This is a genomic window from Endozoicomonas sp. ALD040 (genome assembly GCF_049275945.1).
GTDB lineage: Bacteria > Pseudomonadota > Gammaproteobacteria > Pseudomonadales > Endozoicomonadaceae > Endozoicomonas_A.
In genome coordinates, this window is the sequence record NZ_CP184829.1 from 2,658,366 (window position 1) to 2,889,051 (window position 230,686).

Below are 230,686 nucleotides of genomic sequence, written 5' to 3' on the forward strand. Positions count from 1 at the left end.
TTCTCTATTGCTAATGGTATTGCTCTGGGATTCATCGCTTATCCGGTGATTAAAGTTCTGGCCGGACGTTCCAGCGATGTCAGTATCAGTGTCTGGGTATTGGCTGTGCTCTTTGTCCTCAAGTTTGTGTTCTTTGGCGTTTAAGCTTCTCTGGCTTGCTCATTTCTGGTGAGCAAGCCTGTTCACTTTCAATCTGTGTAGATTATGGCTTCAGCTCTGTGATCGTCGCTGAGTTCATCGCTTTTATCAAACCGGGCTTTACGACAGTCATCAGATATAAAACCGCCTTTCACCACCCCTATCAGGAATACATGGACTCGTAAAAAATGCCCAAAATTTGAATGATCGTCCACTGCCTTTCCTTCAAGCCAATCACATGTTCCTCCTGATTATTGACCGTTAATACACTAAGCCCCTGGAAACAGAAAAATACCCATCTTGCTGTTGGGTTCTGGCAGGGCTTTTTTTTCTGGTCTGGAAATACACGACTTTGCTTTTTCAGTTCCTGCCTGATTCTGTGCTGGATAGCAGCATAGACCATCAGGCATAGAGTCATCACCATTAACAGGGCTTCAATACGTTCCGCTTTCTTCAGATAGAGCGAAGAGACCAGAAAGTCCGGGCTCTTCAGGAACCGAAAGCCGCCTTCAACTTTTTGTTGCGACTTATAAGTAGACAGCAGCTCAGAGGCATTCAAACTATTTTTATCCAGTTCATTGGTGCTTAGGATAAAACAACCCAGTGAGGCTTCTGCATGCTCCCTTTTCTCGCAGGAAACAAAGCATTCAGCCTGCACAAAGTACTCGAAGTGATCAGGCTTGCTATCCGGCGATGGTCTTCCTTTGCCCGAATAGCAGGGTTTACGGATAACCTCTGGCTCTGTTTCGCTTTGGCAAAGTTTCGATTGTTTCTGCCACAAGGCAAAAGCCTTCAATGCATCGTCCCGGCACAAAAAGGCCTTTTTGCTCAGCTTCTCCAGATCACGGGCCTCTTTCAGTGACTGCTTTTGCATCTTCCGGGTCAATGTTTTCCGTTCACTAAGCCCGCGCTTTTTGTTGAGAAACAGGAACCATCGTTGCTGAACCCCTCCGTAGCAGGAAGGCACTTCAGCTGAGTAGTAATCTTCATAGCCTTCAACAGGCACCAGCGACATGGTTGGCGCTTTGCAGACCAGCTCCTTTGCCTCCTTGATGTTCAGGGGCACCCGGGAGATAAACAGCTGCTTTTGCTCATCAAGCAACTGAAGGGTTTCTGCAACATACATGGCAGCATCAGCAACCAGATAGCGGCTATTCAAAGCGGCCTTAAAACATGACAGATGATTTTTGATAATTTCCTGAAAACAGGTTTTGTCGTTTACATTACCGCTGGCAGGGGCCATAAACACAGGGATGCCCGCCTGATTTTCAGTCATTAACTGCAAGACTACCTGATTCAGGTCAGGCCGGTGGTCACGGCTGTAACCTTGGCAGATATGAATACAATTTAAGTCGTCTGGATTGTCATGACTGTTATAGACTCCATCCACATGAAAGCTGGTGCCATCCAGATTTAATGCCTTGCAAGGAAGTTTCAGATGATTGACGACCTTGACGGCCAGATTGAGATACAAGTCGCTAACACCAGCGTCGTACAAACTGTCGAGAGCCCGACCAAGTACCTTGTCGTTCAAGTGTTCGGCCTGTATATCTTCCCCGATAAGGCGGTCAATCGGCTTATCCTCAAAAAACTCAGGGAGCATGTACAGAGTTTGCCCCGTAAAGCCCAAGCCATTGATGATCATTGCGACTACAGCTTGTCCAATAGTGACATTACGAACATCGGAGTCATTTGTGATACGGGCATCAATGTATTCGGCTATCTTTAACTCCCGACACATAGCGGCAACCAAGCCAAGGTGGTTGAGGTTCTTAGACTGGTATTGAGCTTGAGGCATGTTGGTGCACCTGAATGTCTGTTTATTTCTTTGACAACAGATTTTAGGCAAATATCAATCGGGGTGGTGAAAGGCAGATAAAACATCGGCGTTTCAGTAAAATTCCATAACCTTTGTCATAGGTGAGAGAATCCAGGAACCACTATGTTTTAGTTTCGTGCCCCTCATCTTCTCGTCTATCCTCACTGCTCCTATCCCTGGAAAACAAAGGATAGAACCATTAACAGCCTACTCTCCCACATATTGGTCTTTTTGCCTTTCGTCTGCCCGGTTGAGCCACAGACTTATTGTTTTATCGTTGAGGTTGATCAGAATGAGGCTTCGACAAGCCAGAGTTTTTCTATAAAAACTGAGCCGGACCTATTAACTGCAATGCCAATGACCGATTGGAGGCTAATGCAAAACGAACCATCACACATGACCAGCACAGACGGATATTCAGGGTCAGGCATGCTACCCGATGACAAACCCAGTCGGCGAAACCAACTTCAGATCATCACCTTGATGTACGGAACGGGCGGCGGTAACTATTCCCGGACAACGGGGTCAGAGGATCATGGACAGTCATTCAATAGACATTCAGAAAAATCACATTATTTATACGACAACGACAACAATGATGAAAATTCGGGTCAGCCCACCGACTCGCGACATAGCCTTGACAAAAATTGCCATGAACAGCCCTGTTGTAATCAACAAGGAGTCTGTATCTTCGCTCCTTACAAAAGTACCCACTGTCGTTCAATCTCAGATGACTCTTTCGCTAGCACAACAGATGTCTATTTGCAGACAGGAGATCAGGAATCTGACCCGGTAAGCCATCCTGCCAAAGCACCGAGAGTTGTCTCAGGAGCTGACAGCACGACCGGTTCATCATTAAAACTAAATCCATCTCCTGCGAAAAAACAAAAGAAGACGGACTCCAAAAAATACCGATGTAATCACCCCGGCTGTGAAAAATCATTTAGCTCCCAAGGCTCATTGAGCACTCACAAAAGTCAATATCACACCGGAGAACAAACCTGTCTTGAGTGCCAGAAGCCCCTGCCAAACGCTCGAGCCCTGGCGATTCACAAAAGAAAAGATCACACCGGAGAGCAAACCTGCCCTGAGTGCCAGAAGCCCCTGCCAAACGCTCAAGCCCTGTCGGATCACAAAAAAAAAGAACATAGCGGAGAGCAAGCCTGCCCTGAGTGCCAGAAGATTCTGCCAAACATTCAAGCCCTGTCGAATCACAAAAGAAAAGATCACACCGGAGAGCGAACCTGCCCAGAGTGTCAGAAGACCCTAGTAAACATGAAAGCCCTGTCGGATCACAAAAGAAAAGAACATAGCGGAGAGCGAACCTGCCAAGAGTGCCAGAAGACCATGCCAAACGCGCAAGCCCTGTCGAATCACAAAAGTCAATATCACACAGGAGAGCGAACCTGCCCAGAGTGCCAGAAGACAGTGCCAAACGCGAAAGTCCTTTCGGCTCACAAAAGTCATTATCACAGCGGAGAACAAACCTGCTCTGAGTGCCAGAAGAGCCTGCCATACGCTCTAGCCCTGTCGTATCACAAAAGAAAAGAACACAGCGGAGAGCAAACCTGCCCAGAGTGCCAGAAGACCCTGTCAAACGCGCATGTCCTTTCGGTTCACAAAAGTCAATATCACAGCGGAGAGCAAACCTGCCCTGAGTGCCAGAAGCCCCTGCCAAACGCTCGAGCCCTGGCGGTTCACAAAAGAAAAGAACACAGCGGAGAGCAAACCTGCCCAGAGTGCCGGAAGACCCTGCCAAGCTTGAAAGCCCTGTCGAGTCACAAAAGGCAACACCGGAAACGAAAGCTTGATGATGCAAAGTCAAGTGATTGATTTCTGCCCGGGAGGGAAAGGCAATGTTCACAGCTCTTAAACCCTGTTGGAAAAAATAATTTATACGACATTAGATTTTTTTTTGCGCTTTTTTAATTCCCATAGAGCTTGCCAACATTGAAAAACGCCCTAAATTCCTATCGTCTATCCTCACTGCTCCTATCCCGGGAAAACAAAGGATAGAGCCATTAAAAGTCTACTCTCGCACGTATTGGTCTTTTTGCCTTTCGTCTGCCCGGTTGAGCCGCAGACTTATGGTTTTATCGTTGAGGTTGGTCAGAATGGGGCTTCGACAAGCCAGAGTTTGTCTATAAAAACTGAGCCGGGCCTATTAACTGCAATGTCAGTGACCGACTGGAGGTTGATAAAAAATGAACCATCACACATGACCAGCACAAACGGATATTCAGGATCAGGCATGCTACCCGATGACAAACCCTGTCGGCGAAACCAACTTCAGATCATCACTTTGATGTACGGAACGGGCGGCGGTAACTATTCCCGGACAACGGGGCCAGAGGATCATGGTCGGTCATTCAATAGACATTCAGAAAAATCACATTATCCATACGACATCGACCATAATGATGAAAATTCGGGTCGGCCCACTGACTCCCGACATAGCCTTGACAAAAATTGCCATGAACAGCCCTGTTGCAATCAACAAGGGTTTTGTATCTTCGCTCCTTCCACAAGTACCCAGTGTCGTTCAACTTCAGATGACTCTTTCGCTTGCATAACAGATGTCTATCTGCAGACAGGCGATCAGGAATCTGGCCCGGTAAGCTATCCTGCCAAAGCACCGAGAGTTGTCTCAGGAGCTGACAGCACGACCGGTTCATCATTAAAACTAAATCCACCTACTGCGAAAAAACAAAAGAAGGCGGACTCCAAAAAATACCGATGTGATCACCCCGGCTGTGAAAAATCATTTAGCTCTCAAGCCTCAATGTACAATCACAAAAGTCAATATCACACCGGAGAACGAACCTGCCTCGAGTGCCGGAAGCCCTTGCCAAACGCTAATGCCCTGGCGTTTCACAAAAGAAATGCTCACACCGGAAAGCAAACCTGCCCTGAGTGCCAGAAGACCCTGCCAAATGCGAATGCCCTGTCGGCTCACAAAAGTCGATATCACACCGGAGAGCAAACCTGCCCTGAGTGCCAGAAGACCCTGCCAAACGCTGAAGCCCAGTGGACTCACAAAAGAAAAGAACACACCGGAGAGCAAACCTGCCCTGAGTGCCAGAAGATCCTGCCAAATGCGAATGCCTTGTCGGCTCACAAAAGTCGATATCACAGAGGAGAGCAAACCTGTCCTGAGTGCCAGACGACCCTGTCACATAATCAAGCCCTGTCAGATCACAAAAAACGATATCACACCGGAGAGCGAACCTGCCCAGAGTGCCTGAAGACCCTGCCACACGCTCAAGCCCTGTCGGTTCATAAAAGTCGATATCACGCTAGAGAGAAAACCTGCCCAGAGTGCCAGAAGCCCCTGCCAAACGCGAAAGCCCTGTGGGCTCACAAAAAAAAATATCACACCGGAGAACAAACCTGCCCAGAGTGCCAGAAAACCCTGCCGAACTATCAAACCCTGGCGTATCACAAAAGAAAAGAGCACACCGGAGAGCAAGTCTGTCCTGATTGCAAGGAGCCCCTGCGAAACGCTCAAGCCCTGTCGACTCACAAAAAAAAATATCACACCGGAGAACAAACCTGCCCTGAGTGTCAGAAGGCCCTACCAAGCACTCAAGCCCTATCGGCTCACAAAATTCGTTATCACTGCGGAGAGCGAACCTGCCCTGAGTGCCAGAAGACCCTGCCAAACCCTCCAGCTCTCTCGGCTCACAGAAGAAAAGAACACAGCGGAGAGCAAACCTGCCCTGATTGCCAGAAGTCCCTTCCAAACGCGAAAGCCCTGTCGACTCACAAAAGTCAATATCACACCGGAGAGCAAACCTGCCCAGAGTGCCAGAAGACCCTGCTAAACGCTCAAGCCCTATGGGATCACAAAAGAAAAGAACACAGCGGAGAGCAAACCTGCCCAGAGTGCCGGAAGACCCTGCCAAACGCGAAAGCCCTGTCGAATCACAGAAGAAAATATCACACAGGAGAACAAACCTGCCCTGAGTGTCAGAAGGCCCTACCAAGCACTCAAGCCCTATCGGCTCACAAAATTCGTTATCACTGCGGAGAGCAAACCTGCCCAGAGTGCCAGAAGACCCTGCCAAACCCTACAGCCCTCTCGGCTCACAGAAGAAAAGAACACAGCGGAGAGCAAACCTGCCCTGATTGCCAGAAGTCCCTTCCAAACGCGAAAGCCTTGTCGACTCACAAAAGTCAATATCACACCGGAGAGCAAACCTGCCCAGAGTGCCAGAAGGCCCTGCCAAACGCTCAAGCCCTGTGGGATCACAAAAGAAAAGAACACAGCGGAGAGCGAACCTGCCCAGAGTGCCGGAAGACCCTGCCAAACGCGAAAGCCCTGTCGAATCACAGAAGAAAACACCGGAAACGAAAGCTCGATGATGTAGAGTCAAGTCATTGATTTCTGCTTGTCACAGGCCCAGGAGGGAAAGGCACTGCACACGTTTGGGCATGATCTGAAGTGCAATGCTCACTATCGTCTATCCTCACTGCTCCTATCCCAAGAAAACAAAGGATAGAATTATTAAAAGTCTACTCTCGTACGTATTGGTCTTTGTGTCTTTCGTCTGCCCGGTTGAGCCGCAGACTTATGGTTCTATCGTTGAGGTTGATCAGAACAGGGCCTCGACAAGCCAGAGTTTTTCTATAAAAACTGAGTCGGGCATATTACCTGCAATGCTAATGACCGATTGGAGGCCGAGGCAAAACGAACCACCACAGATTAGCAGCACAAACGAATATTCCCGGTCAGGCATACCAATCGATGACAAACCCTGTCGGCGAAACAAACTTCAGATCATCACTTTGATGTACGGAACGGGCGGCGGTAACTATTCCCGGACAACGGGGCCAGAGGATCATGGTCGGTCATTCAATAGACATTCAGAAAAATCGCATTATCTCTACGACAAAGACCATAATGATGAAAATTCGGGTCGGCCCAATGACTCCCGACATAGCCTTGACAAAAATTGCCATGAACAGCCCTGTTGCAATCAACAAGGGGTTTGTATCTTCGCTCCTTCCACAAGTACCCAGTGTCGTTCAACTTCAGATGACTCTTTCGCTTGCATAACAGATGTCTATCTGCAGACAGGCGATCAGGAATCTGGCCCGGTAAGCTATCCTGCCAAAGCACCGAGAGTTGTCTCAGGAGCTGACAGCACGACCGGTTCATCATTAAAACTAAATCCACCTACTGCGAAAAAACAAAAGAAGGCGGACTCCAAAAAATACCGATGTGATCACCCCGGCTGTGAAAAATCATTTAGCTCTCAAGCCTCAATGTACAATCACAAAAGTCAATATCACACCGGAGAACGAACCTGCCTCGAGTGCCGGAAGCCCTTGCCAAACGCTTATGCCCTGACGGTTCACAAAAGAAAAGATCACACCGGAGAGCAAACTTGCCCTGATTGCCAGAAGAGCGTGCCAAATGCGAAAGCCCTGTCGGATCATAAAAGAAAATATCACACGGGAGAGCAAACCTGCCCTGAGTGCCAGAAGCCCCTACCAAGCGCTCAATGCCTGTCGGCACACAAAAGAAAAGATCACACAGGAAAGCAAACCTGCCCTGAGTGCAAGAAGATCGTGCCAAACGCTCAAGCCCTGTCGGATCACAAAAGAAAAAAACACAGCGGAGAGCAAACCTGCCCTGAGTGCCAGAAGCCCCTGTCAAACGCTCAAGCCCTGTCAGACCACAAAAGAAACTATCACACGGGAGAGCAAACCTGCCCTGAGTGCCAGAAGCCCCTGCCGAACGCGAAAGCCCTGTCGTATCATAAAAGAAAACATCACACGGGAGAGCAAACCTGCCCTGAGTGCCAGAAGAACCTGCCGAACACTTTAGCCCTGTGGGCTCACAAAAGAAAAGATCACAGCGAAGAGCAAAACTGCCCTGATTGCCAGACGACCCTGCCGAACGCGATAGACCTGTCGTATCATAAAAGAAAATATCACACGGGAAAGCAAACCTGCCCTGAGTGCCAGAGAACCCTGGCAAACGCTCAGTCCCTGTCGGCTCACAAAAGTCAATATCACTCCGGAGAGCAAGCCTGCCCTGAATGCCAGCAGACTCTGCCAAGCACTCAAGTCCTGTTGGCTCACAAAAGAAAATATCACACAGGAGAGCAAACCTGCCCTGAGTGCCAGAAGACCCTGCCGAACAACCAAGCCCTGTGGGCTCACAAAAGAAAATATCACACCGGAGAGCAAACCTGCCCAGAGTGCCAGACGACCCTGCCAAATGCTCAAGCTCTGTCGGCTCACAAAACTCGACATCACACCGGAGAGCAAACTTGCCCTGAGTGCCAGAAGACCCTGTCAAACACGAAAGCCCTGTCGGATCACAGAAGGCAACACCGAAAACGAAAGCTTGGTGATGTAAAGTCAAGTGATTGACTTCTGCTTGTTACAGGCTCAGGAGGGAAAGCACTGCACACGTTTGGGCATGATCTGAAGTGCAATGCTCACGTCCATCTGTCTATCACCTGCGGGGGTATCGTCTATCCTCACTGCTCCTATCCCGGGAAAACAAAGGATAGAGCCATTAAAAGTCTACTCTCGCACGTATTGGTCTTTTTGCCTTTCGTCTGCCCGGTTGAGCCGCAGACTTATGGTTTTATCGTTGAGGTTGGTCAGAATGAGGCTTCGACAAGCCAGAGTTTGTCTATAAAAACTGAGCCGGGCCTATTAACTGCAATGCCAATGACTGATGGGAGGCTGATGCAAAACGAACCATCACACATGATCATCACTTTGATGTACGGAACGGGCGGTGGTAACTATTCACGGATAACAGAGTCAGAGGATCATGGTCAGTCGTTCAATAGACATTCAGAAAAATCACATTATTTATACGACAACGACAACAATGATGAAAGTTCGGGTCAGCCCACCGACTCCCGACATAGCCTTGACAAGAATTGCCATGAACAGCCCTGTTGTAATCAACAAGGAGTCTGTATCCTCGCTCCTTCCACAAGTACCCGGTGTCGTTCAACCTCAGGTGACTCTCTCGCTTGCGATGTCTATTGGCAAACAGGCGACCGGGAATCTGGCCCGGTAAGCCATCCTGCTGAAGGTACAAAAGTTGTCTCAGAAGATGACAGCACAACCGGTGCATCATTAAAATTAAATCCACCACCTGCGAAAAAACAAAGGAAGGCAGGCTCCAACAAATACCGATGTCATCACCCCGGCTGTGAAAAATTACTTAGCTCTCAAAACTCATTGTACAATCACAAAAGTCAATATCACACCGGAGAACGAACCTGTCCTGAGTGCCAGAAGCCCCTGCCAAACGCTTATGCCCTGTCGGTTCACAAAAGAAAATATCACACCGGAGAGCAAACCTGCCCCGAGTGCCGGAAGAGCCTGGCAAACGCTCGAGCCCTGTCGGATCACAAAAGAAAATGCCATACCGGAGAGCAAACCTGCCCTGACTGCCAGAAGCCCGTGCCAAACGCGCAAGCCCTGTCGGTTCACAAAAGTCGATATCACACCGGAGAGCAAACCTGCCCTGAGTGCCAGACGACACTGCCACACGCGCAAGCCCTGTCGGATCACAAAAGAAAATGTCACACCGGAGAACAAACCTGCCCTGAGTGCCAGACGACACTGCCACACGCGCAAGCCCTGTCGGATCACAAAAGAAAATGTCACACCGGAGAACAAACCTGCCCTGAGTGCCAGAAACCCCTGCCAAACGCGCATGCCCTGTCGGCTCACAAAAGTCAATATCACAGTGGAGAGCAAACCTGCCCTGAGTGCCAGAAGACCCTGTCAAACGCTCAAGCCCTGTGGACTCACAAAAGAAAAGAACACACTGGAGAGCAACACTGCCCTGAGTGCCAGACGACCCTGCCAAACGCTCACGCCCTGTCGGATCACAAAAGTCATTATCACAGAGGAGAGCAAACCTGCCCTGAGTGCCAGAAAACCCTGCGAAACATTCATGCCCTGTCGAATCACAAAAGAAAAGAACACACCGGAGAGCAAACCTGCCCTGAGTGCCAGAAGATCCTACCAAGCGCTCAAGACCTGTCGAATCACAAAAGTAAATATCACAGCGGAGAGCAAACCTGCCCTGAGTGCCAGAAGACCCTGTCAAACGCTCTAGCCCTGTGGAATCACAAAAGAAAAGAACACAGCGGAGAGCAAACCTGCCCTGAGTGCCAGAAGACCCTGTCAAATGCTCTAGCCCTGTGGAATCACAAAAGAAAAGAACACACCGGAGAGCAAACCTGCCCTGAGTGCCAGAAGACCTTGGCAAACAGTCAGGCCCTGTCGGCTCACAAAAGCCAATATCACACCGGAGAACGAACCTGTCTCAAGTGCCAGAAGCCCCTGCCAAACGCTCTAGCCCTTTCGAATCACAAAAGGCAATATCACACCGGTGAGCAAACCTGCCCTGAGTGCCAGAAGCCCCTGCCAAACGCCCTAGCCCTGTCGAATCACAAAAGGAAACACCGGAAACGAAAGCTTGGTGAAGCAAAGTCAAGTGATTGATTTTATTGCGCTGAAGATTTAAGTCTTTAGAGCTTGCCAATATTGAAAACCTTCCAAACTTTCTATCGTCTATCCTCACTGCTCCTATCCCTGGAAAACAAAGGATAGAACCATTAAAAGTCTACTCTCGCACATATTGCTCTTTGTGCCTTTCGTCTGCCCGTTTGAGCCTCAGACTTGCCGTTTTATCGTTGAGGTTAATCAGAATGGAGCTTCGATAAGCCAGAGTTTTTCTATAAAAACTGAGCCGGGCATATTAACTGTAATGCCAATGACCGACTGGAGGCTGATGCAAAACGAAGCATCACACATGACCAGCACAAACGGATATTCAGGGTCAGGCATGCTACCCGATGGCAAATCCTGTCGGCGAAACAAACTTCAGATCATCACTTTGATGTATGGAACGGGCGGCGGTAACTATTCCCAGACAACAGCGTCAGAGGATCATGGTCAGTCATTCAATAGACATTCAGAAAAGTCGCATTATCTCTACGACAACGACCATAATGATGAAAGTTCGGGCCGACCCACTGACTCCCGACATAGCCTTGACAAAAATTGCCATGAACAGCCCTGTTGTAATCAACAAAGAGTCTGTATCTTCGCTCCTTCCACAAGTACCCGGTGTCCTTCAGCCTCAGATGACTCTTTCGCTTACACAACAGATGTCTATTTGCAAACAGGCGGTCAGGAATCTGGCCCGGTACACCATCCTGCTGAAAGTTCGACAGTTATCTCAGAAGCTGAAAGCACAACCGGTTCATCATTAAAATTAAATCCACCTCCTGTGAAAAAACAAAAGAAGGCAGGCGCCAAAAAATACCGATGTGATCACCTCGGCTGTGAAAAATCACTTAGCTCTCAAACCTCGTTTTACAATCACAAAAGTCAATATCACACCGGAGAACGAACCTGTCTCAAGTGCCAGAAGCCCCTGCCAAACGCTCATGCTCTGGCAGTTCACAAAAGAAAAGATCACTCCGGAGCGCAAACCTGCCCCGAGTGCCAGAAAACCTTGCCAAACAAAAAGGCCCTGTCGACTCACAAAACTCAATATCACACCGGAGAGAAAACCTGCCCTGATTGCGAGAAGACCGTGCCAAACGCGCAAGCCCTGTGGGATCACAAAAGAAAATATCACACCGGAGAACAAACCTGCCCTGAGTGCCAGAAGATCCTGCCGGACGCACAAGCCCTGTCGACTCACAAAAGAAAAGATCACACCGGAGAGCAAACCTGTCTTGAGTGCCAGAGGACCTTTGCAAACCTTCAAGCCCTGTCGGCTCACAAAAGTCAATATCACAGCGGAGAGCAAACCTGCCCTAAGTGCCAGAAGACCCTGTCAAACGCTCAAGCCCTGTGGATTCACAAAAGAAAAGAACACACCGGAGAGCAAACCTGCCCTGAGTGCCAGAAGACCCTACCAAACGCTCAAACGCTCTCTGTTCACAAAAGTCAATATCACACCGGAGAAAGAACCTGTCCTGAGTGCCAAAAGACCTTGCTAAACGCCCAAGCCCTGTCGAATCACAAAAGGCAACACCGTAAACGAAAGCTTGATGATGCAAAGTCAAGTGATTGATTTCTGCTTGTCACAGGCCGAGGAGGGAAAGGCACTGCACAGTTTGGGGTATGATCTGAAGTGCAATGCTCACGTCTATCTGTCTATCACCTGCGGGGGTATCGTCTATCCTCACTGCTCCTATCCCCGGAAAACAAAGGGTAGAGCCATTAAAAGTCTACTATCGCATGTATTGGTCTTTTTGCCTTTCGTCTGCCCGGTTGAGCCGCAGACTTGTGGTTTTATCGTAGAGGTTGATCAGAATGGGGCTTTGACAGGCCAGAGTTTTTCTATAAAAACTGAGCCGGGCCTATTAACTGCAACGCCAATGACTGATGGGAGGCTGATGCAAAACGAACCATCACATATGGTCAGCACAAAAGGATATTCAGGGTCAGGCATGCTACCCGATGACAAACCCTCCAGGAGAAACAAACTTCAGATCATCACTTTGATATACGGAACGGGCGGCGGTAACTATTCCCGGACAACAGAGTCAGAGGATCATGGTCAGTCATTCAATAGACATAGAGAAAAATCACATTATTTATACGACAACGACCATAATGATGAAAATTTGGGTCGGCCCACTGACTCACGACATAGCTTTGACAAGAATTGCCATGAACAGCCCTGTTGTAATCAACAGAGAGTCTGTATCTACGCTCCTTCCAAAAGTACCCGGTGTCGTTCAACCTCAGATGACTCTTTCGCTTGCGATGTCTATTTGCAAACAGGCGATCAGGAATCTGGCCCGATAAGCCATCCTGCTGAAGGTTCGATAGTTGTCTCAGGAGCTGACAGCACAACCGGTGCGTCATTAAAACTAAATCCACCACCTGCGAAAAAACAAAAGAAGGCAGGCTTCAAAAAATACCCATGTGATCAACCCGGCTGTGAAAAATCACTTGGCTCTCAAGCCTCATTGAACACTCACAAAAGGCAATATCACACTGGAAAGCAAAGCTGCCCTCGGTGCCAGAAAATCCTGCGAAACGCGAAAGTGCTGTCGGTTCACAAAAGAAAAGAACACACTGGAGAGCAAAACTGCCCTGAGTGCCAGAAGACCCTGCCAAACGCTCAAGCCCTGTCGGATCATAAAAGAAATTATCACACGGTAGAGCGAACCTGCCCTGAGTGTCAGAAGACCCTGCCAAGCGCTCAAGCCCTGTCGGCTCACAAAAGAAAAGAACACACCGGAGAGCAAACTTGCCCTGAGTGCCAGAAGACCCTGCCAAACGGTCCAGCCCTTTCGGCTCACAAAAGAAAAGAACACACCGGAGAGCAAGCTTGCCCTGAGTGCCAGAAGACCCTGCCAAACGGTCCAGCCCTTTCGGATCACAAAAGAAAAGATCACAGCGGAGAGAAAACCTGCCCTGAGTGCCAGAAGACCTTGCCAAACGCAAAAGCCCTGTCAGTTCACAAAAGTCGATATCACACGGGAGAGCAAACCTGTCCTGAGTGCCAGAAGACCTTTGCAAACCTTCAGGCCCTGTCAGTTCACAAAAGAAAAGATCACACCGGAGAGCAAACCTGCTCTGAGTGCCAGAAGCCCCTGCCAAACGCTCAAGCCCTGTCAGCTCACAAAAGTCAATATCACACCGGAGAGCGAACCTGCCCTGAGTGCCAGAAGATCCTGCGAAATGCGAAAGCGCTGTCGGTTCACAAAAGGAAAGAACACACCGGAGAGCAAACCTGCCCTGAGTGCCAGAAGCACCTGCCAAACGTCCAAGCCCTGTCGAATCACAAAAGACAACACCGAAAACGAAAACTTGATGATGCAAAGTCAAGTGAATGATTTCGACTTGTCACAGGCTCAGGACGCAAGGGCACTGAGCACGTTTGAGCATGATCTTAAGTGCAATGTTCACGTCCATCGCGGGTTGACTGATAACAAAAAGACATGGGAAGAAATTTTCTTCACCAAGCAGTACTTAAACCTTATTTTTTGACATCCTCCCCGCCGTGAAGAGGGTGTCGCAAAACTCTGGTTTCGCAAAACTCTGGTTCCCGCCTTCACCCCCGTCATTCCCGCGAAGGCGGGAATCCACACTGACTCACCACCAGAACCATACTGCCCGGTGCTCCCCTGGCCTTGTCATCCCCGAGAAGGCAGAGATCCACCGTTGGCGCTGGATTCCCGCCTTCGCGGGAATGACGAACTCAGAGCATGGGAACGCGCTGTTGGAGTTTTGCGACGCGCTGTTGGAGTTTTGCGACACCCTCTCAAAGTACGGGGTTTTGCGCTAATTCGATAAGCCAGTTGGTTATCTATCTACGCTTTGTAACTCCTATAGAGCTTGCAAGCACTGAAAAACTGCCAAACTTCTTCTCGTCTATCCTCACTGCTCCTATCCATAGAAATCAGAGGATAGAACCATTAAAAGTCTACTCTCGCCCGTATTGCTCTTTGTACCTTTCGTCTGCCTGTTTGAGTCGCAGACTTACCGTTTAGTCGTTGAGGTTAATCAGAATGGGGCTTCGACAGGCCAGAGTTTTTCTATAAAAACTGAGCCGGGCCTATTAACTGCAATGCCAATGATTGATGGGAGGTTGATGCAAAACGAACCATCACACATGATCAGTACAAACGGATATTCGGGGCCGGGCATGCTACCGGATGACAAACCCTCAAGGCGAAACAAACTTCAGATCATCACTTTGATGTACGGAACAGGCGGCGGTAACTATTCGCGGAAAACGGGGTCAGAGGATCATGGTCAGTCAGTCAATAGACATTCAGAAAAATCGCACTATCTATACGATAACAACCATAATGATGAAAGTTCGGGCCGACCCACAGACTCCCGACATAGCTTTGACAAAAATTGCCATGAGCAGCCTTGTTGTAATCAACAAAGAGTCTGTATCTTCGCTCCTTCAACAAGTACCCGATGTCGTTTAAACTCAGATGACTCTTTCGATTGCACAACAGATGTCTATTTGCAAACAGGCGATCAGGAATCTGGCCCGGTGAGCCATCCTGCTGAAGGTCCGACAGTTGTCTCAGGAGCTGAAAGCACAATCGATTCATCATTAAAATTTAATCCACCATCTGCGAAGAAACAAAGGAAGGCGGGTGCCAAAAAATACCTATGTGATCAACCCGGCTGTGAAAAATCACTTGGTTCTCAAGCCTCATTGAACACTCACAAAAGGCAATATCACACTGGAAAGCAAAGCTGCCCTTCGTGCCAGAAGTCTCTACCAAGCGCACAAGCCCTGTCGGCTCACAAAAGAAAAGATCACACCGGAGTGCAAATCTGTCCAGAGTGCCATAAGACCTTGCCAAACGCTCAAACCCTGTCTGTTCACAAAAGTCTGTATCACACCGGAGAGAAAACCTGTCCTGAGTGCCAAAAACCCCTGCCAAACGCTCATGCCCTGGCGGTTCACAAAAGAAAAGGTCACGCCGGAGAGCAAACCTGCCCTGAGTGCCAGAAGACTCTGTCAAATGCGAATGCCCTGTCGGTTCACAAAAGTCAATATCACACCGGAGAGCAAACCTGCTCTGAGTGCCAGAAGACCTTGCCAAACGCAAAAGCCCTTTCGGCTCACAGAAGAAAAGATCACACCGGAGAGAAAACCTGCCCTGAGTGCCAGAAGCCCCTGCCAAACGCTCAAGCCCTGGCGAATCACAAAAGAAAAGATCACACCGGAAAGCAAACCTGCCCTGAGTGCCTGGAGACTCTGCCAAACGCTCAAGCCCTTGCGATTCACAAAAGAAATGCTCACGCCGGAAAGCAAACCTGCCCTGAGTGCCAGAAGACCTTGGCAAACGTTCAAGCCCTGTGGGTTCACAAAAGAAAAGATCACACCGGAAAGCAAACCTGCCCTGAGTGCCAGAAAACCCTGCCACACGTTCAAGCCCTGTCGGTTCACAAAAGCCAATATCACACCGGAGAGAAAACCTGCCCTGAGTGCCAAACGACCCTGCCATATGCTCAAGCCCTGTCGGTTCACAAAAGTCAATATCACACCGGAGAGAAAACCTGCCCTGAGTGCCAGAAGACCCTGCCACACGTTCAAGCCCTGTCGGTTCACAAGAGCCAATATCACACCGGAGAGAAAACCTGCCCAGAGTGCCAGACGACAGTGCCACACGCTCAAGCCCTATCGAATCACAGAAGGCAACACCGGAAACGAAAGTTTGATGATGCAAAGCCAAGTGATTGATTTCTGCTTGTTTCAGGGTCGGGAGGTAAAGGCACTGCAAACGTTTGGGCATGATTTGAAGTGCAATACTCACGTCTATCGTCTATCACCAGCGGCGGTTAACCGATGACAAAAAGACAGGAAGGCAATAGAGCTTGCCAACATTGAAAAGCTTCCAAACTTCCTATCGTCTATCCTCACTGCTCCTATCCCCGGAAAAAAAGGATAGAAACATTAAAAGTCTACTCTCATACGTATTGGTCTTTTTGCCTTTCGTCTGCCCGGTTGATCCACAGACTTATGGTTTTATCGTTGAGGTTGATCAGAATGAGGCTTCGACAAGCCAGAGTTTTTCTATAGAAACTGAGCCGGGCCTATTAACTGCAATGCCAATGACTGATGGGAGGCTGATGCAAAACGAACCATCACTCATGATCAGCACAAACGGATATTCGGGGTCAGGTATGCTACCCGATGACAAACCCTGTCGGCGAAACAAACTTCAGATCATCACTTTGATGTACGGAACGGGCGGCGGTAACTATTCCCGGAAAACGGGGCCAGAGGATCATGGTCAGTCATTCAATAGACATTCAGAAAAACCGCATTATCTATACGACAACGACCACAATGATGAAAATTCGGGTCGGCCCACCGACTCCCGGCATAGCCTTGACAAAAATTGCCATGAACAGCCCTGTTGTAATCAACAAGGAGTCTGTATCTTCGCTCCTTCCGCAATTACCCGATGTCGTTCAGCCTCAGATGACTCTTTCACTTGCACAACAGATGTCTATTTGCGAACAGGCGATCAGGAATCTGGCCCGGTAAGCCATCCTGCTGAAGGTCTGACAGTTGTCTCAGGAGCTGACAGCACAACCGGTTCATTATTAAAATTAAATCCACCACCTGCGAAAAAACAAAGGAAGGCAGGCTCCAAAAAATACCGATGTGATTACCCCGGCTGTGAAAAATCACTTGGCTCTCGAACCTCGTTGTACAATCACAAAAGTCAATATCACACCGGAAAACGAACCTGTCCAGAGTGCCAGAAACCCCTGCCAAACGCTCAAGCCCTGGTGGTCCACAAAAGAAAAGATCACACCGGACAGCAAACCTGCCCTGAGTGCCAGAAGACCTTTGCAAACATTCAATCCCTGTTGACTCACAAAAGTCAATATCACACCGGAGAGAAAACCTGTCCTGAGTGCCAGAAGCCCCAGCGAAACGCTCAAGCCCTGGCGTTTCACAAAAGAAAAGATCACACCGGAGAGAAAACCTGCCCTGTGTGCCAGAAGACCCTGCCAAATGCGAATGCCCTGTCGGCTCACAAAAGTCGATATCACACTGGCGAGCAAACCTGCCCTGAGTGCCAGACGAGCCTGTTACACGCTCAAGCCCTGTCGGATCACAAAAGTCGATATCACACCGGAGAACAAACCTGCCCTGAGTGCCAGACGACCCTGGCACACGCTCATGCTCTGTCGGTTCACAAAAGTCAATATCACACAGGAGAGAAAACCTGCCCTGAGTGCCAGACGACCCTGGCACACGCTCAAGCCCTGTCGGTTCACAAAAGAAAAGATCACAGCGGGGGGCAAACCTGCCCTGAGTGCCAGACGACCCTGGCACACGCTCATGCCCTGTCGGTTCACAAAAGTCAATATCACACCGGAGAGAAAACCTGCCCTGAGTGCCTGAAGACCCTGCCACACGCTCAAGCCCTATTGAATCACAGAAGGCTACACCGGAAACGAAAGCTTGATGGTACAGAGTCAAGTGATTGATTTCTGCTTGTCACAGTCTCAGGAGGGAAGAGCACTGCACACGTTTGGGCATGATCTGAAGTACAATGCTCAGGTCTATCTGTCTATCAGCAGCGGCGGTTAACCGACGACATAAAGACATGAAAGGCAATAGAGCTTGCCAACATTGAAAAACTCCCAAACTTCCTATCGTCTATCCTCACTGCTCCTATCCCCGGTAAAAAAAGGATTGAACCATTAAAAGTCTCCTCTCGCACGTATTGGTCTTTTTGCCTTTCGTCTGCCCGGGTGAGCCACAGACTTATCGTTTTATCGTTGAGGTTGATCAGAATGAGGCTTTGACAAGCCAGAGTTTTTCTATAAAAACTGAGCCGGGCCTATTAACTGCAATGCCAATGACTGATGGAAGGCTGATGCAAAACGAACCATCACACATGATCAGCACAAACGGATATTCGGGGTTAGGCATGCTACCCGATGACAAGCCTTCCAGGCGAAATAAACTTCAGATGATCACTTTGATGTACGGAACGGGCAGCGGTAACTATTCCGGGACAACAGGGTCAGAGGATCATGGTCAGTCATTCAATAGACATTCAGAAAAATTACATTATTTATACGACAACGACCATAATGATGAAAATTCGGGTCAGCCCACTGACTCCCGGCATAGCTTTGACAAAAATTGTCATGAACAGCCCTGTTGTAATCAACAAGGAGTCTGTATCTTGGCTCCTTCCACGATTACCCGGTGTCGTTCAACCTCAGATGACTCTTTCGCTTGCGATGTCTATTTGCAAAAAGGCGATCAGGAATCCGGTCCGGTCAGCCATCTTGCTGAAGGTCCGACAGTTGTCTCAGGAGCTGACAGCACCACCGGTGCTTCATTAAAATTAAATCCACCACCTGCGAAAAAACAAAGGGAGGCAGACTCCAAAAAATACCGATGTGAGCGCCCCGGCTGTGAAAAATCACTTGGCTCTCAAACCTCATTGTACAATCACAAAAGTCAATATCACACCGGAGAACGAACCTGTCCTGAGTGCCAGAAGCCCCTGCCAAACGCTTATGCCCTGAGGGCTCACAAAAGAAAAGATCACACCGGAGAGCAAACCTGCCCTGAGTGCCAGAAGACCCTGCCAAACGCTCAAGCCCTGTCGAATCACAAAAGTCAATATCACAGCGGAGAGAAAACCTGCACTGAATGTCAGAGGCCTCTGCCAAACGCTCAAGCCCTGTGGGCTCACAAAAAAAAAGATCACACCGGAAAGCAAACCTGCCCTGAATGCCTGGAGACTCTGCCGAACGCTCAAGCCCTGTGGGTTCACAAAAGAAAAGATCACACCGGAAAGCAAACCTGCCCTGGGTGCCAGAAGACCCTGCCAAACGCTCAAGCCCTAACGGTTCACAGAAGTCTATATCACACCGGAGAACAAACCTGCCTTGACTGCCAGAAGACCCTGCCAAACGCGAAAGTTCTGTCGGCTCACAAAAGAAAAGAACACATCGGAGGGCAAACTTGCCCTGAGTGCCAGAGGCTCCTGCCAGACCCTCAAGCTCTGTCGGAGCACAAAAGAAAAGAACACACCGGAGAGCAAACTTGCCCTGAGTGCCAGAAGACCCTGTCAAATGCCAATTCCCTGTCGGTTCACAAAAGTCAATATCACACCGGAGAACAAACCTGCCTTGAGTGTCAGAAGACTCTGCCAAACGCGAAAGCCCTTTCGGGTCACAGGAGAAAAGATCACACTGGAGAGCAAACCTGCCCTGAGTGCCAGAAGACCCTGCCAAACGCTCTAGCCCTGTCGAATCACAAAAGGCAACACCGGAAACGAAAGCTTGATGGAGCAAAGTCAAGTGATTGATTTCTGCTTGTCACAGTCTCAGGAGGGAAGGGCACTGCACACGTTTGGGTATGATCTGAAGTGCAATGCGCAGGTCTACCTGTCTATCACCAGCGGTGGTTAACCAACGACAAAAAGACATGGAAGGCACTAGAGCTTGCCAACATTGAAAAGCTCCCAAACTTCTATCGTCTATCCTCACTGCTCGTATCCCCGGAAAAAAAAGGATAGAACCATTAACAGTCTACTCTCGCACGTATTGGTCTTTTTGCCTTTCGTCTGCCCGGTTATGCCACAGACTTATCGTTTTATCGTTGAGGTTGATCAGAATCAGGCTTCGACAAGCCAGAGTTTTTCTATAAAAACTGAGCCAGGCCTATTCACTGCAATGCCAATGGCTGATGATAGGCTGATGCAAAACGAACCATCACACATGATCATCACTTTGATGAAAGGAACGGGCGGGGGTAACTACTCCCAGACAACAGAGTCAGAGGATCATGGTCAGTCATTCAATAGACATTCAGAAAAATTACACTATTTATACGACAACGACAATAATGATGAAAATTCGGGTCGGCCCACTGACTCCCGACATAGCTTTGACAAGAATTGCCATGAACAGCCCTGTTGTAATCAACAGAGAGTCTGTATCTATGCTCCTTCCAAAAGTAACCGGTGTCGTTCAACCTCAGATGACTCTTTCGCTTGCGGTGTCTATTTGCAAACAGGCGATCAGGAATCTGGCCCGGTAAGCCATACTGCTGAAGCACCGATAGTTGTCTCAGGAGCTGACAGCACAACCGGTGCGTCATTAAAATTAAAACCACCACCTGCGAAAAAACAAAAGAAGGCAGGCTTCAAACAATACCGATGTGATCACCCCGGCTGTGAAAAATCATTTAGCTCTCAAGCCTCGTTGAACAATCACAAAAGTCAATATCACACCGGAGAACGAACCTGCCCTGATTGCCAGAAGCCCCTGCCAAACGCTTATGCCCTGACGGTTCACAAAAGAAAAGATCACAGCGGAGAGCAAACCTGCCCTGAGTGCCAGAAGCCCCTGCCAAACGCTCAAGCCCTGTCGGCTCACATGAGTCAATATCACACCGGAGAGCAAACCTGCCCTGAATGCCAGAAGACCCTGCCAAGCGCTCAAGCTCTGTCAACTCACAAAAGAAAAGAACACACCGGAGAACAAACCTGCCCTGAGTGCCAGGAGACCCTGCCAAACACTCTAGCCCTGTCGAATCACAAAAGAAAAGAACACACCGGAGAGCAAACCTGCCCTGAGTGCCAGAAGACCCTGGCAAGCGCTCAAGCCCTGTCGAATCATAGAAGAAAAGATCACACCGGGGAGCAAACCTGCCCTAGGTGCCAGAAGACCCTGCCAAACGCTCAAGCTCTGTCGTCTCACAAGAGTCAATATCACACCGGAGAGCAAACTTGCCCTGAGTGCCAGAAAACCCTGGCAAGCGCTCAAGCCCTGTCGAATCACAAAAGAAAAGAACACACCGGAGAGCAAACCTGCCCTGAGTGCCAGAAGACCCTGGCAAGCGCTCAAGCCCTGTGGGTTCACAAAAATCAATATCACACCGGGGTGCAAACTTGTCCCGAGTGCCAGAAGTCTCTGCCAAGCGCTCAAGCCCTGTCGGGCCACAAAAGTCAATTTCACAGAGGAGAGCAAACCTGCCTTGAGTGCCAAAAAATCCTGCCAAACTCCGGCGCTCTGTCAAATCACAAAAGACAACACCGGAAGCGAAAGCTTGAAGATGCAAAGTCAAGTGATTGATTTCTGCTTGTCTCAGGGCCAGGAGGGAAAGGCACTGCACACGTTTGAGTACGATCTGAAGTGCAATGCTCACGTCTATCTGTCTATCACCTGCGGGGCTTAAACGATGACAAAAAGACATGGAGGGCAATAGAGCTTGCCAAGATTGAAAAGCTCCCAAACTTCTATCGTCTATCCTCACTGCTCCTATCCCCGGAAAACAAAGGATAGAACCATTAACAGTCTACTCTCATACGTGTTGGTCTTTTTGCCTTTCGTCTGCCCGGTTGTGTCACAGACTTATCGTTTTATCATTGAGGTTGATCAGAATCAGGCTTTGACAAACCAGAGTTTTTCTATAAAAACTGAGCCGGGCCTATTAACTGCAATGCCAATGACTGATGGGAGGCTGATACAAAACGAACCATCACACATGGTCAGCACAAACGGATATTCTGGTTCAGGTATGCTACCCGATGACAAACCTTGTCGGCGAAACAAACTTCAGATCATCACTTTGATGTACGGAACGGGCGGCACTGACTATACCCGAACAACAGAGTCAGAGGATCATGATCGGTCATTCAATAGACATTCAGAAAAATCAAATTATTTATACGACAATGACCATAATGATGAAAATTCAGGTCGGCCCAACGAATCCCGACATAGCCTTGACAAAAATTGCCATGAACAGCCCTGTTGTAATCAACAAAGAGTCTGTATCTTCGCTCCTTCCACAAGTACCCGGTGTCGTTCAGCCTCAGATGACTCTTTCACTTGCGATGTCTATTTGCAAACAGGCGATCAGGAATCTGGCTCGGAAAGCCATTCTGCTGAAAGTTTGACAGTCGTCTCAGGAGCTAACAGCACAACCGGTGCGTCATTAAAATTAAATCCACCACCTGCGAAAAAACAAAGGAAAGCAGGCCCCAAAAAATACCGATGTGATTACCCAGGCTGTGAAAAATCACTTGGCTCTCAAACCTCATTGTACAATCACAAAAGTCAATATCACACCGGAGAACGAACCTGTCCTGAGTGCCAGAAGACCCTGCCAAACTCTCAAGCCCTGTCGGTTCACAAAAGAAAAGATCACACCGGAGAGAAAACCTGTCCTGAGTGCCAGAAGACCCTGCCAAACGCTCAAGCCCTGTCGGTTCACAAAAGAAAAGATCACACCGGAGAGAAAACCTGTCCTGAGTGCCAGAAGACCCTGCCAAACGCTCAGGTCCTGTCGTTTCACAAAAGAAAGGAACACACCGGAAGGCAAACCTGCCCTGAATGCCAGAAGACCCTGTCAAACTCGACAGCCCTGTCGACTCACAAAAGTCGATATCACAGCGGAGAGCAAACCTGCCCTGAGTGCCAGAAGCCCTTGCCAAACGTGAAAGCCCTGATGGTTCACAAAAGAAAAGAACACACCGGAGAACGAACCTGTCCTGAGTGCCAGAAGACCTTGGCAAACAGTCAGGCCCTGTCGGCTCACAAAAGTCGATATCACACCGGAGAGAAAACCTGCCCTGAATGCCAGAAGACCCTGGCAAGCGCTCAAGCCCTGTGGGATCATAAAAGAAAATACCACACCGGAGAACAAACCTGCTCTGAGTGCCAGAAGCCCCTGCCAAACGCTCAAGCTCTGTTGATTCACAGAAGAAAAGATCACAGCGGAGAGCAAACTTGCCCTGAGTGCCAGGAAACCCTGCCAAACACTCTAGCCCTGTCGAATCACAAAAGAAAAGAACACACCGGAGAGCAAACCTGCCCTGAGTGCCAGAAAACCCTGGCAAGCGCTCAAGCCCTGTCGACTCACAAAAGCCGATATCACAGCGGAGAGCAAACCTGCCCTGAATGCCAGACGACCCTGCCACACGCCTATGCCCTGTCGACTCACAAAAGCCGATATCACAGCGGAGAGCAAACCTGCCCTGAGTGCCAGAAGACCCTGCCAAACGCTCAGGCCCTGTTGGTACACAAAAGAAAAGATCACACCAGAGGGCAAACTTGCTCTGAGTGCCAGAAGCTCCTGCGAAACCATCAAGCTCTGTCGAAGCACAAAAGTCGATATCACAGTGGAGAGCAAACCTGCCCTGAGTGCCAGAAGACCCTGCCACACGCTCGAGCCCTGTCGGTTCACAAAAGTCGATATCACAGTGGAGAGCAAACCTGCCCTGAGTGCCAGAAGACCCTGCCACACGCTCGAGCCCTGTCGGTTCACAAAAGTCGATATCACACCGGAGAGAAAACCTGCCCTGAGTGCCAGAAGACCCTGCCACACGCTCTAGCCCTGTCGGTTCACAAAAGAAAAAAGCACAGCGGAGAGCAAACCTGCCCTGAGTGCCAGAAGACTCTGCCGAACGCTCAACTCCTGTCGACTCACAAAAGAAAAGAACACACCAGGGAGCAAACCTGCTCTGATTGCCAGAAGATCCTGCCAAACGTTCAAGCTCTGGTAAATCACAAAAGACAACACCGGAAACGAAAGCTTGAAGATGCAAAGTCAAGTGATTGATTTCTGCTTGTCACAGGCTCAGGAGGGAAGGGCACTGCACACGTTTGGGTATGATCTGAAGTGCAATGCGCAGGTCTATCTGTCTATCACCAGAGGCGGTTAACCGATGACAAAAAGACATGGAAGGCAATAGAGCTTGCCAACATTGAAAAACTCCCAAACTTCCTATCGTCTATCCTCACTGCTCCTATCCCCTGAAAAAAAGGATAGAACCATTAAAAGTCTACTCTCGCACGTATTGGTCTTTTTGCCTTTCGTCTGCCCGGTTGAGCCACAGACTTATGGTTTTATCGTTGAGGTTGATCAGAATGAGGCTTCAACAAGCCAGAGTTTTTCTATAAAAACTGAGCCGGGCCTATTATCTGCATTGCCAATGACTGATGGAACGCTGATGCAAAACGAACCATCACACATGATCATCACTTTGATGTACGGAACGGGCGGCAATAACTATTCCCGGGTAACAGAGTCAGAGGATCATGGTCAGTCATTCAATAGACATTCAGAAAAATCACATTATTTATACGACAACGACCATAATGATGAAAATTCGGGTCGGCCCACTGACTCCCGACATAGCTTTGACAAGAATTGCCATGAACAGCCCTGTTGTAATCAACAGAGAGTCTGTATCTACGTTCCTTCCAAAAGTACCCGGTGTCGTTCAACCACAGATGACTCTTTCGCTTGCGATGTCTATTTGCAAGCAGGCGATCAGGAATCTGGCCCGGTAAGCCATCCTGCTGAAGCACCGACAGTTGTCTCAGAAGCTGACAGCACAACCGGTGCGTCATTAAAATTAAAACCACCACCTGCGAAAAAACAAAGGAACGCAGGCTCCAAAAAATACCGATGTGATCACCCCGGCTGTGAAAAATCACTTAGCTCTCAAAACTCGTTGTGCAATCACAAAAGTCAATATCACACCGGAGAACGAACCTGCACTGATTGCCAGAAGTCCCTGCCAAACGCTTATGCCCTGACGGTTCACAAAAGAAAAGATCACACCGGAGAGAAAACCTGCCCTGAGTGCCAGAAGACCCTGGCAAACGCAAAAGCCCTGTCGGATCACAAAACTCGATATCACACCGGAAAGCAAACCTGCCCTGAGTGCCAGAAGCCCCTGCCAAACGCTCAAGCCCTGGCGGTTCACAAAAGAAAAGAACACACCGGAGAGAAAATCTGTCCTGAGTGCCAGAAGACCCTGGCAAGCGCTCAAGCCCTGTCGAATCACAAAAGTCGATATCACACCGGAGAGCAAACCTGCCCTGAGTGCCAGACGACCCTGGCAAGCGCTCAAGCCCTGTTTAATCACAAAAGCCGATATCACAGCGGAGAGCAAACCTGCCCTGAGTGCCAGAAGACCCTGGCAAGCGCTCAAGCCCTGTCTAATCACAAAAGCCGATATCACAGCGGAGAGCAAACCTGCCCTGAGTGCCAGAAGACCTTGGCACATGCTCGAGCCCTGTCGGTTCACAAAAGTCAATATCACACCGGAGAACAAACCTGCCTTGAGTGCCAGAAGACTCTGCCAAACGCGAAAGCCCTTTCGGCTCACAGAAGAAAAGATCACACCGGAGAGAAAGCCTGCCCTGAGTGCCAGAAGCACCTGCCAAACCCTCAAGCCCTGTCGAATCACAAAAGAAAAGAGCACACCGGAAAGCAAACCTGCCCTGAGTGCCAGAAGACTCTGCCAAACGCGAAAGCCCTGTCGAATCACAAAAGAAAAGCACACACTGGAGAGCAAACCTGCCCTGAATGCCAGGAGACCTTGCCAAATAGTCTAGCCCTGTCGAATCACAAAAGAAAAGATCACACCGGAAAGCAAACCTGCCCTGAGTGCCAGAAGACCCTGCCAAACGCTCAAGCCCTGTCGGTTCACAAAAGTCAATATCACACCGGAGAACAAACTTGCCTTGAGTGCCAGAAGACTCTGCCAAACGCGAAAGCCCTTTCGGCTCACAGAAGAAAAGATCACACCGGAGAGCAAACCTGCCCTGATTGCCAGAAGCCCCTGCCAAACGCGAAAGTCCTGTTGGCTCACAAAAGAAAAGATCACAGCGGAGAGCAAACCTGCCTTGAGTGCCAGAAGACCCTGCCAAACGTTCAAGCTCTGTCGGAGCACAAAAGTCGATATCACAGAGGAGAGCAAACCTGCCATGAGTGTCAGAAGACTCTGCCAAACCCTCAAGCCCTTTCGGCTCACAAAAGAAAAGAACACACAGGAGAGCAAACTTGCCCTGAGTGCCAGAAGCTACTGCCAAACTCTCAAGCTCTGGTAAATCACAAAAGTCAATATCACAGTGGCGAGCAAACCTGCCCTGAGTGCCGGAAGACCCTGCCACACGCTCAAGCCCTGTCGACTCACAAAAGAAAAGAACACAGCGGAGAGCAAACCTGCCCTGAGTGCCGGAAGACCCTGCCACACGCTCAAGCCCTGTCGACTCACAAAAGAAAAGAACACAGCGGAGAGCAAACCTGCCCTGAGTGCCAGAAGACCCTGGCAAGCGCTCAAGCCCTGTCGACTCACAAAAGAAAAGAACACAGCGGAGAGCAAACCTGCCCTGAGTGCCAGGCGCTACTGCCAAACAATCAGGCTCTGTCGAATCACAGAAGACAACACCGGAAACGAAAGCTTGAAGATGCAAAGTCAAGTGATTGATTTCTGCTTGTCACAGGCTCAGGAGGGAAAGGCACTGTACACGTTTGGGTATGATCTGAAGTGCAATGCTCACGTCTATCTGTCTACCACCAGCGGCGGTTAACCGATGAAAAAAAGACATGGAGGGCAATAGAGCTTGCCAACATTGTAAAGCCCCCAAACTTCTATCGTCTATCCTCACTGCTCCTATCCCCAGAGAACAAAGGATAGAACCATTAACAGTCTACTCTCGTACGTATTGGTCTTTTTGCCTTTCGTCTGCCCGGTTGTGCCACAGACTTATCGTTATATCGTTGAGGTTGATCAGAATCAGGCTTCGACAAGCCAGAGTTTTTCTGTAAAAACTGAGCCGGGCCTATTATCTGCAATGCCAATGACTGATGGGAGGCTGATGCAAAACGAACCTTCACACATGATCATCACTTTGATGTACGGAACGGGCGGCGGTAACTATTCCCGGGTAACAGAGTCAGAGGATCATGGCCAGTCATTCAATAGACATAGAGAAAAATCACATTATTTATACGGCAACGACCATAATGATGAAAATTCGGGTCGGCCCACTGACTCCCGACATAGCTTTGACAAGAATTGCCATGAACAGCCCTGTTGTAATCAACAGAGAGTCTGTATCTACGCTCCTTCTAAAAGTACCCGGTGTCGTTCAACCTCAGATGACTCTTTCGCTTGCGATGTCTATTTGCAAACAGGCGATCAGGAATCTGGCCCGGTAAGCCATCCTGCTGAAGCACCGACAGTTGTCTCAGGAGCTGACAGCACAACCGGTTCATCATTAAAATTAAATCCACCACCTGCGAAAAAACAAAAGAAGGCAGGCTTCAAAAAATACCGATGTGATCACCCCGGCTGTGAAAAATCACTTAGCTCACAAAACTCGTTGTGCAATCACAAAAGCCAATATCACACCGGAGAACGAACCTGCCTCAAGTGCCAGACGACCCTGCCAAACGCTCAAACCCTTTCGGATCATAGAAGAAAATATCACACCGGGGAACAAACCTGCCCTGAGTGCCAGAAGACCCTTCCAAGCGCTCAAGCCCTGTCGTATCACAAAAGCCGATATCACAGCGGAGAGCAAACCTGCCCTGAGTGCCAGAAGAACTTGGCACATGCTCGAGCCCTGTCGGTTCACAAAAGTCAATATCACACCGGAGAACAAACCTGCCTTGAGTGCCAGAAGACTCTGCCAAACGCGAAAGCCCTTTCGGCTCACAGAAGAAAATATCACACCAGAGAGCAAACCTGCCCTGAGTGCCAGAAGACCCTGGCAAGCGCTCAAGCCCTGTGGGTTCACAAAAGAAAAGATCACACCGGAGAGAAAACCTGCCCTGAGTGCCAGAAGACTCTGAAAAACCCTCAGGCCCTGTCGAATCACAAAAGAAAAGAGCACACCGGAGAGCAAACCTGCCCTGAGTGCCAGAAGACCCTGGCAAGCGCTCAAGGCCTGTCAAATCACAGAAGCAAACATCACAGCGGAGAGCAAACCTGCCCTGAATGCCAGACGACCCTGCCACACGCTCAAGCCCTGTTGCATCATAGAAGAAAAGAGCACACCGGAGAGCAAATCTGCCCTGAGTGCCAGAAGACCCTGTCAAACGCTCAAGCTCTGTCGGCTCACAAAAGTCATTATCACACCGGAGAGCAAACCTGCCCTGTGTGCCAGAAGACCCTGCCAAATGCTCAAGCCCTGGCGAATCACAAAAGAAAAGAACACACCGGGGAGCAAACCTGCTCTGATTGCCAGAAGACCTTGCCAAACACTCAAGCCCTGTCGACTCACAAAAGAAAAGAACACAGCGGAGAGCAAAACTGCCCGGAGTGCCAGAAGACCCTGTCAAACGTTCAAGCCCTGTCGACTCACAAAAGTCGATATCACAGCGGAGAACAAACCTGCCCTGAGTGCCAGAAGACCCTGCCAAACGCTCAAGCCCTGTCGACTCACAAAAGAAAAGAACACACCGGGGAGCAAACCTGCTCTGATTGCCAGAAGACCCTGCCAAACACTCAAGCCCTGTGGGGTCATAAAAGAAAATACCACACCGGAGAACAAACCTGCCCTGAGTGCCAGAAGCTCCTGCCAAACTATCAAGCTCTGTCGGAGCACAAAAGTCGATATCACAGCGGAGAGCAAATCTGCCCTGAGTGCCAGAAGACTCTGCCAAACGCTCAAGTCCTGTCGAATCACAAAAGAAAAGAACACACTGGGGAGCAAACCTGCTCTGATTGCCAGAAGATCCTGCCAAACGTTCAAGCTCTGGTAAATCACAAAAGACAACACCGGAAACGAAAACTTGAAGATGCAAAGTCAAGTGATTGATTTCTGCTTGTCTCAGGGTTAAGGGAGAAAGGCACTGCACACGTTTGGGTATGATCTGAAGTGCAATGATCACGTCTATCTGTCTACCACCAGCGGCGGTTAACCGATGACAAAAAGACATGAAAGGCAATAGAACTTGCCAACATTGAAAAACTCCCAACCTTCCTATCGTCTATCCTCAGTGCTCCTATCCCCGGAAAAAAAGGATAGAACCATTAAAAGTCTACTCTCGCACGTATTGGTCTTTTTGCCTTTCGTCTGCCCGGTTGAGCCACAGACTTATGGTTTTATCGTTGAGGTTGATCAGAATGAGGCTTCAACAAGCCAGAGTTTTTCTATAAAAACTGAGCCGGGCTTATTAACTGCAATGCCAATGACTGATGGGAGGCTGATGCAAAACGAACCATCACACATGATCATCACTTTGATGTACGGAACGGGCGGCGGTAACTATTCACGGATAACAGAGTCAGAGGATCATGGTCAGTCGTTCAATAGACATTCAGAAAAATCACATTATTTATACGACAACGACCATAATGATGAAAATTCGGGTCGGCCCACTGACTCACGACATAGCTTTGACAAGAATTGCCATGAACAGCCCTGTTGTAATCAACAGAGAGTCTGTATCTACGCTCCTTCCAAAAGTATCCGGTGTCGTTCAACCTCAGATGACTCTTTCGCTTGCGATGTCTATTTGCAAACAGGCGATCAGGAATCTGGCTCGGAAAGCCATTCTGCTGAAAGTTTGACAGTCGTCTCAGGAGCTGACAGCACAACCTGTGCGTCATTAAAATTAAAACCACCACCTGCGAAAAAACAAAGGAAGGCAGGCTCCAAAAAATACCGATGTGATCACCCCGGCTGTGAAAAATCACTTAGCTCTCAAAATTCGTTGTGCAATCACAAAAGCCAATATCACACCGGAGAACGAACCTGCCCTGATTGCCAAAAGCCCCTGCCAAACGCTCAAGCCCTGATGGTTCACAAAAGAAAAGATCACACCGGAGAGAAAACCTGCCCTGAGTGCCAGAAGACTCTGCCAAACGCTCAAGCCCTGTCGGTTCATAAAAGAAAAGAACACACCGGAGAGCAAAACTGCCCTGAGTGCCAGAAGACCTTGGCAAACAGTCTTGCCCTGTCGGCTCACAAAAGTCAATATCACACCGGAGAGAAAACCTGCCCTGAATGCCAGAAGACCCTGCCAAACACTCAAGCCCTGTGGGTTCACAAAAGAAAAGAACACACCGGAAAGCAAACCTGCCCTGGGTGCCAGAAGACCCTGCCAAACGCTCAAGCCCTGGCGGTTCACAAAAGAAGAGAGCACACCGGAGAGCAAAACTGCCCTGAGTGCCAGAAGACCTTGGCAAACAGTCAGGCCCTGTCGGCTCACAAAAGTCAATATCACAGCGGAGAGAAAACCTGCCCTGAATGCCAGAAGACCCTACCAAACACTCAAGCCCTGTGGGATCATAAAAGAAAGTACCACACCGGAAAACAAACCTGCCCTGAGTGCCAGAAGATCTTGGCAAATAGTCAGGCTCTTTCGACTCACAAAAGTCAGTATCACACTGGAGAGAAAACCTGCCCTGAATGCCAGAAGGCCCTGCCAAACACTCAAGCCCTGTGGGATCATAAAAGAAAATACCACACCGGAGAACAAATCTGCCGTGAGTGCCAGAAGCCCCTGCCAAACGCTCAAGCTCTGTTGATTCACAGAAGAAAAGATCACAGCGGAGAGCGAACTTGCCCTGAGTGCCAGAAGACTCTGGCAAACACTCTAGCCCTCTCGAGTCACAAAAGAAAAGAACACAGCGGAGAGCAAACCTGCCCTGAATGCCAGACGAGACTGCCACACGCTCAAGCCCTGTCGACTCACAAAAGAAAATATCACACCGTAGGGCAAACTTGCTCTAGGTGCCAGAAGCTCCTGCCAAACCATCAAGCTCTGTCGGAGCACAAAAGTCGATATCACAGAGGAGAGCAAACCTGCCATGAGTGTCAGAAGACTCTGCCAAACAATCAAGCCCTTTCGGTTCACAAAAGAAAAGATCACACCGGAGAGCAAACCTGCCCTGAGTGCCAGACGACCCTGCCACACGCCCAAGCCCTGTCGAATCATAGAAGAAAAGAACACAGCGGAGAGCAAACCTGCCTTGGATGCCAGAAGACCCTGCCAAACGTTCAAGCTCTGTCGGAGCACAAAAGTCGATATCACAGAGGAGAGCAAACCTGCCCTGAATGCCAGAAGACCCTGCCAAACGCTCAAGCCCTGTCGGATCACAAAAGAAAATATCACACCGGAGAGCAAACCTGCCCTGAGTGCCAGGCGCTACTGCCAAACATTCAGGCTCTGTCGAATCACAGAAGGCAACACCGGAAACGAAAGCTTGAAGATGCAAAGTCAAGTGATTGATTTCTGCTTGTCTCAGGGTTAAGAGGGAAAGGCACTGTACACGTTTGGGTATGATCTGAAGTGCAATGCTCACGTCTATCTGTCTATCACCAGAGGCGGTTAACCGATGACAAAAAGACATGGAAGGCCATAGAGCTTGCCAACATTGTAAAACTCCCAAAGTTCCTATCGTCTATCCTCACTGCTCCTATCCCCGGAAAAAAGGATAGAACCATTAAAAGTCTACTCTCGCACGTATTGGCCTTTTTGCCTTTCGTCTGCCCGGTTGAGCCACAGACTTATGGTTTTATCGTTGAGGCTGATCAGAATGAGGCTTCGACAAGCCAGAGTTTTTCTATAAAAACTGAGCCGGGCCTATTAACTGCAATGCCAATGACCGATGGGAGGCTGATGCAAAACGAACCATCACACATGATCATCACTTTGATGTACGGAACGGGCGGCGGTAACTATTCACGGATAACAGAGTCAGAGGATCATGGTCAGTCGTTCAATAGACATTCAGAAAAATCACATTATTTATACGACAACGACCATAATGATGAAAATTCGGGTCGGCCCACTGACTCACGACATAGCTTTGACAAGAATTGCCATGAACAGCCCTGTTGTAATCAACAGAGAGTCTGTATCTACGCTCCTTCCAAAAGTACCCGGTGTCGTTCAACCACAGATGACTCTTTCGCTTGCGAGGTCTATTTGCAAGCAGGCGATCAGGAATCTGGCCCGGTAAGCCATCCTGCTGAAGCACCGACAGTTGTCTCAGAAGCTGACAGCACAACCGGTGTGTCATTAAAATTAAAACCACCACCTGCGAAAAAACAAAGGAAGGCAGGCTCCAAAAAATACCGATGTGATCACCCCGGCTGTGAAAAATCACTTAGCTCTCAAAACTCGTTGTGCAATCACAAAAGTCAATATCACACCGGAGAACGAACCTGCACTGATTGCCAGAAGTCCCTGCCAAACGCTTATGCCCTGACGGTTCACAAAAGAAAAGATCACACCGGAGAGAAAACCTGCCCTGAGTGCCAGAAGACCCTGGCAAACGCTCAAGCCCTGGCGGTTCACAAAAGAAAAGAACACACCGGAGAGCAAAACTGCCCTGAGTGCCAGAAGACCCTGGCAAGCGCTCAAGCCCTGTCGTATCACAAAAGTCGATATCACAGCGGAGAGAAAACCTGCCCTGAATGCCAGAAGACCCTGCCAAACACTCAAGCCCTGTGGGTTCACAAAAGAAAAGAGCACACCGGAAAGCAAACCTGCCCTGGGTGCCAGAAGACCCTGTCAAACGCTCAAGCCCTGGCGGTTCACAAAAGAAGAGAACACACCGGAGAGCAAAACTGCCCTGAGTGCCAGAAGACCTTGGCAAACAGTCAGGCCCTGTCGGCTCACAAAAGTCAATATCACAGCGGAGAGAAAACCTGCCCTGAATGCCAGAAGACCCTGCCAAACACTCAAGCCCTGTGGGATCACAAAAGAAAAGATCACACCGGAAAGCAAACCTGCCCTGGGTGCCAGAAGACCCTGCCAAACGCTCAAGCCCTGGCGGCTCACAAAAGAAAAGATCACAGCGGAGAGAAAACCTGCCCTGAATGCCAGAAGACTTTGCCAAACGCGAAAGCCCTGTCAGTTCACAAAAGTCGATATCACACGGGAGAGCAAACCTGTCCTGAGTGCCAGAAGACCTTTGCAAACCTTCAGGCCCTGTCAGTTCACAAAAGAAAAGATCACACCGGAGAGCAAACCTGCTCTGAGTGCCAGAAGCCCCTGCCAAACGCTCAAGCCCTGTCGGCTCACAAAAGTCAATATCACACCGGAGAGCCAACCTGCCCTGAGTGCCAGAAGATCCTGCGAAATGCGAAAGCGCTGTCGGTTCACAAAAGGAAAGAACACACCGGAGAGCAAACCTGCCCTGAGTGCCAGAAGCCCCTGCCAAATGTCCAAGCCCTGTCGAATCACAAAAGAAAAGAACACACCGGAGAGCGAACCTGCCCTGAATGTCAGGAGACCTTGCCAAATACTCTAGCCCTGTCGAATCACAAAAGAAAAGATCACACCGGAAAGCAAACCTGCCCTGAGTGCCAGAAGACCCTGCCAAACGCTCAAGCCCTGTCGGTTCACAAAAGTCAATATCACACCGGAGAACAAACTTGCCTTGAGTGCCAGAAGACTCTGCCAAACGCGAAAGCCCTTTCGGCTCACAGAAGAAAATATCGCACCGGAGAACAAACCTGCCCTGAGTGCCAGGCGCTACTGCCAAACAATCAGGCTCTGTCGAATCACAGAAGGCTACACCGGAAACGAAAGCTTGAAGATGCAAAGTCAAGTGATTGATTTCTGCTTGTCTCAGGGTTAAGAGGGAAAGGCACTGTACACGTTTGGGTATGATCTGAAGTGCAATGATCACGTCTATCTGTCTACCACCAGCGGCGGTTAACCGATGACAAAAAGACATGGAAGGCCATAGAGCTTGCCAACATTGTAAAACTCCCAAAGTTCCTATCGTCTATCCTCACTGCTCCTATCCCCGGAAAAAAGGATAGAACCATTAAAAGTCTACTCTCGCACGTATTGGCCTTTTTGCCTTTCGTCTGCCCGGTTGAGCCACAGACTTATGGTTTTATCGTTGAGGCTGATCAGAATGAGGCTTCGACAAGCCAGAGTTTTTCTATAAAAACTGAGCCGGGCCTATTAACTGCAATGCCAATGACCGATGGGAGGCTGATGCAAAACGAACCATCACACATGATCATCACTTTGATGTACGGAACGGGCGGCGGTAACTATTCACGGATAACAGAGTCAGAGGATCATGGTCAGTCGTTCAATAGACATTCAGAAAAATCACATTATTTATACGACAACGACCATAATGATGAAAATTCGGGTCGGCCCACTGACTCACGACATAGCTTTGACAAGAATTGCCATGAACAGCCCTGTTGTAATCAACAGAGAGTCTGTATCTACGCTCCTTCCAAAAGTACCCGGTGTCGTTCAACCACAGATGACTCTTTCGCTTGCGATGTCTATTTGCAAGCAGGCGATCAGGAATCTGGCTCGGTAAGCCATCCTGCTGAAGCACCGACAGTTGTCTCAGAAGCTGACAGCACAACCGGTGTGTCATTAAAATTAAAACCACCACCTGCGAAAAAACAAAGGAACGCAGGCTCCAAAAAATACCGATGTGATCACCCCGGCTGTGAAAAATCACTTAGCTCTCAAAACTCGTTGTGCAATCACAAAAGTCAATATCACACCGGAGAACGAACCTGCCCTGATTGCCAGAAGGCACTGCCAAACGTTCAAGCCCTGGCGGTTCATAAAAGAAAAGAACACACCGGAGAGCAAAACTGCCCTGAGTGCCAGAAGACCTTGGCAAACAGTCATGCCCTGTCGGCTCACAAAAGTCAATATCACACCGGAGAGAAAACCTGCCCTGAATGCCAGAAGACCCTGCCAAACACTCAAGCCCTGTGGGTTCACAAAAGAAAAGAACACACTGGAAAGCAAACCTGCCCTGGGTGCCAGAAGACCCTGCCAAACGCTCAAGCCCTGGCGGTTCACAAAAGAAAAGAACACACCGGAGAGCAAAACTGCCCTGAGTGCCAGAAGACCCTGCCAAACACTCAAGCCCTGTGGGATCATAAAAGAAAATACCACACCGGAGAACAAACCTGCCGTGAGTGCCAGAAGACTCTGGCAAACACTCTAGCCCTTTCGGTTCACAAAAGAAAAGAACACACCGGAGAGCAAACCTGCCCTGAGTGCCAGACGACCCTGCCACACGCCCAAGCCCTGTCGAATCATAGAAGAAAAGAACACAGCGGAGAGCAAACCTGCCTTGGATGCCAGAAGACCCTGCCAAACGTTCAAGCTCTGTCGGAGCACAAAAGTCGATATCACAGAGGAGAGCAAACCTGCCCTGAATGCCAGAAGACCCTGCCAAACGCTCAAGCCCTGTCGGATCACAAAAGAAAATATCACACCGGAGAGCAAACCTGCCCTGAGTGCCAGACGACCCTGCCACACGCCCAAGCCCTGTCGAATCATAGAAGAAAAGAACACAGCGGAGAGCAAACCTGCCTTGAGTGCCAGAAGACCCTGCCAAACGCAAAAGCTTTGTCGGATCACAAAACTCGATATCACAGCGGAGAGCAAACCTGCCCTGAGTGCCAGAAGCCCCTGCCAAACGCGAAAGCCCTGTCGGATCACAAAAGTCGATATCACACCGGAGAACAAACCTGCCCTGAGTGCCAGACGACCCTGCCACACGCTCAAGCCCTGTCGGTTCACAAAAGTCAATATCACACCGGAGAGCAAACCTGCCCTAAGTGCCTGAAGACCCTGCAACACGCTCAAGCTCTGTGGGATCACAAAAGAAAATATCACACCGGAGAACAAACCTGTCCTGAGTGCCAGAAGCCCCTGCCAAATGCTCAAGCCATGTGGGTTCACAAAAGAAAAGATCACAGCGGAGAGCAAACCTGCCCTGATTGCCAGAAGCCCCTGCCAAACGCTCAAGCCCTGGCGGTTCACAAAAGAAAAGAACACAGCGGAGAGCAAACCTGCCCTGAATGCCAGAAGACCCTGCCAAACGCTCAAGCCCTGGCGGTTCACAAAAGAAAAGAACACACCGGAGAGCAAACCTGCTCTGAGTGCCAGAAGACCCTGCCAAACGCGAAAGCCCTGTCGGCTCACAAAAGTCAATATCACACTGGAGAGAAAACCTGCCCTGAATGCCAGAAGACCTTGCCAAACGCTAAAGCCCTGACGGTTCACAAAAGAAAAGATCACACCGGAGAGCAAACCTGCCCTGAGTGCCAGGCGCTACTGCCAAACATTCAGGCTCTGTCGAATCACAGAAGGCTACACCGGAAACGAAAGCTTGAAGATGCAAAGTCAAGTGATTGATTTCTGCTTGTCTCAGGGTTAAGAGGGAAAGGCACTGTACACGTTTGGGTATGATCTGAAGTGCAATGCTCACGTCTATCTGTCTACCACCAGCGGCGGTTAACCGATGACAAAAAGACATGGAAGGCAATAGAACTTGCCAACATTGTAAAACTCCCAAAGTTCCTATCGTCTATCCTCACTGCTCCTATCCCCGGAAAAAAGGATAGAACCATTAAAAGTCTACTCTCGCACGTATTGGCCTTTTTGCCTTTCGTCTGCCCGGTTGAGCCACAGACTTATGGTTTTATCGTTGAGGCTGATCAGAATGAGGCTTCGACAAGCCAGAGTTTTTCTATAAAAACTGAGCCGGGCCTATTAACTGCAATGCCAATGACCGATGGGAGGCTGATGCAAAACGAACCATCACACATGATCATCACTTTGATGTACGGAACGGGCGGTGGTAACTATTCACGGATAACAGAGTCAGAGGATCATGGTCAGTCGTTCAATAGACATTCAGAAAAATCACATTATTTATACGACAACGACCATAATGATGAAAATTCGGGTCGGCCCACTGACTCACGACATAGCTTTGACAAGAATTGCCATGAACAGCCCTGTTGTAATCAACAGAGAGTCTGTATCTACGCTCCTTCCAAAAGTACCCGGTGTCGTTCAACCTCAGATGACTCTTTCGCTTGCGATGTCTATTTGCAAACAGGCGATCAGGAATCTGGCTCGGAAAGCCATCCTGCTGAAGCACCGACAGTTGTCTCAGGAGCTGACAGCACAACCGGTGCGTCATTAAAACTAAATCCACCACCTGCGAAAAAACAAAAGAAGGCAGGCTCCAAAAAATACCGATGTGATCACCCCGGCTGTGAAAAATCACTTAGCTCTCAAACCTCGTTGTACAATCACAAAAGCCAATATCACACCGGAGAACGAAACTGCCCTGATTGCCAGAAGCCCCTGCCAAACGCTCAAGCCCTGACGGTTCACAAAAGAAAAGATCACACCGGAGAGAAAACCTGCCCTGAGTGCCAGAAGACCCTGTCAAATGCTCTAGCCTTGTCGGTTCACAAAAGTCAATATCACAGCGGAGAGAAAACTTGCCCTGAATGCCAGAAGACCCTGCCAAACACTCAAGCCCTGTGGGTTCACAAAAGAAAAGAACACACTGGAAAGCAAACCTGCCCTGGGTGCCAGAAGACCCTGCCAAACGCTCAAGCCCTGGCGGTTCACAAAAGAAGAGAACACACCGGAGAGCAAAACTGCCCTGAGTGCCAGAAGACCCTGCCAAACACTCAAGCCCTGTGGGATCATAAAAGAAAATACCACACCGGAGAACAAACCTGCCGTGAGTGCCAGAAGACTCTGACAAACACTCTAGCCCTTTCGGTTCACAAAAGAAAAGAACACACCGGAGAGCAAACCTGCTCTGAGTGCCAGAAGACCCTGCCAAACGCGAAAGCCCTGTCGGCTCACAAAAGTCAATATCACACTGGAGAGAAAACCTGCCCTGAATGCCAGAAGACCTTGCCAAACGCTAAAGCCCTGACGATTCACAAAAGAAAAGATCACACCGCAGAGCAAACCTGCTTTGAGTGCCAGAAGACCCTGCCAAACGCGGAAGCCCTGTCGGCTCACAAAAGTCAATATCACACTGGAGAGAAAACCTGCCCTGAATGCCAGAAGACCTTGCCAAACGCTCAAGCCCTGGCGGTTCACAAAAGAAAAGAACACACCGGAGAGCAAAACTGCCCTGAGTGCCAGAAGACCGTGCCAAACACTAAAGCCCTGTGGGATCATAAAAGAAAATACCACACCGGAGAACAAACCTGCCGTGAGTGCCAGAAGACTCTGGCAAACACTCTAGCCCTTTCGGTTCACAAAAGAAAAGAACACACCGGAGAGCAAACCTGCCCTGAGTGCCAGACGACCCTGCCACACGCCCAAGCCCTGTCGAATCATAGAAGAAAAGAACACAGCGGAGAGCAAACCTGCCTTGGATGCCAGAAGACCCTGCCAAACGTTCAAGCTCTGTCGGAGCACAAAAGTCGATATCACAGAGGAGAGCAAACCTGCCCTGAATGCCAGAAGACCCTGCCAAACGCTCAAGCCCTGTCGGATCACAAAAGAAAATATCACACCGGAGAGCAAACCTGCCCTGAGTGCCAGACGACCCTGCCACACGCCCAAGCCCTGTCGAATCATAGAAGAAAAGAACACAGCGGAGAGCAAACCTGCCTTGAGTGCCAGAAGACCCTGCCAAACGCAAAAGCTTTGTCGGATCACAAAACTCGATATCACAGCGGAGAGCAAACCTGCCCTGAGTGCCAGAAGACCTTGCCAAACGCTAAAGCCCTGACGATTCACAAAAGAAAAGATCACACCGCAGAGCAAACCTGCTCTGAGTGCCAGAAGACCCTGCCAAACGCGAAAGCCCTGTCGGCTCACAAAAGTCAATATCACACTGGAGAGAAAACCTGCCCTGAATGCCAGAAGACCTTGCCAAACGCTAAAGCCCTGACGGTTCACAAAAGAAAAGATCACACCGGAGAGCAAACCTGCCCTGAGTGCCAGGCGCTACTGCCAAACATTCAGGCTCTGTCGAATCACAGAAGGCTACACCGGAAACGAAAGCTTGAAGATGCAAAGTCAAGTGATTGATTTCTGCTTGTCTCAGGGTTAAGAGGGAAAGGCACTGTACACGTTTGGGTATGATCTGAAGTGCAATGCTCACGTCTATCTGTCTACCACCAGCGGCGGTTAACCGATGACAAAAAGACATGGAAGGCAATAGAACTTGCCAACATTGTAAAACTCCCAAAGTTCCTATCGTCTATCCTCACTGCTCCTATCCCCGGAAAAAAGGATAGAACCATTAAAAGTCTACTCTCGCACGTATTGGCCTTTTTGCCTTTCGTCTGCCCGGTTGAGCCACAGACTTATGGTTTTATCGTTGAGGCTGATCAGAATGAGGCTTCGACAAGCCAGAGTTTTTCTATAAAAACTGAGCCGGGCCTATTATCTGCAATGCCAATGACCGATGGGAGGCTGATGCAAAACGAACCATCACACATGATCATCACTTTGATGTACGGAACGGGCGGTGGTAACTATTCACGGATAACAGAGTCAGAGGATCATGGTCAGTCGTTCAATAGACATTCAGAAAAATCACATTATTTATACGACAACGACCATAATGATGAAAATTCGGGTCGGCCCACTGACTCACGACATAGCTTTGACAAGAATTGCCATGAACAGCCCTGTTGTAATCAACAGAGAGTCTGTATCTACGCTCCTTCCAAAAGTACCCGGTGTCGTTCAACCTCAGATGACTCTTTCGCTTGCGATGTCTATTTGCAAACAGGCGATCAGGAATCTGGCTCGGAAAGCCATTCTGCTGAAAGTTTGACAGTCGTCTCAGGAGCTGACAGCACAACCTGTGCGTCATTAAAATTAAAACCACCACCTGCGAAAAAACAAAGGAAGGCAGGCTCCAAAAAATACCGATGTGATCACCCCGGCTGTGAAAAATCACTTAGCTCTCAAAACTCGTTGTGCAATCACAAAAGTCAATATCACACAGGAGAACGAACCTGCCCTGATTGCCAAAAGCCCCTGCCAAACGCTCAAGCCCTGATGGTTCACAAAAGAAAAAAACACACCGGTGAGCAAACCTGCCCCGAGTGTCAGAAAACCTTGGCAAACAAACAGGCCCTGTTGAATCACAAAAATCAATATCACACTGGAGAGAAAACCTGCCCTGAGTGCCAGAAGACTCTGCCAAACGCTCAAGCTCTGGCGGTTCATAAAAGAAAAGAACACACCGGAGAGCACAACTGCCCTGAGTGCCAGAAGACCTTGGCAAACAGTCATGCCCTGTCGGCTCACAAAAGTCAATATCACACAGGAGAGAAAACCTGCCCTGAATGCCAGAAGACCCTGCCAAACACTCAAGCCCTGTGGGTTCACAAAAGAAAAGAACACACCGGAAAGCAAACCTGCCCTGGGTGCCAGAAGACCCTGCCAAACGCTCAAGCCCTGGCGGTTCACAAAAGAAAAGAACACACCGGAGAGCAAAACTGCCCTGAGTGCCAGAAGCCTCTGCCAAACGCTCAAGCCCTGGCGACTCACAAAAGAAAAGAACACAACGGAGAGCAAACCTGCCCTGAGTGCCAGAAGACCTTGGCAAACAGTCAGGCCCTTTCGACTCACAAAAGTCAGTATCACACTGGAGAGAAAACCTGCCCTGAATGCCAGAAGACCCTGCCAAACACTCAAGCCCTTTGGGATCATAAAAGAAAATACCACACAGGAGAACAAACCTGCCGTGAGTGCCAGAAGCCCCTGCCAAACGCTCAAGCCCTGGCGGTTCACAAAAGAAAAAAACACACCGGTGAGCAAACCTGCCCCGAGTGTCAGAAAACCTTGGCAAACAAACAGGCCCTGTTGAATCACAAAAATCAATATCACACTGGAGAGAAAACCTGCCCTGAGTGCCAGAAGACCTTGGCAAACAGTCATGCCCTGTCGGCTCACAAAAGTCAATATCACACCGGAGAGAAAACCTGCCCTGAATGCCAGAAGACCCTGCCAAACACTCAAGCCCTGTGGGTTCACAAAAGAAAAGAACACACCGGAAAGCAAACCTGCCCTGGGTGCCAGACGACCTTCGCAAACAGTCAGGTCCTGTCGGTTCACAAAAGCAAAGAGCACAGCGGAGAGAAAACCTGCCCTGAATGCCAGAAGACCCTACCAAACACTCAAGCCCTGTGGGTTCACAAAAGAAAAGAACACACCGGAGAACAAACCTGCCCTGAGTGCCAGAAGACTCTGCCACACGCTCAAGCCCTGTCGGATCACAAAAGAAAATATCACACCGGAGAACAAACCTGCCCTGAGTGCCAGGCGCTACTGCCAAACATTAAGGCTCTGTCGAATCACAGAAGGCAACACCGGAAACGAAAGCTTGAAGATGCAAAGTCAAGTGATTGATTTCTGCTTGTCTCAGGGTCAGGAGCGAAGGGCACTGCACACGTTTGGGTATGATCTGAAGTGCAATGCGCAGGTCTATCTGTCTATCACCAGCGGCGGTTAACCGATGACAAAAAGACATGGAAGGCAATAGAGCCTGCCAACATTGAAAAACTCCCAAAGTTCCTATCGTCTATCCTCAGTGCTCCTATCCCCGGAAAAAAAGGATAGAACCATTAAAAGTCTACTCTCGCACGTATTTGCCTTTTTGCCTTTCGTCTGCCCGGTTGAGCCACAGACTTATGGTTTTATCGTTGAGGTTGATCAGAATGAGGCTTCGACAAGCCAGAGTTTTTCTATAAAAACTGAGCCGGGCCTATTATCTGCAATGCCAATGACCGATGGGAGGCTGATGCAAAACGAACCATCACACATGATCATCACTTTGATGAAAGGAACGGGCGGGGGTAACTACTCCCGGACAACAGAGTCAGAGGATCATGGTCAGTCATTCAATAGACATTCAGAAAAATCACACTATTTATACGACAACGACAATAATGATGGAAATTCGGGTCGGCCCACTGACTCCCGACATAGCTTTGACAAGAATTGCCATGAACAGCCCTGTTGTAATCAACAGAGAGTCTGTATCTACGCTCCTGCCACAAGTACCCGGTGTCGTTCAACCACAGATGACTCTTTCGCTTGCGATGTCTATTTGCAAGCAGGCGATCAGGAATCTGGCCCGGTAAGCCATCCTGCTGAAGCACCGACAGTTGTCTCAGGAGCTGACAGCACAACCGGTGCCTCATTAAAATTAAAACCACCACCTGCGAAAAAACAAAGGAAGGCAGGCTCCAAAAAATACCGATGTGATCACCCCGGCTGTGAAAAATCACTTAGCTCTCAAACCTCGTTGTACAATCACAAAAGCCAATATCACACCGGAGAACGAACCTGCCCTTATTGCCAGAAGCCCCTGCCAAACGCTCAAGCCCTGACGGTTCACAAAAGAAAAGATCACACCGGAGAGAAAACCTGCCCTGAGTGCCAGAAGACCCTGGCAAATGCTCTAGCCTTGTCGGTTCACAAAAGTCAATATCACAGCGGAGAGAAAACTTGCCCTGAATGCCAGAAGACCCTGCCAAACACTCAAGCTCTGTGGGTTCATAAAAGAAAAGATCACACCGGAGAACGAACCTGCCCTGAGTGCCAGACGACCTTGCCACACGCTCAAGCCCTGTCGGTTCACAAAAGTCAATATCACACCGGAGAGAAAACCTGCCCTGAGTGCCAGAAGACCCTGCCAAACGCTCTAGCCCTGTCGAATCACAAAAGCCGATATCACAGCGGAGAGCAAACCTGCCCTGAATGCCAGAAGCCCCTGCCAAACGCTCTAGCCCTGTCGAATCACAAAAGCCGATATCACAGCGGAGGGCAAATCTGCCCTGAATGCCAGAAGCCCCTGCCAAACGCTCAAGCCTTGGCGCTTCACAAAAGAAAAGAACACACCGGAGAGCAAAACTGCCCTGAGTGCGAGAAGACCCTGCCACACGCCCAAGCCCTGTTGGCACACAAAAGAAAATATCACACCGGAGAACAAGCCTGCCCTGAGTGCCAGGCGCTACTGCCAAACAATCAGGCTCTGTCGAATCACAGAAGGCTACACCGGAAACGAAAGCTTGAAGATGCAAAGTCAAGTGATTGATTTCTGCTTGTCACAGGCTCAGGAGGGAAGGGCACTGCACACGTTTGGGTATGATCTGAAGTGCAATGATCACGTCTATCTGTCTATCACCAGCGGCGGTTAACCGATGACAAAAAGACATGGGAGGCAATAGAGCTTGCCAACATTGAAAAGCTCCCAAAGTTCCTATCGTCTATCCTCACTGCTCCTATCCCCGGAAAAAAAGGATAGAACCATTAAAAGTCTACTCTCGCACGTATTGGTCTTTTTGCCTTTCGTCTCCCCGGTTGAGCCACAGACTTATGGTTTTATCGTTGAGGTTGATCAGAATGGGGCTTCGACAAGCCAGAGTTTTTCTATAAAAACTGAGCTGGGCATATCAACTGCAATGCCAATGACTGGTTGGAGGCTGATGCAAAAACAGCCATTACATATGCTCAGCACAAACGGATATTCGGGGTCAGGCATGCTGCCCGATGACAAACCCTGTCGGCGAAACAAACTTCAGATTATCACTTTGATGAACGGGGCGGGCGGCGGTAACAATTCCCGGGCAATGGGGTCAGAGGATCATGGTCAGTCATTCAATAGACATTCAGAAAAACCGCATTATCTATACGACAACGACCATAATGATGAAAATTCGGGGCAGCCCACAGACTCCCGACATAGCCTTGACGAAAATTGCCATGAACAGCCCTGTTGTAATCAACAGGGAGTCTGTATCTTTGCTCCTTCTACAAGTACCCGGTGTCGTTCAATCTCAGATGACTCTTTCGCTTGCGATGTCTATTTGCAAACAGGCGATCAGGAATCTGGCCCGGTTAGCCATCCTGCTGAAGCATCGACAGTTGTCTCAGAAGCTGACAGCAGAACTGGTTCATCATTAAAATTAAATCCACCACCTGCGGAAAAACAAAGGAAGGCAGGCTCCAAAAAATACCGATGTGATCACCCTGGCTGTGAGAAATCATTTAGCTCTCAAGCCTCATTGCGCAATCACAAAAGTCAATATCACACCGGAGAGCGAAGCTGCCTTGAGTGCCAGAAGTCCTTGCCAAATGCTCAAGCCCTGTCGGATCACAAAAGAAAATATCACACCGGAGAACAAACCTGCCCTGAATGCCAGAATACCCTGCCAAACGCTCAAGCCCTGTCGCATCACAAAAGAAAATATCACACCGGAGAACAAACCTGCCCTGAGTGCCAGAAGATCCTGGCAAACGCTCAAGCCCTGTCGTCTCACAGAAGAAGAGATCACACCGGAGAGAAAACCTGCCCTAAGTGCCAGAAGCCCCTTCCAAACGCTTATGCCCTGGCGGTTCACAAAAGAAAACATCACACGGGAAAGCAAACCTGCCCTGAGTGCCAGAAGCCCCTTCCAAACCCTTATGCCCTGGCGGTTCACAAAAGAAAACATCACACGGGAAAGCAAACCTGCCCTGAGTGCCAGAAGACTTTTGCAAACGGTAAGTCCCTGTCGGCTCACAAAAGTCAATATCACACTGGAGAGAAAACCTGCCCTGAATGCAAGAAGCCCCTGCCAAATGCTCAAGCCCTGGCGTTTCACAAAAAAAAAGATCACACTGGAGAGCAAACCTGCCCTGAGTGCCTGGAGACTCTGCCAAACGCTCAAGCCCTGTGGGTTCACAAAAGAAAAGATCACACCGGAAAGCAAACCTGCCCTGGGTGCCAGAAGACCCTGGCAAACGCCCAAGCCCTGTCGGTTCACAAAAGTCTATATCACAGCGGAGAACAAACCTGCCCTGAGTGCCAGAAGATCCTGCCAAACGCGAAAGTCTTGTCGGTTCACAAAAGAAAAGATCACACCAGAGTGCAAACTTGCCCTGAGTGCCAGAAGCTCCTGCCAAACCCTCAAGCTCTGTCGAATCACAAAAGACAACACCGGAAACGAAAGCTTGATGATGCAAAGTCAAGTGATTGATTTCTGCTTGTCGCAGGCCCAGGTGGGAAAGGCTAGCACCTGGCAGGCTGGTTGCGCTGGTATAGTACCCCAAAAAAAATTGAATAATTGGTCAAGGAATTGCAATACTCACTCTGTATAAAAAAAAATAGACGGCAGGAGTATGCATGAATAGCCAGACTCATAATCCCGACCTCATCCACCAATTAAACGACAAACCACCATTATTTCGAGCTTTTTTCAGTGCCCTGCAGCATATGATAGCCAGCTTTGTGGGGGTTGTGACACCGACCCTGGTCATCGGTGGGGTGTTGGGTTTGGGAGAGCATATTCCTTACCTGATCAGTATGGCGCTGATCGCCTCAGGGATAGGTACCTTTATCCAGGCCAGACGGTTTGGTCCCCTGGGGTCTGGTTTGTTGAGTATTCAGGGAACCAGTTTTGCGTTTTTGAGCTCCCTTATTGCTGCCGGTTTTGTGGTTAAGAGTCGGGGAGGCAGCAGTGAAGAGATTATTGCACTGATGACGGGTCTTTGTTTTTTCGGGGCATTTATCGAGATTGTCCTGAGCCGCTTTTTCCATAAGCTGCGCAAGATTATTACGCCAACCATTACCGGAATTGTTATTTCACTGATTGGTCTCAGCCTGATTAAGGTAGCTGTGACCGATATGGCCGGTGGCTTCAATGCGCCTGATTTTGGTGCGCTGAGCAACCTTGCAGTGAGCATCACCGTGTTAGCGACTGTGATCTTTTTTAATCGCAGTTCTCGTCCCATGGTGCGTCTCTCGGCGATCTTCCTTGGCTTGCTGGTGGGCAGCCTGATAACACTTTATACCGGTAAAATGACTCTGCAGGGATTGTCGGACTCGGTTTTATTTACTGCTCCGGTGCCTTTTAAATATGGAATGACCTTCGATTGGGAGCTATTCATTCCGATTGCTCTCATTTATGTCATAACGACCATTGAATCTACCGGTGACCTGACTGCGACAGCAAAACTTTCGGGTGAACCTATTGAGGGTGATGGATACGTTGAGCGTATTCGTGGCGGTATTTTGGCTGATGGCGTGAACTCTCTGACCGCAGCTTGCCTGAACAGCTTTCCAACGACGACGTTTAGCCAGAACAATGGTGTGATTCAAATGACCGGTGTCGCCAGCCGGTTTGTTGGCTATATCATTGCCGGTTTGTTTTTAGTGATGGGACTTTTCCCGATACTCGGGGCCATCCTGATGCTGGTTCCCAAGCCTGTGCTGGGTGGGGCTACATTGGTTATGTTTGGCACGGTGGCCGCTTCAGGTATTCGCATCCTGGCTTCAGGATCACTTGATCGTCGACAGGTAATGATCATTGCTGTGTCCATGGGTATGGGGCTGGGCGTCACTATTGTGCCCGGGGTGCTGAGCCAGATGCCGGAACTGGTCAAAAACATTTTCAGCTCGGCGATTACCACCGGAGGTCTGACCGCTATTTTGCTGACACTGGTTTTGCCTGAAGATTCCGGGCCTGAATCCAGCGATCAGAGAAAAGTGGTGAAAAATATTAATGCATCTTCGGGAGCCATCAAAGAAGAAACCACTTCCTGATTATTTCCGTCATACCCTACAACTCGTTCCCCGTCATAAATCTCTGGAGCATTGGAACCAGAGATTTACGACAGCCTCTCAAGACACCAGCTTTCTGGCAGAAAGCTGGTGTGCAGCCATGATGGCCTCTTGATCAAGATGAAGTAGTGTTTCATCTTTAATCAGCCACTTTCCTGCACACATAACGGCAGCTGCTTTATGGCCTCCACAAAGAACCAGTGCTGCCAGTGGGTCATGGCTGCCACTGAAACGCAACTCATCCAGGCTGAAAAGAGCAAGGTCGGCTTGCTTTCCTTCTGCCAGTTCTCCAATATCGCCCCTGCCAAGCACTTTGGCTGAGCCTTTTGTTGCCCAGTACAGAGCATCGAGATGAGTGACTTCGTCTGCGGCGTAACGCAGACGATTGATCAGCAAAGCCTGACGGACTTCCTGCATCATATTGGAGCCGTCGTTTGAAGCGGAGCCATCCACACCCAGTCCGACGTGCACGCCTGCAGACGCCAGTTCTTTGGTGCGGCAGATGCCCGATGCCAGCAGCATATTCGAGGTAGGGCAGTGACAGACGCCCATGCCCGCCTGTCCCATTCTTTTGATTTCATCGTCATTGAAATGAATACCATGGGCCAGCCAGACATCGTCAGCCAGCCAATCCACAGATTCCAGGTAATCCAGTGGCCGTAAACCGAACCGCTCGATGCAGAAGTTGTCTTCATCATGGGTTTCAGCCAGATGGGTATGTAATCGAACATTGTGTTTACGGGCCAGCCCAGCGGTCTCTTTCATCAACTCTGTGCTGACTGAAAAAGGTGAGCAGGGTGCCAGGGCAATCTGAACCTTTGCCCCCTCGTCTGACTCATGATAACGATGAATCAGACGTTCGGAGTCGTCGAGTATCTCAGCTTCTGTTTGCACGGTAGACTGGGGAGGAAGGCCTCCATCCTTCTCTCCAAGGCTCATGGAACCCCGAGTCAGTATAACCCTGCTGCCAATACTGTCAGCGGCCTTCACCTGAATATCAATGGCTTCTGTGAGTGCTTCCGGGAATAGGTAGTGATGATCTGCCACTGTTGTACAACCGGACTGCTGCAGTTCTGTCAGTCCCAGCTGAGTGGCGTTAAACAGCATCTCTGGCTTCAGTCTGGCCCAGACAGGATAAAGCGTTTGCAGCCAGGGAAAGAGTTTTTTATTCAGTGCCGGAGGGAAGGCGCGGGTCAGGGTCTGATAAAGATGGTGATGAGTATTGATCAGACCGGGAAGGAGAACCTGTCCGGAAGCGTCATAGCTTTGATCACAGGAGACTTTCGGAGACTGTCCCGAGGGAACCAGCTCTGTGATCTTGCCGGAGCTTTCATCAATCACCACGCCGTTACCGGCGTCCTGACTGTTTGCGGTGAAAATAGCCAGGGGATGTTTTATCCAGACTCTCATCATCTGCCTCTTGTTATGAGCAGGACGGTCTGGATAGTGCAACAAGCTGCCGTATACCATAGACCGCCAATACAGCAGTTTATGGCAGTGACTTGCGTGTTAATCTGCCCGGTTCATTTTTACCTTGTGACTCTACAAGATTTTTATCGTTTCTCAAACCTTCAGACCGCAACCACGAAGAACAATGTCGCAGATAGTGTCAGCGGCTTGATCGTAGGTTGAGGCAGGCAGTTTCTTTTTGTTCATGATAAGGCAGATCTGTTTTTCATAATCAGCGTAATGCTGAGTCGATCCCCAGATCATAAAAATCAGGTGCATGGGCTCTACCCGGGCCATTTTACCCTCATCCATCCAGTGCTGAAAAATCTCTGTTTTGTTTTTAAACCACTGCTGGGTAGAGTCCTTCATGGACGGAGACAGCTGCTGGCAGCCATGAATGATTTCACTGGCAAAAATTCGGCTGGCTGTGGGGTATCTTCTGGAGACTTCTATTTTTGAGCGGATATACCGTTCAAGTGACTCTGCAGGGTCATCTTTCGGATGAAAGCTGTTCAGTTTGTCATTCCAGAGATACAAAATATTGTTAAGAACTTCGTCATAAATTTCCTGCTTGTTACTGAAGTAATACAAGACAGTCGGTTTTGGTAAATCGGCCAGGTCAGCTATACGCTGGATTGTGGCTCCCCCGAATCCATGCCGGGCAAACTCCTGTTCGGCAGCTTTCAAAATCAGCCGAACTCTCTCGGTTCTTATACGACCGGTCTTTTGGGGCGTACGTTTTACGACAGCCATGCGCGGATCCTGATTTATAGTTTTCGATCATCCCTTGGGGATGATTTATACCATTGGCAGGAAGCATAGAAAAGAATTCGGTCGTGTCCATTAAAGTCAGGCAGAAAGAAATTGAGGAAACCGTGACACTCCCCGCCTTGGAGCCTGACCGAGAATAGCGCCCGTAGCGAGGACGGCAGAAAATTGAGGATGAAAATTCGGTTTTGTGAGGAGAATAGCGAGCTATTTGACGAACAAAAGCGGATTTTCAGACCAATTTGCTGCCGCCGCAGTAGGGCAGTCTATTCTCGGTCAGGCTCCTTGGAGGGTGTCGCAAAAACTCTGGTTGCCATGCTTTTAGGCCCTGTGGGTTCCAGCGTGGGAACGAGTTGTTGGAGTTTTGCGACACCCTCAATCGGGCGGAGGGAGATATAAGTCGGGAAGGTCGGGCCGCGTAGGTCGGGCCGCGTAGGTCGGGCCGCGTAGGTCGGGCCGCGTAGGTCGGGCCGCGCTGGTGAAGAGCCTTATGCTTGCGTGTTTGTGCATAGTTGGCTAAATTCACTGTCGGTCTGTCTCTATGCAGAAACTCACGATGATGAAAACCAAGCACTGTTAACAAAAAATTAAGGCAGAGCCAACTGCCCAACCGCCCTTGAAGAACCAGATGAACCCATACCTGAGTGACCCGTTAAGGCAGCGGCAAATCAAACAAAAGACCAATAAATAACCGAGGGGCACCCGGTTGCTGCTGATGGAGGCTTCTGCGTAAGTCCGGTCGTTATAGGCTGGCTGTAGCTTATGAAGTCAGAAGCCTCGCCTGACAAGGCGGGGAGTGTCAAGGTGAGCTGCCTTGTTTCCTCCCGGGGCAGTTCTGGAAAATTGGATTTGTGCAGCAGGAGTGATGGTGCCTTTTATTGATTTTTCAGGCTTATCCTGGAAGCCGAGACATTATTTGAAACAGCAGATTCCAGAGCCCTGGAGAGACTGGCTGCTGGACAGAGGTTCCCTGACTCAGCGTTTGAAACATGAGTTTGACGGCGACTTCAGGGTTCAGGTTATTCGTCACGGGACCTTTATGCCGACCTGTTCGGAGCTAAAGTTTCTCAATAACTATGAACAGTCAAAGGCTACGTCCACGTCTGGTGAGTTGGCAGGATCATTCGAAAACAGACATTGCAGCAAAATGGCTTCTATCAGGGAGGTTCTGCTGATCTGTGGTGGCCGACCCAGAGTGTTTGCACGAAGTGTATTGCCTCACAGCAGTCTTATTGGCACGAACAGAGAGCTGCTGCAACTGGGCACTAAGCCCCTGGGGGAGTTTTTATTTAATCATCCCGGTATGCGTCGGGGACCATTTGAGGTAGCGGAACTGCCGGCTCGTCAGTTTAATCCTCATCTGGTTGAAAAATACTCTGATGAAACAGCCTGGGGAAGGCGGTCGTTATTTTATTTGCACGAAAAGTCTATATCTGTTTGTGAAATCTTTTTGCCGGACCTGTCTGAACAGACAGAGAAGCACTCCAGAGTCATGTCGAAGCATCCTGAACCCTGAAGCTCTACAAGAATGATTGTTTGTCGAAGCACTTACCTCGTGAAATATAGAGATTTCCGCAGTCGGTCTGGTCATGGCCTGATTGAGAACCTGGCCTGACCTGATAAACTGGCGATGCGGGTCATGATTCAGGGCGATGAGCAATAAGAATCTCAGCGATGATAATAAAGATGCAGATAAGCAGCTAAATATTATGATGCAATTCAGAAAACCAATGGCGGTATTGGCAGGCACTGAAGTAGTTCTGCAACGATTTCCCCGTTTAAAAGATTTCTTACGGCTGGCCCGGCTGGACCGGCCTATTGGTATTTATCTGTTGTTCTGGCCTACTATGTGGGCACTCTGGGTGGCGGCAGAAGGTGTACCGAGTCTGAAGAATCTGGTGATTTTTTCGGTCGGCGTGGTTTTGATGCGCAGTGCAGGCTGCGTTATTAATGACTTTGCTGACAGGAAAGTGGACGGCCATGTTAAGAGAACACAGCATCGACCGCTGGTAACGGGTAAAATTCAGGAAAAAGAAGCGCTGATCTATTTCTCCGGTATGGTACTTTTGTCTTTCATTCTTGTACTCTTTACCAATACTCTTACCGTCCAGCTCTCTTTTGCCGGATTATTGCTGGCCTCGGCTTACCCTTTTGCCAAAAGACACACTCATCTGCCTCAGGTGGTTTTGGGGGCTGCTTTTGGCTGGTCGATACCCATGGCTTTTGCGGCTCAGAGTGGCTCGTTGGGAAACATCGTCTGGCTGATGTTTCTGGCCAATCTCTTCTGGACAGTGGCTTACGATACTCAATACGCCATGGTGGATCGTGACGATGATCTGAAAGTAGGTATCAAGTCCACAGCCATTCTATTTGGCGAGATGGATAACCTGATTGTTGGTTGCCTGCAGGTACTTACCCTGATGACACTGGCCATGGCAGGCCATCAACTGGAGTTAGGTGCTCTCTATTATCTCTCATTGTTGGCTGTCGCAGCCCTTTTCGTTTACCAGCAATGGTTAACCCGTCGTCGTGAGCGTGAAGCCTGCTTCAGGGCGTTTCTTAGTAACCACTGGGCCGGAGCCATTGTATTTGCAGGTTTCGTGTTGAGTTATCTTTGATCTTCAATCCGGCTTAGAGCCCGGTAAGTATTGCTACTTATGGTGGCTGTGGGGATAAATGGCGAAAAGCCTTACCCTGTAAACCCTGAGGGATCTTTTTATTTTTAAGCTGCAATATCAGCCTTTAGTGTGTCATCTGCCTGTAACATTTCAAAGGTGTAATGTCCGGTGTATAGTGCGGTTGATCAAAGTAGTGAGAAGCAGCCTGAGCGATAGGAAAGGTGCTGTCCTGAGACACTACCATCCTGATATAGCCCTAATGAGCTTCAGCTGATAGATGCCAGAACGTCACCGCCGAAATCGAATCGACAGATAACAGGTAGAGATTAATGCCAGGAAAGACCATTCTGATCGTAGATGACGAAGCACCGATTCGCGAAATGGTGACCGTTGCTCTGGAAATGGCAGGGTATGACTGTCTTGAGGCAGCAGATGCCAGAGAAGCGCACTCTCTGATTGTGGATAACAAACCCGATCTGATCTTGCTGGACTGGATGTTACCAGATGTCTCTGGAATTGAACTGGCCCGTCGTCTGAAGCGCAATGAGCTGACCTCTGAAATACCCATTGTTATGTTGACGGCCAAAGGTGAAGAAGACCACAAAATCCAGGGACTTGAAACCGGTGCCGATGACTACATCACCAAGCCTTTTTCTCCCCGCGAGCTGGCTGCTCGTTTAAAAGCGGTTCTCCGTCGTACAGGCGGATTTGATAACCAGTCTCCCATTGTCATCAAGGGATTGGAGCTGGACCCTGTCAGCCACAGAGTCTCTATTGATGGCTCACCTGCTGAAATAGGACCTACCGAGTACCGTTTGCTGCAGTTTTTCCTGACGCACCAGGAGCGTGCCTATACCCGTGGGCAGTTACTGGATCAGGTCTGGGGTGGCAACGTTTATGTGGAAGAGCGAACCGTTGATGTACACATTCGACGCTTGCGTAAGGCCTTAGGTGATAACTACGAAGCCTTTGTGCAAACGGTTCGTGGTACTGGATATCGTTTCTCAACGAGGGTGTAAACCTTTTATGCTCAGTGCTCAGCAGTTATCTGGCCGGGAGTAATATGACAACAATTTCAAAAACCCATTTGCTGAGCCGCATGATCGCCTACGTGATTGTCGGGTTTTCCCTGGGCTGGTTGTTTGGAGAGCCTTTTTTAGGACTCTGTGTGGTCATGGGAGGTTATTTTGTCTGGAGCTTCCGTCAGCTTTTCAAGCTGCTGGACTGGCTGAATGACCCCAAGGCCAGGAGCAAAGAGCCTCCTGAGAGTAAAGGGTTCTGGGGGCAAATTTTTGATGGTATCTATCGATTGCAAAAACAGCACAGTCGTTCCCGGCAAAAGCTGGCCGGAGTGATTGAACGTGTTCAGGAATCAACTGCTGCGCTGAACGACGGTGTTGTAATGATAGATAATCAGAGCAACCTGGAATGGTGGAATCCCGCCGCTGGAACTTTGATAGGGCTTAAGACGCCTGACGATCAGGGGCAGTTGATTACCAATCTGCTACGTGATCCAAGGTTTGTCGACTACTTTGAGCAGGGTGGTTATCAAAAAGCTCTTGAGATCCCCTCGCCAATCAACCCTGATCATCAACTGCAATTTAATATAACGGTTTATGGCAAAGGCAATCGTCTCATGACCGTTAGAGATGTCACGCGCTTGAATCAGCTGGAAGTCATGAGAAAAGACTTTGTTGCCAATGTCTCCCATGAACTGAGAACACCACTGACGGTTGTGTCTGGATACATCGAAACCATGCTGGACAGTCTGGGCCCGGATTCAGGTCTGCCCCCTGTTTGGGAAAAAGCACTGAACAGGATGCAGGAGCAGTCGCTGAGAATGCAGAATCTGGTGGCAGACCTGCTGTTGCTGTCCAAACTGGAGTCGGCTGAAGCTCAGGCAGACGAGAATGGGGTTCATGTTAAAACCCTGCTCAGCAGTATCGTTGAAGACGGATGTGCACTCAGTGGTGAAAGCCGGCATCAGATTTCTCTGGATTGTCCTGAAGATGTCTTTTTGGCAGGCAGCAGTAATGAGTTGCGCAGTGCCTTCTCGAATCTGGTCTTTAATGCCGTGCGCTATACACCCGAGGGTGGGAAAATACTTGTGCGCTGGTGGCAGGACGGGGAAGGCGGACATATGATGGTAGAAGACAATGGTGTCGGTATTGATCCAATGCATATTCCGAGGTTGACTGAGCGCTTTTACCGGATTGATAAAAGTCGTAGCCAGAATACCGGGGGAACGGGGCTTGGCCTGGCTATCGTCAAGCACGTCATGCTGAGACACGGAGGCAAACTCACGATCAGCAGTCACCCAGGAAAAGGCAGCCGCTTTATTTGCCACTTTCCGGAAAAATGCCTTGAGTTGGAACACTCATGAAAGCAGAAAAGGGCCGGTGGCACCTTTTCTGCTTTTAGGACTACCATCAAAAAATGAATAATCTTTTCATGGTTTCATCATTCGCGAACAGTCTGTTGTACTACAGACTGATCCTGACTATCTTTACTCTGAAACGCTAATCCCCGGGAGCTGGCAGGGTGGTGGATTTTAACCATCCTGCAAAGACCGGGCTTGCGTATTTGTATTTTCTTTACTAGTTTGTATCTGTCTCTTGAACACCTGCTGTGGGGTGCACTGCGGGCTGTTGGTCAGAGTGTTGATGAGAGTGGTCCCACCTGAGCACTCTGTAATGGGATCCCCAACTGATTACTTCGAGTCAGAGGGGGAGGTTTTTCAAAGAATGATACTTTGATCCATTGGTGTCTCTATTCAAGAAGTTGCAGACCGGGCATGAACCCGAAATACTGACGAAGGTAGACTTACTCTTCGCCAACGACGCATTCCAGACGTTTTTTGCCGGTGCGGTCCAGGTAGCTTTGGAAGTCACGCGGCAAGCGCCCTGTGGTAGAGCCATCCCATTGGACAGTGTCGCCGGCTTCTGTCTGGTACTCAAAAGTAAACCTTTGGACATTACGACGACGTTTTTGAGTCGCTATTTCCAGATGGTCCAAGTCTTCCATTGAAATGCCGCGTTCGGCCATGATCTGCTTAACGGCTTCAATGTTTTCGAGTTTGGCTTGACGCTCTTCGTCAATCTTATTGCGGGCTTCAACTTTCTCCTGCATTACGTCCTGCATTCTGGAGATGATACGCTCAAGATCTTCGACATGAACATCTTTAAACAAAGAGCGGATACGAGTTTTACTGCTCAGGCGGTGATGAATTTCTTCAAAAACGTTCATTCAGGAACTCCCAATTCAGACTAATTCGACCGGGTATTAATGGTTATCAATGACGGAGGTAACTATTTATACAGGAAGCTTTAAATTGATGGAAGCATTTAATGTGCTTTTATGGACTATTTAAATAGATTTAATAACGCTTTATGTGATGGTAGGAATAATTTTGTGCAATACATAAACGGTTATGAGTCATCAAGACATGCAAATGAATTGAATTGCTTTGAGTGGGTATTGCTTGTTTTTAAAAAACAGCCATTCAGCCGTGCATCTGACTCTTTGAAAATATCGTTAATAGGCATCAAGCTTCTGGTTATCACCGTAGTCAGTATTTTTTGCATTGAACGGAAGGGCTGGTTCTTTCTGTCGTGGCAGCGGGGATTCGGTTTTAAGTGGATAGGATATGTGGGGCCAGAAGCCTGCCGGACTTAAGGCCGTCCCAAGCAGCTACTGCTCCTGCATCCATGCAGTCGTGAGGTTGCAATAGCAACCCTTGCTGCGGGGTGACCCGGACGGAGGCTTAAGTCCGGGAGACTCTCGGATGGCTTTTTAATTCTTATTAGTTTTCAATATAAAAAGACCCTCGTCTTTCAATCAGATCTTTTTAGTGAGACTTCCCGGAATCTTTTTTATCCGGGCACTGATAGCTTTTGCTTACCTTGTTATCAATGGTCACCGACTCCAGTTTGACATCAAATTGCCAGAGCCGGTGTACGTGCCTGAGTAATTCCTCTGTACTTTTATCCAGTGGACGTCCCTGGTGCTGGTAATGTCTGAGAGTCAGGGTTCGATCGCCACGCACATCCACATCAAAGACCTGGATATTGGGCTCCCGGTTGCCAAGATTGTATTGAGCAGCCAGCGACTCCCTTACTTCTTTGTATCCGGTGCTGTTATGAATCGCATCGACTTCCAGGTAGGACTTGCTTTCGTCATCCAGAACCGAGAAGAGTCTGAGTTCTCTCATCACCTTGGGAGACAGGAATTGCAGAATAAAGCTTTCATCCTTGAAGTTTTTCATCGCAAAATGCACGGTTTCCAGCCAGTCACTGTCGGCAATGTCCGGGAACCAGTGTCTGTCTTCATCGGTAGGATTTTCACAGATTCTGCGAATATCCTGAAACATGCTGAAGCCCAGTGTGTAGGGGTTGATGCCGCTGTAGTGCGGGCTGTCAAAGGGAGGCTGGTATACGACACTTGAGTGAGAGTGCAGAAATTCCAGCATAAAGCCATCGGTGACTTTTCCTTCATCATAAAGCTCATGGAGAAGATGGTAGTGCCAGAAGCAGGCCCAGCCTTCGTTCATCACCTGGGTTTGACGTTGAGGGTAATAGTATTGGGATACTTTCCTGACTATTCGCAGCAGTTCACGCTGCCAGGTTTCCAGCAGTGGCGCATTTTTTTCCAGAAAGTAGAGAATGTTCTCTTCCGGGTCTTTAGGAAAGCGTTCAACTTTTTTCTCTTCTTTGTCTTCCGTCTTTGGAATAGTGCTCCAGATGTCGTTCAGGGTTCTCTGAATATACTCTGCTCTTTCCTGCTGGCGCTCTTTTTCCTGTTCTGCTGAAAGTGGTCTCGGGCGCTTGTAGCGATTAACACCCTGGTTCATCAGGGCATGGGCAGCGTCCAGAACATCTTCAACCGCTTCAACGCCATATTTTTCTTCGCACTCAGCAACATAACGCTTGGCAAACATCAGGTAGTCAATAATGGATTCGGCATCGGTCCAGGTCTGGAACAGATAGTTACCTTTAAAGAATGAGTTATGACCATAACTGGCATGGGCCAGTACCAGAGCCTGCATGGTCATGGTGTTTTCTTCCATGAGATAAGCAATGCAGGGGTTGGAGTTGATCACAATTTCATAAGCCAGCCCCATGCGGCCGCGTTGATAATTCTGTTGGGTATGGAGAAACTGTTTGCCAAAGCTCCAGTGACTGTACATTAATGGCATGCCTGTAGAAGAGTAGGCATCCATCATCTGTTCGGCACTGATGACCTCAATCTGGTTCGGGTAAGTGTCGAGCCGGAACTTGTCTGCCAGCCGCGCCAACTCACGGTCGTATTCCTGAATGAGATCAAAGGTCCATTCTGAACCCGTGGAGATGGGTTCTCTCTCTTTAATATCTGTAACCTCACTCATGGCGGATGCCTCACTTATACGGTTTCTTTTTTCTCAAACAGACGACGGAACACCGGATAAATGTCATTCGGTGTTTTGATCTGTTGCATGGCAAACTGATCGGCGAACTGTTCAGCTATGCTTTCGTATTCACGCCACAGGTTCTGGTGAGCCCGGTCGGTGATTTCGACGTAGGAAAAGTATTGAACCTTCGACATGATCTGCTCGGTCAGAATTTTCGAACAGACGCTGGAATCTCCTTCCCAGTTATCACCATCGGAAGCCTGGGCGACGTAAATGTTCCAGTCCACCGGGCTGTAACGTTTGTTGATGATGTCACTGGTCATTTCCAGAGCACTGGAGACAATGGTTCCGCCGGTTTCTCTGGAATAAAAGAAATCATCCTCATCAACTTCTTTTGCGGCAGTGTGGTGCCGAATGAAGACCACTTCGATCTGTTTGTAATTACGTTGCAGGAACAAATAAAGCAGGATGAAAAAGCGCTTGGCCATGTCTTTGATTTCCTGTGTCATGGAACCGGAGACATCCATGACACAGAACATTACGGCCTTGTTACTGGGGCTGGGAACTTTAATCAGGTTGTTGTACTTGAGATCAAAGTCATCAATAAAGGGCAGCTTTTTCAACTTGCCATTGAGCTCTTTAATCTTCTCGCGAAGTTCTTCTACAAGTTGAGAATCGGCTTCCTCCGGACTGACTTCCAGCTCACGAAGCTGCCGTCTTAATGCCCTTACTTCCTTTCGGGCACCGCCACCGAGGGCAATTCTTCGAGCGTGTGCTGATCTCAGGGAGCGAACAATGTTCAATCGATCAGGAGAGCCTTCGCTGGTGTAACCGGCGTGCTTCATTTTGAATTCAGTGGCATCCTGAAGCTGCTTTCGAACCAGGTTTGGCAGCTCAAGATCATCAAACATGTGATTCAGAAATTCTTCATGGTTGATCTGGAAACTGAACTCGTCCATGCCTTCGCCGGAGTTACCGGCTTTGCCCCGGCCTGAACCCTGCCCGGAACCACCGGATGGTCGTTTGATTCTGTCGCCGGAAACAAACTCTTTATTACCGGGATGAACCTGTTTGTAGCGGCCACCCTGACCATGCTGAAAGTGGGGTTCAGAGAGATCTTTAGTAGGAATGGTAACCTGACTCCCAGATTCCACATCCGTAATGGAGCGTTTGTTAACCGCTTCAGAAACCGCTTTTTTAATGTGCTTTCGGTATCTGTCCAGAAAACGCTGTCGATTGACAGTACTCTTGTTTTTCCCGTTCAGACGTCGATCAATAATAATGCTCATCAGCACGCTCCCTGTCTGTTATGACACAGAACATTTCATGATTTCCATGTCGCCAGTTTTGAACTGCCTGTTCAAAACCTTGTTATTCCAATCCCTGCTTGCCATGATTTTTTTCGCTTACCGCTTTTTTTGCTCATGGTTTTAGTAGTTATCGGAATAGGGTGACATCTTTCCACCGTTTTTGTGTATTTTGGCTCCGAAAGCTATTTTCTGACGTTCGTCAGTCACTTTCGAAGCGGTCTCGAAATTATTTTTTGATCACTTTTTTCACCTGCCCATGGTCGTTGGTCGGACCTGTAAATGATCAAAGAATAATTCCATTAAGTACCTGGTTAGGTACTTAAAAAGGGCCTGCGACGCTGTCGCAGGCCTCAGCTCTTACTGTGACTTTCTGACCCTGATGTACCATTCAGCCAGCAGTCTCACCTGTTTCTCGGTATAGCCTCTCTCGACCATGCGCTTCACAAACTCGTTGTGTTTGCGCTGGTCTTCATTGCTGCTTTTGGCATTGAATGAAATGACCGGCAGAAGGTCTTCAGTATTGGAGAACATTTTCTTCTCAATCACGGTGCGCATTTTCTCGTAGCTGGACCAGCTTGGGTTTTTACCCTGATTGTTGGCCCTGGCTCTGAGTACAAAGTTCACCACTTCATTACGGAAGTCTTTCGGATTGGCGATACTGGCGGCCTTCTCAATCTTCTCCAGCTCTTCATTGATTGAAGCCCGGTCGAGTATGTCTCCGGTTTCCGGATCACGGTATTCCTGATCCTGAATCCAGAAGTCAGCGTAGGTGATGTAACGGTCGAAGATATTCTGTCCATACTCAGAGTATGATTCTAGGTAAGCAGTCTGGATTTCCTTGCCCAGAAACTCAATGTACTTCGGCGCCAGAAATTCCTTCACATAACGCAGGTAGCGTTCATGGATTTCTTTCGGGAATTGCTGCTGTTCTATTTGCTGCTCCAATACGTACAGCATATGAACCGGGTTTGCCGCCACTTCGGTGGGATCGAAGTTGAAGACCTTGGAAAGAATCTTGAAAGCAAAACGGGTTGAAAGCCCTTCCATACCTTCATCCACTCCTGCAGCATCTTTGTACTCCTGCAGCGGCTTGGCATTAGGGTCGGTGTCTTTCAGGTTTTCACCGTCGTAGACTCGCATCTTCGAGTAAACGTTGGAGTTTTCAGGTTCTTTAACTCGAGACAGAACCGAGAACTGGGCCAGCATCTTCAGGGTATCGGGTGCGCAGGGCGCTTCTCTCAGAGAGCTGCTGGAGAGCAGTTTCTCATAAATCAGAATCTCTTCTTTCACCCTTGTGCAGTAGGGCACTTTGACAATATTAACCCGGTCAATAAAGGCTTCGTTGGTTTTATTGTTCTTGAAGGTTTGCCATTCTGATTCGTTGGAGTGAGCCAGGATCACACCATTGAAAGGAATCGCGCCCATCCCTTCGGTACTGTTGTAATTACCCTCTTGAGTGGCAGTCAACAATGGGTGGAGAACTTTGATAGGAGCCTTGAACATCTCCACAAATTCCATCAGACCCTGGTTGGCGCGGCAGAGTGCTCCGGAGAAGCTGTAAGCATCCGGATCATCCTGAGAGTATTCTTCCAGCTGACGGATATCCACTTTACCCACCAGACTGGAAATGTCCTGGTTGTTTTCATCACCGGGTTCGGTCTTGGCGATGGCCACCTGGTTAAGAATGCTGGGGCAGAGTTTTACAATCTTGAACTTGGTGATGTCACCACCAAACTCGTTAAGACGCTTCACTGCCCAGGGTGACATGATGCCGCCCAGATAACGTCTGGGAATGCCGTATTCCTGAGTCAGAATGTCACCATCTTCATCGGCATTGAACAGATTCAGTGGTGATTCAAAAACCGGCGACCCCTTAATGGCGTAGAAAGGTTGCTTTTGCATCAGGGCTTTCAGTTTTTCCGCTAGAGAAGATTTACCGCCACCCACCGGACCCAGCAAATAAAGGATCTGTTTCTTTTCTTCCAGTCCCTGGGCAGCGTGCTTGAAGTAAGAAACAATCTGTTCAATGGCTTCTTCCATACCATAGAACTCTTCAAAGGCGGGGTAACGTTTGATCAGTTTGTTGGAAAAAATACGACTCAGGCGAGAATCCCGGGAGGTGTCTGTCATCTCCGGTTCGCCAATGGCCATCAGCATTCTTTCTGCTGCATTGGCATAGACCCCGGGATCATCTTTACAGAGGTCGAGATATTCCTGAATGGTAAGCTCTTCCTGCTGCGTGGACTGGAATCGCTCCTGGTAGTGGTTAAATATATCCATATTGTGCCCTGCCCTGTCTGATGTTCGGATTCGACAGCCGTATCGGGGGGGCGCCCCCTTTATTCACGACTGTCTCAAGATCAGTACATTGGCCACTCTTATGATTGAAGAGAGTCAGTATAGAAAGTGGCCCGGGCTGGCAGCCGTCCATTGGCTGACATCATGGAAAGCTCAACTAAAACCTGGAAGCCTGATCAAGAATTTTTTTATTCCCGGTCAGTCTCCTGTTCGTTGACTCAAACACAATGGCAGGAAAAGTCCAACCCATTAGATTTTATAATGTGGAGTTTTTAATCAATCTGCAATAGCTGTCGTCGGGTTTAGTGCAGAAAATAGCGATTTTTTTTCTGCACTCAAAAAAAATGCACTGAGCTTTTGGGGTTTGTGACAGTTTTGCCATCTTTGCATAAATTAAAATTATACGACTAAGTTAATGTAAAAGATTTGCAGCCAAATACTTCTGAATCAGGGGCTGATAGCTGCCTTATTTGCACCGCACTTTGTAGCTAAGGAAATTTCATTCATAGCTTCGCCGAGGGGCTATATTTCCTGTTCAGTCAGTTTTTCCGGGAAATTATCATGAAAAAGTTATTCAACCCTTTTCCGTTACTTTTGTGTTTGTTTTATTCGGCGGCACAGGCCAGCCTCCCCTCAAAAAATGATTTTGATTTTCTTGAGCCTTTTAATGACAACGCACTGTTTGCAAGCGGGCTTGAGTTAACGAAAAGCATTGCCGGGCTCTCTTTGTCTACCCTGATGAACCTGGGTATCTGGTGGGGTGTCTGTAAAACAGCGGGAATGGTCACAGGGCTTACAAGGACACATAATCTGACTGAAACGGATACAAAGGAGCTGGAGAGTTCGCAAACGGATTTCTGTCTGCAGCTGGCGTCCGTGATGACTATCGCCGAAGTGGCGCTGGCCGGGCATGTGTCTCCCTGGCCCACGAAGCGCCGGTGGAAACCTCTATATTATGCCGGTGCAGGATTGGCAGCTTATGACGCTATTGCCCAAACAAGGGAGTTAGTGCCTGTCTCAGTCTTGACCTACCTTGCGTCAGAAGCGGTATCAAGAACTATAGCCAGCACTATGGCGGTGTTAATTCTAAGAAAAATGAGCGTAAGGGATATTACAACTGAATGGTATGTGGCCAGGGAATACGTATTATCTGCGCTTAGTTTGGTTATTGCAGGCAGTGTCGCCTACGAAGCTTTGGTCCATAAAGGCTTCAATGCAACAAAACGGATTCTTGCTACTGCTGTCAGCGCAGCGATTTTAGGTACCCTCTCGAGAATTATTTCAGGGGCAATAATTGATGTGGACGGACAGACAAATACCAGAGCCCTGGCCCGAGTCGCAGTCGAAACCATATACTTAGCCGCAGTCACAGCCGTGGTGTCAGCCGGAGCCACAGCCGTTAACATAATTGAAGATGAAACCGGAGCTCCATCTCTATCCGGATCCGCAGCTTTAGTCGGAGCTTTAGTCGGATCCTTAGCCGGAGTTGGAGTCGGAGCCGAAGTCAAAGCCGAATCCCAACCCGGAATGGAAGTCGGAGTTGTAGCCACAGCCCTGGGTGGAGTCGGAACCTTGCTTACGTTGGGACGCTCGCAGATAATCTCAAACAACCCGGTTATCCAGGCCGGTGTCACTTTGGTGCCTGCGTTGGCTTTCGCTGTTATCAACAGTCTTTCAAACTACGCCGTTTATGGCTATCCACTGGAACAAGGCATTTCAGAGACCAGCTGGACTCAGTGGAAAAAGTTCTATGCGCCCCTGGATTATTTCTCGACTCTGTTTAAATGACAGACCTGACTGTCAGCCACTGAATCAGCGGTGAACTCTGGCAGCTAACGGCTGTTTCAGTCGCTGTGCCCAAGGCGTAGCCTATTGGTAGCATTTAATAGCTGCATTATTTGTAGCGCACCTTGTCGTTAAGGGAATTGTCATCCATAGCTCCGTTCAGGGTCTATATTTCCCGTTCAGTTACTGTATCTGGGAAGTCACCATGAAAAAGTTATTCAACCTGTTTCCGTTACTTTTGTGTTTGTTTTATTCGACGGCACAGGCCGGCCCCCCCTCAAAAAATGATTTTGATTTTCTTGAGCCTTTTAATGACAGCGCACTGGTGGCGAATGGGCTTGAGTTAGCAGAAAGCATTGCCGGAGTCTCTTTGTCTACGCTGCTCAACCTGGGTATATGGTGGGGTGTCTGCAAAACAGCGGGAATAGTCTCCGGGCTTTCAGGCAAATATGATCTGGCTGCATCGGATACAAAGGAGCTGGAGGAGTTGAAAGCGGATTTCTGTTTGCAACTGGCTCCTGTGATAACTACCGCCGAAGTGGCGCTGGCCGGGCATGTATCTCCCTGGCCCCTGGAGCAGCTCTGGTGGAGACCCCTGTATTTTGCCGGTGCAGGAATGACAGCATACATCGCCAATACGAAAACAAGGGGGCTTATACCTGTCGCAGTCTTGACCTATCTGGCGTCCGAAGCGGTATCAAGAACTGGAGCCAGTGCTATGTCGGCGTTAATTCTTAGAACAATGAACGTAAGGGATATTACAACTGAATGGTATGTGGTCGCCGAATACTCAGCATTGTCTATGATTAACGGGGTTATGCTAGGGGGGGGCATTTATGAGAGCAAGATCCGCAAAGGCTTCAGGCATCCACAAGCAACTATTGCTGCTGTTTTCAGCGCTGCGAATGCGGGTGCCCTTTCGGGAATTATTTCAAAGTTAGTAATTTATGCGGACAAAAAAAAGGCCGGAGTCGGAGCCGGAGCAGGAATCGGAGCCGCAGCATTAACCGTAACCATAATCGAAATCGGAGTTTTATACGGACTTGTGCCCGGAGCTTCAATCGGAGCCGTATCCGGAGCCTTGGCCGGAGCCTTGGCCGGAGCTGTATCCGGAGCCATAGTTGGAGCCAAAGATGTAGCTGGAGGCGCAGCCGGAATCGGAGTCGGTGTTGCAGTTGGACTGGGAGCCTCAGCCCTGGGCGGATTCGGAGCCTTACTTATGTCGGGTAGTTCGAAATTAACCTCAAACAACCCCTTCATCAAAGCCGGTGTCACTTTGTCGCCTGCGTTGGCTTTTGCTGTTATCAACAGTTTTTCAAACTACGCCGTTTATGGCTATCCACTGGAACAAGGCTTTTCAGAGACCGGCTGGACTCAGTGGAAAAAGTTCTATGCGCCCCTGGATTATCTCTCGACTCTGTTTAAATGACAGACCTGAATGTCAGCCACTGAATCAGCAGTGAACTCTGGCAGTTAACGGCTGTTTCAGTCGCTGTGCCCAAGGCACTGCCTATTGGAAGCATTTGATACCTGCTTTATTTGCAGTGCAACTTGTAGTTGAGGATATTGCCATTTATAGCTCCGTTTAGAATCTATATTTCCAGTTCAGTCACTGTATCTGGAAATCACTATGAAAAAGTCATTCAACCTGTTTCCGTTACTTTTGTGTTTGCTTTATTCGATGGCAAAGGCCACCCCCTCCTCAAAAAATGATTTTGATTTTCTTGAGCCTTTTAATGACAGCGCACTGGTGGCAAACGGGCTTGAGTTAAGGGAAAGCATTACTGGACTCTCTTTGTCTACCCTGCTCAACATGGGTATATGGTGGGGTGTCTGTAAAACAGTGGGAATAGTCTCCGGGCTTTCAGGCACACATAATCTGGCTGCAACGAATACAAAGGAGCGGGAGAAATTGCAAACGGATTTCTGTCTGCAACTGGCTCCTGCGATAACTATCACCGAAGTGGCGCTGGCCGGGCATGTATCTCCCTGGCCCCTGGAGCAGCGCTGGTGGAGACCCCTGTATTTTGCCGGTGCAGGAATGACAGCATACACCGCCAATACGAAAACAAGGGAGCTTATACCTGTCGCAGTCTTGACCTACCTGGCGTCCGAGGCGGTATCAAGAACTGGAGCCAGTGCTATGTCGGCGTTAATTCTTAGAAAAATGAGCGTAAGGGATATAGAAACTGAATCGTATGCGGCTGGGGAATACACAATATTGTCTATGGTTAACGGGATTATGTCAGGGGCTGTCGTCTATGAATCCATGATTCATAAAGGCTTGAATCCAGCAAAAGCGACTCTTGCTTCTGTTGTCTGCGCAGCGATTGTGGGTACCCTTTCGGGAATTATTTCAGTGCTAACAATTGATTTGGATGGAGAGACACAAGCTGAAGCTGGAGCCGCAGCCGCAGCCGCAGCCGGAGCCGTAGCCGGAGCCGGAGCCGGATTCATTGTCTCAGGCTTGGCCTCGGTCGCAACGAAAGCAGCAGCCGTGACCCTCGGAGTCGGAGACGGAGTCATAGCCGGAGCCGCAGTCGGAGTTATAGCCGGAGCCTTGGCTGGAGCCTTGGCTGGAGTCGGAGTCGGAGTCGGAGTCGGAGCCAACATCGGAGTCGGAGCGAGCATCGGAGCCGGAGCCGGAGTCGAAGTTGCAGGCGCAGCCCTGGGCGGAGTCGTAGTCTTGCTTGTTTTGGGCAGTTCGAAGATAACCTCAAACAGCCCGTTTATCAAAGCCGGTGTCACTCTGTTGCCTGCGCTGGCTTTCGCTGTTATCAATAGTCTTTCAAACTACGCTATTTATGGCTATCCGCTGGAACAAAGCCTTTCAGAGACTGGCTGGACTCAGTGGAAAAAGTTCTATGCGCCCCCGGATTATCTCTCGACTCTGTTTAACTGACAGCCACTGAATCAGCGGTGAACTCTGGCAGCTAACGGCTTTTTCAGTCGCTGTGCCCAAGGCACTGCCTATTGGAAGCATTTAATAGCTGCCTTATTTGTACCGCTGCTTTTCGTTAAGGGAATTGTCATCCAGAGCTCCGTTCAGGGTCTATATTTCCCGTTCGGTTACCGTATATCGGAAGTCACCATGAAAAAGTTATTTAACCTGTTTCCGTTACTTTTGTGTTTGTTTTATTCGACGACAGAGGCCAGTCCCCCCTCAAAAAATGATTTTGATTTTCTTGAGCCTTTAAATGACACCACACTGGTGGCAAACGGGCTTGAGTTAGCGGGAAGCGTTGCCGGGCTCTCTTTGTCTACCCTGCTCAACCTGGGTATATGGTGGGGTGTCTGTGAAACAGCGGGAATAGTCACCGGGCTTTCAGACACCTATAATCTGGCTGCATCGGATACAAAGGAGCTGGAAGAGTTGAAAACGGATTTCTGTTTGCAACTGGCTCCTGTGATAACTGCCGCCGAAGTGGCGCTGGCCGGGCATGTGTCTTCCTGGCCCCTGGAACAGCATTGGTGGAAACTCCTTTATTTTGCCGGTGCAGGAATGGACATTTATGCCTCTATGACGAAAACGAGGCGGCACATACCTGTCAGAGTCTTGACTTACCTTGCTTCAGAAGCGTTATCAAGAACCGTAGCCAGCGCTATTTCGGTGCAAATTCTAAGACACATGAGGTTCGTAAGAGATATTACAACTAAAAGGTATGTGGCTGGGGAATACGCGATATTGTCTTCAATTAATGGGGTTATGGTTGGTGCTGTCACTTATGAAGCCCTGATCCATAAAGGCTTCAGGCCAGCAAGAGCAAGTCTTGCTGCTGTTGTCAGCGCAGCGATTGTGGGAGTCCTCTCGGGAATTGGTTCAGAGTTAATAGCAGATGTGGAAGAACAGACAAAGGCCGGAGTCGGAGCTGGAGTTGGAATTGGGGTCGTAGCCGGAGCCCTGGCTGGAAGCCTGGCAGGAGCCACAGCCGGATCTGTATCTGGAGCCGGATTCGGAACCGGAATCGGAGCCGGAGCCGGACCCGGAACTCTGTCTGGAATCTTAGCCGGAGTTGTATCCGGATCCGTAGTTGGAGCCGGAGTTGTAGCCGCAGTCGGAGTCGGGCTTGGAGGCGTAACCGGAGCCCTGACCGCAGCAGAAATCGGACCAAGAGTCGGATCAGGAGTCGGATCAGAAGCAGGATTTGGAGCAGGATTTGGAGCTTTTGTCGTAGCCCTGTCCGGAGCCTTAGCCGGAGCTGGAATCGGAATCGGAATCGGAATCGGAAATGGAATCGTAGACGGATTCGGAATCACATTGGGAGTAGGATCCACAGCCGCAGCCCTGTTCGGAGTCGGAACCTTGCTTATGTTGGCCAGTTCGAAGACAACCTCAGACAACGTATGTATCATAACCGGTATCACTTTGGCACCTGCGTTGACTTTGGCTGTTATCAATAGTCTTTCAAACTACGCTGTTTATGGCTATCCACTGGAACAAAGCCTTTCAGAGACCATCTGGACTCAGTGGAAAAAGTTCAATGCACCCCTGGATTATCTCTCGACTCTGTTTAACTGACAGACTCAACTGACAGCCACTGAATCAGCGGTGAGCTTTGGCAGCGAGTGGCTGCTTCAGTGGCTGTGACGAAGGCGCAGCTTGTTGGAAGCATTTGATAGCTGCTTCATTTGCACCGCAACTCGTAGTTAAGGATATTGTCATTCATAGCTCCGTTTAGAATCTATATTTCCAGTTCAGTCACTGTATCTGGGAAATTATCGTGAAAAAGTCATTCAACCTGTTTCCATTACTTTTGTGTTTGCTTTATTCGACGGCAAAAGCCAGCCCCCCCACAAAAAATGATTTTGATTTTCTTGAGCCTTTTAATGACACCGCACTGGTGGCAAACGGGTTTGAGTTAAGAGAAAGCATTGCTGGACTGTCTTTGTCTACCCTGCTCAACATGGGTATCTGGTGGGGTGTCTGTAAAACAGTGGGAATAGTCTCCGGGCTTTCAAGCACACATAATCTGGCTGAAACGGATACAAAGGAGCTGGAGAAGTTGCAAACGGATTTCTGTCTGCAACTGGCTCCTGCGATAACTATCACCGAAGTGGCGCTGGCCGGGCATGTGTCTCCCTGGCCCCTGGAGCAGTGCTGGTGGAAACCCCTGTATTTTGCCGGTGCAGTAATGGCAGCTTATGCCGCCAATAAGAAAACGAGGGAGCTGATACCTATCGCAGTTTTGACCTACCTGGCGTCCGAAGCGGTATCAAGAACTGGAGCCAGTGCTATTTCGGCGTTAATTCTAAGAAAAATGAGCGTAAGGGATATTGCAGCTGAACGGTATGCGACTGGGGAGTACGCAATGTTGTCTTTGATTAACGGGATTATTGTAGGGGCTGTCGTCTATGAATCGATGATTCATAAAGGCTTGAGTCCAGCAAAAGCGACTTTTGCTTCTGTTGTCAGCGCAGCGATTACGGGTACCCTCTCGGGAATTATTTCAATGCTAACAATTGATTTGGGTGAACCGACACAGGCTGGAGTCGTAGCCAAAGTCATAATGGGAGTCGTAATGGGAGTCGTAGTCGGAGCCGGAGCCGGAGTCGTAGAATTAGGCTTAGCCTCAGTTGGAGCGGAAGCCGGAGCCGTAGCCTTAGTCGGAAACGCCGGAACCAGTGTCGGAGTAATAGCTGGAGCCTTAGTTGGAACCGGGGCCGGAGCCGGAGCCTTAGTTGGGGCCGGAGCCGGACCCAGAATCAAAGTGGGAGCCGGAGTCGGAGCCGGAGCCATAACTGGAGCCTCAGCCCTGAGCGGAGCGGTAGCCTTGCTTATGTTGGGCAGTTCAAAGATAACCTCAAACAACCCCTTTATCAAAGCCAGTGTCACTTTGGCGCCTGCGCTGGCCTTCGCTGTTATCAATAGTCTTTCAAACTACGCTATTTATGGCTATCCACTGGAACAAGGCCTTTCAGAGACCAGCTGGACTCAGTGGAAAAAGTTCTATGCGCCACTGGATTATCTCTCGACTCTGTTTAAATGACAGACCTGACTGTCAGCCACTGAATCAGCGGTGAACTCTGGCAGCTAAAGCCTGCTTCAGTGGCTTTGCCGAAGGCGCAGCTTATTGGAAGCATTTGATAGCTGCCTTATTTGCACTGCACCTTGTAGTTAAGGATTTTTTCATTCATGGCTCCGTTTAGAATCTATATTTCCAGTTCAGTCACTGTATCTGGAAATCATCATGAAAATGTTATTCAACCTGTTTCCTTTACTTTTGTGTTTGTTTTGTTCGACGGCACAGGCCAGCCCCTACTCAAAAAATGATTTTGATTTTCTTGAGCCTCTTAATGACACCGCACTGGTGGCAAATGGGCTTGAGTTAACGGAAAGCATTGCCGGGCTCTCTTTGTCTACCTTGCTGAACCTGGGTATATGGTGGGGTGTCTGTAAAACAGCTGGAATAGTCTCCGGGCTTTCAAGTACATATGATCTGGCGGCATCGGATACAAAGGAGCTGGAAGAGTTGAAAACGGATTTCTGTTGGCAACTGGCTCCCATGATAACGACCGCCGAAGTGGCGCTGGCCGGGCATGTGTCTTCCTGGCCCCTGGAACAGCACTGGTGGAAACTCCTTTATTTGGCCGGCGCAGGAATGAATATTTATGCCTCTATGACGGAAACGAGGCAGCGCATACCTGCCGAAATCTTGACTTACCTTGCTTCAGAAGCACTATTAAGAACCGCAGCCAGCGCTATTTCGGTGTCAATGCTGAGAAAAACGAGGTTCGTAAGAGAGATTACAACTAAAAGGTATGTGACTGCTGAATACGCAATATTGTCTGCGATTAATGGGGTTATGACTGGTGCTGCCACTTATGAAGCCTTGATTCATAAAGGCATCAGACCAGCAAAAGCGAGTCTTGCTGCTGTTGTCAGCGCAGCGATTGTGGGAGCCCTCTCGGGAATTAGTTCAGAGTTAATAGCGGATGTGGACGAGCAGACAAAGGCCGGAGCCGGAGCCGGAGCCGGAATCGGAGCCGGAGCCGGAGCCCTGGCTGGAGCCTTGGCTGGAGCCGTAGCCGGATCCGTATCTGGAGCCGGAATCGGAGCCGGACTCGGAGCAGGAGCCGGAGGTGGAGACGGAACTCTGGCTGGAATCTTAGCCGGAGTTGTATCCGGATCCGTAGTTGGAGCCGGAGTCGTAGCCGCAGTCGGAGTCGGACTTGGAGGCGTAACCGGAGCCCTGGTCGGAGCAGAAATCGGATCAGGAGTCGGATCAGGAGCAGGATCAGGAGCAGGATCAGGAGCAGGATCAGGAGCAGGATTAGGATCTTTGATCGGAACCCTATCCGGAGCCTTGGCAGGAGCTGGAGCCGGAATCGGAGCCGGACTCGTAGACGGAGTCGAACATGGAATCTTAATCACACTGGGAGTCGGATTCACAGCCGTAGCCTTGGTCGGAGTAGGAATCTTGCTTATGTCGGCCACTTCGAAGGCAACCTCAGACAACCTGTGTATCAAGGCCAGTGCCACTTTGGCGCCTGCGCTGGCTTTCGCTGTTATCAATAGCCTTTCAAACTACGCTGTTTATGGCTATCCTCTGGAACAAAGCCTTTCAGAGACCGCCTGGACTCAGTGGAAAAAGTTCTATGCGCCCCTGGATTATCTCTCGACTCTGTTTAAATGAAGACCCAACTGTCAGCCACTGAATCAGCAGTGAACTCTGGCAGCCAGCTGTTTCAGTGGCTTTGCCGAAGGCGCAGCTTATTGGAAGCATTTGATAGCTGCTTTATTTGCACCGCTCCCTGTAGTTGAGGATTTTGTCATTCATAGCTCCGTTTAGAATCTATATTTCCAGTTCAGTCACTGTATCTGGAAATGATCATGAAAAAGTCATTCAACCTGTTTCCGTTACTTTTGTGTTTGTTTTGTTCGACGCCACAGGCCAGCCCTCCTTCACAAAATGATTTTGATTTTCTTAAGCCTTTTAATGACAGCGCACTGGTGGCAAACGGGCTTGAGTTAACGGAAAGCATTGCCGGAGTCTCTTTGTCTACCCTGCTGAACCTGGGTATATGGTGGGGTGTCTGTAAAACAGCGGGAATAGTCACCGGTCTTTCAGACACCTATGATCTGGCGGCATCGGATACAAAGGAGCTGGAAGAGTTGAAAACGGATTTCTGTTGGCAACTGGCTCCCATGATAACGACCGCCGAAGTGGCGCTGGCCGGGCATGTGTCTTCCTGGCCCCTGGAACAGCACTGGTGGAAACTCCTTTATTTGGCCGGTGCAGGAATGGACATTTATGCCTCTATGACGGAAACGAGGAAGCGCATACCTGCCGGAGTCTTGTATTACCTTGCTTCAGAAGCGCTATTTAGAACCGGAGCCAGTGCTATTTCGGTGTCAATGCTGAGAAAAACGAGGTTCGTAAGAGATATTACAACTAAAAGGTATGTGACTGGTGAATACGCAATATTGTCTGCGATTAATGGGGTTATGGTTGGTGCTGTCACTTATGAAGCCTTGATCCATAAAGGCATCAGGCCAACAAAAGCGAATCTTGCTGCTGTTGTCAGCGCAGCGATTGTGGGAGCCCTCTCGGGAATTAGTTCAGAGTTAATAGCGGATGTGGACGAACAGACAAAGGCCGGAGTTAGAGCCGGAGTCGCAATCGGAGCCGGAGCCGGAATCATGGCTGGAGCCCTGACTGGAGCCGTAGCCGGATCTGTATCTGGAGCCGGAATCGGAGCCGGATTCGGATCCGGATTCGGAGCCGGAGCCGGAACTCTGGCTGGAATCTTAGCCGGAGTTGCATCCGGATCCGTAGTTGGAGCCGGAGTCGTAGCCGCAGTCGGATTTGGACTTGGAGGCGTAACCGGAGCCCTGGTCGGAGCAGAAATCGGATCAGGAGTCGGATCAGGAGTCGGATCAGGAGCAGTATCAGGAGCAGGATTAGGAGCAGGATTAGGATCTTTTGTCGGAATCCTGTCCGGAGCCTTGGCCGGAGCTGGAGCCGGAATCGGAGCCGGACTCGGAGACGGAGTCGAAAATGGAATCGGAATCACACTGGGAGTCGGATTCACAGCCGTAGCCCTGATCGGAGTAGGAACCTTGCTTATGTTGGCCAGTTCGAAGACAACCTCAGACAACCTGTGTATCAAAGCCGGTGCCACTTTGGTACCTGCGTTGACTTTCGCAGTTATCAATAGTCTTTCAAACTACGCTGTATATGGCTATCCACTGGAACAAAGCCTTTCAGAGACCGCCTGGACTCAGTGGAAAAAGTTCTATGCGCCTCTGGATTATCTCTCGACTCTGTTTAAATGAAGACCCAACTGTCAGCCACTGAATCAGCAGTGAACTCTGGCAGCCAGCTGTTTCAGTGGCTGTGCCGAAGGCGCAGCTTATTGGAAGCATTTGATAGCTGCTTTATTTACATTGCTCCTTGTAGTTGAGGATATTGTCATTCATAGCTCCATTTAGAATCTATATTTCCAGTTCAGTCACTGTATCCGGAAATCGTCATGAAAAAGTCATTCAACCTGTTTCCGTTACTTTTGTGTTTGCTTTATTCGATGGCAAAGGCCGCCAGCCTCCCCGCAAAAAATGATTTTGATTTTCTTAAGCATTTTAATGGCACCGCGCTGATTGAAAACGGGCTCAAGTTAAAGCAAAGCATTACCGGAGTCTCTTTGTCTACCCTGCTCAACCTGGGTATATGGTGGGGTGTCTGTAAAACAGTGCAAATAGTTTCCGGGCCTTCAGGCAAATATGATCTGGCTGCATTGGATACAGAGGAGCTGGAGAAGTTGAAAACGGATTTTTGTTTGCAACTGGCGCCCGTGATGACGACTGCCGAAGTGGCGCTGGCCGGGCATGTGTCTCCCTGGCCGCTGGAGCAGAGCTGGTGGAAACCCCAGTATTTTGCCGGTGCAGGAGTGACAGCTTGTGCCTCTATGACGAAAGCGAGGGAACTCGTACCTTTCGCAGTCTTGACCTACCTTGCATCAGAAGCGGCATCAAGAACCGGAGCCAGCGCTGTGTCGGTGTTAATTCTAAGAAAAATGAGCGTAAGGAATATTACAGCTGAACGGTATGCGGCTGGGGAATACGCAGTATTGTCTCTGATTAATGGGGTTATGGCAGGGTATGCCGTTTGTGAAGCCATGATTCATAAAGGCTTCAGTCCAAAAACAGCGCTACTTGCTTCTCTTGTCAGCATAGGGATTGTAGTTATTTCAGAGTTTGTAATGAATGTGGACGGACTGGCAAAGGCCGCAGCCGAAGCCGAAACCAGAGCCGCAGCCGAAACCAGAGCCGAAGCCGAAAAAAGAGTTGCAGCCGAAACCAGATCCACAGCCTTAGCCGTACTCGGAGCCATAGCCGTAGCCGAACTCGGAGTCCTCGCCGTAGCTGAACCCTTAGTTGTAGGAGCTGCAACCGGAGCTTTATCCGGAACCCTGGCAGGAGCTGTAGTTGGAGCCGTAGTCGGAGTCGGGGCTGGAGCCGGAATCGGAGCTGGAGTCGGAGCCTCAGCCCTGGGCGGAGTTGGAACCTTGCTTATGTTCGGCAGTTCGAAGATAACCTCAAACAACCCGTTTATCATAGCCGGTGTCACTCTGGTGCCTGCGTTGACTTTCGCTGTTATCAATAGTCTTTCAAACTACGCTGTTTATGGTTATCCACTGGAACAAGGCCTTACAGAGACCGACCGGAATCTGTGGAAAAAGTTTTATGCGCCTCTGGATTATCTCTCGACTCTGTTTAACTGACAGACTCAACTGTCAGCCACTGAATCAGCGGTAAACTCTGGCAGCTAACACCTGCTTCATTTGCTGTGCCGAAGGCGCAGCCTATTGGAAGCATTAGATAGCTGCTTTATTTGCACTGCACCTTGTAGTTAAGGATATTGTCATTCATAGCTCCGTTTAGAATCTATATTTCCAGTTCAGTCACTGTATCTGGAAAATCATCATGAAAAAGTCATTCAACCTGCTTCCGTTACTTTTGTGTTTGCTTTATTCGATGGCAAAGGCCAGCCCTCCCTCACAAAATGATTTTGATTTTCTTAAGCCTTTTAATGACACCGCATTGGTTGAAAATGGACTCGAGTTAACGCAAAGCATTGCCGGAGTCTCTTTGTCTACCCTGCTCAACCTGGGTATATGGTGGGGTGTCTGTAAAACAGCGGAAATAGTCTCCGGGACTTCAGGCGAATATGATCTGGCTGCATTGGATACAAAGGAGCTGAAGAAGTTGAAAACGGATTTCTGTTTGCAACTGGCGCCCGTGGTGACTACCGCCGAAGTCGCGCTGGTCGGGCAAGCGTCTCCCTGGCCCCTGGAACAGCGCTGGTGGAAACCCCTGTATTTTGCCGGTGCAGGAATGGCAGCTTATATCGCCAATACGAAAACAAAGGAGCTCATATCTGTAGCAGTTTTGACCTACCTTGCGTCCGAAGCGGTATCAAGAACTGGAGCCAGCGCTATTACGGCGTTAATTCTTAGAAAAATGAGCTTAAGGGATATTGCAACCGAATGGTATGCGACAGGGGAATACACAATATTGTCCATGACTAACGGAATTATGGCAGGGGCTGTCGTCTATGAATCCATGATTCATAAGGGCTTGAGTCCAGCAAAAGCGACTCTTGCTTCTGTTGTCAGCGCAGCGATTGTCGGCACCCTCTCGGGAATTATTTCACTGCTAACAATTGATTTACAGGCACAGGCTGGAGCCGGACCCGGAGCCGGAGTCGGAGTTGTAGCCGGAGTCGGAGCCGGAGTCGTAGCCTCAGGTTTAGCCTCAGTCAGATTGGAAGCCGGAGCCAGATCCGGAGTCTTAGCCGGAGCCGGTGTCGGAATCATAGCCGGAGCCTTGGTTGGAGCCGGAGCCGGAGTTGGAGCCACAGTCGGAGTCGGAGTGGGAACCGGAGTCGGAGCCGGAGCCATAGCTGGAGCCACAGTCCTGGGCGGAGCGGGAGCCTTGCTTATGTTTGGCAGTTCGAAGATAACCTCAAACAATCCGTTTATCAAAGCCGGTGTCACTTTGGTGCCTGCGTTGACTTTCGCTGTTATCAATAGTCTTTCAAACTACGCTGTTTATGGTTATCCACTGGAACAAGGCCTTTCAGAGACCGGCTGGACTCAGTGGAAAAAGTTCTATGCGCCCCTGGATTATCTCTCGACTCTGTTTAACTGACAGATCCAACTTTCATGATAATCGGCTTCTACCCATTGGTAAAAGCCGATATAAAATTATTCGGACAACTTCTGAAGGATACAATGCAAGAAGCGAGTGGCTTCTCCACCAGTAACTGCGCGATGATCAAAGGCCAGAGAGACAGGAAGAATCCGGTGATTCTGGATCTGGCCGTCTTCGCTGACCACCCGGGCTCTCAGTCGGCCAACACCAATGATGCACACCATGGGCGGCACAACAACAGGGGTAGCGAACTGACCCGCAAAAACACCAAAGTTGCTGAGAGTTATGGTGGCACCCTGCATTTCTGATGGCGGAAGGCTGCGTTCCTCAACCGCTTTTCTAAAATTGTTAATGCTGTCTCTCAACGCAGTGGCATCCAGTTTTTCTGCGTCTCTGATAACAGGCACAAACAGACCTTCTTCACTGTCAACAGCCAGTCCCAGGTGAACGGAAGTAAAGACTTCACGACTCATCAGCGTTTCATCAAACCAGGCATTGAGTGCCGGTTCTTCCTTGCAGGCTGAGGTAACGGCCTGAATCAGCCGAACGCTAATGTCTGTACCTTTTGGCCAGTGTTCAATATCCACATCATCAAACAGAGTGACAGGTACTACTTCGGCATGAGACTGCGCCATGGTACGAGCCATGTGTTTTCTGACGCCTTTGAGAGGCTCAGGGTTTTCCAGGGGATAGCTTTGACGAATGGAGTTTCTGCCAACGCTTTGCTGATCGATGGAGACACCCAGTTTGGCGGCCAGTGCAGTGACGTCACCTCTGCTTTCAGCAGCAGGGGCTTTTCCGGAGTCAGGTGGTGTACCGATAAAAAAATGGTCATCGGCGCTGTCATCATGAGCGGCGGTTGCCAATTCGCCGACCACCGTGCCGGCATCTTCCTGATCACTGACGAACTCCAGCAGAGGCGCTCCGGTCATAATGGTGTCGCCGGGTTTGCCATAGAGTTTTGCCACAACACCGCTGACGGGTGAAGGAACGTCGACAATAGCCTTGGCGGTTTCGACTGAGACAATGATCTGGTCTTCTGTGACGGAGTCGCCTTCCTTGATATGCCATTCAATAATATCGGCTTCGGGAATGCCTTCACCCAGGTCGGGCAGGTTGAAAAATTTCATATTCTTTTCCTTGTTACTGAAAGCCCTTTTGCTGAAGGCTCTGCGGATATTATTGATACGCCAGTGTTTTCAGGGATGCCTTGATGATGTCATCAGGTTGGGGAAGGTAATGATTTTCCATCCGATAATAGGGCATGGTCGTGTCATATCCTGTCACCCGTTCGATCGGTGCTTTCAGATCCATGAGCGCTTCCGAGGCCAGCCCGGCAGCTATTTCAGCACCTACGCCAAAGCTTCGGCAGGCTTCGTGAATAATCACACAACGGCCTGTTTTGCGAACCGAAGTCAGGATCGTCTCCATATCAAGGGGCTTAATTGTGGCGACATCAATCACTTCCACGGAAACGCCGTGTTGTTCCAGAGTTTTGGCGGCCTGAAGGGTTTCACTGATGGAAGCTCCCCAGCTGATCAGAGTCAGGTCGGAGCCTTGTTTGAGAGTAAAGCACTTGTCGAGTGGGAGCAGTGGAGTCTCTTCAGAAACGTCCTGCTTGACCGCGCGATAGATGCGTTTGGGCTCCAGAAACAGGACCGGATCAGGATCATTAATCGCAGAGCGCAGCAGTCCGTAGGCTCTGACGGGCGATGATGGAATGACCACTCTGATGCCGGGAATATGGGCAAAAAGAGCTTCAGTACTTTCAGAATGATGCTCGGGAGCGCGGATACCACCCCCGAAAGGCGCTCTGACAACCATTGGGCAGCTGAGGCGTCCACGGGTACGGTTTCGCATTCGGGCAGCATGACATATCAACTGTTCCATGGCCGGGAAGATGAACCCCATGAACTGGATTTCCGCAACAGGCTTCAGACCCTGAGTGGCCATACCAACACTGATACCGGCGATCAGGGCTTCAGCCAGGGGCGTATCCATGACCCTTTTCAGGCCATACTTTTCTCTCAGACCCTGAGTCGCGCGGAAAACACCGCCATTAACACCGATGTCTTCACCCAGCAGTACCACCTCAGGGTCTTGTTTCATGGCGTGGTCCAAAGCCAGATTGATGGCTTCCACCATGGTGATTTTATTTGTGCTGCTGTCGACAGTCGATCGGATCAGGTTTTCAGATACTGAACTATTCATCAATGAGTTCCTCCGTCGGCTTTAAACATAGCGGCTTGTTTTTGCTGTTCCAGTTGCGGGGGCATATTTGCATAGGTGTGATCGAAGAGGTCGCTGATAGAAGGAAGTGGCGTTTCCAGATAGGTTTTGACTTCTTTCTCAACCAGGGCGGCAGCTTCCTGTTTCAGCGCCTGCTCTTTCTGCTCATTCCACAGGCCACGGTGATGCAGGAAGTTTCTGAGTCGTTTAACCGGCTCTTTGTTCCAGGCATCCTGCAGCTCTTCACTGTTGCGATAGCGACTGGCGTCGTCTGCCGTAGTGTGATCGCTCAGGCGATAGCTGATGGCTTCAATCACTGTAGCGCCTTTGCCGCCTCTGGCGCGCATCATGGCTTCATTGATGACTTCGTGCAGCGCCACAACATCGTTACCATCCACTTGTGCGCAAGGCAGTCCGGCAGCAACGCCTTTTTGAGCCAGTGTCGGGGCTCCGGACTGAATGTTACGAGGAACAGAAATAGCCCATTGGTTGTTATTGATGATAAATACCAGAGGCAACTGCCAGACCCCGGCAAGGTTCAGGGCTTCAGTAAAGTCACCTTTGGAAGTAGCGCCATCGCCCAGGGACACCACCGCCACCTGAGGTTGGTGTCGAATTTTGATCGCGGTGGCCACCCCGGCAGCATGATCTGCCTGGGTAGCAATAGGAACGCAGTTCGGAAAGTCATGACCCCAGGCCGGACTGGAACTGCCGCGCTCATCTCCACCCCAATAGAGCATGATATCGGAGAGGGGAACCCCTCGTAACATCAATCCGGGAAGGTCTCGATAGTAAGGAATCAGGACGTCTTTTTTCTCCATCAGTGAACCAAAAACAGTGCTGATAGCCTCCTGTCCCAGACAGGATGGGTAGGTCCCCATCTGACCGGTTCTCTGCAGGGCAACGGCTTTGGCATCACCTGCTCTGGCTATGACCATGGTGCGGTAATATTGAATCAGGGTGTCTTTATCTTCGGTCCATTCCGGCAAAGGTTGGAGGACTTCTCCCTCCTCACTGAGGTACTGATAGAACGGAATCTGACAGGCATCGTTGGTTTTCATAAGGTGCGCTCCTGTGTTTTTTACTACGGGACTCTGTTTGACCACCGGGATAAAAAGAAATGCGCATACCCATAGTTGTGACAAGTAATGACTGTGAGAAGTCAGTCAGGCAATTAGTTGTCAGGATTGCTATTTGAATAGCAGAGCTTCTGCCATATGATCGGCAATCACACTGCTGGGAGTCTTCCGCTGCTGTTCATAGCGAAAGACCTGCAACAAAGTCTCTTCTATGGCGTTGATGCGATCATTTATTTCGCTCTGTGGTTTACCCTGGTGTGTCATTGCTACGAAGATCAGTCCACCGGCATTGATCAGGTAGTCCGGCGCATAGAGAATGCCTCTGTCAAACAGCAACTGGCCACATTCGGGAGTCAGCAGTTGATTGTTTGCAGAGCCTGCTACAGCAGTGCATTGCAATTGACTGATGGTGTCTTTATTGAGAATGCCTCCCAGACCGCAAGGACTGAAAATGTCACAGGGAACCGAATAGATTTCTTCAGTACTGACGGCGGTTGCCCCCAACTCATCAATGCACTGCTGAAGTTTCTGTTCATTGATATCAGTGACAATCAGTTTGGCGCCACCCTGATGCAGTAACTGGCAAAGGGCAAAGCCGACATTACCAAGTCCCTGAACAGCGACTCTGATACCTTTTAGTGAAGAACCAAATTCCGGATGAGCTTTCAGGGTAGCCAGAATGCCCTTGTAAACACCGAGGGCGGTGGAAGGTGCGGGATTACCACTCGAAGAGGTACAAGAAACGTGTTGAGTTTGAGAGGCGATGGCATCCATATCAGATACTCTTGAGCCGCTGTCCATTGCAGTAATATAGCGGCCTCCCAGTTCTTCAATAAACTGGCCAAAAGCTCTGAACAGTTGTTCCCGATCGTAGGGGGCTGTCGGCTCCATGATGACGGATTTGCCGCCACCGAGATCCAGTCCGGCAAGCGCCGCCTTATAGCTCATACCTTTGGCAAGACGGATAGCATCGGTAACTGCATCTTCAGTTGAGGTGTAGGGAATTATACGACAACCGCCGAGGGCTGGTCCTCTTCGGGTGTTATGGATTGCAATGATTGCTCTGAGACCTGAGGCTTCATCGTATTTCAGATGGATGTCATTAAGCCGGGCCTCTTTTATCTGTCTGAACATAACGGGATCTCCGTATGTGTCAGAGCCGATAATGCTCTGTTTTGCTTATAGTTATTTTTTTTGTAGCCAAGGGTCAGGATGACTGCCCAAAACAGCGATGATCAGGGCTTTTAGCCCTTCAACGATTACAATACGTCAGCAGGTGTATTGTCAACCTTAAAACAACAATAGCTTGAACGTACTTTAACGGAGACAGGATATGAATCCTCACAGCTATAACATTACCGTCCGTCGGGCTAATTTCGATGGTGAGGTATTTTTTGAAGCTCGGGTCAAAGAGCTGCCAGATGTTGCTGAGTAGGCTGATACTGCCGAAGAGGCCTACGCCCTGGCGATTGACACTATAGAAATTACCGCAGAGATCTTTGCCGAAAAGAGTAAGGTAATGCTTTCTCCTTGATGAGCTTACAGACGACTTCAGTGGCAGAGTAACACTGCGACTGGCAAAAAACCTTCATCGCAACCTTGCAGAAGGTGCAAAGCAGGAGGGGGTAAGCCTGAACCAGCACATAGTCAATATCCTTAGCTATTCTTCAGGCTTTTGCGCTGCCACCAGTGATTGGTGTCATTGAGATTCCATGAGAGCAAAATTCTGCTTGTTTTGGCTGAGGGAGTTGACTTCAGAAAATCGAGTCAGGCCGTTTTCTGCTGGAATACCTGTATTTTTTCAAGGTCGCTTTTTTCTGCAGTTTGAACGTTATATAAATCCCAGCGAACCTGCAGACTCAACCAGAAGTCTGGTGACATTCCGAAAAAACGGGCTAGCCTCAACGCTGTACTGGGTGTGATCCCACGCTTTTTATTGACCAATTCATTCACTCGCTGATAAGGCACGTGAATGGCGTCCGCTAACTCCCTTTGTGAAATATTCATAGGCATCAGGAACTCTTCCAGCAACATTTCGCCGGGATGGGTAGGTGGTCGGCTTTCAGGCACTCTGGTCATCCGTTGCTCCTAGTGGTAATCGGTGACTTCAACATTTTCCGGTCCCTTGTTGCCCCACCGGAAGCAGATTCGATACTGGTCATTAATCCTGATACTGTGTTGCCCTTTCCGGTCTCGGGTCAAGGCCTCAAGACAGTTACCCGGTGGAACCTTGAGTTCATCCAGGATTAGCACAGAATCCAGCTGATCGAGCTTTCTTGCAGCGATTCGCCAAAGCGACTGGGGACAGACTTTGCGAGCCTGGCGGGAAGCCTTACCGTTAAAAATATCTGCTGTAGCCTTGTCTTTGAAAGAAGCGATCATGGATTACATGGTAGCACGGATACCATGCCAAAGTGTTCGATGTTGTTGGGTTGAGTGTGTAGTGGCACACTCTTGACTCGCAGGATGCACTATCCACATTGTGGGTGGCCTCTAAATTTTGTCACACCATCTCCAGGCTTTCTGCCCCAGTAAGCCATTCTCAAAGCTTCCAGGGGCAGCTCTGTCGTCATACGGTTACTCATCGACCAACCGACGACTTTCCGCGAAAACAGATCAACGACAGCCGCCAGATAAACCCAGCCTTCACGAGTCCAGAGGTAGCTGATATCAGCTACGTATACTCTGTCGGGTGCTGAAACTGAAAACTCACGATTCAAAAGGTTTGCCGCCACTGGCAGTTTGTGTTTGCTGTTGGTTGTCACCTTGAATTTTTTGACCACCCGAACCCGCAGGCCAAGCCGTTGCATCAGGGTTTTGGCCTGATAACGCCCTATGCTGTAACCTTTTGAACGCAGGGCTTTCGCCATTCGACGACTTCCATAAGAGTCACCTGATTGAGCAAAAATCTCTCGGGCATCTGCCTCCAGGCGAAACATCTCCGGGTCAATCTGTTGATTTTTTGCCTGTTGTTTATTCCATTCGTAGAAGCTACTGCGACTAACTTTTAGTGCTTTGCATAGCGTTACGACAGGATAGGCCTTCCTCTCCCGCTGTATGAAGGCGTATCTTACAGCTGGTCTTTCGCAAAGAAGGCCATGGCTTTTTTTAAGATTTCCTGTTCCATTTTCAGCTGTTTGTTTTCAGCTTCAAGCTCTTTGATTCTCTGCTGTTCAGTCGTCAGGGCCTGATGGCCTTTGCCGGGGAAAGCCAGCTCTTTCTTCTCTTCACTGAGTCGAACCCAACGACGGAGGTTAGTCGCACAAATTCCTAGACTTCTGGCGACTGCTGTAGGCGACTGAGCTTGTTCAGTAACCAGTTTTACAGCTTTGAGTTTGAATTCCTGAGAATAATGTTTTCGCGTTGCCATTATGAACCTCGTTACTGGTTGCACTATTGTGCTTAACGAGGTGTCCGGTGTCATTAGACCACTTCACTTGCCAGTGACTTGTCGGTTTTGATCAGCGCCTTAATACGGGCAATCAGACTCTCTGCGGTTTTGCCGATGTCTTTCGCCCACTCGCTCCAGTATTCCCGGTCGCCCAGCTTTTTCGGAATGGCGGCATAAACGGCTTCGTTGACTTCGTCGAAGGGCAGGTTCGGGATGTCCAGCGGCAGGTCGAGGTTGTCACCACCATCACCTCCTTCTCTATCACCACCGCCGGTCTCACCAGTAACGACCTGTATTTTCTTACGAAACTCAGCTTCGTCCACCAACGATTCATCATGGGCACGCAGTGCCTTGATAACCTTCCAGATGCCCTTGAACTGCGGGTTGCTGTCGATGAAGCTGTTGTAATCCTTGACCCGCTCAGACGGCATACAGACCGGCAGAATGATGTAGCCGTACTGCTTTTTGCCTGCGGGGTCTTTACGCATGACACGTCCGACCGATTGAACAATATCGACAATGGATTCACGGGTATCAAAGAAGATCACCGAGTCCAGAGAGGGCACGTCGATCCCTTCTGACAGGCATCGGGCGTTGGAAAGAATACGGCAGTCACCTTCTGATATGTCATCTTTCAGCCAGCCGAGCTTTTCCTGCCGCACATGGGCATTCATGCTGCCATCCACATGGTCGAGTTCGCAATTGACCATTGAGTTGTCGACGTTGCGGTAGGAGTTCTGGTAAGTCTCGACCAGCTTTGCGAATATGTCGGTGGTCTGCTTCGAATCTTTGATCGAGCGGGAGAACGCCACTGCCCGACGCATCGGAGCAGTGTCTTCCGTCATGTCTTCCTGCTCGCCTGCTTCGTCGACCATCACCAACCCCTGCTTCGAGAGACCTTTCCAGCTGCCGATGATTTTGGTGGCCAACTTCATATCAATGGCTTTGTCGTCGGCGACTTTGAAGGCGTTATAGTTGTTGACCAGATTCGCCATCTTCTCTTCTTCAACGGCGACGATCAGCACCTTGTATTCGGTCAGCAGGTCTTTCTCAACGGCTTTGCCGAACCCGAGGCGATAAAGTTCCGGGCCGTAGAGGTCTTTATCGTCCATTGAGAACAGCACGGCATCAGCTTCGTTGGCCTTGCTTTTCGATTTGTCGGCGTATATTCGAGGCGTAGCGGTCATATAAACCCGCTTGTCCGCCTTGACGATATGATTCTGGTGAACTTTGACGAACTCGGAGTAGTCTTGACCTTTCAGGGTAAGGCCGGTAGTACGATGCGCCTCATCGCAGATAATCAGGTCAAAGTCGCCAAGACCCTGTTTTGGGCTTCGCTGACCACCTGAATAGACTGATAGGTGGAGAAAACAATGGTGCGCCGGTCTTTACTGACCACTTTTGCTGCGTCAGCCAGTTTCTTTGCATCGGTGGTGGCGGGGTAGGCCAGGTCATGCAGGCTGATGTCTTCTTCATCTTTACCCACCTTTGAGTCAGAACAGACGACGAAGGCATTGATTGGGCTGACACCCTGGGCGGTCCATTCCCGCAATGACTGCGCTACCAGCGAGATGGACGGAGCCAGAAAGAGTATTCGGCCTTTCTCTGGCGTAACTTCTTCCATCAGGCGCAGGGCGGTGAAGGTTTTACCCGTACCGCACGCCATGATCATTTTACCCCGGCTGTGCTGTTCAAAGCCTTTCTTTACTGCGTCGATGGCTTCACGCTGGTGCTCACGGGGTTCGTGCTTTTTCTTGAGCTTGATGTCCTTGATATTGCTGAGGCTGAACTGACTCCAGTCGATTGGGCTGTCGGCCAGGTCTTTGAAGAACAGGCGGCTTACAGGGACGGTTTGCGCTTCGAGGGTTTTATTTGCCTTGGATGACCACTTCTCGGTGGTGGATACGATCAGTCGTGTTGTAAAACTGAATGCGCCATCCGTGGTGCTGAATTGCTTTCCTGATGCGGCCAGGAATGTGTCAATGCCGCCCTTGTCAAGCGTGTTTGCCGGATCGAAGAATTTGCACTGAATCGCCCAGTATTCCCCCGTACCACGCTCACGGGCGACCAGATCAATACCGTTATCACTTCCCCAGCGATACGGCCACTCTCCCCATAACCAGACATCCGAAAGCCGGTCAGCGTATTGCGGGTCAGTCATCAGATAGTTCGCAATCAGCTTTTCAAACTGCGTGCCCTTATCGCGGTTGTTGCGGGTTGCTTCGGTAAATTCGTCTAGCAGGGCCTGTAGAGTATTCACTTTCATTTCCTTATGTAATTGTAAAATGGTTGCAATCGTCGTTTATATGCTACAGAAACAGGTTGTGTGTCAATACGAGCAATCGTTCGGATATCAGACGCTGCAGACCTCTTGAATAGGTGATGATACCGATTATTATTAGAGTAATGTCGTACATAAGCATCGAGTAGTGTTTATAAAATCGAGCCTTTATATCGGCGTGCATGAGAGTTCTTGATTAAGACCCGAAATGGACCTCGCCTGACTCCTGAATTGATTGACTCCGCTATCGCAAAAACGCAGTTCCATGTTTTTGAAGGTTCGTGTCTGACAGTTTGCTGTATGACGTTGAAAAATGGTTTCACGGTTACTTTACTGGTGAGAGTGCTTGCGCCAGCCCTGCAAATTTCGATGCAGTGATCGGACAAAAGATCGCAAGGGATAACGCCAGAAATAAGATATGGATGCCTGCTCATGCAGGGGGGTATGCGGCGATAAATGAGGGGCTCGGTCGCGGTATTCAGAGGGCTACGACCGACAGCCAACTTGAACATGGGGTCTTTACGCAAATGGTTGCTGTTGTTGGCATCCTGATAACCGCAGGCCATTTGCAGCACTCTTTGTGTCAGAAGATCCTGTATGGAATGGTCAATATAGGATTGATGTCGTTTTTCCTGGATTGCCTTGACGAGCCTGGGGATTAGCTCACTACGGATGGCTATTTCACGAAGCAGCAGTGTGCCAAAATCAGAAGACAACTCCCCTCCGTTAAAATCAACTCTGACAGTTTTACCATTAACAGAGTGAAAACGAAGAGTTTCTTGTGTATGTTTTGCCATGGCAGGTTCCGGTTTGCTTCTTCCGAAGCTTATTTTTGGTCGACTCAATCATGTAAGGTGATTGGGCGGAACCTGCTCATATTTATGAGATATCCCTAGCCTAAAGCTTCTTCAGTATCCCAATCGAACAAGTGGCATTGAGAGACTGTGAATTTCAACAACGCAGAGTCACCACTGGCTAACACTTTGTCTGCGTCGAAGGGTATCCTTGATATCATCTTGTCACCTCCCAACTGAAAATAGAGGTAAAGCTCACTACCCATTGACTCCACTACATCAATTTTGTGGCGTTGGGTGTTGACGTCTGAGGTGTTTGTAGCATCGTTGGCTAACTGAATATGCTCAGGGCGAATACCAAACCAGACCCACTTACCTGCTCTCTGTCTGGCCAGGTTCTGCTTATGTTGCGGCAACTCCCAGCGATGACCACTCTCTGTAACCACACTCATTACGTCATCGACTTCATCAATAAGCACCTTAATGATATTCATCGCCGGAGAACCAATAAAGCCGGCAACAAACTTATTAGCAGGGTATTGATAGAGGTTCATTGGCGTATCGACCTGCATAATCTGGCCCTGGTTAAGTACACAGATTCTGTCGCCCAGTGTCATGGCTTCCACCTGATCATGGGTAACATAAATCATGGTTGCATTTTGCCCTTCCGCTTTAAGATTATTATGCAGCCGAGCAATACTGACCCGGGTTGAGACTCTGAGTTTGGCATCCAGATTTGAAAGCGGTTCATCGAAGAGAAAAACAACCGGCTTGCGGACCATGGCACGGCCCAGTGCAACGCGCTGTCTCTGTCCACCGGACATTTCACCGGGTTTATTTTGCAGTAGATGCTCAATTTCGAGTGTCTTTGCCGCTTCTGCAATACGCTTTTCTATTTCGGCTTTTGCCAGCTTTTGCTGCTTCAACCCAAAGGCCATATTTTCATACACGGTCATGTGAGGATAAAGAGCGTAGTTTTGGAAAACCATCGAGATACCGCGATCTTTTGGAGGCAAATCATTCACTCGCCTATCACCAATGTACACATCGCCCTCAGAGATATCTTCCAGGCCCGCAATCATTCTCAGCGTGGTTGATTTTGCGCAGCCAGAGGGGCCCACAAACACCATGAACTCACCTTCACGAATGTTGAGGTCGACACCATGTACCGCTTTAAAACCATTCGGATAGGTTTTTTCTACCCCTTTCAGTGTGACTTCAGCCATTTCTCATCCTCAAGTCAATTCATTAAGTGCGTATGGGTCAAACTGAGCCACCGATGGAATAACAAGATCCGCCACAGGTTCCAACTCGCTCGCTGAAGCAGTCCCTGTCAGGACACCAATTTTCTTTGCCCCGGCATTGGTAGCGAATTCCATATCCGACACCGTATCTCCGAACATGATGACCTCGTGGGGTTCAACTCCACATTGCTGACAAAACGCATGGAGAAGCGCGGGACCTGGTTTGGGTTCTATATCCCCGTCACTGTAGCCAATATAATCAAACAACTCCTTCAGGCCTGATTGTTCCAGCGTATAGAGTGTCGAATCTTTGGTGTCCGCTGTTGCAATGCCTAAAATCATCCCTTGTTGCCTGAGAGAAGTGAGCCTGTCTGCCACTCCGGGTAAGGCTTCGATCCATTCAGGATTTTCTGCAACCTCCTGATTAAAAGCGCTTTTCGTCACTCTGGTGAATTCTGTCAGTGTTACCTGAGGGTTGAGCATTTCAAACCATGCAGCAGCGGTGTCTTCAACAGGGTTAGAAGCGAGCAGGCCATGATTGTCGACTTTGTCTCCCTCAACGCCAATCGCCGAGAGTAACCCGGTCTCAGTGACATTTTGATGACCTTGTCTCTCGTCGCTATATTTTTTTACTCGATGACAGGCGCTGCATGAAACCTTTAGCCACATATTGTGGAATTCCAATAGTGTGCCATCTTTATCAAACAATAGTGCTCTATACTTCATCACTATTTAATCGCTCTATCAGCTCTCCCCAACTATGCACTTTCGGGGTTTTAAAAGTAGGTTTGGTACCGTTATAAACAGCGTTGATACAGCCTTCGAATTCCCGGGTCCGGGCTCTGCGAATATCAACTCGACACCAGTGATAATCGGAATCGACCTTAATCGTTTTCGGCTCTGTACCCAGCATGACGTTGGCAACCAATTCGCCATCGACAATGCACTCAGCGAGATAACTCAACTGAGTATCTTGTACAGCTATTCGGTAGCTCAGAGGCTCGCCCGAGCTGTCAGCCCCCGGCAAGAGTTGATGGTTGTTGATATCAAACGAAAGGCCGCATCGTCGCTCTATGTAGACCTGACCGTTGCGCAAACCGGACAAGATGCCCTCACCACTCAAACCCTGGCTGAAGACAAAGGTAGAAGGGTCGCCATATATCGACGGCTCCGTCGCTTTGGGGTTGCGCTCATGTGGCTCGAGATGTGAGTCACTTCCACCTATGGCAGCCACCCGATGACCGCAATTCCACATTTCATTGAGCACCCGCAGTGCAGACTCTGTGGCTTGCGGCGATGTTGGCCAGGTGGGATCGCAACAGACTTCAAAGGTTGAGATCTTCACAAGTAAAAGCGGCGAATATTGCCAATGCCATGGTTTCATCATCGGGTGATTAATGCTGATTGAGCTCTGGCCCTCGCGGGCGAGTTGCAGACCTGTTTCGATAACCTTTTGGTTGCTAAGCTCGACACTTCTGAGATCCAATATGGATTGCGGCCCGTGAACATTAAAGTGTCCCAGGTCAGTGGTCACCTCGATGCCGGGCAAGAAAAGACATGAGTCTGAGACAGGCAGTCTTGGCTGGCAAATGTTGTGTTCGGTAAAGAAAAAGAAATCGAGCTCTTGAGACTCCACAATCTGCTTTGCCGCAGAGAGACTGTTATGACCATCAGAAAGTCTGGTGTGAGCATGAAGATCACCACGATACCAGCGTGATTCAGATTTAATCAGTCTGCTGTAATCAAAGTGGATATTGTGGTCAGTCCCGACAACATCTTCGGTGAGAAGGTCTTCATGTTTTTGCTCCTGATTGAAGTCAACCCGGATACGATATTCTATGGCATGCTTGGGTTTAAACTCAGCATCCAGATTGTACAGATCGAGATACCATTCCCCTTCCATAACATCGCCATCAATCGCACCAAACCCGGAGCGTTCAGGTTTGACACACAATGACTTGTCAGGTTTTTCAAACAGTATTTTGCCACGATATTGGTCCTTTGCATCGTAGACAGCGGCATACAAAAACCTTTTAGTAACCGTTGAACCGGTGATATTTACCGATAAGGTTCCGTTCGGTACCTTAAATGGCAGACGAGTTCGGCCAAAGGTCAGCTCACCCTGAAATTCAGTCATAGCGTCCGGTGATTAATCCGTTTCTTTAGAAATGAGAGCCCGTTTGAAACGGGCTCGAAAGGCATTAAGAGCGGTTCACTCTATCTAACGCCCGCTGCGCTTTTTTTGCTGCCTGTTTAAGTGCTTTCTCAGCAGGAACGTTTTGGATTTGAATTTGGTCAGCAGCCACTCTCAGCGCATCCATAATCTTGCCGTTGGTTGGATCAAGAAAGTCAGGGCTTGCTGAGCTGGCTTGCTTCAACGGAATCAGAGCTTGTGGATTCTTCTCTGTAAACAACTTGTACTCAGCGACATCCGCTGCACTCATGCGAACCGGGATGTAGCCTGTGAACATTGACCAGGCGGCGGTTTTTTCGGCACTTGTGTAAAACTGCATAAATTCAAACGCCCCTTGAGCCGCTTTTTCATCGGTTCCTTCAGGCATCACGTAAATAAGTGCTCCTGCCTGAGGAGCCGGAGGATGCGACCCCCAACCAGGCTGAGTGGTCGCTGCCAATTTAGTGAAATCCAGATCACCCTGATCACCTGAAGAACCGGTATAGCCCAGCGCTTGGTCTTTCATCACGTCGTCAATGGTCTTATACCAGTATTCCCAGCCCTGGCCACCGTAGTGAATACGCATGATTTCATCATCATGAATCCACGTGCGGAAACTATCCCAAACCTCAACCCACTCCTGTGAATCGATCAGCACCTTCTTGCCATCATTACTGATCACACGGGCGCCGTTAGAAAAAGCGGCATCGATCAAATTATCAGCGCCCCACATTGGTTCCCAGCCGTAAAACACTGTGTTGCCTTTCTCGTCACGCTTAGTCACTTTTTCTGCAACTTTTGCAACACCTTGCCAGGTGTTTAAATCCTCTTCTTTAAAGCCATTCTCTGCCAACACTTGTTTGTTGTAATAGAAAACCTGTGTGGTGCCGTAAGCGGGTAAACCAAATACTTGCCCATCTTCTGCCGTTACCTGGTCTCTAAAGGCAGTGACAAAGTCATCAAAGTTGAATTGTGCATCCATGTAAGTATTCAAGTCACGGCTTAAACCACGCTGTCGCATGGCATCAGCGTAAACCGGGTCCAAAAGTACTAACTCTGGCGCAGTTTTTGACGCTAAACCTGCCTGAAGTTTCTGGTAAGTCTCGGTGTAATTTCCCTGCAGAGCAGGTTTAATCACATATTCATCCTGACTCGCGTTGAACTCTGTAATAAGTTCAGTCATCATTTTCTGAGGCTTTGTACCGCCTGAATACCAGAAGTCCACTTCGGTTTTTGCCAGTACACTGCCTGAGAATAAAGACGCACTCACTGCGCCGGTAAGCATAAGTGCGAGACTGTTCAGTTTCATGTCCGTTTACTCTTTTACGCCGTTATCGGCGATGCCTGAAAGAATCGTCTTTTGACACACGACGAATAGAATCAATAAAGGCAACACAGCAATTGTGCTCGCAGCCATAATCTGCGACCAATTCAAGCCGTAGTTACCTTCAGCGATAAAATATTGGCGAATACCCGTTGCGATCAGGTTCAACTCTTGTGAAGTAATCACCAGGCTTGGCCACATGTAACTGTTGTAGTTAGTGATGAACGTAATAAGGAACAATGTGGCAACCGCAGCCCGACACTGGGGAAGCATAATGGCCCACAAAATCCTGAATTCTCCAGCTCCGTCAATGCGTGCCGCTTCGATCAGTGAAGGGTGTATTTTTATAAACACCTGACGAAGGTAGAAAACACCAAAAACAGAGGCCGCATTAGAGATAACCAATCCAGTGTGAGAGTCGAGCAAACCCAGTCTGGCCAGCGTGATGTAGGAGGGAATATAGGTCACCGCACCGGGCAACATGTAGCAACCCATCACAACGAAGTAGAGCACAGTTTTGGAGCGGAATCTCAGTTGAGTCAGTGCATAGGCAAACATGGCTGAGTTGATGATCACCAGCAGAGTTGTCAATAACGCCACACTAAAACTGTTAAAGATGTACAAACCAAATGGCGCACTGTGGAATGTTTCAACAAATGTTTCCCAACGGAATGTCTCCGGGATTAAATTAAGTGGGCTGGAAAAAATTTCATCATTCGACTTCAAAGAGCCCGATATCATCCATAAGAATGGAAACATCATCATGGTTCCGCAGGCCATCAGAAAAATATGCTTAGCCAGCGCAAGAAAAGCCTGTCTTGCCACTAAACGTTCTTTAATGGCAATTCTCTTACGGCTAACGGCTTTTATCTGACCTAACGTGATTGAACTATCAATAGCTTGTGTCGTCATAACCCTGTCCTTAGTAGTAAACCCAGCGCTTACCGATGCAGGTATTGATCAGGGCAAGCAAACCTGTGATCGCTAAAATGACCAGCGAGGTTGCTGCTGCCGGGCCCATTTCATACCGCTCAAATGCCTGTTGATAGAAAAGATACAACAAGGTCCGTGTTTCCCCGCCGGGGCCACCCTGAGTCAGAATCTGAAACTGATCGAATGCCTGCACAGCCGTGATGATATTGACCACCACCAGAAAAAATGTGGTCGGTGAAACCAGTGGTAGTGTTATCCTCAGAAAACGGGTCAGACGACTGCATCCGTCAATTAAAGAGGCTTCATATAAAGATTCGGGAATCTTATTTAAGGCGCTGATGTAAAACAGCATTGTCCAGCCAATAGCTTGCCAGATAGTCACGATGACCACGGCCACCATAGCGGTATCCCCTTGTTCCAGCCACGGGATTTTGTCAAAGCCCATAGACATTAACAGTTGATTCGCAAGACCCGATTTAGACTCAAAGACCCAGGACCAGACGATGGAGACAGCAACCGTCGGGGTAATCCACGGAGAAAAGATCACCGCTCGATAAAACTGACTGCCGACAAAATTGCGGTGTAACAGCAAAGCAAACACAAGACCAAGCACAACGGTAGGAATGACCACTGCGAGCGAGAACCAAAAGGTATTGAGTAAAGCTTGAGTGAACTCAAAGTCCTCTACGATATACTGGTAATTCTCCAGACCAACGAAATTGTATTCTGGTGAAATGTAGTCCCAATCGGTAAAGCTGATATAGACGGAGTAACCAAATGGCACCAACCAGAACGTTACGAGCGGTATCAGTAAAGGTGCAGTAAAAAACAGCACCTTTAACCGGTTCGAAAAATGTTGAGAGAAGGTACGCATGGCTTAACCCTGGCACTTTTAATAATTGTCGATAATTTAAACGGGATATATGACAATTATGTTGAAAAGCACCTCATTTTTTTTATGGGTGCTCATAAGAAAATCTTTAGATAAGGCCATCCCTTTTAATCTGATGGTGCAGCCAGTCACAGAAGAAATTCACCTTTGCGTTGCGATTATTGTTAGTAATCATATAGTGGCCAGACTCCGCAGGCATTGACGCTTGATGTGCCAGCACAATTTCGTTTTTGTTTAGTAACTCGGATGCTGCCAGTGAGCGAACTAACATAACCCCAACGCCGTGCTTTACTGCTTCCAGAGCATGGAGTGAGTTGCTGATTTCCAATTGCACTCTGGGTAAGGTGGTCTCAATTTGATTGTGGCTCAGCCACTGCAGCCAGTTCTCCTGATAGCCCTTAACCTGTACCGCAGGTAATTGAGAGAAGTCTTCATCTTTTAATGATTGTTGATAATCTCGTTTGAATTGCGGACTGCATACCAACTGCCAGTGTTCCTGAAACAGTTTTTCTGCATTCGTTTCTTCGCTATCTACTTTGCCGTTAGTAAGCTCTATATCAACATTTTGACAAGGAGTTGTGGAAGGCCAGTCCACGAGTTGGATATCGAGGCGAATGAAAGGGTATTTCTGATAAAAGCTGTCTAATCGGGGGAGTAACCAGTTGTGGCAAAATGTTTGATTGGCTCTCAGCCTCAACACATCCGCTTTTGGCTCACCAAAAAGAAGCTGAGTCTGCAACTTTAAATGAGCCAGAGAGCCAGAGACTATGGGTTGATATTGCAGTGCCGAAGAGGTGAGCTTGACGCCTCTCCTGGTTCGTTCAAACAATGTGGTATCAAGAAATGCTTCCAGACTCTTGAGCTGTTGGCTCACTGCGGCTTGTGTTACACACAATTCCCGCGCTGCGGCACCAATAGAGCCAAGCCTGGCCACTGCTTCAAAGGCCACCAGGGCTCTTAGTGGGGGTAGCATGAATTCACCTGACTGAAATAAATAAGTACCTGGTTAGGCGCTTATTCAAGCTACTTCAGGCAGGTTACAAGATTTTGACACCCAGATGAAAGATTAATGACTCAAAGAAGATGAGAAGAGATTAATGATAACGGTTCCGGTTAGAATAAAGCCAATACCAATCAATGCATAAATATCCAGCTTTTGCCCATATATCAGCCATGACAAAGCTGCGACCAAGACAATACCTGCACCACACCAGATCGCATAAACCACACCCAGTGACATGGTTTGAACCGTAATCGACAACAGGTAAAATGCCAGGCCATAGGCTATCAATACCGCTGTTGTCGGTATGGGGGCGGTAAATTGATGGGTTCTGGGCAACCAGGACGTTGCAAAGACCTCTAATACAATCGCTAAGGTCAAAGTCAGAGCAGGCGTATTGGATAGCAACATATCAAGCCGTATTTAAACTTTCAAATTCCCGAATTCTGCGAGCCTTGTAAAATTGCAGCTATCTTTGTTTGCAAATTAACGAAACAGGCTCTTGTAAAACGGGGCGGACCATATAGGGCTCCCTGGGTAATAAGATGTCAGCAATATTCCCCATCTGGAGCTTATTAAAATTGATAGATTGACTCTACTGGTCCATCTGAGTCGGTCTGATACACAGCGTCCCGGCAGATGGATATAAGTACTCAACCATACGAAATCGTATTTTCTGACTTATTGTTCAGGCACTCTGACTGCGTTGCAACTCTGGTCAAATAGCTTGCTATGTTCCCGTCGTTTCGCCTTGCAGAGCACCTGCCCAATAAGCCAGACATATTCGATTTCGTATGGCAGAGTACTTAAGGTAACTTATAACAGAATTGGGTTGCCAAATGCAGCAGAATTTTGTCATCTTGCTAAAAAGTCGGTATCTTGAAATTTCGCTTTATGAAAGAGAGGAGTTGTTATGACGGATACTGTACTTGAGAAGCGGCGCTATCCACGCAAGGTTCTGGCTGAGCCCGCCCAGGTCGTGGACAATGACAGTGGTCAACTACTGGGGGTTTTGGAAGATGTATCCAGAGGAGGGTTCAGTATTACTGCGGATCAACCCATTCGGTTGGAAGACGTCAGGAATGTTACCATGGTACTGCCTGGTCTTAATGACACAGCGCACCACGTAACACTGGTGGCCAAATGCGTCTGGTGTCAGTCTGGTAATAAACAGGGCGATCACAGCAGGGACTTTGCCGCTGGATTCCAGCTTCATGATATTGAAGAGCAGGATGCAGTCGCCCTGAATTATTTTATCAGGGATTACTGATTAGTCAGGAATTGGGAGATTCAGTGTTTCTTTCAGTTCTTCCATGACAATGTAGCTTTTGGATTCCCTCACTCCCGGAAGCTTCAGTAATATGTCGCCCAGCAACTCCCGGTAAGAAGCCATTTCTGAAATACGGGCCTTGATCAGGTAGTCAAAGTTACCGGAAACCAGGTGGCATTCCAGCACGTTTGGAAGAGCGACAACTGCCCGTCGAAACTCGTCAAAGATATCGGCCGATTTGGTATAGAGGCTGATTTCAACATACACCAGCAAGCCTGCTTGAAGGTACTGGGGTTTTAACCGGGCACTATAGCCCTGAATGATGCCTTCCCGCTCAAGGCGTTTGACCCTTTCCATGCAGGGTGTGGTACTCAAGCCCACCCGATCTGCCAGATCCACATAGGAAATTCGACCGTTTTCCTGGAGTGTGCGAAGAATATTACGATCGATCCTGTCCAGTTGCCGGACGACTTCTTTTCGACTTCTCATTTCAGCAATCGTCTGATTCAGGTAGTTTTGGGCATGGTATAAATTACCGCATTGCTCCAGGTGTCGATGTACACCGGGACGCCTTTTTCCCCGTGGCTCCTGACCGTCATAAGAAGGCTTCAGTCACGGACTGAGAAGAGTATGGCACGTGCAGAGAATATACAAGTGCTGAAACGGTTCTGCAATGTAAAGGATTTGACAGATGCGCTGGTTATTAAAGCGTTCCCGGCAATCGGACAATTTTTCAGGTGGATTCATACTCTCTCTTTGCAGGTAACTTGCTGAGAGTACGAAATAGGAAACCGGTTTATATTACACAACAGCTGATAGGGAATTGTGCCCGCATGTCGTGCTACTTCATTCACCGACAAGTCTTTACCCCAGAGTAAAGCAGGATCTCCCACGTTCACATCACCTATTTCTGACAAATCAACCGTTAACATATCCATGGAGACCCGACCTGTCAGTGGTACTGGCTGACCATTGACGAGTACCGGCGTACCATTGGGAGCCAGGGGATAGCCATCGGCATAACCCATGGCGATGACGCCTAAACGCGTCGTCTTGTTGGTCACTGCGGTACCGGAATAGCCTACCGGGCTGCCAGCAGGGATTTCCTTGATATTGATAATGGCTGAGTGGAGCTCCATGACAGGCTTGAGCCTGGATTCAATGTTATGAGCCTGATCAAAAGGAGAGGCTCCGTAAAGCATAAGACCGGGGCGGCTCCAGTCTGCCCTGGCAGCGGCACAATGAATGAGACCGGCCGAATTGGCAATGCTTCTTTTACCCGGCAATCCAAGGGTATGTTGCTCAAAGACTTCAAGCTGCTGCAGGGTGTAGCCATTGTCAGTTTCGTCGGCACAGGCAAGGTGAGTCATCATGAGAATCTCGTCGATCCAGGGCAGTTGCTCAAGCCTTGCCCAGGCATCGCGATAATCGCCGGGAAGAATACCCACTCTGTGCATGCCGGAGTCCATTTTCAGCCAGACCCTGACAGGCTTCTCCAGTGGGGTTTGTTCAAGCTGTTTTACCTGTTCCGGACTTTGTACGACAATGTCAATATTTTCTGAGGCAATATTGGTGAGTTCGGAATGTTCAAAGAATCCTTCGAGAATAAGCAGACGGTTTCTGATACCGGCTGCCCTGAGCTCCAGGGCTTCTTCAATACAGGCCACTGCAAACCCGTCGGCTTCCTCTGACAGGGAGTGGGCACATCTGATAGCACCATGGCCATAAGCGTCGGCTTTTACAACGGCCAGAACATTGCCCCCGCCCGCCAGTGATTTAGCCAATCGATAGTTATGCTTTAGAGCGTCAAGATGAATGACGGCCCTGGCCGGACGACTCATAGTAGTCGCATTTCCCCCGAGTCAAATCAAACAGCCATGAGCCGAAAATACAGCTCAGGCTGAAGTCTGAAAATGGCAGCAGAGTCTGATAGCGCTGCATTTTCAAAGTTATCTGGATGCTATCAGTTAATAAGTTATTGCTCTTTAAGTGTTTTTATTAATTCTATTAGTGACTAAATAATACCCTTTATAGCTAATTCTCCCTATATTTTGTTTCTTATTGTTCTAAACAGTTGGTCGTCATCTGTATCTAAACTGTCTCTCCAAATGAACATTCACCTGCGATGGCAGCTATTTTTTCATTAGACCGTCAGAGGTAGCGTTTTTTCGGTCACACTCAAGAGGGGCAGTATGATTTTTGTTGATGGGCTGGAGTATCCAGTGTCCGCTTTGATATTAAACGACGGAAGTTTAGTTGTTTCAGAAGTCGGTGAGGAGAGAGGTCGTCTGACCCGGGTTTCAGCCTCAGGAAAGCACCGCCATGTTTTTGCGCAGGTCGACAGGCCCAATGGTATTTTACAGGACAACCATGATGGCAGTATCTGGGTTGCCGAGACCCGTGAGCCATCTCTGCTCAGGCTCAACCCCGATGGCTCACTGGCGGAGAGACTTTACGGAGACGGTGAGAACCCCTTTCTTTGGCCCAATGATATGACTCTGGGGCCTGAAGGGGCCATTTACCTGACAGATTCTGGTATCCGCGTCGCTGACCTGATCACTCGGGAAGGGCCTGATCCGGAAGTCTGGGAGGGGCCAATGCAGGGAAAATTGTTTCGCATTGATCCCGTCAGTAAACAGGTGGATTGCCTTGATGACGGGTTTCGTTTCGCCAATGGTATTGCCTTTGCTCCTGATGGGAAGCTCTATCTCAGTGAGTCGGCAACAGGGAATATCTATCGTTATCCGTTTACAGACAGACTGGAGGTTAGCAGCCGTGAACAGTTTGTGTCGGTCACCGATACTGCCGGCCCATGCCGGGTTGTGGGGCCCGATGGAATCTCTTTTGACAAAGAGGGTAACCTTTATGTGGCCATGTTTGGTCAGGGGCATGTGGCCACTGTCACTCCCGATGGCGAGATTCATCGAACCATTGTGACCAGAGGCTCATGCCCCACCGATGTTGTTTTCGGTGGCAAAGGTAGCAAAAGACTTTACATCACCGAATATCAGCGGGGTAGAGTTGAAATCACCGAAGTACCTGACGAGGGTTTTACTTTTCAATTTTTGTGATTTTGGAACCTTCCAGAGTCAGGTTATACATCAATCCCTTGTTATTGCTGATAAAGCCAATGATGGGAGCTCTAGCGGTTTTAGTGTCTATACCTTCTCCGGCACCAAACTCAGCAATAGCAATACTTCCATCGATACCCGCTTCCCAACCTTCGCTGTTCACGAAGTTGTTCAGAGCCTCGCTGGTCATGAACATGACAATCTGGGAGCGAGCCTGTGCGCCCAGCTGGAAACCGATAGAGGCCGATACGGTATTGTAATAGTCCTGTATTGCTCCATTCTTTAAAAGTGCGCCTTCACCGTATTCACCACCCACAACCAGCCCGCCTTTCAGTACCTTGGGGAAGACCAGGATTCCTTTCGCTCTGCTGCCCAGAGATTTTGCAGCACTGCTCTGTGCATAAAGATTTTTCAACGCTTCATGGACGGTAGCATTGAGTTCAGTGCTGGAAGCAGCATGGGCAGAAAGTGACAAGAAAAGGATAAAAGCCGTTACCAGGAGGTGTCTGAGAGAAGCCATATCGGTGCGATTCCGGTAAATAGTGTTGGTCAATGTGGGATCTTGCAGGGTATGTAAAACGAGAGTACCTGCTTTTCCGGGCGAATAGTACCAGATAAATGAGTGGGTTGAAGGCTTTAATACCGGGAGGGATAGAGGGAAAACGAGAGTACAACACCCTGAAACAGAGTCCTCTCGAAAGCGTCAAAGTTAGAAGTCGTACTTCATTCTCAGGTAGTAGTTCTGAGCTTTGTAATCTGAACTCTGGTTCAGTTCATAACCCACAACGAAGCTCATGTTATCGTTGCGACGGTAGGTCACACTGGCTGAAGCCTGATAGCTGTTCTTGACAGCGTCGGCCCCTTTTGAGGTGAACTCGGGTCCACCGAGCACGTAACGTGTGGTGGTTTCTACGACATCACCCTTAAAGTCATGCCAGGCCATCAGTTTCAGAGAAGGTTCGAGTTCACCCTGGTCGACTTTGAAAGCCTGACTGATTTCAACGCCAGCACCCAGCTCGACCTTTTGATATTTCTGGCTGTCCACATTCAGGGCAAAACCGGTCGCATACTTGTCATCTTCCTTAAAGGCTTTACTTTTGACCATGGTGTAGTTGAAACCGACCATTGGCACTATCTTCATCTCACCAAAGCTCTGGTTCATGCCCAGCATGGTGGTCAGGCCGTACTGATGACTGATATAGTCCGAAGTAATCGGCGCATCGACAAAGCCATCGATATAACGGCTACGCTCGTTGTTACTGCGACCGATGTTAATGACGCCATCCAGGAACCAGTTATCTTGCTCCCAGGAGCCGTAGAGGCTGACCTGGTAGTTCTTGATGGTAGAGTTGTCATTAGAATCGTGTTTGTCTATTTCGGCATTGGCTACAGTGAATGCAGCTCCTACCAGGTAGTCATCGTTGATGGTGGTTTCTGCGCCCAGTGTCAGACCACTCAGATCGGCATCGAAACCGAAAAGTCTGTCTCCACCATCGTTTCTGCGATCATCCTGAGTGACGTCCGAGCCAAGAACCTGCAACCAGAAACCCTGATTGGTGTAACTGCCACCGTATGACAGTCCGCTGTCAGACAGGTCATCTTCCTGAACCGCCCTGACGTGGGCCAGAACGTTGGTCTTAACCTTGGTTTCTGCCGTTACGTTGGTCATCTGGACGGCGTCAGAGTTGTTGAATTTACTCTCTCTGGCGAACTCAGCCAGTTTCTTTACATCAGTAATATTGGAAACGGTCTGGTAAAAGTTATTGAAACTCGTGGAGTTGGTGGAGTCCCGGGTAATCACTGTCATCGTAGCCGCCAGAGCTTCTTCAGTGGTGGCTCCGGCACCTTCCTGTGCAATCAGATTCTTCAGTGCTTCGAGGGTTCTTGGTGTCAGATCTGTGGTCAGAGCATTGCCGTTCTGTGTGACCTCGGTAGTATCAATCAACACAGAGTGCTCAATCGTCAGATCGGAAGCATTCAGGCTGTTGTTGGCTTCAATAATTTTTGCATCTTCTACGGTGTTACCAGCTTCTACGACTTCCAGGGTAGGAACAATTTTCAGCGTTGAACCTGGGTTAATATTGGCAGTACCGGTGACAATCAGAGCTGCATTGGCGTCGGAGCCGGTACCCAGCTCTGTTGTAATGACCCCTGTTGAATAAACAGTCAGATCACCATCAATGGTCTGTGCTCCGGGTTTGTCAAAGCTGGCAATACCAGAGATTTTGACGTGTGTTGCGCCGGAATTCTTCTTGATATCACCTCGGAAACTGACGACGTGTGAATCTGACCTTACGACCAAGATGGATTCAATATCCTCAATATCGCCACCAAATGTCGAGTTACCACCTATCGTCAGAATATCACCGGAGCCGGTATAACCCAGCACTTTGCCCTCTACCGTACCGTCAACGACCCCCATGACAAGGGCTCCACCGGCATCGCTGAAGTCAATAGAAGTATCTCCGTTTGTTTTCAGTACACCGCCATTAACTAAGATCGTAGCATTTGTTCCGAGCTTCCCACCTTCGGCTGCTGTGATGGCTGTGTTACCTTGCAGTGTCCCGGTTATGGTGACGATGCCCGACAGCTCTTCTTCAATTCTGAAAGCATCTCCGTCTTCTACCTGAATAGTGCCGCCCAGATTGGTTTCTCCAACATTGATTTGAATGACGCTGGCTTCGCCGTTACTCAACAGGATACCGTGGGCTGTACCTTTACCATACAGGCCGCTGAGCGAAGGCATATTCACGGCGTAGCTGGTATTAGCCTGGCGATAGAGCAGAATGGCTTCGCCATTCGGGTTATCGAGATTGATATTGACTGGCTGAAGTAACGAGCCCTGGACGTAGAAAGTACCGTTGTCAGCATCCAGAATGAATGCATAGGTGTCGGTTGCTTCAGCATTAACATTGCGTGTCACTGCACCGAATAGCCCGCTGGCGGCATAACTATCTCCATCACTGGTGATTTCTGTCACTGCGCTGGACTGGGTGGCGGCAAATGGAATTGTTGCAGCAATCACTGCAGCGAGAGTCTTCTTCCTGAACAGGCTCTTGTTCATCCTTTCTTCCTTGCAGTAGATGACTGCGATTTTTTCAAATTTGAAATCCGGCTGAATCCACTATCGGCAGACGGCTGGGAATACTTCAGGGCTGAAGAGAAAAAAACCGGACTTTGGTCAATTGACAGGTCAGGAGGTCGATATTTCTCTGGTCCTTTACCCATGAATGGAATCAGACCGGATGAATCAAGACAGGAAGGGTGAGGTATTTTCGGGGCTAAGTGTCTGCAAAAAACGCCTGGCAACGGCCATATCGGCGGTGATGGCTCTGACCTGTGAAATAGCCTATTCCAGACAGATTGTGACCAGCAGCGAAACCATTGAGCCTAACCAGATCATTCAGGCCTTGCCTGAAGATGAAACCGCTATTGAAATTCGCAATCCTTCTGGCAAAAGCGTGCTTCTGATTGAGGGACTGGTTTTGAATCCGGATACCGATGGCAATGCACAGTCTGCTGTTCGATACATTGGCCCGAGTTCCGGTTTTCTGCTCTGGCTGGGCCCAAAAGGCGAGATAAGAGGGGAAGGACAGTCAGACGGCATTCTGATTGACGCGGGTCAGTAGCCCGACTCTGAAAATCCTCATTGGACTGAGAGGAGGAGCAGTCAGTGATATCTCGGGAGTAGAGCAGATCATTGTTTATGATCATGGCAGAGACGTGGATGATGCACCTGTTCTGAAAGGCAATATCCTGCAAGGCTCCAGTATCGAGCGTCCCGATTTGTTCATAGAAGGGCCGTTGAAGATTGTTAATGATGCCACCACTGCACAGACGCTGGATGTGGATATTCAGCAATCAGGCAATGGACGTTTGATTATTTCTTTACCTGAAAATGCAGAGACAAGCGCCCCTGTTGTGGTCACCGGGCAGGTTGATTTTGGTAGTTCGCCCGCTATTCAGGTTGTTCCCACTGGTGAAACCTTTGTCAGATAACGGATTGCCACTGCGATGGCCTCGGCCATACTGATGGCAGAAGCAACGCCTTTCCCGGCAATGTCGTAGGCAGTGCCATGATCTACTGAAGTTCTCAGGAAGGGTAAGCCGCAGGTGATTGAAATGGTTTTATGGAAGTCCACCATTTTGGTCGCAATGTGTCCCTGATCATGATAGAGCGAGATGACAGCATCAAACTTTCCATTCAGAGCCTGATAAAACACCGAGTCAGCAGGCAGGGGACCGGACACGTTCAACCCAAGCTGCTGTAGTTCAAGAACAGCAGGCCTGATTTCTTCCTGCTCTTCATGTCCAAACAGTCCGTTATCTCCACAATGAGGATTTAACCCGGCTATAGCCAGATGGGGGGTCTCAATACCCAGAGATTTCATGGCATCAACCGCTTTTTGAGCACATTGAATCAGGTGATGTCGGGTGACGTAGTCACAGGCCAGCTTGAGAGACAGATGTCGTGAAAGAAAAAAGACTTTCAAGCCCGCAACCTCAAATAAAGTGAGTGGGTTCTTGCTGTTTGTCAGCTCGGCAAGAATCTCGGTGTGTCCTGCCTGTCTGATATTAGCCGCGTCCAGGGACATCTTATTAACAGGGGGCGTTACCAGAGCCTGGGCCTGCCTCTCCAGAGCCAGTTGTGTTGCCAGTTGAATACAGTCGTAGGCCATCTTTCCTGCGGCTGGGGAAACTCTGCCCGGCTCGACACTTTGAGGAGGGGCAGGTGGCTCAAGGACATTGAGAATACCTGTCCGTGGATCAATATCCGAACAGGCCTCAACAGAGTTGATAGTAAGAGGCGAAGCGCTGATCGAAATGGCTTGCTGAAGAATCTCCACGTAGCCGACGACCAGCAATCGACAGGTATTGGAGAAGTCATTGGTTAAAAGTGCCTTTATCAGGATTTCCGGGCCAATTCCGGCCGGGTCACCCATTGGAATACAGATAAGGGGTTTCATCACTCACAGCAACGTCTGGCTGGACTCAGTCTGATTGATAGCTGTGAGTTTAGTCCATGCAATCAGGAAGAACATGCCATCCTATTCAAAGTATAATTGCATTGTCGTGCAGTCAGGAGCGGATGATATTACCACCTGCCTCGCTGATGGCCGCCAGGCTCTCATCATCGAAACGGCTGTCTGTGATAATGGTATCCAGCTCATTCAGCTGACAGATGGTTTTCATGCTGGAAGCGCCAAACTTGCTGGAGTCTGCCAGCAGTACACTGCGGGCTGCACGTTCCAGCATCTTGCGACGAATAAAGTAATGGTCGGTAGACGCAGTAGTCATACCGTGTTGCAGACTCCAGCTGTTGGTTGCCAGAAAGGCAACGTCAGCATTAATGCTGTCCAGGAAGGACAGGGCCGTTGTGTCACAGTGAGCCTTGGTAATGGCACTGACCAGTCCCCCCGTCGTGTAGACCTTGGCGGTTGAAGAGTCTGACAATTGCAGAGCAATTTTCAGGTCGGGCGTAATAATGGTGACCTTCATGCGCATCAACAGCTTGGCCAGGGCCATGGTACTTGTGCCAGCATCCAGCAGAATGATCTGTCCTTCCTTAACCAGATTGAGGGCCTCGTGAGCAATGGACTTTTTCTCTTCAATGTTGACGGCGTTCTTCTTTTCGTAGGGGATATCCTCCATAAGGAAGCTTTTAGATACCGCACCGCCATAGGTGACGCGCAATTTGTCTTCCTGCTCCAGGGTTCGTATGTCGCGACGAATAGTCATCTGGGAAACATCGAATTTCTCCGCCATCTCTTCGATGTTGGCACAGCCTTTCTCTTCAACATAAGACAAAATGTGCTCTCGACGCTCAACGGGAAGCATACCTGGACCTCTTGAATCATTGTGTATCTGTTATTAACGCCTCTCAGGGAGCTCTGGGGCGTAGTACTGGTTCGTGCTGCCGATATAGAGACAAGGCAATCAGAACAGCTAAAATTCACTGGCAGATTATATGGCAGAATTTGTTCAGTTTCTTCCCCAGATATACCTATATGGTTAAAAAAGAGACGAGTTTTGATTCAGGCATCAGGCTTTGTCCTGACTGTGATCTGATGATAAATACCCCGGTCTTCAATCATGACCCGGCCTGTCGGCAGCAGGCTGTATGCCCCCGATGCGGCTGTGTGCTGGAGTCTCACCGCCCTGCAGGTATCCAGAGTTGTCTGGCTCTGGTTGTGACTGGCTTAATTCTGTTTATACCGGCCAATTATTACCCTGTTCTATCCATGGATATTCTGGGAAATGAGCAGCAAAGCACGATTTGCGGAGGTGTTGCTGCTCTCTATCAAGGGGATTATGGTGCTATAGCTTTGCTGGTGCTCCTGTCTGCCATACTGATCCCTCTGTTTCGCCTTTTGATTCTGCTTAAAATCATTGTATCTGCCATCACTAGCCGGGGGCGCAGAATATCCAGAAGTTTGCTGAGACTTTATACACGCCTGCAAGAGTGGGGCATGACGGAAATCTATTTTCTGGGTGCGCTGGTCGCGGTCATCAAACTGGCAGATATGGCCAGCGTGCAGATAGGTACAGGGTTATATTGCTTTGCCGGACTAATGCTCTGCGAACTGATTATTGCCCAGAACCTGAACGAGCATGAGATCTGGACAATGCTGGGAGAGGATGAATGACTGCATCGGATTCGGAGCAACCTGGCCCGATGTCCAGCGGTGCTGATTGTGGGATAAAACTCTGTCTGGATTGCCACAGGGTTTGTCAGGCAGAAGATGTCCGGTGTCCCCGTTGTGGCAGTAAAGTGCGATCCAGAAAAAAAGACAGCCTGTCCCGTTGTTGGGCTCTAACCCTCACCGCCGCGCTGCTCTACATACCTGCAAACATGCTGCCGATAATGATCGTAAGTCGTTTTGGGCGCAGCAGGCCGGATACGATCATGTCGGGGGTTATGGAACTGATACATCATGGTATGGCACCCATTGCGCTGCTGGTTTTTACAGCGAGTATCCTGGTCCCTTTGATGAAACTTTTGGGCATGGTATGGCTGCTGGTTTGTGTGCATACAAGAAGGATCAACCCGGGTCGTCAGACTGCCTTGTATCGATTGATTATCTGGATTGGCCGCTGGTCCATGCTGGATATTTTTATTATTTCCCTTCTCGTCGCACTGGTGCAGTTCGGGCACCTGGGCACTGTCACGGCGGGTCCTGCGGCTTTTGCGTTTGCTGCAGTGGTGGTGTTGACCATGTGCGCGGCAATGAGTTTTGACCCCAGATTGCTTTGGGACCGGTCAAGGCCGTTCAGTCTGAAAGGAGATCAACAATGAGCGATGAAAAGATCGCTGTGAACGCTGATCTGAAAGAGCGTCGTCGTGTTCCGGCTATCTGGCTGCTGCCCCTGATTGCTCTGATGATAGTTGCCTTTCTGATCTGGAGAACACTTTATCAACACGGTCTGGAAGTTCACGTTCATTTTGACAGTGCCAAAGGCATGCAAGTAGGCAAAACAGAAGTCAGGTACAACGGTTTGGCGGTAGGTAAAGTTGCTCGAATGACCATGACGAAAGACCTTGAAGGTGTCGATGTCGAGCTGGAAATGGATCGGCAGATGCAGAAATATCTCAGAGATAACAGTCAGTTCTGGCTGGTTCAGCCCCAACTTTCTGTAGCGGGCGTGTCCGGTCTGGATACTCTGGTCTCTGGCAACTACATCGCTTTTAAGCCCTCCGAGAAGGGGGAAAGGCAGCTATCCTTCCTGGCGCTGAATTCACCACCCACGCCGGGCATAGAAGAAGGTGGGCTGAGCCTGGTACTTCAGGCTGAGGAGTTGTCCTCTGTGCAGGAGGGAAGTCCGGTCTATTATCGCCGTCTGAAGGTTGGCGAAGTGACTCGTTACGCTCTCTCCCCGGATAACGAAAGAGTCGATGTCCATGTTTACATCAAACCGATGTTCACTCATCTGGTAAGAAAAAATACCCGTTTCTGGAATGCGGGAGGGGTGGATATTTCCGGAGGTCTGACGCACCTGAAGGTCAGAACCCAGTCGTTGATTTCCATTATCCAGGGCGGGGTCGCTCTTTACACTCCGGAATGGGAGGAAAAAGAACCGAAAGCATCCGATGGCACCCGCTTTCCTTTGTACGACGATTATGACGCAGCGGAAGCGGGAATTCGTATTTCTATTAAGTTCCCTCTGGATGTCGCTCTTGGCCAGGAAAAATCAAAAATACTGTTTCATGGTATGGAAGTGGGCGTTATCAAGAATACGTCGTTTAATGAGGATTACTCAGCCATTATTGCCGAGGCCGTTATTCGTCCTGAAGCCAGGAGCATTCTGGTAAAAGGTGCCCGTTTCTGGATGGTGGCACCACAAATAAACCTCAAAGGCATCACCGGCCTGGAGACCTTATTGGCTGGCCGCTATATCGCTATGGATGTCAGTCAGGTTGATATGAAAAATGCCGAACCGGAAACAGATTTTATGGGTCTGGCCACCAAGCCTCCGGCTTCACCATCTTCTCCGGGCTTACACCTTGAGCTCAGGGCTGACTCCCTTGAAGGTCTGAATCAGGGTAGCCCTGTCCTCTACAGAAAAATGCCTGTTGGTGAAGTGGAGTCCTACACGCTGGGAAAACAGGAAGTGGTGATCAAAATATTGATCAAGCCCAAATATCAACATCTCGTGAATAAAAGCACGCTTTTCTGGAATATCAGCGGTGTAACTCTGGAAGGTGGGTTGCAGGGATTCAAAGTCAGGACAGGAACACTCAACTCTATGATTTCAGGAGGCATTGCATTTAAAACCCCAAACCCTGATGCAGCCAAAGTTGCCAATAAAACCAGGTTTGTTTTGTATGACGATATTAACCGGGCAAGTGAAACCGGCAAGGTGATACATATTCAATTTGAATCGGCGGATGGCCTTCAGGTAGGTACACGACTGAAGTACAAGGGTCTGGAGATGGGAAAGGTGACAGAACTTAATCTGGATGATGCCAAAAAAGCCATAAAAGCCAGCGTCTTACTCAATGGAGGCGCTGATTGGCTGGCTCGCAAAGGTTCCAGGTTCTGGCTGGTTAAACCTAAACTGGGTCTCACCAACACAGCTCACCTGGAAACCTTGTTGACAGGTCTTTATATCGACGTGTCGCCAGCACGCTCCCAGGCTGCTGCCAAGCGTGATGTTTTTGTTGCAGACCCAAGAGCGCCTGATGATCAGCCTCGTTCTGGTGGTCTGCGTATTCGCTTGGTCAGTGCTCAGCTGGGTTCCATTAAACCGGGTAATCCCGTTTATTACCGGGAGATTCCGGTAGGCGTGGTTACCGGATTCAAGTTGGGTAACCCTGCCAACAAAGTCATTATTTTTCTCAACATCGAAGATCGCTATGCGCCGCTGGTAACCCATAAAAGCCGATTCTGGAATGCCAGTGGCGTGGATTTCAATTTTGGTTTGTTCAGTGGTGCCAGGCTTCGAACGGAATCCCTCGAAGCGGTTCTGGCGGGTGGCGTTGCCTTTGCGACGCCGGAGCAGGGACACAGGGTTGCTCCTGAAACTTCGTTCGAGCTGGCGGATGAACCGCAAGCTGAATGGCTGAAATGGGCTCCTGCCATCGTCTACCCTGAATAGCTCCAGAACGATTATTTGCATCTTTTTCTCATGCAGGCATCATAGAAAACTGTTTAAACAATAATACTGACAGCAGGAAGCCATTGCAGTCTATTCATAGCCAGGTTTCCAATTATAAAGAAGAACACTGATGTACCTGCATACCCTTGCTCCCCGATTTTGTGAGACAGATGCCCTCGGGCATATCAATAACACGGTTCTGCCCGTCTGGTTTGAACAGGCCAGAGAGCCGATTTGTCGTCTGTTTACTCCCGGTCTCGATACAGAAAGCTGGCGACTGATTATTGCCAGAATTGAAGTGGATCCGCCTTTCACCACCCCTATCAGGAATACATGGACTCGTAAAAAATGCCCAAAATTTGAATGATCGTCCACTGCCTTTCCTTCAAGCCAATCACATGTTCCTCCTGATTATTGACCGTTAATACACTAAGCCCCTGGAAACAGAAAAATACCCATCTTGCTGTTGGGTTCTGGCAGGGCTTTTTTTTCTGGTCTGGAAATACACGACTTTGCTTTTTCAGTTCCTGCCTGATTCTGTGCTGGATAGCAGCATAGACCATCAGGCATAGAGTCATCACCATTAACAGGGCTTCAATACGTTCCGCTTTCTTCAGATAGAGCGAAGAGACCAGAAAGTCCGGGCTCTTCAGGAACCGAAAGCCGCCTTCAACTTTTTGTTGCGACTTATAAGTAGACAGCAGCTCAGAGGCATTCAAACTATTTTTATCCAGTTCATTGGTGCTTAGGATAAAACAACCCAGTGAGGCTTCTGCATGCTCCCTTTTCTCGCAGGAAACAAAGCATTCAGCCTGCACAAAGTACTCGAAGTGATCAGGCTTGCTATCCGGCGATGGTCTTCCTTTGCCCGAATAGCAGGGTTTACGGATAACCTCTGGCTCTGTTTCGCTTTGGCAAAGTTTCGATTGTTTCTGCCACAAGGCAAAAGCCTTCAATGCATCGTCCCGGCACAAAAAGGCCTTTTTGCTCAGCTTCTCCAGATCACGGGCCTCTTTCAGTGACTGCTTTTGCATCTTCCGGGTCAATGTTTTCCGTTCACTAAGCCCGCGCTTTTTGTTGAGAAACAGGAACCATCGTTGCTGAACCCCTCCGTAGCAGGAAGGCACTTCAGCTGAGTAGTAATCTTCATAGCCTTCAACAGGCACCAGCGACATGGTTGGCGCTTTGCAGACCAGCTCCTTTGCCTCCTTGATGTTCAGGGGCACCCGGGAGATAAACAGCTGCTTTTGCTCATCAAGCAACTGAAGGGTTTCTGCAACATACATGGCAGCATCAGCAACCAGATAGCGGCTATTCAAAGCGGCCTTAAAACATGACAGATGATTTTTGATAATTTCCTGAAAACAGGTTTTGTCGTTTACATTACCGCTGGCAGGGGCCATAAACACAGGGATGCCCGCCTGATTTTCAGTCATTAACTGCAAGACTACCTGATTCAGGTCAGGCCGGTGGTCACGGCTGTAACCTTGGCAGATATGAATACAATTTAAGTCGTCTGGATTGTCATGACTGTTATAGACTCCATCCACATGAAAGCTGGTGCCATCCAGATTTAATGCCTTGCAAGGAAGTTTCAGATGATTGACGACCTTGACGGCCAGATTGAGATACAAGTCGCTAACACCAGCGTCGTACAAACTGTCGAGAGCCCGACCAAGTACCTTGTCGTTCAAGTGTTCGGCCTGTATATCTTCCCCGATAAGGCGGTCAATCGGCTTATCCTCAAAAAACTCAGGGAGCATGTACAGAGTTTGCCCCGTAAAGCCCAAGCCATTGATGATCATTGCGACTACAGCTTGTCCAATAGTGACATTACGAACATCGGAGTCATTTGTGATACGGGCATCAATGTATTCGGCTATCTTTAACTCCCGACACATAGCGGCAACCAAGCCAAGGTGGTTGAGGTTCTTAGACTGGTATTGAGCTTGAGGCATGTTGGTGCACCTGAATGTCTGTTTATTTCTTTGACAACAGATTTTAGGCAAATATCAATCGGGGTGGTGAAAGGCAGGTGGATTATACTGCAGAGCTAAAGTACGGGGCTGACGTCGAGATCAGAACCTGTCTTGAAAAGGTGGGTAATTCATCCATGCATATCCATCATGAAGCCTGGCAGAACAACGTTCTGGCGGCACGTGGCAAGGCGGTGGTGATTCATTATGATTTTGCAGCCGGAAAAGCGACTTCCATTCCTGAAGATATCCGGCAAGCGTTGTTAGAGCACGTTCAGTAATGACTGATGTCTTTGAAATCAGGGCCGGTTCCACAGCTCTGGAAAAAATACGAGATGAAGGTCTTCCCCAGTCCGGTATTGATATCATGCTGGGGGCTTCAGGCGGCCCCAAATGGTTCGTGTTAACAGGTCTGGACAAGTGTCTGATCGGTGAATATTTTAAAGACAGACAGCAGCCCCTGAACCTCTTAGGCACGTCTGCGGGAGCGTGGCGCCTCAGTTGTTATGCTCAGGAAAATGCCCTCGAAGCTCACCACCGGCTTGAACAGGGTTACTTGCTGACAGAGTATTCAATAGAGCCAGATGCTGCGGAGGTCAGCCGAAAGTGCCGGGTTCTGGCCCGGGACATGTTGGGTGAGAATGGAGCAAACGAGATTCTTGCCAATGGGGTCATAAGATTTAACCTGATTGCAGCCAAGAGCCGGGGGCTTATCAAAAGCGATGTGAACCTGAAACAGCTCTCGGGACTCAGCCTTGCAGCAATCGGCAATACATTCAGCCGCAAAACACTGGGGGCTTTTTTTACCAGAACGCTTTTCCATCATCCTGATGCCAATGCTCCGTTCTACAAAATGGACAACCTGCCAACAGAGAGGGTTTCTTTATCCGAAGAGAATATGCTGGATGTCATTATGGCTTCCGGATCAATTCCTCTGGCGATGGAAGGGGTGCGGAATATTGCCGGTGCCCCGAAAGGTGTGTATCGGGATGGCGGCATCACAGACTACCATTTTGACATGGCATTTCCGAAGGGAGAGGGCCTGATTCTTTACCCTCACTTCTATCAACGAATCGTGCCTGGCTGGTTTGATAAAAGCCTGAGGTGGCGAAAACCGGCCATTGAACACTGTGACAAGCTGGTTTTGGTGTACCCTTCTGAATCCTTTGTCAGCAAACTTCCCTATGGCAAAATTCCGGACAGAACCGATTTTAAAACCTTTTCTTTTGATGAAAGGGTTAAGTCCTGGCAAAAAGTCATTAAAGAGAGTGACAGATTGGGAGACGCTTTTCTGGAAGCTATCGAAACAGGAAAGATTCGACAGAAAGTGAAACCTCTTTAAGAAGAGAGGTCAGAATGGCACCGAAAGTCATAGTTTACCATTCAAAGGAATCAGCAGAACAAACGTCTTCTGGCTCCCGAACCTGTGATGATTGCGCTTATTGTTTTATTCCACTATCAACGGCAACTTCACTGACGGGAAGACCAAGATAAAGCGAAGGGTTGTGATAGATTTCACACGATACAGGGCGATCTCCGTCATTCTGAATATACGATTGAGGGCTCATAAAAAAGTGTAAAGATAAATCTGCATTGTGCTCGTTTTCACTGACTACATTCATAATGGCTGTGAGTGCATTCGTTAAATTACTGTGTTGATTATTAAAATGCAGTGGCAGAGGCAGGTGTAGATCATTAAAAAGCATTGCTGGGGTTCCCCATACCAGATGAACATTGGTAGACTCTGAACAGCTGCTGCAAGGATTGAAGGCTTCTGGAATAATAGCTGCAAGCATCACCGGCGTGACTGTGCCAGCGGCAGCCTGATTACCCGCATCGGCCACCGCCATTCGAGTAACGATCAGCTGTATCATATTTCCTTCCTGAATAGCTTGAAAAACAGCAGTAAGATCGAACATCAGTGAGGCGTTCTGAAACTCAGCAGTGAGTAGGTGAGTCATTCCCATATATGACAGGTCCGGCCATTGAGATGGGTCTATTTTCGCCGCTCTTTCACGAGACAATGCTTCTACCCTGACATGGATTGGCGTCTTTAACATTACTGTCTGTCCGGCTCCCGCACTACGCGCTGCCAGATACATTTTTTCCAGGAACTTCATCTGCTTTTGCTTCTGCTCCACCATTTCAAATAGCTTTGGCAGACGTTCCTGATCCCCCTCATCCAACGTAAAATTGACATGATCTATCTCTCTGAGATTGCTCATATCTACAAGATTAGAAGCAATTAGCTCAGCCAATCCCTTGGTAGATGCATCGCCATCTTCTTCTGTTTCTGCACGCTGGATAGCATCAATAACCCTGCCTCGGACTTTAACCTTGACAATCAACGAATCACCATTTTCACCCTTCTCTACTGACGAGAATCTATAGGGTATCGGATCAAACGCCTCGGGATCAGGTATCTCAGAGTTCGTTGCTCCGGTGGTGTTTTTAGCTGCAGAGCTTTTTATATCTTCATCAGCAGAGGATGACGGACCGGAAGGAGGAGAAGTAGAGTTCCCGGAATCACAGGTTCGGCAGAAAAGCTCTTTGCCGCACCTCTTACAGGTACAGGGGGAAGCCAGCACTTGCGCGCTAAGTAACAAAACAAATAAAGAAAGCCATCTCGATTGATGAATAAAATAATGATGCATATCCCAATTCGCCCTTAATAAAAAAACGAATATGAGCATAGACTAAAATTTTGCACTGCAAGCCAGGGCATTTCTTAAAGAAAGGCAAGCTCAGACCAAACCGATAATATGACAGCTCGCCCAGGATCAGAGGTCAGTTTATGATGCGGTCAAACCGCACTGTCAGAATCAGCAGAACAAACGTCTTCTGACGCCTGAGTCTGTGATGATTGCATTTATAAGTACCTAACCAGTTGGTTTCACATATTCTGGACGGCGGCTTTTTCCATCCTTCTGCGTTCCAACTCTGGTTGCGTAGCTATGGCTACGCGCCCGCCGTTGCGCCTTGAAGGATGAAAAAATCCACTCGCAAGAATATGCGAAACCAACTGGCCAGGTACTTAGTCTTGTTACATCTTCGCTGAAAATGCACTATCGGGAAGATTACGATTAATCGAATGTTCGATATCGGGGATTGATGATAGAGGATCTTCGTTATTCTGAATATACGTTTGAGGAGCCACAAAAAAGTGTAAAGATAAATCAGCATTTTGCTCGTATTCACTGGCCACATTCATAATCGCTGTGAGTGCATCCATTAAATCATGTTGATTAAAACGCAGTGGCGGGGGCAGGTTCTCATCATGATAAATCATTGGCAGGGCTCCCCATACCAGATGAACATTCGGAGACTCTGCTTGATCACGGCGCTGAGTGGGGTCTTCAATAAGAGCTGCAAGCATCACGGGCGTGACTGTGCCAGCGGCAGCCTGATTGCCCTCATCTGCAGCCGCCATTCGGGTAATGATCAGCTGTATCATATTTCCCTCCTGAATAGCCTGAAAAACAGCAGTAAGGTCGAACATCAGTGAGGCGTTCTGAAACTCAGCAGTGAGCAGGTGAGTCATTCCCATATACGACAGGTCCGGCCATTGAGATGGGTCTATATTCGCGGCTCTTTCACGAGTCAGAGCATCTACTCTTTCATGGATTGTCCACCTTCTAAACGTTATTGCTCGTTCGTCTTCTGCACCAAGCGCTGCCAGATACATTTTTTGCAAGAACTCGATCTGCTTTTGCTTTTGCTCCACCATCTTAAATAGCTTTGGCAGACGTTCCTGATCCCCCTCCTCCAACTCAAAATTGACATGATTTATCCCTTTGATGATATTGCGCATATCTACAAGATTAGAAGCCATTTGCTCAGCAAATGCCATGGCACATGCATCGCCATCTTCTTCTGTTTCCGCCCTTTCGATATCATCAATAGCCCAGTCTCTGATTTTAAATTGAACTATCAACGTGTCATCATTTTCCCTCTTTACCGACAAGAATCTATAGGGTTTCAGATATAACTCCACGGAATTAGGTGTCTCAGAGTTCGTTGCTCCGGTGGTTTTAGCTGCAGAGCTTTTCATGTCCTCATCAGCAGAGGATGACGGACCAGAAGGTGGAGAAGTAGAGTTCCCGGAATCACAGGTTCGGCAGAACACCTCTTTGCCGCACCTCTTACAGGTACCGGGTGCAGCCAGCACTTGCACGCTAAGTAACAAAACAAATAAAGAAAGCCATCTCGATTGATGAATAAAATAATGATGCATATCTCAATTCGCCCTTAATAAAAAAACGAATATGAGCATAGACTAAAATTTTGCACTGCAAGCCAGGGAATTTCTTAAAGAAAGGCAAGCTCAGACCAAACCGATAATATGACAGCTCGCCCAGGATCAGAGGTCAGTTTATGATGCGGTCAAACCGCACTGTCAGAATCAGCAGAACAAACGTCTTCTGACGCCTGAGTCTGTGATGATTGCATTTATAGTCTTGTTACATCTTCGCTGAAAATGCACTATCGGGAAGATTACGATTAATCGAATGTTCGATATTGAGGATTGATAATAGAGGATCTTCGTTATTCTGAATATACGTTTGAGGAGCCACAAAAAAGTGTAAAGATAAATCAGCATTTTGCTCGTATTCACTGACCACATTCATAATGGCTGTGAGTGCATTCATTAAATTACTATGTTGATTATTAAAATGCAGTGGCAGAGGCAGGTGTATATCATTAAAAAGCATTGCTGGGGTTCCCCATACCAGATGAATATTCGTGGACTCTGAACAGCTGCTGTAACGATTGAAGGCTTCTGGAATAATAGCTGCAAGCATCACCGGCGTGACTGTGCCAGCGGCAGCCTGATTGCCCTCATCTGCTGCAACCGTTTGAGTAATGATCAGCTGTATCATATTTCCTTCCTGAATAGCTTGAAAAACAGCAGTAAGATCGATCATCAGTGAGGCGTTCTGAAACTCAGCAGTGAGCAGGTGAGTCATTCCCATATATGACAGGTCTGGCCATTGAGATGGGTCTATTTTCGCCGCTCTTTCACGAGACAGAGCCTCTACCCTAAAATGGATTGGCGTCTTTAACATTAGTGTCTGTCCGGCTCCCGCACTGCACGCTGCCAGATACATTTTTTCCAGGAACTCCATCTGCTTTTGCTTTTGCTCCACCATCTCAAATAGCTTTGGCAGACGTTCCTGATCCCCCTCATCTAACTTAAAATTGACATGATCTATCCCTCTGATATTGCTCATATCTACAAGATTAGAAGCAATTAGCTCAGCCAATCCCTTGGAAGATGCATCGCCATCTTCTTGTGTTTCTGCACGCTGGATAGCATCAATAACCCTACTTTGGACTTTAACCTGGACAATCAACGAATCACCATTTTCACCCTTCTCTACCGCCGAGAATCTATAGGGTATCGGATCAAACGCCTCGGGATCAGGTATCTCAGAGTTCGTTGCTCCGGTGGTGTTTTTAGCTGCAGAGCTTTTCATATCTTCATCAGCAGAGGATGACGGACCAGAAGGTGAAGTAGAGTTCCCGGAATCACAGGTTCGGCAGAAAAGCTCTTTGCCGCACCTCTCACAGGTACAGGGGGAAGCCAGCACTTGCACGCTAAGTAACAAAACAAATAAAGAAAGCCATCTCGATTGATGAATAAAATAAAGATGCATATACCAATGCGCCCTTAATAAAAAAACGAATATGAGCATAGACTAAAATTTTGCACTGCAAGCCAGGGCATTTCATAAAGAAAGGCAAGCTCAGCCCGAACCGATAATACGACAGCTCGCCCAGGATCAGAGGTTAGTATGCGGTCAAACCGCACTGTCAGACTCAGCAGAACAAACGTCTCCTGACTCCTGAGTCTGTGAGGATTGCATTTAGTAAGTACCTAACCAGTTGGTTTCACATATTCTGGACGGCGGCTTTTTCCATCCTTCTGCGTTCCAACTCTGGTTGCGTAGCTACGGCTACGCGCCCGTCGTTGCGCCTTGAAGGATGAAAAAATCCACTCGCCAGAATATGCGAAACCAACTGGCCAGGTACTTAGTCTTATTACATCTTCGCTGAAAATGCGCTATCGGGAAGATTACGATTAATCGAATGTTCGATATTGGGGATTGATAATAGAGGATCTTCGTTATTCTGAATATACGTTTGAGGCGTCGTAAAAAAGTGTAAAGATAAATCAGCATTTTGCTCGTATTCACTGACCACACTCATAATGGCTGTGAGTGCATCCATTAAATCATGTTGATTAAAACGCAGTGGCGGGGGCAAGTTCATATCATTATAAATCATTGGCGGGGTTCCCCATACCAGATGAACATTCGGAGACTCTGCTTGATCACGGCGCTGAGTGGGGCCTTCAATAAGAGCTGCAAGCATCACCGGCGTGACTGTGCCAGCGGCAGCCTGATTGCCCTCATCTGCTGCAAGCGTTTGAGTAATGATCAGCTGTATCATATTTCCTTCCTGAATAGCTTGAAAAACAGCAGTAAGATCGAACATCAGTGAGGCGTTCTGAAACTCAGCAGTGAGCAGGTGAGTCATTCCCATATACGACAGGTTTGGCCATTGAGATGGGTCTATATTCGCGGCTCTTTCACGAGTCAGAGCCTCTAATCTTTTATGGATTGTACTCCTTCGCATTATTGTCCGTTCGACTTCTGAACCATGCGCTGCCATAAACATTTTTTTCGAGAACTCGATCTGCTTTTGCTTTTGCCCCACCATCTCAAATAGCTTTGGCAGACGTTCCTGATCCCCCTCATCCAACTTAAAATTCACATGATCTATCTTGCTGTGATTGCCAATAGCTACAAGCTTAGAAGCAATTAGCTCAGCCAATGACTTGGTACATGCATCGCCTTCTTTCTCTACTGCTGCCCGCTCGATAGCATCAATAACACTCTCTCGGACTTTAACTTGAACAATCAACGAATCACCATTTTCACCTTTCTCTACCGACGAGAATCTGTAGGCTGGCAGATAAAACTCTTCGAGATCAGGTCTCTCAGAGTTCGTTGCTCCGCTGGTGTTTTTAGCTGCAGAGCTTTTCATATCTTTATAAGCACAGGATGACGGACCAGAAGGTGTAGAAGTAGAGTTCCCGGAATCACAGGTTCGGCAGAAAAACTCTTTGCCGCACCTCTCACAGGTAAAAGGTGCAGCCAGCACCTGCGCGCTAAGTAACAAAACAAATAAAGAAAGCCATCTCGATTGATGAATAAAATAATGATGCATACACTAATTCGCCTTTAATAAAAAAACGAATTTGAGCATAGACTAAAATTTTGCACTGCAAGCCAGGGAATGTCTTAAAGAAAGGCAAGCTCAGCCCAAACCGATAATATGACAGCTCGCCCGGGATCAGAGATCAGTTTATGATGCGGTCAAACCGCACTGTCAGAATCAGCAGAACAAACGTCTTCTGACTTCTGAGTCTGTGATGTTGACACTGATTGTCTTATTCCAGCGTCACAGTGGCTTATCATTGGCAAATCCGGCAACAGGAAGATTAGGATTAATCGAACTTTCGATATCGGAGATTGATGTCAGAGGATCTTCGTTATCCTGAATATACGTTTGAGGGATCAGAAAAAAGTGCAAGGATAAATGAGCATTGTGCTCGTTTTCATCAAGCACTTTCATAATAGCTATGAGTACGTTCATTAAATTATGTTGACTAACACGCACTGGCCGGGGCCCCATTAACAGGTGCATATCCGAAGACTCTGTATGATCGTTCATAGTGGGGGCTGGAATAATAGATCCAAGCATCGTAGGTCTGGCTGTGCCTGCGGCAGCCTGGTTGCTCTCATCTGTCACTGTTCGAGTAATGATCAGCTGTACCATATCTCCTTCCTGAATAGCCTTAAAAACAGAAGTAAGATCCATCATCAGTCGGGAATTCTGAAACCCTGCACTGAGCAGGTGAATCATTCCCGTATCTGACGGGATTGGCCATTGAGATAGCGCTATTTTCCCCGCTCTCTGATGAGTCAAAGCCTCTGCCCTCTCATGGATTGGTATCCTTTTTGTCTCTTCAGCTCCTGCACAAAGCTGTGCCTGATGTAGTCTTGGAAAAATCGTCATCTTATTTTTCTGCTGATCCCGCAACACCATTCGCTCTTGCATTTGATCACGCATCTCCACGGTATCAACTATCATATGATCGGTATTGGTGCTGCGAGCAATGGTTAACAGATTCTCAGCAATTGTCTTGGCAAATTCCCTGGCAAATGCATTGCCTCCTTCCCCCTCGGCAGCAGCCACAGCCGCTTCACTGATTTTAACTTGACTCATCAACACATTTCCTTCCTTCAATAACAAGACGCTATACCTCGACGTATTCAAATCAGGGGAATCAGGTATCTCATCGTTCGTTGCTCCGGTGGCGTTCTTTCCGGCTGCAGAGCTTTTTAAATCTTCATCAGCGGAGGATGACGGACCAGAAGGCGCAGACGCAGACTTTCCGGAATCACAGTTTTGACAGAACATTTGCCCATCTTCACCGGGCTCGCTCTCTTTGCCGCAATTCTTACAGGGGGTAGCCGACACTTGCAGGCTAAACAACAAAACAGATAAAAAGAGCCATTGCGATAGATGAATAAAATTATGATGCATATCTCAATCTGCCTTTAATAGAAAAACGAATCTGAGCTTAGACTAAAGTTTTTCCTTTCCAGTCAGAAAGCTTCTTAAAGAAAGGCTAGTCCTGCCTAACCCGATGATATGAGGGCGCTTCCGGGATCTGAGGTCAATTTATGATGTGGTCAAATCGCGTCATCAGAACAAACATCTTCTGACTCCTGAGTCTGTGATGGTTGCAGTTATTGTCTTATTCCAGCGTCACAACTGATCAGTGGCAGATCCGCTATCGGGAAGATTACGATTGATCCAATCTTCGATATTGGAGGATGGCAGTAGAGGATCTTCGTCGGGTGGAATAGACGTTTGTGGGATCAAATGAAAGTGTAGAGATGCATCATTATTGTGCGAGTTTTCAGCAACTACCTCCATGGTGGCTGTGAGTACGCTCATTAGGTTTTGTTGATTTACACGCAGCGGCTGCTGGGTTCCGATGAACAGGTGCATATCTGTAGACTCTGCATCACCCTCCGTAGCAGGGTCTGGAATAATAGCTCCATGAATCTCCAGCAGCCTGGTTGTGGCGGCTGCGGCAACCTGATTGCCCGCATCTGCTGCCACCATTTGAGCAGAAATGCTCAGTTGTATCATATCTCCTCTCTGAATAACCTGAAAAACAGAAGCAGGATCCATCGCCAGTTGTGAATTCTGAAACCCGACACTGAGCAGATAAACCTTTTTCATATATGACATGTTCGACGATTTAAATCGGTTTTCTTTCGAGTGTCTCTTACGGATCAAAGCTCTTACCTTTTCATGGATTGGCATCCTTTCTGTCTCTGTAGCTCCTGCACTAAGTTCTGCCTGATGCAGCCTTTGCATCATCTCCGGCTGTGCTTGCAGCGGAGCCCACGAGTCCATCAACTCTTTCCACAGCTCCCTGAACTCTAAAATGTTCGTCTTGTCCTGAGCAGGTATCTCATCGTTTGTTGCTTCGGTGGCCTTCTTTTCGGCGGCAGAGCTTTTCAAACCTTCATCAGAGAAGGATGGCGGATCATGGGGTGGAGAAGCAGACTTTCCGGAATCACAGGTTTGGCAGAACATTTGCCCATCTTTACCGGGCTCGCTCTCTTTGCCGCAAAGCTTACAGTGGGTAGCCGACACTTGCAGGCTAAATAACAAAACAGATAAAAAGAGCCATCGCGATTGATGAATAAAATCATGATGCATATCTCAATCCGCCTTTAATAGAAAAACGAATCTGAGCTTAGACTAAAAATTTTCCTTCACAGCCGGAAAATTTCTTAAAGAAAGGCTCGTCCCGTCCGGCCCGATGATTTGAGGGGCTCTTCCGGGAGCGAAGGTTAATTCATGATGTGGTCAAATCACGTCATCAGAACAAACGTCTTCTGATTCCTGAGTCTGTGATGATTGCACTTATTGTCCTCTCACAGCTTCGGTGACAATGCGCTATCAGGAAGATTACGATTAATCGAATGTTCGATATCGGGGATTGATGATAGAGGATCTTCGTTAATCTGAATATTGATTTGAGGGCTTAGAAAAAAGTATAAAGATAAATCGGCACCGTGCTCGTATTCACCAGCCACCTCCTTAGCGGCTATGAGTATGTTCATTAAATTTTGTTGATTAACATGCAGTGGCTGCTGGGTCCCGATTAACACGTGCATATCCATAGACACTGTATCATCGTCTGTAGCAGGAGCTGGCATAATTGCGCCAAGCATGAACAGCCTGGTTGTGCCTGCGGCAGCCTGATTACCCTCATCTGCTGCCACCCTTTGAGTAACGATAAGCTGTATCATATTTCCTTCCTGGATAGCCCGAAAAACAGAAGTAAGATCCATCATCAGCAGGTCATTCTGATACTTAATACTGAGCAGGAGAGTCATTCCCGCATCTGACAGGTCTGGCCATTGAGATGGGTCTATTTTCGTGGCTCTTTCGCGAGTCAAAGCTATTGCCTTTTCATGGATTGGCATCTTTTCTTTCTCTATAGCGCCTGAACCAAGCGCTGCCTGATGCAGTTTTTGCATCATCTCCTGCTGCTCTTGCAGCTGATCCCGCACCTCCATCTGCTTGAAGTCACGTATAAAAAATGCCAGGGAGTTATGCAGTTCTTGATTATCCTGCACCTCTAACTGCTTTTGAAAGTGACGTATAAAAAATGCCAGGGACTTATGCAGATGTTGATGATCTCGCCTCTCCTTTTTCTGATGACAGTGATGCTCCTCCTTGAAACTGATGTCCAGCTGATTCACCTTCAGGCTTCTGGCAATCTTTGCCATATTCTGAGCAAGTACTTTAGCAAGTGACTTGGCATATGCATTGCCATCTTTTCGCTCAAAAGCATCTACAGTCCTGTCACTGACTTCAACTTGAACATTCAACAGATCTTCATTTTCATCACTCATTACCCAGATCCCGAAGGGTGACGAATCTGACTCTGAGTGAGCAGATAACTCATCGTTCGTCGCCTCAGTGGCATTCATTCTGGCTGCGGATCTTTTCAAACCTTTATCAATAGTGGATAACGGACTGGGAGGTGGAGAAGTAAGTTTCCCGGAATCACAGGTTCGGCAGAACATTTGCCCATCCTTACCGGGTTCACTCTCTTTGCCGCAATTCCTGCAGGGGGTAGCCAGCACTTGCAGGCTAAATAATAAAACAGATAAAAAGAGCCATCTCGATTGATGAATAAAATAAGGATGCATATCTCAATCAGCCCTTAATAAGAAACGAATGTGAGCATAGACTAAGTATTCAACCATACGAAATCATATTTTCTGAATTATTGTTCAGGCACTCTGACTACGTTGCAACTTGCAGAAAGGCCAGTCCCGCCCAACCATCCCGTCAGCATAGAACAGAGTCATCAGAACAAACGTCTTCTGACTCCTGAGTCTGTGATGATTGCACTGATAGTCTTGTTACAGCTTCGGCGACAATGCGCTATCGGGAAGATTACGATTAATCGAATGTTCGATATCGGGGATTGATAATAGAAGATCTTCGTTATCCTGAATATACGCTTGGGGGGGCAGAAAAAAGTGTAAGGATAAATTGTGCTCGTTTTCAGCGAGTATATTCATAATGGCTGTAAGTGTGTTTATTAAATTATCTTGATTAACATGCAGTGGCAGGGTTCCCAATAACAGATGCATATTTATAGGCACTGTTTGAGCGTTCATAAAAGGGTTTGGAATAATAGCGCCATGCATCACGGGCATCACGGGCATCACTGTGCCTGCTTCAGCCTGATTGCCTTCATCTGCTACCGTCGTTTGAGTAACGATCAGCTGTACCATATTTCCTTGCTGAATAGCGTTAAAAACAGAAGTAAGATCGATCGTCAGTGGTGAATTCTGAAACTCAGCACTGAGCAGGTGAGCCATTCCCATATCTGACAAGTCCGGCCATTGAGATGGGTCTATTTCCGCAGCTATTTTACGACTCAGAGATTCTGCCTTTTCATGGATTGGTGTCTTTATTAGTCTCACTGAAACAGTATCTTCACTAAGCAACGCCTGATGCAGTTTTAACAAGAACTTCAACTGCGTTTGCCTCAGCTTTAACCTCCCCAATTGCTTTTGCCCTTGCCCCGCTACCTCCAATAGCTTTTGTGCTTGCTCCACTATTCCCAACAGGTTTTGCAGACGGTCCCTATCCTCCCGCTTATCCAATAACGTTGGGGAGCCTCCCTCTTCCCGCTCAACTTTCAGAACATCCAACTTAATGAGATCGTAAAGATCTATGAGATTCAGAGCAATTAGATCTGCCAATGTGGCATACACATCGTAATCGTCATCTTCCCGCTCAAATTTCAGAATATCCAACTTAATGAGATCGTAAAGATTTATGAGATCCAGAGCAATTAGCTCAGCTAATGTGGCATGCAAATCGCTATCTTCCCGCTCAGCGGCATAAACAAGCATGCTACCGATTTGAACTCGGGCAATTAACTCATCATTGTCGTCCTTCTCTAAGAACAGGAAATTATAGTTTACCGGATATAACTCGGGAGCAGGTATCTCAGAGTTCGTTGCTCCGCTGGTATTTTGAGCTGCAGAGCTTTTCAGACCTTCATCAGCGGAGGATGACGGATCAGGTGGTGGAAAAGCAGACTTCCAGGAATCACAGGTTTGGCAGAACATTTGCCCATCCTTACCGGGCTCACTTTCTTTGCCGCAATTCCTGCAGGGGGTAGCCAGCACTTGCAGGCTAAATAATAAAACAGATAAAAAGAGCCATCTCGATTGATGAATAAAATAAGGATGCATATCCCAATCAGTCCTTAATAAGAAACGAATGTGAGCATAGACTAAAATTTCGCCTTTCCAGCCAGAAAATCGCTTAAAGAAAGGCCAGTCCCGCCCAACCATCCCGTCAGTATAGAACAGAGTCATCAGAACAAACGTCTTCTGACTCCTAAATGTGTGATGATGGCAGTTATTGTCTTATTCCGACGTCAAAAGGCCTTACTTAGTGGCAAATCCGCTAACAGGAAAATTAGGATTAATAGAATTCTCAATATTGGGGATTGATGACAGTGGATCTCCGTTATCCTGAATGTTGATTTGAGGGCTAAGAAAAAAGTGTAAAGATAAATCAGCATTGTGCTCGTGTTCACTGACTACATTCATAACGGCTGTGAGTGCGTTCATTAAATTATCTTGATTAACATGCAGTGGCGGGCTTCCCAATAACAGATGCATATCTGCAGACTTTGTTTGACCTGCCATAAAAGGGTTTGGAATAATAGCGGCGAATATCAGAGGCGTAACTGTGCCTTCGGCAGTCTTATTGCCCTCATCTGCTACCGCCATTCGAGTAATGATCAGCTGTATCATGTTTCCTTGCTGAATAGCTTGAAAAACAGAAGTAAGATCCATCATCAGTGGGGAATTCTGAAACTCAGCAGTGAGCAGGTGGACCATTCCCATATCTGACAGGTCCGGCCATTGAGATGGGTCTATTTTCGCGGCTCTTTCACTAGTCAGATTTTCTACCCTTTCATGGATTGGCATCTTTACTATTTTTGTTCCTTCAGCAGCTCCTGCACTGAGCACTGCCTGGTGAATTTTTTGCGCGAGCTCCAACTGCTTTTGCTTTTGCTCCACCATCTTCGATATTTGTTGCAGTCGAGTCCCCTCCACAAACTTGATTTTCAGATGATCCACCTTCATATGACCAGCAAGATTTATCTGACTTTGAGCAATATACTCAGCCAATGCATCGCCATTTCCTCGCTCAAAAGCATCGATAGCCAAGCCACTCAATTGAGCTTCAACAACAAGCACATCATCATTTTCATCCGCGTCAAACGACAAGATCCTGAAAGGTAAAAACTCGGGAAAAGGTTTCTCGGAGTTCGTTGCTCCGGTGGCGTTTTTAGCTGCAGAGCTTTTCAAACTTTGATCAGCGGAGGATGACGGATCAAGAGGCGGAGAAGCAGACTTGCCGGAATCACAGGTTCGACAGAACATTTGTTCGTCCTTCCCGTGCTCAATTTCTTTGCCGCAATTTTTACAGGGTGTAGCCAGCACTTGCAGGCTGGATAACAAAACGAATAAAGAAAGCCATCTCGATTGATGAATAAAATAATAATGCATATCTCAATTCGCTCTTAATGAAAGACCGAACTTGAGCTTAGATTAAAATTTTGCACTGCCAGCCAAAAAGTCTCCTCCAATATGAAATGAGCTTGGAGGTGAACCCGATTTCCAATTTGAAAAAGCAGGAAACTTCCGCAGAAACCATTACCGGCGAACGGCGAAAAAAAAATTGCTTTGAAGACTCTGTAACTGACCAGAGGTTGCGCGTCAGTCTGGCAGACGGTTTAATCGCTGTCAGCGTAGAGAAGAGTCAGCAGAACAAACGTCTTCTGACTCCTAAGTGTCTGATGATTGCCGTTATTGTCTTATTCCGACGTCAAAAGGCTTTACTTGGTGGTAAATCCGCTAACGGGAAGATTAGGATTAATCGAATTCTCGATGTTGGGGATTGATGATAGAGGATCTTCGTTAACCTGAATATTGATTTGAGGGCTCTGAAAAAAGTGTAAAGATAAATCAGCATTTTGCTCGTTTTGACCCGCTATCTCTATTGTGGCTACGAGTACGTTCATTAAATTTTGTTGATTAACAAGCAGTGGCTGCTGGGTTCCGATTAACAGGTGCATATCCGCAGACTCTGTATCAACGTTCATAGCAGGGTCGGGAATAATAGCGCCAAGCATCAACCAGGTAGGTATGACTGCGGCAGCCTGATTGCCCTCATCTGCTGCCACGTTTTGAGTAATAATCAGCTGTATCATATTTCCTTCCTGAATAGCCTGAAAAACAGAACTGAGATCCATCATCAGTTGGTCGTTCTGAAACTCAGTACTAAGCAAGAGAGTCATTCCCATAGCTGACAGGTCAGGCCATTGAGGTGGTTCTATTTTCATGACGCTCTCACGAGTCAAAGCTCTTGCCTTTTCATGGATTGGTCTCTTTTCTGTCTCTGCAGCTCCTGCACCAAGCGCTGCCTGATGCAGCTTTTGCATCATCCCTGTTTGCTCTTCCTCACCCCGACGCTTCATTTGCTTTTCACATTGATAGATAAAATATGCCAGGGACTTATGCCAGTGTCGATGATCCCACTGCTCCTTTCTCTTATGACCGTGATGCTCATCCTCGAAACTCATGTCCAGTTGATCCACCTTCATGTTTCTGGCAATCTTGTCCATAATCATAGCGAGCAACTTGGCAAGAGCCTTAGTATATGCTTTGCCATCTTTCCGCTCAAAAGCGTCCATAGTCTTATCAGTGACTTGAACTCGAGCCATCAACACGTCTTCATTTTCATCTTTCGCTAACAAGATCCTGAAGGGTAACGGATCTAAACATGAGGGGGCAGGTATCTCATCGTTCGTTGTCATGGTGGCGCTCTTTTTAGCTGCGGAGCGTTTCAAACGTTTATTAGTGTGGGATGACCGACTGAGGGCTGGATAAGTAAGTTTTCCGGAATCACAGGTTTGGCAAAACATTTGCCCATCCTTACCGGGCTCGCTCTCTTCGCCACAATTTTTACAGGGGTTAGCCGACACTTGTATGCTAAATAACAAAATAAATGAAAGAAGCCATCTCAATTGATGAATAAAATAATGATGCACATCTAAATCCTTCCTTAATAAAGAAACGAATGTGAGCATAGACTAAAATTTTGAACTGCCAGCCCGAAAATTTGTTCAAATAAAGTTGAGTCCCGTCCGACCCGATGATGTGAGGGACTCTTCTAAAGGCCTTGCTTGGTGGCAAATCCGCTAACGGGAAGATTAGGATTAATCGAATTCTCGATATTGGGGATTGATGATAGAGGATCTTCGTTATCTTGAATATTCATTTGAAGGCTCTGAAAAAAGTGTAAAGATAAATCAGCATTTTGCTCGTTTTGACCCACTATCTCTATTGTAGCTATGAGTACGTTCATTAAATTTTGTTGATTAACATGCAGTGGCTGCTGGGTTCCGATTAACAGGTGCATGTCCGCAGACTCTGTATCACCGTTCATAGCAGGGTCGGGAATAATAGCACCAAGCATCAACCAGGTAGGTATGCCTGCGGCAGCCTGATTACCCCCATCTGCTGCCACCGTTAGAGTAATAATCAGCTGTATCATATTTCCTTCCTGAATAGCCTGAAAAACAGAAGTAAGATCCATCATCAGTTGCTCGTTCTGAAATTCAGTACTGAGCAGGAGAGTCATTCCCATACCTGACAGGTCAGGCCATTCAGGTGGTTCTATTTTCGTGGCGCTCTCACGAGTCAAAGCTCTTGCCTTTTCATGGATTGGCCTCTTTTCTGTTTCTGCAGCTCCTGCACCAAGCGCTGCCTGATGCAGTTTTTGCATCATCCCCGTTTGCTCTTCCTTAAACCGCCCCCTTATTTGCTTATGAAATTGACGGATGAAAAATACCAGACAATCATGCCGGTGTTGATAATCCAGCCCCTCCTTTTTCTTACGATTGTGATGCTCTTCCTGGAAAGTCATTTCCAGTTCATTCAGATTCATTTTCCCGGCAATCTTTGTCATATACCGAGCAAGCAATTTGGAAAGTGTTGTATATGCATTGTCATCTTTGTGATCAAAAGCATCGAAAGTCTCGTCGCTGAGTTGAATCCGGGCATTCAACACATCTTCATTTTCATCATTCACCAACAAAATCCTGAAGGGTGATGACGGGGGCGCAGGTATCTCATCGGTCGTTGGCTCAATGGCGTTCTTTATAGCAGCCGAGCCCTGCAAAGCTTCATTAGCGGGGGATGACGGACTGGGAGGAGGAGCAGTAAGTTTTCCGGAGTCACAGGTTTGGCACAACATTTGCCCTTCCTTACCGGGCTCGCTCTCTTTGCCGCAATTTTTACAGGGTGCAGCCAGCACTTGCAGGCTAAATAACAAAACCAATGAAAGAAGCCATCTCGATTGATGAATAAAATAACGACACACGTCTGAATCCGTCTTTAATAAAAAAACGAATGTGAGCATAGACTAAAAATTTGAACTGTCAGCCCGTAAATTTGTTCAAATAAAGTTAAGTCCCGCCCAACCCGGTGATATGAAGAGCTCGTCCAGGATCGGAGTTTGCCGGCGTCAGCTTTTTCCCAGGCCTGCTGGCAGAAGATCGGGCGATTTAATTTTACTCCAGGAGTGGCTGGAGACTAGTCCAGACATTTTCGAGCAGTTTTGGCTGTGCTTCGGCAGTTGGGTGAATTCCATCGGGCTGATTCAAGTCACTATTACCCGCTACTCCTGCCAGAAAGAAAGGCACAACAGTCAGGTTATAGGTTTTGCCCAGTTCCTGAAAAATATTTGTAAATTTACGGGTATAGAGCGGACCATAATTGGGAGGGATCTGCATCTCAAAAAGGACGGTTCTGACTTTCTTGGCCTGAGCCATTTTAATCATTTTTTCAAGATTCTGTTTCGTACTCTTTAGAGAAGTACCCCGCAGTCCGTCGTTTGCCCCTAATTCCAATAGCACGAGGTCAGGCTTATATTTATCCAGTGTCGTTTTTATCCGACTCAAGCCTCCTGCTGTTGTCTCACCACTGATACTGACATTGACCACTTTCCAGTCGGGGTTGGTTTGTTGCATTTTTTGCTGTAATAAATAAACCCAGCCTTGATTAATTTCAATACCGTAAGCCGCACTGAGACTGTCGCCATAAACCAGCAGTGTTTTCTCAGTGGCAGCGGATGCGCTCCAGCTCAGTGCAAAACATCCGATAAGCAACCATGAACGTATTAAAAGGCACAAGCGAAGAAAACTATGTTGTGTCATCTTCGAATATGAACGCGGGCAACGAAAACTATTTTTCACGGAACACAACCGCCCAATAACAATTAATTTAAACATCGGCAAACAACTGCGTATGACCATTAGCACAGAATCCTCCATTGCCGTTTCGGCACAATCCCTGAGTAAAACAGTGACAGCCCAGAGTGGTTCGCTCACCATCTTGTCCGGACTCGATCTCAAGATCAAGTCCGGAGAGTCTGTCGCCATCATCGGGACTTCAGGGTCCGGAAAATCCACTCTGTTGGGCATTCTTGCCGGTCTTGATCGGCCTACTGAAGGCGAGGTGGCTCTGGCTGGTAACCGGATTGATCATCTCGATGAAGACGGCAGAGCCCGGGTCAGGGCCGATCATACCGGTTTTGTTTTTCAGTCTTTCCATCTTCTGCCTAATCTGACGGCTCTGGAAAACGTCATGTTACCCCTGGAACTGGCAGGAAAAGAGAACGCAGAGGCAGATGCCAGAACGTTACTCGACAGGGTGGGTTTATCTGAAAGGCTGAGCCACTACCCAAAACAGCTATCCGGCGGAGAGCAGCAGCGGGTTGCCATTGCCAGAGCTTTTGCCGGGCAGCCGGAGATATTGTTTGCTGACGAACCGACGGGCAACTTGGATGAGAAAACCGGGGAAAGCATTATCGACTTGCTCTTCGAGGTGAACCGTGAGAACAAAACGACACTGGTTCTGGTGACTCACGATTTGCAGTTGGCCCACCGCTGTCAACGAGTTTTAAAGTTGACCCGGGGGCATCTGGAAGAAGAGATAGCCAAAGCGAAGGCTGAAGAAAAGCAAGTTGAACATCCCGGAGCACTGAAATGAGTCAAAGTCTTTTGCTTTCGTGGCGTTTTCTGCTGAGGGACTGGCGATCCGGTGAACTCTGGCTGTTGATGTTATCCCTTCTGATGGCCGTGAGCGTCAGCACCTCTATTGCGATTTTCAGTGACAGGCTTCAGCTTTCATTGGGTCGACAGGTAGCCGAAGTGATGGGTGCGGATCTGGTCATCAGCAGTTCCAAAAAGCTGTCTGAACAGGTCAGTCAGGCCATAGAGAACGAACCTGTTGAACAAGCCACTGTTCTGGAATTTCCGTCGGTGGTTATGGCTGGAGACCAGATGCAGCTGGTGTCAGCAAAAGCAGTCACCCTTAATTATCCTCTGCGTGGACACATGCGAACGGCTGATCAGCCTTTTGTAGCGGATGAAGTGACTGAGGATACGCCCGGAGAAGGAGAAGTCTGGTTGGAACCCAGACTGTTTCCACTATTGGAAGTGGAAGTGGGCGACACCCTTCTGCTAGGGGAAGCAGAGTTCAAAGTCGCGCGAGCGATCACTCTGGAAACCGATCGTGGCAGTGGCTTTTACAGTCTGTCACCCCGTCTGATGTTTAACATCAACGATCTGGATGCGACTGGAATTATCCAGCCGGGAAGTCGGGTTCACTGGAAAACATTGATTGCAGGTGAAGCAGAACAGCTGGCCATATTTAAAAGTAAGGTTGAGCCCCTTTTATCCGACAGCGAAAAACTGAATCTGGCAGAAGACGATCGTGAAGACCTGCGCGGTTCTGTCGTCCTGTTAAAGCAGTTTCTGGGACTGGGCAGTATTGCGGCCATGCTTCTGGCCGGTATTGCGGTTGCTATGTCCAGCCGTCGATTTGCTGAACGACGCTTTGATGGTATCGCAGTGATGCGGTGCATGGGCGCACAGCAGAATCAGCTTATGCAGATTTTTGTCGGAGAACTGCTCTGGATGGCTGTTCTGGTTTCAATACCCGGTGTCATCATTGGCTGGCTGTTACAGGCGGGGGTGGTCAAACTGCTGGCGAATGTTTTGCCCCCATGGCTCCCTGAGGCCGGTCCTGTGCCCATGATAGTGGGTGGTTTGACCGGCATTATTACACTGGTCGGATTTGGCCTGGCGCCATTACTGAGACTGAGGGACGTTACGCCACTGAGGGTACTCAGGCGTGAGCTGACACCAGCCGCCGCAAGCGTCTGGTCGGTGTATGGGTTGTCTCTGATTACCATGCTGATGCTGCTCTGGTATCACACAGGCCAGTTGTTGATGACAGTGGGAATGATTCTTGGAGTCAGCGCCGTCATATTACTCATCACGCTGGCGATCAAAGCCGGACTAACAAGCGTTCATCGTCGCTTGTCTGGGCAACCCGTACCCATGCCCTGGCGGCTTGGTCTGAAACGTCTGCTTCAGGAACAGGGACAAACGTCTGCCCAGTTAACAGCTTTCACCCTGACGTTCATGGCTATGGCTCTGGTGCTTTTGGTAAGAACGGATTTGCTGGAACGCTGGCAACAACAATTACCTGAGAAAACCCCCAACTACTTTGCGATCAATATTCAGCCAGCAGAAGTGAAATCCTTTCAGAACTTCTTGCAGAGCAATGATATAAACGGAACCACTCTCTATCCTATGGTTCGGGGTCGACTGATTGAAATCAATGGACTCTCGGCCAAAGAGGCTGTTTCAGAAGAGCAGAGGAATCATAACTCCCTGCATCGTGAGCTGAACATGACCTGGTCAGACCAGCCCTCATCTGAAGTCGAGGTAGTGGCAGGGGAGTGGTGGCAACCGGGTGATACCGGTGAGATTTCCATTGAGAGGTCTATTGTTGAGCATCTGGGGGTTGGGTTGGGTGATGAACTGACGTTTATGATTGCAGGTACTAAAGTGACTGCCAAAGTCACCAGTATCAGGGAAGTTCAGTGGGAGTCTTTCCAACCCAACTTTTACATGATTTTGCCAGAAGCCTCGCTGAAAGGTTTGCCAGCGACCTGGCTGAACAGTTTTTATCTGCCACAGCAGGATCGGCTGGTGTTGAATGAACTGGTTCGACAGTTTCCAACCATCAGTCTGCTGGATATGGACGCTGTTATCAGTCAGGTGCAGGTGATGCTTGAGCAATCCATTCTTGCGGTGGAAGCCATGCTTCTGGCGCTATTACTGGCGGGTTTACTGGTTCTGGCATCGGCCATAGAAGCCAGTCTTGATACCCGACTGCGTGAAGGGGCTCTGATTCGATCTCTGGGTGGCAGCAGAAAGCAACTTGTGATCATGCAGGTAGGCGAGTTTTTCATTCTGGGGGCATTCTCCGGCATGATGGCTGTGGTGGGCACAGAAATCTGTAGCGGGTGGTTGAATGTGCAGGTCTTTGAGCTATCTTGGCAGCCAGCTATCTGGCTCTGGTTTACGCTTCCCATTGTCAGTGCCTTGCTGATTGGCCTATCGGGCTGGCTTGGCATCAGACGTGTGCTAAGGCAGTCGCCTGGCGTTGTTCTCAAGTAGTTTTATGTTGCAAAACTTCAACAGCTCGTTCCCACGGCGAAGAGAGTTTCGCGACACCCTCAGAGCGTGAGAACGAGTTGTTAGAGTTTTGCTGTTAGAGTTTTGCGACACCCACTGGTTGGCAGGGAGTGATTCATTGATGAGCTGGTTGTTTTTTGATCAGTTCTTCAATGAAGCCAGATTCAGAGGAAGTTTCTCACTTATCCACAGTTCATTCAGGGGTTTGATCAGGGTTTTTGTGGAAAAGTGGATAACTTTTTTGAAGCAGTGGTTTTTCCGGTCATCTGTGCCTTCTGTTCAGATGCTGGAAAACGGGTCGATTTTCTCTATGGGCATTTATGATGTCCATGTTACAGTGATTTTACGGATCACTTTCTGAACGCTGTCGAAGTGATCTTCATCCGCAGTATTGCTCAAGCCTGAAGACAGCCGTAAGTCTTCTGATAACGAGTTCCGGGTGTTCTATATGGACTGAGGAGACACTCCATGACTGATCAGGAAGAAGCTTATCTATCCCTTTTGTGTCTGCGCAACAGCACTTTTCGGATTGCTCAGTTGTATTGGACCTATATCAAGCTTCGTTCCCTGACGGGGCAGGCTCCTCCCATTCTTATCATTATGCTGAGTGTCCTCTGGGAAAAGCAGCAGGGACTCCATAACAGACTGCTGGCGGCTTACCCGGAAGATATGGCCGTTGAAAAATGGCATGGACAGGATGAAATGAATGATCGATTGGGTGATATGAGCCGGGAGACCCAGGAAGATCTTCAGAGAATTTGCCAGACAGAAATGCAGATGCTGCAACTGGTCGGCATGATGATGAAGCAATAGCGATCCAGTGGAATTGATATTCTTCCCACCTTAAAGAGCGTTTCGCAAAGCTCCTGCAACTCGTTCCCGCCAGGCGTGGGAACGCATCCCCCCGAAAACCGGCCTCTAGAGTTTGAGATAGCGGATGGGTACCAGAGTTTTACCTGCAACCTGTGGATAACTTGTTGGATAACTGTGTCTTTGTTGTGGTTTTTTATGGTAGTTTTCCCCAATTGACTGTCCCATGGGCTTTGTCTGATCTGAGAGCTAGCTATACTCCGCTCTTCTGAACGGATAGGGAATTTTATGAACCGGTTTACTTTTTCTTCCGGCAGTCTTTTTTTGATACTTCTCTTTTTGGCAACCTGGGTCAATGCTTCCTATTGGGTCGGGGTCAGTAAAGCAGACATCACAGGCTCGGCAGTAGGCAGTGGCATGATGGGATATGCCGACAGCAGCCAGATAAGTGCTGGAATCAATGATCGGCAGTGGGCCAGAGCCTTTATAGTGAGTCAGGGAAGAGAGAGCCATCGTCTTGCTATTGTGGTCATTGATGCGGGAGCGGTTTTTGCCAGTGTTTATCAGGCGGTTCTAACTCGGTTGGAACAAGAGTTTGGTTCTCTTTATAACCGCCACAACGTCATCCTGTCAGCGACTCATACCCACAGTGCCGCAGCCGGTCAGTCTCACCATTTTCTATACAATATGCCCTATGGCGTATTCGATGACCGGGCTTTTGAAAAGATGGTGTCGGGCATTATCCAGGCCATCAGGATGGCCCATGAAGACCTTGCTCCTTCTGAGATCCGGATGAAAACGGGGTTATTGGACAATGCCAGCCGCAATCGGTCCCTGTCTGCCTATGAAAACAATGTAGATGCCAGCCGGCGAGGTTCTATTGACCGGTTTGTTCAGCAACTCAGGTTTGCCCGGGGCGGTAGGCCATTAGGTGCTATCACCTGGTTTGCAACCCATGCAGTCTCCTATCCCCGCAGTAATCTCCTGTTGAGCAGTGACAACAAAGGCTATGCCAGCTGGGCTTTTGAACGCTATGCAAAGTACAACTGGGGAGTGGATTCTTTCATTGCAGCCTTTCCACAAACCAATGCCGGGGACATGACACCTAACCTGAATCTTGATGGCACCGGGCCCGGCAAAACGCCCGAAGAAAATGTCAGGGAGATCGGTCAAAGACAGTTTAAAAAAGCCCTGGAACTTTTTAATGCCAGAGGCAACAGAGTTTATGGACCCATTGAGTCGGTGCATAACTGGGTGGACTTTTCCAACTACGAAGTCCGGCAAGAATATTCAGGGCAGCAGAAGCAAGTAACAACCTGCAATCCAGCTATGGGATACAGTTTTGCCGCAGGCACGGAAGATGGTCGGCCGCCCTATTTTGTGAGGTTGTTACTTGGGGCCTATGAAGGCCGCAAGAATGAGCAATGGTGGATCAGAATGGTAACCGATTTTCTGACCTCGCCGTCCGAACAAGAACTGATATGTCAGAAGCCCAAGCCGGTCATGCTGTCATTGGGAAGTCGGAAAAACTTTCACTATTTCAATGATGTGTTTCCCTCAGGCAATATGCACCGGGAAGTCATTAACCAGCCCTGGGTCCCCGAAGTCCTGCCCTTGATGCTGGCTCGGCTGGGCAATTTTCAGATTGCTGCCTTGCCTGTTGAGCCGACAGTTATGGCTGGAAGACGGCTTCGAAAAAGATTGTCAAAACTTTCAGGGATTCCTGACAGGCATATTGTCATCGCCGGGTATTCCAACGATTATGCCAGCTATTTGACCACAGCAGAGGAGTTCTACAAACAGCACTATGAGGGAGCATCCACCTTATTCGGTCCATGGGAGCTCAGTGCCATGATTCAGGCTTTTTCAAGTCTTTCCAGGCAATTGAGTAAAGAGGAGCAGCCTCCTTCGGATGAAGCAATGCCGTTGGATTTGAGTTATCTGTACGACGATGTTCGTATGGATAACATCCCGGAAAAAGAACATAGCCAATACGGAAGTATAATAACTGACAGTCAGGATAATATTCACTCAGGCCAGTCAGTGAAGCTTCAATATATTGCATCACACCCAAGATCAGGCATGGATCTCGATAGTTTTTTTTATGTGCAGAGGAAGAATGACTGCACAGGATCATGGGATACAGTTGCCACAGATGATGACTGGACTACCCGGTTCCAATGGCAGGCGGGAGTGGCTACCGTCGAGTGGATACCCGATATGTACGACAAAGAAGGTTTATATCGCATTGTCATTCGCGGTGAATATTACACGGTCATTCCCAGAGGGCGTTTACTGAAAAAACACTATGAGTCGATATCAGGGGAATTCTATTATTCTGCTCATGATCCTGACGCCCACTCGAGATCTTTACTCAATACTTTTTCAGGATTGGAAAGAGGTCGTTCCTGTGAAAGATAAAATGAGCAGGAAATAAGGTAGCGGCTTACTTTGAGTTTCCACCTTTTAGCAGGTTTTTGAACTGAACGGCAAAATCCTGCTGGTTTTGCCTGTTATCAGGCGGCAGGGGGGATTCATCAAACCTGTGAATCAAATTGACTTGCTGGTTGGTGACTCCCAGCAATATATCTTTTTCGCCTATACGAATCAGACAGACCCTGGCCTGGCTGGAAACCGGAACGCTTGAGACTACTTTTATTCCCTGGCCAACGGCGGGTGTGCCTATGTTCAATTTCTTTACGATCCAGGCCAGGGCAAATATCAGCACAATGACAAAAAACAGAGGCGCAATAACCTGAGTGAGACTCAGGTCGGCTGGCTTGTCTGTTGTTACTTCTGCAAAAGCAATCGCTGAAAAACCGGACAGTAAAAGCAGATTGAGCCCATAAGGATATTTTTTAAATCCTGAGAGCAAAGAAAGACTTTTCAGATAAAAAAACAGTTTTTTCACGCAGCCTCCTGCTCGCGCTTGAATGGTCCACGCACCTTCATTCCATTCTTATCATATTCACGGGAAAGCATGAAGCGAAAATTCCAGGAGAGAGCCTGCATAATCCAAAGCAGTACAGCTTTGTGTGCAGGCACATCATTGAAGGGTAATGCTGTCATGTCTACTGTATTAAGTCTTGTTGACCAATAATGTGCCGAAGATAAACAATAGTAGTAACTCAACGATATAAATGGGAGTGATCATCGTTCTGGATAATCCACATGACAGATGGCATTGGCATGACTGTCTACACTCAGGCTCAGGCTGGCATCGCTGATGGTAAAGAGGTTACCGATGAAAAAACCTGACATTACCAAAGGGAAACTCCGGGAGTCCATTTTTAATCTCGGGGAGGCTATCCGTAACCGGGACTGGACAACGCTGGAAGCTCTGGATACTGAAGCCCGTCAGGTAATTGAAGAAGCTCTGGAAAGTGGCTCAGCCCCCTCCGAAGAGGTGAAGGCGCTTCTCAAAGAGCTCCAAGCGCTCTACCGGGAAATGATATTGGCCTGCCAGCTGGAACGAGATCGTGTACAGGAACAGCTGGCGGTCAGCAAACGTCGTCAGGAAGCCATTGAGGGCTATCAGAAAAGTAACAAGAGATGAAGTTGATCGGTTCTGAATCCTGCAAACATTCATTTGAAAAACTGGCCATGGCTCAATTAAAATGCGCCCTTGATCTCAGAGCAGTGGGCTGGCTAGTCTATAAATTCAACGGACTCCAGGTTTTTTACAGGCAAATTAATGGTTCTAAGTTTCACTTCACATCCCAGCCCTAACTTTGATGACCGGGAAATTCCAGTAGAGTTTCTGATCTTGCATTATACGGCTGTGGATCTCCAGGGTACGCTGGACATCGTCTCGAGTAAGGGGTGTGAGGTTTCAGCTCACCTGGTAATTGATCTGGACGGTACCGTCTACGAGCTGGTCAGTTGCCTGAATGGTACGGCTCACAGAGCCTGGCATGCAGGCGTCAGCCGCTGGCAGGAAAAAGAAACATTCAACGATTTTGCCATTGGAATAGAGTTGGTTAACTTCAATGGGAATGTTTTCCCTTTCACCGATGCACAATATTCTGCTCTGAAAGATGTGATTCAACACTTGCAGAAGCACTACCCGAGTTTGAATGATCCACAACGGATTCTTGGCCATGAACAGATAGCCGGTTTCAGGGGAAAGGCTGATCCGGGTTGTTACTTTGATTGGGATCGTTTTTTTAGCGATAGCTATCCTGACCAACCCCGACCCGTACGCGAATCAGTTTGCCCGAAGGAGCTTCAGGCTTCGCTTAAAAGACTTCAGCCACTGGAACCTGACGATAGAGAGCAGCGAGTGCTCTTCTGGCAAAGTATTAACGAGTTAACAGAAACGTCGGTCAGACTGATTCAGAAGGAGGCCGGGTCTCGTTCATAAGTAAAGTCTTTGGCATTACGAGTGATAATAGCTTCTGCGCCAGCCTGAATTGCAGAAGCATGAAGCACACTGTCTTCGTAATCGCTAAAAGAGCTGGCTAAAAAGGGAGAGCGGTCAAGAAGTACGTTCAGGATAATATTGGTCTCGACCAGAATGTTTACAGATACTTATCCTAAAGGTATTTTTTGTGATCCTCCTCGTTTGATACTTCAGAATCCGCCATAACACCCCTGAGACTCTGTGTGAGAGGGGTGAGCTTTTTGGTGGCATCAGATTCCCCAAGGATTAGCGCATTAAAATAATCAGCTACCCGTTGAGACAGAGATTTACCCTGGTTGGCAGCATATTCTTCGGCTGGCTCAACAAGCTTGGCTTTCATCCATAAGGTAAGTTTATGCATAATGGTTTCTTGACGTACCTTTGGCAAATTTTTCTATTGCTGTCTCATTGCTGGCATCAGCAATATCACCAAAATCTTTTAACCTTTTCTGAACCATTGTCCAGGCTTTTTGAACATCGCCTTTATGCACGGGCTTTTCTACTGGAATCAGAATGTCTTCCGGCAGTTCATTAAGCTCTTGTAAAGTGCTCAGTTTGTCAATCCAGAGGTTTCCGTGCTCAATAATTTTTTCCGGCTCAGTACGGTCAAAATGCAGAGGCTGAATCGCTCTTAACCGATTCTCTTCCGTAATCTGCACTAACGGCATAGTAACAGGGTACAGAGTACCGATTTTTTCCTTCTTGAATTGATGGCGCAGATTTAAGCTGCGGACAAAGTGTCCCAGCCTGGTTTGCAATTCATGCTCATAATTGTTCTTCTGGGCAAAATCATGAAGCACAAAACGATCAAACAACTCATTGGCAATTGCCAGAGGCTTTTGAGTCATTTTGACCCGCTCTTTATTGAACCTGAGAATAGCTTCAAGAGGACGAACAATAAGTTCAAAGGCCTGCACTGCCGTCATCTGACCATTGCTGACCGATTCTTCCAGGTAAAGTAACTCTTCATGCAAGTGCTTGACTGAGTGAGTAAAAACCCTGGGGTCAAGGTGTTTGAAAAATTGGGTCAGCCGGGTGTACCTGGTCAGCTCCAACTGGAATGCAAAGTGATTTTGACCAGGCACTACCGCGACCACCCCGACATTGGCAAACTCGCCGGTCTCAGGGTAGGGCATGAACTGCACAATGGCATAACGGCAAGCGTATTTAGTCATCTCATGCTCCAGAATTGTTCGGTAGTATATTCGTCCAGTATGGCAAACAGGGCTTTGGAGTCTAGGTCAAACACCATGCTTTCCTCAAGATCCCGCCAAGGCCACTCATTTTGAGCCGTTTCAGCTCATTTATGAAAGTCAGTTAATGCGACCTCCATCCTTTCTTTACACTCAGCGATGGTTGCCAGATCACTGAAAATTCGGCCCTGTTCTGAATTAAAGACATGATATTTGAAAAAAGATTCCCTGGTGAAGTCAGGGTCAAATGCAAGATTGTGGTCAATAGGCAAGAGGATATAAGAAGCCACACTTCAAGATGATGGTGTACTTGCTGACAGGAAAGCTCGACTTCAGTGGAGTGAATGAAGCCTGCTTACCCACTTAAAATTCAAAAGAACCGGTTCTGGCTATCTTTTAATCGTATCTATCGGTGTTGAAAACCACTCTATCTAAGGTGGTTTTAGCTGCATGGCTTGGCAGGTTTGTCGTTCTCACTGAACAGGGTGGCGTGGTTGGCTTGCACAGTCGCTTTTTCGGACTCTCTACCCAGAATTTCTGTGAAGATTCTTGCTCTTCCTCTCCTTGCCTTTGTAAGGTGCTGGTAAACTCCGATAGCTGCATTAGCATCGTCGGTTTCCTTTTCCCCGTAGTTTCTTACGACAGGGGTAATGTTGGAGGTGTTTGCGAAACAACGGATTGAACCCGTTTCATTTTTTGGTTGATATGAGCTAACAGCAGTGCTGTAAGAATTGTTGCTTCCTTTTCGCCATATTCAGTATCACTGTCCACCAGATCCACTATGGCTTTATAAGTACGCAGATCGACTGGCTCGTCACTCTGACTGAACATGGCGGCGTAAGTGGCGTGCATAACCGCTTTATCAAACTCTACGCCCAGAATTCTGGTGTAGTTTCTGGCGTGCTTCTCGCACTCTTTGCCTTTCATGGTGTTGATGGCCTGAGCTAGTTTGAGGTCAGGGAGTTTGAGCAGGTCGCGGGTTTTCATGGTTGGTAAAGTACTTTTTATAAAGTAATTTAAGGCCGATGCGGGAGTTTATTCGATGGTTGAGGGAAAACCAAGGTGTACCAAAGAGATACTTGCTAAAAAGCATACGTCATTTCGAGATGCTGAAGAATTCTATGGAAATACTCCCTGTCCTACGCACGCAGTTTTTTTAAGTGCGCTGTCACCTTGCCTTTAACAAGCTTGGGACGAGCCAAGTTTGTTTTATATCAGAGCCTCATCCAATTATAGAGCCAGCAATATGGCCAGAATGGTTATAAAACCTAAACCCCAAGTCATTCTTTTTGAATCCGCTGATGAAGTGGTGGCCAAGCTGCCAGATGAAGTGGAGGTCAAGCTGTTATTAGATATCGTGTTGCTTCTAAAAGCCCTATCGGTAATAAAAGCAGAGGTCGTAGCGACTGTCGGGCAGACTGCTGATTCAAAGAAGAAACGACCTTCGAAGTTGGTCAGTCCGTCACAGGCCGTGGCAGACGAGTTAATGGCCGTCCAGGTATTTAGAATCTGGCTGATGGTATAGGGAATGGTTGTTGGCACGGAAACGCTTGAGCCAGCCGATGGCATGGCAACCGTTGAACTTGGTGTTGACATGTCATTGGGTGGAGTCGTCGGTTTTTTGCACTTACTTCCCAGTCGTAATGGATCATCAGCTTTCAGGCTGAAGTGTTGTTGCAGTTGTTGCCATGGACTGGTGGCTTGCAGTTGGTTACAGGCCAGGGCCAGCTTAAGAGGGGGGCTGACGTTTATAGCGGGCGCTGTTACCCGGATCCGGTTGCCTGCCAGGTTAAAGAGAGGAGGCTCTGCATTGGCATCGGTATGACCTATAAGAGTAAAGCCTCCCACCCGGGGCGATCGTTGGGCACGAGCGTCGCGAAGTGTGTTAGTAACGCCATCATTGATAATGTCTACGGTATTTCTGAAGATATCCAGATGGGTTCCGGACCCGAGAGTAAATTCACCTGCCTCTGCCATTCTGCCCCGGAATCTATTATCAGTAACAGTGATTCTCTGTAACTGGTTCCTGATAGCAGGAAGATTTACAAATATCCCATCTTCGGGCATATAGTTCAGGTACCAGGTCTTGATGAGGTAACCCCTGACCGTGTTATTGGCAAACTGCAGGCCCGGGCCAGGACGATCAAGATCGGCCGTTGCATCCAGTGGTTCTTTGCAATCAAGATTAATTGCGGACCTCTTGGGAAGATGGAATATGTTGTCTTCTACAATCAGTCTCCGGTTGTAACATTCTGCGAAAACAATAGAGTCAGGTATGGGGTGGGCAGCGTCTGGGTGACCAGCTGTGTATCCAAGTGGCCGGAAAGTAAGGTGTCTGATATGGCTGTCTCTTTTTTCTCCAAACCGGAAATTTTTAGTGGTTCCTACCTTGACCATGTAGAAGTCTCCGTGACCTCTGAACTTGATAACGATTTCAAAACCGTCATCAGCGGCTCCAATAATGCTCTGGCCATCCTTTAAAACTATCGGATCTTTCAAAAGGTACTCAACCGGGTTTCTACCTCTGACAGGAACCGTTTTGGAAGAGAGCAGTATCACCGTATTTTCAGGAGCCTGATGGATCAATTCATCTAAATTTTCTTTCTGGTTGGCACTGAGAACAAGACACTGTCGTCCGTGAACAAGCTCTCTATACTGGTTTAGCCGTCGCTGAACACCCGCCGTTTGTCCTGTGAGAGAGTCGCACGACACCGGGGCAGGCATAGTCGCCGACTGAGCCTGTAAACACAGAGCGTGCAACAAGAATAGCGGGGCGACAAACAGGGTCAGATAAAGCTGCAGGCTACTCACATTCTGGATTCCATAGAAAAGTGAATAGGAAGCCTAGACGTTGCGTTTATGCTTAGCCACCTGAAAGCCGGGTCGTTCAGAGGGTGTCAGTTATATTCCTCCAGCCCCAACAGTTTTTTACCCAGCTCAGTGAGCCGGGCGGGCTCTCCCGGTTCCGGATCTTGTTGATAGTTTAGGCCCCGCCACTTTTCTGGTGCTCTTTTTTCCTGCCAGAGTTGTATGCGCTCTTCAGCCGTTTCTTCCAGGCCTGCCGGAAACATTGAGATGTAGACGGCCAGTCTGGGTCTGCCCGAAACATTCAGCATGCCAGAATGGGGGAGTCCTGAGTCCCAGATAACCAGTGAACCGGCCTCGCCTTCTATAGGTTCTATCGGATATTGACTGAGTTCCTCTTCAGAGAACCAGAGACTTTCACGGTGCTTAAGAACCTCATCTTTTTTGAAAAGGCTGGGTACACAGCAGAATGCCCCCTGGTCTTTTTTGGTGTCGGTCAGATAGAGAATGCCCTGCAAGCGCAACGATGTCAGTTTTTCAGCCGGAAAGTCGAGATGGATATGACGTTTTAGCTGATCTGCTTCGGGGTCAAGAGAGGGAGGCTTGAAAGACAGTCTATCCATTCGAACCCAGAGTTTTTCAGTGCCGAGGAACTGAGAGAAGAGTGTGTGAATATTGGGATGTTGTCTTATATTCCAGAGGCTCTGGTGCTGGTGAACGGGAACAAGTCCGTTGTAACCCAGGTCTTTTTTGTACCAGCTTTCCGGCTCGCCGAGGTCAATTTCAAGAAACTGTGTGATTAAATCAATTGCGTCATCACAGAGGGGCAGGGGGATGGCATCAGGAATGACTGTGTATCCGTTCTCGTTGAGTTGGCGCCTGTTTTCCTTTGACAGAGTCAACATGCTTATGCCTCACTGATTCAGTTCAGGTGTTCTTTCAGAATAAACAGTCCTGAACTGAATAAACAGCCCTGAGCTGAATAAGCAGCCTTTGAGACTCTTTTCAGTGGATTGTTTCGTCGGCTTCTCTTTCTTCCAAACCTTCCAGCAGGGATTCGAGAACGATCTTGAGGGTATCGGTTTCTTTGTTGAGTTCATAATGGCGAACCATGGCCACCATGGCCTGCGCCATCGGATAGAGACGAAGGAAGTTTTTCAAATCGTGTGGCTGAATAGCCTGGCCGGCATTCTCGACAAAGTGATTGGCACCGGAGGCTGACCCTTTATTGGCAGATTCTACCAGAGACATAATCTGCTCGAGATCTTCCAGGTCATTAAATCCCAGAAGCATTTCAGCCAGACTCTCTTGAAGACGCGCTCTCATAGTCATTACTCCTACAGGAGTCCGCCGGAATTATGACCCGTCAGGCTCCAGGCAAGTTAATAACTTGCAGAGTAAAGACGGATTATCTTGTAACCAATTCGTATGTCTGTCGATTTTTTGCGACTTACCAGAATGTTGGTTAGCTTTTTAGTGCTTTTTCAGAGAAAAACACTTAACGAGAGCCTCTTTTTTTCAGGTGTCGAAAAGCACTGGTAGGTCAATCACTGATAAGGGTCAGCACAGAGTGATAAACATCCCGGCATGACCGAAGCGCCCTGAACCCTTATAATGGCTCTTTTCCTGTTTCCTCCTTGCCGCTCTGGTAGTAACTCCATGACGTTAAAAACTCTCCGCCTGAAGAATCGGGCTGATCGTCGATTGAAAGCTGGCCACCTCTGGATCTACAGCAACGAAGTCGATACCCGGACTTCTCCCCTGAGAGATTTCAAAACAGGGGAATTGATCAATATCGAAAGTGCTGAAGGTAAACCTCTGGGGACAGGTTATATCAACCCGAATAGTCTGATCTGTGCCCGGCTGGTCAGTCGGGACAGCAAATATGTCCTGGATCGTTCACTGCTGGTGCATCGTATTCAGGTAGCCTTGAGTCTCAGGGAGAGAGTATTCGACAAACCTTTCTACCGTCTGGTCTTTGGCGACAGCGATGGTTTGCCGGGACTGGTGGTTGATCGTTTTGGCGATATTGTTGTTGCTCAGATGTCCACTGCCGGTATGGAAACGGTCAAGGATGACATTGTTGATGCTCTGGTCAAGGTGCTCAAGCCTTCAGGTATTCTTCTGAAAAATGACGGGACTGGTCGCCAGCTGGAAAAGCTGCCTGAGTACGTAGAAGTGGCTTATGGCGAAGTGCCGGAAAAAGTGGAGCTGGAAGAGAACGGTGTAACCTTCAGGGCGCCGGTCATCAAAGGCCAGAAAACGGGCTGGTTCTACGATCATCGCCTGAACCGCGAACGTCTGCGTCACTACGTCAGCGGTAAGAAAGTACTGGATGTTTTCAGTTATGTCGGTGGCTGGGCCGTTCAATGCGCGGCCTTTGGTGCGAGTCAGGTGACCTGTGTTGATGCTTCTGAGCAGGCGGTAGAGCTGGTCCATGAGAATGCCGGGCTTAACGGCCTTGGGGATCGTGTTGAGTCTATCCGGGGGGATGCTTTCACAGTCCTGAAAGCTCTCAGGGATGAAGGTGAAAAGTTCGATGTTGTGATTGTTGATCCACCGGCCTTTATCAAGAAACGCAAGGACACCAAAGCGGGTGAACAGGCCTATCGCCGGATTAATGAGCTGGCCATGAGGTTGCTGGAAAAGGATGGCATTCTGGTGTCCTGTTCCTGCTCCATGCATCTTCAGAAAGATTCACTGTTCGATGCCCTGAGAGCGGGCAGCCGCTATATTGACCGTAATTTGCAAATTATCGAGCAGGGTCATCAGGGCCCCGATCATCCCGTTCTGCCTGCCATACCGGAGACGGAATACATCAAGGCCATTATTGCTCGAGTGACCCGGGCCTGATCAGAGCCGGTTAATAACCTGAACCAGTTGGTCTGCGTCTTCTTCCGTATTATAAATATGAGGTGAAAAACGCAGACCTTCGGATCTTTGATCGCAGAATATGCCAGCATGATCCATGGCTTGCATCGCTTTCTGGTTATCCTTGAATGAGATGGCCAGAGTGCCTCCTCGACGGTTTTCCTGCATTGGAGAACGAATCTCTCCCTGATTAATTTGAGCGATAATATGATTAATCAGCTTCTGGTTATGCTGAAAAATATTTTCCGTACCGATACGATCCAGAGTCCGGATACTCTCTGCGGAGACGGTAAAAGGCATAATGGAAGGGGTTCCTCCCATAAAACGCCCTGCGTCAGCCGCATAGTCAAAGTGATGAATATCAAACGCCATGGGGTTCTGATGAGAGAACCAACCGACATCCATGGGCTGACAGCATTCGATGATGTCATCACTGGCCCAGAGATAGCCGCTGCCGGGACCGCCACACAACCATTTAACACTGGAACCAATGACGAAATCGGCTTGCCAGGTATTAAGGTCAATGGGGACAACTCCGGCTGACTGGGCGATATCCACGATAGAAATTATCGACTTCTTTTTGGTCAGTCCTGTGATGTCAGCTACGGGCAAGCGCAGACTGTCATTGGACTGAACGTGAGTGATAAAAGCCAGCCAGACATCGTCGGACAGCATGTCATCCCAGCAGTTCAGGTCTGTAAGGTTCGTTTCGTGAGGTATGAAGCGGGGCTTCAGTCCAAAACGTTTACACAGGGTCTGGATCACAAACCCCATGGAAGGAAAGTCTCGTTCTGACATCAAAATATGCTGGCCAGCAGAAGCCGGTGGCAGCGAACCTACTATTTTGGTCAGTGCACTGGACAGGTTGTTTTGCGGGCAAAACTGTTGGGTTTTAGCGTTAAGCAGATTGGCCAGAGCAGCATTGAATCGGGTCAGGTTTTCGAGCCATTGTCCCCATGCGTGGCTGCCCTGATGTTTCCAGGGCTCCAGAAAATGACTCTGAAAGGCATCACTGGCGGAAGCGGGCAGACAGCCAACCGAGTGATTCAGAAGATATACGCCTCGTTCGGGCCGATGGAAACGCGCTTGAATATCAGTTGTCATGAGCGGCATTTTTGGTGTTGCCCAGGGCATCTCTTTTTACGCCGTATTCTCCGCCCCAGGCATCGGTCATTGCGCCACGGATATCCCAGAGTTCGGGAAAAAAACGCTGTTGAATGCCTTTTTGCAGAAGTTCAACAGAGCGGCCTTTTAAGGATTTTGCACCTATGCCAATGGTTCTGTAGATCAGCTTAAGATGATGAATACGGAAAGCCTGAAACTGTTCATCAAATTCGGTGAGGGCTTCTGCCACAACATAGGCTTCGCAGTGACTGTATTGTGAGTTATAGATCTTTTCTACCGTCAGCCCTTTCTGGTCGAGGTAATGTTTTTGATAACTCTCCCAGAGGAAGGGGGGCATTTTCAGCAAGGTTCTGAATCCGGGGGATTCCTGCCCGCTGCCATTACCCAGTTGCAACCGGATTTCCTGATATTCTTTTGGCGACATGCTTTCCAGCAGACGCAGTTGGCTGGTCATCAGGGTAAGTGTCTGGTGTACTCTCTGGAACAGGCTGATAACTCGGTGAGTATTGGTCTCTTGAATGTAATCATCGATGTCCAGAAGTGTGTAACCGATCAGTTTCATCCAGAGTTCTTCGATCTGGTGAACGACCTGAAACATCAGTTCGTCTTTATTACAAAGATCAGCCATGGGCTTCTGGGCTTTCAGAATCTGTGAGGTATTGAGATAGACCTCGTAGTCCAGCTTACCTTCACCTTCCATTAATGCGTAGAAGTGGGATCTGTCCATTGTTTCTCCGCTTTTTTGATGATTGTGAGCAGAGGTCCGGGTAAGGCCAATCTGCTGCTATGGAGACACCAGCAATGAATGGAGAATTCGCTGGTACCTCATAAATAAAGCACAGAAACGGACGGTTCTTAAAGAGTAAAATAGATTTATCTGAGGCTGATGACGGGCCATCCTTTCTCATGAGCGACTGTGGTCAATTCAGGGTCAGGATCAACCGCGAACGGGTGATCTACCTGACCCAGCAAGGGCAGGTCATTTTTTGAATCACTGTAGAAGTAACTGCCTTCCAGAGAATACTCAGAGTTTTCCTGCAACCATTGCTTAAGGCGGATCACCTTTCCCTCCTGAAAAGTCGGTGTGCCGACCACTTTGCCTGTATAGCGGTTATCTTTAATCTCAAGCTCAATGGCCAGTAGCGTATCGACATCAAAGGCTTTGGCAATGGGCTCGGTAACAAATCGGCTGGTGGCGGTTATGATCATCAGGTGATCACCCTGTTGGCGGTGTTTTTTCAGGAGGTTCGCAGCTTTTTCCAGCATGATGGGGCGAATGGTCTGTTCCATGAACTGGTCATGTCGGACTTTAAGTTCGTCCAGAGTGTAACGGGTCAGTGGTTCAAGGCAAAAGTCGAGGTATTCGCTAAGTACCAACGTACCCGCTTCATACTGACGATAGAAATATTCATTGCCATCATGAAAGCTGGCTGCATCCACCATGCCTTCATGGGACATGAATTGTCCCCAGAGATAGTCACTGTCACCGGCTATCAGGGTGTTATCAAGATCAAAGATTGCCAGAGCCACAAATCCTCCTGCCAGACTGCGCTGCTATAAATGTTTGCTGATTGTACTATGAAAATCTTCTGAGAGGCTGTTCATGATTTCTTAGGAAAGCGAAAACGGCGAGAAATTGTTTCTCATGTTAATACTCTTGTCACAGTTTTGAAGAGTAATAATTGATTAATTATCAAAAGTGGCATCCTGATTGCAAATATCTTGATTGCCGTTGTGCAGCGGTTTATGAAACAATGCAAAGCAATAGATAGTTTAAGGTAGTCGCTTACGTGATTGACACAGATGGATTCAGGCCCAATGTGGGCATAATCCTCGCTAATCATCACGGACAGGTCCTGTGGGCCAGGCGAATCAGACAGGAAGCATGGCAGTTTCCCCAGGGGGGCATAAACGATGATGAAACCCCCGAAGATGCCATGTATCGCGAGCTGTATGAAGAAATTGGGCTTCAGCCGGACGACGTAAACGTTCTGGCGTGCACTCGTGGCTGGCTGCGTTATCGCCTGCCCAGAAGACTGGTTCGAAGGGATCAGCATCCGCTTTGCATTGGGCAGAAACAGAAATGGTTTTTGCTGGAGCTGCTAAGCAGTGATGACCGGGTTAGTGTGGATCATACGGGATCACCGGAGTTTGATGGCTGGCGATGGGTCAGCTACTGGTATCCCCTGGGGCAGGTCGTTTCATTTAAAAGGGAGGTCTATCGCCGTGCTTTGCGCGAGCTGGTTCCCCGAATAGGACGCCTGCAAGCTAATCAAGCTAACAATGTGTAATTGTCATGACTTTTGACACTGAGACTGTTGCCAATGCTGACATCAGCCTGAAAGGCACAGATAATATTCACTGAGGTGCTATCCTTGCACTTGCGTGATGAAAGCCTGTTTCTGACAGTCATCACACAGAAACCATTTCATGGTAAACAACAGAGACGGGCGTCTGTTATTTTTAGATAGCAGACACAGGAGACAGATAAGCAGACTGGACTAAGTCACCATGCTGAACACCCTGCGTACGATTGTACAGGAAGTCAGTGCCGCCTCGGATTTGCAGGCTGCGCTAAATATTATCGTGCGGCGGGTTCGGGATGCGATGAATACCGAAGTCTGCTCAGTCTATCTCTACGATGCTGAACAGGCTACCTATACGCTTATGGCGACAGAGGGCCTCAATAAAAAGGCTGTCGGTGTCGCTCGTTTATTCCAGTCTGAAGGTCTTATCGGTCAGGTCGGTCTCAGAGAAGAGCCCATTAATCTGAAAGCAGCTTCCTCTCATCCTAAATATCGTTACATTAAAGAAACCGGTGAAGAAAAGTTTCATGCTTTTCTTGGGGTTCCCATCATTCATCATCGGATGATTCTGGGTGTGCTGGTGGTTCAACAAAAAGAACAACGCCGGTTTGACGAGCATGAAGAGGCTTTTCTGGTCACCATGTCTGCCCAGCTTGCAGGTGTCATTGCCCATGCTGAGGCCACAGGTTCCCTGCATGTTACGGTCAATACCCGCAAGACAGCTCGCTTTCAGGGGACGCCTGGCGCGAGCGGTGTTTCCATTGGTGAAGCCGTTGTCGCTTCTCCGGTGGCGGATTTGGGGGCCGTTCCTGATCGTACCTGTCACGACATCAAAAGAGAACTGGACTCTCTGGATCTGGCTCTGGAGTCGGTTCGTTCGGAAATGAAGGCCACAGCCGAAAAACTTTCTGGCCATCTGCCGGCAGAAGAGCAAGCATTATTTGATGTCTATCTTCGGATGCTGGACGACAATGCTCTGGGGTTGGAAATCAGGAACCGGGTGAAGCAGGGTAACTGGGCACCGGGAGCGCTCAGGCAGGTAATAGACGAGCATGTACGTACTTTTGAAATGATGGACGATCCCTACATGCGTGAGCGTGCGGTTGATGTAAAAGACTTGGGTCGTCGGGTTCTTGCCAGTATCCAGCAACACGATCATGAATGCATAACCTACCCCGATCAAACCATACTGATTAGTGAAGAACTGACGGCCAGTATGCTGGCAGATGTTCCCCAGGAGAAGCTGGTGGGCCTTGTCTCTATTCAGGGTTCGAGCAATTCCCACGCGGCCATTCTGGCCAGGGCTCTGGGCATTCCTACCGTAATGGGGGCAGTCGATCTGCCCTATCACAAGATGTCCAGCAAGCAACTGATTGTCGATGGCAACCTTGGGCTGGTTTATGCCTCGCCTTCCAGAGAACTGCTGGAACACTATCAGGCCGTTGTCGAAGAAGAAAAAGAATTCAGCGAAGGGCTTGAAGCAATCAGTGACCTGCCCTGTGTTACCCCGGACAATCACCGTTTACCACTGTGGGTTAATACCGGTCTTATGACTGACACGGTTCGTTCACTGGATCGTGGAGCAGAAGGTGTCGGTCTTTATCGTACCGAAGTTCCTTTTATGCTCAAGGAACGATTCCCCAGTGAAGCAGAGCAGGAAAAAATTTATCGTCAGCAGCTTGAAGCCTTTGCCCCCAGACCAGTCACCATGCGTACGCTGGATGTGGGCGGGGACAAGGCTCTGTCTTACTTTCCCATTCAGGAAGACAACCCCTTCCTGGGGTGGCGAGGTATCCGTGTAACCCTGGATCATCCGGAAATATTTCTGGTTCAAATCCGGGCGATGCTTAAAGCCAGTGTTGGACTGGATAATCTTCGAATCATGTTGCCAATGGTGACCAGTGTTTATGAAGTAGAAGATGCACTGCATCTTATCCACAGAGCGCATGGCGAAGTGTCAGCTGAAGGTTTATCGGTTGTGATGCCTCCCGTCGGAGTTATGATTGAGGTTCCTGCTGCGGTCTATCAGGTCCGTGAACTGGCGCAGAGTGTAGACTTCATGTCGATCGGTTCCAATGATCTCACGCAATATCTTCTGGCAGTGGATCGAAATAATCCCAGGGTGGCTGACTTATATCACTCTTTCCATCCGGCTGTTTTGCAGGCGCTTCGAAAAGTGGTCGAAGATTGTCATAAAGAAGGCCGAACCGTCGGTATTTGTGGTGAAATGGCCGGTGATCCAGTCGCTTCTGTTCTTCTTATGGCCATGGGGTTTGACATGCTTTCCATGAGTGCCACCAACTTGCTCAAGGTGAAATGGGCGCTTAGGAAAATCACTCTGGAAAGAGCCAGAGAGATTCTTGATGACGTGATGATGCTGGACAATTCTCATTTGATCAGGAGTTCGCTGGAGTTGGCTCTTTGTCGTGAGGGACTTGGTAAAGTCATGGGTATCAAAAGCAAGCGCTTCTCCAGCCAGGAGCCTGACCGAGAATAGACTGCCCTACGCGGCAACTGCTCCTGCATTGCTCTAGCTCCTGCATCCATGCAGTCGTGCGGCGGCAGCAAATTGGTCTGAAAATCCGCTTTTGTTCGTCAAATAGCTCGCTATTCTCCTCACAAAACCGAATTTTCATCCTCAATTTTCTGCCGTCCTCGCTACGGGGTCGCCTAGACGGGCGCTGTTCTCGGTCAGGCTCCTAGTAGTGCAGACCTTCCATGGTCTGAGTCGCTGACAGAAGATCCTGAGCTTTGAAAAGGATAACACGACAGAAACTTTGTATCAGAGCTAGGATTTCTTCTCGGAAGTGTCAGCTTTGATTCCATAGACCACCACATTGGATGAGTGATCGAGGGGAGCCTGAATATAAAGTACAATTTTTTTAATAGAGCGGCCATGGTCAGGAATCGGGAATCCGCGTGTTTCCAGTCCTGGCAGCACTAACTTCTGGACACTCAGGTCAATCACTTGTCCGTCACTCATATGCACCTTGGCAGAACGAATCTTCAAGCTGCCCTGAGTGATATGAAATTTGATGGTTTTGTAGGAAGTATCTTCGTCTGCAGAAGATATTTTGATGGTTGCCGTGTCTTGAGAAGGGATTATATGCTTTTCGCCAATTTGCTGCCAACCTCCAGCGGCTTGCAGGGTCATGGAGAACAACAGCACCAGCGCGGCCAGCAGGGACTGATAAAGTCGGATCAGAGCTTGTGATCTCATCGTTTTACCTCAACAGGATACCCCGTATTTCTAGTGCGGGGTTCAGTGACTTCGTATTGACTGCGAAAACGTGCACTTTTCGGAAGATGCTGAAAGCGATGTTTCAGACCTTCTAATAGGAATAGAGACAAACTACATGCTATGAAAGTTAGCTGCTTTTGGCTGCTTTGTGGTCTTTTTTTAGGTCGACCAATCAGGTGGCTGGCTACCATGACACTGGAAATGACATTGAGAACCGGAGTTTTTTTCCAGTTTCTCCGTAGGGCAGATAGATTTGCTCGGTCCAGCTGAGGGAACCCTGTTTGTCGAGAATCAGGACACTGGTGTTTCGGGTTCCATAATGTTCACTGGCCATAAAGCAGCTGGATAGAAACTTTTCCTGCTCCTGGCTTACACCGGTATCGGGAAGTTGGTCATCGGGCGCTTTTGAACTGTCGTGCATCATAAAAATCAAGCCTTCAGGTTCGGGTTTCTGATGATGCTTGACATGCAGCGCCAGTCCCTGCCTGACTTTCTCCAGCTTGGGCCAGGGGCTGTTCAAGAGGTGATTGCTAAGGGCATGGAAGCCAGGCTTCAGTGAAACAACACGACCCATACGATTGGAGTAGTAGTAAAGACCGCTGGAATCACCGACCAACAGGTTAAAGCCGGAGTAATGATCCGCTTTAAGATGAATCTGGTTCAGGAATTCTTTGGGTGACAGATCACTATTTAAAAAATCACTTACCAGGTGACCACGGGACAGGGTTCCCGGGTAAACAGGCGATTCCCGATAGTTGGTGACTGCGGCCATTCTGCCTTTGCGACTCAGGGCCAGCCAGCTGCCTCCAGCTTCTAAATCCCGGCCACCAAAAATCTCCGGATTGTCTTCCCAGAAGTGAATGGTTCTTGCTGGCCGCTCATAGAACTCATCGCGGTTGGCGGCCAGAATCAGCGGGTACTGAGCCTCTGGTTGCCAGTGCAGGGTAATCAGACACATAGATTGAGATCATCTCTTTTTTTATAAACATTGCTGAAATTCAACAAACCGCTGCGAGTCGGGATGTTGTCTGACGATAACAATAAACGAGATTAGGTTAACAAGTAACAACATTATCTAAAGTAAACTTTGCTCAATCTGATCTGAATGCTGGTGTAAATCGGCTTCTTGAGAGACGGGTCTAATACCAATTGTGCTTTCTAACTCCCGTGATGAGCATGGAGATTTGCGCCTTGGCTATGGCGACGATCGCCAACGCAGGATTAAGGCTCAAATCTTCAGCGCAATAGCGAGTTAGAAAGTTCGATTGGTATTATCAGATCTATTAAACTGGAGAGGTTAACCTATGGCAGAGGGGAAAGCCTATGAGTAAAGCGGTAACCGCTGCTGTGGTCCAGATGTGTTCCGGACCTGATGTTCAAGCCAATCTTAAGCAGGCAGAAGATCTTTTTTCAAGCATAGAGTCTTCAGCTGACATAATTGTGCTGCCTGAATGTTTTGCTCAGTTGGGGGGGGATATTCCCGCTCTGGGCAACAATACCAGCGTGGTCAGAAACTGGATGTCCCGCATTGCCCGACAATTCGGGGCCTGGCTGGTAGGGGGGTCTATACCCTGTGTCGTCAATGAAGGAGAGAACAGCAGGGCGTCCTGCTTTGTTTATGACCCCAAGGGTAATGAAGTCACCCGCTACGACAAGATCCATCTCTTTAATGCCGATATATCGGACGGCACTCGCCGTTACAGGGAATCCGATGACTATTCGCCGGGGAATGATCTGAATGTAGTGGATATGGAATTTGCCAGAACAGGCCTGACCATCTGCTATGACGTTCGTTTTCCGGAGCTCTATCGAGAACTGAGAGTCAGGGAGTCAGAAATCATTACTGTACCTTCCGCATTTACCAGGGTGACTGGTCAGGCCCACTGGGAGCCGTTATTAAGAGCCCGCGCTATCGAGAACCATTGCTATGTTCTGGCGGCTAACCAGGGCGGGACTCATCCCAACAAGAGAGAAACCTGGGGACACAGCATGATTGTTTCGCCCTGGGGTGAAGTGCTTGCAGAGGCCGATAACACTCCCTGTGTACTGACCACCGAGCTGAACATAAAAGCACTGCAGGAGATCAGAAAGCAAATGCCTTGTTTTGAACATCGCGTACTGTGAAAGAACTGTTCCTGTAATTGTGCGGTCGATGGATTCAGGCAAAAAATCAACTTTGTCCTGAATCCCTCTCTGCAAATCAGTGAGTGTAGTTTGCAAGTGTTTCCAGCAACCTTCTCTGGGCATTCCTGCGACGATGGCCCCGTGATGGCTTGTTCTGCAGATACTGACCATCACTTTGTAGTTGCCAGCTAAGGGTATTATCTGACAGATACAGTTCCAGCTCTTTCTTCACTCGTGCAGCCAGCTTCGGCTCTTCAATGGGAAAGCAGGTCTCAACACGCATATCCAGATTACGAACCATACCATCAGCACTGGAGCAGTAGACTCTGAATTTCCCATCGTTCTCAAAGTAGAAAACCCGGGTGTGTTCAAGAAAACGGCCGACAATAGAGCGCACCTGAATATTTTCTGACAATCCGGCAATACCGGGCCTCAGGCAGCAAATACCCCGAATGATCAGGTGAATCTCGACACCGGCCTGTGAAGCCCGGAAAAGAGCCTTTATCAAATGGCTTTCAGTCAGTGAGTTTACCTTGATGATCACACGAGCCGGTTTACCTTCTCTGGCATTAACGGCTTCCTGATTGATCAGTTCGATCAGGCTTTTCTTGAGTGTGAAGGGCGCATGGAAAAGCTTACGCACGCGCACCGCTTTACCCATCCCCGTCAGCTGTTGAAAGATTTTGCGCACATCGTTGGTGATATCCTTGTCGCAGGTCAGCAAGCTATAGTCGGTATAGAGTCGTGCGTTACCCGCGTGATAGTTTCCGGTACCCAGGTGTGCGTAACGCTGAATCTTTTTTCCTTCCCGACGAACAATCAGAATCAGTTTGGCGTGGGTTTTGTAGGCAACCACTCCATACACGACAACCGCTCCGGCTTCCTGAAGTCTTCTTGCCAGTGCCAGATTTTCTTCTTCGTCAAAACGTGCCCGGATTTCCACGATAACCGTGACTTCTTTACCTTTCCTGGCCGCTTCCACAAGAGCATCGACCATCTCGGAGCGAGCTCCGGTACGATATAACGTCTGACGTATTGCCAGAACATTAGGATCAGTAGCCGCCTGGCGCAGCATATCTACAACCGGAGTGAAGGACTCGAAGGGATGATGCAGCAGAATATCGGACTTGCGAATGGCATCCAGCATATTAACAGACCGTGAGCTTCGGGCTTGCAACGCCTTGGGGTAACTGGGTGTAAAGCTGGGGAAGGTCATGTGCTCAAACTCGGGTGATGCCTCGTTGCATACCGACATCATTCGGATCAGGTTCACCGGACCATTGACCCGGTAGAGCTCATCCTCCGTCAGGCCAAATTCTTTCAGCAGGAAGTCAACCAGTGGCTCTGGGCAGTTATCGACCACTTCAAGGCGCACTGCCTCTCCGTAGCGGCGGGAGAGCAACTCACCCTGCAGGGCCTTGGCCAGATCTTCTACTTCGTCTTCAAGGTCCAGATCACTGTTTCGGGTCAATCGGAACTGGTAACACCCTTTGATGGTCATACCCGGGAACAGGTCCTGCATATGCAAGTGGATGATAGATGACAGAAAGACATAATTTCTACCGCCCTTGTCACAGACGTCATCGGGCAATTCAACGACCCGAGGTAACGATCTTGGCGCAGGAATAACAGCCATACCCGTTTCACGGCCAAATGCGTCTTTGCCTTCCATTGCCACAATAAAACAGAGCAGTTTGTTGGCCAGTCTCGGGAAGGGGTGAGCCGGATCCAGTCCAATGGGACTGATGATGGGCATGACTTCGTTATAGAAGAAGCGCTTGATCCAGGCTTTCTGTTTGTCGTTCAGCTGATGACGCCGAATAAATCGAATGCCTTGCCTGGCCAGACGAGGCAGCAGTTTGTCGTTCAGGATTTCGTATTGAAGCTGAACATTTTGCTTGGCCTGATGGCTGATCTCTTTCAGCACCGCCTGAGGACCCAGGCCATCCAAACCCACTTGTTCACGGGCAAATTCTACCTGCTGCATCAGGCCGGCAACTCGGATTTCAAAAAACTCATCCATGTTTGAGCTATAAATCAACAGAAACCGCAGACGTTCAATCAGGGGGTGGTCGTCGTTCATCGCCTGCTCAAGCACACGGCGGTTGAACTGTAAATGGCTCAGCTCCCTGTTGATGTAGTAGTCCGGGTTGCTAAGGTCTGTAATACGAGGCGTTGGAGCAACAGGCTCCTGGCTCTCTTTTGTGCTGACTCCGGGTTCAGGGAGTTCCCGGTCTTTTGAATTATCCATGGGACCTCTTACAGCATCGGTAGTGGCAGTATACGAATACATGTATAAGCCGGACTGACAATGGGCTCTTGTTATAACGTAATTGTACGACGTTTTGATGACTGAGTTGAGTGCTAAGGCGTTATTGCCTGATCAGGCGAGCCGCTTCTCTGGCATAGTAGGTCAGAATGGCATCGGCTCCGGCTCGTTTGAAACAGAGCAGAGACTCCATCATGATGGCATTTCGGTCCAGCCAGCCGTTGGCAATGGCCGCCTGATGCATGGCGTACTCGCCACTGACCTGGTAAACAAAGGTGGGTGCCTTGAATTCATCCTTGGCTCTTCTGACAACATCCAGATAAGGCATACCGGGTTTAACCATAATCATGTCGGCTCCTTCATTGAGGTCTGCTGCGATCTCATGCAGAGCTTCATCAATATTGGCTACATCCATCTGGAAGTTATGCTTGTTGCTTTTGCCCAGATTGCCCGCAGAGCCGACAGCATCGCGAAATGGGCCGTAGTAGCTGGATGCGTATTTGGCAGAGTAGGCGAGAATCCGGGTGTTCAGGTGACCGGTCTCTTCGAGTCGGGTGCGAATGGCAGAAATTCGGCCATCCATCATGTCGGAGGGTGCGACAATATCAGCTCCTGCTTCGGCATGAGACAGAGCTTGTTTAACCAGGACATCAACGGTTGGGTCGTTTACGACATAACCTGATTCATCAATCAGACCGTCCAGTCCATGACTGGTGAATGGGTCCAGGGCCACATCAGTAATAATGCCCAGCTCCGGCAGTTTTTGTTTTAACTCACGAACGGCCCGCTGAACCAGGCCTTCCGGATTCCAGGCTTCGGCGGCATCATCAGACTTTTTCTCAGCCGGTGTGACTGGAAACAGGGCAATGGCCGGAATACCCAGCTCCAGAAGCTCTTCACCTTCACGAATCAGCTCATCGACCGTCATTCGTTCTATGCCCGGCATTGAAGGAATAGCTTCCCGGTGACGAGAGCCTTCAAGAATGAATACCGGGTAGATCAGATCATCCGCAGTGAGGCGGTTTTCTCTCATCAGACGGCGGGAAAAATCGTCAAAACGCATGCGTCTGGGACGGCTTGCCGGGAAGGGTCGCTGGATCATAATTACACTCTGAAGAGGGTGGTTAAAAGTATTTGTTTCGCTCGTCAACCCTGTTCGTTATGAGGGGATAGAGCGAAATGTCCGGTTCATGACGTGTGAAACCTTATGGGTGTAGCTAACGTATAGTCTGACAGGCATTATACGAAAAAGATGCGTTATGCGCTTTCCCGACAGGATGTTGCAACCGTTCCGCAGGAAGATTCCTTGTATGAATAAAAGTAAAATCATTCTACTGGTGGCTGTTATGGCAGCCATTACTGCATTTTTTGCACTGGATGCACAACAATATCTGACTCGTGATTATTTTCAGTCGCTTTACAGCGATAATCCTGCACTTACCATTGCCGTATTCTTTGCCATTTATGTGGCTGTAACGGCGCTTTCGCTTCCGGGCGCTGTTATTCTTACTCTGGTTGGTGGTGCTATTTTCGGGTTTACGACGGGCCTGATAGTGATCTCTTTTGCCAGCACGATAGGGGCCACCCTGGCTTTCCTCATTTCCAGAACGCTGTTGCGGGAATGGGTCCAGGGTAAGTTTGGCCAATATCTGGCAACCATTAACAAGGGTATTGAGAAAGACGGTCTGTTTTATCTTCTGACCTTGAGATTGATTCCAGCAGTTCCTTTCTTTGTGATTAACCTGGTTATGGGGCTGACGCCCATGAAAGCCAGAACGTTTTACTGGGTCAGTCAGCTTGGCATGCTGCCGGGAACGGCTGTGTATGTGAATGCCGGTGCTCAGCTGGGACAGGTTCAGGAATTATCCGTCAGTGGTATTTTAACACCGGGGCTTATTGGTTCCTTTGTATTATTGGGGATTTTCCCATGGCTGGCACGTAAAGCTATCAGCCTGATCAAAAAGCCTTCAATCAGTGAAGAAAATAAGGAGGAGTAAGCATGTTGGGTCATTCCGGTGTTTACAAGGGCTTCAGAAAACCCCGCAGGTTCGATAATAACCTGACTGTGATAGGAGCGGGTTCTGCCGGACTGGTAAGCAGCTACATTGCAGCGGCCGTGAAAGCCAGAGTCACTTTGATTGAAAAGCATAGAATGGGTGGCGATTGTCTTAATACCGGCTGTGTTCCCAGCAAGGCTTTGATTCGATCTGCCAAGATGGCCCATTACATGAAGCGAGCCGACGAATTTGGCCTGGAGAATGTGCAGGCTGATGTCAATTTCACCGCTGTAATGGAACGAGTGCAATCGGTCATTAAGCAGGTTGAGCCCCATGATTCGGTCGAACGTTATACCGGTCTGGGCGTAAACTGCGTTACGGGTGAAGCCAGGCTGGTCAGTCCCTGGGAAATTGAGGTGGACGGTCAGCGGATTTCCAGCCGAAATATTATTATCGCCAGTGGCGGCAGACCCTTTGTGCCGCCTTTGCCCGGTGTTGATCAGATTACCCATTACACATCAGATACTCTCTGGGATATTCGTGAAAAACCACAAAAGCTGCTGGTCGTCGGCGGCGGACCGATCGGTTGTGAATTGACTCAGGCTTTTACCCGACTGGGTGTCAATGTGACTCTGCTCGATCATGGTCCCCGCCTGCTGCACCGGGAAGATCCGGATGTTTCTTTGGAGGTGATGTCCCAGTTTCGCAAAGACGGGGTTGATCTTAAGCTGAAGCACGAAACCCGATCCTTTCACAAAGACGGTGATAAACAATGGCTGGTAGCTGAGCATGAAGGCCAAACCGTTGACATTGATTTCGATGCTGTCCTGTTTGCCACAGGTCGCAAAGCCAACACCGGCAGCCTGGGGCTGGAAGCGCTCGGGCTAGAAACCACAGAGCGTGGAACCATTGCTGTGAACGAATATTTGCAGACACGATTCCCGAATATCTACGCCTGCGGTGATGTGGCGGGACCTTATCAATTCACACATGCAGCAGCGCACCAGGCCTGGTATGCCTCTGTGAACGCACTCTTCGGACGCTTCAGGAAGTTCAAAGTGGATTACTCGGTCATGCCCTGGTGTACGTTTACTGATCCGGAAGTGGCCAGAGTAGGCCTTAATGAAACGGAAGCCAAAGAACAGGGAGTTCCCTACGAAATCACCCGCTACGGTATTGATGATCTGGACAGGGCTATTGCCGATGAGGAAGCCAGAGGGTTTATCAAGGTTCTTACCAGGCCGGGCAGTGACAAGATTCTGGGGTGCACTATCGTGGGTTACCATGCCGGTGAACTGATCACCGAATACATCACCGCCATGAAACACGGTCTGGGAATGAACAAGATTCTTGGCACTATTCACATTTACCCTACGCTCAGCGAATCCAACAAGTTTGCTGCAGGTGAGTGGAAACGGGCCCATGCGCCGGAAGGTTTGTTGAAGTGGGTCAAGAAGTATCATGACTGGATGAGACGCTGACTCAGATCCTGGCTCCTAGGAGGCTGACCGAGAATAGCGCCCGTAGCGAGGACGGCAGAAAATTGAGGATGAAAATTCGGTTTTGTGAGGAGAATAGCGAGCTATTTGACGAACAAAAGCGGATTTTCAGACCAATTTGCTGCCGCCGCAGTAGGGCAGTCTATTCTCGGTCAGCCTCCTAGCAGCCTGTCGGATTTAAGACTGTCCTACTGCGGTTGCGATAAATTGGTCTAAAAATTCCTGCTCCCTCGTCAAATAGCTCGCTATTCTCCTCGGAATCAGAAATTTTTATCCTCAATTTCTCGCAATCCTCGCTACGGACGCTCAATTCCGACAGGCTGCTAGATTAAAAATAAAGGGTCTCTTCTCCGAGGCCTGTTTACAAAATGATCAGGAACCCGATGTCTCAATCCAGCATTTCACAGGCAGGGATATCCCCAACCCTCCCCAAAACTTCAGGAACGGACTCAGCGCCTCTCATCCGGCAAGAAGCTGAAAATCCTGCTCGTCTTAGTCGTGACTCTATCATCGGGGTTGATCTGAGTGTCAGTCTGAATAATGGCAGCCTTGAGCCTTCCGGACTGTCTGGCAAAAGCCTGTCAGAATTCGATATTCAGGCGGCTTCGCCCGATGATGTGAAGAAGAAATTGCCTTCAGGACCTTCCCGCGAAGAGCAACTTTTATCCAAAGTCAGTAATGTTCGGGAAAAAATTTCTTGGGAAGGCTCGAAAGCAAGACCCAAAGTCGACAGAAGCAGCAAAGATGCCCTGACAGCGGCTCTGAAAGAGGCCAATGAATCATTGAAAGAAGCCAGGAAACTTAAGTCCGAGGCTCACAGTCTGGCCAGACAGGGAGTACTGGAGGAGAACTTGCTGGAATTAGGACTGGGCGGTAAGAGAATGACCGGGGCTGAAAGTGAGGCATTTTACGCAGCCCGGGAGTCTGACCAGTTGGTGAGTACACGAAAGCACGAAGTGAAGGATCTGGAGCGGGCACAGAAGGATCTGAAAGCAGAGCAAAAGAAGGCTGCAAAGGCTGGTAAGAAAGCGCGTCAGGCGCTTGAAAGATTGCAAAAAGAGTTACTATCCCTGGGGAAGTCGGTACCTAAAATTCGCAGTAAGGTGATAGCAGCCAAAGATCAGTCCAGCAAAAGATTGGGAGAAGCGCTCAAGTCTTTGCAAAGGGCTCAGAAGAAAGCGAACGCTCTGACGGTCCATGGCGAGAAGTTACTGGCCAAAGCCGATGAAAAGCAGGTTAAGCATGGCATTGATGCAGAGGCCGTAAAAACCTTGATCAAGCAACACATTTCGGACGCCAGGGCTGAAGCAAAACAGTTGCAGCTCGAAGTGGCCTTGTTAAAAGAAAAAGTGAAGTCAGCGCGAGAATCCGAAAAAGCAAAGAAGCAAGAGCAAAGAGAAATCGATAGAAGTCTCAGGCAACAGAAGAAAGCAGAAAAACAGGCTTCCCGGAAGAAAACCGGACCGCCTGAGAAAACGCAAAGTCGAGAAGAGCCGCTAAAGAAACATGAAGCATCAAAAGTTGCAGAGCCAATAATTGGAGAGCAGAAGCCAGCGATTACCAGAACACTGTCCGACAAGGTCAGTTTCAAGTCGTCAGAACAACCTCCTTTGAAGCCTTCCGGAACCCAGATGAGAGCTTTTCTCAAAGGTATAACGCCTCACAAAGCAATGAGTATCCAGGCATTGGAGAAGTCCATGGATAACCTGCGCAACCCCAGTGATTATCGACAGGTGTTGGCCGATATTTTGGCTTCAGGACTGGTTTTTGGTGAAAAAGTCAGGCTCAGGTCCAATCTCAGCGCTTGCCTGTTGGGAGCCATGAAAGATCCCGAAAAATTCAAGCTCTTTAATAGGGAGTTTATTGAACATATTATGTTTGGCGATAGTATGGATGAAATCCAGCAGCAATATCCTGTGTCAATGAAAAAAGACCTGGAAAGAATTGATAAAGAAGCAGCGAGGAAATAACAGCATTCATGGAATCTGAACATCTTCAGCAGCTCCAGCAGCGGGTAAGTGATGCAGAAGCCTTTGAAACTTCTATTTTGAGAAATCTTGAAGAAACCCGGCACCGGGTTGGAGAGTGCTCCGAAAAACTGACCCGGCTTAATGGGCAGATGGCGTTGCTGGAGGCCAGTCATGAAGCCGATGAAGAACTGGCGAAGAAAATGGATGTGCTCAAATCCCAGCGGGATGACGCCGAGGCAGCCTATCGTGAACAGACTGCCCAGGAGTCAAGATTAAAGAAAATGGGCCTGGACGCCATCAGCCATCTCAAGGTGGCCAGAAATGAGCTGAAAATAGCCCAGCTCAAGTCCGGCTCCTGAAGATACCATTACAACTCTGCTGGTGGCTTTTTGTCAGGTTGATCGGGTTGAGAGGGTTGATCGGGTTGAGCAGATTGAAGGTCGTCCCGAAACAGTACATTAGTTATGTTAACAGCGGCGTCATTGCAGTCCCAGGTCCATGCCACGCTGTCATTGAGCTGCACTTTTGCTTCCATAGCCGCCCCCTTGGTAAACCTGAATTCTCTGATTACCCAACCCGGCTTGTTGCCGGTGTCTGACGTGATTATGAGGTCTTCAGAGCGCACCAGGTAGGTAGGATTTGGCATGTCATCAAAGGTTACTCTCACAAGGTGAGAGTTATTGAGGCTGATACCCACATCCTTGATACTACCCGGATGATTAAAAACACTTTGTGCTGGATTTTTCATTTCTGCCTGACTGTTGGGATCAACTCGCATTATACATTTGCCGAGATCAACGTTTCCATTCAAGCCAATGCCCTCATTAAAAATAGCTTCTACGTGTTTCGTTGCATCGTCTGCGAAATCCCCATGGCTGAGAGGAGTGAAGCCGATGAACAGGCCTGACAAAGCAACAAGGGAAGCCCTGCGACATAAGCCGTCTGGTTGTAGCAGATTCATAATAGATATTCTCAATGAAAATGAAAATGAAAATGAAAATAGAGATGCTGAGGTGTTGCGAAAGCAACAAAAAAAATTATAGGCAGTGTTCAGGTATCTTCCCATTGATTTGATAGCTCGATCCATTATGAAAGAGCCGTTATTTATTTACAAAAATAATTTATCCTTAATTTGCTTAAAACGCCCCCATCGAACTGGGGGTCTTGATGAGCAATCAGAAAGATGACCTGATCAGATTGATTAATCTTCAGACAGTTTCAGGCTGTGGTTTTTTTCCTGGGAATCCCCAGTCGTTGTCGTCTCTCCCAAAGTGTTTTACGACTAATGCCGAGTTTCTGAGCCAGCTCGGTTTCGGTCATTTGATTCTGGTGTTCAAGCACGAAGCGTTGGAAGTAATCTTCCAGTGACAAACCATCCTGAGTCTCAACCACGTTGTTATTGTCAGTATTGCCGATGTCAGTCCTGAAGAAAGTCGATTTGACGTGAACATCCAGATCCAGAGTTTCAGGCGTAATGATGTCATCGTCACAGAGAATGACAGCCCGCTCAATGGCATGTTCCAGCTCTCGCACATTCCCCGGCCACTGATGTTGACAGATAGCTGCCATGGCTTCAGGAGAGTAAGAATACACTTCCAGCTCCATCTTGCTGCAGACTTTTTCCAGCAGCTTCTCTGCAAGCATCAGGACATCGTTGCCTCGCTCACGCAGAGCCGGAATTCTCAGTTCTACCACTTTCAATCGATAATAGAGATCTTCACGGAAGTCACCACTTGCAGAGAGCTGGCGCAGATTTCTGTGGGTAGCAGCAATCAGTCGTACATCGACTTTCTGGGATTGCACGGAGCCCACTCTTCTGATTTCTCCTTCTTGCAGAACCCGAAGCAATCGAGCCTGGGCCTCCAGGGGAAGTTCACCGATTTCATCAAGGAAAAGGGTGCCGGTATTGGCTGCTTCAATCAGGCCCGTCCGGGCAGCAGTGGCTCCGGTAAAGGAACCCTTCTCGTGACCAAATAGTTCTGATTCAATGAGGGTCTCCGGAATGGCCGCACAATTAACCGAGATCATTGGGCCATTGGCACGGCGGCTGTTCTCATGGAGGGCTCTGGCGACCAGTTCTTTACCCGTACCTGACTCACCCTGAATCAGAACAGTGGCATCGGTCGGGGCAACTTTTCGGATGCGTTTGAAGAGCAGCTTCATGGCGTCACAATGCCCCAGAATACCGCTGTATCCTGTATGTGTGTCACTAAGCACGTCTTCAGTTGATCTGTCAGGTAAAGCCGGTTTGTTTGCCATAATAGCGGCAACACGTTCCAGCATTTCAGAGTGATCAAAGGGTTTGGCAATATAGTCAACAGCGCCCATTTTCATGGTGTTCACGGCTGAGTTCAAGCTGGCATAACTGGTCATAATCAGGACCGGTACGTCCTCAGCAAGGTTGATCATCTCGGTACCGGGTGAGTCAGGCAGGCGCAAATCACTGATGATCAGGTCAAAGTCTTTTAATCTGTAGGACAACTCAGCTTCGTGGACAGAACCCGCTTCGCTGACGCTGTAGTCGTTTCTTTCCAACAATCTTCTCAGGGAGGCACGAATAATCTCTTCGTCCTCAACAATGAGAATATTACCCGGGTTCATACGGTTTCCCCCTCCTGCTCCCATGAATCATGGGGCCGATAAGTCATATAACCATGCTGCTGCCTGATGCTCTGCGGCTCATGACGCGGCAGGGAAATTTCAAAACGTGTACCTTTATCCAGATTTTTATCGGTTGGGCTGATGACTCTGATGGTACCAAAGTGCTCTTCAATGATATTCCAGGTCAGTGCTAGACCGAGGCCGGTACCTTTACCCGTCTCTTTGGTGGTGAAGAAGGGTTCAAACAGACGCTCCTGAATGCTGGCAGGAATGCCATGACCCTGGTCTTCGACGTCGACTTTGATGGTATGGTCAGAGGCCGATGTTCTTATAGTGATTGTGCTGTTCTCATCGGAAGCATCCACAGCATTATTCAGCAGGTTGATGAAAACCTGTTGCAGTTTTTGTGGGTCACCCGCCACCCTGTGATCTGGATCACATAAGTTAAGAAAGCTGATATTGCTGCTCTTTCGTCCAAGTTGCAACAGGCTGATAGACTCCTGAACGCTGGTAAAAAGATCGACGGGTTCATGAGTGCTCGTTTCTGATCGATTCTTACCGTTATGGGAGTAGCTCATGAGCATTTGCACAATTCTGGAAACTCTTTTGGTCTGTTCCAGTACCTGACCCGCCACTTGCCGGGTATCGTCTTCTTCTGAAAGGGCTTTCAGCTCTTGGGCCAGACAATCAATAGCCGTGACCGGGTTGCCAATCTCGTGGGCAACACCGGCCGCCAGCTGTCCAATGGAAGCCAGTCGTTCACTATGAAACAGTTGATCTTCCAGCATCTGGTTTTCAGTATGATCTTCCAGCAGCATCACTTTGTTGCCACTGACACCGGATAATGGTGCTTCAAGGTTAGCCTTATGAAGATTGAAATAACGCAACTGCCCATTAATTTCTACACCATGTTTAGGAAGGTGGTGACTGTCTATCCGGGCAAAGTTGCCGAGAATCTTATTCCAGGGCTCTGGAATCTGGTTCATAGGGCTGCCCAGGACATCCGAGGCGGGAATATCGGTCATATGACTCATAGCCTGGTTCCAGAGCATAATCTCTCCTGCCGCATCCACGGAGCAAAGAGCCATGGGAAGATTATTCAGAGTGTCCCGATGATATCGCCTCAGATCGTCAAGCTCTCCGGCCAGTCCGCTCAATCGGCTGTGATAGGCCTCCAGTCGGGATTCCATGAAATGAATGTCCCGGGTAACGTAACCCTTGTTTTCATCCCAGGGCAAGAAAGTGTCAACGATATCGTGGGCCACAGTCGGTCCCATCAGGCCCGAAAGGTTTTTCTCGATCCGCTCCCTTAGCCGACGAAGCGCATGGGGGCGATTTTCCTCTTCGCTAATGTTGAGATCGCTGAGTGCTCTGGATACTTCCTTTTGGGCTACCAGTTCCCCCAGAGGTTTGCTCAGCATTTCATGGAAATCATGGGCGGACTTGGCTTCAGGTACTTTCTGCTCGTTTCGGCTATCGCTTTCCACCAGACAGGCACTGGCGGCTGAACGCTCTTCGGGGGACATACGGGTAAACTTCGAGACCAGATAGATAAGTACTGCATTGACCGACAAGGCAGTCATACCCAACAGATGCCACTGTTGGTAAAGATAGGTCGAAACTTCATTCATGGTCGAACTGAAGAGGCTGAAATCGACCATCTGGGGCAACATCATAGTGAAGAACCAGAAGGTGGTACCGCCGATCAGGCCGACAATAAATCCTTTATGATTGGCTTTGGGCCAATAGAGTACGCAGAGCGCTCCCGGCAGAAGTTGCAGGGCGCCTACGTAGGCAATAACCCCCAGATTATAGAGTGCGCGCTCGGCTTCGAGCATGCGATAGAAGCCGTAGGAACTGACAATCAGTGCCACAATAATGCATCGCTTGAACCAGATCAGCCAGCGATAGATGTTCACCTCAATCTGAAGGCGAGGCGGGTGATAGGGTAACACTATATGGTTCATGATCATTGAAGACAGGGCCAGTATTGTGACAATCGTCAAGCCACTGGCAGCCGCCAGCCCTCCTATGTAGGCGACAATGGTTAGCCATGGCATATCCAGAGCCTGACCAATGAACAGCGTGAAGTAGTCAGCCGCTACCGGGCTGTCCAGCTTGATACCGGCCCAGAGAATCAGCAGTGTGGGCAGACTCAGTATCAGCAGAAAAAGGGGAAGTGCCCAACTGGCAATATGAAGAGAACGCTGGCTACGATTCTCGGCAAAAGTCATATGGAACATATGTGGCATGACAATCGCTGAAGCAAAAAACATCAGCAGCATGCTGCGCCAGGGACCGTCCTCAAGCGGTGTTTGCATTTCTATCAGTGAATCCTGATGGACAGCAAGCCAGACTTCCACGCCATCAAGACCATGAAAAACTTCAAACAAAATTACCAGGCCCAGGGTTGCCATAACCACCAGTTTGACCACTGACTCAACCGCTATTGCCATGACCAGACCCTGATGTCTGTCACGGGTTGAGGGATTACGAGTCCCGAACAGAGCCGCAAACAGGGCTACCATGACACAGAAAACGATGGCCAGTCGTTCCGGAGAGTACTCCTTGCTGATCAGGTGAATACTGTCGGATACCGCCTGAATTTGCAGTGATAGCAGAGGCATGGTTGCGGTCAGCATCAATACAGTGGCCAGGGTTCCGGCGACAGGGCTACGGAACCGGAACGCAAAAAGGTCTGCCAGTGAGCTGAGCTGGTAAGTTCGGGTAATCTTAAGAATCGGATGGAGCAAAACCGGAGACAGCAGGAAAGCACCACTCACACCCAGATAGAAAGCAAGAAAAACATAACCATGCTCATTCGCGAAACCCAGACTGCCGAAGTAGGCCCAGCTGGAGGCGTAGACACCCAGAGACAGCACATAGACAGCAGGGTGGCGGGTGATTTTCCTGGGAATCAGACCTTTCTCGGTCGCCCAGGCACAAAAGAACAAGGCCAGCAAATAGGCGACACTGACCAGCAGGAGTTCTTCGAGCTCAAAACTCATCGGACTTCCCTCTCGGCTGGAGCAGGAAGCCTGCCAGAATCACGAAAAACCAGAGAATCCAGGGTTGGTACCAGCTATCGCCAGTCGTAATCCACCATCCCATGATGGCGGGAGAGAAAAGGTAGATACTGATAACCAGAAGCAGAACCAGACGATAGATGTACATGAAACTTCAGTACGAGCTTTAAATCGGACTGTCCATGTTAACCAGTGTTGAGATAAACCGCAAAAGAGGGTGAATTTATCTCGGGAGGTGCTGAAGTTTGTATTAATATGTAACGACAAACTAATACAGGAGCTTGTTAATGGGCAGAAATACATCTGTGACACTTGGGCATCACTTTGAGCAGTTTGTGGCTGCAAAAATCAAGGAAGGCCGTTATCAGTCGGTCAGTGAAGTGGTCAGGGCAGGATTGCGGAAGTTAGAAGAGGATGAAGTAAAACTTGAGGCTCTCAGAAAAGAGTTGGAAGAGGGAGAAAATAGCCAGGTTGCAGAAGACTTCAGTACGGATGGTTTATTGGCTGAACTGCACAGGAAACATTTGTGAGTAGTAAATATAAAATTCGTAAAAAAGCTCTGATGGATCTTGAGAAAATCTGGCTTTATACATTCAATCATTGGGGTGTGGAACAAGCCGACGACTACGTACGCTTGATAACGGATAAATTTGAATGGTTGGCTGAAAATCCCAAGGCGGGTCAACCAAGGCATGAGATCAAATCAGGATATCTAAGCGCTCTAGCGGGATCTCATCTTATTTTTTATAAATTGACCCGTCATCAGCCAGACATTGTAAGTGTCATACATCAAAAAGCAGACATTTCAAGTAGAGTTGGAAGCCCGAAAGAAAAGTTTCTACCCTGAGGAAATGTCCACATCAAACACCCGGTGGATCGTAGGTCACCCAGTAAACCATATTGCCCGGGCAGTCGTCGCCCAGTACGTCGCTCATTAGTTCGTTGGCTTTCAGGTCAGCCATTTTCCTGATCCAGTCAGTGTCGTCCAGTTTTTCTTCCAGAAACCAGCTGGGCAGGGCGTTGATGTGCTTATCGTAATAAGCCAGAGGGAATTTGAGGTCTCTTGGCAGGCGAGAGCGTTTGATACTCAACGCGGCATCGCAACGAACCACCAGACTCTCTGCCACCTGTCTTCTTTTGCTGAGGTAGTTTCCTGCTTCCCTGCGATACTTATCTTCGTAAGGGCCCATCAGCTCTTCATAGCGGTCCTCCAGGCAGTGATCGTAAGCCCGGCTGACATCGTCGTTCTGGTAGCCCATAATCTTGCAGGCTTCTTTCACCCGTTCACGAAACTCACGGCTGATCTGCAAATACCAGGGAGCGTGAGGACCAAGGATGTTCTGTGCTTCCTGGTTAGCAACGAAAAACAGGTTTTCATCCGGGGTAAAGCAGAGTGCAGCATCCTGTGCGGTGACCACCTCAATTTTCGAAAGATCCGGCTCTTTGCCAACAGCCTTTTCGCGTTCAAAACGAGCTTTTTGACAGAACTCAGAGTCGGTAACATCGAATGTAGCTCCCGGGACGGGCTCGATTTCCTGAGAGGTAAACGCCAGAGAATGGGGGATAACAAGCAATGTGGCAGCAGGCAGCCAACGACGTACAATTTTTTTAATAACGGTGTTGATGACGGACATATCCACTCCTTAGACACATCTTTCTCGACAAGGTTAATAGTCTATGTATACCACTCCCGATCTTCAGGATAAAGTCGCCAGTGGCACAATAGGCTGTTTTGCGACCTTTTCTATCTGCCAGTGCGCTATACCCCACTGCAGAATCTCGGAAACACTGCTGCCATCCAGTTCGGCATCCGGATTTTGTCCCAATGCCCTCAGCGCTTTAATTAACTGTTGTTCAGGTCGATCAAGAGGAATCCCGGGAGCATGGTTCTGCTTGCTGAGCTTGTCGCCGTTTGCAAGGGTGATAACAGGAACGTGAGCATAAACAGGCGCAGCAGTGTTAAGCAGAGACAACAGATGGATCTGCCAGGGCGTGGCATTGAGAAGATCATGACCCCTGACGATGTGTGTGATTCCCTGGTAAGCGTCGTCTGCACAGACGGCCAGTTGATAGGCAAAGAGACCATCCTTGCGTTGAATGATAAAGTCACCCAGATCTGGCAGCGCATATTCGATCGATCCCTGAATCTGATCCTGAAACGCAATGATTGTGTCAGGGCATCTGACCCTCAGGGAGTGTGGGGATTTTGTGTTGACTGTTTTGTCTCGACAGATACCCGGATAGACGCCTCCTGTCCCATGAAGATCTTTGCGTGTAAAGGTGCAGGGGTATACGAAACCTCTGACCTTCAGGTCACTGATGATGTCCTGGTACGCCTCGTAACGCTCGCTTTGGTAGAGCACCTGGTCATCCCAGAGCAAGCCATAGACTTCCAGCGACTTCAGAATCTGATGGGCTGCGCCAGGTTGTTCTCTGGGAGGATCAATATCTTCCATGCGGACCCGCCAGATTCCGTTTTGCGAGCGGGCATCAAGAAAACTGGCCAGCGCGGCGACCAGTGAGCCAAAGTGTAGTGGACCGGAAGGAGAAGGTGCGAAGCGGCCAATGTAGTTTGACTTTTCTTGACTGAGAGCAGGTTTTTTTGCTGTCGGCATGTTCAGGCTCATCAGACCATAAGCAGATGAAAGGGAGTATTGTCGATGCTTCGGCAATACAGTTTGATAAACGCAAAAACAGCAAAGCCGCGATATGATTCGCGGCTTTGTGTAAAGTCAGCAATGACCGGGTATTATTGACCCAGCTGCTTCTCCTTGATTTCAGCCAGGGTTTTGCAATCGATGCAAAGAGTGGCTGTAGGTCGAGCTTCCAGACGGCGCACACCAATCTCGACACCGCAAGAGTCGCAGAAACCGTAATCTTCTTCCTCAATACGAGTCAGAGTTTTATCGATTTTTCTGATCAGTTTGCGCTCGCGATCCCGGGTGCGTAGCTCCAGGCTGAACTCTTCTTCCTGACTGGCACGGTCAGCCGGGTCAGGGAAGTTAGCTGCTTCATCCTGCATATGGTTTACGGTGCGATCCACTTCTTCCATCAACTCCTGCTTCCATTGCCTTAGGATGTTGGTGAAATGTTCGACCTGCTTTTCATTCATGTATTCTTCGCCTTCTTTCTCCACATACGGAGTGAAAGAGCGAAGCAAATTACCTTGATCGGCTTTTTTCTGTGCTGACATGATTACAGCCTCATCACCTTCTCATTAAGTAGCTCGACATACTTCTTGCCAAGCTTTCCATCCGAACGCCGGATAAGACCGGCTTCCTTGAAAGCTGAGGTCAACACTACGGGTTGCCAGAATCAGCTGCTAAATCTGGCCCCTATGCCTCTTGCCTTCCTCACAGAAGCGATGAAACTACCAAAACCTATGGCAATGCGCCATAAAAAAATGCTTCTGCCGCTGTCGACAAGTGATCATCCACATATTACATAGTAATCACAAAATACTGTCGGAGGAAACCGTCAACTGAGTATCATAGAATTCAGATTTAGAATATTAACGTCCGATTTAATAAAATATTGATATGAAATTTGAAAAAAATCTTCAGTCAGCCCTCCTGCTTCGTCGCTATAAACGGTTCATGGCAGATGTTGAGCTGGAGGATGGCAGTAGCATTACCCTTCACTGTCCGAATACCGGTTCCATGAAAAATTGTCTCTATCCGGGTAAACAGGTCTGGTATCTCGATTCCGGCAATCCCAAACGGAAATATCCCTGCACCTGGGAGTTGGCCGAGATCCCCGTTATGTTCGGATCAGAGGAGAAAAACACCCTGGCCGGATTGAATACCGGCAGAGCCAACAAACTGGTGGCAGAAGCGCTGAACCTGAAACAGATTTCCGGGCTGACAGAATACGATAAGGTTCGCAGAGAGGTACCTTACGGTGAAGAAAAAAGCCGTATCGACTTTTTGCTGCAGCAAGAAGGTTTGCCAGATTGTTATGTTGAAGTGAAAAGTGTCACTCTGGCAGTGGGTGATGGTCTGGGCTTGTTTCCTGATGCTGTCACCACACGAGGGACAAAGCATCTCAGGGAGTTGATGGCCGTGGTTGAGTCAGGCTATAGGGCGGTGCTGCTGTTTTGTGTTCAACACACGGGAATTGAACGTGTCGCTCCGGCTCATGATATTGACCCGGAATACGGTCGGGCCATTAAAGAAGCTGCAGCAGCAGGGGTTGAAATTATGGCTCTGGGCGCTGATATATCGACGCAGGAAATTACTCTGACCCGGACATTGCCCGTTTTTGATATTCAATAATCGGCTGATTCAACAACCATTGATAAGTCGCCTGCCCTGATTTCCAGATCCAGTGGCTATATTTCATTCCTCTTTTTGCATGATGGTTCGTGTAGCCTGCGAAATTACGTCTATTTTTAAGGGCGTGACATCATTACGTTATGGAACCTTTTAATGCTCAGAACCGCAGTAGTCGGGACGGGATATCTGGGAAAGTTTCACGCCCATAAGTACGCCATGTTACCTGGATCTCAGCTGGTCGGGGTGGCAGACATTGATGAAGACAGTGGTCGTCTTGTTGCCAGAGACTGTGCTACAGAGTTCTTCGCTGATTACCAACAACTGTTAGATAAGGTGGATGCTGTCAGTATTGCGGTACCTACGTTGCTTCATCATAAGATTTCCAGGGATTTTCTCAGGGCTGGTGTGCATGTACTGGTCGAAAAGCCCATAACCTCCAGCCTGAATGAGGCCCATGAGCTGGTTCAGATAGCCAGACACCAGAAGCTGGTTCTGCAGGTAGGTTGCCTGGAGCGCTTTAACGAAGCACTTTCCGGGGTAGGCCCGCTGTTGAACAGACCCCGCTTTATTGAGTCCCACCGGCTGGCCGGATTCAAGCCACGTTCCATGGATATCAATGTGGTTATGGATCTTATGATCCATGACCTGGATATTATTCTCAGCATGGTCAACCAACCACTGGTGGATGTCGCTGCCAACGGTACCGCTGTTCTGTCTGACTCGGTGGATATTGCCCAGGCACGGCTGACATTCAGCGGTGGCTGCGTAGCCAATGTGACCGCAAGCCGGATCAGTCAGAAAGCCAAGCGAAAAATGCACATCTTTCAGGAGAAGTCGTGCATTTGTATCGACTTTCAGTCTCTGAATCTGTCGCACTTTTACAAAGGCAAAGGTGAGATGTTTCCCGGCATTCCAAATATTGAGTGTGATGCACTGAATTATAAAGACAGCGACTCCCTGCGCAGGGAAATAGAAGATTTCCTAAACTGTGTTCGTCACTCAAAAGCACCCAGGGTCAGCGGTGAAGATGGCCAGCGTGCCCTGGAGTTAGCTACCCGGATTTCCGACATCATTGAAGGAGGCATCCAGTGAGCTCGGAACCACTGATCCCGATGGTGGATACACTCGCCTGGCACAAGCCTGTTCAGCAGGAACTCAGGTCGGCGGCCACACGGGTACTCGACTCAGGTCGTTTTCTGATGGGAGAGGAGGTGATGGCTTTTGAGCAGGAAGTCGGAACCTTTCTCCAGGCTAATCATACAGTCAGCTGCGCTAATGGCACCGATGCCCTGGTGCTTGCACTCTCAGCAGCGGGTCTGGGGCCTGGTGACGAAGTCATCACGACGCCCTTTACTTTTTTTGCCACCGCTGAGGCCATCGTTCGGGTGGGAGCAACACCAGTGTTTGCGGATATAGAACCAGAGACGTTTAATATTGATCCGCTTCGGGTAAAGGAAGCGATTACTGAACACACTCGTGCAGTGCTGGTGGTTCATCTGTTTGGTTTGCCTGCCCGTATTCAGGAAATTCAGAGGCTCTGTGAGGAGCGATCTCTGCTGCTGATTGAGGATTGCGCCCAGTCTTTTGGTGCTTCAGTCAACGGCAGAATGATGGGAACCTGGGGTGACCTTGGTTGTTTCAGTTTTTTCCCCAGCAAGAACCTCGGTGGTTTTGGTGATGGCGGTCTAATCACCGCAAAGACGGAGTCTGTGGCGGAGCAGCTTAAGCTATTGAGAAACCACGGCAGTAGCGCCCAATACCGACATGAACGCATGGGTTTCAACAGTCGACTGGATGAAATGCAGGCGGCGCTGCTCAGGGTCAAGCTAAAGCATATTGCACGTTATAACGAAGAGCGAAAAAAAATAGCAGAAGACTACCGCTCCTGTCTGCAGGGGATGGATGTTCTGTTGCCGACAGGACAGGAGCATGTTTACCACCAGTTTACGGTATTGACCGATCAGCGAGATCAACTGAGGGAGCATCTGGCCAGCCAGGGCGTTGCATCAGCCCTGTATTATCCGATGCCACTGCATCAGCAGCCGGTGTTTGAGGGTTTGCCAATGACACAGGATCTTTTTGTTGCCGAGCAGGTGTCCCGGCATTGTCTTTCCCTGCCTGTTTTTCCGGGGATGACGGAGACACAAGTGAATCGGGTCGCTGAGTCGGTTTCCCGTTTCTTCTCGGATGACAGTGCAGAATTTGCGTACTGGTTCGCCGGAGTCGCACCCTGAATAACTGGCACTGTGCGGTATTGGTAATGGCCCTTTTTTCCTCTCAAGTGGTCCATTCAGCCCCGTTTTATGATCAGCTTGAGGCGGTTCAGCTGGACGATGCCCACTTTGATGCTCAGGGGCGAGTGGTGATGATCGGCAATATTGATCGCAAGGTTGTCTGTCTTCGCCCTATGCGAAAAGGGTTGCCAGAGATTAGTGCCGAGAGTCTGGGTGAACAGTTAAGAGTCCATTTATACGGTCATGGAGGCAGTGGCTGGACGCTTCTCTGGGGGAGTGTCGACAAGGCTATGGCCCTGTTTGAGAAGAAGGCCAGAGAGCATAAATTCAACGACCAGGTCCCCATTACGGTCATTGGCGCGGGCTGTATGGGAAAAGCCTTGGCTTTATCACTCCATCATGCAGGCTACCGGAGCATTCGTATTGTCGCCGAGCAAGACAACCGTATTGCTTCTCTGAACTCAACCGGCTATCTGGCCATGGTGTCTCTGGCAACAGAAAATGAAACAGAGAAAAAAGAGGCTGAACAGCTGGCCATTGAGACGCTCAAGGGTTACCAAAGGGTAGACAGCGGAACCCATCCCATCATCAATGAAGGGGTTCATCTTATTGATGTTTACAGTGGTCTGGGCAAAGAAGACGAGGAAGGTCCCCTGGAAACTTATACCGGTATTGAGCCCTTTGCCGAGGCAGGATTGTTACCCAAACCAGAGAAAGGCGTGGTTGAGTTTTCGACCGGTGTGAGTTACCCGATGCAAAAATTCCGGACTTACTTTATGGATACTGCTGTCATTATGGCAGCCTTTGATCGTGAACTCAGAACCAGAAAGATTCCCGTGATCCATAAGACAGTGGACAGTCTGGATGATATTAAAACCGATGTTGTTTTTAACTGTTCCGGGCTCGGGGCCGGCAAACTGAATCACGATGACAGGGTCTACCCAAACATGGGATTGTTGCTGGATCTGGCTCATCAACCCCTGAAAAAGCTCGACTACATTATTTACACTCGCTACCAGCCGCCGGGAGCACCGAAACGAACCAGCCCTGCGGATAAAGCGGACATCTATTTTATGCCCAGAGGGGGAGGGTTACTGGGAGCCACTTTTGTCGACCACAATGACGGCTCGGATAAGGCTCTGAATGAAGCCTTATTTACAAAAATACTAAGGGAAAACAAGCAGTTTTTTGGCTATCCAATTAACCCTCATTGAGACGCTGAGCAGGTATCAAAGAACGGACCGATGAACCCAGCCGAAGTCAAAAAAACAGCAGCGCCAAAGAGGCATAATGACCAACTATGGGGCTGCCGATGGCTACAGCAAAACCAGCCAAAGAATTGGCAACCGTTCCGAGTCCGGAAATTCCTCCAAACGGTAAACCCAACTCTCAACTTTGTTACCTGAACAATTACCGGAGAGATGAACGCACAGCAGCCAGCCTGCCGGCACTGAGGGCCATATTCGTGAGTAATCCGGAGGCAATGTCGGCCCCATCCCTGGCTCTGAAAACAGAAGGAATGGCGCTGTCAAACAGGTCGTCGTCTGATGAACTGGACGAAGAGCTATCATCAGAATCGGACTGAACAGCAGTCCTCCTTGGCTGAAACTGAACAGGATTGCAAGAGCCATAACTATTTCCTGTGTCTGATGAAGACACTGTCAATAGTCGCTCCTGAGACGGTTGCAGCGCATTGGAAAGGGTGTCCATCCTGATAGAGTTGGTGATCTCTCGCTCCCGAATATCAGTGCCCCTGAAGTCATTGCCAGCAACACAAAGGCAGCTAATACCAGCGCCAACAATAGCGCCAACAGGACCGCCGAGGTAGGCACCTACGGGCTTGAAACCGGCTACACAATAACAACCCAGAGCTGAGACAGCACCACTCAACAAGGTAGCGCCGCCAACCGGTAAAACCCATTTTGAAACAACGCCATCCGGACACTTAAAAGTAGAATCCGATGCTCTGTCAGCCGTCAGTTGTGGCTGTTTTATCACCGGTGGGAACGCAGAATTTGCTCCATTCATATTTCTTTTCTCCTCAGAAAATAAGTTATTTACACCCCGGGATTTTCCATTGCATTAATGCTGACTGTACCCGGTGGATTAAATTCTGAGACTGAATCATGCTGCAAAAGTTCCTCCGGAGTTGCGCCGGGAGTAGCGCTTCTACGGATAGATCTTTAAGTTAAGAGATAAGGAAGGATCACCCGCATTTGGCTGATAACGAACAGCAGCTCCTATCCGGGGACAGCCAGCAGCAGTTGGCTGGGACCGAACAGGACCGGTACTGCCAGAACTATTGCCTGCGGCCAATGAAGTCAATGCCGATGTTAGCTCCTGACACTGTTGCTGCTCACCGGTGAGGATGTTCGTCATCGTAAATCCTGTAATTGCTCGTTCCTGAAGCCCGGTGCAGCTGGGGGATTTGCAGGCAACATAAGTGCCAACAGCGGCTCCAGCAACAGTGCCAATAACAAGACAGCAGGCAGCAGAGGCACCTACAGCAGCACTACTTGAGCTGGTGTAGGCATTTACGGGGTTCAAGCAGGCTGTAGCAGCACCACACAGGATACCGACAACACCACCGATCACGGAACCGCCGCCAACCTTTGAAACAGCGCCATCCGGACACTTACAGTTATTATCCGGTGCTATCTGAACCGTCAGTTGCGGCTGTGTTATCACCGGTGGGAAATCTAATGTATTCATATTTCTTCTCTCCTTAGAAAATTAAGTTATTTACACCTCAGGATTTTCCATTGCACTAATGCTGGCTGTAATCGCTGGCATTAAATATTTAGATCGAATCATGCCGCAAAAGTTCCTCCAGAATTGCCACAATTCAGGCTAAAGGCTCTTGTAAGGGCTAACGGGGATGTTACTAAGAAGCCTTCGCAAGAAGGGTAAAGCCCACTAATGGCGAAGTAATGAATTTGCTGGGCTGGAAAAACTTCGAGGTCTTAAAGGGCAAACTTGAGCTTTAATGTCCGTTGCCTGTGCAAGTATTAAGGTTAATGTGAACTTTAAGACCTTCCGGCGTGGTGGGCTTGTCGGGAATGCTCAACCCTTCCACCGGTTGCAGTACCTGAGTGATATAGTCCGACGATGCTGGCAGCTCCAGGTTCTGCCCCTGACTGCCCGCCAGACCCAACTGCACCAGATCACGGCGCAAGACAACGGCATCACCGGCGGCCCCGGTGCGACCCAATAGCCGGTTCAGGATTTCCCGAACGTAGCGGTCAACACTGCTGGGTAGTGCAGGGAAGCTCATAATTCGTTAGTCCTTTATTTCTAATCATTATTCGCCTATAAGTACGTATATGCGTACAATGAAGCCAATAAAATAAATACTGGAGTTTGCATCATGGATGTTATGAGTTATTCAGATTTTCGTGCACAGCTGGCCAGTACCATGGATAGGGTGAATGATAACCACAAGCCTGTAATGGTCACACGGCAAAATGGTAAGCCAGCTGTACTTATGTCTGTCGAAGATTTCAATGCTTATCAGGAAACGGCTTATCTAATGTCCAGCCCTGAAAATGCTCGTCGTTTAAATGAAGCCATCGCTGAAATTGAGGCCGGTAATGCAGTCCAGCATGGACTAATAGAGGAATGATACTTTCTTGGGCTGAAACCGCATGGGAAGATTACCTGTTCTGGCAGTCTCATGACAACAGAATGCTAAAGCGTATTAATACCTTAATAAAAGACACTAAGCGGCAGCCGTTCGAAGGTCTGGGTTGTCCAGAACCACTTAAACATGATAAGTCGGGTTACTGGTCGAGGCGTATTGATCGGGAGCACCGCCTTGTTTATAGAGTGACTGATGCCGGTTTATTTATAGCTCAGTGTCGTTTTCATTATTAAAGTGACCCCATACTGCTGGCCATAATCACAGCGGTCACGGTATCGGTTCCCTCTAACTCAAAATGCCACCGTGAACTCCGACCGGCTGGCAGACGAAAGCCCCGATCTGAGTCACGGCCTGTGTCATCACCAGTTCATCATCGCGATAGAGTTTAAACGTCAGACTGTTGTAACTGCTGGCTTGGACCCTGGCGGCGTTAGACTTGACCGGGCTGCCCTGATAGACCTTGCTGCGCCATTGATAGGGTAGCAGTGCTGTGCCTTTATCCCAGGCTTTGATGCTGGCACCGGTGCCCATATACAGGTTGTCATCTTCCAGATCACGAAAGCAGGCACTGGCATACTGACCCTGTTCGTTAAAGTCGCCAGACTCTGGATCAAAGATAAAGCCACCGCCGTCGGCTTCGCTGCCATAAAAACCAAAGTAGTTGCCATAATGTCCGTTGCCTTTTCTTAACTTTTAATTCCCATAGAGGATATATTATGACTTACGGAGTAACCACAACAACCAGCACCGCAACTGGTGCAGTATTTCAACCGCCGCAGAATAGCGCACCATAGTCCAAGGCCAAAACGGGCACTGTACAGTCTGTTCCTCATGCAGTCTTTAGCAATGCTGGATTCGTGCATGATGTTGACACTGTATCGTTTATTCCACGTGCAGAACATTAGAAAACAGTCACAAGCCTGTCAGACCGGAAGGCTGAAAGTCTTTTGCTGGCTCTGCATAGCAATAAAACAAAAGCCGATAGTGTCAGTGATTCCGAAATCACTGACGCAGATTGGGCTCTTGCGAAAGGTCTCGTAGAGGCAAAGATGCAGCGTCAAAGAGAGGCTGAGCAATTGGCTAAGGCTCTGGAAAACTTTTATAGATCTTCTCTAGCGTAAGCCACCTAATCCACCGTCTCTGACGGTGCGACTCAAAAGAACTCTGACGAAACCATCGTACAGGGTGCAAATATGGCCTCCTCTGGACCACAAGTTCTTTAAGGAGGCCGTTATCGAGACTGGCAAAGCAAATCCGGATTGATTCAGCGAGTAATATTCTGACTGACATCTCAATGCACTCACCTGCGCTCTCACCAGGCAACCTGCCTCCTGGTTTCGCCTGACACTGCTTTAAGATTGGTTCTTAAAAAACTCGCACCGAAATTCCCCGGTCTCATCGACAACGTGAAATATGAACTTTTATATCCCTCTGCCTGTCTAAGTATTTAGGTGGACAAGGATTTTAATGTCCATTGCCCATTCTTAACTATTCATGGAGGATTCATTATGACTTACGGAGTAACCACAACAACCAGTCCTGCAGCTAGTACGGTATTTCAACCGTCGCAGAATAGCGCACCAGAGTCCAAGACCAAAACGGTTACTGTTGTAACGTCTATTCCACCTGCAGATCATTCGGAAACGGGCAAAAGCCTCAAAGCAGACCGGGCAGCATCTCTCTTCGAGGCTAACACTATGCTGCAGGAGACATGCTTAACAATAGAAGTCAGTCAGGATGATGCGACTCTGGTGCAAAGTCTTATTGATGCAGGTAGTCGTGTGGAAAATGATGTCGTGACTAAAGCTCATTCGCGCTCTACGGAAAGCAATAGGCCGATCGGGCTGTAGCCCAAGCTTACCACCAGGCAGACAAAGATAAGGAGCTATATAAGAATGGTTGGGCTCGCCACTAAGGTTACTCAAAGAACCAAACCCTGGTAAACCCGCCTCTGCGGTGTGACTCGAAAGAACTCTGGCGAAACCATCGTGCAGGGTAAAAAATGGCCTCCCCTGAACCACAAGTTCTTTAAGGAGGCCATATTCGAGACTGGCAAAGCCAACCCCGGATTGATACAGCCAGAGATATTGGATTGCATCAGACATCTCAGTGCACTCACTTGTGCTCTTACCAGGTAGCCTGCCTCCGGGTTTCCTCTGACACTGCTTTGAAATTGGTTCTTGACGGGCCTCGGGATTCTCCAGTCTCATCGACAACGTGAAATATGAACTTTTATGTCCGTTGCCTGTCCAAATACGTAGGAGGGCGAGAACTTTTATGTCCGCTGCCGATTCTAAATTATTAATTTTCATGGAGGATAGATTATGACTTATGGAGAAAGCCAAACAACCAGCACTGCAGCTGCTACGGTATTTCAACCGCAGCAGGGTGGCGCACAGGACTCCGATACCAAAACGGTTGCAGTGCCGTCTATTCCACGTGTTGGTCAACTTTCGCAAGCAGGTACAAGTCTTGCGGCTCGAAAAGCAATGTTAAGCGAGGCTGAAACTGGAATGTACTCTTCGGCAAGCACTGAAGAGGCCATTGCCTCTGGCGAGAGCCTCAGCGAAGCCTGCTTCGCAAGAACAACGGACAATGACAGAAGCCTGCCCTCTGCTTTCTCTGTATTACCGTTAGCCAAAGCCGTCCCATCATGGGAGGATTTTCTCCCCCCTGAAGGCACATTCGATCAGGTCGACAGCGGTTTTCAGTGGCTCAGGGATCAAAACGCCCGACTGCAACCATTTTTTAACTCCGGTGGCGGACTGGATTGTCTCGCAAACCCGGAAAAACTGAGCATGACACCGGAAGGATTAAAATTACTGGCAGAGACCAGTGACAACGTGAATCGGCTGCTTCATGGGGCTCACACAATGTTGTATGGGTACCAATTATTCTTGTCGCTGGCTGGAAACAACGGTTCAGGCGTGGTCAATTCATTGCGGGCAGAATTACCGCAATTGGTCAGCCGGTTCGAGACACTGAAACAGACCATCCGATCAGGGTTAGAGAGTGTCAGACATGCTCTTTATGACGTTGAAGAAGGGCGGATGTACTGTAGTGACTGGGTGGACGCTTGTCATCAGCTTCACTTCTGTCTTCAATCAGTCAACCCCACAGAGCCTGAGCAGGTTCAGAGTGTCCGTGCACTGATTTTTGTCTTGCAACTGTGCTCCATAAAGATAAAAGCATTAATCGATTACTCTGCACTCGGGTCAGAGTGGTGATGCTTTGGCTGTTCTGTAATTGTGTTGTATAAACTACTCATTTTCCAACCTCCGGTAGCCAGTCGTCATCCATGATCTTTTCAAACGTCCATGGACAATACTCGGGGAAGCCGCTTTTGTTCAGGCGCTTGCTTTCGATCTTGATGTATTTGTTCATTTGTTTGACGGCTTCTTTTTTAGCCTGAGAGTAGGCTTCTGCAAGTACTTCGTCTATCTTTGGCTGAAGACAGGGGTTTTCTTTTATATGGTCTTTAATATCTACTCTCGGGTTGTTGATACTGGGTATCCAAGTGTAGAGAACTTTGTCTTCTACCCACGAATCTTTCAATACTAGCTTTTGGTAAGCGTATTTCAAAAGATGTATGAGCAATGTTCTTAGATAAGACCTTAATTCTTTTTTCGTATCGCCCATACGTTGTTCCATCGCCTCCAACAGATTGTCGATGTCGAGTTTGTCAAATTGGCGCTGGGCCAGCAGTTCACGCTGTTGGGTCAGCCATTGGGTGTAATCGGTTTTGTATAAACTACTCATAAAGGCTTACTCCGTTCAGTGGATACCAGTCTTCAGACATCATTTGGTCAAAAGACCAAGGGCAGGTGTCGGGAAAGCTGCTGTTATCCAGTTTTGGGCATTTTGGCGGCATGTGACGATTCATTTCCCGAATGGCTCCTTTTTTCCCAGCAGGATACGACTCACTTAAAACATCTTTCACCCGTTGTTTTAGGCTGTGATTTTTTATGATTAATCTATTAATCGCATCCCTGGCGTTATCGATAGTATCCATCCAACCTTTAATTACTCTTTCAGAGGCTACCGAATCCTTCAGAACGGATGTTTGATAATCCATTTTAAGTAAATGAAGTATGAGATTAATTAGATAGCTCTCCAGATTGTCTACCTTGGATTCTATCCCCAACTCCAACTCCTCCAACAAATTCTCGAGGTCTAATTGTTCAAAATTACGATTTCTCAACAGGGTCACCTGCTGACTCAGCCATTGATGATAATCAGTGTTATATAAGCTATTCATCGTTTTACCTTAACTGGATACCTTTAAAAAAATACCTCCATTGCCCAACCACTTTAGGCAAATAACAGAAGGGAAGCAAAATGAATTACCAAAGCACAGATGCCTTTGCCGGGGGCTTTGCCCGTGGTTTTGGGCTGGTCAATTCGGCCATTGATGCCAAAGAGAACCGTCGGTATCGCAAACATAAGCACAGGGAACTCAATGGATAGACATTGGTCCAATAACGTAAGTTATTTGAAAATCAGAGAGAAGAGTAAGAGATATGAACGGAATCAAACCGCCCAGCAGCCCAGACAGCCAGTCAGCACTTTATCAAAAGCCGAGCGACAATTGCCCTGTTTGTCTCGAAACTTTTGCCGGAAGGGAAGTCATGGTTCTCAAACAATGCAAACATATGTTTCACAGAGACTGCCTGGAACGGTGGCTATCGAAAAATTCAACCTGTCCATCTTGCAGAACCTCTTTAGTGTCCAGGGAAGTAGAACTATTGCGAGCCTTAAGACCCAGTGATCAATCCCGAGCCCAAGCCTTGGCCATGTTATCGAGACTTTCTGCTGCGACCCGTGAGAATGGAAACTCCTCTACAGACAGGCAGAGATTGGACCGGCAGGCTAGAGAAGCCATAGCATCGAGCTATATGGCTATGCGGGGTGAGACAGACAGGCAGGAGCCAACGAGTTCAGATTTAAGTAATATAATGCTCTGATTCAGTTGCCTTTGCAGGCACTTTAACATCATTACCTGCTGCCAGAGCAAGCGTTCTGCCCAGTGAGTTGGTCAGTTTCGTCACAACCGATTCAAAGAAGCCAGCGAGGGATTCTCATTAGAATGCACGTCTGTGGCCTGATGATTTGTTGTAAAGAAACAAGAACATCGTCCCAATAACAGGATTCAAGCTCAGTGATCTCTTGGCCTGTTCAGATGTTTGATTCGACCGGTTGCCACAAACAGATCAGAAAAAACAACATCATTTGACCACTGAATATCAGACCTGTAGTATCTTCCGCCCTCTCGCCTGAAATTGTTTAATACTGAGGTAGTCTCAGCGCCTTCACTTAAACAACTTCACCTGAAGAGCTTCAGTCAATCAACCTGACTTTGGGAGCCACTCGTCTTTATGTCTGATCTTTCAGAATCACGTCACAGTCTTAACTTGCCCGTCTTTGTCGGTGCAGCCAGTATCATTCTTCTGATAGTAGTCTCTACGGCTCTGTTTCCGAAGCAGGCCGAGCTTTATTCCACCTTCTTGCAAACGGCCATAATGACCAACGCCAGCTGGTTTTATGTGACGGCAGTCGCCATTATCCTTATCGGCGTCGCTATTGTCGGCCTCTCCCGTTATGGCGATATTAAGTTAGGCCCTGACCATTCCGAGCCGGACTTCAGCTTCGGCTCCTGGTTTGCCATGCTGTTTTCAGCCGGTATGGGGATTGGCCTGATGTTCTTTGGCGTGGCGGAACCCGTTATGCACTTTCTCACTCCCCCTGTGGGCGATCCTGCATCCATCGAGTCCGCCCGGGAGTCCATGAGAATTACCTTTTTTCACTGGGGGTTTCATGCCTGGGCCATCTACGCCATTGTGGCTCTGATTCTGGCGTTCTTTGGCTATCGTCATAATCTGCCGTTAACCCTCCGTTCAGCGCTTTTCCCGATTGTGGGTGATCGTATTCACGGTGTTATTGGTCATATTATTGATATCTTTGCCATTCTGGGTACGACCTTTGGTGTGGCTACAGCTTTGGGTTATGGCGTGCTTCAGGTCAACTCGGGCCTGAATTACCTGTTTGATGTTGATGTAAGCACTCATGTTCAGGTGGTTTTGATCGTAGTGATTACCGCTCTGGCCACGCTCTCTGTTGCTTCAGGGCTTGATAAGGGAATTCGTCGTTTATCCGAGATCAATCTGCTGCTGGCACTGTTGCTGATGGCCATGGTCATTATTCTCGGGCCTACTATCCTGCTGTTGCAGATACTGGTGCAGAATATTGGCAGTTATCTGTCCGATATCGTCGACAAAACATTTAATCTCTATGCCTATGAACCGACCGACTGGATGGGTGGCTGGACTCTGTTTTACTGGGCATGGTGGTTGTCCTGGTCGCCTTTTGTCGGCATGTTTATTGCCCGTATCTCCAGAGGCAGAACCATTCGCGAGTTTATCTGTGGCGTGCTGTTTGTACCGGCCTGTCTGACCTTTATCTGGATGACCGTATTCGGAAACACTTCCATTGATCTGATTATGAATCATGGTGCGGAAGATCTCGCTGACATTGTTCAGGTCGATGTTTCACTGGCGCTCTTCAAGTTTCTGGAGTATTTCCCGGCCACTGAGTTCCTGTCAGGAATCGCCATTATCATGGTCGTGGTGTTCTTTGTAACCTCTTCCGATTCCAGTGCCATGGTGATTGATATGCTGGCTTCTAAGGGTGAAGGGAAAACACCGGTCTGGCAGCGGGTATTCTGGTCTACCCTGATTGGTCTGGTTGCCCTGGTACTGATGCTTGCCGGAGGTCTCAAGGCGCTCCAGACAGCCACTATTGCAACGGCTTTGCCATTCGCTGTGGTGTTGCTGGTTTCCGGTTATGGGTTGTTAAAAGCGCTGGCACTGGATGCTGCCAAGAAAGAAAGTCTGACCCAAACCACCCTGGCTCCGAGCCATGCCAATGTTTCAATTCCATGGCAGAGTCGATTGCAGAATATTACCCACTTCCCGGCGCGCAAAAGTGTCAGGGTCTTCATGAGAAGTGTCGTGTTACCGGCAATGAAGTCCCTGTCCAGAGAGCTGGAAGAGCAGGGAGTGGAAACCGGAATTGATTTTGATCGCAACAAAAGTATTGCCTCTCTCAATGTTTTTCATGGTGAGGAACAGGACTTTCTCTACAGGGTCAGCCCTCGTTCCTATGTTCAACCCAGTTTTGTCATTGATGACGAAGAAGAGAGCAAGTATTACCGGGCAGAAGTCTTCCTGAGGGAGGGTGGTCAGGATTACGACATTATGGGCTGGACCCGGGAACAGGTCATTGGCGATATTATTGATCAGTACGAGAAACATATGCACTTCCTGCATATGGTTCGCTGAATCAACGGCGCTCGCTCTGCTGGAAAGTTGTCGTTTGGCAGGCTTTCGGGCTTAAGGTTTATCGAATTTTGCGTAAAACCCCCTCGCTTTAGAGGTTGTCGCAAAACTCTGGTTCCCATGCTCTTAGGCCCTGTGGGTCCCAGCGTGGGAACGAGCTGTTGGAGTTCTGCGACACCCTCTAGCACTTAGCCTTTTGCATCTCTTCTTGGTTGTTGTACCGGTTATTATCGTTTTACCTTGTATCGTACCGCCGCGATAGTCAAACCCGACTATACTCAGCCCACCCAAACAATAACCTACGGTAAAAATAATGCTTCACCAACCTTTGTATACCGCTTTGCTGGAAGCCGGTGTATCCGATGAAACCGCCAAAGCAGGAGCGCAAATAGAATGGCACGTTACAGAGAGCCGACTGGACAGAATAGAAAAAAATCTGTCAATCGTCGGCAGCGACACTGCCGCACTGAAAGACGGGCAGAAAAAACTGGACTCCAGAATGGACAAGCTGGAAGCCAAAGTAGACAGGCTGGAAGACGGGCAGAAAAAACTGGACTCCAGAATGGACAAGCTGGAAACAAAAGTAGACAAGCTGGAAACCAAAGTAGACAGGCTGGAAGACGGGCAGAAAAAACTGGACTCCAGAATGGACAAACTGGAATGCAGTCAGGAAATACTCGTCAGTGACCATAGAAAAATAGTAACCAAGCTGGAGGAACACGACGTAAAACTGGAACTAATACTCGACTGCGTAAAAAACATCATGGACAACACTTAACAGAGCAATGGATGGAACTAATTATTGGATTAACAGTCAAATGTTAATGTGATTCGTCTTTATTCAGTCAGATTGGTACTGCAAGGACAGGAATGAGAAAATCAGCTTCAGGGTTTTTCTTTGTATTAAAGATCGGAATGCTGATTTTCCAGAACTTATGGTATTTGGCTGTCCTGTAATGGTTCCAACATACGCCCACAATGGAGTTAGGCAAAATGGATTTTTATCAGTTAAAAGGTTTGACTCAACAGCTGCATGAATTGAAGGTGGTGCAACCCAATGGCTTTTCAACAGAAGCAGAAGATGGCTCCACCCAGTTCCTCGGCAGGCAGGTAAAGCGACAGGATGGCACCACCGCACAGACTGAGAAAACTGCTCAAAAAAGACCGGCAAATGCAACAGACGACCCTTTACTGCCCGGTAAACTTCGTAAAATAATGCCAGAAACTGAACTTTTACCTATGAAAAATGAGCAGTTAATGTCAGAGGGATTATTCATTACTGCTGGAAGTAAACCGCTATCTGAACGGCAGGTTAATCTTGAGACACAACCCTTTGATTCAAGAGCTGAAGCTATACAGATGGCCGCCAGGAATCTGGTGAGTCAATTTCAACTTGAGGCAATAGAAAAGTCACCAACCAATGAAGTGCAATGTGCCGTTTTCCTTGAGTGCCTGAAACTTGATGTTGATAATACGCTGATAAGGCTAAACACAACAACATCTTTAAATGGGGCTCAAAAGCTCCTGATTTTGTTGGCAGCTGAAGAAGAGCAGAAACAACAGAATAAATGTCCACTTCCTGAGGGCTACTGGATACTTGCGAGGATTCCGTTATCCATCGGTTTTGAGAAGGCAAAGAACCTGTTTCAGCGCCTACCTGATACGCCTTCTCTGCCAGAGGTGGACAATGTCATTAATGAGCAGTTGACAGCATTAAGACCTGATAAAATGCTCAGGGACAGACTTTTGGAGGTCAGACAACCCCTTAAATCGGAAAACAACGAACTTTCCAGACAGCTGTTGTGTGAAGTTGACAATATTGAAAAAAAATTTATCCCAAAAGTTGGATGGAACGGCCGTTTATCAGACGCTGAGGATTATAGAAATTTCAAGGTCTATACAAGAAGATTGTTGTATCTCTATGCATCCTGTTCCGGTTTTTCACAGCAGGCTGATATTGCTGAGTTAACGTCGTACATTAGATCCGTTCTTTACATCATCGAGCCAAATAACCGTATACCAGATAACATCTGGCATATTGCTAAAGAGCTGGCCTATTTGTCGAAACAACCCGGCTCCATCGATTATTGCCACTATATTAGTACCCTGGCCCATTGTTTGAAAACACCGGCACCTGTCGCCTTACAGTTTAAAAATCTCAAACAGCTCAGTGATATCAAAGGGTTCGCTTTACTTGAAAGCAAACCGCTGGACAAGTATCTAACCGTACTCAGAGCAAACATTGATAAGATAGCCCCGGAATATTCGCGGGTATTGCTCGATGCAGTTGACGTTCTGGAAAAAGAATGTGCCGGTATATCACTACCTGAAGGCAAGTCTGATATCAAAGCGAAAGTGCATCGACTTTTAATGATTATTGCCGCCTGCAAATCATCCAAAGAAATAATGGATACTTCAGTATTGGTTCATTTTGTCACGGCCATCATGGAACATGGCAATAAAAAAAATATACCTTATCTAATCGCTGGGCTGGCCCGTCTGGTTCAGAGTACCCCGAAAATACAGAAAATACTGGGTGCCCCCGGAATCAGTGGCGGACCGCATTTGCGAATGGCGCCGCTGCAATGGCTGGCATTTGTACCCGATAGACTCTCAGAAGATGACATCGAGGAACTCTGTCAATCTTTGCAAGCTCCCAGCGCCAGCAAGAGCAGGCGACGGATGAAAGATGGCAAGATTTTCCACCAATGGCTGTCTACCCTTGAGCAGATGTTGGCCAGCGAGGTTATGAATAAGGCCATGGTAATGCCGATCCTGAAAAAGCTTACCCAAAGTCTGACTTATGAAAAACTGGGCTGGCTTTATATGTTATTCAACATGGGATACAGGTTTACTGCATTTCTGGACAGAATGGGCTTGAGCTGTCAGAAGGAAGGATTACCATTGATGATCGCTGAAAAAGGGGCTGACGCTTTGGTGGGAGTGAATAAAAAGTTCTCAAAATGGCTAATGAAACAACGACATCACCATCTCCTGCCTTTTTACATGGCATCAATGATAGAACAGGGGAATGCAGAAGTTGAAGACCTTACCCATCAGTTTATAGAGACCAGTGTTAACAACACTTTTGTTCAGAGCAGGCAGTCACCGCTGCACAATCCACACCTGCAAGCCATTTACAAGAAATATCCCCGATTGGAAGCAGGTTGGGGAGCGAACTTCAGTGGTTTCAGCGAGGAAACCCGAAACAAGCTCTTGTCCCAGGGGGAAACCCTGAAGCTGACAGAGGACCCCTGGGATCTTTTTATCAGTGGGCTTGAAGTTAAAAGCTGTCTATCACCTGACGCCCTGAGTTTTAAAATTGGACTGATGAGTTATGTGATGGATGGACGCAATGCCATGATTGTCATAAAGAACCAAAAAGGAAATATCCTCAGCAGAAGTGTGATTCGCATGGTGCTGGATCAGGATGATTGCCCTGTGTTATTGCTTGAAAAAGGCTATCCCGATAAGCGTAATTTATTGTTCATTGATGCCGCACGGGACATTGCTGACGAGATGGGCCTGCCCCTTTACCACTACCTGGATGCTAAAACAGGTACAAAAGGTATGATAAAACTTCTGGAAGGGAGAGCACCTCTCGATTATTTTGACGCTTTTCCTTTATTAAAGGAGAGACAGAAACTTACGATTACCGACGTACAACGTGATGTAAGGTAGTCATAACGGATGCTTGCAGGCTCCTCAGCTCTTGATTAAAACCGCAACGAGCGCAACACTCGCTGTTATGGCTAAGGTTCAAGCTACCTTGTCAAACACTTAAGAAAGACATTTCTGGCACCGTTGATGTCACGATCAACGGTGAAGCCCTCACCCTTAATAACCTTGAAAGAACCTAATTTTTCGTCAATGGTATCGTTCCATCCGCCTTTCACCACCCCTATCAGGAATACATGGACTCGTAAAAAATGCCCAAAATTTGAATGATCGTCCACTGCCTTTCCTTCAAACCAACCACATGTTCCTCCTGATTATTGACCGTTAATACACTAGGAGGCCGACCGAGAATAGCGCCCGTAGCGAGGACGGCAGAAAATTGAGGATGAAAATTCGGTTTTGTGAGGATTGCGCCTTGCAAGCGCGTAAAATCTTGTGACCTGAAATGGTCATCGCGGTAAAGCTGTGGTCGGCAGCCGTGTACCGAGTCTTGCGTGGTAGAAGGTAACGACTACTGCGAAGCGTAGACAGGGTGATAACAGGCCGTAACGTCTGCTAAGGGATAATTAGCCCCGAAATTGAACGTGGTTGAAGTAGCTGACCTTCTTTCTCAATGGGGAAAGCGGAAGTCGGGAGCTCCGCTAATGACAAGGCATCCCGACTGCTTCCGGGGTTCGTACCCACGGCATGTTATCGAATGATTTTACGTGAACAAGGGAGATCCTGAACGTTCAGGCGGAGCCTGTAGGGTCCGACGAGCCTGTAAAGCAAGAACGACTTGATGACGTTCAGGAAGTCAGACCAGCTGATAGTACTCCGAGGCGGGGAGAGCCCGTCACATGGGGAAGCGGCTGGCGGTATTTGAGCCTTTCCAGGGAAACATGGGCTCCACATCTGAGGGAGTTACGGTCTTTTACGCAGTGAGAAGGTAAACCAGCCATGGCAACGGGACTGGAGAGGGTAGCAGCGAAAGCCCGGAGTTATCCGAAACTTCGCTTTACAAGTCTGGCACATCATATTACCCCGGCGAGCCTGTGTATGAATCTGAACAAGATTCCACACAACACATCGCCCGGAGTCGATGGGCTGACTGTCGAAGAGACAAAGAAAGACTTTAAGCGGTGGTTGGAACAGACACTGACGTCTATCCATCGGCAAGGCTACAAGGCACCGCCGGTCAAAAGGGCATGGATACCCAAGCCGGGAAAAAAGGAAAAGCGCCCTCTGGGTGTTCCCTGCATCAATGACCGGGCTTTGCAGCGAAGTGTTGCTGATGTGCTGAATGCTATTTATGAGCAGGACTTTTTGCCCTGTTCCATGGGTGGCAGGCCACGACTGGGAGCGCACCATGCCCTGTCCACTTTTAACGAGGTGGTTTCAGGCCGAAAGGTCAGCTGGGTGCTGGAAGCGGACTTGAAGAACTTCTTTGGGAGTCTTGACCATGGATGGCTGCTTCGTTTTGTGGAACACCGGGTCGGTGATCCCAGAATCCTGAACCTTATACGGCGCTGGTTGAAAGCCGGGGTGATGGAGGCCGGGGAGTTGCAAGAGTGTGAAGAAGGTACGCCTCAGGGTGGGCCGATCAGCGTAGTTCTGAGCAACCTGTACCTGCATTATGTACTTGACCTCTGGTTCGAGTGCATGGTCAAGCCTCGGCTAAAAGGCGAGGCATGGCTGATCAGGTACATTGATGACTTTGTGGTGTGTTTTCAGTATCGCAGTGATGCGGAGCGGTTCATGAATGTGCTGCCACAGCGACTGGAGAAGTTTGCGTTGAAACTGGAGCGGGATAAAACCCGGTTAGTCAGGTTCGGACGTTTTGCCAGTCGTGGGGGAAGACGACCGGAAACGGTTTACTTCCTTGGCTTTACGCACTACTGCACAAGGAATCTGAAAGGAAACTTCATGGTGGGAAGGAGAACGGAAAAATCCCGCCTAAGACGCAGCATAGCCAAACTGAAGGAACTGCTGAGACGAATACGCCATGAACCGCTGCACGAACAAGTGACAGCGATCAATCGACGGTTGAGAGGGCATTATGCGTATTACGGTCTGGGAGGAAACTTCCGAAGTATGGAGAAGCTTTACCGGTTTGTTGACCGCTACTGGTACAAGATGCTGTGTAGCCGATGCCGGAAAGGCAAGATTCCATGGGAAAAGTACCATAACCTCAAGCAGCTTCTGCCGCTACAGAAACCGAGGATAATGCTGCCTTTTATGGCAATGAAATCCATGGCTGTGCTGTGAGTCAAATATCGAAGAGCCCGGTGCGGGAAATCCGCACGCCGGGATCTGAGGGGGTTGGAGCTACAATTGGTAGCTCCTTCTACCCGGTGAATAGCGAGCTATTTGACGAACAAAAGCGGATTTTTAGACCAATTTGCTGCCGCCGCAGTAGGGCAGTCTATTCTCGGTCGGCCTCCTAAGCCCCTGAAAACAGAAAAATACCCATCTTGCTGTTGGGTTCTGGCAGGGCTTTTTTTTCTGGTCTGGAAATACACGACTTTGCTTTTTCAGTTCCTGCCTGATTCTGTGCTGGATAGCAGCATAGACCATCAGGCACAGAGTCATCACCATTAACAGGGCTTCAATACGTTCCGCTTTCTTCAAATAGAGCGAAGAGACCAGAAAGTCCGGGCTCTTCAGGAACCGAAAGCCGCCTTCAACTTTTTGTTGCGACTTATAGATAGACAGCAGCTCAGAGGCATTCAAACTATTTTTATCCAGCTCATTGGTGCTTAGGATAAAACAACCCAGTGAGGCCTCTGCATGCTCCCTCTTCTCGCAGGAAACAAAGCATTCAACCTGCACAAAGTACTCGAAGTGATCAGGCTTGCTATCCGGCGATGGTCTTCCTTTGCCCGAATAGCAGGGTTTACAGATAACCTCAGGCTCTGTTTCGCTTTGGCAAAGTTTCGATTGTTTCTGCCACAAGGCAAAAGCCTTCAATGCATCGTCCCGGCACAAAAAGGCCTTTTTGCTCAGCTTCTCCAGATCACGGGCCTCTTTCAATGACTGTTTTTGCATCTTTCGGGTCAGTGTTTTCCGTTCACTAAGCCCGCGCTTTTTGTTGAGAAACAGGAACCATCGTTGTTGAACCCCTCCGTAGCAGGAAGGCACTTCAGCTGAGTAATAATCTTCATAGCCTTCAACAGGCTCCAGCGACATGGTTGGCGCTTTGCAGACCAGCTCCTTTGCCTCCTTGATGTTCAGGGGTACCCGGGAGATAAACAGCTGCTTTTGCTCATCAAGCGACTGAAGGGTTTCTGCAACATACATGGCAGCATCAGCAACCAGATAGCGGCTATTCAAAGCAGCCTTAAAACATGACAGATGATTTTTGATAATTTCCTGAAAACAGGTTTTGTCGTTTACATTACCGCTGGCAGGGGCCATAAACACAGGGATGCCCGCCTGGTTTTCAGTCATTAACTGTAAGACTACCTGGTTCAGGTCAGGCCGGTGGTCACGGCTGTAACCTTGGCAGATATGAATACAGTTCAAGTCGTCTGGATTGTCATGACTGTTATAGACTCCATCCACATGAAAGCTGGTGCCATCCAGATTTAATGCCTTGCAAGGAAGTTTCAGATGATTGACGACCTTGACGGCCAGATTGAGATACAAGTCGCTAACACCAGCGTCGTACAAACTGTCGAGAGCCCGACCAAGTACCTTATCGTTCAAGTGTTCAGCCTGTATACCTTCCCCGATAAGGCGGTCAATCGGCTTATCCTCAAAAAACTCAGGGAGCATGTATAGAGTTTGCCCCGTAAAGCCCAAGCCATTGATGATCATTGCAACTACAGCTTGTCCAATAGTGACATTACGAACATCGGAGTCATTTGTGATACGGGCATCAATGTATTCGGCTATCTTTAACTCCCGACACATAGCGGCAACCAAGCCAAGGTGGTTGAGGTTCTTAGACTGGTATTGAGCTTGAGACATGTTGGTGTACCTGAATGTCTGTTTATTTCTTTGACAACAGATTTTAGGCAAATATCAATCGGTGTGGTGAAAGGCAGTTCCATGATTGAGTCTTGGATGTATAGGCTTCGTTGCAATCAACTACATGCTTTCCATACTTTTTTGCGCACCACTTAAGCCGAATTTTGAATTGGTAGTGATTGAGGTCAAGCATCTGGCGGCAGGTGTTACGGCGAATGGTGCGAACCTTCTTATCTTTGCGTGTGACCATACCTCTTGTCTCAAAGGTTGGCAAAAATACAACGTCGTAGTTCGACACCAGCTCGAACGCCAGCCGGTTATGCAGATCAAGAACAATGTCATCCTTTTTGCATTTCAGCCGGTCAATTTCCCTCTTGAAATGAATAATCCGATCTCTTGCCCACTGGGGCATGTCGGGGAACTTAACGCCCTTCTGAGTGTTCAGGATTTTTTGCTTTTGACTGATCAAGCTGTCCACTTGCTTCATCAGTGGGAACAGCTTTGTTTTTGCAACCTTATCACCCGCTATCAACGCCTCTTTTTCGCTGTAGCAAGTGGCAAAGGTGCGAACTCCGGGGTCAACTCCAACGCATCTAACCTTCCCTTGGATTTCGGGATTTAGTTCAATATGTTGTTGAACCTGAATGAACCAGCGACCTTTGTCGTAGGTTATGACACAAGACTTGCCAATCGCTTCTGCTGGCACATCTTCTGTCAGGTGAATCTTGCCAAGAGCCTGTACGCAGGGATTTAACCCCTTTGGCAAACGGTCAATAGAGAATGAGTGCCTGCTACCTTTGCGGCTTTTGAAACTGATTTCTGCAAAGCCCTCTTTAGCTCCCTTGAGCTTCTTGTTGTGCTCGCAAACCGCTTTGAATGTGGTCGCTGCCGCCAGTGTTCCATTATCAGAAACAAGCGAGTTATAAGCCCTGCCACTTTCTTTTTGCTCTTGCTTCACTTGAGCTTTAATGGCAGGTCGCATGTTGATGAATTTTCCGCTGGCATCTTTATAGTCATCATTGCGGAAACGCTCAACAGCAAGGTTGTACGACCTGCGATAGAGTATCAGGGCATCGTGATAGGCTTGCTTATTCTCTGGGTAAAACCTGATCTTTTTTGACGCTACTATCTTTGCGTCTTTTAGCAGATCGCTTCCCGTAGTGGCTATTGCAGAATGAGGTAATGAAACCGATAAGCTCTTGGGTGTCGAATGGCTCACAGGCGTTATCCGGGTCATCCAAAACCTCGATGTATCCTCCCGATAATTCAACAAGCCATTTGATGAGTCCAAACCCTGATCGGGCAAGGCGATCTTTCGTGGCAACCACAATATGGGTTGGATTTCCGCACACCGCTGATTCCAGAATGGTTTGCAGTCCTTTTCGCTTAAAGTTGAAAGCACTGGCAATGTCGCTGATAAATTCTGCATCAGGGTGCTCTTTGAGTAAGATACGCTTTTGGCTAGCTTTGTAGTTGAACCCCACAAGATAAATTCACCTTTTGACGATTTATCTTGTGTCTGGCGTAATTAATTTTGCGATTGTTGCAATTTTATTTGACTGCCCGATCTAAATCAATAATCTGGTTCTTGTGAAGTTTTTTCTTTGTTTTCATGAAGGTTATTGTTGCTACTACCTTCATTTCTCATCTTCCAGAAATTCATAATCAACCACTTCCCCTGAGTCCATTTCCGCCTTTGCAATAAGTATCCTTTCAACAAAGGAATAGGTTAAATCGGGGTTTTCCTCTAATATTTTTCCAATCTTAGCCCAGTGCTCTATTTGCTTGGGTGGGGTTCTACTCAGAGCCGAATCTACGATAGTAGCCTTTCGGACTAATTCATCATTAAGTCTCAATGGTGCAGAAGGCATGACAAATTCTCCAACTGATGATCATTCGTGATATGTAGCAGAGTACAATAAAAGTAGCAAATAGCTACAAAAAATCCCCGAGACTGGCAACAGACCCACAGTTTTAACCGGGTAGTCTTCCAACACTTAACAGAGCAATGGATGGAACTAATTATTGGATTAACAGTCAAATGTTATAGAGATTCGTCTTTATTCAGTCAGGTCGGTACTGCAAAGACAGGAATGAGAAAATCAGCTTCAGGGTTTTTCTTTGTATTAAAGATCTGAACGCTGATTTTCCAGAACATATGGTATTTGGCTGTCCTGTAATGGTTCCAACATACGCCCACAATGGAGGTAGGTAAAATGGATTTTTATCAGTTAAAAGGTTTGACTCAACAGCTGCATGAATTGAAGGTGGTGCAACCCAATGGCTTTTCAACAGAAGCAGAAGATGACTCCACCCAGTTCCTCGGCAGGCAGGTAAAGCGACAGGATGGCACCACCGCACAGACAGAAAAAACTGCTCGAAAAAGAACGGCAAATACAACAGACGACCCTTTACTGCCCGGTAAATTTCGTAAAAGAATGCCAGAAACTGAAGTTTTACCTATGAAAAATGAGCAATTAATGTCAGAGGGATTCTTCATTGCTACCGGGAGTAAACCGCTATCTGAACGGCAGGTTAATCTTGAGACACAACCCTTTGATTCAAGAGCTGTAGCTATACAGATGGCCGCCAGGAATCTGGTGAGTCAATTTCAACTTGAGGCAATAGAAAAGTCACCAACCAATGAAGTGCAATGTGCCGTTTTCCTTGAGTGCCTGAAACTTGATGTTGAGAAAACGGTATTAAAGCTGAACAAAACAAAAACTCTAAACGGGGCTGAAAAACTTCGGATTATGTTGGCTGCTGAAGAAGAACATAAAGGACCACTTCACGAGGCTTATTGGACACTTTTGAGGATTCCTTTATCCATCGGATTTGAGAAGGCAAAGAACCTCTTTCAAAGTCTTCCTGATACGCCTTCTCTGTCAGAGGTGCACAATCTAATTAATGAACAGTTGACAGCATTAGACCCTCAAATAAAGGTCAGGGACAGACTTCTAGGAGGCTGACCGAGAATAGCGCCCGTAGCGAGGACGGCAGAAAATTGAGGATGAAAATTCGGTTTTGTGAGGATTGCGCCTTGCAAGCGCGTAAAATCTTGTGACCTGAAATGGTCATCGCGGTAAAGCTGTGGTCGGCAGCCGTGTACCGAGTCTTGCGTGGTAGAAGGTAACGACTACTGCGAAGCGTAGACAGGGTGATAACAGGCCGTAACGTCTGCTAAGGGATAATTAGCCCCGAAATTGAACGTGGTTGAAGTAGCTGACCTTCTTTCTCAATGGGGAAAGCGGAAGTCGGGAGCTCCGCTAATGACAAGGCATCCCGACTGCTTCCGGGGTTCGTACCCACGGCATGTTATCGAATGATTTTACGTGAACAAGGGAGATCCTGAACGTTCAGGCGGAGCCTGTAGGGTCCGACGAGCCTGTAAAGCAAGAACGACTTGATGACGTTCAGGAAGTCAGACCAGCTGATAGTACTCCGAGGCGGGGAGAGCCCGTCACATGGGGAAGCGGCTGGCGGTATTTGAGCCTTTCCAGGGAAACATGGGCTCCACATCTGAGGGAGTTACGGTCTTTTACGCAGTGAGAAGGTAAACCAGCCATGGCAACGGGACTGGAGAGGGTAGCAGCGAAAGCCCGGAGTTATCCGAAACTTCGCTTTACAAGTCTGGCACATCATATTACCCCGGCGAGCCTGTGTATGAATCTGAACAAGATTCCACACAACACATCGCCCGGAGTCGATGGGCTGACTGTCGAAGAGACAAAGAAAGACTTTAAGCGGTGGTTGGAACAGACACTGACGTCTATCCATCGGCAAGGCTACAAGGCACCGCCGGTCAAAAGGGCATGGATACCCAAGCCGGGAAAAAAGGAAAAGCGCCCTCTGGGTGTTCCCTGCATCAATGACCGGGCTTTGCAGCGAAGTGTTGCTGATGTGCTGAATGCTATTTATGAGCAGGACTTTTTGCCCTGTTCCATGGGTGGCAGGCCACGACTGGGAGCGCACCATGCCCTGTCCACTTTTAACGAGGTGGTTTCAGGCCGAAAGGTCAGCTGGGTGCTGGAAGCGGACTTGAAGAACTTCTTTGGGAGTCTTGACCATGGATGGCTGCTTCGTTTTGTGGAACACCGGGTCGGTGATCCCAGAATCCTGAACCTTATACGGCGCTGGTTGAAAGCCGGGGTGATGGAGGCCGGGGAGTTGCAAGAGTGTGAAGAAGGTACGCCTCAGGGTGGGCCGATCAGCGTAGTTCTGAGCAACCTGTACCTGCATTATGTACTTGACCTCTGGTTCGAGTGCATGGTCAAGCCTCGGCTAAAAGGCGAGGCATGGCTGATCAGGTACATTGATGACTTTGTGGTGTGTTTTCAGTATCGCAGTGATGCGGAGCGGTTCATGAATGTGCTGCCACAGCGACTGGAGAAGTTTGCGTTGAAACTGGAGCGGGATAAAACCCGGTTAGTCAGGTTCGGACGTTTTGCCAGTCGTGGGGGAAGACGACCGGAAACGGTTTACTTCCTTGGCTTTACGCACTACTGCACAAGGAATCTGAAAGGAAACTTCATGGTGGGAAGGAGAACGGAAAAATCCCGCCTAAGACGCAGCATAGCCAAACTGAAGGAACTGCTGAGACGAATACGCCATGAACCGCTGCACGAACAAGTGACAGCGATCAATCGACGGTTGAGAGGGCATTATGCGTATTACGGTCTGGGAGGAAACTTCCGAAGTATGGAGAAGCTTTACCGGTTTGTTGACCGCTACTGGTACAAGATGCTGTGTAGCCGATGCCGGAAAGGCAAGATTCCATGGGAAAAGTACCATAACCTCAAGCAGCTTCTGCCGCTACAGAAACCGAGGATAATGCTGCCTTTTATGGCAATGAAATCCATGGCTGTGCTGTGAGTCAAATATCGAAGAGCCCGGTGCGGGAAATCCGCACGCCGGGATCTGAGGGGGTTGGAGCTACAATTGGTAGCTCCTTCTACCCGGTGAATAGCGAGCTATTTGACGAACAAAAGCGGATTTTCAGACCAATTTGCTGCCGCCGCAGTAGGGCAGTCTATTCTCGGTCAGCCTCCTAGAGATCCGGCAAACCCTAACATCCGAAAATAACGAGCTTTCTAGAGGATTGTTGAGTGAAGTTGACAGTATTGAAGAAAAATATATCCCAAGAGTTGGATGGGATGGCAATTTATCAGACCATGATGATTATGTCGAATTCAAAATCTATTCAAGAAGATTGCTGTATCTCTATGCAGCCTGTTACGGTTTTTCACAGCAGGGTGATATTGCTGAGTTAATGTCGTACATTAAATCTGTTCTTTATATCATCGAACCAAGTAACTCCTTTCCAGATAACATCTGGCATATTGCTAAAGAGCTGGCCTATTTGTCGAAACAACCCGGCTCCATCGATTATTGTCACTATATTAGTACCCTGGCCCATTGTTTGAAAACACCGGCACCTGTCGCCTTACAGTTTAAAAATCTCAAACAGCTCAGTGATATCAAAGGGTTCGCTTTACTTGAAAGCAAACCGCTGGACAAGTATCTAACCGTACTCAGAGCAAACATTGATAAGATAGCCCCGGAATATTCGCAGGTATTGCTCGATGCAGTTGACGATCTGGAAAAAGAATGTGCCGGTATATCACTACCTGAAGGCAAGCCCGATATCAAAGCGAAAGTGCATCGACTTTTAATGATTATTGCCGCCTGCAAATCATCCAAAGAAATAATGGATACTTCAGTATTGGTTCATTTTGTCAGGGCCATCATGGAACATGGCAATAAAAAAAATATACCTTATCTGATCGCTGGGCTGGCCCGTCTGGTTCAGAGTACCCCGAAAATACAGAAAATACTGGGTGCCCCCGGAATCAGTGGCGGACCGCATTTGCGAATGGCGCCGCTGCAATGGCTGGCATTTGTACCCGATAGACTCTCAGAAGATGACATCAAGGAACTCTGTCAATCTTTGCAAGCTCCCAGCGCCAGCAAGAGCAGGCGACGGATGAAAGATGGCAAGATTTTCCACCAATGGCTGTCTACCCTTGAGCAGATGCTGGCCAGCGAGGTTATGAATAAGGCCATGGTAATGCCGATCCTGAAAAAGCTTACCCAAAGTCTGACTTATGAAAAACTGGGCTGGCTTTATATGTTATTCAACATGGGAGACAGGTTTACTGCATTTCTGGACAGAATGGGCTTGAGCTGTCAGAAGGAAGGATTACCCTTGATGATCGCTGAAAAGGGGGCTGACGCTTTGGTGGGAGTGAATAAAAAGTTCTCAAAATGGCTAATGAAACAACGACATCACCATCTCCTGCCTTTTTACATGGCATCAATGATAGAACAGGGGAATGCAGCAGTTATAGACCTTACGCATCAGTTTATAGAGACCAGTGTTAACAGTACTTTTATTCAGAGCAGGCAGTCAACATTGAACAATCCACACTTGCAGGCCGTTTACAAGAAATACCCCCGATTTGAAGCAGGTTGGGGAGCGAACTTCAGTGGCTTCAGCGAGGAAACCCGAAACAAGCTCTTGTCCCAGGGGGAAACCCTGAAGCTGACAGAAGACCCCTGGGATCTTTTTATCAGTGGGCTTGAAGTTAAAAGCTGCATATCACCAGACGGCCTACATAGTTATAGACGTGGACTGATGAGCTATGTGATGGATGGACGCAATGCCATGATTGTCATAAAGAACCAAAAAGGAAATATCCTCAGCAGAAGTGTTATTCGCATGGTGCTGGACCAAGATGATAGCCCTGCGTTATTGCTTGAAAAAGGCTATCCCGATCAGAGTAATTTATTGTTCATCGATGCCGCACGGGACATTGCTGACGAGATGGAGCTTCCTCTTTACCGCTGCGTGGATGCAAAAAAAGGTGAAAAAGTGAAAGTTCTGGAAGGAAGGGCGCCTTTCGATTACTTTGACGAGTTTCTGTCAACAAAAGAGAGGCAGGAACTTACGATTACCAAAGTACAACGTGATGTAAGGTAGTCACAACGGATGCTTCTAGTACATCACTCCGATTTGATCGTCGGGTAAAGCTTCTTGAGTTTTACCCGAGCATCCTCGGTCGTAAATCGCCATTCCATTTTGCTTTCTACACCATTACGCTGGGACTCCCACGCTTCAATCTCTGCCATGTTGAGCCAGCTTCCATGCTTGGGTGTATAGATGATTTCCAACTTACTGGCCAACCGATGAGCCTCTCCTGGTTCAAAGGCTTTATAAAGAGATGCAGGTGTATGTGTGTTCAGGTTATCCATGACAAGACGGATGACATCAGCTTTTGGGAAGTGAACATCAACCAGCTGTTTGATCTGGTGAGCCCAGTCGCAGGCAGTTCGGCTATCAGTCACCTCGATATGTCGCCAACCTTCCAGTGGCGCAAAAAACATGAAGAGAGAACTCACACCATTGCGCTCATACTCATTGTCATATTTTAGGGGTTGGCCAGGCTTCATAGGGAGTGGAGTCCTGACCTCCAAAGTATGCTGCTTACTGCTCTCATCCATACAGATCAGTGGTCGATTCGGATCATGTGGTTGTTGATAAACATCCAAAACACGTTCCATAGCGCAAACAAATTCTGCGTTCGCTTTTTTTGGAATACACCACTCCTTTTTCTGCCAAGGCTTCAACTCGTTTTTTTTAACTCTCGGCCAATGGTTTGATGCGAGATGAAATCGACATGCTCCAACTCAACTATACGGTCAGCGAGAAGCTGTAGCGTCCAGCGGCTATGACCTTCTGGTGGTGTTGAGCAAGCCAGAGCTGTCAATGCCGCCTGCTGCTCCCCCTGGAGTTTTCTTGGGCGGGCAATGCCATTGAACTTGCTATTAACAGCAATATCCAGCCCTTCAAGTACACAGCGTTTGCGTGTTCTCTGAACCGTTTTCGTTGAAACACCACAGGTTTGGCTGGTCTGGAGCTCCGTCAGTTTTGGCCCGTTTTCATCGAGACACAGGAGGATCTGTGCATGAATACGTTTATGCTTGGCCACCTTGGTTTGGTGAATGAGGTCTTTTAATTGCTGCTGTTCGTCTATGGACAGGCGGATACGGTATTGAGCTGGCATAGGTCACCCTGATCTGAATCAGGGAGAATAATGCCAGAATGGAAAATTCCGGCATTGCTGCAGGACAAAGAAATTTGAGTTATGTACTAGGCTCCTCAGGTGTCAACCGCTATCCCCAAAACCACTGCCCGTATCACTCACCATCTGGACCGTCATCGCCGCCATAGCTACCGAAATGGTAGGAATGACCATAGATACTATCTGGTTCCTTTTCTTTCACCTTGTATGCAGGCACCCGCCAGGCACCACGTTTCACCAGCTTTTCGAGGATATAGCGGTTCTGATGGGCTTCACTGTAGTAGTGAGCATAAGTGTATGCCGTCCACCGAGAGGGGGGGCACGGTAGGGAGGTGGTGGTGTAAGCATTAATATTTTCTACAGCACCCGGGGTGTTAAGAAGGGTTTCCATGGTATGGGTGTTACCTTTTTTTGCTGCCAGTATCAGGAGCGTTTTACCTGACTGTGTCTTACAGTTAAGATCAAAAAGTCGCCGCCCGGCAGAATCTTTCAAATTCACCAGATACTTCGTTGCTGCTGCCGGGTCACGATAGTTCATCACTACATCTATCATAAGCTTGGAACCTATCTGTTCTTGTTTTAATGCGCTGACCAGATGAGAGTTTTTCAGCAACTGATTGCAAAATAACTGACAATTTCTCAAGACTGCATGTTGAAAGGCATAAACGGCAAGTAACTTTGTCTGACCGTTTGCCAACTTAATCTGAGCTTCAGGCTGATTTTCGAGGGCTTTTAAAGTAAGTTCCCTCTGTTGCTGATCGGTAATCTTGTAATCCCCCCAGGCGCTAAAAATCAGCATCAACAAATGAAAATCAGATTTGTTTTGTTGATGCACAGTGGCTTTTTCCTCAAGCAGTAAACTAACCATTGACCAATGATTCGCCTTGGCGGCTGCAATTATTGGCGTGTCGCCACTTTTAGGGCTTTGATGGTTGATATCAACACCCGCCTTTCTCAACAGACTTTCAAGGACTACTAGATTATTGGCAACGGCTTTTCTGTAGAGCCTTTGACCGGATTCCGTTCGGGCAAAAGATTGAAGCAGCTGTTCAACTCGTTGCGCTTGACTGCTCACCAAACTCGCAGGCGAAAAATTATGAGTTGATTTTTTGAAGAAATTATCAACTGCTTTTGTTACCAATCCATTCAGCTTGCGCCTCTTGAAGAAACCAGGACTTTTGCCAGAACCACCATCGGGCTTAATTTCCGGGCTGAGAGCTTTTTGAAGCAGTATCGTTTCCAGCAGTGCTTTAGCTTTATCATTGTGAGATCCTTTTCTTCCTCCAGTCTGCTGAACTCTATCGCCATGCAAAAGTGAGGGATCTGGTAATGATAATTCTTCGAGCTGTTCGCGCAATCTACTGTCAGACTCTGAATGAAATTTGTCTCTGTTAGTTGTTGCACAGCTGGTGTATTCCATTGCATTTGCGAACCGGGGGGACATATTCCTGCCTTCAGTCGTCATTCGATCAGCAAGTGGAACTGCCGCTGGGTATGAAGGATGCCTTCCAACAACGGGTGGTGAGTAGCCAGAGCTGCCAGCGCCGACGCAGGTGCTGGCACGACCCTGAAAATTACCCGGTTGATTACGTTTACTGTTTGCACCAGAGACTGGGCTAAGGACAGTACCCGCTTTTAAGTTTGTGGCTGGCTGCATTATTCGTTCCTCCCTTCCTGATTAATCGCATTAATTATATTGATCCTAAGATTTTGACTCGAAAATGCATCAAAAAGTTCCCTGATTCAGTTCGATTTAAATTGAGGACAAAAGGTTCTCCTGTTTCACAGCGAGGTATTTTCATAATCTCCTGATTTTTCTGGCTTCGGGGAGTGCGCCAATACTTAAACTGAGCACAGCCTGATAATGGATGGAACTAATTATTAGCTAAAATGTCTGAATTATTATGAGTCTCGACTCAATCGTCTTATATCTCCGCCTGCCCGGCTCGATTGGGCAATGCTTCCAAAGTCTGACTTACGAAAAATTATTTTTTGCACAGCATGGGCTTCAGCTGTCAGAAGGAAGGATTACCATTGTTGATCGCCGAAAAAGGGGGGGAGTGTTCTGGAGGGAGAAAATAAAGCGCTCTCACTTTGACTCGATCAAAGGAGAGACAGGCAGTGACGTTTACCAATGTAAAACGTGATGTAAGGTAGCCAGATGCTTGTCCAGTGAATAAGTACTCAACCATACGAAATCATATTTTCTGACTTATTGTTCAGGCACTCGCGGCAACTGCTCCTGCGTTGCTCTAGCTCCTGCATCCATGCAGTCGTGATGCGTTGCAACTCTGGTCACATAGCCTTGCTATGTTCCCGTTGTTGCGCCTTGCAGAGCAGCTGCCTAATAAGCCAGAAATATTCGATTCCGTATGGCTGAGTACTTATGCCTACCGTACCGCTGAGGTAAAATGAATTTTTATCGTTTAAATGGTCTGACACTACAGCAGCTGCATGCATTAATCATGGAGTCATCCATTGGCTTTTCAGCAGGAGGTGACTCCGTTCAGTATCTTGGCTGGCAGGTACAGCTGCATGATGGCATTACCTTACTGTCTGAACAAACCCTCAATACCGATGGCAGTAAACAGCTGTTTGAACGGCTGGTTAATCTTCACCCTGATCTTGTCAATCAATTACCCGGTTCAAAAGTAGAAGCTATAAAAAGAGCTGCCAGCAATCTGGTGGAAAAATTTCATGATGGGGCAATAGAAAAGTCTCCAACCAAAGAGGTGCAACGGGCTGTTATTAATGAGTGCATGAGATTGGATGCTTCGAAGACGGTAAAAAAGTTATTCGAAAAAAAATTTTTAAGCGCGGCTGAAAAACTCCGGATTATGTTGGCTGCTAAAGAAAAGTTTGAATTGCCAGCGGAAATGGTCGCCCGGTACCTTGAGAGAATTCCTTTGTCCATCCGATTAGAAGAGGCAAAGAACCTGTTTCAACGCCTTCCTGATAAGCCTTCTCTGGCAAGGGAGGACAATGAAATCAATGAAAAGCTGACAGCACTAAACCCTGTAGAGGATGACAAACTGGTCAAGGACGGACTTCTGCAGATAAGGCAAATCCTTGAATCGGAAAATAACGAACTTTCCAGACAGTTGCTGAGTGAAGTTGACAATATTGAAAAAGAATTTCTTCCAAGAGTTGATGCGGATGGCTATTTACCAAGCATTTTTGTTGATGATGATTTCAAATTCTACACAAGAAGATTGTTGTATCTGTATGCAGCCTGCTCCGGTTTTTCAAAAGAGGCTGATATTACTGAGTTAACGTCGTACATTAGATCGGTTTTGTATACCGCTGATTCAAATAGCATCTGGCATATTGCTAAAGAGCTGGCCTATTTGTCGAAACAACCTGATTCCATTGATTATCACCACTATATTGATACTGTGGCAAATATCTTGAAAGCACCTGCTCCTGTTGCCTTACAGTTTGAAGAACTCAAACAGCTCAGTGATATCAATGGGTTTGTTCTACTTGAAGGCAAACCGCTGGCCAGTTATCTGAGGGTACTCAGAACAAATATTGATAAAACGACCCCGGACTATTCACAGGTATTGCTCCGTGCAGTTGACGATCTGGAAAGCAGATTGGCTGCTCTATCATTGCCTGAAGGCAAACCCGATATCAAAGCGAAAGTGCATCGACTTTTAATGATCATTGCCGCCTGCAAATCATCCAAAGAAATAATGGCTGCTTCAGTATTGGATCATTTTGTCAGGGCCATTATGAAACATGGCAATAAAAAAAATATTCCCTATCTCATCGGTGGGTTGGCCCGTCTGGTTCAGAGTACCCCGAAAATACGGCAAATACTGGGTGAGCCCGGAATCAAAGGTGGCGATCATTTGCGCATGGCCCCGCTGCAATGGCTGGCATTTGTGCCCGATATCCTCTCAGAAGATGACATTGAGGAACTCTGTGAATCTTTGCAGGCTCCCAGCGCCAGCAGGAGCAGGCGACAGATGAAAGATGGCAAGGTTTTCCATCAGTGGCTGGTTACTCTGGAACGGCTATTGGCCAGCAATGATATGAATAAGGCAATGGTAATACAGACCCTGAAAAAACTCACCCAAAGCCTGACGTATGAAAAACTGGGTTTGCTCTACATGATATTCAACATGGGAGACAGGTTTAATCAATTTCTGGACAGCATGGGCTTAAGCTGTCAGAAAGAAGGATTGCCATTGTTGATCGCCGAAAAAGGGGCTGACGCTTTAGTGGGAAAAAGTAAGGAGGTCTCACAATGGCTATGGAAACAACGACATTATCATCTCCTGCCTTTTTACATGGCAGCAATGGAAGAATATGGAAATAGAGAAGTTACAGATCTTATCCATCAGTTTATAGAGGCCAGTGCCAGCAATACTTTTACTGTGCGCAGGCAGTCACCGCTGAACAATCCACACTTGCAGGCCGTTTACCGGAAATACCCCCAATTTAAAGCAGGTTGGGGCGCGAACTTCAGTGACTTCAGTGTGGAAACCCGAAACAAGCTGCTGTCCCCGGGAGAAACCCTGAGGCTGACGGAAGACCCCTGGGATCTTTTTATCAGTGGTCTTGAAGTTCGCACTTGCCTGACACCGGACGGCGCTCAGGATTACAGCAGAGGACTAATGAGCTACGTGATGGATGGACGCAATGCCATGATTGTCAGAAAGAGCGCCAAAGGAGATATCCTCAGCAGAAGCGTTATTCGTCTGGTGTTTGATCGGGATGATCGCCCTGCGTTATTTCTTGAGAAGGCCTACCCCGATAAGAGTGATTTATTATTCATTGATGCCGCACGGGACATTGCCGACGAGATGGAGCTACCGCTTTATCACCGCGCGGATCCTAAAAAAGGTGAAACAGGTGAAGAAGTGAAACTTCTGGAAGGAAGGGCACCTTTTGATTATTTTGACGCATTCATGGTATCGAAGGAGAGACAGGAAGTTACGATTACCAATGTACAATATGATGTAAGGTAGCCATAACGGATGCCTGTCCAAAAATGGTTGCTTACAGTACTTATGCAAAGTATGTCGACTTATAAAAGTTATCGTTATTAATCAATTCGCATAATTCAGCCAGATGGGGACCATAAGCTGAACCTTTTGTTTTTTTGCACTCAAAATACCTTTGTATTGCAAGAGTTACATCTTCATCATGTTGGGAAGAAAATTTTTCAGCAATTTCAGAGCAATCATGATCATCACAAGTGAATAAATGATAAATTTCTTTTCTTATTTTGGCCAGGTTCTCATTTTCGAAAAACACTCCGCCCCATACGCCGATCATTATGTTAATTATCTGATGATAAACAGGGATTTCCCAACTAATCATATGGCTTTTAGAGGATAGAAACTCATCAACTTTTTGCTCAAAGTATACTGTTGATAAATTATTCCTTATTAGATTTGCTGCAGTCCCTGCTTCAACCGGAGTAAGTGTTTCCAGACTTTTATACCAGGTTTTATAGGCTTTTTTGGTAACCAGCGCCAAGTCTTTAACTTTTGCTCTTTGAGAGATTTCGGGTGACTCATTCAATGCACTTTGGATAGAGTCAAACAATTCGGGCATTTTTTGAGTTGAAAATCGGTAATATAATTTATTCAGCTCCTCATTAGCATACAAAGCATTGCACGATAATATGGTCCATGCACATAACATTTGAGTCAGTGTTTTTAACATTTTTGAATACTCCTTAAAGTTGATTGCCTTTAAGGATATGCATCATTTGCCAGTTTTCAACCTAAGGCCAGATTCTCCTGAAAATTTTCTATTGATGCATTATTTTTCGTAAATGTAATCTTAACAATTTTCAAATAATGAGATGTGTCATGGCAAATCTGCAACACAGGTCGCGGCTAAACTAAACCGATAAATTTTGGAAAAAATTCTTTAATCTCTATCTGGGCTTTATTGAGCCCGAGGATATAAAAAGTCAGTAAATTAGCCCTGATAATGGCTGAAACTAATTATTGGATAAACTGTCTAAATCAATAATGGATTCGGTTTGACTCCAAAAGTTCAGAATTACAAGGACAGTAGTGAGGGCTAAAAAAATGGATTTGTTCCCTATCAACGCAGGAAAAGTACGGGCGCCTTTTGAAGACTCAAGGTTATCTGAAAATATTGATAAGACAGGCAGCGCTTTTGCCAGAAAAGTGAGAATAAGTGGAGAGTTAATGCCCACAGATGTGGCTTCTGCAAAGTGGGTTGACGCGGACAATAATGATTTCTCGCACAAGACCGGGCACAAACGGGCCGCTACTGATATTCTCCCGAAAATAATAGAGACAGAGCTGGAAACGCTGACCATTGAACCGGTAAAACGTCCGAAAATAGCTGCAACCGAAACAGCCCATTGGCCGGTCATTGATCAATCGTTGATTGAATCTACTCAGGTAGCGAAAACGGCCTTGCTTCAGCCTTATTGTCCTGAAGGCATTGCGCCTCCTGCACAGGCAATTGCCCGCGAGGTTCATGGTGTCCAGCACAGTTGCCGGACGGCAATCTGGGCAGTAGCCCTGTTGCAACAGCGTAAACTGCACGGCGATCGCCTGGCGCGGGAATTTCCCGACCAAATGATACCCCTGCTAATCAAAACCTGCCTGTTTCACGACACGGGCCGTGAAGGCGATGGGTTCGATACGTTGGAGTGGGAGCGGGCCAGTGCTGACAACCTGAGGGAACACCTGCGCAACTTTGGCGTGGATCAGTCCTTGGCCTGGCAGTGTGGTGAAGCCATTTGCCACAAGGATAATCCGAAGGGCTGCGAGCATCTGCCCGAGGCGATACAGACCCTGCGCAGTCTGCTCCATGACGCCGATACGCTCGATGTTATGCGGGTCAGAGGAAGCTTTTACATGGATCGGCTGGAGTGTTTTTCTGACTGTCAGGATGATCAGCAGAGGCAAGAATGGCGCGAGCTGGCCGAAGAGGTCTGCCGGGTGATTGCCAGGCAGGGGGACCTCTGGTATCCGATCAAGTTGCAGGACAGTGACGCAAGCTGCGAACACTTCTTCAGCATCGGTGCCGCCAGCCAGTGTGAAAACACCAAAAAGCAGTGGGAGCACCACCCTTCGCCCTTCAGTTATGAGCTGTTTAGCATAGGTGAGCAGTCCGGTGTTGTCCGGGAGTTGATTAGGCCCTATACCGGACAGCTGACAGAACCTCTGGAATCATCCTTCTCCCTGTCAAAACTGACCCCGCAGAGTGTGGCCATGGAAGAATGCCAGAGCAGCACCTGGCCAGCAGGGCTTTACAGAGATCCTGTTAGCCAACAGGTTTATTCCATCAAACCGGCGAGCTGTGAGTTAAGTGCCCGCAACCAGCTACTGATGGCCAACCTCGCCGGGCTGCTGGGCATCGCAGTACCTCAGAGTTTTGTCCATGAAGAGCAGGGTCATTTTTATGTGGCCAGCCCTGTCCCCAGACAATGGCAGGATAAGCTCAAAGGCGGGGAAGCGACGCTGCGCTCTCTGTCTCAAGAGCAGTGGGCCAGATTATTGCTGGTCAATGTGATTGTCGGTAACGAAAAAATGGTCAACAGTGCCTGGGAGGGCATTGAACTGACCCCGGAAGGGGAGCCAGTCATGTTCCACTGGGATTATGCCGGGATGGCAACTCGCTACCCGTGTCCTGAAAAACCAGAGCCCGCCTCGAAAACAGATGATTTTTCCTCCATGCCCTTGCTGCTGAATAAACTGCGGAACCCTCAGGCACCCCCCATGAACACGTTGCTGATCGACAATCCCTGCGTTGATATTCTTGCACAATTAAAGGATGACTTACTGGGCCATACCCTGAAAGATATCCTGCGGCAGGTTGACTGGCAGGCCCTGGACCGGCAGATCGAACACAGCGGTTTTCTGCCCGGTGACCGCAGCTGGTTACGGCAGACTATTCATGATCGCATTGCCTGGCTGACCACCCGCTTTCCCAACAGCCTGGAGGCGGGTGAGCGGGTATCCATGGCGGAATATAAAGCGATAGAGGCGGCAGGTATCCGTGGCGGTTGGCTGCCGGTCAAAGGCCGCGATATCCGGGGCGGGCAGATCGGTATCAGCCAGTTACTGGATGCCAATGGCCAACCCATCACCCGGATGACCCTCAAGCTGTCCCGGGAAGCGGGCAATAAACTGGCTGATAACCTGGCCCTGGAACGGGGATTGCACCGTCTGGCCAGCCGGGTTAAATATACCAACTCTGCCCTGAACAGACATTACCGCGACTGGCGCAGCGACCTGATCAGCCTGGCCAATGACTGTGAGGGCTTGGCGGAGCAGTTAACCGGAGATAAAACACGATGGCACGAAAGGAACCAGGATACAATTGATAATACCGTGAGGATTCTGCAGGACATTGCTAACAAGTGCCGGGCGTCGTTAGCCGCCGACCGGCCTTCCATTGCAAAACTGCCAACCATCGAAACTCCTCTGCCTTTCCCGGCCTTACCTGCAAGAGTCAGTTCAAGAACCGGCAAAAACGTTGAAGCAAAAGTGCAACTGGCGGAATTCAGCCACGGTTTTGCCAAACTGACAGGCCAGAGTGTCGGTTATTTGAGTCCGGAACAACTGGATGCTGCCTACCTCAGTGACCCACCGGTTCGGGCAGTAGAACTCGAATCGACCGTCTGTGGAGGCGGCAGTATTCTGTTTTCTCCCCCGAGCCTGCCTGAGGCCATGAGCTTTGAAAATCAGCTGACCCTCACCTTTAGGGGACACAGCAAAGCAGTGGTTGAAGCAATGTTCAGGGAACTGGCAGAGCTGGGTATTGGTGGAGAGCGGCCGGATATCAACGACTTGGAAGAACAATGGCTGGACGCCCTGGCCGATTACCACGGCTGCCTTGGTGATATGAACCTTGATGTGGCAGTGGATATCAATACCCCGGTAAAAACCCGCAAAAAAGCCTTTCTTAAAGAATTACTGAACTTCAGTGATGAAGAATTGCTCAATTGGGAAAACCACTGTCGTATTCGTGCAGGGCGTCTGGTGTTCTACCGCCCAGGGTTGCCCCATGGCATTGAGACAAACCCTGCCGGGAAGTTCTGCTCCGTACACGATACAAACTTTCATGCGCAGCGGCAAAGGAACAGTGAAGAGGTTGTGGCCGGTAGCCTGGAGAATGATGCTACCCTGAGCTCCTTTGAACGACGTACCCAGATTGGGATGGAACCGCTTGGGCATGAAAGTGCCGTGGCTTCGGCACGCAGGATGAAATGCAACACCGAATACACATTTTCCCGAGTCATAGCGGTGCTGGTGGATAATTCCGGGTACCGCTGTGGTGGGGTTACGTGTTTGCTCCTGACTTCTGCAACACTCGGCCGTATGGATGCACAAATTTATGCCGATCAAAGCCAATACCTGGCGGATTTCTCTGGTTTGGAGTCCTTCGCCCGTAACGAGAAAATTATCGCTCAGTCAACCGATGACTACAGACGTGTGATTCAGGACGATGAGGCACAGGAAACCCGTTTTGCCAATCCTCTCTCCTTGTTTGACGAGTTGCACAAACTTGAGATTAGTTCTCCTGAAAGACACCGGCAATTGCTGGGTACACTAAAGAAACGCTTTAGCCACTGGCCCGACGGGCGCCGACTGGAACAGATTTTTCCGCAATCCTGGTCAGCCTTTTATCATGAGATAACCCGTAAAGGCAGCCAGTTTGACGAAGGCATCAAAAGTCTCGTCAAGGCTTGCGGCGAAGAGCGCATACAGTCGTTGTTTGAGCAAAACCCACAACTGTTGAAGGGCAGGCTGGATTCCCTGGATGGCTTTAATCTGAATGGGTGGATGTGTGCTCTTGAAGGGTTTGATTGCAGCGGCTGTTCAATGAATGGCACAGTGTTGCAATCCTTTCTTTTTTGGGAATGTAAATTCAATACAGAGCTGTTAAACAGAGCCATTGTTAAAGGTTGCTTTTTCACCGAATGCTCTTTTGAGGGTAAGCGGTTTTCATCATCGATATTAGACAATGTCCGTTTTAACCCTGAATCTGGGAGGGATGACCTGGCGTGTGAAAGAACACGCCAGCTTTCCCGGATCTTATATCAGTCGTGTGTTAATCAGCACAATAAGTTTAATCTGGAACAATGGCTGAAGGTGATGCTTAAAAGTAGTTTTCTACAATCCGGTTCTGCACCACTGGATGATTTAACCCAGGATATTCTGTCCCAACATATGGATGAAATTTCCAGAATCTATCCAAAGCAACTTTGTGAAATTATTTATGAACTTTTTTTCATTAATTTTCAAAATACTGCCAATGCGATAAATTTTGTCTGGAATAATCCTGGATTCTATGATCACAAAATCAAAGATCTCAAAGATTTTTATTTTGATTTCAGAAGCATCTTCCTGAAAGAAGGAGATTCTAAAATAGGGTTATCAGGTGATCCATTTGGAAGATTTTTTACGTCCGATTATGGACCAGACAAAAGTTATTCCCGGGAAGCGCTTTTGGCGCTTATGTTAAATGTTATTAACCTTGTTCTGTTTCCTGAATCCAATGATAAATACATAGACTTTGACGTCAATGCCAACAGTGCGGATGAGCATGACGGTTGCTTGAAGGCCATTCCTGAGGTAAGTAGCGAAGGTACACAAAGCAACACAGATGGCCTGCCTCTGGTTGAAATGCAACGTTATAAAGCTCTTCTCTGTAAATCTCAGCTTAAAGAATACCGGAACCGTATTCATCGGTTCTGGAAAGAATGCTCAGAAAAGAGTCAATTAACAATAGCCAAACACTGTTTGCTTCATCAAAATGTTGTCGTTAGCCCTAAAACAACCAAGCAATTTAGAGATTTGTTGTCTCAAGACCACGACGAGCAATATTGGCAGGAAATCTATCGCGCTAACATGGATAAACATAAAAAAAATGAGGATGAATTGAATCGCTTGCTTTTGGAAAATTTTGGAGAGCAGGACCAAACCAACTGGTTAGGTACTTATTGAGCTTGAATTGCCTGCCTTCCTCAATGTGGCATTTTTAACAATAGGCAAGGTGATGTTGCGATTCGGCAGGTGTGGAGCCAATCTCACAGTTTTGCCCAGTCTTCACAGAATGGATGGAACTAACTGACTGGATAAACTGTCTAAATCAATAATGGATTCGGTTTGACTCCAAAAGTTCAGAATTACAAGGACAGTAGTGAGGGCTAAAAAAATGGATTTGCTCCCTATCAACGCAGGAAAAGTACAGGCGCCTTTTAACGACTCAAGGTTATCTGAAAATATTGATAAGACAGGCAGCGCTTTTGCCAGAAAAGTGAGTATAAGTGAAGAGTTAATGCCCACGGATGTGGCTTCTGCAAGGTGGGTTGACGCGGACAATAATGATTTCTCGCACAAGACCGGGCACAAACGGGCCGCTACTGATATTCTCCCGAAAATAATAGAGACAAAGCTGGAAGCGCTGACCATTGAACCGGTAAAACGTCCGAAAATAGCTGCAACCGAAACAGCCCATTGGCCGGTCATTGATCAATCGTTGATTGAATCTACTCAGGTAGCGAAAACGGCCTTGCTTCAGCCTTATTGTCCTGAAGGCATTGCGCCTCCTGCACAGGCAATTGCCCGCGAGGTTCATGGTGTCCAGCACAGTTGCCGGACGGCAATCTGGGCAGTAGCCCTGTTGCAACAGCGTAAACTGCACGGCGATCGCCTGGCGCGGGAATTTCCCGACCAAATGATACCCCTGCTAATCAAAATCTGCCTGTTTCACGACACGGGCCGTGAAGGCGATGGGTTCGATACGTTGGAGTGGGAGCGGGCCAGTGCTGACAACCTGAGGGAACACCTGCGCAACTTCGGCGTGGATCAGTCCCTGGCCTGGCAGTGTGGTGAAGCCATTTGCCACAAGGATAACCCTAAGGGCTGCGAGCATCTGCCCGAGGCGATACAGACCCTGCGCAGTCTGCTCCACGATGCAGATACGCTGGATGTTATGCGGGTCAGAGAAAGTTTTTACATGGATCGGCTGGAGTGTTTTGCTACTTGTAAGGATGATCAGCAGAGGCAAGAATGGCGCCTGCTGGCCGAAGAGGTCTGCCGGGTGATTGCCAAACAGGGTGACCTCTGGTACCCGACCAAGTTGCAGGACAGCAATACAGACCTCGAACATTTCTTCAGCATCGGTGACCCCAGCTTGTGTGAAAACACCAAAAAGCAATGGGAGCACCACCCTTCACCCTTTAGTTACCAGTTGTTTAGCATAGGTGAGCAGTCCGGTGTTGTCCGGGAGTTGATTACGCCTTATACCGGACAGCTGACAGAACCACAGGAATCGTCCTTCTCTCTGGCAAAACTGACCCAGCAAAGTGTGGCCATGGAAGAATGCCGGAGCAGCACCTGGCCAGCAGGGCTTTACAGCGATCCCGTTAGCCAACAGGTTTATTCCATCAAACCGGCGAGCTGTGAGCTAAGCGCCCGCAACCAGCTACTTATGGCCAACCTCGCCGGGCTGCTGGGCATCACAGTTCCGCAAAGCTTTGTCCATCAGGAAGAGGGTCATTTTTATGTAGTCAGTCCTGTTCCCAAACAATGGCAGGGCAAGCTCAAAGGCGGGGAGGCAACGCTGCGCTCTCTGTCTCAAGAACAGTGGGCCAGATTATTGCTGATTAATGTGATAGTCGGTAACGAAAATATGGTCAACAGTGCCTGGGAAGGCATTGAACTGACCCCGGAAGGGGAGCCGGTCATGTTCCACTGGGATTATGCCGGGATGGCGACCCGCTACCCGTGCCCGGAGAAACCAGAGCCTGACCCCAAACCGGATGACTTTTCTTCCATGCCTTTGCTGCTGCAAAAACTGAGAAACCCTCAGGCACCTCCCATGAACTCTTTGCTAATCTACAACCCTTGCGTCGATATTCTTGCACAATTAGAGGATGACTTACTGGGCCATACCTTGAAGGATATCTTGCGGCAGATTGACTGGCAGGCCCTGGACCGGCAGATCGAACACAGCGGTTTTCTGCCCGGTGACCGCAGCTGGTTACGGCAGACTATTCATGATCGTATTGCCTGGCTGACCACCCGCTTTCCCAACAGCCTGGAAGCGGGTGAGCGGGTATCCATGGCGGAATACAAGGCGATCGAGGCGGCGGGTATCCGTGGCGGTTGGCTGCCAGTCAAAGGCCGGGATATACGGGGCGGGCAGATCGGTATCAGCCAGTTACTGGATGCCAATGGCCAACCCATCACCCGGATGACCCTCAAGTTGTCCCGGGAAGCGGGCAATAAACTGGCTGATAACCTGGCCCTGGAACGGGGATTGCACCGTCTGGCCAGCCGGGTTAAATATACCAACTCTGCCCTGAACAGATTTTACCGCGACTGGCGCAGTGATCTGACCAGCCTGGCCAAAGACTGTGACGGCATGGCGGAGCAGTTAACCAGAGATAAAACACGATGGCACGAAAAGGATCAGGATAGCATTGCTAATACCGTGACAATTCTGCAGGACATTGCAAACAAATGCCGGGCGTCGTTAGCCGCCGACCTGCCGTCCATTGCAAAACTGCCAACCATCGAAACGCCTCTGCCTTTCCCGGCCTTACCGGCACGAGTCAGTTCAAGAATCGGCGAAGAAGTTGAAGCAAAAGTAGAGCTGGCTGAATTCAGCCACGGTTTTGCCAAATTGACAGGCCAGAAGGTCAGTTATTTGAGTCCGGAACAACTGAAGGTTACTCGCCTGAGTGCCTCACCGGTACGAGCCGTTGAGCTCGAATCGGTCGTCTGTGAAGGCGGCAGTATTCTGTTTTCTGCTCCGAACCTGCCAGAAGCCCTGAGCTTTGAAAATCAACTGACCCTCACCTTTGGGGGACACAGTAAATCGGTGGTTGAAGCATTGTTCAGGGAACTGGCAGGGCTGGGCCTTGGTGCGGAGCGACCGGATACCACCGACCTGGAGGAGCAATGGCTGGACGCCCTGGCTGACTGCCATGGCTGCCTTGGTGATATGAACCTTGCCGTGGCAGCGGATCTCAATGCGCCGGTAAACATCGGCAAAAAAGCGTTTCTTAAAGAATTGCTGAACTTCAGTGACGAAGAACTGCTTGATTGGGAAATCCATTCTCGTATTCGCGCAGGACGTTGGGTGCAATTGCGTCCGGGGTTTCTCCATGGCATTTCGGCGACCCCCGCCAGAAAGTTCTGCCCCGCGCACGATACAAAATTTTGTGCAGATCGGGAAGGAAAAGAAGAACGATTTGTGACCGATAGCCTGAAAAATGACGCTACCCTGAGTTCCTTTGAACGACGTACTCAGATCGGGATAGAACCCACTTGGCATATCCATCCCAGCGCTTCGTTGGCCAGGATGAAATGCGACACCGGTTATGCATTTACCCGAATCATCGAGGACGGCGAGCTGGCGGATTATTCAGAGCGGATTCATGAAGATGGGATCATGTGTATGAAATTGACTTCTGAAACACTCGGCCGTATGGATGCAGAAGTTTATGATAATCAATGCCAGTTTAATGAGGCTCTTGGTTTGGACTCCTTTGCTCGTAATGAGAAAATCATCAAGCAGTCAAACTGTGACTACCAGAGTTTGATTCAGCTCAATAATCCAGCTAATCCACAGGAGACTCGTTTTTCCAACCCTCTGTCCTTGTTTGACGAGTTGAATCTGCTTGATATCAGCTCTAGCGAAAGTAGACGGCAATTGCTGTCTATTTTGAAGAAACGCTTTAGCCACTGGCCTGATGGGCGTCCGCTGGAAAAGCTTTTTCGGAAATCCTGGTCAGCCCACTACCATGAGTTAATCTCCGAAGACAGTTCGGTTGACGAAAACATTAAAAATCTCATCAAGGTCTTTGGTGAAAAGGGTATTCAGTCGCTGCTTGAGCAAAACCCAAAACTGTTGGAGGGAAGATTGGATTCCCTGGATGGTATAGAGCCGAAAGGGAGCCTGTGTAAGGGATGGATCAAGCGTGAATTAACCGGGATTGATTTCAGCCGCTGTTCAATGAACGGCACGGTGTTGAAATCCGTTTCATTTGACGAGTGTAAATTCAATACAGAGCTGTTAAACAGTGCCATTATTGAAGATGGTGATTTCACCAACTGTTCTTTTGAAGGTAAGCGGTTTTCATCATCGATATTAGACAATGCCCGTTTTGACGTTGAAAGTAATAAGGATGGCCGGGTATGTGAAAGTACACACCGGCTTTCCCAAATCCTGTATCAATCGTGTGTTAATGATGACAATAAGTTCAATCTGAAACAATGGCTGGAAGTGATGGGGAAAAGTCATTGTCTGCGCTGCGGTCCAACACCATTGGACGATTTGAGTCGGGATATTCTATCCCAACATATTGAAATAATTAAAAAAAGTTATCCACAGCAACTTTCTGATATTATTTATGGGGTTTTTTCCATTAGATTTGAAAATGCTGCCAATGCAATAAGTTTTGTTGAAAATAACCCGAAATTCTATGATCGCAAGATCAAAGATCTTAAAGACTTGTATTTTGAGTTCAGAACCATCTTCCTGAAAGAAGGAGAATATTGTAGTCAAGGTAGTCCATTTGCACACTTATTTGGCCTCCATAATGTTAAACGCGATGATTATTCCCGGGAAGCGGTTTTGGCGTTGATGTTAAATGTTATTAACCTTGTTCTATTTCCTGAAGCCAATGATAAATACATAGACTTTGGCATCAATGGCAACAGCGCGGATGACCATTGCTTGAAGGCTATTCCAGAGGTAAGTGGCGGAAGTACACAAAGCCACTCAATCTCATGCCCGGAAACAGATGATGAGTCTCTGGATAGAATGAAACGTTACAAAGCCCATCTTTGTATGCATCGCCTTACAGAGTATCGGGAATATATTCATCAATTCTGGGAAGAATGCTCTGAAAAGAGTCAAGTAACAATAGCCAAACACTGTTTGCTTCATCAAAATGTTGTCGTTAGCCCCTTAACAACCAGGGCATTTTTTAAGTTATTGTCTAAAGAACACTGCGAGAAAAATTGGCGCGACATCTATCTCGCTAACATGAGTAAGCATATAGGAATTGAGTATAAGTGGCGTATGTTGCTTGTGGATAAAATTGGGGAATGGGCCAAAACCACCAAATTTTATTAAGTTCGAATGGCCTGCCCTCCTCAACACCTCCTGCCATTCGGCAGGTATGGAGCCAATCTTATAGTTTTCCCCAGTCTTCACAGAATGGATGGAACTAACTGACTGGATAAACTGTCAAAACTGTAATGGATTCGGTTTGACTCCAAAAGTTCAGAATTACAAGGACAGTAGTGAGGGCTAAAAAAATGGATTTGCTCCCTATCAACGCAGGAAAAGTACGGGCGCCTTTTGAAGACTCAAGGTTATCTGAAAATATTGATAAGACAGGCAGCGCTTTTGCCAGAAAAGTGAGTATAAGTGAAGAGTTAATGCCCACAGATGTGGCTTCTGCAAAGTGGGTTGACGCAGACAATAATGATTTCTCGCACAAGATCGGGCACAAACGGGCCGCTACTGATATTCTCCCGAAAACAATAGAGACAGGTCTGGAAACGCTGACCATTGAACCGGTAAAACGTCCGAAAATAGCTGCAACCGAAACAGCCCATTGGCCGGTCATTGATCCATCGTTGATTGAATCCACCCAGATAGCGAAAACGGCCTTGCTTCAGCCTTATTCTCCTGACAGCATCGCGCCTCCTGCACAGGCAATTGCCCGCAAGGTTCATGGTGTCCAGCACAGTTGCCGGACGGCAATCTGGGCAGTAGCCCTGTTGCAACAGCGTAAACTGCACGGCGATCGCCTGGCGCGGGAATTTCCCGACCAAATGATACCCCTGCTGATTAAAGTCTGCCTGTTTCACGATACGGGTCGAGAAGGCGATGGAGACGATACGCTGGAGTGGGAGCGCGCCAGTGCTGACAACCTTAGGGAACACCTGCGTAACTGCGGCGTGGATCAGTCCCTGGCCTGGCAGTGCGGTGAAGCCATTTGCCACAAGGATAATCCAGAGGGCTGCCAGCATCTGCCAGAAGCCATACAGACCCTGCGCAGTCTGCTCCATGACGCAGATACGCTGGATGTTATGCGGGTCAGAGACTTCTTTTACATGGATCGGCTGGAATGTTTCGCTGCCTCTGGGGATGACTATCAGAGGCAAGACTGGCGCCTGCTGGCCGAAGAGGTCTGCCAGGTGATTGTCAGGCAGGGTGACCTCTGGTACCCGATTAGATTGCAGGACAGACCCACAGACCGCGAGCATTTCTTCAGTATCGGTGACGCCAGCCGGTGCGAAAAAACTAAAAAGCAGTGGGAGCATCACCCTTCTCCCTTCAGTTATCAGCTCTTTAGCGTAGGTAAACAGTCCGCTGTTGTCCGGGGGCTGATTGCGCCTTATACCGGACAGCTGGCAGAACCATCGAAATCATCATTCTCCCTGGCAAAACTGAACCTGCCTGCTATCTATACGGAATGTCAGAACAGCTGGCCAGCGGGGCTTTACAGCGACCCCGTTGACCAACAGGTGTATTTCATCAAACCGGCGAGCTGTGAGCTTAGCGCCCGCAACCAGCTGCTGATGGCTAACCTTGCCGGGCTGCTGGGCATTACAGTTCCTCAAAGCTTTGTCCATGAAGAGCAGGGCCATTTTTATGTGGTCAGTTCTGTCCCCGGGGAATGGCAGGGCAAGCTCAAAGGCGGGGAGGCGACGCTGCGCTCTATGGCTCCAGAGCAGTGGGCCAGATTAATGCTGATTAATGTCATTGTCGGTAATGAAAATATGGTGAACAGTGCCTGGGAAGGCATTGAGCTGACCCCGGAAGGAGAGCCGGTCATGTTCCACTGGGATTATGCCGGGATGGCGACCCGCTACCCGTGTCAGGAGAAACCAGAGCCTGACCCCAAACCGGATGACTTTTCTTCCATGCCCTTGCTGCTGCAAAAACTGAGAAACCCTCAGGCACCTTCCATGAACTCGTTGCCAATCTACAACCCTTGCGTCGATATTCTTGCACAATTAGAGGATGACTTACTGGGCCATACCTTGAAGGATATCTTGCGGCAGATTGACTGGCAGGCCCTGGACCGGCAGATCGAACACAGCGGTTTTCTGCCCGGTGACCGCAGCTGGTTACGGCAGACTATTCATGATCGTATTGCCTGGCTGACCACCCGCTTTCCCAACAGCCTGGAAGCGGGTGAGCGGGTATCCATGGCGGAATACAAGGCGATAGAGGCGGCGGGTATCCGTGGCGGTTGGCTGCCAGTCAAAGGCCGGGATATACGGGGCGGGCAGATCGGTATCAGCCAGTTACTGGATGCCAATGGCCAACCCATCACCCGGATGACCCTCAAGTTGTCCCGGGAAGCGGGCAATAAACTGGCTGACAACCTGGCCCTGGAACGGGGATTGCACCGTCTGGCCAGCCGAGTTAAATATACCAACTTTGCCCTGAATAATCCCAGGCACGCCCCGAACGACCATTACCGCGACTGGCGCAGTGACCTGACCAGCCTGGCCAATGACTGTGCCGACATGGCGGAACAGTTAACCAGAGATAAAACACGATGGCACGCAAAGGATCGCAAGACCATTAATAAGACTGTGATCATTCTGCAGGACATTGTTAGCAAATGCCGGGCATCGTTAGCTACCAATGTGCCGTTTATTGCAGAACTGCCAGCCATCAAAACGCCTCTGCCTGCCCCGGTCTTGCCTGCAAGAGTGAGTTCAAGAACCGGTAAAGACGTTGAAGCGAAAGTGCAACTGGCTGAATTCAGCCACGGTTTTGCCAAATTGACAGGCCGGAGCGTCGGTTATTTGAGCCCGCAACAACTGAAGGCTGCCCACCTCCGCGCCCCACCGGTTCGGGCAGTAGAACTCGAATCGGCCGTCTGTGAAGGCGGCAGTATTCTGTTTTCTCCCCCAAGCCTGCCTCGAGCCCTGAGTTTTGAAAATCAACTGACCCTCACCTTTGGGGGACACAGTAAAACGGTGGTTGAAGCATTGTTCAGGGAACTGGCAGAGCTGGGTATTGGTGGGGAGCGACCAGATATCCTTGATCTGGAGGAGCAATGGCTGGACGCCCTGGCCGACTACCATGGCTGTCTGGGTGATATGAATCTTGCCGTGGCAGCGGATATCAATACCCCGGTAAACACCGGCAAAAAAGCCTTTATTAGAGAATTACTGAATTTCAGTGACGAAGAATTGCTCGATTGGGAAATCCATTATCGTATTCGCGCGGGACGTCTGGTGTATTACCGCCCGGGGCTGCCCCATGGTATTGAGGTCAATCCCGTCAGGCAGTTCTGCCCCGGGCACGAGTTAGACTTTTGTGCGCAGCAGCAACAGAAAAGTGAACAGATTGTGACCAGCCTGAGAAATGAAGCGGCTCTGAACTCCTTTGAACGACGAACTCAGATCGGGATAAAACCGCTTTGGCATATTGCTGCCAAGGCTTCGGCGCGCAGGATGAACTGCGACACTGAATATACATTTTCCCGAATCATGGAGGAGCTGGCGGATAATTCCAAGTCTATAAATGGCAGGGCCATGCACATGCGTTTCACTTCTGCAACACTGGGCCGTACGGATGCACAAATTTATAGAGATGACGGCCAATGTTTTGGGGATTTCTTCGGTTTGGAGGCTTTCGCCCGTAATGAGAAAATCATTGCGCAATCAACTGATGACTACAGAAGTGTGATTCAGCACGATAAGTCACAGGAAGCTCGTTTTTCCAACCCTTTATCTTTGCTTGACGAGTTGAACAGAATTGAGATCAGTTCTCCCGAAAAACAGCGGCAACTGTTCGGTACACTAAAGCAACGCTTCAGCCACTGGCCCGACGGGCGCCCGCTGGAACAGCTTTTTCAGCAGCCCTGTTCCCATCAGTCAACCCGCAAAGAGAGCAAAGTTGCCGAAGAGATCGAAGGTCTCGTCAAGTGTTGTGGTGAAGAGTACAGACAGTGGCTGTTTGAGCAAAATCCACATCTCTTGGAGGGCAAGCTGGATTCCCTGGATGGTATTAAGCTGGACGGGATCCAGCATACTTTTAAAGGGATGGATTTCAGTCGCTGTTCAATGGAGGGTACAGTTCTGCAATCCGTTGTATTTCAGAAATGCAAATTCAATACAGAGCTGTTAAACAGCGCTACTGTCGAAAATGGCTTTTTCAGCGAATGTTCTTTTGAAGGCAAGCGGCTTTTATCCTCGCTATTGGACAATGTTCGTTTTGTCCCTGAAAGGGATATAGAAGGCCTGGTGTATGAAAGTACACGGAAGCTTTCCAGAATCCTGTATGAGTCGTGTGTTAATCAGAACAATGAGTTCAATCTGAAACAATGGCTGGAGGTTATGGGGGAAAGTGACTGTCTACGCGGTCACTCAACACCGCTGGATGAGTTAAGCCGGGATATTCTGTCCCAACATATTGATGAAATTAAAAAAACATATCCACAGCAACTTTGTGAAATTATTTATGCACTTTTCTCCATTAAATTTAAAAGTTCTACCAATGCAATAAATTTTGTCTCGAGTAATCCGGAATTCTATCAACGCCCAATCAAAGATCTCAAAGATTTGTATTTTGAATTCAGAACCATCTTCCTGAAAGAAGGAGATTATAAGAACTCGTCAGGTGATCCATTTGATGAATTATGCGCCCCCTATATCCTCGAACACAATGATTTTTCCCGGGAAGCGGTTTTGGCGTTGATGTTAAATGTTATTAACCTTGTTCTATTCCCGGAATCCAGTGGTCAATACATAGACTTTGGCGTCAATGCCAACAGCGCGGATGACCATTGCCTGAAGGCCATTCCTGAGGTAAGTAGTGAAAGTACACAAAGCAACATGGATGATCTGCCTTTGGTTAAAATGCAAGGTTACAAAGCTCATCTTTGTTACCTTAGCCTCAAAGAGTATCGGAACTATATTCATAAATTCTGGGAACAATGCTCAGAGAAGAGTCAATTAACAATAGCCAGACACTGTTTGCGCCATCAAAATGTTGCCGTTAGCCCCTCAACAACCAGAGAATTTTTAAATTTGTTGTCTAAAGAAGATGGCGAGGAAAATTGGCAGGAAATCTATACCGCTAACATGAGAAAACATAAAAAAAATAAGAAAGAGTGGGACCTCTTGCTTAAGAAATATTTTGGAAAGTAGGGTAAAGGCAACAGTTATTATTGAGTTCGAATTGCCTGCCTTACCCAATGTTGCACTTTTGCCAATAGACAACAGGCTCCCAGGAGCCAATCTTATAGTTTTGCCCAGTCTTCACAGAATGGATGGAACTAACTGACTGGATAAACTGTCCAAGCTTTAATGGATTCGGTTTGACTCAAAAATGGTCAGTATTACAAGGACAGTAGTGAGGGCTAAAAAAATGGATTCGCTCCCCGGTTACACAGTAGATGGAACAAGAGAACAGGCGCCTTTTGAAGACTCAAGGTTATCTGAAAATATTGATAAGACAGGCAGCGCTTTTGCCAGAAAAGTGAGTATAAGTGGAGAGTTAATGCCCACGGATGTTGCTTCTGCAAACTGGTTTGACGCGGACAATAATGATTTCCGGCGCAAGACCGCGCACAAGCTGGCCGCTACTGATATTCCCCCGAAAATAATTGCGACAGGTCTGGAAACGCTGACCATTGAACCGGTAAAAAAGCGTCCGAAAATAGCTGCAACCGAAACAGCCCATTTGCCGGTCATTGATCCATCGTTGATCGAATCCACTCAGGTAGCGAAATCGGCCTTGCTTCAGCATTATTGTCCTAACATTATCGTGCCTCATGCACAGGCTATTGCCCGCCCCGTTCATGGTGTCCAGCACAGTTGCCGGACGGCAATCTGGGCAGTAGCCCTGTTGCAACAGCGTAAATTGCACGGCGATCGCCTGGCGCGAGCATTTCCCGACCACATGGTCCCCCTGCTGATTAAAGCCTGCCTGTTTCACGACACTGGTCGTGAAGGCGATGGGCGCGATACGCTGGAGTGGGAGCGGGCCAGTGCTGACAACCTGAGGGAACACCTGCGCAACTGTGGCATGGAACAGTCCCTGGCCTGGCAATGTGGTGAAGCGATTTGCCACAAGGATAACCCGAAGGGCTGCAAACATCTGCCAGAAGCAATACAGACCCTGCGCAGCCTGCTCCATGATGCGGATACGCTCGATGTTATGCGAGTCAGAGGATGCTTTTACATGGACCGGCTGGAGTGTTTTGCTACCTGTCGGGATGATCACCAGAGGGAAGAGTGGCGCTCGCTGGCCAAAGAGGTCTGTAAGGTGATTGCCGGGCAGGGTGACCTCTTTTATCCGATAACCTTGCATGACAGTCCTGCAAACCGCGAACATTTCTTCTTCATTGGTGCCGACAGCCAGTGCGAGAGCACCAAAAAGCAGTGGGAGCACCATCCTTCGCCCTTCAGTTATCAGCTCTTCAGCATAGCCAAGCAGTCCAATGTTGTCCGGGGGCTGATTACGCCTTATACCGGACAGCTGGCAGAACCATCGGCATCGTCTTTCTCACTGGCACAACTGAACCCCCAAACTACTGCCATAAAAGACTGCTCGGGCAGCTGGCCAACGGGGCTGTACAAGGATCCCATTAACCAACAGGTTTATTCCATCAAACCGACGAGCTGTGAGCTAAGTGCCCGCAACCAGTTACTGATGGCCAACCTCGCCGGACTGCTGGGCATCACAGTACCTCAGAGCTTTGTCCATCAGGAAGAGGGTCATTTTTATGTGGTCAGTCGTGTCCCCGGGGAATGGCAGGGTAAGCTCAAAGGTGGGGAGGAGACCCTGCGCTCTTTGTCTCCAGAGCAGTGGGCCAGATTATTGCTGATTAATGTGATTGTTGGTAATGAAAATATGGTTAACAGTGCCTGGGAGGGCATTGAACTGACCCCGGAAGGGGAGCCGGTGATGTTCCACTGGGACTTTGCCGGGCTGGCGACTCGCTACCCCTGTCCCGAGAAGCCAGAACCTGCCTCCAAAACGGATGACTTTTCCTCCATGCCGGTGCTGCTGAATAAACTGCGGGACCCCAAGGCTCCCCCCATGAACTCGTTCCCGATCCACAACCCCTGCGTCGATATTCTCGCGCAATTGGATGATGACTTGCTGGGCCATACCCTGAAAGATATCTTGCGCCAGGTTGACTGGCAGGCCCTGGACCGGCTGATCGAACACAGCGGTTTTCTGCCCGGTGACCGCAGCTGGTTACGGCGGACTATTCACGATCGTATTGCCTGGCTGACCACTCGCTTTCCCAACAGCCTTGAGACGGGTGAGCGGGTATCCATGGCGGAATACAAGGCGATAGAGGCAGCGGGTATCCGTGGCGGTTGGCTGCCGGTTAAAGGCCGTGATGTCCGGGGCGGGCAGATCGGTATTAGCCAGTTACTGGATGCCAATGACCAACCCATCACCCGGATGTTCCTCAAGTTGTCCCGGGAAGCGGGCAATAAACTGTCAGATAACCTGGCTCTGGAAAGGGGATTGCACCGTCTGGCCATCCGGGTTCAATATGCCAACTTTGCCTTGAATAATTCCAAAAACCTCCCGAACCACGATTACCGTGACTGGCGCAGTGACCTGGCCAGCCTGGCCAACGACTGTGAGGGAATGGCCGAGCAGTTAACCAAAGATAAAACACGATGGTACGAAAAGGATCACTACGCCATTGATAATACCGTGATGATTTTGCGGGACATTGTTAAAAAGTGTCGGGCATCGTTAGCTGCCGACGTGCCCTCCATTGCAAAACTGCCAACCATCGACACTCCACTGCCTTTCACGTCCTTGCCTGCACGAATCAGTTCAAGAACCGGCAAAAACGATGTAGCGAAAGTACAGCTGGCTGAATTCAGCCGCGGTTTTGCCAAACTGACAGGCCAGAGCGTCAGTTATTTGAGTCAGGAACAAATGGATCATGCCAACCTGATCGCCCCACCGGTTCGGTCAGTTGAACTCGAATCGGCCGTCTGTGAAGGCGGCAGTATTCTGTTTTCTCCTCCGAACCTGCCTGAAGCCCTGAGCTTTGAAAATCAATTGATCCTCACTTTTCCGGGACACACTAAAGCGGTGGTTGAAGCATTGTTCAGGGAACTGGCAGAGCTGGGCATTGGTGGGGAGCGACCAGATATCCCTGACCTGGAAGAGCAATGGCTGGACGCACTGGCCGACTACCACGGTTGCCTTGGTGATATGAACCTTGACGTGGCAGCGAAGATCAATACTCCGGTAAACACCCGCAAAAAGAAATTTCTTAAAGAGCTTCTGAACCTCAGTGACGAAGAACTGGTTTGGGAAATCCATTGTCGTATTCGCGCAGGACGTCTGGTGCATTATCGCCCGGGGTTGCCCCATGGTATTGAGGCAAACCCTGCCAGGAAGTTCTGCCCCGCGCACGATCTAAACTATTCTGCATTGCAGCAAAGCAGCAGTGGAAAGTTTGTGGTCGAGAGTCTGGAAAATGAAGCGACCCTGAGTTCCTTTGAACGACGTACCCAGATCGGGATAGATCCAACCGGGAATGTTTCGGCACGCAGGATGAAATGCGATGCCGAATATGCATTTTCGCGAGTCATGGAGGAGCTGGCGACTAATTCCAGGCAAAGTAAAAGTAGAGGTGGGGTCATGTGTATGCGCCTGGATTCTGCAACATTCGGCCGTCTGGATGCACAAATTTATAACAACCAAAGCCAAATTGCGTCGGGATTCTTTGGTTCGGACGCCTTTGCCCGTAATGATAAAATCATTACGCAGTCAGCAGGTGACTACCAAAGTGTGATTCAGCACAGTGATTTACAAGAGATCCGTTTTTCCAATCCTGTGTCCTTGTCTGACGAGTTGAAACTGCTTGAGATGGGTTCTCCCGAAGGTCAGGCATTGTTGCGCAGGCTAAAGAAACGCTTTAGCCACTGGCCCGACGGGCGCCCACTGGAACAGCTTTTTCCGCAATCCTGGTCAATCCTTTACCTTGAGATAACCTGTAAAGGCAGCCAGTTTGACAAAGGCATCAAAAGTCTCGTCAAGGTTTGTGGTGAAGAGGGCATACAGTTGCTGTTTGAGCAAAACCCACAATTGTTGGAGGGCAAGCTGGATTCCCTGGATGGTCTTAAGCTGAATGGTGGGGCTCATATAAAAAGGATTGATTTCAGGGGCTGTTCAATGAACGGCACAGTGTTGCAATCTGTTTCATTTGAGGAGTGTAAGTTCAATATAGAGTTGTTAAGCAGTGCTACTGTTGAAAAAGGTTCTTTCAAGGGATGTTTTTTTGAAGGTCAGCGGTTTACATCATCGCTATTAGACAATGCCCATTTTCACTCTGAAGGTTATGAGGATGGCGTGATCTATGAAAGTACACGTCATCTTTCCCAAATCCTGTATCAGTCGTGCATTAATGAGAACAATGAGTTTAATCTGGAACAATGGCTGGAGGTGATGGGAAAAAGTGATTTTCTACGCTTCGGCTCAACACCGCTGGATGATCTAAGCCGGGATATTCTGTCCCAACACATTGAAGAAATTAAAAACACTTATCCAAAGCAACTTTGTAAAATTATTAATGGACTTTTTTCCATTAAATTTAAAAGTACTGCCAATGCAATAAATTTTGCCAATAATAATCCGAAATTCTATGATCTCAAAATCAAAGATCTCAAAGACTTGTATTTTGAGTTCAGAACCAACTTCCTGAAAGAAGGAAAATATCTGGGTGAATCAGGGACTCCATTTGATAAATTATTTAAACTCTATAGCGTCAAACGCAGTGATTATTCCCGTGAAGCGGTTTTGGCGTTGATGTTAAATGTTATTAATCTTGTTCTGTTTCCTGAATCCAATGATCAGTACATAGACTTTGGCGTCAATACCAATAGTGCCGATGTGCATGACTATTGCCTGAAGGCCATTCCAGAGGTAAGTAGCACAAGTGCACAAAGTAACACAGATGACCTGCCTCTGGTTGAAATGCAACGTTACAAAGTTCGTCTTTGCAAATTTCGCCTTCAAGAGTACCGGAACTATATTCATCAATTCTGGGAAGAATGCTCAGAGGAGAGTCAATTAACAATAGCCAAACACTGTTTGCGTCATCAAAATGTTGCCGTTAGCCCCAAAACAACCGGGGCATTTTTTAATTTGTTATCTAAAGAACACGGCGAGGAAAATTGGCGCAACATCCATTTCGCTAACATCGGAAAACATGTAGAAATTCAGAGTGAGTTGATTCCGTTGCTTGTTGAAGAATTTGGCGAATGGGGCAGATCCACCAAATTTTATTAAGTTCGAGTTGCCTGCCCTCCTCAGTGAGGCACTTTTAACAATAGACAAGGTGATGTTGTGATTCGGCAGGTATGGAGCCAATCTCACAGTTTTGCCCAGTCTTCACAGAATGGATGGAACTAACTGACTGGATAAACTGTCCAAGTTTCAATGGATTCGGTTTGACTCAAGAAGGTCAATATTACAAGGACAGTAGTGAGGGCTAAAAAAATGGATTCGCTCCTCGGTAAAACAGTAGGTGGAACAAGAGAAGAGACGCCTTTTGCCGGCTCAAGTTTATCTGAAAATATTGATAAGACAGGCACCGCTTTTGCCAGAAAAGTGAGTATAAGTAGAGAGTTAATGCCCACGGATGTTGCTTCTGCAAAGCGGGATGAGGCAGCCAATATTCATTGCATGCGAAATGTCGGGCAGGAAGTAGCCGCCACTGATATTCCCCCAAAAATAATTGAGACAGGGCTGGAAACGCTGACCATTGAACCGCTAAAAAAGCGTCCGAAAATAGCTGCAACCGAAACAGCCCATTGGCCGGTCATTGATCCATCGTTGATTGAATCCACTCAGGTAGCGAAAACGGCCTTGCTTCAGCCTTATCGCCCATCAAACATCTCACCTTCTGCCCAGACCATTGCCCGCCAGGTTCACGGTCTCCAGCACAGTTGCCGAACGGCAATCTGGGCAGTAGCTCTGTTACAACAGCGTAAACTGCACGGCGATCGTCTGGCGCGGGCATTTCCCGACGACATGATACCCCTGCTGATTAAAGCCTGCCTTTTTCACGATACGGGTCGTGAAGGCGATGGGAACGATACGCCGGAGTGGGAGCGGGCCAGTGCTGACAACCTGAGGGAACACCTGCGCAACTTTGGCGTGGATCAGTCTCTGGCCTGGCAGTGTGGTGAAGCCATTTGCCACAAGGATAATCCGAAGGGCTGCGAGCATCTGCCCGAGGCGATACAGACCCTGCGCAGTCTGCTCCATGACGCCGATACGCTCGATGTTATGCGGGTCAGAGGAAGCTTTTACATGGATCGGCTGGAGTGTTTTTCTGACTGTCAGGATGATCAGCAGAGGCAAGAATGGCGCGAGCTGGCCGAAGAGGTCTGCCGGGTGATTGCCAGGCAGGGGGACCTCTGGTATCCGATCAAGTTGCAGGACAGTGACGCAAGCTGCGAACATTTCTTCAGCATCGGTGACGCCAGCCTGTGTGAAAACACCAAAAAGCAGTGGGAGCACCACCCTTCGCCCTTCAGTTATCAGCTCTTTAGCATAGGTGAGCAGTCCGGTGTTGTTCGGGAGTTGATTACGCCTTATACGGGGCAGCTGGCAGAACCACAGGAATCGTCCTTCTCTCTGGCAAAACTGACCCCGCAAGCTGCTGCCATGGAAGAATGCCAGAGCACCTGGCCGGCGGGGCTTTACAACGACCCCGTTAGCCAACAGGTTTATGCCATCAAACCGGCGAGCTGTGAGCTAAGTGCCCGCAACCAGCTGCTGATGGCTAAACTTGCCGGGCTACTCGGCATCACAATACCTGAGAGCTTTGTCCATGAAGAAGAGGGTCATTTTTATGTAGTCAGTTCTGTCCCCATACAATGGCAGGGCGAGCTCAAAGGCGGGGAGGCAATACTGCGTTCTCTGTCTCAAGAGCAGTGGGCCAGATTATTGCTGGTCAATGTGATTGTCGGTAACGAAAATATGGTCAACAGTGCCTGGGAGGGCATTGAACTGACCCCGGAAGGAGAGCCGGTCATGTTCCACTGGGATTATGCCGGGATGGCGACTCGCTACCCATGTCCTGAAAAACCAGAGCCCGCCTCGAAAACGGATGACTTTTCCTCCATGCCCTTGCTGCTGCATAAACTGAGGAACCCTCAGGCGCCCCCCATGAACTCGTTGCCGATTTATAACCCCTGCGTCGATATTCTTTCAGAATTAGAGGATGACTTACTGGGCCATACCCTGAAAGATATCCTGCGGCAGGTTGACTGGCAGGCGCTGGACCGGCAGATCGAAAACAGTGGTTTTCTGCCCGGTGACCGCAGCTGGTTACGGCAGACTATTCATGATCGTATTGCCTGGCTGACCACCCGCTTTCCCAACAGTCTGGAAGCAGGTGAGAGAGTATCCATGGCGGAATACAAGGCGATAGAGGCGGCGGGTATCCGTGGCGGTTGGCTGCCGGTCAAAGGCCGGGATATCCGTGGCGGGCAGATCGGTATCAGCCAGTTACTGGATGCCAATGGCCAACCCATCACCCGGATGACCCTCAAGTTGTCCCGGGAAGCGGGCAATAAACTGGCTGATAACCTGGCCCTGGAACGGGGATTGCACCGTCTGGCCAGCCGGGTTAGATATACCAACTCTGCCCTGAACAGACGTTACCGAGACTGGCGCAGTGACCTGACCAGCTTGGCCAATGACTGTGACGGCATGGCGGAGCAGTTAACCGGAGATAAAACACGATGGCACGAAAAGGATCAGGATACTATTGATAATACCGTGACGATTCTGCAGGACATTGCAAACAAGTGCCGGGCGTCATTAGCCGCCGACCTGCCGTCCATTGCAAAACTGCCAGTCATTAAAACGCCATTGCCCGCCCCTGTCTTTCCTGCACGAGTCAGTTCAAGAATCGGCGAAGAAGTTGAAGCAAAAGTAGAGCTGGCTGAATTCAGCCACGGTTTTGCCAAATTGACAGGCCAGAAGGTCAGTTATTTGAGTCCGGAACAACTGAAGGTTAACCGCCTGAGTGCCTCACCGGTACGAGCCGTTGAACTCGAATCGGTCGTCTGTGAAGGCGGCAGTATTCTGTTTTCTCCTCCGAACCTGCCAGAAGCCCTGAGCTTTGAAAATCAACTGACCCTCACCTTTGCGGGACACAGTAAAACAGTGGTTGAAGCATTGTTCAGGGAACTGGCAGGGCTGGGCATCGACGGAGAGCGGCCAGATACCACCGACCTGGAGGAGCAATGGCTGGACGCCCTGGCTGACTGCCACGGCTGCCTTGGTGATATGAACCTTGCCGTGGCAGCCGATCTCAATACGCCGGTAAACATCGGCAAAAAAGCCTTTCTTAAAGAAGTGCTGAACTTCAGTGACGAAGAATTGCTTGATTGGGAAATCCATTCTCGTATTCGCGCAGGACGTTGGGTTCAACTACGTCCGGGCTCGCCCCAAGGCATTTCGGCAACCCCCGACAGAAAGTTCTGCCCCGCGCACGATATACAATTTTGTGCAGATCGGGAAGGGAGCGAAGAACGATTTATGATCGATAGCCTGAGTAATGACGCTACCCTGAGCTCCTTTGAACGACGTACTCAGATCGGGATGGAACCTACCTGGCATATCAATCCCAGGGCTTCGTTGCGCAGGATGAAATGCGACACCGGATATGCATTTACCCGAATCATCGAGGACGCGGAGCTGGCGGATTATTCAGGGCGGGTTTATGAAAATGGGATCATGTGTATGAAATTGACTTCTGAAACACTCGGCCGTATGGATGCAGAAATTTATGATAATCAATGTCAGTTTAATAAGGCCCTTGGTTTGGACGCCTTTGCTCGTAATGAGAAAATCATTAAGCAGTCAACCTGTGACTACCAGAGTTTGATTAAGCACAATAATTCGGCTAATCCACAGGAGACTCGTTTTTCCAACCCTCTGTCCTTGTTTGACGAGTTGAACCTGCTTGATATCAGCTCTAGCGAAAGTCAGCGGCAATTGTTGTCTATTTTGAAGAGACGCTTTAGCCACTGGCCTGATGGGCGCCCGCTGGAACAGCTTTTTCGGCAATCCTGGTCAGTCCTTTACCATGAGATAATCTGTGAAGGCAGCCAGTTTGACAAAAGCATCAAAAGTCTCGTCAAGGTTTGTGGTGAAAAGGGCATTCAGTCGCTGATTGAGCAAAACCCACAACTGTTGAAGGGCAAGCTGGATTCCCTGGATGGTCTTAAGCTGAAGGGTGGGTTTAATATAAAAGGGATTGATTTCAGAGGCTGTTCAATGAATGGCACAGTGTTGCAATCCGTTTCATTTGAGGGGTGTAAATTCAAGACAGAGCTATTAAATAATGCCACCATTGAGAACGGCTTTTTCACCAAATGTTCTTTTGAAGGTAAGCGGTTTTCATCATCAATATTAGACAATTCCCGTTTTCACGTTGAAAATGATCAAGATGGCTTGGTATATGAAAGCACACACCAGCTTTCCCGAATCCTGTATCAGTCGTGTGTTAATGAGAACAATGAGTTCAATCTGCAACAATGGCTGGAACTGATGGGCAAAAGCTATTGTCTATGCGGGGACTCAGCACCGCTGGATGATTTGAGTCGTGATATTCTGTCCCAAAATGTTGATGAAATTATCGCAACGTATCCACAGCAACTTTGTCGTATTCTTTATGGGCTTTTTTCCATCGAATTTAAAAACACTGCCAATGCAATAAATTTTGTCAGGAGTAATCGGGAATTCTATGATCGCAAAATCAAAGATCTCAAAGATTTGTATTTTGAGTTCAGAACCCTATTCCTGAAAAAAGGAGATTATAGGGGGCTGCAAGGTGATCCATTTGAAGAATTATTCAAACTCTACTACGTCAAACCCAGTGACTTTTCCCGGGAAGCGGTTTTGGCGTTGATGTTAAATGTTATTAACCTGATTCTATTCCCGGAATCCAATGATCAATATATAGACTTTGGCGTCAATGCCAACAGCGTGGATGACCATTGCTTGAAGGCTATTCCTGAGGTAAGTAGCGAAACTACAAAAAACAATTCAATCTCATCCCTGAAAAAAGATGCCCTGCCTCTGGTTGAAATGCGACATTACAAGGCTTGGCTATGTGACAGTTACCTTAAAGAGTACCGGGACTATATTCATCAATTCTGGGAAGAATGCTCAGAAAAGAGTCAATTAACAATAGCCAAACACTGTTTGCGTCATCAAAATGTTGCCGTTAGCCCTTCAACAACCGAGGAATTTATAACATTGTTGTGTAAAGGTCAGGATGTGGAAAATTGGCTGAAGCTCTATAGAGCTAACATGGAAAAACATATAAAAATTCATAAAGAGTGGGCTTCGTTGCTGGTGGACGAATTTGGGGAATGGGCCACCCCCCCCGAATTATATTAAGTTCGAATTGCCTGCCCCCCTCAACACCTCCTGCCATTCGGCAGGCTTGGAGCCGAAGTTATCTGATTGTCATCTCGGGCAGCAGCCAGCCTGCAATGCGGTGTTTCAAACTCATTCAGTCCTTCCTGAGAATGACCAGATGACCAGGACACCCACACCTTTCTCAGCCTGCCTGCGAGCATATTACGCATCGTCTGGATTTTTAGCCCTGACAATGGAGGGAACTAATTGTTGGATAAAAAGTCGAAAATCACATTCGATCAGGTTCGTCTTAATCAGACTGGTGTAACAAGGGCAGATGCGAGGACTAAAAAATGGATCCGCTTCCTATTAAAACAACAGAACAGCCAGCTTTTGCTGGTTGTATCCGTTCCTCTGGCAATAGTGCTAAGACAGGCGTCGCTTTTGCCAAAAAAGTAAGTATAAGTGAAAAGCTAATGCGCCCGGATGTTGCTTCTGAAAAGTGGAATCAGGCAATCAAAATTGATTGTCAGGCCGGGCATAAACGTAATGTAACCGTTGCTGAGATTACCTCGAAAATCAGTGGCACATCACTGGCAGCGCTGACCATTGAACCGTTAAAAAAGCGTCCAAAAATAGCTGCAACCGAAACAGCCCATTGGCCGGTCATTGATCCATCGTTAATTGAATCTACTCAGGTAGCGAAAACAGCCTTGCTTCAGCCTTATCGCCCATCACACATCTCACCTCCTGCCGGGACCATTGCCCGTGAGGTTCATGGTCTCCAGCACAGTTGCCGGGCGGCGATCTGGGCAGTAGCCCTGTTGCAACAGCGTAAATTGCACGGCGATCCCCTGGCGTGGGCATTTCCCGACCAGATGATACCCTTGCTGATCAAAACCTGCCTGTTTCACGATACGGGTCGTGAAGGCGATGGGAACGATACGCCCGAGTGGGAGCGGGCCAGTGCTGACAAACTTAGGGAACATCTGCGCAACATCGGCGTGGATCAGTCCCTGGCCTGGCAGTGTGGTGAGGCCATTTGCCACAAGGATAATCCGAAGGGCTGCGAGCATCTGCCCGTGACGATACAGACCCTGCGCAGCCTGCTCCATGACGCCGATACGCTGGATGTTATGCGGGTCAGAGGGTGCTTTTACATGAATCGGCTGGAATGTTTCGCTGACTGTCAGGATGATCAGCAGAGGCAAGAATGGCGCGAGCTGGCCGAAGAGGTCTGCCGGGTGATTGCCAGGCAGGGTGACCTCTGGTCTCCGATCAAGTTGCAGGACAGTGACGCAAACTGCGAATATTTCTTCAGTATCGGTACCGGCAGCCTGTGTCAAAACACTAAGAAGCATTGGGAGCACCACCCTTCGCCCTTCAGTTATCAGCTATTTAGCATAGGTGAGCAGTCCGGTGTTGTCCGGGAGTTGATTACGCCCTATACCGGACAGCTGACAGAACCACCGGCATCGTCTTTCTCCCTGGCAAAACTGACCCCGCAAGCTGCTACCATGGAAGAATGCCAAAGCTGCACCTTGTCAGCGGGGCTTTACACCGACCCCATCAGCCAACAAGTATATTCCGTCAAAGCGGCGAGCTGTGAGCTAAGCGCCCGCAACCAGCTGCTAATGGCTAACCTTGCCGGGCTGCTGGGCATCACAGTACCTCAAAGTTTTGTTCATGAGGAGCAGGATCATTTTTATGTGGTCAGTCCTTTCCCCAAACAATGGCAGGGCAAGCTCAAAGGCGGCGAGGCGACGCTGCGCTCTTTGTCTCCAGAGCAGTGGGCCAGATTATTGCTGATTAATGTAATTGTCGGTAACGAAAGTATGGTAAACAGTGCCTGGGAGGGCATTGAACTGACCCCGGAAGGGGAGCCGGTCATGTTTCACTGGGATTATGCCGGGATGGCAACTCGCTACCCGTGCCCGGAGAAACCAGAGCCCGCCCCCAAAACGGATGACTTTTCCTCCATGCCCGTGCTGCTGCAAAAACTGCGGGACCCTCAGGCGCCCTCCATGAACTCGTTGCCGATCTATAACCCCTGCGTCGATATTCTCGTGCAATTAGAGGATGACTTGCTGGGCCATACCCTGAAAGATATCTTGCGCCAGGTTGACTGGCAGGCCCTGGACCGGCTCATCGAACACAGCGGTTTTCTGCCCGGTGACCGCAGCTGGTTACGACAGACTATTCATGATCGCATTGCCTGGCTGACCACTCGCTTTCCCAACAGTCTGGAGGCAGGTGAGCGGGTATCTATGGCGGAATACAAGGCGATAGAGGCGGCGGGTATCCGCGGTGGTTGGCTGCCGGTCAAAGGCCGGGATATCTGCGGCGGGCAGATCGGTATCAGCCAGTTACTGGATGCCAATGGCCAACCCATTACCCGGATGACCCTGAAGTTGTCCCAGGAAGCGGGCAATAAACTGGCTGATAACCTGGCCCTGGATCGGGGATTGCACCGTCTGGCGATGCGGGTTAAATATACCAACTTTGCCCTGAATGATTCCAGGTATGCCCTGGAAGGCAGTTACCGCGACTGGCGCAGTGACCTGGCCAGCCTGGCCAATGATTGTGAGAGAGTGGCCGGGCAGTTAGCCAAAAATAAATCACGATGGCAGGCAAAGGATCACAATACCATTGATAACACCGTGACGATTCTGCAGGACATTGCTAACAAGTGCCGGGCATCATCAAAAGCCGACGTACCGTATATTGCAGAACTGCCAGCCATCAAAACACCACTGCCCGTCCCTGTCTTTCCTGCACGAGTCAGTTCAAGAATTGGCGAAGAGGTTGAAGCGACAGTAGAACTGGCTGAATTCAGCCATGGTTTTGCCAAACTGACAGGCCAGAGCGTCAGTTATTTGAGTCCGGAACAACTGAAGGAAGCCCGGCTGGCCACCCCACCGGTTCGGGCTGTATTACTTGAATCGACCGTCTGTGAAGGGGGCAATATCCTGTTTTCACCTCCGAACCTGCCTGATGCCCT

166 protein-coding genes and 4 pseudogenes (2 of these 170 only partly in view) are annotated in these 230,686 nt (G+C 48.6%); 88 read left to right on the plus strand and 82 right to left on the minus strand.

The features are described 5' to 3' along the window. On the plus strand, window positions 1-144 hold the 3' portion of the coding sequence (locus ACOJUN_RS09390; RefSeq protein ID WP_422136373.1) for an NCS2 family permease. The gene continues 1,203 nt to the left of window position 1, outside the view; only the last 144 of its 1,347 coding nucleotides appear in the window; its start codon lies off the left edge, out of view; the stop codon is at window positions 142-144. A gap of 157 nt (window positions 145-301) precedes the next feature. Here ACOJUN_RS09390 and ACOJUN_RS09395 read toward each other — a convergent pair whose 3' ends face one another. Next, a complete protein-coding gene (locus ACOJUN_RS09395; protein WP_422135029.1) occupies window positions 302-1,936 on the minus strand; it encodes an IS1634 family transposase in 1,635 nt (544 codons plus the stop codon). 396 nt (window positions 1,937-2,332) lie between these two features. Here ACOJUN_RS09395 and ACOJUN_RS09400 point away from each other — a divergent pair, with 396 nt between their 5' ends. The 23 genes and pseudogenes from ACOJUN_RS09400 to ACOJUN_RS09510 all read left to right on the plus strand — a co-directional run bounded on the left by ACOJUN_RS09400 (window position 2,333) and on the right by ACOJUN_RS09510 (window position 46,575). Beyond that, complete coding sequence (locus ACOJUN_RS09400; protein ID WP_422136374.1) at window positions 2,333-3,790, plus strand: C2H2-type zinc finger protein; 1,458 nt, start codon at window positions 2,333-2,335, stop codon at window positions 3,788-3,790. 385 nt (window positions 3,791-4,175) lie between these two features. Further along, a complete protein-coding gene (locus tag ACOJUN_RS09405) occupies window positions 4,176-6,341 on the plus strand; it encodes a C2H2-type zinc finger protein (protein WP_422136375.1) in 2,166 nt (721 codons plus the stop codon). Between the two features lie 281 nt (window positions 6,342-6,622). Further along, window positions 6,623-8,341, plus strand: a complete 1,719-nt coding sequence (locus tag ACOJUN_RS09410; RefSeq protein ID WP_422136376.1) for a C2H2-type zinc finger protein — start codon at window positions 6,623-6,625, stop codon at window positions 8,339-8,341. A gap of 30 nt (window positions 8,342-8,371) precedes the next feature. Beyond that, window positions 8,372-8,443, plus strand: a pseudogene (locus tag ACOJUN_RS09415) (transposase); the annotation flags it as partial. 204 nt (window positions 8,444-8,647) lie between these two features. Beyond that, entirely contained in the window at window positions 8,648-10,450 is a 1,803-nt protein-coding gene (locus tag ACOJUN_RS09420; protein ID WP_422136377.1) for a C2H2-type zinc finger protein, read from the plus strand. Between the two features lie 310 nt (window positions 10,451-10,760). Further along, window positions 10,761-12,035 (plus strand): C2H2-type zinc finger protein, encoded by a 1,275-nt coding sequence (locus tag ACOJUN_RS09425; RefSeq protein WP_422136378.1) that lies wholly within the window; start codon window positions 10,761-10,763, stop codon window positions 12,033-12,035. Further along, window positions 12,013-13,812: a C2H2-type zinc finger protein gene (locus ACOJUN_RS09430; RefSeq protein WP_422136379.1), complete on the plus strand. Its 1,800-nt coding sequence runs from the start codon at window positions 12,013-12,015 to the stop codon at window positions 13,810-13,812. The genes ACOJUN_RS09425 and ACOJUN_RS09430 overlap by 23 nt, the downstream gene beginning before the upstream one ends. Window positions 13,813-14,570: 758 nt before the next feature. Beyond that, a complete protein-coding gene (locus ACOJUN_RS09435; protein ID WP_422136380.1) occupies window positions 14,571-16,190 on the plus strand; it encodes a C2H2-type zinc finger protein in 1,620 nt (539 codons plus the stop codon). A gap of 134 nt (window positions 16,191-16,324) precedes the next feature. After that, window positions 16,325-17,956, plus strand: a complete 1,632-nt coding sequence (locus ACOJUN_RS09440) for a C2H2-type zinc finger protein (protein WP_422136381.1) — start codon at window positions 16,325-16,327, stop codon at window positions 17,954-17,956. A gap of 392 nt (window positions 17,957-18,348) precedes the next feature. Further along, complete coding sequence (locus tag ACOJUN_RS09445; protein WP_422136382.1) at window positions 18,349-19,800, plus strand: C2H2-type zinc finger protein; 1,452 nt, start codon at window positions 18,349-18,351, stop codon at window positions 19,798-19,800. Between the two features lie 268 nt (window positions 19,801-20,068). Then, the gene (locus ACOJUN_RS09450) at window positions 20,069-21,571 is read left to right on the plus strand and encodes a C2H2-type zinc finger protein (protein WP_422136383.1); all 1,503 of its coding nucleotides are present in this window, start codon (window positions 20,069-20,071) and stop codon (window positions 21,569-21,571) included. Window positions 21,572-21,944: 373 nt separating this feature from the next. Continuing rightward, on the plus strand, window positions 21,945-24,062 hold the full coding sequence (locus ACOJUN_RS09455) for a C2H2-type zinc finger protein (RefSeq protein WP_422136384.1): 2,118 nt from the start codon (window positions 21,945-21,947) through the stop codon (window positions 24,060-24,062). A 373-nt stretch (window positions 24,063-24,435) separates the two neighbouring features. Beyond that, entirely contained in the window at window positions 24,436-26,724 is a 2,289-nt protein-coding gene (locus ACOJUN_RS09460) for a C2H2-type zinc finger protein (protein WP_422136385.1), read from the plus strand. A gap of 373 nt (window positions 26,725-27,097) precedes the next feature. After that, window positions 27,098-29,062, plus strand: a complete 1,965-nt coding sequence (locus ACOJUN_RS09465; protein ID WP_422136386.1) for a C2H2-type zinc finger protein — start codon at window positions 27,098-27,100, stop codon at window positions 29,060-29,062. Window positions 29,063-29,435: 373 nt separating this feature from the next. Next, the gene (locus ACOJUN_RS09470; protein WP_422136387.1) at window positions 29,436-31,481 is read left to right on the plus strand and encodes a C2H2-type zinc finger protein; all 2,046 of its coding nucleotides are present in this window, start codon (window positions 29,436-29,438) and stop codon (window positions 31,479-31,481) included. Between the two features lie 60 nt (window positions 31,482-31,541). Next, a complete protein-coding gene (locus ACOJUN_RS09475) occupies window positions 31,542-33,818 on the plus strand; it encodes a C2H2-type zinc finger protein (protein ID WP_422136388.1) in 2,277 nt (758 codons plus the stop codon). 246 nt (window positions 33,819-34,064) lie between these two features. Further along, the gene (locus ACOJUN_RS09480; protein ID WP_422136389.1) at window positions 34,065-36,398 is read left to right on the plus strand and encodes a C2H2-type zinc finger protein; all 2,334 of its coding nucleotides are present in this window, start codon (window positions 34,065-34,067) and stop codon (window positions 36,396-36,398) included. A gap of 60 nt (window positions 36,399-36,458) precedes the next feature. After that, entirely contained in the window at window positions 36,459-39,059 is a 2,601-nt protein-coding gene (locus ACOJUN_RS09485) for a C2H2-type zinc finger protein (protein ID WP_422136390.1), read from the plus strand. A gap of 60 nt (window positions 39,060-39,119) precedes the next feature. Further along, window positions 39,120-41,396 (plus strand): C2H2-type zinc finger protein, encoded by a 2,277-nt coding sequence (locus ACOJUN_RS09490; RefSeq protein ID WP_422136391.1) that lies wholly within the window; start codon window positions 39,120-39,122, stop codon window positions 41,394-41,396. Between the two features lie 247 nt (window positions 41,397-41,643). Beyond that, entirely contained in the window at window positions 41,644-43,086 is a 1,443-nt protein-coding gene (locus ACOJUN_RS09495; RefSeq protein ID WP_422136392.1) for a C2H2-type zinc finger protein, read from the plus strand. A 31-nt stretch (window positions 43,087-43,117) separates the two neighbouring features. Next, window positions 43,118-43,219 (plus strand): annotated as a pseudogene (locus tag ACOJUN_RS09500) (transposase); the annotation flags it as partial. Between the two features lie 258 nt (window positions 43,220-43,477). After that, window positions 43,478-45,010: a C2H2-type zinc finger protein gene (locus tag ACOJUN_RS09505; protein ID WP_422136393.1), complete on the plus strand. Its 1,533-nt coding sequence runs from the start codon at window positions 43,478-43,480 to the stop codon at window positions 45,008-45,010. A gap of 146 nt (window positions 45,011-45,156) precedes the next feature. Next, window positions 45,157-46,575 carry a uracil-xanthine permease family protein gene (locus ACOJUN_RS09510; RefSeq protein ID WP_422136394.1) on the plus strand — a complete coding sequence of 473 codons (1,419 nt, stop codon included), beginning with the start codon at window positions 45,157-45,159 and terminating at the stop codon, window positions 46,573-46,575. 78 nt (window positions 46,576-46,653) lie between these two features. Here ACOJUN_RS09510 and ACOJUN_RS09515 read toward each other — a convergent pair whose 3' ends face one another. Together ACOJUN_RS09515 and ACOJUN_RS09520 are read right to left on the minus strand one after the other, a co-directional pair. Beyond that, window positions 46,654-48,006: an 8-oxoguanine deaminase gene (locus ACOJUN_RS09515; RefSeq protein ID WP_422137058.1), complete on the minus strand. Its 1,353-nt coding sequence runs from the start codon at window positions 48,004-48,006 to the stop codon at window positions 46,654-46,656. A 150-nt stretch (window positions 48,007-48,156) separates the two neighbouring features. Then, complete coding sequence (locus ACOJUN_RS09520; protein ID WP_422136395.1) at window positions 48,157-48,795, minus strand: TetR/AcrR family transcriptional regulator; 639 nt, start codon at window positions 48,793-48,795, stop codon at window positions 48,157-48,159. A gap of 880 nt (window positions 48,796-49,675) precedes the next feature. Here ACOJUN_RS09520 and ACOJUN_RS09525 point away from each other — a divergent pair. From ACOJUN_RS09525 to phoR, 4 genes are all read left to right on the plus strand, one after another. Next, complete coding sequence (locus tag ACOJUN_RS09525; RefSeq protein ID WP_422136396.1) at window positions 49,676-50,326, plus strand: chorismate--pyruvate lyase family protein; 651 nt, start codon at window positions 49,676-49,678, stop codon at window positions 50,324-50,326. A 214-nt stretch (window positions 50,327-50,540) separates the two neighbouring features. Then, entirely contained in the window at window positions 50,541-51,428 is an 888-nt protein-coding gene (ubiA, locus tag ACOJUN_RS09530) for a 4-hydroxybenzoate octaprenyltransferase (RefSeq protein WP_422137059.1), read from the plus strand. A gap of 329 nt (window positions 51,429-51,757) precedes the next feature. Then, window positions 51,758-52,447: a phosphate regulon transcriptional regulator PhoB gene (phoB, locus tag ACOJUN_RS09535; RefSeq protein ID WP_422136397.1), complete on the plus strand. Its 690-nt coding sequence runs from the start codon at window positions 51,758-51,760 to the stop codon at window positions 52,445-52,447. A 44-nt stretch (window positions 52,448-52,491) separates the two neighbouring features. Continuing rightward, complete coding sequence (gene phoR, locus ACOJUN_RS09540) at window positions 52,492-53,811, plus strand: phosphate regulon sensor histidine kinase PhoR (RefSeq protein ID WP_422136398.1); 1,320 nt, start codon at window positions 52,492-52,494, stop codon at window positions 53,809-53,811. Window positions 53,812-54,251: 440 nt separating this feature from the next. Here phoR and ACOJUN_RS09545 read toward each other — a convergent pair whose 3' ends face one another. From ACOJUN_RS09545 to ACOJUN_RS09560, 4 genes are all read right to left on the minus strand, one after another. Then, window positions 54,252-54,674 (minus strand): hypothetical protein, encoded by a 423-nt coding sequence (locus ACOJUN_RS09545; protein ID WP_422136399.1) that lies wholly within the window; start codon window positions 54,672-54,674, stop codon window positions 54,252-54,254. A 601-nt stretch (window positions 54,675-55,275) separates the two neighbouring features. Continuing rightward, the gene (locus ACOJUN_RS09550) at window positions 55,276-56,811 is read right to left on the minus strand and encodes a SpoVR family protein (RefSeq protein WP_422136400.1); all 1,536 of its coding nucleotides are present in this window, start codon (window positions 56,809-56,811) and stop codon (window positions 55,276-55,278) included. Window positions 56,812-56,825: 14 nt separating this feature from the next. Beyond that, complete coding sequence (locus ACOJUN_RS09555) at window positions 56,826-58,103, minus strand: YeaH/YhbH family protein (protein WP_422136401.1); 1,278 nt, start codon at window positions 58,101-58,103, stop codon at window positions 56,826-56,828. Between the two features lie 378 nt (window positions 58,104-58,481). Further along, the gene (locus ACOJUN_RS09560; RefSeq protein ID WP_422136402.1) at window positions 58,482-60,404 is read right to left on the minus strand and encodes a PrkA family serine protein kinase; all 1,923 of its coding nucleotides are present in this window, start codon (window positions 60,402-60,404) and stop codon (window positions 58,482-58,484) included. 579 nt (window positions 60,405-60,983) lie between these two features. On the opposite strand from ACOJUN_RS09560, the gene ACOJUN_RS09565 reads away from it, so the two are divergent. The 9 genes from ACOJUN_RS09565 to ACOJUN_RS09605 all read left to right on the plus strand — a co-directional run bounded on the left by ACOJUN_RS09565 (window position 60,984) and on the right by ACOJUN_RS09605 (window position 74,358). After that, on the plus strand, window positions 60,984-62,210 hold the full coding sequence (locus ACOJUN_RS09565; RefSeq protein WP_422136403.1) for a hypothetical protein: 1,227 nt from the start codon (window positions 60,984-60,986) through the stop codon (window positions 62,208-62,210). A gap of 202 nt (window positions 62,211-62,412) precedes the next feature. Further along, window positions 62,413-63,636, plus strand: coding sequence for a hypothetical protein (locus ACOJUN_RS09570; RefSeq protein ID WP_422136404.1), 1,224 nt, complete (start codon window positions 62,413-62,415; stop codon window positions 63,634-63,636). Window positions 63,637-63,837: 201 nt separating this feature from the next. Next, a complete protein-coding gene (locus ACOJUN_RS09575; protein ID WP_422136405.1) occupies window positions 63,838-65,109 on the plus strand; it encodes a hypothetical protein in 1,272 nt (423 codons plus the stop codon). 189 nt (window positions 65,110-65,298) lie between these two features. Beyond that, on the plus strand, window positions 65,299-66,726 hold the full coding sequence (locus tag ACOJUN_RS09580; protein WP_422136406.1) for a hypothetical protein: 1,428 nt from the start codon (window positions 65,299-65,301) through the stop codon (window positions 66,724-66,726). A gap of 202 nt (window positions 66,727-66,928) precedes the next feature. Beyond that, window positions 66,929-68,194 carry a hypothetical protein gene (locus ACOJUN_RS09585; RefSeq protein WP_422136407.1) on the plus strand — a complete coding sequence of 422 codons (1,266 nt, stop codon included), beginning with the start codon at window positions 66,929-66,931 and terminating at the stop codon, window positions 68,192-68,194. A gap of 201 nt (window positions 68,195-68,395) precedes the next feature. Then, window positions 68,396-69,841 (plus strand): hypothetical protein, encoded by a 1,446-nt coding sequence (locus ACOJUN_RS09590; RefSeq protein ID WP_422136408.1) that lies wholly within the window; start codon window positions 68,396-68,398, stop codon window positions 69,839-69,841. 197 nt (window positions 69,842-70,038) lie between these two features. Further along, window positions 70,039-71,484: a hypothetical protein gene (locus ACOJUN_RS09595; RefSeq protein ID WP_422136409.1), complete on the plus strand. Its 1,446-nt coding sequence runs from the start codon at window positions 70,039-70,041 to the stop codon at window positions 71,482-71,484. A gap of 197 nt (window positions 71,485-71,681) precedes the next feature. Next, window positions 71,682-72,929: a hypothetical protein gene (locus tag ACOJUN_RS09600; RefSeq protein WP_422136410.1), complete on the plus strand. Its 1,248-nt coding sequence runs from the start codon at window positions 71,682-71,684 to the stop codon at window positions 72,927-72,929. A 202-nt stretch (window positions 72,930-73,131) separates the two neighbouring features. Continuing rightward, on the plus strand, window positions 73,132-74,358 hold the full coding sequence (locus ACOJUN_RS09605) for a hypothetical protein (protein ID WP_422136411.1): 1,227 nt from the start codon (window positions 73,132-73,134) through the stop codon (window positions 74,356-74,358). A gap of 56 nt (window positions 74,359-74,414) precedes the next feature. Here ACOJUN_RS09605 and ACOJUN_RS09610 read toward each other — a convergent pair whose 3' ends face one another. The 4 genes from ACOJUN_RS09610 to ACOJUN_RS09625 form a co-directional block, all read right to left on the minus strand. Then, a complete protein-coding gene (locus ACOJUN_RS09610) occupies window positions 74,415-75,491 on the minus strand; it encodes a dihydrolipoamide acetyltransferase family protein (RefSeq protein ID WP_422136412.1) in 1,077 nt (358 codons plus the stop codon). A 49-nt stretch (window positions 75,492-75,540) separates the two neighbouring features. Beyond that, window positions 75,541-76,572, minus strand: a complete 1,032-nt coding sequence (locus ACOJUN_RS09615; protein ID WP_422136413.1) for an alpha-ketoacid dehydrogenase subunit beta — start codon at window positions 76,570-76,572, stop codon at window positions 75,541-75,543. Next, window positions 76,572-77,651, minus strand: coding sequence for a pyruvate dehydrogenase (acetyl-transferring) E1 component subunit alpha (gene pdhA / locus ACOJUN_RS09620; RefSeq protein WP_422136414.1), 1,080 nt, complete (start codon window positions 77,649-77,651; stop codon window positions 76,572-76,574). Before pdhA ends, ACOJUN_RS09615 begins: the two co-directional genes overlap by 1 nt. A gap of 129 nt (window positions 77,652-77,780) precedes the next feature. Next, window positions 77,781-78,803 (minus strand): Leu/Phe/Val dehydrogenase, encoded by a 1,023-nt coding sequence (locus tag ACOJUN_RS09625; protein WP_422136415.1) that lies wholly within the window; start codon window positions 78,801-78,803, stop codon window positions 77,781-77,783. Between the two features lie 425 nt (window positions 78,804-79,228). On the opposite strand from ACOJUN_RS09625, the pseudogene ACOJUN_RS09630 reads away from it, so the two are divergent. Next, window positions 79,229-79,375 (plus strand): annotated as a pseudogene (locus ACOJUN_RS09630) (toxin-antitoxin system HicB family antitoxin); the annotation flags it as partial. Between the two features lie 61 nt (window positions 79,376-79,436). Here ACOJUN_RS09630 and ACOJUN_RS09635 read toward each other — a convergent pair. The 15 genes from ACOJUN_RS09635 to ACOJUN_RS09705 form a co-directional block, all read right to left on the minus strand. Further along, entirely contained in the window at window positions 79,437-79,748 is a 312-nt protein-coding gene (locus ACOJUN_RS09635) for a HigA family addiction module antitoxin (protein WP_422136416.1), read from the minus strand. A 9-nt stretch (window positions 79,749-79,757) separates the two neighbouring features. Then, window positions 79,758-80,051: a type II toxin-antitoxin system RelE/ParE family toxin gene (locus ACOJUN_RS09640; protein WP_422136417.1), complete on the minus strand. Its 294-nt coding sequence runs from the start codon at window positions 80,049-80,051 to the stop codon at window positions 79,758-79,760. An 89-nt stretch (window positions 80,052-80,140) separates the two neighbouring features. Next, window positions 80,141-80,728: an IS3 family transposase gene (locus ACOJUN_RS09645; RefSeq protein ID WP_422137060.1), complete on the minus strand. Its 588-nt coding sequence runs from the start codon at window positions 80,726-80,728 to the stop codon at window positions 80,141-80,143. Between the two features lie 11 nt (window positions 80,729-80,739). After that, the gene (locus ACOJUN_RS09650; RefSeq protein WP_422136418.1) at window positions 80,740-81,039 is read right to left on the minus strand and encodes a transposase; all 300 of its coding nucleotides are present in this window, start codon (window positions 81,037-81,039) and stop codon (window positions 80,740-80,742) included. A gap of 53 nt (window positions 81,040-81,092) precedes the next feature. Beyond that, complete coding sequence (locus ACOJUN_RS09655) at window positions 81,093-82,247, minus strand: helicase-related protein (protein ID WP_422136419.1); 1,155 nt, start codon at window positions 82,245-82,247, stop codon at window positions 81,093-81,095. A 113-nt stretch (window positions 82,248-82,360) separates the two neighbouring features. Further along, window positions 82,361-83,320, minus strand: coding sequence for a DEAD/DEAH box helicase family protein (locus ACOJUN_RS09660; RefSeq protein WP_422136420.1), 960 nt, complete (start codon window positions 83,318-83,320; stop codon window positions 82,361-82,363). A gap of 173 nt (window positions 83,321-83,493) precedes the next feature. Beyond that, window positions 83,494-84,138 (minus strand): transposase, encoded by a 645-nt coding sequence (locus tag ACOJUN_RS09665; protein ID WP_422136421.1) that lies wholly within the window; start codon window positions 84,136-84,138, stop codon window positions 83,494-83,496. A gap of 95 nt (window positions 84,139-84,233) precedes the next feature. Beyond that, window positions 84,234-85,361, minus strand: coding sequence for an ABC transporter ATP-binding protein (locus tag ACOJUN_RS09670; RefSeq protein ID WP_422136422.1), 1,128 nt, complete (start codon window positions 85,359-85,361; stop codon window positions 84,234-84,236). A 9-nt stretch (window positions 85,362-85,370) separates the two neighbouring features. After that, complete coding sequence (locus ACOJUN_RS09675) at window positions 85,371-86,105, minus strand: HAD family hydrolase (protein WP_422137061.1); 735 nt, start codon at window positions 86,103-86,105, stop codon at window positions 85,371-85,373. Then, on the minus strand, window positions 86,095-87,516 hold the full coding sequence (locus tag ACOJUN_RS09680) for a CehA/McbA family metallohydrolase (protein WP_422136423.1): 1,422 nt from the start codon (window positions 87,514-87,516) through the stop codon (window positions 86,095-86,097). The genes ACOJUN_RS09675 and ACOJUN_RS09680 overlap by 11 nt, the downstream gene beginning before the upstream one ends. Window positions 87,517-87,580: 64 nt before the next feature. After that, entirely contained in the window at window positions 87,581-88,861 is a 1,281-nt protein-coding gene (locus ACOJUN_RS09685) for an extracellular solute-binding protein (RefSeq protein WP_422136424.1), read from the minus strand. A gap of 6 nt (window positions 88,862-88,867) precedes the next feature. Continuing rightward, complete coding sequence (locus ACOJUN_RS09690) at window positions 88,868-89,788, minus strand: carbohydrate ABC transporter permease (protein ID WP_422136425.1); 921 nt, start codon at window positions 89,786-89,788, stop codon at window positions 88,868-88,870. 10 nt (window positions 89,789-89,798) lie between these two features. Further along, the gene (locus tag ACOJUN_RS09695) at window positions 89,799-90,683 is read right to left on the minus strand and encodes a carbohydrate ABC transporter permease (RefSeq protein WP_422136426.1); all 885 of its coding nucleotides are present in this window, start codon (window positions 90,681-90,683) and stop codon (window positions 89,799-89,801) included. 106 nt (window positions 90,684-90,789) lie between these two features. Next, the gene (locus ACOJUN_RS09700; RefSeq protein WP_422136427.1) at window positions 90,790-91,674 is read right to left on the minus strand and encodes a LysR substrate-binding domain-containing protein; all 885 of its coding nucleotides are present in this window, start codon (window positions 91,672-91,674) and stop codon (window positions 90,790-90,792) included. Between the two features lie 93 nt (window positions 91,675-91,767). Then, window positions 91,768-92,112: a DMT family transporter gene (locus ACOJUN_RS09705; RefSeq protein WP_422136428.1), complete on the minus strand. Its 345-nt coding sequence runs from the start codon at window positions 92,110-92,112 to the stop codon at window positions 91,768-91,770. Between the two features lie 502 nt (window positions 92,113-92,614). On the opposite strand from ACOJUN_RS09705, the gene ACOJUN_RS09710 reads away from it, so the two are divergent. Further along, entirely contained in the window at window positions 92,615-92,971 is a 357-nt protein-coding gene (locus ACOJUN_RS09710) for a PilZ domain-containing protein (protein WP_422136429.1), read from the plus strand. Here ACOJUN_RS09710 and ACOJUN_RS09715 read toward each other — a convergent pair whose 3' ends face one another. Both ACOJUN_RS09715 and alr read right to left on the minus strand, forming a co-directional pair. Further along, window positions 92,972-93,460 (minus strand): winged helix-turn-helix transcriptional regulator, encoded by a 489-nt coding sequence (locus tag ACOJUN_RS09715; protein ID WP_422136430.1) that lies wholly within the window; start codon window positions 93,458-93,460, stop codon window positions 92,972-92,974. Between the two features lie 254 nt (window positions 93,461-93,714). Then, entirely contained in the window at window positions 93,715-94,812 is a 1,098-nt protein-coding gene (gene alr, locus ACOJUN_RS09720; RefSeq protein WP_422136431.1) for an alanine racemase, read from the minus strand. A 351-nt stretch (window positions 94,813-95,163) separates the two neighbouring features. Between alr and ACOJUN_RS09725 the strand changes: the two genes are divergently transcribed. Continuing rightward, a complete protein-coding gene (locus ACOJUN_RS09725) occupies window positions 95,164-96,042 on the plus strand; it encodes an SMP-30/gluconolactonase/LRE family protein (RefSeq protein ID WP_422136432.1) in 879 nt (292 codons plus the stop codon). Here ACOJUN_RS09725 and ACOJUN_RS09730 read toward each other — a convergent pair. Then, window positions 96,023-96,595: a BPSL1445 family SYLF domain-containing lipoprotein gene (locus ACOJUN_RS09730; RefSeq protein ID WP_422136433.1), complete on the minus strand. Its 573-nt coding sequence runs from the start codon at window positions 96,593-96,595 to the stop codon at window positions 96,023-96,025. The two genes, ACOJUN_RS09725 and ACOJUN_RS09730, sit on opposite strands and share 20 nt — an antisense overlap. A gap of 156 nt (window positions 96,596-96,751) precedes the next feature. Next, complete coding sequence (locus tag ACOJUN_RS09735) at window positions 96,752-99,106, minus strand: autotransporter domain-containing protein (RefSeq protein WP_422136434.1); 2,355 nt, start codon at window positions 99,104-99,106, stop codon at window positions 96,752-96,754. Window positions 99,107-99,287: 181 nt separating this feature from the next. Between ACOJUN_RS09735 and ACOJUN_RS09740 the strand changes: the two genes are divergently transcribed. Then, window positions 99,288-99,671 carry a hypothetical protein gene (locus ACOJUN_RS09740; RefSeq protein WP_422136435.1) on the plus strand — a complete coding sequence of 128 codons (384 nt, stop codon included), beginning with the start codon at window positions 99,288-99,290 and terminating at the stop codon, window positions 99,669-99,671. Then, on the plus strand, window positions 99,655-100,041 hold the full coding sequence (locus ACOJUN_RS09745; protein ID WP_422136436.1) for a hypothetical protein: 387 nt from the start codon (window positions 99,655-99,657) through the stop codon (window positions 100,039-100,041). The genes ACOJUN_RS09740 and ACOJUN_RS09745 overlap by 17 nt, the downstream gene beginning before the upstream one ends. On the opposite strand, the gene pdxA is transcribed toward ACOJUN_RS09745, so the two are convergent. Together pdxA and ACOJUN_RS09755 are read right to left on the minus strand one after the other, a co-directional pair. Continuing rightward, window positions 100,005-101,009: a 4-hydroxythreonine-4-phosphate dehydrogenase PdxA gene (gene pdxA, locus ACOJUN_RS09750; RefSeq protein WP_422136437.1), complete on the minus strand. Its 1,005-nt coding sequence runs from the start codon at window positions 101,007-101,009 to the stop codon at window positions 100,005-100,007. The two genes, ACOJUN_RS09745 and pdxA, sit on opposite strands and share 37 nt — an antisense overlap. Window positions 101,010-101,121: 112 nt before the next feature. After that, a complete protein-coding gene (locus ACOJUN_RS09755; protein WP_422136438.1) occupies window positions 101,122-101,880 on the minus strand; it encodes a DeoR/GlpR family DNA-binding transcription regulator in 759 nt (252 codons plus the stop codon). A 170-nt stretch (window positions 101,881-102,050) separates the two neighbouring features. Here ACOJUN_RS09755 and ACOJUN_RS09760 point away from each other — a divergent pair, with 170 nt between their 5' ends. The 4 genes and pseudogenes from ACOJUN_RS09760 to ACOJUN_RS09775 form a co-directional block, all read left to right on the plus strand. Beyond that, window positions 102,051-102,689 carry a paraquat-inducible protein A gene (locus ACOJUN_RS09760; protein WP_422136439.1) on the plus strand — a complete coding sequence of 213 codons (639 nt, stop codon included), beginning with the start codon at window positions 102,051-102,053 and terminating at the stop codon, window positions 102,687-102,689. Beyond that, the gene (locus ACOJUN_RS09765) at window positions 102,686-103,339 is read left to right on the plus strand and encodes a paraquat-inducible protein A (RefSeq protein WP_422136440.1); all 654 of its coding nucleotides are present in this window, start codon (window positions 102,686-102,688) and stop codon (window positions 103,337-103,339) included. The genes ACOJUN_RS09760 and ACOJUN_RS09765 overlap by 4 nt, the downstream gene beginning before the upstream one ends. Then, window positions 103,336-105,639 carry an MlaD family protein gene (locus ACOJUN_RS09770; protein ID WP_422136441.1) on the plus strand — a complete coding sequence of 768 codons (2,304 nt, stop codon included), beginning with the start codon at window positions 103,336-103,338 and terminating at the stop codon, window positions 105,637-105,639. The genes ACOJUN_RS09765 and ACOJUN_RS09770 overlap by 4 nt, the downstream gene beginning before the upstream one ends. 130 nt (window positions 105,640-105,769) lie before the next feature. Continuing rightward, a pseudogene (locus ACOJUN_RS09775) lies at window positions 105,770-105,943 on the plus strand (acyl-CoA thioesterase); the annotation flags it as partial. A gap of 19 nt (window positions 105,944-105,962) precedes the next feature. Here ACOJUN_RS09775 and ACOJUN_RS09780 read toward each other — a convergent pair. Continuing rightward, a complete protein-coding gene (locus ACOJUN_RS09780; protein ID WP_422135029.1) occupies window positions 105,963-107,597 on the minus strand; it encodes an IS1634 family transposase in 1,635 nt (544 codons plus the stop codon). Between the two features lie 77 nt (window positions 107,598-107,674). Here ACOJUN_RS09780 and ACOJUN_RS09785 point away from each other — a divergent pair, with 77 nt between their 5' ends. Together ACOJUN_RS09785 and ACOJUN_RS09790 are read left to right on the plus strand one after the other, a co-directional pair. Further along, complete coding sequence (locus tag ACOJUN_RS09785) at window positions 107,675-107,896, plus strand: acyl-CoA thioesterase (RefSeq protein WP_422136442.1); 222 nt, start codon at window positions 107,675-107,677, stop codon at window positions 107,894-107,896. Next, entirely contained in the window at window positions 107,896-108,957 is a 1,062-nt protein-coding gene (locus ACOJUN_RS09790; protein WP_422136443.1) for a patatin-like phospholipase family protein, read from the plus strand. The genes ACOJUN_RS09785 and ACOJUN_RS09790 overlap by 1 nt, the downstream gene beginning before the upstream one ends. A gap of 97 nt (window positions 108,958-109,054) precedes the next feature. Here ACOJUN_RS09790 and ACOJUN_RS09795 read toward each other — a convergent pair whose 3' ends face one another. The 12 genes from ACOJUN_RS09795 to ACOJUN_RS09850 all read right to left on the minus strand — a co-directional run bounded on the left by ACOJUN_RS09795 (window position 109,055) and on the right by ACOJUN_RS09850 (window position 125,493). Further along, window positions 109,055-110,269, minus strand: a complete 1,215-nt coding sequence (locus tag ACOJUN_RS09795) for a hypothetical protein (RefSeq protein ID WP_422136444.1) — start codon at window positions 110,267-110,269, stop codon at window positions 109,055-109,057. A 389-nt stretch (window positions 110,270-110,658) separates the two neighbouring features. Next, complete coding sequence (locus ACOJUN_RS09800) at window positions 110,659-111,849, minus strand: hypothetical protein (protein ID WP_422136445.1); 1,191 nt, start codon at window positions 111,847-111,849, stop codon at window positions 110,659-110,661. Between the two features lie 226 nt (window positions 111,850-112,075). Continuing rightward, complete coding sequence (locus ACOJUN_RS09805; protein ID WP_422136446.1) at window positions 112,076-113,092, minus strand: hypothetical protein; 1,017 nt, start codon at window positions 113,090-113,092, stop codon at window positions 112,076-112,078. 565 nt (window positions 113,093-113,657) lie between these two features. Next, the gene (locus ACOJUN_RS09810; RefSeq protein ID WP_422136447.1) at window positions 113,658-114,848 is read right to left on the minus strand and encodes a hypothetical protein; all 1,191 of its coding nucleotides are present in this window, start codon (window positions 114,846-114,848) and stop codon (window positions 113,658-113,660) included. Window positions 114,849-115,082: 234 nt separating this feature from the next. Continuing rightward, on the minus strand, window positions 115,083-116,231 hold the full coding sequence (locus ACOJUN_RS09815; protein ID WP_422136448.1) for a hypothetical protein: 1,149 nt from the start codon (window positions 116,229-116,231) through the stop codon (window positions 115,083-115,085). A gap of 225 nt (window positions 116,232-116,456) precedes the next feature. Further along, entirely contained in the window at window positions 116,457-117,425 is a 969-nt protein-coding gene (locus tag ACOJUN_RS09820; RefSeq protein WP_422136449.1) for a hypothetical protein, read from the minus strand. Between the two features lie 218 nt (window positions 117,426-117,643). Then, window positions 117,644-118,930, minus strand: coding sequence for a hypothetical protein (locus ACOJUN_RS09825; RefSeq protein ID WP_422136450.1), 1,287 nt, complete (start codon window positions 118,928-118,930; stop codon window positions 117,644-117,646). A 216-nt stretch (window positions 118,931-119,146) separates the two neighbouring features. Beyond that, on the minus strand, window positions 119,147-120,622 hold the full coding sequence (locus ACOJUN_RS09830; protein WP_422136451.1) for a hypothetical protein: 1,476 nt from the start codon (window positions 120,620-120,622) through the stop codon (window positions 119,147-119,149). A gap of 72 nt (window positions 120,623-120,694) precedes the next feature. Then, the gene (locus ACOJUN_RS09835; RefSeq protein WP_422136452.1) at window positions 120,695-121,828 is read right to left on the minus strand and encodes a hypothetical protein; all 1,134 of its coding nucleotides are present in this window, start codon (window positions 121,826-121,828) and stop codon (window positions 120,695-120,697) included. A gap of 329 nt (window positions 121,829-122,157) precedes the next feature. Next, window positions 122,158-123,138 carry a hypothetical protein gene (locus ACOJUN_RS09840; protein ID WP_422136453.1) on the minus strand — a complete coding sequence of 327 codons (981 nt, stop codon included), beginning with the start codon at window positions 123,136-123,138 and terminating at the stop codon, window positions 122,158-122,160. Between the two features lie 356 nt (window positions 123,139-123,494). After that, window positions 123,495-124,664: a hypothetical protein gene (locus ACOJUN_RS09845; protein ID WP_422136454.1), complete on the minus strand. Its 1,170-nt coding sequence runs from the start codon at window positions 124,662-124,664 to the stop codon at window positions 123,495-123,497. Window positions 124,665-124,896: 232 nt separating this feature from the next. Next, window positions 124,897-125,493, minus strand: a complete 597-nt coding sequence (locus ACOJUN_RS09850) for an arylesterase (RefSeq protein ID WP_422136455.1) — start codon at window positions 125,491-125,493, stop codon at window positions 124,897-124,899. 139 nt (window positions 125,494-125,632) lie between these two features. Here ACOJUN_RS09850 and ACOJUN_RS09855 point away from each other — a divergent pair, with 139 nt between their 5' ends. From ACOJUN_RS09855 to ACOJUN_RS09870, 4 genes are all read left to right on the plus strand, one after another. Then, entirely contained in the window at window positions 125,633-126,376 is a 744-nt protein-coding gene (locus ACOJUN_RS09855; protein WP_422136456.1) for an ABC transporter ATP-binding protein, read from the plus strand. After that, window positions 126,373-128,859 (plus strand): ABC transporter permease, encoded by a 2,487-nt coding sequence (locus ACOJUN_RS09860; RefSeq protein ID WP_422136457.1) that lies wholly within the window; start codon window positions 126,373-126,375, stop codon window positions 128,857-128,859. The genes ACOJUN_RS09855 and ACOJUN_RS09860 overlap by 4 nt, the downstream gene beginning before the upstream one ends. A 486-nt stretch (window positions 128,860-129,345) precedes the next feature. Further along, the gene (locus tag ACOJUN_RS09865) at window positions 129,346-129,690 is read left to right on the plus strand and encodes a hypothetical protein (protein WP_422136458.1); all 345 of its coding nucleotides are present in this window, start codon (window positions 129,346-129,348) and stop codon (window positions 129,688-129,690) included. A 321-nt stretch (window positions 129,691-130,011) separates the two neighbouring features. After that, window positions 130,012-132,108, plus strand: a complete 2,097-nt coding sequence (locus ACOJUN_RS09870) for a neutral/alkaline non-lysosomal ceramidase N-terminal domain-containing protein (protein ID WP_422136459.1) — start codon at window positions 130,012-130,014, stop codon at window positions 132,106-132,108. Between the two features lie 25 nt (window positions 132,109-132,133). Here the strand turns inward: ACOJUN_RS09870 and fliO are convergent, their stop codons facing one another. Continuing rightward, window positions 132,134-132,598 carry a flagellar biosynthetic protein FliO gene (gene fliO / locus ACOJUN_RS09875; protein ID WP_422136460.1) on the minus strand — a complete coding sequence of 155 codons (465 nt, stop codon included), beginning with the start codon at window positions 132,596-132,598 and terminating at the stop codon, window positions 132,134-132,136. Beyond that, window positions 132,595-132,756 (minus strand): hypothetical protein, encoded by a 162-nt coding sequence (locus tag ACOJUN_RS09880; RefSeq protein WP_422136461.1) that lies wholly within the window; start codon window positions 132,754-132,756, stop codon window positions 132,595-132,597. The genes fliO and ACOJUN_RS09880 overlap by 4 nt, the downstream gene beginning before the upstream one ends. A gap of 175 nt (window positions 132,757-132,931) precedes the next feature. Between ACOJUN_RS09880 and ACOJUN_RS09885 the strand changes: the two genes are divergently transcribed. Together ACOJUN_RS09885 and ACOJUN_RS09890 are read left to right on the plus strand one after the other, a co-directional pair. After that, a complete protein-coding gene (locus ACOJUN_RS09885) occupies window positions 132,932-133,243 on the plus strand; it encodes a hypothetical protein (protein WP_422136462.1) in 312 nt (103 codons plus the stop codon). A gap of 138 nt (window positions 133,244-133,381) precedes the next feature. Continuing rightward, complete coding sequence (locus ACOJUN_RS09890; protein WP_422136463.1) at window positions 133,382-134,050, plus strand: N-acetylmuramoyl-L-alanine amidase; 669 nt, start codon at window positions 133,382-133,384, stop codon at window positions 134,048-134,050. A gap of 172 nt (window positions 134,051-134,222) precedes the next feature. Here ACOJUN_RS09890 and ACOJUN_RS09895 read toward each other — a convergent pair whose 3' ends face one another. From ACOJUN_RS09895 to ACOJUN_RS09925, 7 genes are all read right to left on the minus strand, one after another. Continuing rightward, window positions 134,223-134,450, minus strand: coding sequence for a DUF6364 family protein (locus tag ACOJUN_RS09895; RefSeq protein WP_422136464.1), 228 nt, complete (start codon window positions 134,448-134,450; stop codon window positions 134,223-134,225). After that, complete coding sequence (locus ACOJUN_RS09900; RefSeq protein WP_422136465.1) at window positions 134,443-135,264, minus strand: DUF3037 domain-containing protein; 822 nt, start codon at window positions 135,262-135,264, stop codon at window positions 134,443-134,445. Before ACOJUN_RS09900 ends, ACOJUN_RS09895 begins: the two co-directional genes overlap by 8 nt. Window positions 135,265-135,389: 125 nt before the next feature. Further along, a complete protein-coding gene (locus ACOJUN_RS09905) occupies window positions 135,390-135,572 on the minus strand; it encodes a HipA family kinase (protein ID WP_422136466.1) in 183 nt (60 codons plus the stop codon). Window positions 135,573-135,918: 346 nt separating this feature from the next. Then, window positions 135,919-136,269, minus strand: coding sequence for a hypothetical protein (locus ACOJUN_RS09910; RefSeq protein ID WP_422136467.1), 351 nt, complete (start codon window positions 136,267-136,269; stop codon window positions 135,919-135,921). A gap of 243 nt (window positions 136,270-136,512) precedes the next feature. After that, on the minus strand, window positions 136,513-138,093 hold the full coding sequence (locus ACOJUN_RS09915) for a hypothetical protein (protein WP_422136468.1): 1,581 nt from the start codon (window positions 138,091-138,093) through the stop codon (window positions 136,513-136,515). An 86-nt stretch (window positions 138,094-138,179) separates the two neighbouring features. After that, window positions 138,180-138,992: a phytanoyl-CoA dioxygenase family protein gene (locus ACOJUN_RS09920; protein ID WP_422136469.1), complete on the minus strand. Its 813-nt coding sequence runs from the start codon at window positions 138,990-138,992 to the stop codon at window positions 138,180-138,182. Between the two features lie 100 nt (window positions 138,993-139,092). Further along, window positions 139,093-139,413 carry a hypothetical protein gene (locus tag ACOJUN_RS09925; protein WP_422136470.1) on the minus strand — a complete coding sequence of 107 codons (321 nt, stop codon included), beginning with the start codon at window positions 139,411-139,413 and terminating at the stop codon, window positions 139,093-139,095. A gap of 333 nt (window positions 139,414-139,746) precedes the next feature. Here ACOJUN_RS09925 and ACOJUN_RS09930 point away from each other — a divergent pair, with 333 nt between their 5' ends. After that, a complete protein-coding gene (locus tag ACOJUN_RS09930; protein ID WP_422136471.1) occupies window positions 139,747-140,940 on the plus strand; it encodes a class I SAM-dependent rRNA methyltransferase in 1,194 nt (397 codons plus the stop codon). On the opposite strand, the gene ACOJUN_RS09935 is transcribed toward ACOJUN_RS09930, so the two are convergent. From ACOJUN_RS09935 to ACOJUN_RS09945, 3 genes are all read right to left on the minus strand, one after another. Next, window positions 140,941-142,062 (minus strand): aminotransferase class V-fold PLP-dependent enzyme, encoded by a 1,122-nt coding sequence (locus ACOJUN_RS09935; RefSeq protein WP_422136472.1) that lies wholly within the window; start codon window positions 142,060-142,062, stop codon window positions 140,941-140,943. Further along, window positions 142,052-142,810, minus strand: a complete 759-nt coding sequence (locus tag ACOJUN_RS09940; protein ID WP_422136473.1) for a tryptophan 2,3-dioxygenase family protein — start codon at window positions 142,808-142,810, stop codon at window positions 142,052-142,054. Before ACOJUN_RS09940 ends, ACOJUN_RS09935 begins: the two co-directional genes overlap by 11 nt. 146 nt (window positions 142,811-142,956) lie before the next feature. Further along, a complete protein-coding gene (locus ACOJUN_RS09945) occupies window positions 142,957-143,613 on the minus strand; it encodes an HAD family hydrolase (protein ID WP_422136474.1) in 657 nt (218 codons plus the stop codon). A gap of 260 nt (window positions 143,614-143,873) precedes the next feature. On the opposite strand from ACOJUN_RS09945, the gene rppH reads away from it, so the two are divergent. Together rppH and ptsP are read left to right on the plus strand one after the other, a co-directional pair. After that, window positions 143,874-144,374 carry an RNA pyrophosphohydrolase gene (gene rppH / locus ACOJUN_RS09950; RefSeq protein ID WP_422136475.1) on the plus strand — a complete coding sequence of 167 codons (501 nt, stop codon included), beginning with the start codon at window positions 143,874-143,876 and terminating at the stop codon, window positions 144,372-144,374. A gap of 220 nt (window positions 144,375-144,594) precedes the next feature. Then, window positions 144,595-146,886, plus strand: a complete 2,292-nt coding sequence (gene ptsP, locus ACOJUN_RS09955) for a phosphoenolpyruvate--protein phosphotransferase (RefSeq protein ID WP_422136476.1) — start codon at window positions 144,595-144,597, stop codon at window positions 146,884-146,886. 291 nt (window positions 146,887-147,177) lie between these two features. Here ptsP and ACOJUN_RS09960 read toward each other — a convergent pair whose 3' ends face one another. Together ACOJUN_RS09960 and ACOJUN_RS09965 are read right to left on the minus strand one after the other, a co-directional pair. Further along, window positions 147,178-147,609 carry a hypothetical protein gene (locus ACOJUN_RS09960; protein WP_422136477.1) on the minus strand — a complete coding sequence of 144 codons (432 nt, stop codon included), beginning with the start codon at window positions 147,607-147,609 and terminating at the stop codon, window positions 147,178-147,180. Between the two features lie 205 nt (window positions 147,610-147,814). Further along, window positions 147,815-148,588: an NRDE family protein gene (locus tag ACOJUN_RS09965; protein ID WP_422136478.1), complete on the minus strand. Its 774-nt coding sequence runs from the start codon at window positions 148,586-148,588 to the stop codon at window positions 147,815-147,817. A 365-nt stretch (window positions 148,589-148,953) separates the two neighbouring features. Here ACOJUN_RS09965 and ACOJUN_RS09970 point away from each other — a divergent pair, with 365 nt between their 5' ends. Next, entirely contained in the window at window positions 148,954-149,754 is an 801-nt protein-coding gene (locus tag ACOJUN_RS09970) for a carbon-nitrogen hydrolase family protein (RefSeq protein WP_422136479.1), read from the plus strand. A 76-nt stretch (window positions 149,755-149,830) separates the two neighbouring features. On the opposite strand, the gene ppk1 is transcribed toward ACOJUN_RS09970, so the two are convergent. Both ppk1 and hemB read right to left on the minus strand, forming a co-directional pair. Further along, window positions 149,831-152,005 (minus strand): polyphosphate kinase 1, encoded by a 2,175-nt coding sequence (gene ppk1 / locus ACOJUN_RS09975; RefSeq protein WP_422136480.1) that lies wholly within the window; start codon window positions 152,003-152,005, stop codon window positions 149,831-149,833. 121 nt (window positions 152,006-152,126) lie between these two features. Continuing rightward, window positions 152,127-153,125: a porphobilinogen synthase gene (gene hemB / locus ACOJUN_RS09980; protein WP_422136481.1), complete on the minus strand. Its 999-nt coding sequence runs from the start codon at window positions 153,123-153,125 to the stop codon at window positions 152,127-152,129. A gap of 208 nt (window positions 153,126-153,333) precedes the next feature. Between hemB and ACOJUN_RS09985 the strand changes: the two genes are divergently transcribed. The 4 genes from ACOJUN_RS09985 to ACOJUN_RS10000 all read left to right on the plus strand — a co-directional run bounded on the left by ACOJUN_RS09985 (window position 153,334) and on the right by ACOJUN_RS10000 (window position 157,848). Beyond that, complete coding sequence (locus ACOJUN_RS09985; protein ID WP_422136482.1) at window positions 153,334-154,020, plus strand: TVP38/TMEM64 family protein; 687 nt, start codon at window positions 153,334-153,336, stop codon at window positions 154,018-154,020. Between the two features lie 2 nt (window positions 154,021-154,022). Next, window positions 154,023-155,501: a dihydrolipoyl dehydrogenase family protein gene (locus ACOJUN_RS09990; RefSeq protein ID WP_422136483.1), complete on the plus strand. Its 1,479-nt coding sequence runs from the start codon at window positions 154,023-154,025 to the stop codon at window positions 155,499-155,501. Window positions 155,502-155,902: 401 nt separating this feature from the next. After that, window positions 155,903-157,489 carry a hypothetical protein gene (locus tag ACOJUN_RS09995; protein ID WP_422136484.1) on the plus strand — a complete coding sequence of 529 codons (1,587 nt, stop codon included), beginning with the start codon at window positions 155,903-155,905 and terminating at the stop codon, window positions 157,487-157,489. Between the two features lie 8 nt (window positions 157,490-157,497). Beyond that, window positions 157,498-157,848 (plus strand): hypothetical protein, encoded by a 351-nt coding sequence (locus ACOJUN_RS10000; RefSeq protein ID WP_422136485.1) that lies wholly within the window; start codon window positions 157,498-157,500, stop codon window positions 157,846-157,848. Between the two features lie 8 nt (window positions 157,849-157,856). Here ACOJUN_RS10000 and ACOJUN_RS10005 read toward each other — a convergent pair whose 3' ends face one another. From ACOJUN_RS10005 to ACOJUN_RS10020, 4 genes are all read right to left on the minus strand, one after another. Beyond that, entirely contained in the window at window positions 157,857-158,450 is a 594-nt protein-coding gene (locus ACOJUN_RS10005; protein WP_422136486.1) for a hypothetical protein, read from the minus strand. Window positions 158,451-158,707: 257 nt separating this feature from the next. Continuing rightward, window positions 158,708-160,090, minus strand: coding sequence for a sigma-54-dependent transcriptional regulator (locus ACOJUN_RS10010; protein ID WP_422136487.1), 1,383 nt, complete (start codon window positions 160,088-160,090; stop codon window positions 158,708-158,710). Continuing rightward, window positions 160,087-163,098 (minus strand): ATP-binding protein, encoded by a 3,012-nt coding sequence (locus tag ACOJUN_RS10015; protein ID WP_422136488.1) that lies wholly within the window; start codon window positions 163,096-163,098, stop codon window positions 160,087-160,089. The genes ACOJUN_RS10010 and ACOJUN_RS10015 overlap by 4 nt, the downstream gene beginning before the upstream one ends. Further along, window positions 163,088-163,264, minus strand: coding sequence for a hypothetical protein (locus tag ACOJUN_RS10020; protein ID WP_317143910.1), 177 nt, complete (start codon window positions 163,262-163,264; stop codon window positions 163,088-163,090). Before ACOJUN_RS10020 ends, ACOJUN_RS10015 begins: the two co-directional genes overlap by 11 nt. 139 nt (window positions 163,265-163,403) lie before the next feature. Between ACOJUN_RS10020 and ACOJUN_RS10025 the strand changes: the two genes are divergently transcribed. Together ACOJUN_RS10025 and ACOJUN_RS10030 are read left to right on the plus strand one after the other, a co-directional pair. After that, on the plus strand, window positions 163,404-163,646 hold the full coding sequence (locus ACOJUN_RS10025) for a type II toxin-antitoxin system ParD family antitoxin (RefSeq protein WP_422136489.1): 243 nt from the start codon (window positions 163,404-163,406) through the stop codon (window positions 163,644-163,646). Next, complete coding sequence (locus tag ACOJUN_RS10030; protein WP_422136490.1) at window positions 163,643-163,963, plus strand: type II toxin-antitoxin system RelE/ParE family toxin; 321 nt, start codon at window positions 163,643-163,645, stop codon at window positions 163,961-163,963. The genes ACOJUN_RS10025 and ACOJUN_RS10030 overlap by 4 nt, the downstream gene beginning before the upstream one ends. Window positions 163,964-163,976: 13 nt before the next feature. Here ACOJUN_RS10030 and ACOJUN_RS10035 read toward each other — a convergent pair whose 3' ends face one another. The 3 genes from ACOJUN_RS10035 to dksA all read right to left on the minus strand — a co-directional run bounded on the left by ACOJUN_RS10035 (window position 163,977) and on the right by dksA (window position 166,309). After that, entirely contained in the window at window positions 163,977-164,750 is a 774-nt protein-coding gene (locus tag ACOJUN_RS10035; protein ID WP_422136491.1) for a hypothetical protein, read from the minus strand. Window positions 164,751-164,813: 63 nt separating this feature from the next. Continuing rightward, window positions 164,814-165,731 carry a tRNA glutamyl-Q(34) synthetase GluQRS gene (gene gluQRS / locus ACOJUN_RS10040; RefSeq protein WP_422136492.1) on the minus strand — a complete coding sequence of 306 codons (918 nt, stop codon included), beginning with the start codon at window positions 165,729-165,731 and terminating at the stop codon, window positions 164,814-164,816. Between the two features lie 134 nt (window positions 165,732-165,865). Then, window positions 165,866-166,309 carry an RNA polymerase-binding protein DksA gene (gene dksA, locus ACOJUN_RS10045; RefSeq protein ID WP_422136493.1) on the minus strand — a complete coding sequence of 148 codons (444 nt, stop codon included), beginning with the start codon at window positions 166,307-166,309 and terminating at the stop codon, window positions 165,866-165,868. A gap of 346 nt (window positions 166,310-166,655) precedes the next feature. On the opposite strand from dksA, the gene sfsA reads away from it, so the two are divergent. From sfsA to ACOJUN_RS10065, 4 genes are all read left to right on the plus strand, one after another. Beyond that, the gene (sfsA, locus tag ACOJUN_RS10050; RefSeq protein ID WP_422136494.1) at window positions 166,656-167,390 is read left to right on the plus strand and encodes a DNA/RNA nuclease SfsA; all 735 of its coding nucleotides are present in this window, start codon (window positions 166,656-166,658) and stop codon (window positions 167,388-167,390) included. A 153-nt stretch (window positions 167,391-167,543) separates the two neighbouring features. After that, window positions 167,544-168,482, plus strand: a complete 939-nt coding sequence (locus tag ACOJUN_RS10055) for a Gfo/Idh/MocA family protein (protein WP_422136495.1) — start codon at window positions 167,544-167,546, stop codon at window positions 168,480-168,482. Then, a complete protein-coding gene (locus ACOJUN_RS10060) occupies window positions 168,479-169,624 on the plus strand; it encodes a DegT/DnrJ/EryC1/StrS family aminotransferase (RefSeq protein WP_422136496.1) in 1,146 nt (381 codons plus the stop codon). Before ACOJUN_RS10055 ends, ACOJUN_RS10060 begins: the two co-directional genes overlap by 4 nt. A gap of 26 nt (window positions 169,625-169,650) precedes the next feature. Further along, window positions 169,651-170,838, plus strand: a complete 1,188-nt coding sequence (locus ACOJUN_RS10065) for an FAD-dependent oxidoreductase (protein ID WP_422136497.1) — start codon at window positions 169,651-169,653, stop codon at window positions 170,836-170,838. Window positions 170,839-171,034: 196 nt separating this feature from the next. Here ACOJUN_RS10065 and ACOJUN_RS10070 read toward each other — a convergent pair whose 3' ends face one another. From ACOJUN_RS10070 to ACOJUN_RS10080, 3 genes are all read right to left on the minus strand, one after another. Then, entirely contained in the window at window positions 171,035-171,652 is a 618-nt protein-coding gene (locus tag ACOJUN_RS10070; RefSeq protein WP_422136498.1) for a hypothetical protein, read from the minus strand. Window positions 171,653-171,793: 141 nt separating this feature from the next. Then, window positions 171,794-172,336, minus strand: coding sequence for a hypothetical protein (locus ACOJUN_RS10075; RefSeq protein ID WP_422136499.1), 543 nt, complete (start codon window positions 172,334-172,336; stop codon window positions 171,794-171,796). A 271-nt stretch (window positions 172,337-172,607) separates the two neighbouring features. Next, window positions 172,608-172,898, minus strand: coding sequence for a hypothetical protein (locus ACOJUN_RS10080; protein ID WP_422136500.1), 291 nt, complete (start codon window positions 172,896-172,898; stop codon window positions 172,608-172,610). A 93-nt stretch (window positions 172,899-172,991) separates the two neighbouring features. Between ACOJUN_RS10080 and ACOJUN_RS10085 the strand changes: the two genes are divergently transcribed. Beyond that, entirely contained in the window at window positions 172,992-173,246 is a 255-nt protein-coding gene (locus ACOJUN_RS10085; protein ID WP_422136501.1) for a type II toxin-antitoxin system Phd/YefM family antitoxin, read from the plus strand. Then, window positions 173,243-173,497 (plus strand): Txe/YoeB family addiction module toxin, encoded by a 255-nt coding sequence (locus tag ACOJUN_RS10090; RefSeq protein ID WP_422136502.1) that lies wholly within the window; start codon window positions 173,243-173,245, stop codon window positions 173,495-173,497. The genes ACOJUN_RS10085 and ACOJUN_RS10090 overlap by 4 nt, the downstream gene beginning before the upstream one ends. 52 nt (window positions 173,498-173,549) lie before the next feature. On the opposite strand, the gene ACOJUN_RS10095 is transcribed toward ACOJUN_RS10090, so the two are convergent. Further along, complete coding sequence (locus tag ACOJUN_RS10095; RefSeq protein ID WP_422136503.1) at window positions 173,550-173,795, minus strand: hypothetical protein; 246 nt, start codon at window positions 173,793-173,795, stop codon at window positions 173,550-173,552. A 977-nt stretch (window positions 173,796-174,772) separates the two neighbouring features. On the opposite strand from ACOJUN_RS10095, the gene ACOJUN_RS10100 reads away from it, so the two are divergent. Further along, window positions 174,773-175,114 (plus strand): hypothetical protein, encoded by a 342-nt coding sequence (locus ACOJUN_RS10100; protein WP_422136504.1) that lies wholly within the window; start codon window positions 174,773-174,775, stop codon window positions 175,112-175,114. Window positions 175,115-175,588: 474 nt separating this feature from the next. Next, window positions 175,589-176,491, plus strand: a complete 903-nt coding sequence (locus tag ACOJUN_RS10105; protein ID WP_422136505.1) for a hypothetical protein — start codon at window positions 175,589-175,591, stop codon at window positions 176,489-176,491. Between the two features lie 37 nt (window positions 176,492-176,528). Here the strand turns inward: ACOJUN_RS10105 and ACOJUN_RS10110 are convergent, their stop codons facing one another. Further along, complete coding sequence (locus ACOJUN_RS10110; RefSeq protein ID WP_422136506.1) at window positions 176,529-177,023, minus strand: DUF29 domain-containing protein; 495 nt, start codon at window positions 177,021-177,023, stop codon at window positions 176,529-176,531. Next, the gene (locus ACOJUN_RS10115) at window positions 177,016-177,522 is read right to left on the minus strand and encodes a DUF29 domain-containing protein (protein WP_422136507.1); all 507 of its coding nucleotides are present in this window, start codon (window positions 177,520-177,522) and stop codon (window positions 177,016-177,018) included. The genes ACOJUN_RS10110 and ACOJUN_RS10115 overlap by 8 nt, the downstream gene beginning before the upstream one ends. An 80-nt stretch (window positions 177,523-177,602) precedes the next feature. On the opposite strand from ACOJUN_RS10115, the gene ACOJUN_RS10120 reads away from it, so the two are divergent. The 5 genes from ACOJUN_RS10120 (at window position 177,603) to ACOJUN_RS10140 (ending at window position 184,279) form a co-directional block, all read left to right on the plus strand. Continuing rightward, complete coding sequence (locus ACOJUN_RS10120; RefSeq protein WP_422136508.1) at window positions 177,603-177,731, plus strand: hypothetical protein; 129 nt, start codon at window positions 177,603-177,605, stop codon at window positions 177,729-177,731. A gap of 53 nt (window positions 177,732-177,784) precedes the next feature. After that, window positions 177,785-178,228 (plus strand): RING finger domain-containing protein, encoded by a 444-nt coding sequence (locus ACOJUN_RS10125; RefSeq protein ID WP_422136509.1) that lies wholly within the window; start codon window positions 177,785-177,787, stop codon window positions 178,226-178,228. 411 nt (window positions 178,229-178,639) lie between these two features. Beyond that, the gene (locus ACOJUN_RS10130; RefSeq protein WP_422136510.1) at window positions 178,640-180,601 is read left to right on the plus strand and encodes a BCCT family transporter; all 1,962 of its coding nucleotides are present in this window, start codon (window positions 178,640-178,642) and stop codon (window positions 180,599-180,601) included. A gap of 310 nt (window positions 180,602-180,911) precedes the next feature. Next, on the plus strand, window positions 180,912-181,376 hold the full coding sequence (locus ACOJUN_RS10135) for a coiled-coil domain-containing protein (RefSeq protein ID WP_422136511.1): 465 nt from the start codon (window positions 180,912-180,914) through the stop codon (window positions 181,374-181,376). Window positions 181,377-181,591: 215 nt separating this feature from the next. Next, window positions 181,592-184,279 (plus strand): hypothetical protein, encoded by a 2,688-nt coding sequence (locus tag ACOJUN_RS10140; protein WP_422136512.1) that lies wholly within the window; start codon window positions 181,592-181,594, stop codon window positions 184,277-184,279. A gap of 83 nt (window positions 184,280-184,362) precedes the next feature. Here ACOJUN_RS10140 and ACOJUN_RS10145 read toward each other — a convergent pair whose 3' ends face one another. Continuing rightward, on the minus strand, window positions 184,363-184,554 hold the full coding sequence (locus ACOJUN_RS10145) for a hypothetical protein (RefSeq protein ID WP_422137150.1): 192 nt from the start codon (window positions 184,552-184,554) through the stop codon (window positions 184,363-184,365). A 661-nt stretch (window positions 184,555-185,215) separates the two neighbouring features. Here ACOJUN_RS10145 and ltrA (ACOJUN_RS10150) point away from each other — a divergent pair. Further along, window positions 185,216-186,523: a group II intron reverse transcriptase/maturase gene (gene ltrA / locus ACOJUN_RS10150; protein ID WP_422132384.1), complete on the plus strand. Its 1,308-nt coding sequence runs from the start codon at window positions 185,216-185,218 to the stop codon at window positions 186,521-186,523. A gap of 123 nt (window positions 186,524-186,646) precedes the next feature. Here the strand turns inward: ltrA (ACOJUN_RS10150) and ACOJUN_RS10155 are convergent, their stop codons facing one another. The 4 genes from ACOJUN_RS10155 to ACOJUN_RS10170 form a co-directional block, all read right to left on the minus strand. Then, window positions 186,647-188,227, minus strand: coding sequence for an IS1634 family transposase (locus ACOJUN_RS10155; RefSeq protein ID WP_422136513.1), 1,581 nt, complete (start codon window positions 188,225-188,227; stop codon window positions 186,647-186,649). 43 nt (window positions 188,228-188,270) lie between these two features. Continuing rightward, entirely contained in the window at window positions 188,271-189,209 is a 939-nt protein-coding gene (locus ACOJUN_RS10160; RefSeq protein ID WP_422136514.1) for a zinc ribbon domain-containing protein, read from the minus strand. 106 nt (window positions 189,210-189,315) lie between these two features. Further along, window positions 189,316-189,711, minus strand: a complete 396-nt coding sequence (locus tag ACOJUN_RS10165) for an IS607 family transposase (RefSeq protein ID WP_422136515.1) — start codon at window positions 189,709-189,711, stop codon at window positions 189,316-189,318. Window positions 189,712-189,864: 153 nt separating this feature from the next. After that, window positions 189,865-190,098 carry a TA system antitoxin ParD family protein gene (locus ACOJUN_RS10170; protein WP_422136516.1) on the minus strand — a complete coding sequence of 78 codons (234 nt, stop codon included), beginning with the start codon at window positions 190,096-190,098 and terminating at the stop codon, window positions 189,865-189,867. A 345-nt stretch (window positions 190,099-190,443) separates the two neighbouring features. Between ACOJUN_RS10170 and ACOJUN_RS10175 the strand changes: the two genes are divergently transcribed. The 3 genes from ACOJUN_RS10175 to ACOJUN_RS10185 all read left to right on the plus strand — a co-directional run bounded on the left by ACOJUN_RS10175 (window position 190,444) and on the right by ACOJUN_RS10185 (window position 195,206). Next, window positions 190,444-191,196 (plus strand): hypothetical protein, encoded by a 753-nt coding sequence (locus ACOJUN_RS10175; RefSeq protein WP_422136517.1) that lies wholly within the window; start codon window positions 190,444-190,446, stop codon window positions 191,194-191,196. 595 nt (window positions 191,197-191,791) lie between these two features. Further along, complete coding sequence (gene ltrA, locus ACOJUN_RS10180; protein ID WP_422132384.1) at window positions 191,792-193,099, plus strand: group II intron reverse transcriptase/maturase; 1,308 nt, start codon at window positions 191,792-191,794, stop codon at window positions 193,097-193,099. 229 nt (window positions 193,100-193,328) lie between these two features. Then, complete coding sequence (locus ACOJUN_RS10185; protein ID WP_422136518.1) at window positions 193,329-195,206, plus strand: hypothetical protein; 1,878 nt, start codon at window positions 193,329-193,331, stop codon at window positions 195,204-195,206. 23 nt (window positions 195,207-195,229) lie between these two features. On the opposite strand, the gene ACOJUN_RS10190 is transcribed toward ACOJUN_RS10185, so the two are convergent. Then, window positions 195,230-196,290, minus strand: a protein-coding gene (locus ACOJUN_RS10190) for an IS630 family transposase (protein ID WP_422136519.1) whose coding sequence is annotated in 2 segments (ribosomal slippage) — window positions 195,230-195,870 and window positions 195,870-196,290 — 1,062 coding nt in all. Because the reading frame shifts where the segments join, the coding sequence is not laid out codon by codon here. A gap of 133 nt (window positions 196,291-196,423) precedes the next feature. Further along, complete coding sequence (locus tag ACOJUN_RS10195) at window positions 196,424-197,965, minus strand: ankyrin repeat domain-containing protein (protein ID WP_422136520.1); 1,542 nt, start codon at window positions 197,963-197,965, stop codon at window positions 196,424-196,426. Between the two features lie 754 nt (window positions 197,966-198,719). On the opposite strand from ACOJUN_RS10195, the gene ACOJUN_RS10200 reads away from it, so the two are divergent. Continuing rightward, a complete protein-coding gene (locus tag ACOJUN_RS10200) occupies window positions 198,720-201,284 on the plus strand; it encodes a hypothetical protein (protein ID WP_422136521.1) in 2,565 nt (854 codons plus the stop codon). 40 nt (window positions 201,285-201,324) lie between these two features. Here the strand turns inward: ACOJUN_RS10200 and ACOJUN_RS10205 are convergent, their stop codons facing one another. Beyond that, the gene (locus ACOJUN_RS10205) at window positions 201,325-201,987 is read right to left on the minus strand and encodes a hypothetical protein (protein WP_422136522.1); all 663 of its coding nucleotides are present in this window, start codon (window positions 201,985-201,987) and stop codon (window positions 201,325-201,327) included. A gap of 374 nt (window positions 201,988-202,361) precedes the next feature. On the opposite strand from ACOJUN_RS10205, the gene ACOJUN_RS10210 reads away from it, so the two are divergent. The 6 genes from ACOJUN_RS10210 to ACOJUN_RS10235 form a co-directional block, all read left to right on the plus strand. After that, window positions 202,362-207,263, plus strand: a complete 4,902-nt coding sequence (locus ACOJUN_RS10210; protein ID WP_422136523.1) for a hypothetical protein — start codon at window positions 202,362-202,364, stop codon at window positions 207,261-207,263. Window positions 207,264-207,474: 211 nt separating this feature from the next. Beyond that, window positions 207,475-212,409, plus strand: coding sequence for a hypothetical protein (locus ACOJUN_RS10215; RefSeq protein ID WP_422136524.1), 4,935 nt, complete (start codon window positions 207,475-207,477; stop codon window positions 212,407-212,409). A 185-nt stretch (window positions 212,410-212,594) separates the two neighbouring features. Beyond that, the gene (locus ACOJUN_RS10220; protein WP_422136525.1) at window positions 212,595-217,460 is read left to right on the plus strand and encodes a hypothetical protein; all 4,866 of its coding nucleotides are present in this window, start codon (window positions 212,595-212,597) and stop codon (window positions 217,458-217,460) included. Between the two features lie 220 nt (window positions 217,461-217,680). Continuing rightward, complete coding sequence (locus ACOJUN_RS10225) at window positions 217,681-222,588, plus strand: hypothetical protein (protein WP_422136526.1); 4,908 nt, start codon at window positions 217,681-217,683, stop codon at window positions 222,586-222,588. 210 nt (window positions 222,589-222,798) lie between these two features. Further along, on the plus strand, window positions 222,799-227,724 hold the full coding sequence (locus ACOJUN_RS10230; RefSeq protein WP_422136527.1) for a hypothetical protein: 4,926 nt from the start codon (window positions 222,799-222,801) through the stop codon (window positions 227,722-227,724). Window positions 227,725-228,038: 314 nt separating this feature from the next. Beyond that, window positions 228,039-230,686, plus strand: the 5' portion of a protein-coding gene (locus ACOJUN_RS10235; protein WP_422136528.1) for a hypothetical protein. Its footprint extends 2,275 nt past the window's final position; only the first 2,648 of its 4,923 coding nucleotides appear in the window; the start codon lies at window positions 228,039-228,041; the stop codon falls past the right edge of the window.

Bases quoted from the DNA above. Each gene is read 5' to 3' on its own strand.
- ACOJUN_RS09395 (WP_422135029.1), bottom strand. From the start codon at position 1,936: ATGCCTCAAGCTCAATACCAGTCTAAGAACCTCAACCACCTTGGCTTG.
- ACOJUN_RS09400 (WP_422136374.1), top strand. From the start codon at position 2,333: ATGCAAAACGAACCATCACACATGACCAGCACAGACGGATATTCAGGG.
- ACOJUN_RS09405 (WP_422136375.1), top strand. From the start codon at position 4,176: ATGACCAGCACAAACGGATATTCAGGATCAGGCATGCTACCCGATGAC.
- ACOJUN_RS09410 (WP_422136376.1), top strand. From the start codon at position 6,623: ATGACCGATTGGAGGCCGAGGCAAAACGAACCACCACAGATTAGCAGC.
- ACOJUN_RS09420 (WP_422136377.1), top strand. From the start codon at position 8,648: ATGACTGATGGGAGGCTGATGCAAAACGAACCATCACACATGATCATC.
- ACOJUN_RS09425 (WP_422136378.1), top strand. From the start codon at position 10,761: ATGACCAGCACAAACGGATATTCAGGGTCAGGCATGCTACCCGATGGC.
- ACOJUN_RS09430 (WP_422136379.1), top strand. From the start codon at position 12,013: ATGATGCAAAGTCAAGTGATTGATTTCTGCTTGTCACAGGCCGAGGAG.
- ACOJUN_RS09435 (WP_422136380.1), top strand. From the start codon at position 14,571: ATGCAAAACGAACCATCACACATGATCAGTACAAACGGATATTCGGGG.
- ACOJUN_RS09445 (WP_422136382.1), top strand. From the start codon at position 18,349: ATGCAAAACGAACCATCACACATGATCAGCACAAACGGATATTCGGGG.
- ACOJUN_RS09450 (WP_422136383.1), top strand. From the start codon at position 20,069: ATGCCACAGACTTATCGTTTTATCGTTGAGGTTGATCAGAATCAGGCT.
- ACOJUN_RS09455 (WP_422136384.1), top strand. From the start codon at position 21,945: ATGACTGATGGGAGGCTGATACAAAACGAACCATCACACATGGTCAGC.
- ACOJUN_RS09460 (WP_422136385.1), top strand. From the start codon at position 24,436: ATGACTGATGGAACGCTGATGCAAAACGAACCATCACACATGATCATC.
- ACOJUN_RS09465 (WP_422136386.1), top strand. From the start codon at position 27,098: ATGACTGATGGGAGGCTGATGCAAAACGAACCTTCACACATGATCATC.
- ACOJUN_RS09470 (WP_422136387.1), top strand. From the start codon at position 29,436: ATGACTGATGGGAGGCTGATGCAAAACGAACCATCACACATGATCATC.
- ACOJUN_RS09505 (WP_422136393.1), top strand. From the start codon at position 43,478: ATGCAAAAACAGCCATTACATATGCTCAGCACAAACGGATATTCGGGG.
- ACOJUN_RS09510 (WP_422136394.1), top strand. From the start codon at position 45,157: ATGAATAGCCAGACTCATAATCCCGACCTCATCCACCAATTAAACGAC.
- ACOJUN_RS09515 (WP_422137058.1), bottom strand. From the start codon at position 48,006: ATGATGAGAGTCTGGATAAAACATCCCCTGGCTATTTTCACCGCAAAC.
- ACOJUN_RS09520 (WP_422136395.1), bottom strand. From the start codon at position 48,795: ATGGCTGTCGTAAAACGTACGCCCCAAAAGACCGGTCGTATAAGAACC.
- ACOJUN_RS09525 (WP_422136396.1), top strand. From the start codon at position 49,676: ATGGTGCCTTTTATTGATTTTTCAGGCTTATCCTGGAAGCCGAGACAT.
- ubiA (WP_422137059.1), top strand. From the start codon at position 50,541: ATGGCGGTATTGGCAGGCACTGAAGTAGTTCTGCAACGATTTCCCCGT.
- phoB (WP_422136397.1), top strand. From the start codon at position 51,758: ATGCCAGGAAAGACCATTCTGATCGTAGATGACGAAGCACCGATTCGC.
- phoR (WP_422136398.1), top strand. From the start codon at position 52,492: ATGACAACAATTTCAAAAACCCATTTGCTGAGCCGCATGATCGCCTAC.
- ACOJUN_RS09545 (WP_422136399.1), bottom strand. From the start codon at position 54,674: ATGAACGTTTTTGAAGAAATTCATCACCGCCTGAGCAGTAAAACTCGT.
- ACOJUN_RS09550 (WP_422136400.1), bottom strand. From the start codon at position 56,811: ATGAGTGAGGTTACAGATATTAAAGAGAGAGAACCCATCTCCACGGGT.
- ACOJUN_RS09555 (WP_422136401.1), bottom strand. From the start codon at position 58,103: ATGAGCATTATTATTGATCGACGTCTGAACGGGAAAAACAAGAGTACT.
- ACOJUN_RS09560 (WP_422136402.1), bottom strand. From the start codon at position 60,404: ATGGATATATTTAACCACTACCAGGAGCGATTCCAGTCCACGCAGCAG.
- ACOJUN_RS09565 (WP_422136403.1), top strand. From the start codon at position 60,984: ATGAAAAAGTTATTCAACCCTTTTCCGTTACTTTTGTGTTTGTTTTAT.
- ACOJUN_RS09570 (WP_422136404.1), top strand. From the start codon at position 62,413: ATGAAAAAGTTATTCAACCTGTTTCCGTTACTTTTGTGTTTGTTTTAT.
- ACOJUN_RS09575 (WP_422136405.1), top strand. From the start codon at position 63,838: ATGAAAAAGTCATTCAACCTGTTTCCGTTACTTTTGTGTTTGCTTTAT.
- ACOJUN_RS09580 (WP_422136406.1), top strand. From the start codon at position 65,299: ATGAAAAAGTTATTTAACCTGTTTCCGTTACTTTTGTGTTTGTTTTAT.
- ACOJUN_RS09590 (WP_422136408.1), top strand. From the start codon at position 68,396: ATGAAAATGTTATTCAACCTGTTTCCTTTACTTTTGTGTTTGTTTTGT.
- ACOJUN_RS09595 (WP_422136409.1), top strand. From the start codon at position 70,039: ATGAAAAAGTCATTCAACCTGTTTCCGTTACTTTTGTGTTTGTTTTGT.
- ACOJUN_RS09600 (WP_422136410.1), top strand. From the start codon at position 71,682: ATGAAAAAGTCATTCAACCTGTTTCCGTTACTTTTGTGTTTGCTTTAT.
- ACOJUN_RS09605 (WP_422136411.1), top strand. From the start codon at position 73,132: ATGAAAAAGTCATTCAACCTGCTTCCGTTACTTTTGTGTTTGCTTTAT.
- ACOJUN_RS09610 (WP_422136412.1), bottom strand. From the start codon at position 75,491: ATGAAATTTTTCAACCTGCCCGACCTGGGTGAAGGCATTCCCGAAGCC.
- ACOJUN_RS09615 (WP_422136413.1), bottom strand. From the start codon at position 76,572: ATGAATAGTTCAGTATCTGAAAACCTGATCCGATCGACTGTCGACAGC.
- pdhA (WP_422136414.1), bottom strand. From the start codon at position 77,651: ATGAAAACCAACGATGCCTGTCAGATTCCGTTCTATCAGTACCTCAGT.
- ACOJUN_RS09625 (WP_422136415.1), bottom strand. From the start codon at position 78,803: ATGTTCAGACAGATAAAAGAGGCCCGGCTTAATGACATCCATCTGAAA.
- ACOJUN_RS09635 (WP_422136416.1), bottom strand. From the start codon at position 79,748: ATGACCAGAGTGCCTGAAAGCCGACCACCTACCCATCCCGGCGAAATG.
- ACOJUN_RS09640 (WP_422136417.1), bottom strand. From the start codon at position 80,051: ATGATCGCTTCTTTCAAAGACAAGGCTACAGCAGATATTTTTAACGGT.
- ACOJUN_RS09650 (WP_422136418.1), bottom strand. From the start codon at position 81,039: ATGGCAACGCGAAAACATTATTCTCAGGAATTCAAACTCAAAGCTGTA.
- ACOJUN_RS09655 (WP_422136419.1), bottom strand. From the start codon at position 82,247: ATGACCGCTACGCCTCGAATATACGCCGACAAATCGAAAAGCAAGGCC.
- ACOJUN_RS09665 (WP_422136421.1), bottom strand. From the start codon at position 84,138: ATGGCAAAACATACACAAGAAACTCTTCGTTTTCACTCTGTTAATGGT.
- ACOJUN_RS09670 (WP_422136422.1), bottom strand. From the start codon at position 85,361: ATGGCTGAAGTCACACTGAAAGGGGTAGAAAAAACCTATCCGAATGGT.
- ACOJUN_RS09675 (WP_422137061.1), bottom strand. From the start codon at position 86,105: ATGAAGTATAGAGCACTATTGTTTGATAAAGATGGCACACTATTGGAA.
- ACOJUN_RS09680 (WP_422136423.1), bottom strand. From the start codon at position 87,516: ATGACTGAATTTCAGGGTGAGCTGACCTTTGGCCGAACTCGTCTGCCA.
- ACOJUN_RS09685 (WP_422136424.1), bottom strand. From the start codon at position 88,861: ATGAAACTGAACAGTCTCGCACTTATGCTTACCGGCGCAGTGAGTGCG.
- ACOJUN_RS09690 (WP_422136425.1), bottom strand. From the start codon at position 89,788: ATGACGACACAAGCTATTGATAGTTCAATCACGTTAGGTCAGATAAAA.
- ACOJUN_RS09695 (WP_422136426.1), bottom strand. From the start codon at position 90,683: ATGCGTACCTTCTCTCAACATTTTTCGAACCGGTTAAAGGTGCTGTTT.
- ACOJUN_RS09700 (WP_422136427.1), bottom strand. From the start codon at position 91,674: ATGCTACCCCCACTAAGAGCCCTGGTGGCCTTTGAAGCAGTGGCCAGG.
- ACOJUN_RS09705 (WP_422136428.1), bottom strand. From the start codon at position 92,112: ATGTTGCTATCCAATACGCCTGCTCTGACTTTGACCTTAGCGATTGTA.
- ACOJUN_RS09710 (WP_422136429.1), top strand. From the start codon at position 92,615: ATGACGGATACTGTACTTGAGAAGCGGCGCTATCCACGCAAGGTTCTG.
- ACOJUN_RS09715 (WP_422136430.1), bottom strand. From the start codon at position 93,460: ATGAGAAGTCGAAAAGAAGTCGTCCGGCAACTGGACAGGATCGATCGT.
- alr (WP_422136431.1), bottom strand. From the start codon at position 94,812: ATGAGTCGTCCGGCCAGGGCCGTCATTCATCTTGACGCTCTAAAGCAT.
- ACOJUN_RS09725 (WP_422136432.1), top strand. From the start codon at position 95,164: ATGATTTTTGTTGATGGGCTGGAGTATCCAGTGTCCGCTTTGATATTA.
- ACOJUN_RS09735 (WP_422136434.1), bottom strand. From the start codon at position 99,106: ATGAACAAGAGCCTGTTCAGGAAGAAGACTCTCGCTGCAGTGATTGCT.
- ACOJUN_RS09740 (WP_422136435.1), top strand. From the start codon at position 99,288: ATGAATCAAGACAGGAAGGGTGAGGTATTTTCGGGGCTAAGTGTCTGC.
- pdxA (WP_422136437.1), bottom strand. From the start codon at position 101,009: ATGAAACCCCTTATCTGTATTCCAATGGGTGACCCGGCCGGAATTGGC.
- ACOJUN_RS09755 (WP_422136438.1), bottom strand. From the start codon at position 101,880: ATGCTTCCCGTTGAGCGTCGAGAGCACATTTTGTCTTATGTTGAAGAG.
- ACOJUN_RS09760 (WP_422136439.1), top strand. From the start codon at position 102,051: ATGGTTAAAAAAGAGACGAGTTTTGATTCAGGCATCAGGCTTTGTCCT.
- ACOJUN_RS09765 (WP_422136440.1), top strand. From the start codon at position 102,686: ATGACTGCATCGGATTCGGAGCAACCTGGCCCGATGTCCAGCGGTGCT.
- ACOJUN_RS09770 (WP_422136441.1), top strand. From the start codon at position 103,336: ATGAGCGATGAAAAGATCGCTGTGAACGCTGATCTGAAAGAGCGTCGT.
- ACOJUN_RS09780 (WP_422135029.1), bottom strand. From the start codon at position 107,597: ATGCCTCAAGCTCAATACCAGTCTAAGAACCTCAACCACCTTGGCTTG.
- ACOJUN_RS09790 (WP_422136443.1), top strand. From the start codon at position 107,896: ATGACTGATGTCTTTGAAATCAGGGCCGGTTCCACAGCTCTGGAAAAA.
- ACOJUN_RS09795 (WP_422136444.1), bottom strand. From the start codon at position 110,269: ATGCATCATTATTTTATTCATCAATCGAGATGGCTTTCTTTATTTGTT.
- ACOJUN_RS09800 (WP_422136445.1), bottom strand. From the start codon at position 111,849: ATGCATCATTATTTTATTCATCAATCGAGATGGCTTTCTTTATTTGTT.
- ACOJUN_RS09805 (WP_422136446.1), bottom strand. From the start codon at position 113,092: ATGAAAAGCTCTGCAGCTAAAAACACCACCGGAGCAACGAACTCTGAG.
- ACOJUN_RS09810 (WP_422136447.1), bottom strand. From the start codon at position 114,848: ATGCATCATTATTTTATTCATCAATCGAGATGGCTTTCTTTATTTGTT.
- ACOJUN_RS09815 (WP_422136448.1), bottom strand. From the start codon at position 116,231: ATGCATCATAATTTTATTCATCTATCGCAATGGCTCTTTTTATCTGTT.
- ACOJUN_RS09820 (WP_422136449.1), bottom strand. From the start codon at position 117,425: ATGCATCATGATTTTATTCATCAATCGCGATGGCTCTTTTTATCTGTT.
- ACOJUN_RS09825 (WP_422136450.1), bottom strand. From the start codon at position 118,930: ATGCATCCTTATTTTATTCATCAATCGAGATGGCTCTTTTTATCTGTT.
- ACOJUN_RS09830 (WP_422136451.1), bottom strand. From the start codon at position 120,622: ATGACTCTGTTCTATACTGACGGGATGGTTGGGCGGGACTGGCCTTTC.
- ACOJUN_RS09835 (WP_422136452.1), bottom strand. From the start codon at position 121,828: ATGCATTATTATTTTATTCATCAATCGAGATGGCTTTCTTTATTCGTT.
- ACOJUN_RS09840 (WP_422136453.1), bottom strand. From the start codon at position 123,138: ATGACAACGAACGATGAGATACCTGCCCCCTCATGTTTAGATCCGTTA.
- ACOJUN_RS09855 (WP_422136456.1), top strand. From the start codon at position 125,633: ATGACCATTAGCACAGAATCCTCCATTGCCGTTTCGGCACAATCCCTG.
- ACOJUN_RS09860 (WP_422136457.1), top strand. From the start codon at position 126,373: ATGAGTCAAAGTCTTTTGCTTTCGTGGCGTTTTCTGCTGAGGGACTGG.
- ACOJUN_RS09865 (WP_422136458.1), top strand. From the start codon at position 129,346: ATGACTGATCAGGAAGAAGCTTATCTATCCCTTTTGTGTCTGCGCAAC.
- ACOJUN_RS09880 (WP_422136461.1), bottom strand. From the start codon at position 132,756: ATGACAGCATTACCCTTCAATGATGTGCCTGCACACAAAGCTGTACTG.
- ACOJUN_RS09885 (WP_422136462.1), top strand. From the start codon at position 132,932: ATGAAAAAACCTGACATTACCAAAGGGAAACTCCGGGAGTCCATTTTT.
- ACOJUN_RS09890 (WP_422136463.1), top strand. From the start codon at position 133,382: ATGGTTCTAAGTTTCACTTCACATCCCAGCCCTAACTTTGATGACCGG.
- ACOJUN_RS09895 (WP_422136464.1), bottom strand. From the start codon at position 134,450: ATGCATAAACTTACCTTATGGATGAAAGCCAAGCTTGTTGAGCCAGCC.
- ACOJUN_RS09900 (WP_422136465.1), bottom strand. From the start codon at position 135,264: ATGACTAAATACGCTTGCCGTTATGCCATTGTGCAGTTCATGCCCTAC.
- ACOJUN_RS09910 (WP_422136467.1), bottom strand. From the start codon at position 136,269: ATGAAAACCCGCGACCTGCTCAAACTCCCTGACCTCAAACTAGCTCAG.
- ACOJUN_RS09920 (WP_422136469.1), bottom strand. From the start codon at position 138,992: ATGTTGACTCTGTCAAAGGAAAACAGGCGCCAACTCAACGAGAACGGA.
- ACOJUN_RS09925 (WP_422136470.1), bottom strand. From the start codon at position 139,413: ATGAGAGCGCGTCTTCAAGAGAGTCTGGCTGAAATGCTTCTGGGATTT.
- ACOJUN_RS09930 (WP_422136471.1), top strand. From the start codon at position 139,747: ATGACGTTAAAAACTCTCCGCCTGAAGAATCGGGCTGATCGTCGATTG.
- ACOJUN_RS09935 (WP_422136472.1), bottom strand. From the start codon at position 142,062: ATGACAACTGATATTCAAGCGCGTTTCCATCGGCCCGAACGAGGCGTA.
- ACOJUN_RS09940 (WP_422136473.1), bottom strand. From the start codon at position 142,810: ATGGACAGATCCCACTTCTACGCATTAATGGAAGGTGAAGGTAAGCTG.
- ptsP (WP_422136476.1), top strand. From the start codon at position 144,595: ATGCTGAACACCCTGCGTACGATTGTACAGGAAGTCAGTGCCGCCTCG.
- ACOJUN_RS09960 (WP_422136477.1), bottom strand. From the start codon at position 147,609: ATGAGATCACAAGCTCTGATCCGACTTTATCAGTCCCTGCTGGCCGCG.
- ACOJUN_RS09965 (WP_422136478.1), bottom strand. From the start codon at position 148,588: ATGTGTCTGATTACCCTGCACTGGCAACCAGAGGCTCAGTACCCGCTG.
- ACOJUN_RS09970 (WP_422136479.1), top strand. From the start codon at position 148,954: ATGAGTAAAGCGGTAACCGCTGCTGTGGTCCAGATGTGTTCCGGACCT.
- ppk1 (WP_422136480.1), bottom strand. From the start codon at position 152,005: ATGGATAATTCAAAAGACCGGGAACTCCCTGAACCCGGAGTCAGCACA.
- hemB (WP_422136481.1), bottom strand. From the start codon at position 153,125: ATGATCCAGCGACCCTTCCCGGCAAGCCGTCCCAGACGCATGCGTTTT.
- ACOJUN_RS09985 (WP_422136482.1), top strand. From the start codon at position 153,334: ATGAATAAAAGTAAAATCATTCTACTGGTGGCTGTTATGGCAGCCATT.
- ACOJUN_RS09990 (WP_422136483.1), top strand. From the start codon at position 154,023: ATGTTGGGTCATTCCGGTGTTTACAAGGGCTTCAGAAAACCCCGCAGG.
- ACOJUN_RS09995 (WP_422136484.1), top strand. From the start codon at position 155,903: ATGTCTCAATCCAGCATTTCACAGGCAGGGATATCCCCAACCCTCCCC.
- ACOJUN_RS10000 (WP_422136485.1), top strand. From the start codon at position 157,498: ATGGAATCTGAACATCTTCAGCAGCTCCAGCAGCGGGTAAGTGATGCA.
- ACOJUN_RS10005 (WP_422136486.1), bottom strand. From the start codon at position 158,450: ATGAATCTGCTACAACCAGACGGCTTATGTCGCAGGGCTTCCCTTGTT.
- ACOJUN_RS10010 (WP_422136487.1), bottom strand. From the start codon at position 160,090: ATGAACCCGGGTAATATTCTCATTGTTGAGGACGAAGAGATTATTCGT.
- ACOJUN_RS10015 (WP_422136488.1), bottom strand. From the start codon at position 163,098: ATGAGTTTTGAGCTCGAAGAACTCCTGCTGGTCAGTGTCGCCTATTTG.
- ACOJUN_RS10020 (WP_317143910.1), bottom strand. From the start codon at position 163,264: ATGTACATCTATCGTCTGGTTCTGCTTCTGGTTATCAGTATCTACCTT.
- ACOJUN_RS10025 (WP_422136489.1), top strand. From the start codon at position 163,404: ATGGGCAGAAATACATCTGTGACACTTGGGCATCACTTTGAGCAGTTT.
- ACOJUN_RS10035 (WP_422136491.1), bottom strand. From the start codon at position 164,750: ATGTCCGTCATCAACACCGTTATTAAAAAAATTGTACGTCGTTGGCTG.
- gluQRS (WP_422136492.1), bottom strand. From the start codon at position 165,731: ATGCCGACAGCAAAAAAACCTGCTCTCAGTCAAGAAAAGTCAAACTAC.
- dksA (WP_422136493.1), bottom strand. From the start codon at position 166,309: ATGTCAGCACAGAAAAAAGCCGATCAAGGTAATTTGCTTCGCTCTTTC.
- sfsA (WP_422136494.1), top strand. From the start codon at position 166,656: ATGAAATTTGAAAAAAATCTTCAGTCAGCCCTCCTGCTTCGTCGCTAT.
- ACOJUN_RS10055 (WP_422136495.1), top strand. From the start codon at position 167,544: ATGCTCAGAACCGCAGTAGTCGGGACGGGATATCTGGGAAAGTTTCAC.
- ACOJUN_RS10065 (WP_422136497.1), top strand. From the start codon at position 169,651: ATGGCCCTTTTTTCCTCTCAAGTGGTCCATTCAGCCCCGTTTTATGAT.
- ACOJUN_RS10070 (WP_422136498.1), bottom strand. From the start codon at position 171,652: ATGAATGGAGCAAATTCTGCGTTCCCACCGGTGATAAAACAGCCACAA.
- ACOJUN_RS10075 (WP_422136499.1), bottom strand. From the start codon at position 172,336: ATGAATACATTAGATTTCCCACCGGTGATAACACAGCCGCAACTGACG.
- ACOJUN_RS10080 (WP_422136500.1), bottom strand. From the start codon at position 172,898: ATGAGCTTCCCTGCACTACCCAGCAGTGTTGACCGCTACGTTCGGGAA.
- ACOJUN_RS10085 (WP_422136501.1), top strand. From the start codon at position 172,992: ATGGATGTTATGAGTTATTCAGATTTTCGTGCACAGCTGGCCAGTACC.
- ACOJUN_RS10090 (WP_422136502.1), top strand. From the start codon at position 173,243: ATGATACTTTCTTGGGCTGAAACCGCATGGGAAGATTACCTGTTCTGG.
- ACOJUN_RS10095 (WP_422136503.1), bottom strand. From the start codon at position 173,795: ATGGGCACCGGTGCCAGCATCAAAGCCTGGGATAAAGGCACAGCACTG.
- ACOJUN_RS10100 (WP_422136504.1), top strand. From the start codon at position 174,773: ATGACTTACGGAGTAACCACAACAACCAGTCCTGCAGCTAGTACGGTA.
- ACOJUN_RS10105 (WP_422136505.1), top strand. From the start codon at position 175,589: ATGACTTATGGAGAAAGCCAAACAACCAGCACTGCAGCTGCTACGGTA.
- ACOJUN_RS10110 (WP_422136506.1), bottom strand. From the start codon at position 177,023: ATGAGTAGTTTATACAAAACCGATTACACCCAATGGCTGACCCAACAG.
- ACOJUN_RS10115 (WP_422136507.1), bottom strand. From the start codon at position 177,522: ATGAATAGCTTATATAACACTGATTATCATCAATGGCTGAGTCAGCAG.
- ACOJUN_RS10120 (WP_422136508.1), top strand. From the start codon at position 177,603: ATGAATTACCAAAGCACAGATGCCTTTGCCGGGGGCTTTGCCCGTGGT.
- ACOJUN_RS10125 (WP_422136509.1), top strand. From the start codon at position 177,785: ATGAACGGAATCAAACCGCCCAGCAGCCCAGACAGCCAGTCAGCACTT.
- ACOJUN_RS10130 (WP_422136510.1), top strand. From the start codon at position 178,640: ATGTCTGATCTTTCAGAATCACGTCACAGTCTTAACTTGCCCGTCTTT.
- ACOJUN_RS10135 (WP_422136511.1), top strand. From the start codon at position 180,912: ATGCTTCACCAACCTTTGTATACCGCTTTGCTGGAAGCCGGTGTATCC.
- ACOJUN_RS10140 (WP_422136512.1), top strand. From the start codon at position 181,592: ATGGATTTTTATCAGTTAAAAGGTTTGACTCAACAGCTGCATGAATTG.
- ltrA (WP_422132384.1), top strand. From the start codon at position 185,216: ATGGCAACGGGACTGGAGAGGGTAGCAGCGAAAGCCCGGAGTTATCCG.
- ACOJUN_RS10155 (WP_422136513.1), bottom strand. From the start codon at position 188,227: ATGTCTCAAGCTCAATACCAGTCTAAGAACCTCAACCACCTTGGCTTG.
- ACOJUN_RS10160 (WP_422136514.1), bottom strand. From the start codon at position 189,209: ATGCGACCTGCCATTAAAGCTCAAGTGAAGCAAGAGCAAAAAGAAAGT.
- ACOJUN_RS10170 (WP_422136516.1), bottom strand. From the start codon at position 190,098: ATGCCTTCTGCACCATTGAGACTTAATGATGAATTAGTCCGAAAGGCT.
- ACOJUN_RS10175 (WP_422136517.1), top strand. From the start codon at position 190,444: ATGGATTTTTATCAGTTAAAAGGTTTGACTCAACAGCTGCATGAATTG.
- ltrA (WP_422132384.1), top strand. From the start codon at position 191,792: ATGGCAACGGGACTGGAGAGGGTAGCAGCGAAAGCCCGGAGTTATCCG.
- ACOJUN_RS10195 (WP_422136520.1), bottom strand. From the start codon at position 197,965: ATGCAGCCAGCCACAAACTTAAAAGCGGGTACTGTCCTTAGCCCAGTC.
- ACOJUN_RS10200 (WP_422136521.1), top strand. From the start codon at position 198,720: ATGAATTTTTATCGTTTAAATGGTCTGACACTACAGCAGCTGCATGCA.
- ACOJUN_RS10205 (WP_422136522.1), bottom strand. From the start codon at position 201,987: ATGTTAAAAACACTGACTCAAATGTTATGTGCATGGACCATATTATCG.
- ACOJUN_RS10210 (WP_422136523.1), top strand. From the start codon at position 202,362: ATGGATTTGTTCCCTATCAACGCAGGAAAAGTACGGGCGCCTTTTGAA.
- ACOJUN_RS10215 (WP_422136524.1), top strand. From the start codon at position 207,475: ATGGATTTGCTCCCTATCAACGCAGGAAAAGTACAGGCGCCTTTTAAC.
- ACOJUN_RS10220 (WP_422136525.1), top strand. From the start codon at position 212,595: ATGGATTTGCTCCCTATCAACGCAGGAAAAGTACGGGCGCCTTTTGAA.
- ACOJUN_RS10225 (WP_422136526.1), top strand. From the start codon at position 217,681: ATGGATTCGCTCCCCGGTTACACAGTAGATGGAACAAGAGAACAGGCG.
- ACOJUN_RS10230 (WP_422136527.1), top strand. From the start codon at position 222,799: ATGGATTCGCTCCTCGGTAAAACAGTAGGTGGAACAAGAGAAGAGACG.